Below are 230,686 nucleotides of genomic sequence, written 5' to 3'. Positions count from 1 at the left end.
GCATCGCCATGACCGGTCCGGTGGCCGCGGCGCCGGGCTCTTCCGGCCGGGCGTCCGGGGGACCGCTCGCCGGGACAGCGGCCGCCAGGGCGGGATCGGCGACGAGGATGCGCCGGTGCAGCGCCTGGAGCGGCGGGGAGGGGTCGACGCCGAGTTCGTCCGCGAGTGTCCGGCGCAGCCGCTCGTACACCTCCAGCGCTTCGCCCTGCCGCCGGCACCGGTAGAGGGCGACCATCAGGTGTTCGGCGACCTGCTCGTCATAGGGGTGCTCGCGCAGCAGGGCGGCCAGCTCCTCGATGACCTCACGATGGCGCCCCAGGTCGAGTTCGACACCCAGACACCGTTTGTGCGTGGCCGCACGCTTCTCGTTCAGGCGGGCCGCATCCGACTGCAGGACCCGGCTCGCGATGCCGGTCAGGGCGTTGCCGCGCCAGCAGGCCAGCGCGCGCCGCAGCCCGGCAGCCGTCTCGGACGGAGCGCTGTACCGCGGGGCGAGGTTCCGCTCGTGGTCGAACTCCAGGAGGTCGAGCTGGTCCGGGTCCAGGTGGATCTGGTAGCCGCCGCGCCGCGTGCTGATCAGGGAGCGGGACGCGCCGCACGCGGCAAGGTTGCGGCGCAGCCCGGACAGAGCGTCCTGGACCTGGCGGACCGCGGTGGCGGGTACCTTCCCGTCCCACATCACGGCAACGAGCCGCTCCATGACGACGAGGTCGTTCGCGTCGATCAGAAGCGCGGCCAGCATCTTGGCCTGCCGCGGTCCGTCGAGTCGGACCTCGCGCCCCGTGATCTGGGCGTGTAACGGACCCAGCACGCCGAATCTCATGTCCCCCCCGGCACTTCACGATCAGCGCCGAACCCCCGTCCGACCTGGCACTAGGACGAATCTAGGACGGCCGGCGGACACGTGTCCATACGGTCGCCGCAGAAGGGCCCGACACCACTGCGCCACCCCGGCGCGACCCTCGATGGCGAGGGCTGAGGAAGCGACCCGACCGCACCTGACCACCTGACCAGCAGGCCACGCCCCGGGTTCGTGCCGGTGGCGGACTGCTGCCATGCTCCAGGAGGAGCGATGAAGACGACGCAGAAGCGTTCCAAAGTCCTCGCCCTGACCGCCGCTGCCGTGCTGGCCGGATGCTCGCTGCCGGTGCTGGCGGCCGGGTCGGCAAGCGCCACCGACTGCCTGCGGTCGGTCGGCACGGTCTTGAACCTGGTCGCCGACAATCAGCACATCGGCGTGTTTTACCAGGGGTTCGACCAGTGCAACAAGACCGCCTACGCGGAGCTCCACTTCGACAGCTCGAAGGCGTCGAGCGATGTCACCTCGACCGACCCGTACACGGACAACTGGATTCAGATCGCCGACCGGGTGCCCAGCGGACCGCGGCTGAAGAACAGCGTCCTGCCCAGTGGGGACTTGTACTGGGACGCGGGCTCGGTACCGGTCGAGCAGCCCGATGAGGAGATCTTCGACGCCTCCACCAGCTTCTACTACTGGACCGGCAGCCACATCGCGTACTGCTACGCCGTGACGGGCTGGAAATACGCGGACGGCAGCCCCCAAGGTGCCCACGCGAACTGCCAGGACGTCTGACGGGCGATGTCCCGCCTGCCCGGCCGGTGAGCCCGGCCGGGCAGCCCGACGACCTCGTGGCCGCGGGCCGGCCGCCGGCCCGAACCCGTGGGCGGGCGGGGCGCGCCGGGCGGTGGGGCAGGATGGGGGGATGGAGTGGCTCGGTACGGGGGCAGCGGAGGTCGCGGCTTCGCAGCTCGCGGGCGCGGGGGAGCGGTGGGCGGCCCTCGCGGCGGAAGCGTACGCGCGGGTCCTACGGGAAGCGGCCGCGCGGGGGTGGCAGGACGCGGACCTGGTACGGATGGCCGGGCGGGAGCTGGGCGCCGACCACCACCGGCTGGCCGAGGCCCTCGCGGCGCGGCCCGGGCGGCAGCGGATCGCCGAGTTCGTCGCCGGAGAACGGCTGGACCGCTTCTCGGCGGCCCTCCTCGTCGTCGAACTGCTGCGCCTGTACGCCACTCTCCCCCCGATCACCGCCCTGACCGTCCCCCCGCCGCCCCACCCGGGGGACGGGCCCGGCGGCAAGGCCCTCGCCCGTATCCGCGCCCTGCTGGCGAAAGCGGAGTCCACCGGCTTCCCGGAGGAAGCCGAAGCGCTGTCGGCGAAGGCCCAGCACCTGATGGCCCGGCACAGCATCGACGCGGCCGCGCTGGCCGCCGCGCACGGCGGCGGCCCCGACGCACCCGCGGCCCGCAGGATCGGCGTGGACCGTCCCTACGAAGGCGCGAAAGCGCTCCTCCTGGACGCGGTGGCCGCCGCCAACCGCTGCGAGTCCGTCTGGTCCTCGGAATTCGGCTTCGCCACCGTCGTCGGGCACCCCGCGGACCTGGAAGCGGTCGAGGTGATGTTCACCTCGCTCCTGGTGCAGGCCGACCGCGCCCTGCACCGCGGCCGCTCCTCCCGCTCCCGCGACTTCCGCGAGTCCTTCCTGATCGCGTACGCCGCCCGGGTCCGCGAACGCCTCACCGCCGCCACCGACGCGGAGGTCGCCGAGGCCGCCCGCGAGGCCGGCCCCGCACTGCTGCCGGCCCTGGCCGCACGCGACCTCGCCGTACGCGACACCACGCGGCGCCTCTTCCCCCGGACCACCGCCACCCGGCTCAAGGGCCGCGACCTGGACGGCTGGCGGCACGGCCGTACGGCCGCCGACCGCGCCCGACTCCGCGACGGGTAGGGGCCGTCGGCCGGCGCGATCGCGGCTCAACTGTGGCCGGTGTCGATCACGCAGAAGCGGTTTCCCTCGGTGTCCGCGAGCACCACGAAGTCGGCGTCCTCGGGATAGTCGTGCCAGTCCACCCGCCGCGCGCCCAGCGCCAGCAGCCGCTCCACCTCCGCGGCCTGGTCGGCCGCGTCCCCCGCGTACAGGTCCAGGTGCACCCTGGGGTACTCCTGCACCGGGGTCTCGCTCAGCCCCAGCGACAGCTGCGGCCCACTCCCGGCGGCGGGCACCAGTACGACCCAGTCGTCCTCCGGCTCCTCCCGCGGCACGTAGTCCAGCGCCCGCATCCAGAACGCCGACGCCCGCGCCACGTCGCCGACGCCCATCACCACCGAACCGATTCTCAGCATGCCCCGCATTCTCCCCGGCCCCGGAACGCGCGGGCGGGCCCGGAACATGCGGGCGGCCCCGGAGCCGAGAGCTCCGGGGCCGCCCGTGGGTCGAGCCGGCCGCCTCACGCGGTGATCGGGCTGAGCACCATCGGCCTGACCTTCCCCTCGATCATCGCGCCGAGCCCGCGGACGGCGACCGTGTCGGGGTTGGGCGCCACGTTCACCGGCATGTTCGTGGCCTCGCGGAGCATCAGGTCGAGCCCGGGCATGTGCGCGCTGCCGCCGGCCAGCATGATCCCGCGGTCGGCCAGGTCGGAGACGAGGTCGGGGGCGCAGCGGCGCAGCACGTTCGTGATGGCGTCGAGCACCGCGTTGAGGGGGGTGCGCATCGCGCTGCGCACCACCTCGGTCTCGACCAGGACCGAGCGGGCCAGCCCGCTGGCCACGTCCCGCCCGTAGACCTCGGTGGTGGTGGTGCCGCCGGACTCGGCCGTGCCGAGCACCTTGTGCAGCGGCCGCACCGCCTGGCTCGGCAGCATCAGCGCGTGGTTGCTGCGCAGGTGGTCCACCACCGCCCGGTCGATCGCGTCGCCGCCGACCGGCACGGTCTCCGCGGCCACGATGGAGCCGAGCGAGAGCACCGCGACCTGGGTCGTCCCCGCCCCGCACACCACGATCATCGTGGCCTCGGGGTGCTCCACGGGCAGCCCGCAGCCGACCGCCGCGGAGATCAGCGTGTCCACCATCTCCACCCGGCGCGCGCCGAGCCCGTACATCGTCTCGGCGGCGGCGCGGCGGGCGATCGGGGCGCTGCCGTGCGGCATGCACACCGCCGCGCGCATCACGGGGGTGCCGCGCAGCCGCAGCCAGCGCCGGCCGAGCTTGTCGCCGAGGACGTGCCGCAGCATCCGCTGGGCCATCTCGATGTCGACGACCGCGCCGCCGGCCACCGGGCGGGCCACCCGGATGTGGTCGGGGGTGCGGCCGGACATCGTCTCCGCCTGCTTGCCGACGGCGATCAGCGCCCCGGTGCGGATGTCCACCGCGGCGACGCTCGGCTCGTCGACCACGAGGCCGCTACCGCGCAGGTGGACCCGGGTGCGGGCGGCGCCGATGTCCACCGCGATGGTGCAGCGCCGCAGTTGGTCGAGGCTGGGGGACAGCAGGTTGGGGTTCACAGCGCGCTCCCGTACGGCAGCTTGCGCGGGTGGTAGGTGGCCAGCGCCCAGATCACGAACGTGTCGATCGCGATCATGATGATCGCCCAGATCGGCTGGTAGGGCAGGAACATGAAGTTCGCGATCAGGTTCAGGCCGGCGATGAAGATGCCGATGAACCGTGCCCACACCAGGCCCCGCAGCAGGAAGTAGCCGACCAGCAGGGCGATGACGCCCAGGACCAGGTGAATCCAGCCCCACGCGGTCACGTCGAACTTGTAGACGTAGTCGCCGCGGGTGCGCACGTAGACGGAGTCCTTGGCGATGCCGACGATTCCTTCGAGGATCGCCAGCACGCCGTTGATCATCAGCATCAGCCCGGCGAAGACGGCGCCGCCGGCCGCCCAGGCGCTGCGCGAGTCGTCGCGGGGGTCGTGGCCGCCGGTGGAGCCTGGCGGGTTCGATCCGGGAGGCGGGGTGGCTGCGGTGGATTGGCTCATGGCGGGCTCCCGAGAATGCGTCGGCGTCCACGGCGGGCCCACCCGGCCGAGTATGCGGCTCAACCGCACGAACCGGGCGAAAACCTGCCCTCATGACAAGAGGATTTGCCGGATTGTCGGTCTTGGCGAGAGATGTTGCGCCGAACGGGCAGCGGCCGTACGGGCAAACGCCCCCGTACGGCGCAACGCGGCGCGGTACGGGGGCGCGAGGAAAATCGGCGCGGAGGCGGATACGGAGACGGGCGCCGGGACGGGTGCGAAGACGGGCGCCGGGACGGGCGCGGGGACGGGCGGGGAAATGATCCGCCGGGCTACTCCGCGTCCTCCAGGCGGAAGCCCACCTTCAGGCCGACCTGGTAGTGGTCGATCTCGCCGTCGACGATGTGCCCGCGCACCTGGGTGATCTCGAACCAGTCCAGACCGCGCAGGGTGCGCGAGGCGCGCCGGACGCCGTTGCGGACGGCGGCGTCGACGCCCTCGGTCGAGGTGCCGACGATCTCGGTGACGCGGTACGTGTGGTCAGCCATGACGATGTCCCTTTCGTGTGGGGGGAGCGGCCCCGCTCAGTGGTGGAACGCGGTGGCCACCGACTCGGGGCGGTTCAACGGGTGCGCCTGGCGGCGCAGTTCGGGCAGCAGCGAGGCCACGTCGTCCATCAGCAGGTGGGCCAGGTCCAAGGAGAAGCCGTTGCGGCACACCACCCGCAGCACTGCCAGGTCCTGCCGGTTCGCCGGGTAGGTGTACGCGGGCACCAGCCAGCCGCGTTCGCGCAGCCGCCGCGAGACGTCGAACACGTCGTACGCCGTCACCTCCGGCGTGGTGGTGACCGCGAACACCGGGAGCTGGTCGCCCCTGGTGATGAGCCGGAAGTCGTCCAGTTCCTCGAAGCGTTTCGCGAGGGAGGTGGCCACCTCCCGGCTGGACTGCTGCACCGCGCGGTAGCCGTCGTGGCCCAGCCGCAGGAAGGAGTAGTACTGCGCGACCACTTGGGCGCCCGGGCGGGAGAAGTTCAGCGCGAAGGTGGGCATGTCGCCGCCGAGGTAGTTCACCCGGAAGACCAGTTCCTCCGGCAGCGACTCGGTGTCACGCCACAGCGCCCAGCCGACGCCGGGGTAGACCAGCCCGTACTTGTGGCCGGAGGTGTTGATCGAGGCGACCCGCGGCAGCCGGAAGTCCCACTCCAGGTCCGGGTCGAGGAACGGCGCGATCATGCCGCCGGAGGCGCCGTCCACGTGGACCGGGATGTGGGTGCCGGTGCGCTGCTCGTAGTCGTCCAGGGCCGCGCAGATCTCGGCGACCGGCTCGTACGACCCGTCGAAGGTGGAGCCGAGGACGGCCACCACGCCGATGGTGTTCTCGTCGCACAGCGCCAGCGCGGCCTCGGCGTCCAGGTGCAGCCGGTCGCCGCTCATCGGCGCGAGCCGCGGTTCGACCTCCCAGAACGTGCAGAACTTCTCCCAGCACACCTGGACGTTGGCACCCATCACCAGGTTCGGCCGGGCGGTGGCCGGGTAACCCGGGGTGCGCTTGGACCAGCGGCGCTTGAGCGCCATCCCGGCGAGCATGCAGGCTTCGGAGGAACCGGTGGTCGAGCAGCCGACGACCGAGCCGGGGTCGGGGGCGTTCCACAGGTCGGCGAGCATCGACACGCAGCGCCGCTCCAGCTCGGCCGTGCGCGGGTACTCGTCCTTGTCGATCATGTTCTTGTCGACGCACTCGGCCATCAGCACGTTGGCCTGCGGCTCCATCCACGTGGTCACGAACGTGGCGAGGTTGAGCCGGGAGTTGCCGTCGAGCATCAGCTCGTCGTGCACGAGCTGGTACGCCGCGGAGGGGGTCATCGGACCGTCGGGCAGGCGGTGCTTGGGCGGGGCGGTCTGCATGGCGCCGATCGGATCGGCGGCGCCGAGGTAGAACGGATTGACGGAGACCTCGTGGGGGGAGCCCGAACCTTTGTGCAACGACATGCGGGGGACCTTCCCGGCAGCGGAGCGGTGACCGGTCGGGCCGTCCAGCCCGTACGGTCCTACCGCCGTACGCGCACGACGTTACGGGCTATCCGCGCGGCCCGCAGGCCCTACGACTCCCGTGGAAGCAGGGCTTCCTGGGTGAAGCGGTGCAGGGCGCGGGCGAACGCCTCGGCCTCGGCGGGCGGCCAGTGCGCGAGGTAGGCGTCGAACCGCTCGGCCAGACGGGCGCGCATCCGGGCGACGACGCGCTCGCCCTCGGCGGTCAGGACGAGCAGGCTGGCGCGGCGGTCGGAGGGGTCGGGTTCGCGCCGGAGCAGGCCCGCGCCCTGGAGCCGGTCGGCGTGCCGGCTGACCACGGAGCGGTCCAGACCGATGGCGTGGCCCAGGCGGGCGGCGCTGCGGGGGCCGCCCCTGGCGAGGCCGCTCAGCACGGGGTAGGTGGCCTCGTCCAGGGCCGGGCCCAGGCCCGCGGTGAGTTCGCCGTAGACCACGGCGCGCGATTCCCGGCGGACGATGTCCCCGAAGTCCTCGGCGATCTGCTCTCCGGCGGTGGATTCGGTCATCCCCTCAGCTTAGCCCGTGCATCCCGCACGTACCTCCTGCGGAGTGGCCGCCCCTGACCCCCCCGGGTGCCCCTCCCTACCCCGTCCCGGGACCCTCTCTCGCAGCGGGGTGCGGTGCTGTACGGCTCCCCGCCGTGGGGGTGCCCGCCTCGTCCCCGGCTTGCGCCCGGTGGTGGGCTTGTCGCGCAGTTCCCCGCGCCCCTGTTCGGGTTGCTCGTCGTTCCACAGTGCCGCTGCACCGTGGCTCGTCGCGCAGTTCCCCGCGCCCCTGTTGGGGTTGCTCGTCGCTGTTGGGTGCGGGGTTCCCACGTACCAGGGGTGGCCGGGCGCTGCGGAGGAGCCGCACATCATCAGATCAGGGGCGCGGGGAACTGCGCGACAAGCCAGAGCCGGCCGTCAGCCGAGGACGAGGCAGCCACCCCGCAGGGGGGCGCGGGGAACTGCGCTCCCCCAGCGCTTCGCCTGGGAGGTACCCCCATCCGCCACGAGCCGGACGGCAGACGAGTACGTACCCAAGGGGCGCCTCATCAGAACCCGAGGGTGCGGAGGGTGGCCGCGTTGGATTGGGTGACGCGCCACAGCATGTGCTGGCGTTCGTGGACGTCGGCGACAGCCGCTTCGTGGTTGAGGAGGAGGGCGGTCGCGCGGTCGGTGAGGTGTGCGGAGAGGTCGCGGTCGTGGACGGACACACCCCACTCGGGGCGTTCGATGTCCGCGAGGAAATACGCCATCTTGGGGTGGGAGATGAGGCTGATGACGGGGGTGCCGCAGCCGAACGGGACCATCCCGGCGTGCCCGCGCATGCCGATCACCAGCTTGGTGCGGGCATAGGTCGCGCGGATCTGGTCGTTGTCGAAGTCGTACATGGGTACGACGGGCATCGTGACGCCGTGCTCGCGCCGCAGGTCGTACGCGATCCGCTCGTCCTCGACCGTGTGGGCGACGCAGCGTACTTCGGCGTGGGCGCCCAATGTCCTTATGGAGGAGGCGAGTTCGGCGAGGAAGTGGCCGTAGTCGTGGCCGAACCGCAGCCCCGCGCGGTCGTACGCGGCGTTGAGCAGGATGGTCTCGTCACGTCGCTCGGGGTCGGTCCAGCCGGGGACCAGGTGGCGGGTGACGGTGGTGGGGCAGGGCTGGAAGCGCACCTTGTCGTGGAGTTCGGGCGGCAGCAGGCGGCGCACCTGCGCGATGGAGCCGTGGTTGCGCAGGCCGAAGAAGACCGCCCGCTCGGCGAGCCGGCGCAGCGCCGTGCGGAACCGGTCGTGCCGGTAGGACTGGCCGTCGAAGACGTTGAAGCCGACCGCGTAGACCGCGATGGGCACCTCGATCCGCCCCAGCAGGTCGTCGGGGACGTTCCACTGCCAGGCGCTGTTGCCGTTGGGCATGGTGTCGGGCAGGAACAGCCCGCCGCCGCCGATCACCAGCCCGCGCCGGGAGTTGACCCGTTCCAGCGCGGCCTCGTCGAAGAGACGGTGGGCGTGGACGGAGTGCCAGCGGCGCGGGCCCGCGTCGGGGCCGAACGCGAGTCGTACGGCCTCGGGCAGCACCTTGTCGCCCGCGTTGCCCTGCTGCGGCATGTAGAACGCGACATGCGCCAACTGCTCCCGCCGGTCGGCGGGTTCGGGCGCGTCGGACTGCCCGGCGGGGCCGTCGCCGGCGGCGGTACGCAGCAGCATCTGCCGGCACGGCCGATGGGTCGGGTCCGCGTCGAGCCCGGCGAGCGCCAACTCCCTTGCGGCGTCGTCGTCTCCGCGCACCCAGGCGATCTGGGCCAGCCGGGCGAAGGCGGGCGGCGCCCAGTTGGGGGAGGCGGTGGCCAGCCGCAGGTGCGCCCGCGCCTCGTCGTCGCGGGAGACGCTCATCAGCGCCTGGCCGTAGACCTCGTGCGGCCACGCGTCGTCCACCGGGATGTGCACCGAACCGAGCAGGTCCACCGCGTCCTGGTACTCGCCCGCGGCGATGTGCGAGGCCGCGACCCGGCGGGCGCAGCCGACGTCGCCGGTCCTGGCGGTGTGCGGGGTGCCGAAGTGCACGAGCAGGTCGTGGTGCGCGGCGCCCGGCAGCGCCATGAACTCCGCCCGGAAACCGGCGTCCGCCTCGTCCGCGTCCTCGGCCGCCCCGAACTCCCTTGATACGGAGCCTGGTTCGCCCGGCTCATGGTCCACTGTCGTGAACACCCCGTCGACGTCCAGCGGCACGAACTCCCCGTCCAGCGCTGCCGCCAGCACCCCCGCCGCGGCCCGCTCGCGCGGGTGGCCGCCGTCGAGCGCCACCGCGTCCAGCCGGGCGCAGAACGCGTCCGTCAGGTGCTCTCGCTGGAGCACCAGCACATCCGTGCCCGGCCCGTCCTCGCCCACCCGGTACGGTGCCGCCGCCAGGCCGCGGCGCAGCGTGAGCAGCCGGCCGAGCGGGCCGCACGCCACCCGCGCGGTGTCCAGCACGATCACGGTGTCGTGGTCGCGGACCCGGAACGCCTCCAGCACGCCGTACTCGCCCGGCTCGGCCGTGCCGCCCGCGGCCTTCGCGTACGACGCGAGACGGGCCGCCGACTCGGGCTGCACACAACGGAGTTGGGCGCGCGGGTGCAGGGCCGCGATGCGGGCGGCGGCGCCCTCGGGCAGCCCGTCGTGCAGGACGAGGAAGTCCTCGCACACGGTCTGGTTGGTCAGCGCGAGGCTGCGCAGCAGCGCCAGCAGGCCGGGCAGCCGGTCGGTGTCCACCCACGCGGCGAAGGCGATCCGCCGCTTGCCGGTGAGCGCGGCGGCGGAGGGGGCGGGCGCGGGGGCTTCGGGTGCCGCGGCCGAACGGACTTCGGGCCCTGCGGGTCCTTCGGGTCCTGCCGGTTCGCGGTCGTGGGGGGTGGTGCTCATCGCAGCGAGATCACCGGGCCTGCGACGTTTCTGGCGCGTTCCATGACCCATGCTTTCTGGCTGGAGTTCGCCTCGGCGGAGGCGACCGGGATCGGTATCGCGTCCGGCAGGCGGTAGGGGGACGTCTGGTGGAAGTCGAAGCCGATCAGGTCGAGGCGCGGGCTGACGTCGAGGAAGTCGATCAGCCACATCGCCTCGAACGAGCAGGTCGGCGGGTGCGGCCAGGTGTCCGCGCCGAGCCGGCCGATGCCTCTTACGGGGGCGCGCAGCGACTCGTCGCCGGTGTGGCGCTGCGCACCGGGCACCAGGCGGGCGCGGATGTCGGTGCGCCAGGCCGCCGCGTTGTCGCCGAGGACCAGCCGGGTGGTGACCGGGCGGTCCCAGTTGAAGACCTTCCGGTGCCCGGTGACATGGATGTCGGTGCGGGTGCCGGTCGCGGCCGGCTCGATCACGTAGGAGGTGAAGCGGAGCACCAGGTCGTAGGAGTCGATCAGCTCGCCCAGCGAACCGTCCCTGACGGTGCCGGAGTTGGCGACCAGGCAGATCGAGCGGCCGCTGATCCGGTTGCGGAGGCCGCCGAGGTCGAGCCAGCCGGTGCCGCCGTAGGTCGGGTCGGGGATCGGGGCGCGCAGGCGGTGCCTGCGCTGGTCCGCGTACAGGGCGATCACCCGGGGGAGGGTGGCCGAGTCCGTTGGCGAGGCCGCGAGTTGCTCGTCGATGTGGCGCAATGCGACTGCTTCCTGGGCCGGTACGTTTCCGGCCGTGCCGTCAGCGCCCGGGAGGAGGGCGGCGAGCGCGCGTTGTTCGGGGAGCGCCGCGCGCAGTGCCGCGGCGCGGGTGCGGGCGTGGGCGTCGTGGCCGGCGAGTTCCACGCAGCGGTCGTACGCCGTGAGGGCGGCCGCCGAGTCGCCCACCGCTTCGAGGGCGCGGGCCCGGAGGCGCCAGGCCGGGCGGGACTTCGTACGCAGCGGCAGGACCGTTTCCGTGATGGTCAGGGCGAGGCGGTGGCCCTCCTCGCCGGCCGCCACCGCGGCTTCGCCCGCTGCCACGAGGGCGTCGAGCAGGTCGTCCGTCACGGCCGGGGACACCGGGGTGTCCGGGCCCAGCTCGTCGGGTGACGGGAGGTGGATCAGGTGCTGCGCCAGCTCCGGGTGGGGGCTGCCGCCTCGTACCGCGGTCAGCGTGCCGCACATCCGCGCGCACGCCCGCAGGCACTCCACCACGGTGACCGGGACCCACGAAACTCCCGAGGCCGCGGAATCCGCTTTCTCCGGCGCCGGTTCCGGCTTCCCCTTCGCCGCCACGGCCCCTCCCTGCGGCCCCAGGGCGCCCTTATGACGTGGCTTGAACCAATGCCCGCGGGTCGTCGTCACCATGTGCACGTTAGGGCGCCCCCATGAACCCCCGGTGAACCCCTCCTTACGTCCCCCGGGACCTTCTCCCAGCGTGGTCTGCGGTGCTCTACGGCTCCCCGCCGCGAGGGTGCCCGCCTCGTCCCCGGCTTGCGCCCGGTGGCCGGTTGCTCGCGCAGTTCCCCGCGCCCCTGATTTTGTGCGGCTCCTCCGCAGCGCCCGGCCACCCCGGGAACGGGGGAACCCCGCGCCCAACAGCGGCGAGCAACCCCAACAGGGGCGCGGGGAACTGCGCGCTCAGCCAGAGCCGGCCGGCAGATAAGCACGCACCGCAGGGGGCACCCACCCAGGGGCGCGGGGAACTGCGCTCCCCCAGCGCTTCGCCTGGGAGGTACCCCCATCCGCCACGAGCCGGCGGTCAGACGGGGACGGGGCGGCCACCCCGCAGGGGCCCGCGCTTCGCCTGGGAGGTACCCCCATCCGCCCACCCACCGAGGGATGGTCCCGGGACGGGGAAGGGAGGGGCACCCCGGGGGGTCAGGGGCGGCCACCCCGCAGGGGGCCGCAGGGGCCCGCCCCTATTCCAGCCGCGGCTGCTGCGCCGGGGCCGGGCAGATGCGGTTGCCGTCGCGGTCGAAGACGTAGAGGTGCGCGAGGTCGACCAGAAGAGGCACCCGGTCTCCGCGGCGTACGCGGATGTCGGGGCCGGTGCGGACCACGAGATCGCCGGTCTGGGTCTCCGGAGACCCCGGGGGCCGGTCGATCACGGCGGCCGGCGCATGGCTGGGCCGGGGCGGTACCTCGCCCCCTGCACCTTCGCGCGCCGGTATCGACGCCTGGATGCGCCGGGCCGCCTTCTGCGCCAGCTTGCCGATGCCGCCACCCCCGCCGCCGGAACCGTTCGCGGCGCGGCGGCTGCCGGTCCTGGGCGCGGGGGCCGGCCGGGGCGCCTCCAGCTCGGGCACCACCGCGGGCCGCGACCCGGTGTTGAGGTGCACCAGCGACTCATGGCCCTGGTACTCCACATGCTCGACGATCCCGCTGATCACGACCTCGCCGGAGTGCGCCTGGCTGGGCTGGGCGATCCGCACCGCCTCCGAGCGCAGGCCGACGATGATCGGCCGGCCCTGCTGGATGCGCAGCATCTGGTGGTCGTAGCTGAGCGGCTCGGGCAGGCCCAGTCGCTGGCGGCCGAAGTCGATCCACATCCCTCCGCTGAGTGGAGCGATCACGGTCGCCTGGAGCAGGTTGATCCTGGGGGTGCCGACGAACGCGGCCACGAACACGTTCTCCGGCAGGTGATACGCGTCACGGGGGCTGCTGAGCTGCTGGAGCACCCCGCTGCGCATGATCGCCACCCGGTCGCCGAGCGACATCGCCTCGGCCTGGTCGTGGGTCACGTAGACCGTGGTGACGCCCATGCCGTGGGTGAGGCGGGCGATCTCGGCGCGCAGGTGCGCGCGCAGCTTCGCGTCGAGGTTCGACAGCGGCTCGTCCATCAGGAAGACCGAGGGGTGCCGGGAGATCGCCCGGCCCATCGCCACGCGCTGGCGCTCACCGCCGGACAGCTGCCCGGGGTAGCGCTCCAGGATCTCCTCGATCCCGAGGATGCGGGCGGTCTCGTCCACCCGGGGCCCAGGCTCCTCGCCGGGCATCTCGAAGCGCAGCGGGAAGCCGATGTTCTCCCGGCTGGTCATGCTCGGGTAGAGGGCGAAGTTCTGGAAGACCATGGCCATCTTCCGGTCGCCAGGAGCCAGGTCGTTGGAGTACTCGCCGTCGAGCAGCAGCTCGCCGGTGGTGATGTCCTCCAGGCCGGCGATCATCCGCAGGACGGTCGATTTTCCGCAGCCCGAGGGGCCGAGCAGCACCAGGAACTCACCAGGTGCGATGTCCAGCGAGAACCGGTCCACGGCCGGCGACGGCTGCTTCGGGTAGTACTTGGAAACTTCGTGCAGAGTGATGGCGCGAGTCATAACGGGAGCCGCCAGGTAGTTCGGGCACGGTGACGGGGCACGTGGGGGGAGGTTTTGCTCACAGGCGCCACACAGGTGCCGGTTGGGTGTGACGTGTGTGGCCTGCGTGACTTGCCAGACTTGCGAAGATGCGTGGTTGACGCTGCGCAGACGGTAGTGCACTACTCGTAGGTTGCGGAACGCTTGTATCAACACTGGATTGATACTTTTGACTCGTGACGAACCTCGCGCTCGGCCCGAGCTGGCTCGACCCGAACCATCTGATCAACACCTACGGCCTGTGGGGCGTGCTGTTGGTCGTGTTCGCCGAGTCCGGACTGCTGATCGGCTTCTTCCTGCCCGGTGACTCCCTGCTGTTCACCACCGGGCTGCTCGTCGCGTCCGGCACCCTGCACCAGCCGCTGGCCGTGGTCGCGGCGCTGATCGCGGTGGCGGCGGTGGTGGGGGAGCAGACCGGGTACTGGTTCGGCCGCAAGGTCGGCCCCTCGCTCTTCTCCCGGCCGGAGTCCCGGCTGTTCAAGATGGAGAACATCGAGAAGGCGCACGCCTTCTTCGAGCGGCACGGGCCGAAGGCGATCGTGATGGCCTGCTTCGTGCCGATCGTGCGGACCTTCACGCCGATCGTGGCCGGCGTCAGCCGGATGAACTACCGCACCTTCGCGACTTTCAACATCATCGGCGGGACGCTGTGGGGCGCCGGCGTCACCCTGCTGGGGTACTGGCTCGGACAGATCGCGTTCGTCCGCGACAACATCGAGGCGATTCTCGTCCTCGTGGTGCTCGTCTCCGTGGTCCCGGTCGCCATCGAGTTCCTGCGCTCGCGCAAGAAGTCCGCTGCGGGTGCGGGTGCGGGTGCGGGTGAGGGTGCCGGTGCCGGTACGGGCGTGGGTGCCGGCCTGGAGACCGGCGGCGGGGCCGCGCCGGCCGCCGACCCGGGTGCCGAGTCGATCGCCGCCACCGCCTCCCGCGGTGGGCGGCACCGCGCGACGAAGCGCTGACGCCTTGGGCGAGGAGCGGCGGGGCCCGTCCGGCGGGTCACCGGAAGGGCCGGGAGAGCCGGGACAGTCGGGAGGGCCGGAAGAGCCGGAAGGCCCTGAGACCGACCCCGGCCCCGTCGATCTCGGCGCCGCGCTGACGCCCGCCGACGGCATACCCGTGATCACGCTGCCGCCCGAAGGCGGACTGTGGCAGGACCGGATGCGGGCGATGCTGCGGCTGCCGTCGACCGAGCGGCCCGCGCCGCCCGCGGACCGGCCGGGGGCGGCGGGCACGGCGAGCGGCGCTTCGGTGCCGCGCGTGCTCGACCTCACCCTCCGGATCGGGGAGCTGCTGCTGGCCGGCGGCGAGGGCGCCGAGGACGTCGAGGCGGCGATGTTCGGGGTGGCCTTCGCGTACGGGCTGGCCCGGGTGGAGCCGACCGTCACCTTCACGCTGCTGGGCATCTCGTACCAGCCGTCGCTGACCGAGACCCCGCACACGATGAGCCGTACGGTGCGCCGGCGCGGCACGGACTACACCCGGCTGGCGGCCGTCTTCCACCTCGTCGACGGGATCACCGCGCACGAGGTGACGCTGGAGGAGGCGTACCGCAGCCTCGCCGACATCCGCCGCAACCGGCACCCCTACAGCTCGTGGGTGCTCACCGGCGCGGCCGGGCTGCTGGCGGGGGCGGCGAGCGTGCTGGTCGGCGGTGGTCCGCTGATCTTCGTACTGGCCGCGCTCGCCGCGATGCTCGGCGACCGGCTGGCGTGGCTGCTGGCCGCGCGGGGGCTGCCGGAGTTCTACCAGTTCGCGGTCGCCGCGATGCCCGCCGCCGCGATGGGCGTGCTGGTCGGGCAGTACGGCCACTGGATACCGGGCGCGACCAACGTGCAGTCCTCGGCGGTGATCACCGGTGGGCTCTTCGCGCTGCTGCCGGGGCGGGCGCTGGTCGCCGCCGTCCAGGACGGCCTCACCGGCTTCTACATCACCGCCTCCGCCCGGCTGCTCGAAGTGGTCTACCTCATCGTCGGCATCGTGATCGGGGTCACCCTCGTCCTCTACGCGGGGGTCCACTTCGGGGCGCGGCTCAACCCGGACCAGGCGCTGCGGGCGTACGACCGGCCGTGGGTGCAGCTGCCCGCCGCGATGGTGCTCACGCTGGCGTTCGCGGTCCTGCTCCAGTGCGAGCGGAAGGTGCTGCTGGTCGCCACGCTCAACGGGGGCGTCGCCTGGACCGTCTTCGGGGTGCTCCATCAGCGGGCGGGCGGCAACCAGGTCGCCGCGACCGCCGCGGCCGCGGGGCTGGTCGGGCTCTTCGGGCAGCTGATGGCCCGCTACCGCTTCGTCTCCGTCCTTCCTTACATCACCGCCGCCATCGGGCCGCTCCTGCCCGGTTCCGCGACCTACTTCGGGCTGCTCGCGCTCACCCAGCACCACCAGTCCGCTGCGCTCAGCCAGCTCACCAAGGCGGCCGCGCTCGCGCTCGCCCTCGCGATCGGGGTCAATCTCGGCAACGAGGTTGCCCGGCTCGCGCTCCGTGCGCCCGGGGCTTCCGCCCCCCGCCGCGCCGCAAAACGTACCCGTGGGTTCTGAGGGTGCCGGACCCGCCCGGCTGCCCCGTCCTGTGCGTCACGGGACCTTGCGGTCCGTGGGTGGCTTGTCGGGGAGTACCCCCGGCGCCCCTGCGTATGTGCGGCTCCTTCCGCACAGGCAGGAACCGTGGCGGCGGGTTGCCGTACGCTCGGTGAACGTAGCGTTCAGTAAGGGTGGAGGGCGGCCGGATGGACGTGGAGGAGATGGGGCACCCGGGGCGGACCGGCCGGCCTCGCAGCGAGAAGCGCAAAGCGGCGATCCTGGCGGCGGCGGGCGACCTGATGATGGAAGGCGGGCTGAAGGCGGCGACGATGGAGGCCATCGCCGCACGCGCGGGTGTCGGCAAGGCGACCGTGTACAAGTGGTGGCCGTCGCGCGGCGCGGTGGCCCTGGAGGGTTTCATGCTCCGCGCGGCGGATTCGTGGACGCTTCCCGAGGGGGCCCCGGCCGCGGAGGCGCTGCGCGTCATCGCGGTGGCGGCGGTGCGGCTGTTCACGCGGAGCCCGGCGGGCCCGCTGATGCGCGCGCTCGCCGCGGACGCGCAGTCCGACCCGGAGATCGCGCAGGCGCTGCGCGAGCAGTGGCTGTCCCCGCGCCGCGCGGTGACGGCCGAGGTCCTGCGGGAGGGCATGCGCACGGGGGAGTTGCGGGCGGACCTCGACATCCCGGCGACGCTCGACCTGATCTTCGCGCCGGTGTACTTCCGGCTGCTGTTCGACCATGAGCCGCTGGACGAGGAGTTCGCGGAGCGGACCGTGCGGCAGGTGTTCGCGGGGATCGCCGCCGGCGCGAGGGAATAGCCGGCTCCGGATCGCCGTTGCTCAAACTGAACGAAGCGTTCAGTAATAACCGAGCACCGGAGAGCCCCCGTATGACGACCAGCGGCCCGTCCCCGTCCGCCGCCCATGCCGCCCCGACCGAGGCCGAACCCGAGCCCGTTCCCATAGCCGGGGCCACCGCCGAGCCAGGGCGGGCGCTGCGCTGGGTGATCATCACCCTCGCCTTCGCGTGCGGCGCCAGCGTCGCGAACCTCTACTACGCGCAACCCCTGCTCGGCCTGCTCAGCAACTCCTTCGACGTGAGCAAGGGCACCGCCACCGTCGTGGTGACCGCCACCCAGATCGGTTACGCGCTCGGCCTCGCCCTGCTGATTCCGCTCGGCGACCTCCTGGAGAACCGGCGGCTGGCCTCCCGCACCCTGCTGATCACCGCGGTCGCGCTGGCGGTGGCCGCGTTCGCCCCGGACTTCTGGGTCTTCCTCGCGGTGTCGGTGCTGATCGGCGTCACCTCCGTGGTGGCGCAGATCCTGATCCCGCTCGCGGCGCACCTCGCACCGGCCGAGTCGCGCGGGCGGCTGGTCGGGCAGGTGATGAGCGGGCTGCTGCTGGGCATCATGCTGGCCCGTTCCGTCGCCAGCTTCGCCGCCGCCGCGTGGGGTTGGCGCAGCATCTACGCCATCTCCGCCGTCGTCATGCTGCTGACCTCGCTGGCGCTGCTGAAGGTGCTGCCGGTCCGCAAGCCCGACCACTCCGCCCGCTACGGCACCCTGCTCGCCTCGGTGGCCGGCCTCGCGCGCAGCGAACCGGTGCTGGTGCGGCGGGCGTTGACGCAGGCGTGCATGTTCGGCGCGTTCACCGCGTACTGGACGGCGGTGGCGTACGAACTCGCCGACCGGCACCACATGTCGCAGAACGGCATCGCGGTCTTCGCGCTGGTCGGCGCGGCCGGGGCGGCCTCCGCACCGGTCGCCGGGCGGCTCGGCGACGCCGGGCGCGGGGTGCCCGGCCGGGCCGTGGCGATCCTGCTCGGCCTGGTGGCCATGGTCGTGGCCGGGTTCGGTGTCGACAACCTCGTGCTGCTCGCGATCGGCGGCGTGCTGCTGGACTTCGCCGTCCAGGGCCACCAAGTGCTCAGCCAGCGCGACATCTACGCCCTGCGGCCCGACGCCCGCGCCCGCGTCAACTCCGTCTACATGACCACCGTCTTCCTCGGCGGTGCCGCCGCGTCCGCCGCGACCGGCGCGGTCCACTCCGCGTGGGGCTGGACCGGCGTCACCGTGATGGGCGCCGCCCTGACGGTGGTGGCGTTCCTGCTGTGGTCGGTCGAGCAGTTCCGCCCGGCGGCGGCCGGGAGCCGGGCGAACTCCCTCTAGCGCGCGGCCGGTTGGAGAGCGTCGGGGGCCGGACGCCGGAGGGGCCGTGTGCCCGCTGTCGCGGACGCACGGCCCCAGGTTGTGCTAGACGCGCAGTCGCAGATTCACCGCGCGGGTGTACGGTTCGTCAGTTCTGGTACTGGAGCAGGACCGGTCGGGGCGCCTGCTCGCCGCCCGCGCTACCGCCGGCGATCACCGTGTTGGTGCGCGGGTCCGCGGCGATCGCGCGGACGTCGATCGGCGACGGGTCGGAGACCGCGGGCAGCGGCGACTTCGTCCACACGCCGTTGTCCAGGCGCAGGACGGTCGCGGCGACGCTGAGCCAGACGGTTCCCCCGGAGTACGCGGCCCCGCTGGTGTAGTCGGAGACCGCGGGGAGGGAGATGCCGGTGTTCTCCTTGTGCCAGGTCGTGCCGTCCCAGCGCAGATAGCCGTTGGCCGTCGTGAAGTCGAAGACGTACACCTCCTTGGAGGACACCGTCACCGCGGACTGCTCGCTGTTCTTCGACGTCCAGGTCGACGGCAGCGTGGACTGGACCCACTTGGTGCCGTTCCAGTGGTAGGCGAGCGAGCCGAAGGGCGACGTGTTCGACGAACCCATGAGCCACAGGTCCTTGCCCGACGTGCCCGTCACGATATCCGGGCTCGACACCGTGCTGGGCAGGGCGACGGTGTTCCACGAGGTGCCGTCGAAGTGGTGCGCGTAGTGGTAGCTGAAGTCCCACATGTCGTTCGCGGCGAATGCCTGGAAATGCATGGAGGGATAGGTGTCACCGGTGAGGGTGTGCTGCCACGCGGTGCCGTCCCAGTGCCACCGCCCCGGAGCGGTGTCGGCGCTCAAGGACTCCTGGTCGTAGATGGAGAAATCGGAACAGGAGATGCCGCCGAGGGAGGCGATGTAGTCGCTGTTGTGCATCTGCGGAATTCCGGGCTTGGGCACGACCTCCCAGCCCGTGCCGTTCCAGCAGCGGATGTCCTGCCCCGGGTCGGTGGCCAGCACATCGCCCGACACCGTCGACACGACGTCGTGGAAGGCGTACATCTTGGCCGGCGTGGTGCCGACGTTCACTTCTTGCCAGCTTCCCGTCGCGGTCGTGGTCGCGTTCGGGTCGGTGGCCGCAGCCGTGGTCGGCTGACCGTCGTGGGTCTCGTCCGCCTGTGCTGAGGGCAGCAGGGCCGCAAGGCCCACGAGCAGTCCTGCCGCGGCGACGGCCGCACGACCGATATGGCTTCTTCGCAAAGCAGTCTTCTTTCATCCGGAATGAGATGATCCGCATCCGAAGGGAAGTGTTTCGATCTGCGATCGACTGCTACGCCTGCGGTCCGGCGTTCAGGCGACCCGTGAAGTGGGACCGCGTGAAAGAGACGCGAGAGCGCACTTGAACCGATGCGAGGGCGCGTCGCCAAACGGAATAGCTGATTCCGCGGCGGGCCGGCGCAGGCCAAGCGTGATCGACGAAAAAGATTGTTCCCCGTGTGATTGGCTCCCGATCCTGCTTGCCTGTGAAGTGATTGTCAACTCACCAGCGGGCAGCGGGGATTCACGCGCTCCTGGCATAAGGCGTGCCCGTAATGGCGAACAAATGCCGACATGGCGAAATCCCTCTACCATGGGAGGCGTTGGCGAAGCGCCGAGGGCAGGGGGATGCCGTGCTGGATCATGCGGGCCGGGTCGAGAAGACGTTCAAGGCCGTGGACGTCGGTGACGGTGGCGACGGGCGCTGGGCGGCGCGGGTGCGGGAGGTCGCGAAGGAGAGCGACCCGGCCAAGTGGCTGACGGACGAGGGCCGGACGCCGGAGGGAGCGATGCGGGCGAAGGAACTGTTCGCACGGCACATGCCCGAACTCCTGCCGGTGCTGGAGCGGTTGGCCGCGCAGGTGCCGGAAATGCCTGAGGGCGAGACGCTGCTGACGCACGCGGCGACGAAACCGTTCTGGAGCGGCTGCACGCAGACCGCCCGCCCCGGACGGCTGCTGCGCAACTACGACTTCCCGCCCGAGGCGTGCGAAGGCACCATCGTGCGCTCGCACTTCCTGCGCCCGGTGATCGGGATGCAGGATGGCGCGTGGGGGCTGCTCGACGGGATGAACGACGCGGGCCTCGCCGTCTCCCTCACCTTCGGCGGCCGCTTCGTGCACGGTCCGGGCCTGTCCGTCCTGATCGCGCTGCGCTACGTACTGGAGACGTGCACCACGGTGGACGAGGCCGTCGAGTGCCTGCGCGCCCTGCCCATCTGCATCCCGCAGAACGTCACACTCGCGGACCCGGACCGCGCCGTCACCGTCCAGGTCGGCCCGGACATCCCGCTCGCCGTCGACCCCGACCCGGTGGCGTGCGCCGCCAACCACCAACTCGCCGCGCCCGTCTCGCCCGAGGAGGAGGCCGGCAGCCGCACGCTCGCCCGGGTCGCGGCGATCCGCGCCGCCGGTCCTGACACCCCCGTCGCCACGATGCTGCGCCCGCCGCTGTACCGGCGGGAGTACGACGAGGGGTTCGGCACCCTCTACACCGCGGACTATCGCCCCACCGACGGGGAAGTCGGCTATCACTGGCCCGACGCCGAACCCTGGACGCAGTCCTTCGCCGCCTTCCACGAGGGCGCCCGCACGATCGAACTCGCTCCGGCGCCTGCCCTTCCCGAGCCCGCGGTCACCTCTCCTTCGTCCGACAACTAGGCACCGAAGAAAGCAGGTTCGGGGAGATTCGGGGCACGCGAGGGGGAGGAATGGTGCCTCGAATGTGGAGGGAGATGGTGGGTGGTGGATCGGGCGGAAGTGGGGTGGCTGGTCGCCGCCGTGGTGGTCGTGGGAGTGGTCACGGCCGTGATCGCGGTGCGGACGCTGCTCAAACTGGTGCGGGCGCGACGGATGTTGAAAGCGACCGGGATGCCGCTGTCGACCAAGGCCATGTTCTGGGGCTCGATCGCGTATCTGATCTGGCCGGTGGATCTGCTGCCCGATCCGATCTACGTGGACGACATCGGTTTCCTGATGCTGGCCCTGCGTTCGGTGCACGCGGCGGCCACGCGGCTATCCGCGGAGCGGGCCGTCACCGGCGGCCGGGAAATCCGTACCAATCGGCATAAACGCGGTCGCTAAAGGGGCGGTTGGCCCCGTGTATAGTGACCAGCTGTTGTCAGTATTCAAGTGAATGCGGCGACTTCGGGGGAGGCAATGGGGGCCGATTTCGATGCGCGCGCATTCGAAACGGGGTAGTACATCATGCGTGTTCGGGTTCATCCCAGTCTTCCGGTCATTGCCGCGATACTCGTCGGCGGCGCGCTGCTCACCGCGTGCAACGACGACTCCAGCTCGTCCGACGACGCGGGTTCCACGCCCTCGACCTCGGCCGCCGCGCCGACCACCACCAGCGCCGCGCCCACGACGAGCGCGTCCGCGACTACCGACAGCGGGAACAGCGGGTCGTCCGGCAGCCCGGTCACGGTGAACAAGTCGTTCACCGACGACGTGATGGGCGAGAAGGCGACCGTGCTCAAGTACGTGAGCGGGTACCAGCCGTCGGCCGCGTCCAAGAGCAAGTACTCGGCCCTCGCGGACGAGAAGGTCGTCCTGGTCAACGTGAAGGTGACCGCCAGCAGCAAGTACTACGACACCTTCGGCGCCGACTCCTTCTACCTCACGGGTATGTCCAACGGGATCGACCAGGCGAGCACCACGATCCTCGACGACGAGATCAAGGCGGCCGGTTACCCGCCGCTGCCCGACGCCGAGACCGGCAAGACCACCACCGGCTGGGTCGTGTTCACTCCGACCAAGGACACGACGAAGCTGGTGCTGCGCTACAAGCGGCTCGCCGCGAAGGCCTCGAACGGCACGTCCATCACCGCGAAGAACTTCGACATTCCACTCAACTGATCGACGTAAGTTCCCGACGGCCCGCCGGAATCACCCGGCGGGCCGTCCGGCATATCCGAACGCAATGGCGATTCGCCAACTTCCTTGCTCCCTACGGGAGTTCCAGCGGCACGGTGGTGAGGGTCAGGTCTTCGTCGAGGGGTCGTGGCGGGTGAAGACGCAGTCGGAGTCGGCCTCCAGAACGATGCTTTCGGCGTTCTGGACTCCTAGACCCACGCTCCACTCGGACTTCGGCAGGTCAGCGGTGGTGCGCTTGCCCGGGGCATCGGAGTAGTTCACCGAGTAACCCTGGCTGGCGAAGTGGGCGTTGGCGGCCTGCATGACGGCCTTCGACTTCCCCTCGGGCACCGCGAGCGCCAGCCCGTAGACGTACTGGAAGCGGTGTTGTCCGGGTGTCTCGGTGGCGCACTGGGTCCATTTGTTCTCGTAAGTCGTGGTCCTGGGTGTGCCGAGGGTGGGGTGGAGGGCGTCGAGTGTCTGCTGGGTGAGGGTGTGGGCTTTCTTTTCGACGGCGTCGGGTTGGACGTCGCCTTGGTGTGCGGCGCCGCAGGCGGTGGTGAGGGTGAGGAGCAGGGCGGTGGCTCTGGCGGCGGCCGGCACGTAGCGGCGGGAACTCAAGAGGACGCCTTGGGGTCGTGCCGGGTGAAGACGCAGTCGGAGTCGGCGTCGACTACCACTGTTGTGGTGGTGTCGCGGCTGAGGTCCACGGTCCAGGAGGATTTGGGCAGGGTCGCGCCCGCGTGGAGGTCCGGGGCGGACGTGTAGTGGGGTTCGTAGTGCTGGCGGGCGAAGTAGGCGCGTGCAGCGGCGACTGCCGGTTGGACCTGACTCCGTGAGACGACCAGTTTCAGTGCGTAGTCGTATTCGAACCGGTGCTGTCCGGGCGTCTCGGTCGTGCACTTGCTCCATGCGTCGCTGTAGATGGTGGTTTTGGGCGTGCCGAGGGTGGGGTGGAGGGCGTCGAGTGTCTGCTGGGTGAGGGTGTGGGCTTTCTTTTCGACGGCGTCGGGTTGGACGTCGCCTTGGTGTGCGGCGCCGCAGGCGGTGGTGAGGGTGAGGAGCAGGGCGGTGGCCCCGGCGGCGGCCATGCTGCCTGTGCGCGTGGTTCTGGTCATCGCTCCTGCTACTAGAGGAAGTCGGTCACGGTGTGCACGACGTTCTTGCCGCCGTCCACGAGGGAACTGCCCGTGTCTTTGAGGTCGTCCAGTGTCCCGCCCGGGTCGCCGGAAATCAGGTCGGTGGCCGAGCCGATGAGGTCGTTCTGGGCCTGGCCGACATCGTGAAGGGCATCTCCGGTGTCCTCCAGCGGCCGTCCCCAGTAGCCGCCGACCGCGTGGCCGGCGTTCTGAAGTCCGGCGCCAGCGAGCTCTTGGATTCCCGCGACGGGATCAGCGACTACATCTGCGAAGTTGGGAAGCGGGCCGGTCTTGTCCTCGGTCGGCATCTTGCTGACCTTGTCCGTCTGCCCGGTCACGATGTCCGTCATGTTGTCCAGGGACGGTCCTGCGTCCCAGTACTCGCTGTGCGCGTGCTTCACCCCGCTGCCGGAGCCGGAGTCGAAGGTCTTTCCCCCGAACTCCGTGGAGGTCGGGTCGTTGCCGAACCGGTCGCTGTGGTCGTCCACCCAGTGAAGCGGGTCGAGTGGCGCGCCGATCTGCGGGATGGGGTCGAACTTCTTCTTGCTCGCCCAGACATGGTCGGACCCGATGCCGAGCTGTGATGCCTTCCCTGCGGTGACACCCGGCGAGCCGACGAAGACGACATCGTTGGGCCGCATGCCGAAGTGGGCGCACGCGTCACCCACGAGCGTGCTGCCGTAGCTGTGCCCGATCACCGTCAGGTGGCCGCGGCCGGTGTGATCGGACTGCAAGGACTTCACGAACGCGGTGAGCTTGGGTGCACCGTCGTTGGCGAAGCTCTGCACGGTGGGGCCGCCAGGAAGCTCGCTGAAACTGGGCGCGTCGTAGCCGAGCCAGAAAACAGACGCCGTTGAGCCTGGTTTCTGTTCATTTGCAGATGTGTACAGCGTCATGGCCCGATCCATGTCGCCTTTCGCGCTGTCAAGGTCGGCGCCGGTGCCGGGCACGTAGACCGCGGTGTTCGCGGCCGTATCCGGGTTGCCGAACGACACTGAAACGTGGCCGTTGCCCTTGGCATCGAATCCCAGTAGGTAGACCCCGTTGTCCTTGAACTTTGGTTGTGCCAGGTACGCGGACAGCTTCTTCAGCGAATCCGGGCAGTCCGTCGCCTTCAGGCACTCTGCCAGGCGCAGGCGGTTCAACTTGTCGGCATCGGTTGCCGGCAGACCCTGGAAGGCCGTGATGTCGTCGGGAGACGCGTCGGCGTACGCCCTGAGGAAGGCGGGGTCGTTCAGGTTCTTGCTCAGATCGCTCTTCACCAGGGCGAGGCCGGCCGAGTCGTGGTCCTTCGTCGCCTGCTGGAAGAGGTAGGCGTCGGCCGCCGCGACGGAGATCGGCTCCGGGACCTGGACATGGTCGCCCCCTGCGCCGATGTGCACGGCGAGCGCGTGTCGCCGGCGCAGGTCGGGGAGTTGGTCGCGGGTCCAGGAGGCGATGGCGCTGAGCTTGCGCAGGTTCTCGGTGTCAAGCCCGTACTTGCCGAACTGACTGCTGAGCGATGCACAGTTGGTGGACAGCGCCTGGGCGCCGGTGTCCATCTGCTGGATGGCTTGGGCGAGTACCGCAACGTCCACGGCTGCGATCTTGGTCATGTTCCCCCCCGGGAGTTGGTGTTGAGGCCAGGGCTGCGGCGATGCGTCACCAGTCGTGCTGGTGGTCCCTCTGCATCTGCCGGGCCTGGCTTTCCGTGACCTTCAGCGGCTCGGCACGCAGCGCGTCGGCGACGACGTCCCGTAGCCCGTTGGTCAGGGTGTGGACGGAGCTCTTGCGACCCGTGATCTCGGCCTGGAACTTGGTCGCCGCCTCCGTCCCGATCCACGCCTTGCCGCTGCCGAAGTCGGCGGCGGGCTTGTCGAGTACGGGCCGCATGGCCTCAAGCGTCGCGTCCATGGTGGACAGCAACGTCTGGAGCCACGCGCGCCGCGGGTTGTCGACCATCTGTCCGGACATCTCGAACGCCCCCCGTGTTTCGCGTCAGATGGCCAAGAACGTAGGGACGTCCGAAGCCTGGGGCAATGGTGACGCGGCGTTGTGAAGCTCACACGGAAAGAGATGGCCGAGAGTGCATGTGCTTGACGGGTGGTGCGGATGGGGGCAGAGGTGATCGAAGTTCAGCACTTTGTGAGCGATTACTGACATTCCGTGAACAGGGGTGGGTGGCAGACCCTACGATCTGTTTCAGGTGAGCCTTTGTCCGGGCAAAGGGGCTTATTTGTCCATGCCCGCAGGCAATGTGGCGAGCCATCAGGGATCGACGCGGACGAAGGAGGCCAGGTCGGAGGTTCGACTGCCTTGTGTGGGTCGGCTCTTGACATGGCCTTCCGACAACTGGAACGGAATGGAACCCCCATGGGCGACAGCAACAGCAACGCAGGCGTTGGGAGCGGGCCTTCGGCGCGGCGGATCTACGCCAAGGAACTGGCGAAGCTGCGGGAGCGCGCGGGTCTGACGTTGGTGCAACTCGGCGAGCAGACCAGGTACGAGCAGTCGTATCTGCACCGGCTGGAGAACGGTGAGCGCCTGGGCTCGTCCGACGTACCCAAGGTGCTCGACAAGTTCTACGGCACCGGTGACCTGCTCGCCGACCTGTGGAAGCTCGCCAAGCGGGAGAAGAAGCAGGGCCGGTACGAGGGCTTCATGGACGTCGAGGCCGAGGCCAGGAACATGCAGGAGTTCGTGGCCGGCCTGATCCCCGGGCTGTTGCAGACCGAGCGCTACGCCGCGTCGCTGCTGAGTTCCGACCTCTCGGCTTCCCTGGCGGAGGTGAACCGGCGGGTGCAGGAGCGGATGGCCCGGCAGGCCCGGCTGTTCGGGAAGACGAACCTGCTCGACTACCGCGGGCTGATCCACGAGTCGGCGCTCCGCAGCGGGCTCAAGGACCACGACGCGTGGACCGAGCAGCTCGAACGGCTCATCGAGGCAGCCGGGCTGCGGCATGTCTCGCTGCACGTCGTGCCGTTCAGCGCCGGTCCGCACTTCATGTTCGGCGGCTCGCTGAGCATGCTGTGGCTGCCCAGCGGGCGCAACATCGCCTACGTGGAGGGCAGTCTCAGCGGCGACGTCATCGAGGACGCGGAGGAGGCGGAGCAACTGCGGTTGACCTACGATCAGTTCAGGGACCTCGCGATGACTCCTGAGGGGTCCCTGGACCTGCTTCGCACCGTACTGGAGGAGCACACGTCATGTTCATCGCTGCCAAGGACCTGAGCGGCGCCGCCTGGCGCAAGTCGTCGTACAGCAACGGCAACGGCGGTAACTGCGTCGAGGTCGCCGACGGCTTCACCGGCGTGGTGCCGGTCCGCGACTCGAAGGACCCGCACGGACCCGCGCTGGGGTTCTCCGCGGACGCGTGGGCGTCCTTCGTGGGCGCGGTGCGCGCCGACGAGTTCCCCACCGTCTGAACCGTCGAACCGGCTCGCCCCCCGCGGCGCAAGCGGACCACCGCCTGTCCGCTTGCGCCACGGAGTGGCGTGCGCCGCCTTGACCTGCTGGGGCGTTTTCGGATGAGCTGAGGCAATGGCTGTCATCCACAAGACCACGCTGGTCCCCGGCAAGCTGGAACTCGTCGCGCCCTGGCTGGCGGCGCAACCGTGGTACGTCGGTACCGGGCGGGCGCCCGAACTCGACAAGTCCGGCGGGTTCCGGCTCGACGACCCCGAGGGCGAGGTGGGCATCGAGTTCCTGGTGGTCACCGACACCTCGGGCGAGGAGGAACCGCGCGCCTACCTCGTACCGTTGACGTATCGCGCCGATTCGCTCGACGGTGCCGACCACGCGCTGATCGGCACCACCGAGCACGGCGTGCTCGGGCACCGCTGGGTGTACGACGGGACCCACGACCCGGTGCTCCAGGCGCAGTTGCTCGCGTTGATCCAGGACCGGGCCGAGCCGCAGGCGCAGTCCGCCTCGGACACGCCCGACCCCACGGTGGTCCCGACCCTCAACGGCCCCGCGCTGCCCGTGGACGCCGTCGCCACCACCGTCTCCCACGGTCCCGACGGCACCGAACTCGCCGTCGAGATCCCGGCGTACGCCGCCCACACCCTCCACCTCGTCCGCGCCCTCGACCCGAACTCCGCCGCCCCGGCCGACCCCGCCCTCCGCGCCCACCTCACCGCGGAGTGGCAAGCCCCCGACAGCGACCAGCGCGTCACCGGCCTTCTCGCCGTTCTGCGGCCCACCGCCGGCTGAGCTCTGTGGGACGCTGGGCGGCGTGACGTCAGGGACCGCCGAGGAGTTCACGGAGCACCGCCGGAGGATGTTCGGGCTGGCCTACCGGCTGCTCGGGTCCGCCGAGGAGGCGGAGGACGCGGTGCAGGACGCGTACCTGCGGTGGAGCCGGGCGGACCGGGAGGCGATCGAGCAGCCGGGGGCGTGGCTGGCCAAGGTCGTCACCAACCTGTGCGTGAACCGGCTCACCTCCGCCCGCGTCCGGCGGGAGCGGTACGTCGGGCCGTGGCTGCCCGAACCGGTGGTGACGCGGGACGGCGCGCTCGGCCCGCTGGAGTCCGCGGAGCAGCGTGACGCCGTGTCCACGGCGATGCTGGTGCTGCTGGAGCGGCTGACCCCGACCGAGCGCGCGGTGTACGTGCTGCGCGAGGCGTTCGGCTACAGCCACCGGGACCTCGCCGGGGTGCTGGAACTCACCGAGGCCAACTGCCGCCAGGTGTACCGCAGGGCGGTGAAGCGCGTGGCGACGCAGGAGACCCGCTTCACGCCCGCGGTCGAGCGGCAGCGCGAACTCGTCGAGTCCTTCGTGACGGCCGCGCGCGAGGGCGACCTCGCCCGCCTCGAACGGCTCCTCGCCGAGGACGTCACCTGGTGGAGCGACGGCGGCGGCAAGGTCAGCTCCGCACGGCGCCCGATCCTGGGCCGGGAGAAGGTCGTCCGCTTCATCTCCGGCACCGTCCGCAAGTTCACCGGCGCCCTCGTGGTCGACATCGTCGAGGCCAACGGCGCGCCGGCCCTGGTCGTCCGGGTCAGCGGCCACCTCTACACCGTCATCGCCCTGGACGTCCGCGACGACGCCATATCCGGCGTCTGGTCTGTCCTGAACCCGGAGAAACTGTCCTTCGTGCAGCGCCAGTTGGCGACGACGGCGTAGGTCGCTCCGGGTGGTGCGGCCGGCTCGTGGTCAGTGGGTGGCGGGGATGACCTGCCAGGCGAGGACGCCGGTCGGGACGTCGGTGAACTCCTTGGCGAAGAAGAAGTTCTCAAGTTTGTTGCCCGTGAAGGGGAACCGCAGGACGTCGCCGTCGCAGTACACGTCCGGCATGATGGCGGGATCGGGGGCATTCATCTCCCAGGCGAACCACACGGCCCCGGTCCCGGCGCAGGCTGCTTCGAGGACGTAGGCGTGGGCGTCCTTGAAGTGGGGTTCCGTCTTCATGATCCGCATGTTCTTGTTCACGGTGCCGGTCCAGTGCATTTTCACCTGGGACGACTTTGTGAGCTTCGCCTGTGCCTGCTGGCGGAGTTGGGCCTCGCTCCGGGGTGGTGTGGGTGTCGGTTTGTCCTGGTGGTCGCCGGAGGAGCATCCGCTCAGCACCACGGCGATCGCTGCGGCGACGCCCAGGGCCCGCCACCGGCGCTTCACCATCGCGAGCCCCCTGCCCCTGTGTACGCGACACCCTCTGGTCCTCAACGTATCCGACGCCCGTTGGCCGCACTGGTGCTCCTGCGAGCTGCCCGGGGGCGTTGTCACGTTTGCGGGGGCCGGGCGGTTCTGAGGGGGTGACGGGCGCTCCGGTAGGGGGTGCCCCCGGCGGAGGGACGGCGAGCGGGATGACGGTGACGGGGAAGACGACGATGGTGACCGGGGGCACCGGGACGCTCGGGCGGCTGGTCGTGGAGCGGTTGCGGGCCGGCGGCGGCGAGGTGCGGGTGCTCAGCCGGCACGCGCCGCCGCCGTACGCCATCGACCTGCGCAGGGGCGGCGCGGGTCTGGTCGAAGCCCTCACGGGCGCGGACACCGTGGTGCACTGCGCGTCCAACCCGCGCGGGGGCGACGAGGAGGCGGCCCGCCACCTGATCGAGGCGGCGCGGGCCGCCGAGGTGCGGCACCTGGTGTACATCTCGATCGTCGGCGTCGACCAGGTGCAGTTCGGCTACTACCGCAGCAAGCTCGCCGTCGAGCGGCTGATCGAGGAGTCGGGGCTCGGCTGGACCGTCCTGCGTACGACGCAGTTCCACGACCTGGTGCTCCAGGTGCTGTCGGCCTTCGCGAAACTGCCGGTCATGCCGGTCCCGGTCGGCCTGGTCGACCAGCCGATCGACAGCGGCGAGGTCGCCGTACGGCTGGCCGAGCTCGCGGTGGGCGAACCGGCCGGCCGGGTACCGGACATGGGCGGACCTGAGGTGCGGACCTTCGCCGACCTGGCCCGCGCCTACCTGCGCGCGAGCGGGCGCCGCCGCCCCCTGCTCAAGGTCCCGCTGGCGGGCCGCACGTACCGGTCCTTCCGGGCGGGCGGGCACCTGGCGCCGGAACGGAACGTCGGCGTGGGCACGTTCGAGGACTTCCTCGCGGGACGTTTTCCTCCTGCGGAAACTCGCTAGCCCGTGGCCGCGCGGGAGCCCCACTCTGGCCGAGGGGACACGTCCACCGGGGAGACGTGTCCCGATCGGCCGGACCGGCCGACCGGACGAGATCCGGCCGGCCGGGTCGTCCACCGCCCTACGGCGCCGCTTCGAGCACGGCGCCGTAGCGGCGTGTTGTCCCGAAGTTCCTTCCGCCACGGGCGCGTCATGTCGCGCGCCGTGACGGTGGGACCCGTCCCGAGGACGGTGCGGACAATCTGCGGCAGCGGTCAACGCCGTTGCCAGTAGGACGTTTTGAGGGGATCACGATGTACTACCCGCCCGAGGTCGTCGTCCTTGGAGCCGAGCCGCCGGACCGCCCGGTCCGCGATCCGCTCGCCGTCGCGCTGGCCAACGCCTCGTTCCTGGGCATCGGCTACCTGATGCTGCGGCGGCGCGGCTTCGCCGTACTCACCGCGCTGGTCACCTTCGTGCTGCTGATCCTGCTCGGCGCCGCTTTCCGGACGGTGTGGTGCGAGGGGGTGGTCGTCGGGTGGTGGGTGCTGATGATCGCGCACGGCTGGTTCCTGGCGGGCGGACGGCTGGGGCGGCGTACGGGCGGGGCCGGGGACGGAGCCGTGGGGGCGGCTGCGGGTGGGGCCACGGGTGGAGCGGTGAGTGGAGCCGTGAGTACGGGCCCGCGCCCCGGACCGCTGAGCGGCCGGCGGACCGGCGGCATCCGGACGCAGCGGCTGGTCGCGCTCGGCGTCGCCGTCCCCGTGCTGGTGGTCGTGGGGCTGCTGCGGGTCGACGCCTCCCACGCGGAGGGGACGGTCACCAGCGCGCGGCACAGCGGCGACTGCGCCAAGGCGGTGAGCGCGCAGCACAGCGTGTGGGTCGGCCCGCGGCTGGCCGACTCCCCGCTCACCAAGCGCGGTGAGAAGACCGTGACGGCGTGCCGGCGGCTGGCGGTGGCCAGGTCCGACCTGGCCACCGGGCTGAGCGGCGACACCAAGGCGCTGCGGGCCGGCTTCGACGGCCTGTCCTCGGTCCTCACCGACCTGCCCGGCCACCAGCCGATGGTCGACTCGGTGCTCGACGGCTTTCTCGACGGCCTGCCCACCAAGAACGCCTGCCACACCGCCGCCGTCACCGACTGGCTGCGTACGCGCAAGCCGGACGGCAGCACGCTCGACCGGGCCTCCGCCGTGGTCCGGAAGACGGCGCCCGACGCGCTGCTCGGCTGCGGCGACAGCCTGATGGACGGCAACAACTGGGCGAAGGCGAAGACCCGTTACCAGCAGGTCCTCGCCCAGTACCCGCACGACGCGAAGGCAGCCACCGCCAAAGCCGGTGTCAGGAAAGCCCAGTTGGCGATCGAGCTGGATCACGTCGAGAACCTGCTCGACACGTCGGGCGATTCGGCGCCGCAGTACTGCTCGACGCCCGCGCGCTACAGCGGCGCCCCCGCGCGCCACAAGGGCACCAACAAGGCGCTGTTCTTCGGCAATTCCACCTACACCGACAAACTCCCGGGCAGTTGGCAGGCCACCGACGCCTCCGACGCCACCCTCGTCGTCTGCGCGGGCGACGACAAGGACGGTCCCTCCGTGCAGACCTGCCCGTACAAGGGCGGTATCTACAGCGCCTTTCCGGAGGACGTGACCTTCCACAAGATCGCGATCCCGGTGAAGGTGTACGAACTGCGCACCGGTCGCCTCGTCACCCACAAGACGGTGGAGATCAGCGGCAAGAGCTGCCCCGAGACGCTGGCGTACACCGAGTACGACGGCATCGACACCGGCCCGTCCTCGGACCAGTACGTGGACCCGAGCAAGGCGAACATCCGGGCGGCCTTCAATTCCCTGGTGCACCGTTGAGCGGTTCCTCTCCACTCAACGGTGCGCCGTAGGAACGAAAATGCCGCCGCCCCCACCCGCACGGTGGGAGCGGCGGCACTTTCGCGAAGAGAGCTGCCGGGCCGGGCCCGGCTACTGGCCGATCCGCGGCAGGTTGCCGAGCGGGCCGGGCAGCTCGGTGCCGGTCTGCTGCGCCCGCAGCAGCGCGATGACCGCGCCGACGCCCGCGAGGATCAGGCTGACCCAGAAGCTGAAGCCGTGGCCGCCGGCCGGGCCGAAGTCGGAGTGCGCGAAGATCGCGATCACGTAGAGCACGAAGCCGATGCCGAAGCCCAGGAAGGTCAGCGCCCGCGCCGGGGTGGGCAGTTGGATCTGCGGGGCGAAGAGGCTCGCGGCCAGCGCGCCGGCGCCGAGCACGGTCAGCACCATCGCGAACCAGGCTATGAACAGCCCGTGGTCGAAGTGCCAGGCGCTCCAACTCACACTTCCGAGGTGCACGCCGTACGCGCCGAAATCCCAGGAGTAGTAGTCGAAGAACGAGAAGATGAGGACGATGAACCCGATCCCGAGAATCGCCCAGTCGAGCCGGTTGACCGAAGCGGGGTCGAATGAACCCCCGGACGGTCCACCCGCGTGCGGCGGCGGGGCCGGCGAGCCGGGGGGCGGCGGCACGTCGTGCGTCATGGTGTCTTGTCTCCCTGGTGACATGCGTGAACGAAGAACTCCGGGCGGCTGAGACTAGCGGTCCGCCGCCTGCTCCGTAAGCAAGTCGCGGCGGCATGCGTCGGGTGGGTCCAATTGGTCGTACGGATACGGGAGAAACCCCTGGGGCGGGAAGTGCCTTTCCTGGTGTACGGGATTTCGTGGTGCGGACGGATAACGCCCGTGATGTCGGTTGGCGAGGTTCAAACGGTGGCAAATTCACCGGAGTTCGCCGGAATTCGGCGGAGCCCGCCGCGGCGACGGGGCAGCCCGGGCCGGCGGAGGTTCGCTAAGTTCAGCTGCCTGCAACCGAGTTGAGGCGAGCGTGGAGGCGGACATGGCGGACGGCACGCGGCAACCGGACCAGGGCGGCGCTTCGTGGGTGGGGCTCCCCGACCCCATGGACATCCTGACCAGCCAGGACCTGGTGCTCGACTTCGACGGCGCGATGGAACTCGCCCGCGCCTACCTCGACGTGGACGCCCGGGAGCACGCCGCCGCCGTCGCCGTACGTGCCGGGGGCTCCGGCGAGGCCGACGTGCGGGTGGCCGGCGAACTCGTCACCGCCCTGATCCACCTCGCCGAGGGCGCGTCCCGGCAGGCGGTCAAGTGCCTCAAACCGCTGGACGGCTTCTCCGACCCGGACGTCGCCGCCGAGGTCTTCCTCGTGCGCGGCATGGCCATGGAGGCGCGCGGCAAGCGGGGAGACGCCGACGCGAACTACCGGCTGGCGATGGGCCTGCCGCGGGCCATGAGCGCGGGTCTGGCCGCGATCCAGCTCGCCGGGATGGCCCTGGCCGCGGACGACCTCGACGAGGCCGGCCGGATGCTCCAGGCCGCGATGGGCTGCGGCGTGCCGGTCGTCACCGCCCGGGCCGAACTCGAACTCGCCCTGCTCCTCGAACGATCCGGCAACCAGGAAGCCGCCATCAGGCGTTACCGCGCCGCCATCGACAGCCCGCAGCAGAAGACCGCGCTGCACGCCGCGTTCAACCTCGCCGGGCTGCTCCGGGAGACCGGCGATAGCCCGGAGCAACTCGCTGAGTCCCGGCACTACTTGGAGCAGGTGCACGCCTCCGGGCACCCCGGGTACGCGCCCAAGGCCGCGGTCGACCTCGCTGTCTCGCTGCTCGAAGAGGAGCGCGCTGACGAGGCGGTGCCCTTGCTCGAAGAGGGCACCGCCGCCGACCCCGCGGTCTCCGCCCTCGCCCACTTCCACCTCGGCCTCATCCTCATCGACGCCGAGCAGGCCCGACGCCACCTGCGCACGGCACAGAAGACCGGCACCGGCGAGGTGAAGACCCGCGCCGCGGAAGCGCTGAGGCTGCGCCGCGACCGCTGAGCCCCGTACGGCGCGGGCCCGTTCGAGCGGGTGTCCCCTCGACGTCCGCACGACGTCCGCACGACGCCCGTACGGCGTCCCTACGGAGCCCGGGCCACGGCGCTAGCGTGGGGACGGTGACAGATGAACCGCCCCGGCGGGGGCGCCGGCCGGGGGCTTCGGACACGCGCGGCGCCATCCTCGCCGTCGCGCGGCAGAAGTTCCTCGAACACGGCTACCAGGCGGTGACCCTGCGGGCGATCGCTGACGAAGCCGGCGTGGACGTCGCCCTGATCAGCTACTACTTCGACTCCAAGCGGGGGCTGTTCGGCGCGGCGATGGCGCTGGTGGCGAACCCGGCGGACGTGCTGACGCGGGTGCTCGACGGCGACCCCGCCACGTTCAGCGTGCGGGCGCTGCGCGCCTTGGTGACCATCTGGGACTCCTCCGACACCCGGCCCGCCCTGGAGGCGATGGTCCGCAGCGCGGCGGCCGACGAGGCACTCGCCGCGCTCCTGCGGGAGATGCTCGAACGCGAGGTGTTCGGCCGGATCGCCGAACGTATCGGCGGGGCCAACGCCCAGGCGCGGGCGATGGCGTTCGGCGCGCAGATGGCGGGCATCATCATGACGCGTTACGTGCTGCGCCTGGAGCCGATCGCGTCCATGTCGGTGGACGACATCGTCCGGCACTTCGGCCCCTCCCTGCGGCTCGCCCTTCAGGGCTCGCCCACCCGTCAGCGGCGGTCGTCCGGGTAGCGGGTCGGGCGGCCCCGGGAATTCATCAGGGCCGGCGGATTCGGGCGGTGCATCGGACAAGAGCCCCGTACGACCGGCGGCCGGAATTCATCAACGTGGCGAGTGGCCGACCCCGGGCGGGACCGTGAGCAGGACAGCGACATCCTGTAGGAGGAGGCTCCCATGCGCACCGTGGACTCGCGGAGCGGCACCCCACCCGCCGAACCCGCTCACCCCGCCTCACCGGCCGGGCCGGCCGTCCGGCACGGCGTGGTCCTGTTCGTCACGTGCCTCGCGCTCGGCGCGGTGGTCTCGGCGATGGCCTCGCTGAACGTCGCGCTGCCCAGCCTGGCCCGCGAAACCCACGCGAGCCAGACGCAGTTGTCGTGGATCGTGGACGCCTACAGCCTCGCGTTCGCCTCATTGCTGCTGCCCGCGGGGGCGTTGGGCGACCGGTTCGGGCGGCGGCGGGCGCTGGTGGCCGGTCTCGTGGTCTTCGCCGTGGGGTCGGTGCTGGCCGTGTTCACCAAGGAGGCCGACGAACTCATCGCGCTGCGGGGCCTGTTGGGGGTGGGCGCGGCTTTGGTGATGCCGGCGACGCTGTCCACCATCACCAGCACCTTCCCGCGCGAGCAGCGGACGAAGGCGGTGAGCGCCTGGACCGCGGTGGCCGGCGCGAGCGCCGTCGTCGGGCTGCTGACGTCGGGCCTGCTGCTCCAGGAGTGGTCGTGGCGCTCGGTGTTCCTGCTCAACGTGGTGCTCGCGGCGGTCGCCGCGGTCGGCACGCTGGTCTTCGTACCGGAGTCGGCGGAGGCGGAGCGGCCTCGGCTCGACGCGGTGGGTGCGCTGATCGCGGTGGTCGGCCTGCTCGCCCTCGTCTACTCGGTGATCGAGGCGCCCACCCGCGGCTGGGCCGACCCGCTGACCCTCGGTGGCATCGGTCTCGGCGTGGTGGTGCTCGCCGCCTTCGTCGGATGGGAACTGCGCCGGGAGCAGCCGCTGTTGGACCCGAGGCTGTTCCGCAACCGGCGGTTCTCGGCGGGCTCGGTGTCGGTCACGCTGCAGTTCTTCGTCTTCTTCGGCTTCATCTTCGTGGCCATGCAGTATCTGCAACTGGTTCGCGGGGACAGCCCGTTGGTTGCCGCGGTGAGCGTGCTGCCGCTGGCCGGGGCGCTGGTGCCCGCCACCCGGCTGACCCCGCGACTGGTGGCCCGGGTCGGCGTGCGGCGGCCGTGGGTGGCGGGGCTGGTGCTGGTGGCGGTCGCGATGACGGTCCTCTCGCGGCTGGGCACCGACAGCCCGTACTGGCTGATCGTCGCCGGACTGGTCCCGCTCGGGGCCGGGATGGGCCTGGCGATGACGCCGGCGACCACCGAGATCACGGACGCGCTGCCGCGGGCGCTGCAGAACGTCGGCTCGGCGATGAACGACCTGTCGCGCGAACTGGGCGGGGCACTCGGCATCGCGGTCCTCGGGAGCCTGCTCGGCGCGGGCTACCGCACGCACCTGCACCTGCCGCCCGGGCTGCCGCCGCAGGCGGCGGACGCGGCCCGCTCCTCGCTGGCCGGGGCGACCGGTGTCGGCGGCTCGGTCGCCGACGGAGCACGGCACGCCTTCGTGGACGGCATCCACCAGACGCTGCTGGCGGGCGCGGGCGTGGCCCTGCTCGCGGCGGTCGTCGTCGCCCTGCTGCTGCGGGGCACGCGGTCGCGTTCCGCTGAGCGCGGCGAGCAGGTCGGCGAGCGGGCCGACGCGGCGGATGGGACGGCTTCCCCGCCGGACGGTACGGGCTCCCTGCCGGACGGCACGGGCCCTCGGCCGGACGGCACGTACACCGACAAGCTCCAGCCGCAGCCCCGTTGACGCACCCCGCTTGATCCGTCCCGCTCGACCCGCTCCGCCGTGCGGCCCCTCCTCCACCCGCACGGCTCGGGCCCGCGGCCGATGACGGCCGCGGGCCCGTAGTGCGGGAAACCGGTGGTCAGTGACCGCCGTTGTGCTCCTTCAGGCGGCGGAAGGACTCCTCGATCTCCGCCTCGGCCTCGGTGCGGCCGACCCAGTTCGCGCCCTCGACGGACTTGCCGGGCTCCAGGTCCTTGTAGACCTCGAAGAAGTGCTGGATCTCCAGGCGGTCGAACTCCGAGACGTGGTGGATGTCCCGCAGGTGCTCCACGCGCGGGTCGGACGCGGGCACGCACAGCACCTTGTCGTCGCCGCCGGCCTCGTCGGTCATCCGGAACATGCCGATGGCGCGGCAGGTGATCAGGCACCCGGGGAACGTCGGCTCGTCCAGGATGACCAGCGCGTCCAGCGGGTCGCCGTCCTGGCCGAGGGTGTTCTCGATGAAGCCGTAGTCCGCGGGGTAACTCGTGGACGTGAAGAGCCTGCGGTCCAGGCGGATACGACCGGACTCGTGGTCCACCTCGTACTTGTTTCGTGAACCCTTCGGGATCTCGATCGTGACGTCGAACTCCACGGCCCTACTCCTCAATGATCAGCACACAGTGTGGGTGGTTAAGTGTCTCCCACGCATCGGGGTGGTCGCGAAAGGGGCTGGTCGGCTGTGCCGCTCGGCAGGACGTGGCAGGTCGTGGCGGTATCCGCCGGGATGGGCGTGGTCGTCGCCGCGGGGGCGGCGGCCGCGGCCGGGCCGTGGCAGGGCGGGCAGCGCACCGCGGAACGGAACTTCGCCGCCGCGCGGGACGCCGAGGCCGGACCGGGCGGGAAGCCGAAGGCCAAGCCGAGCCCCGTATCCACGGCCGTGTCCCCGGCCGGGCCCGGGGGCATATCGACGGCCGTGCCGTCCGCGGCGCCCGTCCTGCTGCCGGTCGGCGGCTCCGCGGCGCCCCTGCCGGCCGGCCTCTCCGCCGAGCTCGCCCGCACGCTCGACCCGCTGCTGACGGCGTACGGCATGGGCCCGGTCCGCACCGGCGCCGTGATCGACGTGAGCAGCGGCAGCGTGCTCTTCGACCACCAGGACGGCACCGCGACAACCCCCGCGTCCACCACCAAACTCGCCACCGCGACGGCCGCGCTGGGCCTGCTCGGCCCGGAGAAGCGGCTGACCACGCGGGTGGTGGCGACCGGGACCACCGGGAAGGGTGACGTGGTGCTGGTCGGCGGCGGTGACCCCACGCTGGAGTTGGGGCAACTCGCCGAGGACACCGCGAAGGCGCTGAAGGCGGCCGGGCGGACGAAGATCGCGCTCGGGTACGACACGTCGCTGTACAGCGGGCCGACACTCCACCCCATCGGGCACAACGAGAACCTCGCGCCGGTCACCGCGCTGATGGCCGACGAGGGGCGGCTCGACGGGAGCAGCAGCGGCCCCGCGTCCCGCGCGTGGGACCCGGCGGCGAGCGCGGCGGGGGACTTCGCGCAGCTGCTCGGCAAGCAGGGGATCACCGTGACCGCCGTCACGCACGAGCACGCGGGGACGGCGGGGAACGTGGCCGGCACGACGCTCGCCACGCACGTGTCGGCGCCGCTGGCCGACCTCGTGGAACGCATGCTCACCAACAGCGACAACGACCTCGCGGAGGCGCTGGCGCGGCAGTCCGCGATCGCGAGCGGGCGGCCGGCGAGCTTCGCGGGGGGTGCGGCGGCGATCAGGGCGGCGCTGGTGCGGTACGGGGTGCCGCTGCCGCGGGCGTCGTTCCACGACGGGAGCGGGCTCGACCACGACGACCGGCTGGCGCCGGTCACCCTCGCGCGGTTGCTGGCGCTGGCGGCGAGCCCTGAACACGCCGAGCTGCGCTCGATCCTCACGGGGGTGCCGGTGGCGGACTTCACGGGGACGCTGGCGGCGCGGTTCCACGGGTCGCCTGCGGCGGGCCTGGTGCACGCGAAGACGGGGACGCTCACGGGGACCAACACGATCGCCGGCACCGTGGTCACCGCCGGCGGGCGGCTGCTCGCGTTCTCGTTCATGACCCAGGGCGGATACGACCCCGTCGCGACCGAGCAAGCCCTCGACGCCCTCGCGACAGCCGTAGCCGGCGCCTGACCCTGCGGGGTGGCTGTCTCGTTCTTGTCTGCGGGCTCGTTGTGGTTGGTCGCGCAGTTCCCCGCGCCCCCCTGCGGGGTGGCTGTCTCGTTCTTGTCTGCGGGCTCGTTGTGGTTGGTCGCGCAGTTCCCCGCGCCCCCCTGCGGGGTGGCTGTCTCGTTCTTGTCTGCGGGCTCGTTGTGGTTGGTCGCGCAGTTCCCCGCGCCCCTTCGGCGACCCGCCGTCGCGGTGCCGGTTGGTTCCCGAGGGCCGACCGGTGGCCTGCTGTGCGCTGCGGAGCAGCCGCACATACTCAGGGGCGCGGGGAACTGCGCGACCAGCCACGTCCGACGTGCAGGTAGGTGCCCACAGCAAGGGGCTGCCACCCGGGGGCGCGGGGAACTGCGCGACCAGCCGCGATGGGCCCGCGGGCAAGGGCGAGGCGGCCACCCCGCAGGGGACTGCGGGCTCAGCCCACCACCGGCCCGTAGACGGATCGGAGCCCCGAGAACGGCGGCGGAGAAGCGTTAGGCACCCCCAAATCGGGAGCGGCAACGTACCGTGAAGGTATGACGAGCATCGGTGGAAGCGAGATGGTCGACTGGAACCTCGCCGTGGCGACCGCGCAGCGGCTGACGCGGCCCGGGCCGGAGGTGAGCCGGGACGAGGCACGCGCGATCGTGGCCGAGTTGCGGACCCACGCCGAGGAGTCGGAGAACCACGTCAGCGCGTTCACGCGGATGTACGGCGACGGCGGGGCCCGCCCGCACGGCACCCCCGTGCTGATCGTGGACCGCCCCGGCTGGGTCCGCGCCAACGTCGCGGGCTTCCGCGAGGTGCTCAAACCGCTGCTGGGCAAGATGCAGGCCCGCCGCCCGGGCGGCCCGGGCGGCGTCATGCTCGGCACCGTGGGCGGCAAGGTCACCGGCGTCGAGGTCGGGATGCTGCTGAGCTTCCTGTCCTCCCGGGTGCTCGGCCAGTACGAGACGTTCGCCCCCGCCACGCGGGAGATGCCCGCGGGACCGGTGCAGCCGGGCCCGGGGGAGTCCAGGGCCGGGCGGCTGCTGCTGGTCGCCCCGAACATCGTGCACGTCGAGCGCGAGCTGGACGTCGACCCGCACGACTTCCGGCTGTGGGTGTGCCTGCACGAGGAGACCCACCGCACCCAGTTCTCCGCCGTGCCCTGGCTGCGCGACCACATCGAGGGCGAGATCCAGTCCTTCCTCGGTGAGACCGAACTCGACGCCTCCACGGTCGTGGAGCGGGTCCGGCAGGCGGTGCAGACCTTCAGCGGCGCGGGCAAGGACCGCGAGGAGGGCGAGGAGGGCGCCGACGGTGAGCCGGACGACGGCCGCAGCCTCGTGGACCTCGTGCAGACCCCCGCGCAGAAGGAGATCCTCACCCGGCTGACCGCCGTGATGTCGCTGCTGGAGGGGCACGCCGACTACGTGATGGACGGTGTGGGCCCCGAGGTGGTGCCGAGCGTCGCGGAGATCCGGGAGAAGTTCGGGCAGCGCCGCGCCAGCGGCGCGGGCCGGCTCGACCAGGCGCTGCGCCGGCTGCTGGGCCTGGACGCGAAGCTGCGGCAGTACCGCGACGGCGAGCGGTTCGTGCGCGGCGTGGTCAAGGACGTCGGCATGGACGGTTTCAACCGCGTGTGGACCTCGCCGAACACGCTGCCCACCAAGGCGGAGATCGCCAAACCCGCGGAGTGGGTGGCGCGGGTGCACGGCCGCACCGACGGCTGAGCCGGGCGCCGTACCGTACCGCCGTGGACGCGGGCGGGCTCGTTCGCAGGAGCGCGAGCCCCGGCCGCGCCTCCGCGAGCCCTGGCCGTTCACACCCTCCGCCCCACCCGTACCGGCCGTGCCGCCCCGCCGAGGGTGGTCCGGCCGCTGGTTTTGCGCCCGGTTCACCCGTCCGAGGGACCGCTGGCGTGGGGTGCCGCGTGCGATGCTCGGGTTATGCCCGGGCTTCTGTCACCATCTGAATACCCTGCGTCAACCTGTCTCGCAGGGCTTCTCGCTCTGCCCGCCCCACCCAGCCTCCCCAGGAGGGAACCGGACATGGGACCCCACCCCACGGTCGCGGCGATACGTCTGGCGGTCCGCCGCGTCCTGCACGACGTGCTCGCAGCCTCCGCCGACGCGTCCGCCGCGCCGTCCACCGCCACCGCGGGCGCCGCCGGCCCGCTCGTACTCGCCGCGTGCAGCGGCGGCGCCGATTCGATGGCGCTGGCCGCCGCCCTCGCCTTCGAAGCGCCCCGGCTCGGCATGCGTGCCGGCGCCGTCACCGTCGACCACGGCCTGCAAAGCGGCTCGGCCCGCCGCGCGCAGGAGGTCGTGGAGCGGCTGCGTGCCCTCGGCCTCGACCCGGTCGACGCGATCGGCGTGACCGTCGGCCGGCAGTCCACCACGGCCGCGCACGGCGGCGCGTACGTCGGCACCGCGGGCACCGGCACCGGTCGCCGGGTCGGCCCCGAGGCCGCCGCGCGCGACGCGCGGTACGCCGCGCTGGACACCGTCGCCGAACGCCGCGGCGCCGCCGCGGTGTTGCTCGGCCACACCCGGGACGACCAGGCGGAGACGGTGCTGCTCGGCCTCGCCCGCGGCTCCGGCACCCGCTCGCTGTCCGGCATGGCCGCGGTCTCCGGCACCGGCGGCCGCTACCGCCGGCCGTTCCTGCTGCTCGACCGCGACACCGTCCGCCAGGGCTGCCTCGCCCAGGGCATCACCGTGTGGGAGGACCCGCACAACCACGACCCCGCGTACACCCGCTCCCGGGTCCGGCACGAAGCGCTGCCGGTGCTGGAGAAGTCGCTCGGCAAGGGCGTCGTGCAGGCGCTGGCCCGTACCGCCCAGCTCTCGCGCGACGACGCCGACGCCCTCGACCAGTGGGCCGCCGACGCGCAGGCCGACGTGGCCGGCGACGACGGCAGCCTCGACGTGGCCCGGCTGCACCGGCTGCCCGCGGCGGTCCGGCGCCGGGTGCTGCGCAGGGCGGCGGTGGCCGCCGGGTCCCCGCCGGGCTTCCTCTTCGCCCGCCACATCGAAGAGGTGGACCGCCTGGTGACGGGCTGGCGCGGGCAGAAGGCGCTCAACCTGCCGGGCGGCGTCGCCGTCCGAAGGGCGGATGGCAGACTGGTGTTCTCGCCGTCGTAGAGCCGCAGACCTGAGGACGTACCGCGTAGTGAACGAGACCGACATGGGCGCCGACCTTGAGAAGGTGCTCATCGCCAAGGCAGACATCGACGCGAAGCTGGGGGAGCTGGCCGCCGAGATCGATCGGGACTACGCGGGCAAGGACCTGCTGATCGTCGGTGTCCTCAAGGGCGCCGTCATGGTGATGGCCGACCTGGCCCGAGCCCTGTCGAGCAACGTGACCATGGACTGGATGGCGGTGTCCTCCTACGGCGCCGGCACCAAGTCCTCCGGCGTGGTCCGCATCCTCAAGGACCTGGACACCGACATCGCCGGGCGGCACGTCCTGATCGTCGAGGACATCATCGACTCCGGGCTGACCCTCTCCTGGCTGATCAGCAACCTCGGATCGCGCGGCCCGGCCTCCCTGGAGGTCTGCACGCTGCTGCGCAAGCCCGAGGCGGCGAAGGTTCGCATCGATGTCAAATACACTGGCTTCGACATCCCCAACGAGTTCGTGGTCGGTTACGGCCTGGACTACTCCGAGAAGTACCGCAACCTGCCGTTCGTCGGCACCCTCGCACCGCACGTCTACGGGGGCTGAGGCCGCACTGAGACCACCCTCACGGCGGCCCGGGGAACCCCTGTCGGTTTCCCGCCGTTGGAGCAGGGGAAAGCCGGATTGTTAACGGTCGGCGGCAACCTCGGGTCACAATGCTGGGGTACCGTCCGAAGGATCGGGTCATACACCGGATGCACACGTCGCCCACCAGCGGCTGTGCCTCACTGCGGCAGGAGGGACGGGGCGTTTACGCCCCGCATGGATGGACGTGAAGCGCTATTTCCGTGGGCCGGTCATGTGGATCGTGCTGGCTGTCCTTGCCGTGGTCGTGTTGATGGAAGTCGTCGGCTCCGGCGGCGGCTACAAGACAGTCGACACAGGCCAGGTACTGCACGCGATCAACACCAACCACGCCAGTTCCGCACAGCTGACCACTGGGGACGACAACTCCATCAAGGTCCAGCTCAAGGACGGCTACAAGATCAAGGGCAGCTCGAAGGTCCGCGCCAGCTACATCGGCAACCAGGGCTCCTCGATCGCCGCAAACCTGCAGAAGATCCAGGACGGACAGGTCAAGGGCGTCGCACTGCCCGACGGCTACACCGTCTCGCCGTCCAAGCAGAACGCGTTCGTCAGCATCCTGCTGTCGCTGCTGCCCTTCGTCCTGATCGTGGTGGTCTTCCTCTTCCTGATGAACCAGATGCAGGGCGGCGGTTCGCGCGTCATGCAGTTCGGGAAGTCCAAGGCCAAGCTGATCACCAAGGACACCCCCAAGACCACCTTCGCCGACGTCGCGGGCTGCGACGAGGCGGTGGAGGAACTGCAGGAGATCAAGGAGTTCCTGCAGGAGCCGGCGAAGTTCCAGGCCGTCGGCGCCAAGATCCCCAAGGGCGTGCTGCTCTACGGCCGTCCCGGCACCGGTAAGACGCTGCTGGCGCGAGCCGTGGCCGGCGAGGCCGGCGTGCCGTTCTACTCGATCTCGGGTTCCGACTTCGTCGAGATGTTCGTCGGCGTCGGCGCCTCCCGGGTCCGCGACCTGTTCGAGCAGGCCAAGGCGAACGCCCCGGCGATCGTCTTCGTCGACGAGATCGACGCTGTCGGCCGGCACCGCGGTGCGGGCCTCGGCGGCGGTCACGACGAGCGCGAGCAGACCCTCAACCAGCTGCTCGTCGAGATGGACGGCTTCGACGTCAAGGGCGGCGTGATCCTCATCGCCGCGACGAACCGGCCGGACATCCTCGACCCGGCGCTGCTGCGCCCGGGCCGGTTCGACCGGCAGATCGCGGTCGACCCGCCGGACCTCAACGGCCGGCTGGAGATCCTCACCGTGCACCAGAAGGGCAAGCCGATCGCGCCGGACGTCGACCTCATGGCCGTCGCCCGCCGCACCCCCGGCTTCACCGGTGCCGACCTGAGCAACGTGCTCAACGAGGCGGCGCTGCTCACCGCGCGCAGCGACAAGAAGGTGATCGACAACGGCGTGCTGGACGAGGCCATCGACCGTGTGGTGGCCGGCCCCCAGAAGCGCACCCGGATCATGTCGGACAAGGAGAAGAAGACCACCGCTTACCACGAGGGCGGACACGCCCTGGTCGCGGCGGCCTCACCGAACTCCGACCCGGTCCACAAGATCACCATCCTGTCCCGCGGCCGTGCCCTCGGCTACACGATGGTGCTGCCCGACGAGGACAAGTACTCCACGTCGCGCAACGAGATGCTCGACCAGCTCGCCTACATGATGGGCGGCCGGGCGGCGGAGGAACTGGTCTTCCACGACCCGACCACCGGCGCCTCGGACGACATCGACAAGGCCACCACCACCGCCCGCGCCATGGTCACGCAGTACGGCATGACCGAGCGGCTCGGCGCGATCAAGTTCGGCACCAGCGACTCGGAGCCGTTCCTCGGTCGTGAGATGGGTCACCAGCGCGACTACTCGGAAGAGGTCGCCGGGCTGGTCGACGAGGAGGTCAAGAAGCTGATCGAGACGGCGCACAACGAGGCGTGGGAGATCCTCGTCGAGAACCGCGACGTCCTCGACAACCTCGTGCTCGCGCTGCTGGAGCGGGAGACGCTCAACAAGGAGGAGATCGCCGAGATCTTCGCCCCGGTGGTCAAGCGTCCGCCGCGCCCGGCCTGGACCGGTTCGGCTCGCCGGACCCCGTCCACCCGGCCGCCGGTGCTCTCCCCGAAGGAGCTGGCACTGACCAACGGCGCCCAGGCGATCAACGGAAGCGGCCCGTCGCCGGTCTCCACCACCAAGCCCACCGAGCCGGTCGACCTGCCGGAAGACCGCCCGGAGAGCTGAACATCACACTGATCCACCCCGTTTCGGGCACTGTCCGGAATGCGATTCGCGGCCCCAGGGTTCTAGCCTTGGGGCCGCGGCCGTGTTTTCGACCGGCTGTGTTTCCCTACCGGCCGCGATGGCAGCAGCAAGACGCATCAGCAAGGCGGCACCGGCGAGGCGGCACCGGCCAGGTGGCGTCAGCAGGAGGAGCGAGGCCCATGACCGACCCCGTGACGCTCGACGGCGACCAGGCGCCCGGCGAGTTCGACGAGAAGCGGGCCGAGGCCGCGATCCGTGAGCTGCTCTACGCGGTGGGCGAGGACCCCGACCGGGAGGGCCTGCGCGAGACCCCGAGCCGGGTGGCCCGCGCCTACCGGGAGATATTCGCCGGGCTGTGGCAGCAGCCCGAGGACGTACTGACCACCACCTTCGACCTCGGTCACGACGAGATGGTGCTGGTCAAGGACATCGAGGTGATGTCCTCCTGCGAGCACCACCTGGTGCCCTTCGTCGGCGTCGCCCACATCGGGTACATCCCGGCGAGCAGCGGGAAGATCACCGGGCTGTCGAAGCTGGCGCGGCTGGTGGACGTGTACGCGCGGCGCCCGCAGGTGCAGGAGCGGCTGACCACGCAGGTCGCCGACGCGATGATGCGGATACTGGAACCGCGCGGGGTGATCGTGGTCATCGAGTGCGAGCACATGTGCATGACGATGCGGGGGGTGCGCAAGCCCGGGGCGAAGACCATCACGTCGGCGGTGCGCGGCCAGCTGAGGGACCCCGCGACGCGCTCCGAGGCGATGAGCCTGATCATCGGCCGCGGGTAGCTGCTCGGGGGAGCGGGGGCAGCCAGGCATCCGGCGCAACCGGGGGAATCCGCCCGGGTAACCGGAAGCAGCCCGGGGGGAAGGTTTTCGGCCGTACCGGCGGGCTGTTGAGCGCGCCCGGCCGGGAGATCGTCGCGGATTGACACGACTCGCGCGCAACCCGTAGACGGATGATTCCGTCCTAGTGGGCGCAACCGTCCCTCATACCGGAACCTGTGAGCACCTTGTCCGCTGACCGCGCCCGCATGACGCACCACCGCCTGATGCCGCACGCCTCGTCCGTTCCGAAGATCTTCGGTACGGCGGCGGCCGTGATCGGCCTGCTCGACGTGGTCTCCGCGGTGTTCCCCGCCTTCCGCAACCGGCGGATGCACGAGCTGGCCGCGGTCTTCCCGGGCACCGTCAGCTCGCTCGCGGCGGCGACGGCGGTGGTCACCGGCATCCTGCTGCTGATGCTGGCGCACGGCCTGAAGCGGGGCAAGCAGCGCGCCTGGTGGGCGGCGGTGCTGCTGCTGCCGCTCGGCGCCGCCACCCAGATCGTCTACCGGCACTCGATCTTCGGCGCCGTGGTCTCGCTGGGCCTGCTCACCCTGCTGATCAAGTACCGCGGCGAGTTCACCGCGCTCTCCGACCCGCGCACCCGCTGGCGGGCGGTGGTGAACCTGGTCGGCCTCAGCACGCTGGCGTTCTGCCTCGGCCTGGTCATCACCAGCGCCCACCCCGCCTCCGAGCGCGGCAACCCCGGCATCACCGACCGCTGCCTGCACGTGCTCTACGGGCTCTTCGGCTTCTCCGGCCCGGTGCACTACACCAGCGACCGGGTCGGCGACGTGGTCGGCTACTCGCTGGGCGGCCTCGGCCTGCTCATCGCCTGCTCCACCGCCTACCTGGTGCTGCGGCCGGCCCGCCCGGTCGCCGAGCTGAGCGAGGACGACGAGCAGCGGCTGCGGATTCTGCTCGCCCGGCACGGCGCCCGCGACTCCCTCGGCCACTTCGCGCTGCGCCGCGACAAGTCCGTGGTCTTCTCGCCCAGCGGCAAGGCCGCGATCTGCTACCGGGTGGTCTCCGGAGTGGCGCTGGCCAGCGGCGACCCGATCGGTGACGTGGAGGCGTGGCCCGGCGCCATCGAGGCCTACATGGACCTGGCCCGCGCGCACGCCTGGCTGCCCGCCGTCGTCGGGTGCAGCGAGACCGGCGGCGAGGTGTGGACCCGGGAGACCGGCCTGGACGCCCTGGAACTCGGCGACGAGGCGATCGTGGACGTCGTGGACTTCACGCTGGCCGGGCGGGCGATGCGGAACGTACGGCAGATGGTCAAGCGGATCGAGCGGTGCGGATACGTCTGCCGGGTGCGGCGGGTGCACGAGCTGACCGAGGAGGAGAAGCAGCGGGTGCGGCTCGCCGCGGACGCCTGGCGCGGCACCGACACCGAGCGGGGCTTCTCCATGGCGCTCGGCCGGTTCGGCGAGGAGACCGACGGGGACTGCGTGGTCGTCACCGCCCACAAGGAGTGCGAGCCGGACGCCGCGCACCCCGAACTCGGCGACCTGCGGGCCGTCCTGCACTTCGTGCCCTGGGGGACGGACGGCATGTCCCTGGAGCTGATGCGGCGCGACCGCGCCGCCGACCCCGGGCTCAACGAACTCCTCATCGTGGCCGCCCTGCAGAAGGCGCCCGAGCTGGGCGTGAAACACGTCTCGCTGAACTTCGCGATGTTCCGCTCGGCACTGGCCCGCGGTGAGCGGATCGGCGCCGGGCCGGTGCTGCGCGGATGGCGCGGGCTGCTGGTGTTCCTGTCCCGCTGGTTCCAGATCGAGTCGCTGTACAAGTTCAACGCCAAGTTCCAGCCCCAGTGGGTGCCGCGGTTCCTGGTCTTCCCCAACTCGCGCGACCTGCCCCGGATCGGCTTCGCCATCATGCAGGCCGAGGGCTTCGTCACCCTGTCGCTGCCGCTGCCCGACGCCCTCCAGCGCTTCCTGCCCGGCCGCGCCGCCCGCCCCGCCCACCGCCACAAGCCCGGCTACGCCTCCCTGGAGGACGCCCCCGAGCGGAAGTTCGTGGCGTAGCGCCCGGCCCGGCGCCCGGAGGCGAGTCGGCGGCGTAGGGACAGACCCGTACGCTGGGCGCATGAGTACGTCACAGGCGCGGAGCGGACCGGTCGGACTGCCGCGGTGGGATCGCTGCGCCGTCATGGGTGTGGTGAACGTCACGCCCGACTCGTTCTCCGACGGCGGGCAGTGGTTCGATCCGGAACTGGCGGTGAAGCACGGCCTGGACCTGGTCGCGCAGGGCGCTGACCTGGTCGACGTGGGTGGGGAGTCCACCCGGCCCGGAGCGGCGAGGGTGGACGAAGCGGAGGAGCTGCGCCGGGTGATCCCGGTGGTGCGCGAGCTGGCGGCCTCCGGGGTGCTGGTGAGCGTGGACACGATGCGCGCGTCCGTCGCCGAGCAGGCGGTCGCGGCCGGCGCCCGGTTGGTCAACGACGTCAGCGGCGGCCTGGCCGACCCGGCGATGGTCCCGGTGGTCGCGTCGGCCGCGGTGCCGTTCGTGGTGATGCACTGGCGCGGCCGCAGCATCGACATGAACAACCGCGCGGTCTACGGCGACGTGCTCGGTGAGGTGCTCGCCGAACTGCGGACCGGGCTGACCCGGGCGCTGGAGGGCGGCATCGCGCCCGAACGGATCGTGGTCGACCCGGGCCTGGGCTTCGCGAAGACCGCCGAGCACGACCTGACGCTGCTCGCGCACCTGCCCGAACTGGCCGCGCTGGGCCGCCCGCTGCTGGTCGCCGCCTCCCGCAAGCGGTTCCTCGGCCGGGTGCTGGCCGGGACCGCGCAGGCCGCGCCGCCGCCGGCCAGGGAACGGGACGCGGCGACCGCCGCGGTGACCGCGATCGCCGCGCGCGAGGGCGCGTGGGCGGTGCGGGTGCACGAGGTGCGGGCGAGCGCCGACGCGGTACGGGTGGCCCGCGCCATCGAGGCCGCCGGCTCCGGCGCGGTCGCCGAGACCCCCGAGGGACAGGCGTGACGGGGCGTACCGCGGAGTCGCGCGCGGTCGAGCGGGCCAACCAGGCGTTCTACGACGCGATCGAGCACTCCAACCTCGACGAGCTGGAGGCGGCCGTGCTGACCGGCCCGCTCGCCGAGTCCGTCTCGACGGTGCACCCCGGCTGGCCGGTGCTGCGCGGGCGGCGCGAGGTGATGCGCTCGTACGCGCTGATCATGGCGAACACGGAGTACATCCAGTTCTTCCTCACCGACGTGGAGGTCGCGGTCGACGGCGACGCCGCGCTGGTGACCTGCACCGAGAACATCCTCACCGGCGGCCCCGCCGAGGAGGACGGCTCCGCGGGCGCCCTGGTCGGCGGCCTGGTGGTCGCCACGAACATCTTCCGGCGCACCTCCGAGGGCTGGCGGCTGTGGGCGCACCACGGCTCCCCGGTGCTCGCGGAGGAGGATGACGACGACGAGGACGACGACATCGCGGCCGACGACGTCGACGCCGCCATAGAGGACGTGCTCGGCGAGGTCCTGGAGGCCGCGAAGGCCGACGCCGAGGACCTGGACGGCGGCGACAACGACAACGGCGGCGGCGACAACGGCGACGGCGACGGTGGCGACACCGACGGGCACGACGAAGAGGCCGGCGACGGCACCACCGAGGCCGATGACGGCGGCGACGGCAAGGACGACGGCGACGACGGCGACGACGGCCGCGGCCGGCGCGGCGCCGGCGACGGTACGGAGGAGTGAGCAGCGTGGACCGGGTCACACTGCGCGGGCTGAGCATCCGCGGCAACCACGGCGTGTTCGACCACGAACGGGCGGACGGCCAGACCTTCGTGGTCGATCTCGCGCTCGGCCTGGACACGTCCGCGGCGGCGGCCGGTGACGACCTGACGCGTACCGTGCACTACGGTGTGCTGGCCGAACAGGTCGCGGCCGTCGTCTCCGGCGAGCCGGTCAACCTCATCGAAACCCTCGCCCAGCGCATTGCCGACACGTGCCTGGGGCACGCTCAGGTGGAGGAGGTGGAGGTGACCGTGCACAAGCCGGACGCGCCGATCACCGTGCCGTTCGACGACGTGACCGTGACGATCACCCGGAGGCGCCCGTGAGTGCGGAGAATCCCGACTACAGCACCGGACACGCTCCTGAGTACGGGGTGGCCGATCCGACCGTGCAGCCCGTGCCGGCCGAGGTGACCGCCCGGGTCGACGCCGCCGACAGCACCCTGCAGAACCCGCGCACCGCGGTGATCGCGCTGGGCGGAAACCTGGGCAACCGCCTGGAGACCCTGCAAGGCGCCGTGGACGCCCTGGAGGACACCCCGGGGGTGCGGGTCAAGGAAGTCTCCCCGGTGTACGAGACCGAGCCGTGGGGCGTCCCCGAGGGCAGCCAGCCGACGTACTTCAACGCGGTCGTGGTGGTGCGCACCACGCTGCCGCCGGCCTCCCTGCTGGAGCGCGCCCACGCCATCGAGGAGGCGTACCTGCGGGTGCGCACCGAGCACTGGGGCCCGCGCACCATCGACGTCGACATCGTGGCGTACGACGCCTGCGTGTCCGACGACCCGGTGCTGACCCTTCCGCACCCGCGGGCGCACGAGCGGGCCTTCGTCCTGGTGCCGTGGCACGACGTGCAACCGGCCGCCGTGCTGCCCGGCCGTGGCCCGGTCGCCGAACTGCTGGCCGCGGTCGGCGACGGCGGCGTACGGCGGCGCGGCGACGTGGAACTCCGGCTGCCCGAATAATCGTTGGGACCTGCGCCGGCATATTCGGCGAGTACGTACGCGAATCCCGTATCCGCGTACCGGAACGTGTGGAAAGACGTGGAGGCGGACACCCGGTGAGGACCCTGCGGATCAGGACGCTGGCCGGCATCTTCGTGGTCGCGGGTGTGCTGTCGTGGGCGGCGGCGAAGTTGTGGGACACCTTCGGGACGCTGCCGGGGGTGCCGCTCGCCGCGCCCGTCGTGCTCGCGCTGATCGCCGCCGCGCTCTTCGCCACCGCGCTGTCGATAAGGTCCCGGCTGCGGGCCCAGCGTGAGCGGCAGCCCGGCGCGAAGGGCGTCGATCCGCTCGCCGCCGCCCGCGCGGTCGTCTTCGGGCAGGCCAGCGCGCTGGTCGCGTCCCTCGTGGTGGGGATGTACGGCGGCACCGGGATCTTCCTGGTGATGTACAAGCTCGACATGGACCCCCGGCGGCAGCAGGCCATCTACGCGGGGCTGGCGGTGCTGGCCGGGATCGCGGTGGTGGCGGCGGCGCTGTTCCTGGAACGCGTCTGCAGGCTTCCCGAGGACGACGACCGGCAGCACGGCACGCCCGCGCAGCGCTCCCGCTGAGCCGGGCCCGTCAGGCGGTCCGGCGGGGCGGGCCCGGCGCGGCGGACTCCTCGGCACGCGGGTCGGCTGGGCTGATCCAGTGAGCCGGTCCCGTGCGGGCGAGCCCCGTGCGCCGGGCCGCCGCGAGGATCGGCCGGCGCGGCGGCCGATCCGCTGTGAGCTGCGCACTTGACCGGCGGGGCCGGAGATGGTTCAGTCCGTTCCGTGAACGGCACGCGCCTGCATCTGCACCGGAGGGTCCATCTCGACCTCCTCCGGTACGCGGGCTGCGTGTGTACGGCCGCGCGCTGACGCGCGCCCTCGGCCCACCGTTCGCCCGCGCGTCGTCCGCGCATTCCTCCCTTCGGGTGGTAACCCATGTCCGCCGTTCCCGCTGCCTCTCCCGTGTCCTCCGCCGGCTCCACGGCCGTCGCTCCGGCGACTTCCGCTCCGACGGCTCCCGCCGAGGCACTTGAGGCCCCCGCGCCGGCCGTGTCCCCGGCGCCCACCGCCGCCGAACTCCTCGACTTCGCCCGCTCGATCGCCGCCGACGCCGCCGTCGTGTCCGAACTCCCGCTGGACGCCGAAGGCCGCACCTGGCGGCGGCTGGAAGGACCCGGCGGGGCCGAGGCGTGGCTGATCGGCTGGCCGCCCGGCGCCGAGACCGGCTGGCACGACCACGGCGGCTCGTACGGCGTCTTCGTCACCGCCGCGGGCGAGTTGACCGAGCACTCGCTGGCGGTGCCGCTGCCGACCGAGGGCTGGCGGTCGCTGGAACTCGCCGACGGCGTGGACCGGCGCCGCGTCCTGCCCGAGGGCAAGGGCCGCGCGTTCGGCCGCGAGCACGTGCACCAGGTGGTGAACGTGTCCGAGACCACCCACGCGGTGTCCGTGCACGCGTACTACCCGCCGCTGCCGCTGATGCGCCGCTACAGCCGCAAGGACAGCACGCTGCGGCTGGAGTTCGTCGAGCGCCCCGAGGAGTGGTGACGCGGATGACCGGCACACAGGGCGGTCCTTCCGGGACATCCCGGTCGATAGCGGACCATCTGGCCGCCGTACGCACCCGGTTGGCCCGGCTCTCCCCGGCCGAGGCCGCCGCGGCCGCCCGCGACGGCGGCGCGCTGCTGGTGGACATCCGCTACGGCGCGCTGCGCGACCGCGACGGCACCGTGCCCGGCGCGGTCATCGTGGAGCGCAACGAACTGGAGTGGCGGCTCGACCCGGAGGGCTCGCACCGCCTCCCGCACGCCACCGGCCACGACCTGCCCGTCATCGTGTTCTGCAACGAGGGTTACGCCTCGTCGCTGGCGGCCGCCTCCCTGCACGACCTCGGCCTGCACCGCGCGACCGACCTCGTCGGCGGCTTCCAGGCGTGGCGCGCGGCGGGCCTGCCGGTCACCCCGCCCGACGGCCGTCCGACCGTTCCGCACCCGCCGATCGGGCCGGGCGCGCACCCCGTGCGGTGACCGCCCGACCGGCGGTCCTGACGCGTGGGGCCCCGGGTGACCAAGATCCAATATGTCCGTGCGCACGTGCCGCGTCCGGTCATGCGCAGTGGGTGACGAACATGCGCAACGGTACGGCCAAACCCCCCGAAAATTAGGGCCCCGGGCCCCCACGGAAGCCTTGCGCACGCTAAATTTCTGGCCATGCCCCGTGGACGTCACCGCCATTCCCAGCCGCTGCACCGGATGATGCCGCCGCTGACCGTCGCAGGCACCGCGGCCGTACTGGCCGTCATATCGGTCTTCGCCGGTGATACGGAGCTGCTGCGGGTGCTCGCGGTGGCGATCGCGCTCGTCGCGGTGGCCGGGGCGCTGCTCGCGCGGACCTGGGACCGTTCGGCCGGGCGCGAGGTCGCGGAGCTGACCGCGCTGCGGACGCGCGACGAGTGGAAGACCGACGAGCGGGTGGCCGAGCTGGAGACCGACCTGGAGGAGTCCAGGGAGATCCGCGGCCGGCTGGAGAAGAAGCTGCGCGGCAAGCGGTCGGAGCTGGCGCGGCTGCGCTCGGAGCACGCCGATCTGCTGCGGCGCTACGCCACCGCGGAGAGCGAGCGGGCCCGGGCCCTGGAGGCGCGGCGCCGGCTCCAGCGGGAGGGCGCCACGGCGCCCCGGATCGCGCTGGGCACCGGGGTGGCCGCGGTCGGCCCCGCCGCCTACCTCAAGGCCGCGGACGCGCTGCGCAACCTCGCGCGCAACGCCGCCACCCAGCAGGCGCAGCGCACCGTCGAGGACGCCCGGCGCCGGGACGCCGCGGCCGCGGACGAGCCGCAGGGCAAGCACGCGTCGGGGTCGCAGGCGCTCCCGGTCCGCGAGCACCGCCTGGTGCCCGCGGCCACCGCGGCGGCCGTCCTGCCCTACGCCCAGCCGGGCCGCTCCACCGCCGCCCAGGCCCATCGCGCGGTCGGCGGCTTCGACTTCTTCGGCACCCACAAGTCGCTTCCCGCGGCCACCCCGGTGCAGCTCGCCGCGCCCGCCGCGATCCCCGCGCCCGCCGCGGTCCCCGCGCCAGCGGCCGAGCCCGAGGCCGTCACCGCGTCCGCGCCGGCCGCCACGCCCGACCACGAGCCGGCCGCGGCCGAGGTGATCGACCTCACCGCCCACGACGACACCGAGCAGCTCGACGTCAGCGACCTGCGGGGCGCCGCGCGTTGACGGCCGCGGCGCGCTGACCGCCTCCGCCGGGACGGCGGCAACGGCGCCCGGGCACCGGGCTACTTGTCGATGTCGCCGACGACGAAGAACATCGAGCCGAGGATCGCGACCATGTCGGCCACCAGCGTGCCCGGCAGCAGCACGTTCAGCGCCTGGATGTTGTTGAACGACGCCGAGCGCAGCTTCAGCCGGTACGGGGTCTTCTCGCCCTTGGACACCAGGTAGTAGCCGTTGAGGCCGAGCGGGTTCTCGGTCCAGGCGTAGGTGTGGCCCTCGGGCGCCTTGAGGACCTTCGGCAGGCGCTGGTTGACCGGGCCGGGCGGCAGTTCGGCGAGCCGGTCCAGGCAGGCGTCGGCCAGCGCCAGCGCGTTGTGGGTCTGCTCCAGCAGCACCTCGAACCGGGCCAGGCAGTCGCCCTCGGTCCGGGTGGCCACCTTCAGGACGTCGCCCAACTCCCCGTACCCGAGGTACGGTTCGTCGCGCCGCAGGTCGAAGTCGACGCCGGAGGCGCGGGCGATCGGCCCGCTCACCCCGTACGCGTGCACGTCGGCCGCCGACAGCACCCCCACGCCGCGGGTGCGGCCGCGGAAGATCTCGTTGCCGACCACCAGGTCGTCGAAGCGGCCCATCCGCGACCGCACGCCGGCCACCGCGGCCCGCGCCCGCCCGGTCCAGCCGTTCGGCAGGTCCTCCTTCAGGCCGCCGACCCGGTTGAACATGTAGTGCATCCGGCCGCCGGAGACCTCCTCCATCACATGCTGCAACTCCTCGCGCTCGGTGAACGCGTAGAAGATCGGCGTGATCCCGCCCAGCTCCAGCGGATACGACCCGAGGAACATCAGGTGGTTCAGCACCCGGTTCAGCTCGGCCAGCAGCGTCCGGAGCCACACCGCGCGCTCGGGCACCTCCATGCCGAGCATCCGCTCGACCGCGAGCACCACGCCCAGCTCGTTGGAGAACGCCGACAGCCAGTCGTGCCGGTTCGCCAGCATGATGATCTGCCGGTAGTCCCGCGCCTCGAAGAGCTTCTCCGCGCCGCGGTGCATGTACCCGACGATCGGCTCCGCGGTCCTGATCCGCTCCCCGTCCAACACGAGCCGCAACCGCAGCACCCCATGCGTCGAGGGATGCTGAGGCCCGATGTTCAGCACCATGTCCGTGCTCTCGGCCGCCCCACCGACCCCGACCGTCGTCTCCGTCATGCCCCCATCCTCTCAGGCCGCCCGACGGTGTCAGACGGCGTGCTTCGGAAGCGGCCTCACCTCGCCGTCCTCGAACATGTCGTGCAGGCCGTGCGCGAACCTGTCCCACGTCACCGAGGGACGGGGCTCGACCCACTCGAAGGGGCGTTCCCGGACCCCGACGGCCCAAGCGAAGTGGTAGAGGCCGGTCTCCAGCATCCGTTCGCACATGAGCGCCGACCGTTCGAGGTAGCCGGCCCCCTCGAACGCCGGGTCGCTCCGGCCCGCCGCGACCTGCGGCACGGTGACGGGCTTCGTACTGGCGGGCGTCATCGCCATGACGAACACGTAGGCGCGGCGCATGGTCCGCGGCAGCAGTCCGTGAATCTCGGCCTGCCGGACGTCCTCGGCCACACCGAACACCTCGTCCGCACGGTTGTTGAGGTTCTTGCCCTCGCTTCCGCTCATCGACTTGTACTCGACCGCGAGGACCGGCTCGCCGTGCTGGAGTACGAGAAGGTCCCATGCCTTGGTCGGGCGGTAGTAGCCGGGCAGGACCGCGCTCCGCGCGACCCGGAGCTCGAGTCCCCGGGCCCCGGTCGCCGCCAACTCGTCCTGGACGAGGCGATCGATCGCGTTCAGGTGCTTTCCACCCGTCACCGCGGGCCGGTTGCCGTCCTGGGCGTTGCCGGTGCTGTTCGAGCGCAGCGCCTGTTCGATCCGGGTGTCTATCCACCCGCGCAGTGCGAGATCGACACGCATCCTCGCGCCTCGGATCATTCCCACTCCTCTTCTGGTTCTGTTGTTGCGCGGGTCGGTCAGTCGGGCAACGAGTCAAGTCCGTAGGCGCGTAGCGCCGCGGTCGTGGCACGTGCGCGATCGCGTGCTCGGAACGCCGCTTTGAGCTCGTTCAGCACTGGCCCCGGAATGCCGGCCAGCTCGGGCACACGGACCCGCCGTAGGTACTGGGCCTGGAACCGCATGGTGTTGCCGCGCATTTTTACGCAGTAGGCCGACACCTGCTTCTCCACCGCCTCGCTGAGCAGCAGCCCGCCCAGTGCCTCCATGTCCCACGCGTCGGATACGAGGTAGTAGAGATTGTGATGCGGGTAGAAACCCGCCGGAGCCAGTACGGGGTGGATATGCGCTTTCATGTCCTGGAGCAGCAGCGTCGATCTGGTCAGCAGTTCCATGGAGACCCGGTCGATGGTGCGGAACCAGGTCCCCCCGCTGCGGCGCGCGATGGAACGGCCCCGCAGCGCGGCCGAATGGTGTCCGAAGTACTCGGCCATGCGCGGCCATCGGTCCAGGTCGACGAGGCCGTGTTCATCCCACGGGTTGACCAGGTAGTGGCCGCTCCACACGAATGAACCGGACTTGGTGTCGGTGGCCATGGACAGCGGGAGCATCCGCTCCGCCTCGGCGGCCTGCGCGTCACGAGTGACGTATACGGCGTCCGCGCCTGTGGCCACACCGATGCTGATGCGCGTGCCGGTCCGCTCGTCCTGCAGTGGCGGGCACTCGGCCGCCAGGCGTTCCAGCCAGGCGAGCACGGCGGGGGAGCCGTCGGGCCAGGACTCGCTCGTACCGTGCCAGGTCGGGATGCGGTTGGCCGTGACGCCCGGGCTGCGGAAGGACATGCGGGAACCGCGGGCCCAATCCCGAAACCCGTCGGCGTCGGCCGCCTCGAAGGAACGGGTGGCGTCACCCAGGACTGCCGGCCCTTGGGTGTCCCGTCTCAGCACGGTGATTGCCGGATAGGCACTGACCTCGTCGACGAAAGCGGGGGCGTCATGCATGATCAGCGAGGTCTCCATCGCGTATCCACCGGAGACGACCTTCTCACGCAGCCGCTTGCCGTACTGGTTGCGCATCCAGCGGTCCGCGCAGATGAAGCCGAGTCGGCCGCCGGGCGCAAGGAGGTCGAGGCCGCGCTCGAAGAAGCCGACATAGATGTCGGCCCGCCCGCCCATCGTCGGACACGCCTTGCGGTAGGCGGCGAGCAGGTCGGCTTCGATGTCCTCGATCCGGATGTACGGCGGATTCCCGATCACGAGGTCCGCGGCTCGTTCGCGGTGGTCGATGAGCAGGAAGTCCCCGACTCGCAGCCATGCCTCCGCAAGTTCCCGGGCGGTCTGCTCGGGGCATCCCGCCGCGGTGAGGACCTCAACCGCCTTCGCCCGGCAGCGGAGTACGTGCTTTCGCTGTACGTCCCATCCACGCAGGCTGTCTCGGAGGTCCTGCCACGGCAGATCGGGAGCGTGTTTCCGGCGGGATCGCACGAGCCGCTCGACCATGACTTCGAGGAAGGCGCCGGAACCCACGGCAGGCTCCACCGCCCGCAGCCGTGTCAGGTCGTGCTCTGCTTCGTACCCGCACAGGTCGAGGACCAGGTCGACCACCCAGCGGCGGGTGAACACGGCACCGAGGCTGGGCAGCGGGTTTGCGGGCGGGGGAGCCACGGAGACCGTAGAACGCATGTGGCGAAGCCTAGGCGCTGATGCCGACATACCGTCGAAGCAAGAGCGACCGGCTACGCCGTGGGCGGATTCGCCGTCGGCGGATTCGCTGGGACGGGGACCGGGGTGGAGGGAGGGTGGGGGGATGGAACTACTTGTGCTGGGTGGGACGGAGTTCGTCGGGCGGGCCGTGGTCGAGGACGCGGTGGAGCGCGGGTGGGGGGTGACGGTGTTCAACCGGGGAAACCGGGAGGTGCCGCGGGGAGTGCGGGGCCTGCGCGGGGACCGGGCGAAGGGGGAGTTGGGGGAACTGGCCGCGGGGGAGTGGGACGCGGTGGTGGACACGTGGTCGGGGGACCCGGCTGCGGTGCGGGACGCGGTCCGGGTGCTGGGCGGGCGGGTCGGCCGGTACGGATACGTGTCGAGCCGGTCGGTGTACGCGTATCCGGCGGGCGCGGGCCTGGACGAGGACGGCGCGCTGGTCGACGGCAAGGGCGACGACTACGCCGACGTGAAGCGGGCCGGCGAGATGGCGGCGCAGGAGGCGTACGGCGACGCGGCGCTGCTGGTGCGGGCCGGGCTGATCCTGGGGCCGTACGAGAACATCGGGCGGCTGCCGTGGTGGCTGCGGCGGATCGCCCGCGGCGGTGAGGTACTGGCGCCCGGGCCGCGGGAGTCGGCCCTGCAGTACATCGACGTACGGGACCTGGCCGGCTGGACGCTCGACGCGCTGGCCGCAGGCCTCGGCGGCCCGTACAACCTGGTCAGCCCGCCCGGGCACACCACAATGGGCGAGCTGCTGGAGACGTGCGTGCGGGTGACCGGCTCGGACGCGGCGCTGCGCTGGGTGGCGCCGGAAGTGGTCGAGGCGGCCGGGATCGAGCCGTGGACGGACCTGCCGGTGTGGCTGCCGCCGGGCGAGCTGCACGACACGCTGCACCGCGGCGACGTGCGGAAGGCGCTGGGCGCGGGCCTGCGGTGCCGTCCGGTCGGGGAGACCGTCGCGGACACCTGGCGCTGGCTGGAGGGCATCGGCGGGGTGGCGCCCCAGCGGCCGGACCGCGAGCCGGTGGGACTCGACCCGGAGGTGGAGCGCGGGGTGCTCGACGGGCTCGACGGGCTCGGCGAACTCGCCGGCTGACGTCCGGCACCCGGTCCGCCCGGGTCCGCGCCGGTCCGCTCCAGTGCGCTCCGCTCAGCCGGACTGGTAGATCGTCGTGCACAGCAGCGTGCTGCCGTCGTTCACCAGCCAGGCCCAGTACCGGGTCCGGTCGCTCGCCCCCCGCACGCAGTTGTTCGCGGAGGCGCCCGACGGGGCCCGGTAGACGCCCGATATCCACATGACCTGGTTGTACGGCACCGGGACCTGCTTCGCGGTGCAGTCCACGGCCGTCATCGGGCCGATGCTGATGGAGTCGCCGGACTGCGTGCCGAGCAGGCAGTAGTGCGGGAGGAAGACGCGGGTGAGGCACAGCCGCGTGGTGTCGCCCGAGGACGCGGAGTAGTAGCTCCACGACGACTTGCCGGTGCCGCTCGGGCAACTGCCGCTGGTGCGGCTGGTGACCTGGACCAGGCCGCCCCACTGGCCCGAGCAGGACACCGGGCTCGGTGGGACGGAGGCGCTCCACGCGATGGTGCTGCCGCCGCGGCCGGTGTCGTAGACCGGCAGGCAGTCGCCGACCGGGACGGCCTTGAACGCCTCCTCGGTCGGGTCGGGTGGCGGGGTCGTGGTGGTGGGCGCGGGAGGCGTCGTGTCCGGGACGGTGTCGCCGTCCGAGCCGTCCGAGCTGCCGACCGAGCCGTCCGAGTCGTCCGAGCCGCCGCCCGACGCGGTGCCGGCGTCGCCGCCGGTGCTGTCCGACGCGGAGTTGGCGTTGTCGCTGTTCGGGTCGTCGGACGAAAGGCCGCTCCCGCCGGACGAGAACGGGGTTCCCGACGAGGCGCCCGTCGCGCCGGCGGTCGAGCCCGAGCCGTGGTGGCCGGTCCACGGATGCCAGGCCACCAGCGCGACGAGGAGCACGACGGTCGCCAGCAGCATGCAGCCGGACTCCCCCTGCTTCGCCTTGGCCGCGGCGGCACGGCGTTCGGCCGCGCGCTGGTCGGCCTTGCGCTGCTCGGCCTTCTTCTGCTCGGCTCTGCGCCGCTCGGCGGCCAGTTCCTCGGCTCTGCGCTGCTCCACCCGGCGCTGTTCCGCTCTGCGCCGCTCGGCCTTCTCGCGTTCCGCCGTCTCGCGCTCGGCCTTCTTCCGGGCCGCCTCGGCGGCGGCCGCCGCTTCCGCCGCCTCCTGTTCGGCCCGCCGCTGCCGCTCGGCCTCGGCCGCCTTCGCCCGCGTCGCCGCGGCCAGCTCGCGCAGCTCCCGCTCCCGCTGCTCGCGCGCCTGGCGGGCCTGCTCCTCCCGCTCCCGGCGGGCCGCCCGCTCCCGGGTGTCCACGAGGGTGGGCGCCGGGGGTGGCAGCGGGCGGGTGTGCTCGTCGGCCATCGCGACGGCGCCGCCCTCGTCCAGGTCCAGCGCCCGCCCGTGCGCCTCATACGCGTCGATCAGCGCCGTCCAGCGCACCGGCAGCCGGTGCTGCGCGCCACGCGCCGCGGGCGCCCGGTCGGCCTCGTCGATGAAGCGCACCAGGAGTTCGCCGAGGGTGGGGCGCGCCTCCGGTTCCGCGGCCAGGGTCGGGTGGATCAGCGGGGCCAGCGCCGGCGGCAGACCGGACAGGTCGAGGGTGCCGCTCTGCACCCGGGCCAGCCGTTGCAGCGGGCCGTCGTCGGTCTCCGGGTAGGGCGCGCGGCCGACCGCGAGGTGGAAGAGGGTCGCGCCCAGCGAGAACACGTCCGAAGCCTGGGTGGAGCGCCGGCCGAGTGCCTGCTCGGGCGAGGTGTAGTCGATGGTGCCCAGCGTCAGCGAGGTGGTGGTCTTGTCGATCGCGTGCGAGATGCCGAAGTCGATGACCAGCGGCCCGGTCAGCGGCAGCAGGATGTTCTGGGGTTTGACGTCGCGGTGCACGACGCCCTTGTCGTGCAGGGCCAGCAGGGCCTGTACGGTGCCGGCCGCCAGCCAGGGCAGCGCCTCGGGCGGCAGCGGGCCCGCCGCGCGGACCAGGTCGCCCAGCGACGGCGCGGGCACGTAGTCGATGGCCATCCAGGGCCGTTCGGCCCGGGCGTCGGCGTCGAGCAGGCGGGCGGTGTAGGAACTGTCCACCCGCCGGGCCAGGTCCACCTCGCGGGCGAAGCGCTTGCGGTCGGGTTCGCTGACCACGCCTTCCGCCAGCAGCGTCTTGACCGCGACGAGCGGGCCCTCCCGCTGGGGCCTGGCCAGGTAGATCCGCCCCATGCCGCCGGTGGTCAGCCGCCACAGCAGCCGGTACGGTCCGAGCCGCCTCGGGTCGTCCTCGCCGAGCGGCCTGATGCCGATACTGGCCATGCCCCCGCCTCCCCCTGGCCCCTGCTGACCCGTCCCGCGTCCCTGGGTGACACGACGGTCGCGCCCCGCGCGGTTGCAGGCGGGGCGGACGAACGCGGGGAGGAGGAATGGAGGAAGGGTGAACGACCTGCGGAGGGAAGCCTGTCGGCGGGCCGGGCGGCGCTCAGTCCGCGGCCGGCGGCCGCAGCAGGTCCGCGCACCCCGCACCGACGGGCGTGGTGAGCCACAGGAAGTCGCCGAGGCCGCCCTTCGCGGTCAGCTCCGCCGCTTCCGTGGCGGCGGCCAGCGCCCGCAGATAGGCGGGCGCGTCCTGCGCGGCCAGGGCGAGCGGGGGCCGCTGCCCGCGCACCCCCAGGGCGTGCAGTGCCTCGCGCTGCGTGGTCAGGGTGCCCGGGAGCGCGTCCATCGCCACGTGCGCGGTCAGGTCCATCGTGCCGTCCGGCACGGCGACGGCCTGGCGGCCGTCGCGATACCCCGTCAGGGTGCCCAGCGCCGGGCGGGCCGCCGCGGTGTGGCCGTAGTCCACCGCCACCGCCAGGCCCGCGGCCAGCGCGGCGACGGCCCGCCGCCAGGCCACCTCACGGTCGCGGCCGATCTCCGCACGCCGGTCGGGCCCGCCGCCCGCGCCCAGCGGCCACCACCGCTCCAGCCACCTCGCGTCCTCACCGCTCACCCGGGCGCCCAGGCGTTCCGCGCCGTCCGCCCGCCGCACCTCGACATAGTGGGCGTGGCCGTCGGGGCCGGGCGCGGCGACCGGCAGGGGAACGTTGTCCAGCCATTCGTTGGCGAACAGCAGGCCGCGCGCACCCGCGGGAGGTTCGGCGGTCCAGGCGACACGGGGGTCGAGCCCGGCCGGGCGGGCGGAGCGCTCGACGGCGTGCACGCGCACGCGGGCCGCGAGCGACGGCGGGAGAGCGGCCAGCACACCGGCGGCGAGTTCGCCCGAGCCCGCCGCCATGTCGACGAAGTCCAGCTCCGCGGGGTGGCCGAGCGCGGTGTCCACCCGGGCGAGGAGTTCCGCCACGGCGCCGGCGAACAGCGCAGACGCGTGCACGGAGGTGCGGAAGTGGTCGGCGGGCCGCTCCCGGCGGAAGAATCCACCGGGGCCGTAGAGTGCCAGCTCCATCGCGTCCCGCCAGGGCAGCCACCCGGGCACGCGGTCCTGATCCGGGCCCGGACCCGGATCGGGGCGGCCGGAACCCGTGGCGCTGCTCACAGGGGAACCTTACCGACCTGCCCATGCGTCGAAGAGCGTGGGAGGTGTGTCGTCCGAGGCCGGTAAGGTGCCTGGCATACCACAGTCGAGGGAGTGGACAGCGGATGACTGCCGGAAACGACGGCACGCCGGAGAACGACGACCCGTTCGCGTATCTCTACCGGTCGGAGGGCGACGACCAGCCCGACCCGGCCGGCGGCCAGCCGGCGGCCGGACAGCCCGGCGTGCCCCGCACCTCGTACCACCAGGTGCAGCGGGTCGGTGAGCGGCGCCCGGCGACCGGTGGCTACGGCTACCCGCCGCAGGCCCCGCCCCAGCAGCAGGGCGGCGGTTACGGCTACCCGCCCCAGGCGCCGTACGGCTACGACCAGGGCCGGCAGCAGTACGCGGGCCAGTACGGCGGCCCGACCGCGCAGTACCCGCAGGCGCAGGGCCAGCCGCAGCAGTCCGGCCCTCCGCCGTACGACCCGCAGCAGGGCCCGCCCGGGGGCCGCAGGGCCGGTGGGCCGGGCGGCCAGGACGGCTCCGGCGCCCCGAACCGCAGGGGCCTGCTCATCGCGGCCGTCGCGGTGGTCGCCGCCGTCGCGATCGGCATCGCGTTCGCGATGACCAACAGCTCGGGCGACAAGAAGAAGCAGGCCGACGACAAGCCGACCGGCGCGACCAGCGCGAGCACCGCGCCGAGCCAGTCCGCGTCGCCGTCCGCGACCCCGGCGCCGTTCGACTCGAAGAAGGTCGACGCGTCCACGCTCGCGCTGAGCGGCGGCGCCGCGAAGAGCACCGAGCACCCGGGCGCGAACGCGTCGGGCGGCACCTACGTCGACAGCATGGGCACCCAGGGCGCCACGGTGAGCTGGACGGTGGTCGTGCCGAAGGACGACGCCTACACGTACTTCGTCAGCTACGCGAACGCCGGCCCCGACGCCACCCTCACCCTCGGCGTGAACGGCAAGCCGCGCACCGACCCGGTGAAGCTCAAGAACTACGGCAACGCCACCGACTGGGCGAAGGCGTGGAACATGACGACCTTCAACTACGTGAACCTGAAGAAGGGCGCCAACGTCCTGACGCTCTCCTGCACCCCGGCCGACAGCAACTGCGGGGCCAACCTCGACCAGGTGTGGCTCAAGGAGGGCGCGGTCACGAAGTAGGCGGACCGCTCCGCGGGGCCGGCGCTCCCGGCCCGGCCGCCCGCCTCGCCCGCCCGCCTACCCCGCCGGGACGACCTCCACCTTCGGCAGCAGCTCCTCGTACCCGGCCTCGTCGTACTCCCCGGCGGCCGGTGCCAGCACGGTCGCCGCCGACAGGGCGACCGCGCGGGCCAGCCGGTCCGGCCACGGCAGCCCCTCCACGTGCCCGGACAGCAGCCCGGCGACCGCCGAGTCGCCGGCGCCGGTGGGGTTGCCCGCCAGCCGGCCCGGCGGCAGGGCCCGCCAGGCGCCGTCCTCGGTGACCGCGAGCATCCCGTCGGCGCCGAGCGACGCGGCCACCCCGCGGGCGCCCCGCCGCCTGGTGTCGTGGGCCGCGCGGGCGGGCTCGGAGAAGCCGGTGAGCCCGGCCAGCTCGGCCGCGTTGGGCTTGATCAGGTCGGGGCGGGCGGCAAGGCCGCGGCGCAGCGGCTCGCCGCTGGTGTCGAGCAGCACGTAGACGCCCGCCGCGCGCGCCTCCCGGACCAGTTCGGCGTACGCGCCGACCGCCAGGCCCGGCGGCAGGCTCCCGCACAGCGCGACCGCCTCGGTGTCGGGGCCGGCGAGCAACTCGCGGTAGACGTCGAGGAAGGCCGCCCACTCGGCGGGGCCGACGGTCGGCCCGGGCTCGTTGAACATGGTGGTGTCGCCGGTGGCCGCGTCCACCACGCCGACCGTGCGCCGGGTGCTGCCGGCCACCGGCACCAGGGCGTCGGTGAGCCGGTCCGCGTGCGGCACCGCCGCGAGGCCGCGGCGCAGCTCGTCGCCGGCCGGGCCGCCGGCGAAGCCGGTGACGGTGGCGCGGTGGCCGAGCGCGGCGAGCACGCGGGCGACGTTGAGTCCCTTGCCGCCGGGCCGTTCCACCGCCTCCAGCACCCGGTGGGTGGCATGCGGTATCAGGGACGGGACCCGGTAGGTCACATCCAGGGCGCTGTTGAGCGTGACGGTGATGATCACCTGTTGATTTTGGCAAACGGACGGCGGCGGGCCCAGAGCGGGACGGCCGCTTTTACCGGGAAGTTGAAGACGGGACGGGCGACGGGCGCCGGTCGGGCGGCCCGAAGCAGCCCGTGGCGGCCCCGCGGCCGGGCAGGGCCGACGGGGCCGCACGGGCGACGGCCGGGAGGGCTGGGGCGCATGGCGGGCCTCCGGTTCCGCTACGACCGCTCGGCGGGAGCGGCCGAGGCGGGGGACGCAGGGGAGACGGAAGCGGGCGGCTCGACCACCCACGCGCCCTTGCGCATGACGCCCACCAGGTCGTACGCCTCGTCCAGCACCACCAGGTCCGCGTCCTTGCCGGGCTCCAGCGAGCCGATCCGGTCCGACAGGCCCAGCAGCCGGGCCGGGTTGACCGAGATCGCCTGCACGGCGTCGGTGAGCGCGAGCCCGTCAATGGTGAGCGCGCGCTTGAACGCGGTGTCCAGGGTGAGCGTCGACCCGGCGATCGAGTTGCCCTCCGCCAGCCGCGCCACGCCCTGCCGTACCTCGACCTTCAACGGCCCGAGGTCGTACATCCCGTCGCCGAAGCCGGCCGCGTCCATCGCGTCGGTGATGAACGCGACCCGGGCGGCGCCGGCGCTGCCGAAGGCGAGTTCGAGCACGGACGGGTGCAGGTGGGTGCCGTCGTTGATCAGCTCCACCGTGATCCGCTCGTCCTCCAGCAGCGCCGAGATCGGGCCCGGCTCGCGGTGGTGGAGCGGCGGCATCGCGTTGAACAGGTGGGTCGCCACGGTCGCGCCCGCGTCGATCGCCTGGCGGGTCTGCTCGTAGTCGGCGTCGGTGTGGCCGATCGCGGCGATCACCCCGAGGTCGGCGAGCAGCCGTACCGACTCGATGCCGCCGGGCAGTTCGGCGGCGAGCGTGACCATCCGCACCGCGCCGCGGCCGGCCTCGATCAGCTTGCGCACGGTCGCCGGGTCGGGGTCGCGCAGCAGCGTCGGGTCGTGCGCGCCCTTGCGGCAGGGCGAGATGAACGGGCCCTCGTAGTGGATGCCGGCCAGGTCGCCCTGCTCGACGATCTCGGAGAGCAGCGCGGCCTGCCGGGCGAGCGCGTCGAGGTTCTCGGTGACGGTGGAGGCGACCACCGTGGTGGTGCCGTGCTCGCGGTGGGTGCGCACGCCGGTGAGGATGTCCTCGGCGGTGCCGGAGGTGAAGGACGCGCCGCCGCCGCCGTGGTTGTGGATGTCCACGAACCCGGGCACCACCGTGTAGCCGCGCCCGGCCAGGTCGTGGGTGGCCTGCTCGGCCTGCTCGTCGGCGGCGATCCGGGTGCCGTCGACCGTGATCCGGCCGCTGTTCACCACGCCGGACGGCAGCACCACGCGGGCACCCGTCAGGACGGTGCGCTGCGTTGTCGTTACGGGGGCCATCAGGCGGATACCTCCACGGAGATCAGATCCCAGGCGAGCAGGCCCGCGCCCAGGCAGCCGGCGGTGTCTCCCAGCGCGGCAGGGACGATGAGCGGGAGTTTCTGGAAGGTGATGCGCGCCTCGACGGCCGCCCGCAACGGGCCGAAGAGGGTGTCGCCGGCCTCGGCGAGGCCGCCGCCGATGACCAGCATCCGGGGGTCGAGCAGGGTCAGTCCGGTGACCAGGCCGTCGGCGAGCGCGTCGATCGCCTCCCGCCACACCTCGATCGCCGCCAGGTCGCCGGCCTCGACCGCCCGCGCGCAGGCGGCCGCGTCGGCGGCCGGATCGCCGCTGGCGGCAGCCCAGGTCCGGGAGATCGCGCCGGCCGAGGCGTACGCCTCCAGGCAGCCGCGCTGCCCGCAGCCGCACTCCCGGCCGCCGGGGCGGACCACGATGTGGCCGATCTCCCCGGCGTAGCCGTGCGCGCCGGCCTCGATCCGGCCCTCGATGCCGATGGCGCCGGCGATGCCGGTGCCCAGCGGCAGGAACAGGAACCGGTCGGCGCCGTTGCCCGCGCCGATCCGGCCCTCGGCCAGGCCGCCGGCCCGCACGTCGTGGTTGAGCGCCACCGGCAGGCCGTCCAGCCGCTCGGAGAGCAGGTCGCGCAGCGGCAGGTCCTTCCAGCCCAGGTTGGCGGCGTAGACGGCGATGCCGGCCGCGGCGTCCACGATGCCGGGCACCACCACGCCGGCGGCCACCGCGCCTTGGCCGTACTCGGCGCGGCCGTGCTCGCGCAGGTCCGCGGCGAAGTCGAGAATCGCGGTCACCACGGCCTGTGCGCCGCGCTCGCGGCCCGTCGGTCGGCGTGCCTGGTGCAGCAGCGTGCCGTCTTCGGCGACCAGCGCCGCCTTCATCCCGGTGCCGCCCACATCGAGGGCGATGACATGTCTCACGTGGACAGTCTCGCGTCTCACCCCTATAGAGGTCTAGTCCACTCGGCCCGGAAGATCGATTCTCAGGAAAGATGCATATTGCCGAGCAGGTCAGAGGGGTGCGGTCGGGGAGGCGAAAAAGCCCGTCACGAGGCGGGCGGCGGGCGCAGGATGGGGCCCGCCGTCGAAGAGATCTCACTCATGGTGTAGACCTTGGCTAAAGATATGGGGAAGACTCGGCTCTTTCTGCGGTGGCCCGGCGGGCGGCCCCGCCCGCATCCCGATCTTTCCCGAAGTCCCAAGGGTGGTAGGAACAGTGCAGCGGCGACGACTTCTCGGCCTCGCGGCCGGCCTCACTTCCGCGCTGGCCCTGACGGGTGTCAGCGCCTGCGGCGGCTCCACGGCGCAGAGCAAGGACGTGACGCTGCACCTGGTGGCCGCGGACTACGGCGACGCGAAGACCGACAACAGCTCGCTGGTGTACTGGAACGACATCGTGCACGGCTTCGAGAAGCAGTACCCGGACATCAAGGTCGATGTGCAGGTACTGAGCTGGAACGACGTGGACGACAAGGTCGCCGCCATGGTCAAGGCCGGCAACCCGCCGGACATCGCGCAGATGGGCTCGTACGCCGACTACGCCGCCAAGGGCCAGCTCTACAGCGCCGACCAGCTCTTCACGGTGAGCCAGCAGGCCGACTTCATCCCCTCGCTGGCCCAGGCCGGATCGGTCGACCGCACCCAGTACGGCCTGCCGTGGGCGTCCAGTTCCCGGATGTTCTTCTACAACAAGGACCTGTTCAAGCACGCCGGCATCTACAAGGCGCCCAGGACCTGGGACGACCTCGCCGCCGACGCGAAGCTGCTCAAGGCGGACGGCGTGAAGGTCCCCTACGGGCTGCCGCTCGGCCCGGAGGAGTCGCAGGCGGAGTCCCTGATGTGGATGCTCGGCGCCAACGGCGGCATCACCGACACGGTCGGCAACTACACCTTCGACTCCGCCGAGAACGTCGAGGCGTTCACCTGGCTGAAGAAGAACCTCGTCGACGCGAAGCTGATCGGCGGGAAGGACCCCGTCAAGACCAACCGGCAGGAGGTCTTCGACGACTTCATGTCCGGCAACGCGGGCATGATCAACGGCCACCCGACACTGCTGGCGCAGGCCCGCGCGCGCGGCGTCGACGTCGGTGTCGCGCCGCTGCCGGGCAAGGACGGCCCGGACCAGGACACCCTCGGCGTCGCCGACTGGGCGATGGCCTTCAAGCAGAACGGCAACCTCGACGCCGACCGCAAGCTGCTCCGGTACGTCTACCAGACCAAGAACACGGTCAAGTTCCTCGACGAGTACGGCCTGCTGCCGGTGACCACCTCGGCCTCCCAGGTCATGCAGGGCGAGAAGCGCGACGCCGACCTCGTCCAGTTCCTGAACCTGCTGCCCGAGGCGGTCTTCTACCCGGTGGACAAGACCTCCTGGACGAAGGTGAACGACCGGGTGAAGAAGGTCATCGGCACGGCGGTGCACAGCGACCCGAAGACCGTACTGTCGCAGTTGCAGAACTTCGCGGAGGTCCAGGACGGGCAGGGGCTGACGTCCCAATCGCAGTAGGGGGTGCGATCGAGGTGACCGAGCAGGGCGGCGAAGCCGCACAGACGGACCCCGGTACGGATACGGCTGCGAACACGGATACGGATACGGTCGGCGGTTCCCCCGGGCTCTCCGCGCAGGACCTGGCGGTGCTCGACCTCGCCGGCCGGAACTGGACCGGGCCCGGTCCGCGCGACCGGGCGATCCGGGAACGGCTCGGCATCTCCCCGACCGCGTTCTTCCAGCACCTCAACGCCCTCCTCGACGACCCCCGCGCCCTCCGGGCCGCCCCGACCACGGTCAACCGCTGGCGCCTGACAAGACAACGCCGCTCAGAAAACCGCTGAATGGGGGCTCCTGGGTAGGCGACCCTCTTCTCGCGGGAGGAGCCGCACATGCTCAGGGGCGCGTGGGGGCATCACCCAGGCGAAGCTCTGCGGGAGAACGGCGCGGCCAGCCCACAACCGGCAGGTGGTCCCTGAACCGACAGCACGGACCACCCTGGAGGGTTCCGCTAGGCTCACATGCATGGCTTACGCCGAGACGTTCACCCCGCACACCCCCGAGGGCAAGGACGCTCTGACCGCGTTGCTGGCCCACCCCGAACGTGCCGTCGTCGCGCTGGACTTCGACGGCACGCTCGCCCCCATCGTGCCGGACCCCGAACAGGCCCGTGCCCACCCGGGCGCGGCAGGAGCGCTGGCCCGGCTCGCCCCGCACCTGGCCGCGGCGGCGATCATCACCGGCCGCCCGGCGGGGGTCGCCGTACGATACGGCGGCTTCGCCGGGGTCCCCGGCCTGGAGCACCTCGTGGTCCTCGGCCACTACGGCGCCGAGCGCTGGGACCCCCGCAGCGGCGAGGTGCACGCGCCCGCCGCGCACCCCGGCGTCACCGCCGTCCGTGCCGAACTGCCCGGCTTCCTGGAGTCGATCGGCGCGTGGCGCGGCACCTGGATCGAGGACAAGGGCGGCCGCGCGGTCGCCGTCCACACCCGCCGCACCGAGGACCCGGACGCCGCGTTCGAGGCGCTGCGCGTGCCGCTGGGCGAACTCGCCGCGCGGCACGGCCTCGTGGTCGAACCCGGCCGCTACGTCCTCGAACTGCGCCCGCCCGGCGTGGACAAGGGCGTGGCCCTCGCCGCGTACCTCCGCGAGGTCGGCGCGGGCAGCGTGCTGTACGCCGGCGACGACCTCGGCGACCTCGCCGCGTACGCCGCCGTCGCGGAACTGCGTGCCCAGGGCCTGCCCGGGCTCCTCGTCGCCAGCGCGGGCGCCGAGGAGACCCCCAAGGAGGTGCTGTCGCAGGCCGACCTCACCGTCGATGGCCCGTCCGGCGTCGTCGCTCTCCTCAACCACCTGGCCGACGAACTGGGTTGACCCGGCTGTCGACCCGGCACCGCGGGGTCCGTCACCGCGAGGTGATCCTGCGGTGCGTGACGCGCCAACCGCGCGGGCCGCGTACGAGGGTGTCGTCGTAGGTGACGCTCCCGCTGGTGCCGTCGGCCATGACGCCGATCCCCTTGGACCGGGCGTAGGCCCGGTCCGCGTGTTCGCCGGCGCGGACGACCGTGTTGGTGACGTGGTGGCCGACGGGGTTCGCCGGGCCGAGGGCGTGGGCGGCGTCGACGAGGGCGTCGAGCCCGCGCAGGGTGCCGCGGGCCGGGGTGAGTCCGGTGAGGTCGTAGACGATGTCGGAGCTGAACACCTCGTCCAGCCGGTCGAGTTCACCGGCGTCGGTGAGGTGGCCGTGCAGGGCCAGCAGGTCGGTGACGGCGACCCGGTCCTCGCCGCTGACAACGCCGTCCGGGCTCGCGGTGGTTGGGTCCGGCCCGGGTGCCGGCGCCCCGAGGGCCGTGAGGAGTTCGGGCAGGCGGCCGAGTGCCTTCGCCCCGGCCAGCGGGTCGGCGTAGTCGCGGGTGTGCACGATGTGGCCGTCGCGGATGGTCAGGAACATCGCGAAGGAGAGGGTGAAGGGCGCGTCGCCGGTGAGCAGGCGGCCGTCCAACGTGTACTCGGCGACGACCTGTTCGGGGTCGCCGGTCTCGTGCAACCGTACGTCCCGCACGGTCTCGTAGCGGCGGACGGCCGCACCCGCGCGGAACCGGGACCGTAGCTCCTCGCGGGTGGTCTCGGTGCGGGCCGGATACAACTCGGGCGGGGCGAAGGGCATGTCGATGACGACGTGCGGGGCGTAGAAGTCGGCGAGGGCGCCGGGGTCCTCGCCGATGGTGGCGGCGAGGAACCCCTCGACGGTCTCGCGGGGCGTGCGCGTGGGCATGGCTGACGTCCTCCCGGGGCACCGTAGAATCGGAGAGTGCGCCCCGGTTGTCACCGTACCGGAGAGTGCTCTCCATTTGAAGTGGTACCCGGGACGGGGTACGGGAAGGGGCGATCGACGTGCCGGAGACGAGGCCGCTGCGGGCCGACGCGCAGCGCAACCGGGACCGACTGCTGGAGGTCGCCCGGGAGGCGTTCGCGACCGAGGGCATCGCGGTGCCGCTCGACGTGATCGCCCGGCGCGCGGGGGTGGGCCCCGGCACCCTCTACCGGCACTTCCCCACGAAGGAAGCCCTGTTCGAGGCCGTCGTGCACGACCGGCTGCACCAGCTCATCCACCGCGCCCGCGAACTCGGCAGCGCGGACGGCGACTTCGGCGGCGACCCCGGGACCGCGCTGGCCGCCTTCCTCGACCACCTGCTGCGCGAGTCCGCGCCCAAGCAGGACCTCGTCGACGCGCTGGTCGGCTCCGGCGTCGACATCCAGGACGCGGTGATGGCCACCGCCGCCGTCCTCCGCGAGGAGATCGCCGGGCTGCTCGCGCGCGCCCAGGCCGCCGGCACCGTCCGCGCCGACCTCACCGCCGCCGACCTGATGGCGCTGGTCTCCGCCTTCCTCCACGCCATGCGCCCGCGCTCGGCCACCCCCGCCGACCCGGCCCGGCTGCTGTCGGTCCTCCTCGACGGCCTGGCCCCGAAGCCCCCGGTGTCCGAGCCGGTTGGCGACGCCGACTCCTGACGCCGGGTCCGTCCCGGCGTCAGGGGCGTGGGCTACGCACCCGCGCCCGGGACGGAGTTGAGCAGGTGCACGGCCGCGGGGGTGAGGGTGTGCCAGACGTGCTCGCGCTCGCGACGGGAGGTGAGCAGGCCCGCCTCGCGCAGCACCGTCGCGTGCTTGCTCGCGCTCGACGGGGAGATGGCCAGCCGCCGCGCCAACTCCCCGGTGGTGGTGCCGTCGTCGACCGCCTCCAGTACCGCGGCGCGGGTGTGGCCGAGCAGCGCGGCCAGCGCCGAGCGCCGTGCCGACGGCGGCGGGGCGAGGACGCGGGCGACGTCGGACGACTCCAGCGGCACTGGGTGGATCAGCATGGCCTCACCGCCCTCGGTGGGCCTGAACATCTGCGGGGCGTCGCAGAAGAACGACGGCACCAGGGCCAGACCCTGCCCGCCCAGCCGAACGTCTCTGGTGCTCCAGGCCGGTTCGGCGGCGATCTCCAGCACCGGTGGCGACCAGCGCAGCCACGGCCCGAGCCGCGCGAACAGCGCGTCCACCCCACCGCTCGCCATCGCCCGACCGTACGAGGCCAGTTGACCGGACAGTGCACCCTGCAGCCGGTCCCAGTAAGGGCCGATCGCCGTCGAGAAGGCCGAGTTGAGCGCTCCCGACACCCGTGCCGCCGTGGCGCCGCCGCCCCCGATCCCGCTCATCAGCCAATCCGGCTGGCGTTCGAGGAACTTGGGCGGATACAGCCTGAGCTCCTCCCGTAACCGGCGCGGTCCCGCCAGCAGATCCGCTATGCCCTCGTCCAGTTCGGCGTCCGCGCCCAGGGCCGTGAACAGGTCCAGCGCCCGCCGCGGCTCCGCCCAGGCCAGCGCCAGCGTTCGCGCGTCCGGCGGCAACCGGTCCCGCACCCGCGCCCGCCACCCACCCAGCAGCGGTGTGCGGCACGGCAGTTGCGCCGTCGACAGCGCGACCATGCACTCCGTCAACGGCCCGGCGGGAGCCACCCGCAGCCGTGCGACGTCCGCGGCGGTGAAATGGACCCTCAGCACTCCGGACTCCCCCGTTGAAGCGTCGGCTTCCCCTCCCACGCTAGCGCCGTGCCAGGAAAGGTTCACCGGTTCGCGGCGCTAGCGCGTGGCGCCACCGGTCGTATCCGCTCCACCGGCCGCCGCCCCACCGCGGGCCAGCGGCAGGAACACGTCGTCGACGATCTCCTCCAGGACGCGCGCGCCCAACGGCTCCCGGGTGAAGAGGAGTTCGTTGCGCAGCAGGTTCACCGCGACCGTGGTGACGCGGGGCGGCAGTTCGGCGGTCGGGATCTCGCCCCGCTCGGCGGCCCGCCGCAGCACCGCCGCCATGACGTCGTGCATGATCACGAACGCCTGGGTGTCGAGATCGGCGGCTTCGGCCATCAGGCCGTGCAGGGTGTCGCTGCCGATCTGCCGCTGCCGCTCGGCCATGGCGGCGAGCACGGCGAGCGCGTCGCCGCGCAGCCCTCCCGTCTCGGGGACGTGGTCCGCGATCGACCCGACGTTGTGCCGCATCGCGGCGACGACCAGGGCCGCGCGGTTCGGCCACCGCCGGTACAGCACCTGCTTCCCGGTGTGCGCACGGGCGGCCACGCCCTCCATGGTCAGCCGGGCGTAGCCGACCGCGCGGAGTTCCGCCCACGCGGCTTCGAGCAGGTCCGCCTCCAGTTCGGCGCCGCGCCGGCGGGTGGGGGCGGGGTCGCCCGAGGGGTGCGTCGCCGTAGGCCCGGGGGCGCCGCCGTCGCTGCCGCTTGCGTTGCTGCCGTCGTGCACGGGCCCTCCATTGGAGACCTTGCGTCTCTTATGGGGGCAGTCTATCGTGGCGATTGGAGACGGACCGTCTCTTGATGAGAGCCGGCGGTAGTGCCCGCAGGCGGGCGGGGGAGCGGGCGATGAGCGCGGTCAGCGGAACAGAGGGCAGGCCCGCCGGGGGAGCCGGGGGCGACACGGCTTCGCGCCGGGTGGACCCGGCCCTGGTCAAACTCGCCCTCATCCTGGTGCTCGGCGCCCTCGCGCCCCTGCTCGACAGCACCATCGTCAACGTCGCGCTGCGCACCCTGGGCCGCGACCTCGGCGCGTCCGTCGCCACCATCCAGTGGGTCGGCACCGGCTACCTCCTCGCCGTCGCCTCCGCGATCCCCGCCGCCGGCTGGACCGCCGAACGGTTCGGCGCCAAACGGATGTGGCTGGTCTCCCTGCTGCTCTTCCTCACCGGTTCCGTGCTGTGCGGCGCCGCCTGGAACGTCGGCTCGCTCGTCGTCTTCCGGGTGATCCAGGGCATCGGCGGCGGCCTGATGCTGCCGATCCTGCAGACCCTCCTGCTGCGCGCCGCCGCCGGCCGCCCGCTCGGCCGGCTGATGGCCGTCATCACGCTGCCCGCGCTGGCCGGGCCGATCCTCGGGCCGGTCGCCGGCGGCCTCATCGTGGGCCACCTCGACTGGCGCTGGATCTTCTACGTCAACCCGCCGATCTGCCTCGCCGCGCTCCACCTCGCCTGGCGCCACCTGCCCGCCGACACCCCCACCCGCGTCCAACGGCTCGACGTCACCGGCCTGTTGCTGCTCTCACCGGGGCTGGCCGCCCTCGTCTACGCCCTCGCCACCGCGGGCACCGGCGCCGCCGCCCGCACCCGGGTGCTGCTGCCGCTCGCCCTCGGCGCCCTCCTGCTGTGTGCCTTCACCCTCCGCGCGCTGCGCGTCCGCGGCCCCCTCCTCGACCTGCGCCTGTTCCGCTCGCGCGGCTTCGCCGCGTCCTCCGCGCTGCTGTTCCTCTCCGGGTTCGCGCTCTTCGGCTCGATGCTGCTGCTCCCGCTCTACTACCAGCAGGTGCGGGGCGCGTCCGTCGTCGCCGCCGGGCTGCTGCTCGTGCCGCAGGGCGTCGGCAGCCTGCTGGCCCGCCCCGCGGGCGGACTCGCCGACCGGATCGGGCCGCGTCCGGTCGTACTGGCGGGGTTCGCGCTCACCGCCCTCGGCACGCTGCCCTTCGCCTTCGCCGCCCGGCACCCCCCGGGGCTCCTGCTCGCCGCCGCCCTCGTCGTGCGCGGGTTCGGGCTCAGCGCGGCCAACATCGCCATCATGCTGGGTGCCTACCGGGGGCTCGGCCGTGCGGACATCCCCCATGCCGGCGTCATCACCCGCATCGCCCAGCAGCTCGGGGGGTCCTTCGGGGCCGCCCTGCTCGCCGTCCTCCTCCAGAGCGCGCTGCGCCACCATGGAACCGGTTCGGCGTACGGCCTCACCTTCGCCGTGGTGCTCGCGCTGACGTCGGCCGCGGCCGCCCCGGCCCTCCTCCTGCCGGCTGCCGGCGTGGCCGATTGAGGACGGCGCCCTCCTCGCGGGATGGCCCGGAGAGCCCGAAAGGCCCGGATGGCGTCCGACTACCCGCCGAGCGCGTGGAGTTGGTCGAGGAACCACTGGCTCGGGGGGAGCGCGGTGGCTGCCGCGGCGAGGCGCTTGGTGCGGTCGGCACGGTCGGCCTCGGGGAGGGTGAGCGCGAGGTTGAGGGCGACGGCGGTCGCGCGGATGTCGTAGGGGTTGACGGTGAAGGCGTCGTCCCCCAACTCCTCGAAGGCGCCCGCCTCGCGGGACAGCACGAGCGCGACCCCCTGGTCGGAGACGACCGGGACCTCCTTGGCGACGAGGTTCATGCCGTCGCGGATCGGGTTGACGAGCGCCACGTCGGCGAGGCGGTAGGCCGCGAGCGAGCGGGCGAAGTCGTCGTCGACCTTGAGGATGACCGGCGTCCACCCGTCGGTGCCGAAGTCGTCGTTGATCGCGGTGGCCACCCGGGCGACCTCCGCGGTGTACTCCCGGTAGATCGCCAGGTCCTGCCGCGACGGGTAGGCGAAGGCGACGTGCACCACGCGCTCGCGCCAACCCGGGTGCTCGGTGAGGAGCTGCCGGTAGGCGTGCAGGCCGCGCACGATGTTCTTCGACAGCTCGGTGCGGTCCACCCGGACGATCAGCCGCCGCCCCGGCCCGGCCTCCGCGCGCAGCGCCGCCATCCGCTCGCCGACGTCGGGCCGCTGCGAGCGCTCGCGCAGGAACTCCCCGTCGGCGCCCAGTCCGTGCACGCCCAGCCGGGTGGTCCGGCCGCGGTACGTGACCGCCTCGCCGTCGGCGGATACCTCGGCGCCCAGCACGTCGGCGCAGCACGCGGCGAACGCGGCGGCCCAGCGGCGGGTGAGGAACGCGGCCCGGTCGGCGCCGAGGATGCCTTCGAGCAGGTGCGCGGCCACGTCGTCGGGCAGCAGGCGGAAGTAGTCCGGCGGGGCCCACGGCGTGTGCGAGAAGTGGCCGATCCGCAGGTCGGGGCGGCGCTCGCGGAGCAGCGCGGGCACCAGCGCGAGGTGGTAGTCCTGCACGAGGACGGCGGCGCCCTCGGCGGCCTCCTGGGCGAGCGTGTCGGCGAACGCCGCGTTGTACGCCTCGTAGGCGGCCCACTGGCCGCGGAACTCCTCGTCGAAGACCGGCTCGAACGGGGTCTGGTAGAGCAGGTGGTGCACGAACCACAGCACCGAGTTCGCGATGTCGTTGTACGCCGAGTGGAACACCTCCGGCGGCACCGCGATCATCCGCACCCCGGGCTCGGCGACGCCGCGCCGCACCGCCTCCCGGTCACCCTCCGAGAGCGCCGCGCACACCCACACGGCGCCCGCGTCCGGGCCGATCGCGCTCAGCCCCGAGACGACGCCGCCGCCACCGCGACGGCTCCCCAGGGTGCCGTCGGCTGCCACGGTGTACGACACCGGGCCGCGGTTCGACGCGACCAGAATCCGGGCACCCTGCGAAGATCCCTCCATGCCGCGAGCCTAGCCATTTGCCGCGCAGCTCAAACGTGTATTCGGTGCCCTTCGCCCGTCGCGATGCCGCGCTACGCCGCTCGGCGGGCGAGGTATTCCGGCAGGACGCTCATGGGGGGCCGCTCCTCCGTGTCGACCGGGTGGGTGCTGGGGACGAAGGCGGCGCCGGAGCGGCCGAACTGCGTGAGCCGCGGCCGTACCAGCTGTCCCCGGGCGAGCCGGACCTGCGCGGTCCGGTAGATCGCCGCCGCCATCCGCCCGAGCGCCTGGCCGTCCTGGTGCCGGTGATGGCGCACCCCGACGTCGACCTGCCCGAGCGCGTCCAGCCCGACCAGGCCCAACGCATCGATGAGCATGCCGAGTTCGACGCCGTACCCGACCGGGAACGGGAGCCGTTCGAGCAGCGAGCGGCGGGCCGCGTACTCGCCGCCGAGCGGCTGGACGAAGCCGGCCAGCTGCGGCCAGTGCAGGTTGAGCAGGGGGCGGGCGACGAGTTCGGTGACGCGGCCGCCGCCCGCGGGCACCACGGTCCCGCCGGTCTCCAGCGGGCGGTCGTACATCGCCTTGACCAGCTGCACGGCGGGCTCGGTGAGCAGCGGCCCGACGATCCCGGAGACGAAGCGGGCGTCGAACCCGCGCAGGTCCGCGTCGACGAAGCAGACGATCTCGCCGCTGGTCACCAGCAGCGACCGCCACAGCACCTCGCCCTTGCCGGGCACGGCCGGCAGCCGCGGCAGGATCGCGTCCCGGTCGACCACGCGGGCGCCCGCCGCGGCGGCGACCTCGGCCGTACGGTCGGTCGAGCCGGAGTCGACGACGACCAGCTCGTCCACCAGCGGCACTTGCGCGGACATCAGGTCCCGGCGGATCGCGGCCACGATGGCACCGACGGTGTCCTCCTCGTCCAGCGCCGGCAGCACCACGCTGACCGTGCCCTGGCTGCCGGCCGCGCGTTTGGCGGCGAGCAGCAGGTCAAGCGGCCGGTCGGCGGCCGACCACGACCTCCCGCGCAGCCAGTGCTCCACCTCGTCGAGCACGTGAGTCCTCTCCCTCGGACACGCCCTGATGCCGGGCGTGTGATCCATCTCGCGGTGCGGACGACTATCTCAACCGCCACCCGTGTCGGTTACAGTCTTGAACAACGCGTGACGCCACCGCATGCCGGGGGCGTGGCGCGTGACAAACGCGACGGGTGCGGTCCGTACCGCCCGGTCGCCATACCGCTCATCCAGAGGGGCAGAGGGAACGGCCCGTAGAAGCCCCGGCAACCCTCCCGCCGACCGCGAGGTCAAGCACGGTGGGGAAGGTGCCAATTCCGTCTCGTGACGCGCCCGCGTGCGAGGAAGATGAGGAGAAAGGGCCTCGCCTGTCATGGCTGCGCAAACCGTCGCAAGTACCACCACCACCGACTCCGCCCTCGGCGCCCAGGGTGCCCAGGACGCCGGAGCACCCGCACCGTTCGGACCGGCCGCCGCGCTGTCCTGCCGGGAGTGCGGCACCCGCTATCCGCTGAGCCCGGTCTTCGCCTGCCTGGAGTGTTTCGGGCCGCTCGAAGTGGCCTACGACCTTCCGACCGGCGACCCCGAGGCGCTGCGCGCGCGGATCGAGGCCGGGCCGACCAACATCTGGCGGTACGCCCCGCTGCTGCCGGTGCCGGTCGACGTCGCCACCAAGCCGAACCTCAACCCCGGCTGGACCAAGCTCGTCAAGGCCGACAACCTCGCCCGCGAACTGGGCATCACCGGCGGCCTGCACGTCAAGGACGACTCCGGCAACCCCACCCACTCCTTCAAGGACCGGGTGGTCGCGATCGCGCTGGAGGCCGCCCGCACCTTCGGGCTCACCACGCTGTCCTGCTCCTCCACCGGCAACCTGGCCGGCGCGGTCGGCGCCGCAGCCGCCCGGGCGGGCTTCCGCTCCTGCGTGTTCATCCCGCACGACCTGGAGGCCGGCAAGGTCGTGATGGCCGCGGTCTACGGCGGCGAACTGGTCGGCATCGAGGGCTCCTACGACGACGTGAACCGCTTCTGCTCCGAGCTGATCGGCGACCCGATCGGCGAGGGCTGGGGTTTCGTCAACGTCAACCTGCGGCCGTACTACGGCGAGGGCTCCAAGACGCTCGCCTACGAGATCGCCGAGCAGCTCGGCTGGCGGCTGCCCGACAACCTGGTCATCCCGATCGCGTCCGGCTCGCAGCTCACCAAGATCGACAAGGGCCTCAAGGAACTGATCGCGCTCGGCCTGGTCGAGGAGAAGCCCTACAAGATCTACGGTGCCCAGGCGGAGGGGTGCTCCCCGGTGTCGGCGGCCTTCAAGGCCGGGCACGACGTCGTGCGGCCGGTGAAGCCGGACACCATCGCCAAGTCGCTGGCGATCGGCAACCCGGCGGACGGCCCGTACGTCCTGGACATCGCCCGGCGCACCGGCGGGGCCGTGGAGGACGTGAACGACGAGCAGATCGTGGACGCGATCAAGCTGCTCGCGCGGACCGAGGGCATCTTCGCCGAGACCGCGGGCGGTGTGACCGTCGGCGTGCTGAAGAAGCTGATCGAGTCCGGGCAGCTCGACCCGGCCGCCGAGACCGTCGTGCTCAACACCGGCGACGGACTGAAGACCCTGGACGCGGTGGCGCCGACCACCGGACCGACCGCGACCATTCGCCCGACCCTTGCCGCATTCCGAGAGGCTGGCCTCGCATGAGTGCTTCCGTACGTATCCCCACCATTCTCCGCACCTACACCGGCGGCCAGGCCGAGGTGTCCGCCGAGGGTTCGACCCTCGCCGAGGTGATCGGCTCGCTCGAGCGCGATCACAAGGGCATTTCGGCGCGCGTGCTGGATGACGCAGGAAAGCTGCGGCGCTTTGTGAACGTGTATGTCAACGACGACGACGTGCGGTTTTCCCAAGGGCTGGAGACGGCCGTGCCGGATGGCGCGAGCGTCTCGATCATTCCCGCGGTAGCCGGCGGCTGAACCTCGCGGACGGACTTCGTCTCGGCGACCGAACCGGCCGCCGCCCAGCGGGAGTTGGTCCGCCGGTGCGGGTTCTGGCGGTTTGTGCCCCGTTCACCCCTTCGGGTGGACGGGGCATCCGCGTCACAGGGTGGTAGTTGAAAAGTTGTACAGTTGCCGGGGGCAATCTCGTAGCGCGGACACCCGGTCGAGCCGGCTGCGGCGATTTATCGCCAAATTCACGAACGAATTCTCCGTTTCGCCCTCTATGTCCGGCCCGGGTTGCCCCGGCTTATCGTTTTTTCTCGGACTATTTCCGATGGGTCGCGCCCAGAATTCTCGTCCGATTGACCTGTTGCAGACGGCATCCGTGCAGATACATTCAGCCGCGGTCGACGCGTTCCGGCGCACGCCCCCCAGGACCCCCACCTGTCGACGGTAAGGGGTGAACGGGTGGGTGAGGTCTGACCCGGGCCCGTGAAGTGCGGGGCCGCGATAGGGCCAGCAATAGGGGAGTTAGGAATGGCTCAGGGCACCGTCAAGTGGTTCAACGCGGAGAAGGGCTACGGCTTCATCGCGGTCGACGGTGGTGCGGATGTCTTCGTCCACTACAGCGCGATTCAAATGGACGGGTACCGCACCCTCGAAGAAGGCCAGCGGGTCGAGTTCGAGATCTCGCAGGGTCAGAAGGGGCCGCAGGCGGACATGGTCCGTCTCGCCGGCTGACTTCACGGCGCGTTCGGCCATCGACGCGACCTTTCACACGGAGGAGCCGCACCCCACGGGGGTGCGGCTCCCCCTTTTCCCGCCCGGGTGCCCACCCAGGGGTGCTGGGGGCACCTCCCAGGCGAAGCTCTGGGGGGAGGAACTGCGCGAGCGGCCACCGACGGGCAGGCGGCCCGGCAACTCGCCGCGGGGGCTGGGCCGGCGGGCGCGGCGCGCCACGGAAGCGGCCGAACACGCAGGTCCGCGTGGGTGCGACCCACGCCGCAAGGGCGCCCCTGCCCACGGGGGGTGGGCGCCGCCCGCCCGCGAGGGAGCCCCTCCAACGAGGCGTGGGCACCCGAGGACCGCTTGCACTCGCACAGGGAGAGTGCTAATCATTGGCGTTAGCACTCTCCCTGTGAGAGTGACAGCAGGGCCGGGTCGGTGAGGGTCGTACGGGTGCCGGGAAGGAACCGGTGGCCGGCGGTCCGTCCGTCGCGGGCACCACACGGTCCCGAGCGCAAACAACCCAGTCCGCGGAGGACACTTCACCATGGCCAAGATCATCGCGTTCGACGAGGAGGCACGGCGCGGCCTTGAGCGCGGGATGAACCAGCTCGCCGACGCCGTCAAGGTCACCCTGGGCCCCAAGGGCCGGAACGTGGTCCTCGAAAAGAAGTGGGGCGCCCCCACGATCACCAACGATGGTGTCTCCATCGCCAAGGAGATCGAACTCGAGGACCCGTACGAGAAGATCGGCGCCGAGCTGGTCAAGGAAGTCGCGAAGAAGACCGACGACGTGGCCGGTGACGGCACGACGACCGCGACCGTCCTGGCCCAGGCTCTGGTCAAGGAGGGCCTGCGCAACGTCGCCGCGGGCGCCAACCCGATGGCCCTCAAGCGCGGGATCGAGAAGGCCGTCGAGGCCGTCTCCGCCGCGCTGCTGGAGCAGGCGAAGGATGTGGAGACCAAGGAGCAGATCGCCTCCACCGCCTCCATCTCCGCCGCCGACACCCAGATCGGCGAGCTGATCGCCGAGGCCATGGACAAGGTCGGCAAGGAAGGCGTCATCACCGTCGAGGAGTCGCAGACCTTCGGGCTCGAGCTCGAGCTCACCGAGGGCATGCGCTTCGACAAGGGCTTCATCTCCGCCTACTTCGCCACCGACCTGGAGCGGATGGAGGCGTCGCTCGACGACCCCTACATCCTGATCGTCAACTCCAAGATCTCCGCGGTGAAGGACCTGCTTCCGCTGCTGGAGAAGGTCATGCAGTCCGGCAAGCCGCTGCTGATCATCGCCGAGGACGTCGAGGGCGAGGCCCTCTCCACCCTGGTGGTCAACAAGATCCGCGGCACCTTCAAGTCCGTCGCCGTCAAGGCCCCGGGCTTCGGTGACCGCCGCAAGGCCATGCTCGGCGACATCGCCATCCTCACCGGTGGCACCGTCATCTCCGAGGAGGTCGGCCTCAAGCTGGAGAACGCGGGCCTCGACCTGCTCGGCCGCGCCCGCAAGGTCGTCATCACCAAGGACGAGACGACCATCGTCGACGGCGCCGGTGACACCGAGCAGGTGGCCGGCCGGGTCAACCAGATCCGCGCCGAGATCGAGAACAGCGACTCGGACTACGACCGCGAGAAGCTCCAGGAGCGCCTGGCGAAGCTGGCCGGCGGCGTGGCCGTCATCAAGGCCGGTGCCGCCACCGAGGTCGAGCTCAAGGAGCGCAAGCACCGCATCGAGGACGCGGTGCGCAACGCCAAGGCCGCCGTCGAGGAGGGCATCGTCGCCGGTGGTGGCGTGGCCCTGCTCCAGGCGTCCGCCGTCTTCGAGAAGCTGGAGCTGGAGGGTGACGAGGCGACCGGCGCTGCCGCCGTCAAGATCGCCCTCGAGGCCCCGCTGAAGCAGATCGCGGTCAACGCCGGCCTCGAAGGCGGCGTCGTGGTGGAGAAGGTGCGCAACCTCACCCCCGGCCACGGTCTGAACGCGGCCACCGGTGAGTACGTCGACCTCGTCGCCGAGGGCATCATCGACCCGGCGAAGGTGACGCGCTCCGCGCTGCAGAACGCGGCCTCCATCGCCGCGCTCTTCCTCACCACCGAGGCGGTCATCGCCGACAAGCCCGAGAAGGCGGCCCCCGCGGGCGCCCCGGGTGGCATGCCCGGCGGTGACATGGACTTCTGATCCCCCCGGATCGGCGTCCAGCACACGCGTGACGACGGCGCCCCCTCCCTTCCCGGGAGGGGGCGCCGTCGCGCGTGCGGGAAGGTGTGCGCGGATCAGCCCTGGAGCACGGACTCGACCGCGGCGCGCAGTTCGGGGTCCTGCGGGGTGATGCCCGGGCGGAAGCGGGCGACGACCTGGCCGGCCGGGTCGACCAGGAACTTCTCGAAGTTCCACTGCACGTCGCCGGCCTCGCCCTCGGCGTCCGCCTGGCCGGTCAGCGTCCGGTAGACGGGGTGCCGGTCGGGGCCGTTGACCTCGACCTTGTCCGTCATGGGGAAGGTCACACCGTAGGTCGTGGAGCAGAACTCCTGGATCTCCGTGTTCGTGCCCGGCTCCTGCCCGCCGAACTGGTTGCAGGGGAAGCCGACGACGGTGAAGCCCCGCCCCGACAGCTCCTTGTGCAGTTCTTCCAACGCGGTGTACTGCGGGGTCAACCCGCACTGGCTGGCGACGTTCACCACGAGTGCGGCTTTTCCGCCGGTCAGTCGGCCGAAGGTGGTCTCCTCGCCTGCCAGTGTGGTCAGGCCCAGCTCATTCAGATCGCTCATCCCCCCATCATGCTCCACCCGTCCCGGGGGGAAGCGACCCACCGGGGTGCCTGGCGCTGTCGGCCGAGGGACCACCTGCCGGTGGTGGGCTTGTCGCGCCGTTCTCCCCCTGGCTTCGCCGGGAGGTACCCCCACCCCCAGGGCTTCGCCTGGGAGGTGCCCCCAGCGCCCCTGGTTTTGTGCGGCTCTTTCCGCGGAAGAAGCCGCGGTTGCTCAGGGGCGCGGGGAACCGCGCGCGCAACCACCCACTGACAGGTGGTCCCTGAACCGGCAGAACACGGCACCCCGGTGGGTCAGTTCACCGCGTCAAGCGCCTTGCGGAGGTGGCCGTTGGAGGCGGCGAGGAGGCGGAGGGCGGTCGGGGCGTCCACCTTCGCCAGGAGGGCCAGGATCGCCGGCTTGACCTCGCCGTCGGTCGCGCTGAGCGCCTCCTCGATGGCGGCGTCGGCCGCACCCGTGGCGAGGGCGACGATACGGCGCGAGCGCGCCCGCAGCTTCTCGTTGGACGCCCGCACGTCGACCATCAGGCTGCCGTAGGTCTTGCCGAGCCGGATCATCGTGATCGTCGAGAGCATGTTGAGCACGAGCTTCTGGGCGGTGCCGGCCTTCAACCGGGTGGAGCCGACCACGAGTTCGGGCCCGACCACGACCTCGATGCCGTGGTCGGCGGCCGCGGCCAGCGGCGACCCGGCGTTGCAGGACAGCCCGACGGTCAGCGCACCGGTCCGGCGGGCGGCCTCGACCGCGCCGAGGGCGTACGGCGTGCGCCCGGACGCGGAGATCCCCACCACGCTGTCGGCTTCGGTGAGGTCCAGCGCGGCCAGGTCCGCCGCCGCGAGTTCCTTGCTGTCCTCGGCGCCCTCGATCGAGGTGACCATGGCCGCCGGGCCGCCCGCGATCAGTCCGACCACCTCGCGTCCCGGTGTGGTGTTGAAGGTCGGCGGGCACTCGCTCGCGTCGAGTACGCCCAGCCGTCCGGCGGTGCCCGCGCCGGCGTAGACCAACCGGCCGCCGCGGCCCATGCGTTCGGCGATGCCGTCGATGGCGGTCGCGATCAGCGGCAGCTGCTGGGCGACGGCGGCCGGCACGGTGAGGTCCTCGCCGTTCATGATCCGCGCGATCTCCAGTGTGGACAGCCGGTCGATCTCGGCGAGTTCGGGTCGGAACGCCTCCGTGGTGAGCGTCTCCAACTCCCGGCGCAACTCGGTGTACTGGTCGGTCATGTGCGGCTCGTTCGTCCTTCTCGGGTGGCTGGCGCGATGCGGGGGGATGGGTGAAGCACGGTGGGTGCGGCGAGCACGGCGCCAAAGGGGTGAGGGTCGGGTCGGTCGGGTCGCCGGCGGCGGGCGGAGCGCGGGCCGGCGGCGGGAGGGGCGTCGCGGTCAGCTGGGGCGCGGCGCGCGGTGGGTGTGCCGGTGGGCCAGGGCCTCGTAGGAGGCGGACAGCGCGGGTGCGGCCTCGTCGTAGGTGCGCTGCGCCACGCCTATGAACAGGCAGTCCACCACGAGGAGTTGACTGGTGCGGCTGGACATCGCGGCCGGTCTCAGCTCGCTCTCCCGCGAGCAGGAGGTGGTGAGCACCACGTCGGCGTACTGCGTGACCGGGCCGTCGGCGCGGCCGCTGATCGCGATGGTGGTGGCGCCGCGGTCGAAGGCGACCCGCAGCGGTTCGATGACATCCTGCGTGGTGCCGGAGTGCGTGATCGCCAACGCCACGTCCCCGGGCCGTAGTTGTACGGCGTTGGTGACCGCCAGGTGCGGGTCGATGTGGGCGTGCGCGATCAGCCCGATCCGCAGCAGCTTCTGCGCCAGGTCCTGGCCGACCAGTCCCGACGCGGCGATTCCGTACACGTCGATCCGCCGGGCGACCGCCAACGCGGCCACCGCGGCCTCCAGTTGGGCGGTGTCGAGCTGGGACGCGGTGTCGGCGAGGGTCTGCTGCTCCTCCAGCGCGAGCTTGGTGACCACGTCGCCGAGCGGGTCGTCGACGGCGATGTCGGCGGTGACGGCGGGTGCGGCGCCGGTGGCCTGGTGGGCGGCGAGCGCGGCGAGCGCGAGCCGCAGGTCGCGGTAGCCGGGGTAGCCGAGCAGGCGCGCGGTGCGGACGACGGTCGCCTCGCTGGTCCCGGTGCGGACCGCCAGCGCGGTGACGGTGAGGTGCGAGCAGCCGGCCGGGTCGCTCGCGACGGCTTCGGCGACCCGCTGCATGGAGCGGGTCATCGACGGCGCGAGAGTGCGGACCTTGGCGGCGAGGGCCCCGGGGTCGGGGGCCGTGACTGGTGCGGGCGCGCCGGGTACGCCCCGGAGGGCGCGGACGCTCGGGGAGAAAGTTTCCTTCACGCTATAGGTCACCCTCTGAAAGGTATTTTCACCTCCGCTGCCGCGTCAACCCCGCAGCGCCGGGTGGCGTCGAGGAGCCGTCCAGGAGCGTGGTAGACGGGCGCGCGAACCGCGATACCCGGTGCGTCTCGAACGGGCCGGCCGCGGTGGCCGTGGCGGGGTCGCGCGCCGCCGGTTGCACAATGGACGGATGGAAGCCGCCCTCCACGACGCCCGCGCGCGCGTCCTCGCCGACATGAAAGCCCGCGACGTCGCCGACGCCGAGATCGTCTCGCTGCTGGAGGACGCGCTGAGCAAGCGCCGGTGGTGGCTGGAGCAGTGGCCGCAGGGTGCCGAGTTCGTGCCGGGGCTGCTCGCGCAGGACGTGCAGGACGCGCTGCTGGAGACGCACGGCCGGTGGCCGCTGTGCCCTCTGTGCGACGACCCGCACGCCCTGGCGGTCGAGCCGGAGCTGGGCGCGGACCCGCACTGGGTGTGCGAGGCCCGGGGCGAGGCTGTCGCCGCCGTCGGGGCGCTGGGCGCGCTGGGCGGGTGAGGCGCGGATGACCGTCTACATCGATCCGCCGACCTGGCCGGGCCACGGCCGGGTCTGGTCGCACCTGGTGAGCGACAGCTCCTACGCCGAACTGCACGCGTTCGCACGGCGGTTGGGCGCGCCGCAGCGTGCGTTCGAACGGGACCACTACGACATCCCGTCGGCCGGCTACCCCGAGGCGGTGCGGCTGGGCGCGGTCGAGATCGGCAGCAAGGAACTGGTGCGGCGGCTGACGGAGGCGGGCCTGCGCCGCAGGAAGCCGCCGCCGGGCGGACCCGCGCCCGCCCGCTGAGCCGAGGCCCGCCACGGCGTTGGCGCGGGCCCCGGGCCTCGCCTTCCTGCGGGACCGGGGTGTGCACGATGCCGTCGAGCAGCGTCCGGAAGCCCCAGGACAGCCGCCTCCGGGGCGGTGCCGTGCAGGAGGCCGCCGGCCAGGGCGGCGATGTGCGGGTGGGCCTCGGCACCGTCGGCACGGCCGTGGAGCTGGGGCTGCTGCCGCGGATCGACGACGACTGCTCGGTGACCGTGGACGGCACCGGGGCCGCGCTGCCGGCCGTCACCATGTTCGGCCTGATGTTCGGCCTGATCGAGGGCTCCACCGACGGGTGGAGTCGGCTCGCGGTTGCCGCACTGGTGGATGGGCCTGCTGTGCTTCGCCGTCGCCAGTGGCCCGCTCTACGTGGTCTCGCTCTTCATCCAGCAGGCGCTGCACGCCTCCGCGGGCCGCGCCGCGCTCGCCCTGCTCCCGCTGACCATCGGCATCATCATCGCCGCCTTCGCCGGGATGGCGCTGACCAGCGGCTGGGCCGCAACCTCGTCGCCATCAGCACACTGCTCACCCTCGCCGGCGGCGGCTGGCTGCTCGCCCTCGTCCTCGGCGACGGCACCGGGCTGTCGCTGTGGTCGATCGCGTCGGCCGTCCTGGTCGCCGGCAGGGGCATGGGCGCGTGCTTCGGCACGATCTTCGACATCGCGCTCGGCGACATCGACCCCGAGAAGACGGGCAGCGCCATCGGTTCGCTCACCGCCGTCCAGCAACTCGCCAACGGCATCGGCTCCGCGGTCGTCACCAGCGTCTACTTCCGTTCGGGCGCCCCGCCCACGCGATGACGGTCGTCCTCGTCACGGTTCTGGCCGTCACCGCGGCCTGCCTGCCCGCGCCGCGCCTGCTGCCGCGCGGGGTCCCGGCGGACGCGGGCCGCCACGGCTGGCCCGCCCGGCGGAAAAGGCCGCCGCGCCCCGCCCCGGGCGCGGCCGCCGGACACTCGTAATCGACCCTTGTTCGGCGGGTGAATTCCGAATGAACAGGGCCACCGTCCGCGCGCGCCGGGAATGGGGAATCCCCATGTCCCGCGATGTGCGCGCCGGCTATGATCGCTGCTCCATGTCTTCCGCACCCGCGAAACCTCGCGAACCCGACGACAGTCACCACGCCTCCCACGAAGCCCAGTCGGCGCAACCGCCACAAGATGCGGCGCCGACCCTCCCGGCGGGGCCGGAGGAATCCGCGGAATCCCTCGAATCCGCCGCCGCGGCCTCCCGGCCGGCCGCGCTGGGCCGCGAACTCGTCGAGATCCACGACTGGTTGCGGGCCGAACTGGCCCAACTCCGTGCCGAGGTCGAACTCCACCTCGACGGCCGCCCGGGGTCCGGCCGGCACCAACCCCGGCCGCTCACCGCGCACTGCCTCTTCTTCTGCGCCGCCCTGACCGGACACCACCGTGCCGAAGACGCGGGCGCCTTCCCGCTGTTGGCCGAGCGATTTCCCCAACTGCGGCCGACGATCGAGAAGCTGGAGGAGGATCACCTGCTCGTCGGCGAGATCACGGCCCGGCTCGAAACGGTGGTCGCCGCCATTCCCGCCGCCCCTTCCGACGCCGAGGCACGCCGTGTCCGCGGCGAACTCGACGGACTCGCCGCCATCCTGGAGTCGCACTTCACGTTCGAGGAGAATCGCATCGCCGCCGCGCTCGACGCACTTCCGGCGACAGGGCGGCGGACCGCGGCGGACCTGCTCGGAACCGCGTCGCCCGACAGCCGCTGACGGGCCGTCCACCGCCATTGCGGGCTCGTATGCTCCTCAAATTATGTTGACAATTTGAGGGTATAGATGCGAAATTCACATACCGGTGATCCGGGGGTGTGGGGGCGCCTGCGGGTCGGCGTGGTGGGAGGCGCGGAGGGGGCTCCTCCCGCCGCGCAGCCGGCCAGGTTCCGGCCCGCCGCCGGTCGGGTCCCGCCGGCCAGGCTCCGGCCCGCCGCTCAGGTTCCGGCCCGGGCCGCCAACCGCCGGGCGAGGTACCCCGCCGTCCGGCTGCCCTCGGCTTCGGCCACCTCGGCCGGCGGCCCGGCCGCCACCACCCGGCCGCCGTCGTCACCCGCGCCGGGCCCCAGGTCCAGCACCCAGTCCGCGCCGGCCACCACGCCCATGTCGTGCTCGACCACCACCACCGAGTTGCCCGCCTCGACCAGCCCGTGCAACTGCCGCATCAGCAGGTCGGTGTCGGCCGGATGCAGGCCGGTCGTCGGCTCGTCCAGGAGGTAGAGGGTGTGGCCGCGCCGGGCCCGCTGCAACTCGGTGGCCAGCTTGATGCGTTGCGCCTCCCCGCCGGACAACTCCGTTGCCGGCTGGCCGAGTCGCAGATAGCCGAGGCCGACATCGCGCAGCGTGCGCAGGCTGCGCTCGGCCGCGGGCACGTCGGCGAAGAACCCCGCCGCGGTGTCGACCGACATGTCCAGCACCTGCGCGATGTTCCGTCCGTGATAGGCGATCTCCAGCGTCTGCGGGTTGTAGCGGGCACCGTGGCAGGTCGGGCAGGGCGCGTAGGTGCCGGGCAGGAAGAGCAGTTCGACGGCGACGAACCCCTCGCCCTGGCAGGTCTCGCAGCGGCCCGACGCCACGTTGAACGAGAACCGCCCCGGGGTGTAGCCGCGCGCCTTCGCCTCGTCGGTGCCGGCGAAGACCCGCCGTACCGCGTCGAACAGGCCGGTGTACGTCGCCAGGTTCGAGCGCGGGGTACGGCCGATGGGCCGTTGGTCCACGCGGACGAGACGGTCCACGACCTCGATGCCCTCGACCGACCGCACCCGCGCGACACCCGTCTCCGGCCCGCCCGTCTCCGGTCCGCCCGCGCCCTCCCACGGGTCGTCCCCCTCCCCGTCCGCGGGCTCCGCCTCCTCGCCCGCGCTCCCCTCCGGGCTCAGCCGCGCCGCGACCACCTCCGCCAGCACCTGGCTGACCAGCGTCGACTTCCCCGAGCCCGACACCCCCGTCACCGCGGTGAACACCCCCCACGGCACATCGACGTCGAGGTCATGCAGGTTGTGCCGGTTCACCCCGCGCAGCCGCAACCACCCGGCCGGCACCCGCGGTTCACGCCGCACGCCGGCCCCGGTCCCGCCCGTGTCCCCGCCGCCGGCCCCGGCCGTACCGCCGTCCCCGAACAGGTACTTCCGGGTGGCCGACTCCGCCACCTCCGCCAGCCCCGGCACCGGCCCGCTGTAGAGCACCCGGCCGCCCTGCTCGCCCGCGCCCGGGCCCACGTCGACCACCCAGTCCGCGCGGCGCACCACGTCCATGTCGTGCTCCACCACGAACAGCGTGTTGCCCTCCGCCCGCAGCCGGTCCAGCACCGCCAGCAGCGGCTCCGTGTCCGCCGGGTGCAGCCCGGCCGACGGCTCGTCGAGGACGTAGACGACACCGAACAGCCCCGCCCGCAACTGCGTGGCCAGCCGCAGCCGTTGCAGCTCACCGGGCGAGAGCGTCGGGGCCGGGCGGTCCATGCCGAGGTAGCCAAGGCCCAGGCCGACCAGCACCTCGATCCGGGCCACCAGGTCCTGGGCGAGGGAGACCGCGGCCTCGGTGGCCTCGCCGGAAGCGGCCGAGGCGGTCGCCGCGCCCGGTGCCGCGAGGCCGGCGGTCTTCCGCAGCACGCCGGCGAGTTCGGCCAGCGGCAGTGAAGCCAGCTCCGCGATGTCGCGGCCCGCGAAGGTGACCGCCAGCGCCTCGGGCCGCAGCCGCTTGCCGCCGCACACCGGGCACACCGCGCTCTCCAGATGGCGCTGCACGCGCCGCCGGGTGGCGGGGCTCTTCGACTCGGAGAACGCGCGCATCACATACCGCCGCGCGCTCATGAACATGCCCTCGTACGGCCGTTGGATACGCCCGGCCTCGCGCACCGGGTGCACGGTCACCACCGGCTGCTCGTCGGTGAACAGCAGCCAGTCCCGGTCCGCCTGCGGCAACTCCCGCCACGGCCGGTCGATGTCGTAGCCGAGCGCGTCCACCACGTCGCGCAGGTTCTTGCCCTGCCAGGCGCCCGGCCAGGCCGCGATCGCGTGCTCGCGGATGCTCAGCGACGGGTCGGGGACGAGCGAGGACTCGGTGACCCGGTGCACCGTTCCCAGGCCGTGGCACTCCGGGCACGCGCCGATCGCGGTGTTCGGCGAGAACGCGTCGGAGTCCAGCCGCTCGGCGGTGCCCGGCGGGTACGACCCGGCGCGCGAGAACAGCATCCGCAGCAGGTTCGACAGCGTCGTCACGGTGCCCACCGACGAGCGCGAACTCGGGGTGCCGCGCCGCTGCTGGAGCGCGACGGCCGGCGGCAGCCCGCGGATCTCCTCCACCTTCGGCGCGCCCACCTGCTGGATCAGCCGGCGGGCGTACGGCGCGACCGACTCGAAGTACCGCCGCTGGGCCTCGGCGTAGAGGGTGCCGAAGGCCAGCGACGACTTTCCGGACCCGGAGACCCCGGTGAAGACGGTCAGCGCGTCACGCGGAACGTCGACGTCCACCCCGTCCAGGTTGTGCACCCGCGCGCCCCTGACCCGCACGAACGGGTCGGAGGCGCCTGCGTGATCATTGCCCACGCTTCCACTGTCCCACCGGCGGCGCGGTCATGCGCGCGGCGGCAGGTGCGGGGGTTCGCCGTCGGTCCACACCGGGGTGATGGACAGGTCGCCGAACCGCCAGCCGTCGGCCGTACGGCGAAGCGCCGCGCGGCACCGCCCGCCGACGGTGAAGATCCTGCCGTCCGGGTGGAGGTGCGTCATCAGCGCGTTCCACGACGCGTCGGCGGTCGCGCCGTCCGCGGCTGCCGTCACCAGCACGTCCGTCGACATGTGCTGGGTCCGGTCGAACCGGCGTAGGGCCACCTCGGCCTGCGCGGCGATCGCCTCCCTTCCGCGTACGGCGCCCACGGGGACTTGGACCGCCGCGTCCTCGGTGAAGAACGCGGCGGTCCACCCGGGCTCGAACCGCCGCTCGTCGAGGGTGCGGAAGTAGCGGCTCACGAGGGTGCTGACGGCGGTCTGCGGGTCCGAGGCGGTGTCCATGCGGACGATCCTCCGACCTCAAGCGGGCTTGAGGTCAAGGGGACGCGCGGGCCGGGGGACGAACGGGCCGAGCGAGCCGTCACGCCGTACGCGACGGCTCGGGGAGGAGGAGGCCCAGTGCCAGGGCGACGGGTGGGACGACGAGGAGGGCGGTGAGGGCGCCGCGCGGACCGTGGGCGTCGGCGATGAGGCCGAGGATCGGGGAGAGCAGCCCGCCGATGCTGACGCCGAGCCCGAGGGTGACGCCGGCCGCGGTGCCCGGGCGGGTGGGCAGGTAGTCCTGGCCGAGCTTGACCAGGACGGCGAAGGGGAGGTTGAGGCAGACACCGGTGAGGACCGCGAAGAGCAGCGGCGCGATGCTGCCCGGGGTGAGCACGAGCCCGGCGAGCATGGGCAGCGCGAGCGCGCCGCCGAGCTGCACGGTGCGCACCATGCCGATCCGGTCCGCGATCCGCCCGCCCAGCAGGGTCCCGCCGACCCCGCCGGCCAGGAAGACGGTGAGCGCGGCCCCGGCCAGCCCCCGGGAGGCGTGCAGATGCCTGATCCAGTACAGCTCGATGAACGTGTTCACCCCGAAGAAGGCCACGGAGCGCACCACTTCGAGGCAGGTCAGCGCGGCGAACGGCCCCCAGCGGTCCTTCCCGGCGCGGGCCGCCGCCGACGCGGGAACGGCGTGCCGCCGGCGGCGGCGCAGCAGGACGTACCCGGTGAGGACGGCGGGCGGGATGAACAAGGCGGTGGCGCCGACGCCCCACGCGATCAGCGCGGGGGTGGCGAGGACCGGCGCGAGGAAGAAGCCGACGCTGCCGCCGGCCGCGAAGACGCTCATCGCGGCGGCGCTGTCCCCGGCGTCCTCGCGGGCGGACTTCCCGGCGGCCGGGTGGAACATGGCGATGCCGAGCCCGGAGAGCATGATCAGGCACCACACGGCGGCGTACGACGGGACCAGTCCCGACAGGCCGAGGCTGATCCCGGCGATGGCGACGCCGACTCCCGCGAGCCAGCCCAGCCGCATCCGGTCCACCGCCAGCCCGATGAACGGCTGCGGCACCGAACTGCCCAGCGTGGCGGCGAGGGTGAGGCCGGACGCGGCGACGTACCCGTAGTGCCGGTCGAGGACGAAGTACGGCACGGTCGCCGGGACCAGGCCCTGGTAGAGGTCGTCGACGGCGTGGGCGATGCCCCATACGCGCATCCGCTGCCAGGTGGTACGGGCGGGGGCCGGCCCCGGGGGGCCGGAGGAGTCCGGTCGAGGTGTTGCCGTGTCGGCGGTCTGGGTCATATCGGCAGCCTGCCGAGTGGGCACGCTGGTCGGCTACCGATACTCTGTCTACTTATGCCGACAACCCGCCAATCGGCCGGGGAGCCGCCCCGCCGGCCCGGACCGCCGGTTCCCGACGCGCCCGGGCCACGCCCGCTGGACGCCGCCACCCGCCAGAAGCTGGTCCACCGCGAGCGGATCGACTGGCACCACCACGCCGTGCACCAGCTCATCCACCCCAGCCGCGGGGTCCTGCGGGTGTCCACGCCGCTCGGGGCGTGGGTGGTGCCGCCGTACCGCGCGGTGTGGATTCCGGCCGGGGTGCCGCACGCCCACGAGGCGCACGGCCCGACGGACATGCGGACGCTGTCGTTCGCGCCCCGGCTCGGCCCGCTCGGCGGCGACCGGCCGACGGTCGTGGCGGTCACGCCGCTGCTGCGCGAACTCGTGGTGGCCCTCAGCGACACGCCCGGCCCCGCGGACCCGCCCTACACCGCGGCTCAGCGTGCCGACCTCGAACGGGTCACCCTCGATCAGCTGCGGCGGGTGGACGCGCTGCCGCTGCATCTTCCGGCGCCCTCGGACGATCGGCTGCGCGCCGTGGCGAGGCTGCTGCACGCCGATCCGGCGGACGATCGCTCGCTGGCGGAGTTGGGGGCCGCGGTGGGGGCCGGTGAGCGGACGCTCAGCCGGCTGTTCCGGCGCGAACTGGGGATGACGTTTCCGCAGTGGCGGACGCAGCTGCGGCTCCACCACTCGCTGATGCTTCTCGCGGCCGGGCAGTCCGTCACCTCGGCGGCCACGGCTTGCGGGTACGCGAACCCGAGCGCGTTCATCGAAGCCTTCCGGCACGCCTTCGGGGTCACCCCCGGCCGCCACGCATCCCCTGACCGGGGGTAACAGGACCCCCCGGTGGGTGCCCCCGATCTGTCGGCCCCGGACCACCCGCCGGTGGGTGGTTGCTCGCGCAGTTCCTCCCCCAGAGCTTCGCCTGGGAGGTGCCCCCGCGCCCCTGAGTAGCTGCGGGTTCTCCCACGAAAAGGGCCGCACAAACCCAGGGGCGCGGGGAAACTCCCCCAGAGGGGGTACCCCCAGCGGCCAGCCGCGCACCTGACTGTGGCCTTGCACCCGGCCGAAACCACGATGGTGCGCAGCCGGAGGGGCGTGGTGGCCGGGGCCGGCAGCCCTTTGCGGGAGGTGGTCCCGGGGCCGACGGATCGGGGGCGTTCGGGGGGTCCGGTTGCCGCCATCCGCAGGACCGCTCAGCATGAGGGGACAGGAGGTCGTCTCATGGGCCTTTACTTCGTGAACGTGGCCGACGAACTGGTGGGGGACGCGCTGGCCGGCTTCGCCCGGGCGCACGCGGAAGACGTGCGCTGGGACGAGCGGGACGGCTTTGTACGGGCGCTGAAGCCGGCGCCGACCCGCAGGGTCGGCCTCGTCTCCGGCGGCGGTTCGGGCCATGAACCGCTGCACATCGGATACGTCGGCACCGGAATGCTGGACGCCGCCTGCCCGGGCCGCGTCTTCGCCTCACCGCACAACCGCCAGATCTTCGCCGCGTCGCGCGCCGTCGCGGGCGAGGGCGGGGTGCTGCACGTGGTGAAGAACTACACCGGCGACAAGATCAACTTCGGGATCGCCGCGGAACGCCTCGCCCGGGAGGGCATCGCCTGCGGCCGGGTGCTGATCGACGACGACGTGGCGACCGAGTCGGACGAGGTCGCCACGGGCCGCCGCGGCACCGGCGCGACCGTACTGGTCGAGAAGATCCTCGGCGCGGCCGCGGACACCGGGATGGGCCTGGCCGAACTGGTCGCGCTGGGCACGGACGTGGCCGGCCGGTGCCGCAGCCTCGCGGTCGCCTCGGGCGCGCACACCTCGCCCGCGACCGGCCGCCCCGCCTTCGACCTGCCGCCGGGCGCCATCGAGTACGGCGTCGGCATCCACGGCGAGCGGGCCCGCCGCACCCTCGGGGAACGGTCGCTGCGGGACCTCGCCGAGGACATGGTCGCCGCCCTCGCCGACTCCCTGGACCTGGGCCCCCGGGCGCAGGTCGTGCTCCTCGTCAACGGACTGGGCGGGATCACCCGTCTGGAGCTGTACGCGGTGCTGGGCGAGGTGACGCGGCTGCTGGACAAGCGCGGCGCCACCACCGTACGGACCCTCGTCGGCGACTTCGTGACGGCGCTGGACATGCGGGGCTTCTCGCTCACGCTGCTGGCCGCCGACGACGCGACGCTCGCGTACTACGACGCGCCGGCCTCGGCACCCGCGTGGTGCGGGCGGGCGGGCTGACGGCGTCCGCGACCGGGTGCCCACCACGGTGCTCACCACGACCAGCGGGCAGGCAACGACGGGAGATGCAGCGATGCTCACATCAACCGACACCGAGTTCTCCGAGCCCTTCCGGCCCATTGACTTCACCGGGTTCACCGACGCGTGGGTGCGCCGGTTCGCGGCCTCCGCGACCGCGACCGAGGCCGAACTGACCGCGCTCGACCAGCAGGTCGGCGACGGCGACTTCGGGGCGAACCTGGTGGCCGGGCTGCAGGCCGCGCTGCGGCGGCTCGACGCGTCCGACGTACCGGTGCTGCCCGCGGTTCCACCGGCGCCCTCCTGGCCGTTGGAGGCGGCCGCCTCCGCGTTCCTCGACGAGGTCGGGGGCACCAGCGGCCCGCTGTTCGGGCTGCTGCTCCAGGAGGTCGCGGTCGCCGTCGCCGCTGCCCGGGACGGGGCGCCCGCCGCCGCGCTGGCGGTCGGCGCGGGCAACGGCCTCGCCGCGATCCAGCGGGTGGGGGAGGCGGCGGTCGGTGACAAGACGCTGGTCGACGCGCTGGTTCCGGCCTGCGAGGCGCTTGCCGCGCGGGCTCGTACGGTGCCGGGTGATCCCGGCGCCGCGGTCGCCGGCGCGGCGGACGCCGCGTGGGACGGGGTGCGGAGCACCGCTCGACTCACCGCGCGGCGGGGGCGGGCGAGTTACCTCGGCGAGCGGGCGGCGGGCGTACCCGACCCGGGGGCGGTCGGGATCGCCCTGCTCTTCGCCTCCGCGGGCACCACGGTTCCCTCTCTCACGCCGTACCTGGCCTGATCGGCCCGGCCCGGCCTTCCGGGGCGGGTGGCGCTGGTCAACTCCAGGACCACCCGCCGGTGGTGGGCGGGTCGTACGGTTCCCGGCTCCTTACCGGTCAGCGTGACGACCAGGAGAAGATGTTGGGGTCGTCGAGGGAGGCGACCCAGATGTCGACGGTGGCGGCGAGGTCCTCCCCGGGCCAGGGGCCGACGCCCATGGTGCGCAGGCCGGCGCGGGTGGCGGCCTCGATGCCGCACGCGGAGTCCTCGACGGCGAGGGAGTCGGTGGGCGCGGCGCCGCACAGGCGGGCGGCGGTGAGGTAGACGTCGGGGTAGGGCTTGGGGCGGATGCCGGGTCCCGGCACCACGATGTGGTCGAAGTGCTGCCGCAGCCCTGCGGTCCGCAGGCACGTTTCGACGACGTCCAGCGGGCAGTTGCTGGCGACTGCCAGAGGCGCGAACTTCGCTGCGTTGGCGACGAGTTCGCCCGCGCCGGGCATGGTCTGCGGGTCCGCGGCGACGAGCGTGCGGAAATGGCCGAGCAGCCGTTCGGTGAGTTCGCCGCCGAGTTCTGGCCGCCCGGATTCGTCGGCCATGAGCTGACCGCATTCGGTGTAGTGCAGGCCCTTGCTGCGTTCGGCGAAACCGTCTTCCGTCACGAGCTGGAAATCGCGCAGGGTCAGATCGCGGGCGTCCTGCCAGTGCCGCTCGGTGTCCATCAAGGTGCCGTCGCAGTCGAAGACAATCGCCGCCGGGGTCCAGGAAAAGAGGGGGTGAGGGGTCATGGGGGCATGTCCGTTCGAGAATGCCTGAACGCGCTGAGGGTGGTCGCCGGGAATGCGGGCGACGGACGGCTGTGCGCTGTTTCGTCAGGCAGGCGCGGGCTCTCGGCGAAGGCGTCCGGAAATCCCGCGGACGGCGCGGAATTCGGAGGGCACCACCGAGAACATATCGATCGTTACGTTATGGACGACCGCGTAAGGTAGTCAAGCGAATGCAATAAGTCACACCGCGTGTCGGCCGTATCCGAGCACCCCGTATGCGGTGCAGGCGGGTCCCTGCCGGACCCGGAAGACGCAGGTGCGGTGGTGCGGCACCGGCTCGATCCGGGCGGCCGGCGCGTGCTCGGTGAAGCGGGTGGCCACCAGTCGTCCGGAGACCGGCCGCAGCAGCGTGCCGCCGCTGGCCTCGGCCGCGGCCTGCCGGGCCGCCTCCAGCAGCACCATCCCGGGCACGTGGTCGCTGGCGTGGTCGAAGAAGAACGGGTGCCGAGGGTCGGCCGGTTCGATCGAGAGGCCGCCGCGGCGGCGGGCGATCACCACGTCGCCGTGCCCGGTGACCGCGAGCGCGGAAGGCTCGGGGCGGTCGTCCGGAGTGGGGCGCGAGGCCCGGTTCGCGGCCGGGTTCGACGCCGGGTCCCGTGCTGGGCCGGGAGCCCGACTGGGAGCCGGTGACCGAGCCGGGTCGGGAGCCGGGGGCCGAGCCGGGTCCGCGCGCTCGGCGTCGTCGTCGTACCGGTTCCGTACGGCGCTGTAGCCGTCCGGGTCGACGAAGCGGGCGCCGCCGCCGGCCCGGGCGAAGTCCGTCCCGGCGCAGGCGTAGTGGACGTCCAGCCGCAGCCCGGTGACCGCGCCGTCGGCGTCCCGGCGTACCTTGCGCACCGCGATCGCGCAGGTCACCTCAGTGCCGCCGTGGCCGACCCGCGGCTCCCGGTCCGGTGCGAGCGCGAAGTACAGATCGCCGATGAGCAGATGCGCGGTCGGCGCGACGCCGAAGTAGCGCAGCGGCAGGTAGATGCCCAGCTGCCGCAGTGTCTCCACCACCAGCAGCGGGCTGTGCAGGTCCGATCCGTCGCGCGGGAAGGTGGCGTGCGAGCGCGGCCAGCACGCCGCCGCCTCGAAACCCCCAGTGCCGTCCGGCCGGACGTCCGTCAACAGCACCTCGGCGACGGACGACCGGTGCACCATTTCCCTGGCGACCGTGCGGGACCAGCTCAAGCCGGGTGAATCGTCCTGCCCGGAGTTCCGTCCGGACCCATCCCCGACCGAATGATTCATACCATAAGAAGAACTCACGTCCGGCTGATTCGCATGTGCGTCATCCGGAACCCGGTAGGGATCGGTCTTCGCGACGCGCTAGATTGCCGGGGTCGGCGACGAAGCGGCTACCGGGGTGATCGTGCAGGGACGGGCGGAGACGACGCGCAGGTGTCTCGTGGAGGCCGCGGCGCGGCTGTTCGAGGAACGCGGTTATGCCGGCACCAGTATCAGCGACATCAGCGCGCTCTCCGGGCGCACCAGCGGGGCGATCTACTTCCATTTCGGCAACAAGGAGCAGCTGGCGCTCGCTGTCGTCGAGGCGCACTTCGCGACCTGGCCGGAGATGATCTCCGGAATTCACCGGTCATACGAATCCGCGCTGGAGAAGCTGGTGGCACTGAGTTTCTCGGTCGCCCGCGCCTTCCGCGACGACGTCGTGGTGCGGGCCGGGTCGCGGCTGTGGACCGAGCGCCGCGCCATCGACACGCCGCTGCCCGCGCCGTTCCTCGGGTGGATCGACACCGTGGGGTCGCTGCTGCGGGAGGCGGCCGAACAGGGCGAACTGGCGGGCGGGCTCGCCCCGGAGACGGCCGCGGTCGGCGTCGTCTACGCGTTCTTCGGGATGCACACGGTCTCCGACGCGCTCGACGGGCGCGACCAGATCGAGGACCGGCTCTACGACCTGTGGCTGCTGCTGCTCGCCGGGCTCCAGGCGAAGCCCGACGCCCGGGAGCTGCTGTTGACGCGGGTGGGCGCGCCCGGCCCGTCCTGCCTGGTGCCGTAAGGCCCCGGCGCCCGGCGCACTTGGGTGGGGGACCGGAACCCGCGTCGGGGGGCACCCGTGCTCTCCCGGGAGCGCGGTGGACAATGATCCGCATGCCCGAGAGCCGAGCCGAAGCCCATCCCCGTTACGCCGCTCTGCTCGCGGAGTGGTGCGAGCTGTTGCGCCGCTGCCGGAACGGAGCGGCGGACGAGCCCGATCCGGCCGTGTACGGGCGGGAGTTGCTGGCCCGCTGGGCGGAGCCGCAGCGCCGCTACCACACGCTGGACCACCTGGTCGCGGTACTGGCACGGGTGACGGAGCTGACGGTGTACGCGCAGGACCCGGACACGGTGGCGCTGGCCGCGTGGTTCCACGACGTGGTCTACCGCCCGGAGCGCAGCGAGAACGAGGAGCGCAGCGCCGCGCTCGCCGAACGGGCGCTGACCGAGGCCGGGGTGGACCCGGAGCGCGTCGCGCAGGTCGCCCGGCTGGTGCTGCTGACCGTGCACCACGACCCGGCCGAGGGCGACGCCGACGGCGAGGTGCTGTGCGACGCGGACCTGGCGGTGCTGGCCGGCGACCCGGCGGCGTACGCGGGGTACGCCGCCGCCGTCCGGGAGGAGTACGCCTTCGTGCCCGACGAGGACTTCCGGACCGGCCGCGCCGAGGTGCTGCGGCGGCTGCTGGCGCTGCCGAACCTGTTCCGCACGGCGTACGGGCGCGAGCACTGGGAGCCGGTGGCCCGCCGCAACGTCGGCACCGAACTGGAGTTGCTGGAGGCATAGTCCGCCCGCCCGGCCGGTTTTTCCGGGCCGCGGCGCGGGACCCGGCCCTCGCGCGGGAGGGGCTGGTGTGGCACCCTTGCTCATATGTCTAGACCAATCTTCGAGGTGATCGCCCTCGGCGCGGAGGATGCCGTTGCGGCCCAGGACGGCGGGGCCGACCGCCTCGAACTGGTCACCGATATGGCCGCGGACGGGCTGACGCCCTCCCGGGAGACGTTCGGCGCGATCAGGGCGGCGGTGCGGATTCCGCTGCGCGTCATGCTGCGGCTGTCCGACGGGTTCAGCGCCGGCGACGCCCGCGAGCTGGACGTGCTGTGCGAGACCGCGCAGGGCCTGCGGGCCGAGGGCGCCGACGAGTTCGTGCTCGGTTTCCTCGACGCGCGGGGCCGGGCCGACCTCGACGCGATCCACGCGCTGGTCGACGTGATCGACGGCTGCGGCTGGACGTTCCACCGCGCCATGGACCGGGCCGCCGACCGCGACGCGCTGCGCCTGCAACTCGCCGGGCTGCCCGGCCTGGACACCTACCTCACCGCCGGGTCGGCGGACGGTGTGGCGGCCGGGCTGCCCGTCCTGTGCGACGAGTCGGCGCGGGCCGGCGAGCCCGGATACGAGCCGGAGCTGCTGGTCGGCGGCGGCCTGCTCCTGGACCACGTGCCGACCCTGCGCGCGGCCGGACTCAGCGGCTTCCACGTCGGCGGCGCGGTGCGGCCCGGCGGATGGGCCGCCCCCGTCGACGTCGCCGCCGTCCGCACCTGGCGCGAGGCCCTCGACTCACCGGTGGCCGTCGGGTAGGTCCGCGCGGCCACTCCGCCGGGCGGGCGCTCCGCCGGGCGCGGCGCGGGCTCAGCCGACTTCCGCCAGAGCGCCCGGCAGCGGGGCGGCGTGCAGCACCGTCAGGCCCGACACCGCGCGGGTGAGGCAGACGTACAGCCGGCGCAGGCCGGTCCGTTCGTCGGGCTCGGCCGCCACGATCGCGGCGGGGTCGTCCATGACCACGTAGTCGTACTCCAGGCCCTTGGCGAGGGACGCGGGGACCAGGGTGAGCCGGGCGGTCGCCGAGGTCTCCTCGCCGGGGGAGAGGTACGGCAGGCCGGCGGCGTCGAGCGCGGCGGCCAGTGCCGGGATTCGGGGGTCGGCCGCGATGAGGCCGATGGAGCCCTCGTAGCCGAGCGACTCGCGGCAGGCGGCCAGCACGGCCGCGTCGAGCCCGTCCTCGGCCGTCGGCCGTACGAACAGGGCGCCGGGCGACTCGCGGACGGAGGTCGCCGGCGCGAGCCCGGGGGCGATGGCCGGCAGCAGCCTGGACGCGTACGCGATGACCTCCCGCGGCACGCGGAACCCGCGGGTCAGCTCCTCGACCCGGGCGTCCGGCTTGCCCAGGTGGGACAGCGCCTCGGCCCAGGAGGCGGTCGCCCAGGGCGTGGTGCCCTGGGCGAGGTCGCCGAGGATCGTCGCCGACCCGGTGGAGCAGCGCCGGCCGACCGCGCGGTACTGCATCGGCGAGAGGTCCTGCGCCTCGTCGAGCACCACATGCCCGAGCGAACCGGTGCGCTGCACCAGGTCGGTGGCCTCGTCGATCAGCACCGCGTCGGCCGCCGACCACTTCGCCGAGGCCGGTCCGCGGGCCGGCTTCGCCCACAGCACCTCCCGCTGCTCCTCCGGCGAGAGCAGCCCGTCGGCGCACGAGGCGAGGAACTCCGGGTCGGACAGCAGCCGCAGCACCGTCTTGGCCGGGTCGACCGGCGGCCAGCACGCCTTGACCGCGGCCTTGACCGCGGGGTTGCGGGCGACCGTGTCCTGCACCCGGTCGTCGGGTGCCTCGCCGGACCGCTCCATCTGCACCAGCACCGCGTGCGCGATCCGCTGCGGCAGCGCGTCCCTGGCGGCGCCGTACCGGATGTCCCGGCCGGCCATCTCCCGGACGATCTCCTCCAGTTCGTATGCCGGCACCCGCCAGCGCCGGGAGCCGCGCACCACCACGACCGGCTCCTTCGGCATGGTGATGCCCGAGCGCACCGCGCGCCGCAGCACCTCCGCCATGCGCGCGTCGCCCTTGAGTCGCGCGGTGGCCGCCGAGTCGGTGCCGCGCACCTCGACATGGGCCACCAGGTCGTCCACGGTCGCCTGCTTGACCTGGAGTTCGCCGAGCGCGGGCAGCACCTGCTCGATGTACTGGAGGAAGGATGCGTTCGGCCCGATCACCAGGGTGCCGGTGCGGGCCAGCCGCTCCCGGTGCGCGTACAGCAGGTAGGCCACCCGGTGCAGGCCGACCGCGGTCTTCCCGGTGCCCGGCGCACCCTGCACGCAGACGCTGCCGCCCACCCCGGCACGCACGATCTCGTCCTGCTCGGGCTGGATGGTGGCCACGATGTCGCGCATCGGCCCGACGCGCGGCCGCTCGATCTCCGACTGGAGCAGCTTGCTGGAACGGTCCTCCTCGGTGGCGTCGGTCAGGTGCTCGTCCTCGTACGCGGTCAGCTCGCCGCCGGTGTAGCCGAAGCGGCGGCGCAGCGCCACGTCCATCGGCTCGGCGCGGGAGGCGCGGTAGAACGGCTGCGAGACCGGGGCGCGCCAGTCGATGACCATCGGGTCGCCGCCGGCGTCGTGCACATGGCGCCGCCCGATGTAGAAACTCTCGCCCTCACCCCCTTCGGCCGCCTCGACGTTCGGCGCGTGCAGGTAGTCGAGGCGGCCGAAGAAGAGCGGGGTGCCGGCGAGGTCGGCGAGCGCCTTGATGCGCATCTCGATCTCGCCGGCGAGGATCTTGGCGTTGACCCAGTTCCCGGTGACGTCGCTGATGTCGAGCGCCTCGACGTCCTCCCGCATGGCGCGCAGCGCGGACCGGGAGGAGGCGAGGTGGGCGCGCTCGTGGCCCAGCGGGTCGGCCGGCGCCGGGCCCGCGGGCGGGGCGGAGGAAGGGGCCGCGGATGTCGGCGAGGCGGACTGGTTGCGGGCGTGCGAGGGCACGGCTTTGCCTCCGGCTGATACGTGGGAGCGTACGGCGTCGCGTACGCACGCGGTGGTGATCACGAAGGGCCGGCCGGTTTCCGTCCGGGCGGCGGCACTCCCGTCCGGGAGGCGGCAAGACGCGGAACTATACGCCCCGGGTCGCGGCGATGCTAACCGTTTTCCGCCCGGGTGCCCGCAGCCGATTCTCGGGGGGACCCCGAGGGGCCTGTCAGGGTCGGGGGTCCGTCCGAAGTCGCACACGCCCGGTGCGATATCCGCCCATGGCCCGACGTACGCCGTGCGCGTGATGCCTACCGTGGAGATATGGCCTCCACCACACTTCCCCCAGGTCCCAGCGTCCATGGCGGCACCGCGATCGGTGCCCGCTCCGGCAACCCCCGACACCGCGTGGGCAACGCGCTGCGCGCGGTCAAGGTGTACGTCACCACCGCCGTCGAGGTCGTCCTCCTCGGCACCGAGAGCAAGCGTTACTGAGCACCCGGAGCGCTACCGGTGAGTAGCCTCCCCGCGCCGACGTGAGTACGGCGGCGCATGTGCGAGACCGCCCTGGGCGCTGTGATGGGACCCATGGCGACACACACCGCAGGGCACTGCCGCGGGACCGACGATCCGGACCCCGCCCGGCCCCACCCGCGTGACGGGCGCGGCCCCGACGCGAGTCCTTCGTCCGGCCCGCCCCTCCAGCCAGGCCCGCCTCTTCCGCCCGGTCCGCCCCGCCCCGCGCTGCCGCCCACCGCGGCCGGCCGGCCGCCGGAGCCCTGGCCGTACGCCGTCCACCTCACGGGCACCGACTCCCCCCGCCGGGAGCCCCGCGAGATCTTCGTCCCGGTGCTGTGCAGCGTCCTGTGCGCCCCGCTCCTGGTGATCGGCGCGTTCTACTTCATGCTCGCGCCCTTCGCGACCGACCCGTGCGACCCGGACGGCTGCCACGCGCTCTTCCGGGCGATCGAGGTCGACCCCTGCGTGCTGGCGCTCGCGGCGGTCCTGCTGGCCGGTTGCTGGGCCGTGCCGAACCGCTGGCACGCCGTGCGGCCGCTGCTGGGCGTCGGGGCACTGGCGGCCGCGCTGACCGGCGTCTACCTCTACGTGCACCTGCCGCTGCCGAACTGAAGGCGGGCCGAAGCCGTACCGAAGCCGTACGAGGGCGGCACGGCCGTGCACCGGACGGCTGCTCAGACGTCCTCCGCCTCCGCGGAGCCGGTGAGCAGGTCGTCGGCGTCCACGATGCGGTAGGCGTACCCCTGCTCGGCGAGGAACCGCTGGCGGTGGGCCGCGAAGTCCTGGTCGATCGTGTCGCGGGCCACCACGGAGTAGAAGCGCGCCTCGTGGCCGTCGGCCTTCGGCCGCAGCACCCGGCCGAGCCGCTGCGCCTCCTCCTGGCGGGAGCCGAAGGTGCCCGACACCTGGATCGCGACCGTCGCCTCGGGCAGGTCGATGGAGAAGTTCGCCACCTTGGAGACGACCAGCACCGACAGCTCGCCCTGCCGGAACGCCTCGAAGAGCTTCTCGCGCTGCGCGTTCGTCGTCTCGCCCTTGATCACCGGCGCGTTGAGGTGCTCGCCCAGCTCGTCGAGCTGGTCGATGTACTGCCCGATGACGAGGGTCTGCTGCCCCGCGTGCTTGGCCACCAGCGCCTCCGTGACCTTCCGCTTGGTCGCGGTGGTCGCACAGTAGCGGTACTTCTCCTCGGTCTCGGCCGTCGCGTACGCCAGCCGCTCGGTCTCGGTGAGGTTGACCCGGACCTCGACGCAGTCGGCGGGCGCGATGTACCCCTGCGCCTCGATCTCCTTCCACGGCGCGTCGAACCGCTTCGGCCCGATCAGCGAGAACACGTCGGACTCGCGGCCGTCCTCGCGCACCAGCGTCGCGGTCAGGCCGAGCCGGCGGCGGGCCTGGAGGTCGGCGGTGAACTTGAAGACCGGCGCGGGCAGCAGGTGCACCTCGTCGTAGACGATCAGCCCCCAGTCGCGGGAGTCGAACAGCTCCAGGTGCGGGTAGACACCCTTCCGCTTCGTGGTGAGCACCTGGTACGTGGCGATGGTGACCGGGCGGATCTCCTTGCGGGTGCCGCTGTACTCGCCGATCTCCTCCTCGGTGAGGGAGGTGCGCTTCACCAGTTCGTGCTTCCACTGGCGGGCCGAGACGGTGTTCGTCACCAGGATCAGCGTGGTGGCCTTCGCCTGCGCCATCGCGCCCGCCCCGACCAGCGTCTTTCCCGCGCCGCAGGGCAGCACGACCACCCCGGAGCCGCCGTGCCAGAAGCCCTCCACGGCCTGCTGCTGGTACGGGCGCAGCCCCCAGCCGTTCTCGTCCAGCTCGATCGGGTGCGCCTCGCCGTCGACGTATCCGGCGAAGTCCTCGGCCGGCCAGCCCAGCTTCAGCAGCACCTGCTTGATCTGGCCGCGCTCGGAGGGGTGCACGGCGACGGTGTCCGCGTCGATCCGCACGCCGACCAGCGGCTGCACCCGCTTCGAGCGCAGGATCTCCTCCAGCACCGGGCGGTCGGTGGTGGTCAGCACCAGGCCGTGCGCCGGGTCCTTGCTCAGCCGCAGCCGGCCGTAGCGGTCCATCGTCTCGGCCACGTCGACCAGCAGCGCGTGCGGCACCGGGTACCGGGAGTACTCGACGAGCGCGTCCACCACCTGCTCGGCGTCGTGTCCGGCCGCCCGGGCGTTCCACAGGCCCAGCGGCGTCAGCCGGTAGGTGTGGATGTGCTCGGGGGCCCGCTCCAGTTCGGCGAACGGGGCGATCGCACGGCGGCAGGCGTCGGCCTGCTCGTGGTCGACCTCCAGGAGGAGCGTTTTGTCACTCTGGACGATCAAGCAGGACAAGGGGGGCCTCCGACGGGTGGCGGGCGAACAGACAACTGTACTTCGCCGCGCGGTTCGGTCGGAGCGCGGCGGGAGGGGGCGGGGGTGAGGCGGGGTGAGGCGGGGGCGTGCGTCCGGACAGGGGAATCTGCGCGTGGCATGTGCTCCGCATACAAGATGAACAGTCGTATTTGATGTTTTCTGCCCCCATGGATCACCAGCAGACGAATCCCCCCACCGCGCCGCGCCGCCGGGGGCCGTTCCGTGCCGCCGCGGCGTCCACGGCAGTCGTCGGCGCGGCAGTCATGGCCGCGGCCGGCCTGCTGCTGCCCGGCTCGCCGGCCGGTGCCGCCACCTCGGACGACGGCGGGACGACCGCCGCGCTCGGGACCGCCGCCGCTCCGTCGGACACGTCCTGGCCGAACGGCAGCGAGTGGCCGCCGAACACTGCCGCGCCGTCGTCGTCGCCCAGCGGCGACAACGCGTCGTGGCCGAACGACAGCCAGCGGCCGAACAGTGCGGCGCCCTCCAGCGCGGCACCCTCCAGCTCCGCCCCTTCCAGTTCCGCCCCCTCCAGTGCGGCTCCCTCCAGCGCTGTCCCCTCCAGCGCGCCGCCTGCCGAACAGCACACCACGGTGCCTGACGGGGACAGCTCCACGGCGCCCGACGGGTATGGCTCCACGGCGCCCGACGACGGATATGGCTCCACGGCGCCGGATGACGGGTACGGCTCCACGACGCCCGACGACGGGTACGGCTCCACGGCCCCGGGCTACGGGGACACGTGGCCGAGCGTGAGCCCGTCGCCCAGCCACAGCACCAGCTGCCCGCCCACGACTCCGCCCACGACACCTCCGACCAAGCCTCCGACCACTCCGCCCACCAAGCCCCCGACCGCGCCGCCGTCCCACCACCCGTCCCACCACCCCTCGCACCACCCGAGCCATCACCCGTCCCACCACCCGTCCCACCACCCGTCCCACCACCCCAGCCACCCGCCGACGACGCCGCCCACCAAGCCGCCGACGACCCCTCCGACGAAGCCGCCCACGACGCCCCCCACGACACCTCCGACCACCCCTCCCACGACTCCGCCGTCGCACCACCCGTCGCACCACCCGAGCCACCACCCGTCCCATCACCCGAGTCACCACCCGTCGCACCACCCCAGCCACCCGCCGACCACCCCGCCCACGACGCCGACCACGCCCACCTCGACCCCGCCGAGCCTTCCGCACACCGGTGCGTCGGCCCAGGTCGAGTGGGCCGCCGCGGCGGCCGTCGGGGTGCTGGGCGCCGGCGGTGCGCTGGTGGTGTTCAGCCGCAGGCGCGGGCGCCACAACTGACGCCTCGCGTATGACCGTTCGTATGATCCGTACGACCGCCGCCGGTCCGGCCGCCGCACGCCTTCCCACGGCGTACGGCGGCCGGTCGGGGGTAAGCGCCGCAGGGACAGTGCCTATTCGAGGGGGCCGCGTTCCATGGCGCTACGAGTCCCGCCCTTCCGTGCCGGCCCGTCCTCCGGGTCGAGCGGGGCGGCCACACCGGGGGCGGCGCGGAAGGCCGCGCCCAAGTCCGTTCCGAAGCCGAAGCCCAAGTCGAAGCAGGGGCCGAAGCCCAAGTCCGCGCGCAAGCCGGGCTCTTCGCCGAAGCAGGCGGCCGGGAGGCCCCGCAAGGCCGCGGCCGGCCAGGCGCCGAAGTCCCGCCGTACGCTGCCCGGTTGGTGGCCGCGCTCCGGCGGCGACGTACCGGCGAAGTCGGCGAAGTCGGTCAGGACGGCGAAGCCGGCCAAGGCGGCAGGGCCCACCAACTCCGCCAAGTCCGCCGCGCGCCGCGACACCCCGCCCGCCCCGCTGCTCCAGCGCCGTTCCGCCGTCGCGCTGGCGGCCCGGGCGCTGGTGCTCGCGGTGCTCGTGGTCGCGATGGTGGCCTTCGCGGTGGCGCTGGCCCGGGTGACCCTCGTGCCGTCGCCCGCCTCGGACGCCCTCGTGCACACCAACCTGAGGCCGGGCGCGTCGATCCGGGCCTACCTCGACCAGCCGGACACCCGCGACACCGTCAAGCAGATCGGCGGCAACATCCTGCTCGGCGTGCCCTTCGGCATCCTGCTGCCCACCCTCTTCCCGCGCACCCGCGGGCTGATCCGGGTCGTCGTCGTCACCGCCCTCGTGATGCTCATGGTCGAGACCACCCAGGGAGCGATCGTGGAGGGCCGCGCGTTCGACATCGACGACGTCATCCTCAACACCGCCGGCTCCCTGCTCGGTTACCTCGCCCTCGGCCTCCGCCTCGGCCGCGCCCTCCACCCCCGCCGCCCCCACTGGTACCACCGCTACGGCATCGGCAAGGCTCCGGACCCCACCCCCGCCGATCCCGAGCGCTGACCGGGTACCGCCGCCGGGCGGTGCGGGTGCGGGTGCGCCGTACCGGAGCGGAGCGTTCCCCTATGGCGAGCACGTGTGCACCCCCTGCGCCCCTGTGGCACCATCACTTCGAGCTGGGCGGGCCAGGGGCCATGCGGTGTGCCAGGAGGCGGAGAGTTCCATATGCAGGTGGAGATCCGGGCGACGAACGACGACGACGTTCCTGCCTTGCACGACTTCTTCCGCTGGCTGAGGGACGACCAGGACGGGCCGGAGTCGGTCCGTCTGGAGAACTCCGCCACCGGTTGCCCCGGGGCGATGGGAGCCCTGGAGGTCATCCAGGTCGTCCTCGCCGAGTCGACGACCATCGCGAGCCTGGCGATGCAGTACGTCTCCTGGCGCCGCTCGCGAGCCGGCGGCGGGCGCGGCGCGGGATTCACCTTCGCCCGCGCCTCGGACGGCCTGTCCGTCACCGTGGAGAACGGCACCGACGACGAGGTGCGCCGGGTCCTGGCGGTGCTCGCGGCGCTGCCGGAACCACCTCCCGCCCCCGACCCGCCCGCGCCCGACCCTGACGGCCAGGCCCCTGAGTAGCCCGCATGGCCACCCACGGGGACAGGGAACTCGCCGATCCGCACCGCTCGTACGCGGTCCTCGTCGGAGCCGCGTCGTACGACCATGCCTCCCTCGACGAACTGCCCGCGGTCGCGAACAACCTCGGCAGGCTGGCCGAGTTGTTCACCGACGCCACGATCTGGGGCCTGCCGCAAGGGAACTGCGTACGGCTGCCGCAGCCGGAATCCCGGGAGGAGGTCCTCGACGCGATCCACGACGCGGCGCGCAAGGCCGAGGACACGCTGCTGGTCTACTTCGCCGGGCACGGTCTGGCCCATCCGGACGTCAACGGCCTTCTGCTCGCCCTGCCCGGCACCGATCCCGAACGGGTCTACACCGCACTGGACTTCGACGCCGTACGAGGCGAGGTGCTCAGTACCCGGCGCGACGTCAACCGGGTCGTGATCCTGGACTGCTGCTACGGCGGGCGGGCCTTCGAGGGGGGCATGGGCGGCGCCGGCCGGGCGGTGCGGATGGCCGAGCAGACGCGCATCGCGGGCTCCTACCTCCTCACCGCGAGCTCCGCGACCCGGCAGTCGCAGTCGCCGCCCGGCGAGACGTACACGGCGTTCACCGGAGAGCTGATCCGTCTGCTGGAGAGCGGCCTGCCCGACGCCGGCGAACTGATCGAAGCCACCCACGTCTACGAGCACCTGTACGGCGAACTGCGAGCCAAGGGACGCCCGTTGCCGCAGCAGCGGCTCAGCAACACCGGCCGCACCCTCGTCTTCGCCAGGAACCGGCACCTGGCGGAGAACACACCGGTGGACGCCCAGGAGCAGGGCACGAGCCCGTCCAAAACCCCCGACGTGGCGTCCGGGCCGGCCCGGACGCCACGCGAACTCGTCCAGGAGGTCGCGAGGTCGAGGACCGCGGACGGCGCTGCTGCCGCCGACGCGCTGCTGCGGGAATGGGCGGCGCGCCGTCCGGTCCAGGAAGTGGCCGCCCTGGCGGCGCTTTTGAGCGCGGCGGACGACCGGGCCGCCTCCGGTGTGGTGACCGCGGCCTTGCCCGAACGCGGCCCGCAGGCCGTCGCCGACTACCTCGACGCCCTGTACGCCGTCGATGACGAGCCGGCGGACGCCGCACGCGTCCTGCGCCATGCCGCCGGCCAATCCGTCGACGTCGTCGCGGCCACCTACAAGGCCCTGCGCTCCAGCGGCCGTTCGGCCGAGGCGGACCGCCTGCTGTCCCTGCGGACCGAGCGTCTGAGCAGCACCGACGACGTCCTCGAACTGGCAGGAGCGCTCTGGTCCGCCGGTCTCGAGCCGGAGGCCGACCGGGTCCTCACGGCCGCCACCACGGACTCCCCGGAGGAATCAGGACGCCTGGCCGACGCCCTCCTGGCCATCGGCCAGCAGGACCGGGCGTTCGCGCTCTACCTGCGGACCCAGGAGACGGTGATACGGCGTCCCGTGCCCGCATTCGTGCAGCTCCTGCAGAAGATGCACGAGGCGGAACACGAGGACGGCCCCGCCACGATCCTCGAACGGTGGATCGCCGGCGCCGTTCCCCCGTCAGCGTCGCTGGTGCTTCCCGATCTGCGGGCCATCGCCGAACTCTGCGCGGAACTGCGTTCGGCGGGACTCGGCCCCGACGCCTCGACCGTGCTGCGGCGATGCGCCGCCGCGTTGTCTCCGGCGGACCTGACCGCACTCGCCGAGACGCTGTACCGGCAGGGCCGGGGTGAGGACCCCGTCCTGCTGTTGTCGATGGCGACCCGCACCGGCCCGATCGAGGCCGCGGTGGACTTCATCGACAGCCTGCGCGAGATGGGCCGCCCCGTGGACGCCAACGCCCTGCTCGACGAGATCGGCCGGGGGCCCTCACAGGACGTCGCGCGGCTGCTGGAGCGGTTGGAGGAGCGGGGCCGAACCCGTGACCGTGACCGGCTGCTGTCCGTGATCGCGGCTGAACCGGCCTCGGCGCGGATCTTCTCGTTGCTCAGAGAGCCGTTCCTGGCGGACGGGCGCTACGACGAGATGTTCGCCTCGCTCGGCACCGCGTCGGACGAGGTGTTCGCCGAGGTGCTGGAACAACTGCGGGAAACCGGAGGCCATCTGGACCTCCTCGCGCTGTTCGGCTACGGCGCCCGCAGAGCTCCGGCGGATCTCGCCGCACGGCTCGCCTGGATGGAACGCGGGGGGTTCCCCGAAGCCCTCGCGCTGCGGGCCTACTTGTCCGACCGCGGGATCTCGGCCGGCGGACGTGTCCCGACCCTGGACAAGAGCGATCTGGGGGCCGTGGCCGACCGCTTCCGGTCTCCCTCCGGGCTGGCGCTGGCGCTGGCGGCCCTGCGGGCCCTCGGCCGGGAGGAAGCGGTCCGGTACGCGGCCCGGCGGGCGGCGCGGGCGTGGTTCGGCTCCGCGCGGCGGCTGGAGCTGACGCTGTCCCTGCGCCGCAGGGGCCTGCACGACACCGCCCGGGTCGTGATCAAGGAGGGATCGTGGGACGACATCGGCCACCTGCGCGATACGGTCACCGGGCTGCACGGCGCGGGGTTCCCCGACGACGCCGCTTACGCGCTGCGCTGCTACGCCGTCCGGCTCGGCGGCCGGGCGAAGAAGCTCGCGGTGTCGCTCGGCTTGGAACTGCCGCCCGGCTCGGCGTACTTCCCGCTCCTGCGGCGCTCCGTACTCGACGACGGTGACGGCACGGCGAGCTGACCGTTTCGGAACGGCCGGGTGTCGGAACAGGCCGGATCAGGACGGGTCTTCGGCCAGGGTGGAGACGCCGGTGATGCGGTGGAGGGCGAAGGTGCGGTTCTCGTCGGCGGTGTGGTCGTAGGCCGTGACGTAGCCGCCTTCGACGCGGAGCGGGGCGATGACGCGCTGGGTGGCGGCGCCCTCGGCGTTGACGTAGCCGATCCAGAGGGACTCGCCGGTGAGGGCGGCGGCCTGCACGGTGGCGAGGGTGTCGGCGGCGGGGGTGCGGGGCAGGCCGCCGTCGTGGGCGGCGGGGGCGCTGCGGGTGACGGTGGCGGCGCGGTCGCCGGCCCGGATCGCCTTGACCGCGAGGCCGAGCAGCGCGTCGTCGGGCGCGGGAGGCCCGTCGGTGACGGGCAGCGGCGGGGTGCGCGGCGGGGTGCGGCGGGCGTCGGGGCGGGTGATCAGGACGTCGCCGTCGGGCGATTCCGCGGCCGGGGCGAGGCCCATCGCGCGCAGCCGCTCCAGGAGGGTGGCCGGGTCGGCCTGCGCGGCCAGCACGGTCGGGGCGAGCCGGCGCAGCCCGAGACCGCCTGCCCGGCGGTCGGCGAGGAGTTCGGTGAGCACGGCGTCGTCGTCGCAGCGCAGGTACGCGGCGGCCACGCCGACCCGCAGCGCGCCGTGCCGGCGCGCCACGTCGTCGATGAGGTAGCTCAGCGGCTGCGGCACGGGCGTACGGGAGTGGGTGGTCAGGAAGGACTGCAACTCGGCGGCGCTGCGGCCCGCGTCCAGGGCGCGCCGCACCGACTCGGGGGTGAAGCGGTAGACCGTGGCGCCGCCCTTGGACTCGATGTCGGCCAGCATGCCCAGCATCTCCGCGAGCGGCGCGACCAGCGGACCCGGGGCGACGGCCGTCAGGTCGGCCTGGAGCAGCACGTGGTCGAGCGGTTCCGGCAGCAGCGGGGCGAGCGCGGTGGCGGCCGCGTCCGGGTCGCCGGCCAGCAGCGGCCGGGCGTGCGCGGCGAGCGCGCCCCGCCCGGTGACGCCCAGTGTCTCGGCGTCCATGAGGGTCCAGTCGAGCAGGTCGGTGCGCAGCGCGTCGGCGCCCGGCCGCAGCGGGCGGTCCCAGCGCAGCCGGGCCAGCAGCGCGTCCCGGTCCGCGGCGGTGCCGGGCGGTGGCTCGGCGAGCAAGTCGAGTGCGGCGCGCCGTACTTGGGGGGCGAGCGGGCGGTCCAGGTCGGGGCCGAGCGCGGCCAGCGCCCGCCCCTTCGGGTCCCGGCTGCCGACCAGCCCGGCGGTGCGGGTCGCGGTCAGCCAGGCGGCGGCCAGCGCCGACCACTGCTGCTGGGACGGGAGTTGGGCCCATCCGTCGGCCGCGGGGGTCGGGGCGTACGCCTCCTCGACCTCGCCGTCCGCGGCCACCAGCCCCGCGGCGTAGGAGAGTTCGACCCAGAAGGCGGCCTGCGGCTCGGGCAGGTCGAGGGTCGCCGCGGTCCGCTTGAGGTCGCGCACGCTGATCCCGCCGGCCCGCAGCACGGTCGGCCCGCCGGTCTCCCACGCGGCGAGCAGCTCGGCGACGGTGCGTACGGCGGTCAGCGCCTGGCCGGCCGCGGTGAGGTCGACGGTGCGCGGGGTGCGCGGCACCGGGGCGATCGGCGGCGGCGCCGGCTGCGGGGAGCGGTGCGCGCGGCCACCGCGCAGCGCGAGCGCCGCCTCGCGGGGCAGCGCGACGTTGTGCGGTCCGGCGGGCAGCAGCAGGCCGCGGGCGAGCAGCCACTGCACGGCGGTCGAGGCGTCCTTCGCCCGTACGGGTGCGGTCGCGTCCCGCACCTCGCCGTACGGCGGCCCCCACACCAGACGGTCGAGCACGGTGCGCACGCCCTCGGGCGCGGAGTCGAGCAGCGGGCCCAACCCGGCCGGATCGGCGAAGAGTTCGGCCAGCGCGCGGGTGGCGCTCACCGGGTCGTGGGTGGCCGGCAGGCCCGCGTCGGCCACGATCTCCTGGAGCCGGGCGGGCGACATGCCCGAGGTGGCCTCGCCGACGGACGGGCCGAGCCCGGTCGCGGACGCCACCGCGGGCGACGGCGCCAGCACGTCGCGGGCCGCGCGCACCAGCCGCAGCCGGTCCTCGCCGCCCCACACCACGCCCCGGGTGCGCAGCCGCTCCACCGCGCCGGGCAGGGCGGCGGTGACCGCCGCGGCGAGGTCGGCGGGCAGCGGCTCGCCGAGCGGGGCGGCGCCGCCCCCGGCCGGGTCCGCGCCGGCCATCAGCACGCGCAGCGCGTCGTACGGGCACGGGTCGGCGGCCACCGCGAGCGCCTCCGCGACCTGGCGGGTGAACGCGTCGACCTGGTCCAGCGCGCGCAGCACCGACGCGCGGGTGGCGGCGCGGGTGGCGAGCTGGGTGAGGTCGTTCGGGACCGGGGTGAGCAGGTCGGGCCGGGCGCGCAGGAGGCGGGCCAGCGCGTCGTCGTCACGTGCGCGCAGGTCCTCCGCGAGGGTGCGCGGCTCTGCCGTATCCATCCGTCCCACATTAGCCGCATGGACGTAGGCGGACGGGTACGGTCGTCGTGGCGGGCGGCGGTGCGGCGGACGGCGGAAGGAGCCCGGCGGTGGGCGTGGAGAGCGACCGGCTGGTGTTCGACTACCTCAGCCGGGTCGGTGACCTGGCGCAGACCGCGCTTCCGGCGGCCGACCGGATGCGGCTGGTGGCGCAGTTGCGGACCGACATCGACCGGGCCAGGGGCGAGGGGGACAACGCGGCGGCGGTACAGCGCATCCTCGGGCGGTTCGGCAGCCCGGACGAGGTCGTCGAGGCGGCGGCGGGCACCCGCGGGTCGGGCCGGTCCGCCGCCCGCGCCGCGTCGGGGGCTGCTTCCGGGTCCGGTGCGGGCGAGCCGCCCGCCGGGGAGCCCGCACCGGGGACGTACGGGCCGTACGCGAAGCCGCGCAGGGCGGCGGTGCCGAAGTCGCGGGAGAAGTTGCCGGAGGAGCCGTCCGACGGGTCGCGTGACGAGTCGCGTGAAGAGCGGCGGGCCTCCCGCCGGGAGAAGCCGCGGTCGCGCGGTGAGCGGGAGCCGGAGTGGTGGGGCGGCGGGCTGGGGGAGGGGCGGCTGCGGGCCGGGGACGAGCTGGCCGGGCTGCCGGGGATGACCGGGGGGATCTTCATCCCGTTCGACGACGAGGACCTGGCGGGGAAGGAGGCGGGGGAGGAGCTGCGGCCGCTCCCGGGCGCCCTCGCGGGGGGAGGGGGCGGTGGCCCCGGGGAAGGCGAGGGGGCGGCGGGCGGCGGGCCGGCCGAGGCGGGGCCGACGGGGCGGAAGGGGCTGCGCGGGCTGCTGCGGCCGGGCGCAGGCGCGGGCGGGGGCGCCCGTGCCCGCGTGAAGCGGTGGGGCAGCCCGCTGCTGCTGTGCGCCGCCGCGCTCCTGGTCGCCGGTGTGGTGATCGGCTCATGGATTCCGCTCGGGCTCGGCTGGCTGGCCGGATACCTCTCGCGCACCCTCACCCGTACCCAGGCCAAGATCGCCGTGTTCGGGGTGCCCGGGGCCACGGCCGTGGGCTACGCGGTCTGGCTCTGGGGCCGTGACAAGGGCCGATGGGGCTCGCCCATCGCTCAGGGGCAGATGGGCCACGTGATCCGGGACGACCTCCCCGTCGCGGTCCGCGTCGCCGCCGTCGGCTCCGCCCTCTACTTCCTCTGGCGGGCGCGCAGGTCCGCGTAGCGCTCGGCCTGGGCGGACCCTCCGGGTTGCCCGGTGCCGTCGGTGCCGGGACCGGCTCCCCGATGGGAGGTGGTCCCTCGGCGGACGGGAACGGGGGCACCGGGGTGGGTCCCGTCGCCGTCGGGGACAATGGGCGGGTGACCAAGGACCTCGCCGCCCCGTTGACCGTCGGGTTCGACCTCGACATGACCCTGATCGACTCCCGCCCGGGGATCAAGGCGGTGTACGACCAGCTGGCCGCGGAGACGGGCACCTTCATCGACTCGGCGCTGGCCGTCACCCGCCTCGGCCCCCCGCTGGAGGACGAGTTGGCGAACTGGTTCGCGCCGGAGCTCATCGCGGAGATGGGCGACCGCTACCGCGCGCTCTACGTCGACCACGCGATCCTCCCGACCCCGGCGATGCCCGGCGCGGTGGCCGCGGTGGAGGCGGTACGGGCAGCGGGCGGCCGCCCGCTGGTCGTCACGGCGAAGCACGCCCCGAACGCCCGGCTGCACCTGGACCACGTCGGCATCGAGGCGGAACTGCGCGGCTGGCTGTGGGCGGAGGCGAAGGCCGAGGCGCTCGTCGAGTACGGCGCGTCGGTCTACGTCGGCGACCACGTCGGGGACGTGCGCGGGGCGCGTGCCGCCGGCGCGCTGTCGGTGGCCGTGGCGACCGGGCCGTGCGGGGAGGAGGAACTGCTGGCGGCGGGCGCCGACGTGGTGCTGGCCGGCCTGACGGAGTTCCCCGCCTGGTTCGCGGACTACCGCTCCGCGGCGGCCTGATCCACGGCGGCCTGCCCGGCCGCCTTCTGCCCGACCCCGGACTGCCCGATCCCGGACTGCCCGAGCACGGCCGTTCCCCCCGCACCGCCCGCCGTCGCGTGCCGCTGGGCCAGCGCGGCCTTCAGCAGCCCGACCAGGGCCAGCGCGAGGCCCAGTCCCATCAGCATCGACACGAAGTACGCCGGGGTGGGCAGCCGCTTGGTGTGCAGCAGCAGCGGCGCGACCGTCACCACGGTGCCGACCGTCCCGACCAGGAACGTGATGGCGCCGGTGCGGACCAGCAGGTCACCGGGGCCCAGGGTTTGTTTGCTCACCCGACAAGGGTAGGTCCGTGGGGTGGACGGAGTGGAACGGAGTCAGGGCCGGCGGGCGTCCTGTCGTACGGTGGCGGGCCGTCGGTGCGCTGGCGGCGACTGTGCGGACGGGTCCGTGGACGGGTCTGCCGACGGGTCCTCGGACGGGTCCGGAGTGGTCCGTTGACGACCTGCCGGGAGCGGTTTCCAGCTGCTCTCGGGTAATTCTCCAGCAGCCCCCGGCGGGTTCGGGTAATTTCGAGTAACTTCCATCAGCTCCGAGAACTTCGGGCGACACCGAGCAATGAGGACGAGGTCGGACGTGCCTACCGGCAAGGTCAAATGGTTCAACAGCGAGAAGGGCTTCGGCTTCCTCTCCCGCGATGACGGCGGCGACGTCTTCGTGCACTCGTCGGTGCTGCCCGAAGGGGTGGCGGCCCTCAAGCCCGGCCAGCGCGTGGAGTTCGGCGTGGTCGCGGGCCAACGCGGTGACCAGGCACTTTCGGTGACGCTGCTCGATCCGGCACCGTCCGTCGCGGCCGCCCAGCGGCGCAAGCCGGATGAGCTGCTGCCGATCGTGCAGGACCTCACCTCGCTGCTGGAGGACGTCGCGCGCTCGCTCCAGCGCGGCCGCTATCCGGACAAGGCGCACGGCCACAAGATCGCCTCGGTGCTGCGCGTCGTCGCCGACCAGCTCGACGTCTGACCCTTCGGCGGCGAGTGCCCCTTTTAACCGGGCTTTACCGGAACCATGGATTCCGGTAAAGCCCGGTGTGGTAATTCAGGTCACATCCGTCACAAATCCGCCGGTTATCCGAAAGCCAGCGCGCCGGCCGGCAGCGGCGGCACCAGGCCCTCGGCCGCGGCCCGGGTGAGCAACCCGCGCACCGCCGCGTAGCCGTCCTCGCCGAGGTCGGCGGTGAACTCGTTGACGTACAGCGCGATGTGCTGGTCGGCGACCGCGGGGTCCATCTCCTGGGAGTGCGCGAGGACGTACTCCCGGGACAGCTCGGGCTCGTCCCAGGCGCGCCGCACCGACGCCCGCGCCGCCTCGGCCAGCGCGCGCAGCCGCTCGCCGCCCAGCGACCGCTTGGCGATGATCGCGCCCAGCGGGATCGGCAGCCCGGTGGTGGCCTCCCAGTGCTCGCCCATGTCCGCGAGCTTGTGCAGGCCGTAGTTCTGGTACGTGAAGCGGGCCTCGTGGATCACCAGGCCCGCGTCCACCCGGCCGTCCCGCACCGCGGGCATGATCTCGTGGAACGGCAGCACCACGATCTTCCCGACGCCGCCGCTCACCTCGGCCGCCGCCCACAGCCGGAAGAGCAGGTACGCCGTCGACCGCTCGCTCGGCACCGCGACCGTCTTCCCCGCCAGGTCGGTGCCGGCCTCCTTCGTCAGCACCAGCGGCCCGCACCCCCGGCCGAGCGCCCCGCCGCAGGGCAGCAGCGCGTACTCCTCCAGCACCCACGGCAGCACCGCGTACGACACCTTCAGGATGTCGAACTCGCCGCGCTCCGCCATGCCGTTGGTGATGTCGATGTCGGCGAACGACACGTCCAGCGGCGGGGCCTCCTCGACCAGGCCGTGCGCCCAGGCGTGGAAGACGAAGGTGTCGTTCGGGCACGGGGAGTACGCGATCCGCAACGCCGACTCCCGTTCGGCCGACCCGCCCTGTCCGGCCCGCTGTTCCCGCTGCTGCTGCTCTGTCTTCTGCTCGTCACCCATGATGTGCCTCAACTCCCAGTACGGCCGGCAGCTTCCCGAACGCGGCCGTCAGGGCCGCCAGCGCCTCCCCGATCCGCCAGGCGGCCCGGTCGCGGGGACCGACGGCGTTGGACACCGTACGGATCTCCAGCACCGGCAGGCCCGCCGCCGCGGCCGCCTCGGCCACTCCGAAACCCTCCATCGCCTCCGCCACCGCGCCTGGGTGGCGGCCCGCCAGCTCGGCCGCCCGCTCGGCGCTGCCGGTCACCGTGGACACCGTCAGCACCGGCCCGTACGCCGCCGCGAGGCCGTCGGCCACCGCCTGGCTCAGCTCCGGCGGCGGGAGGTGGCGGGAGGTGCCGAAGCCCAACTCGGCGACCGGCACGAAGCCGTCGGGCGTCTGCGCGCCGAGGTCCGCCGCCGTGATCGCGCTCGCCACGGCCACCGAGCCGATCGGTGCGGTGGGTGCGAAGCCGCCGGCGATACCCGCGCTGAGCACCAGGTCGTACGGCTGCCCGGCCGCCTCCGCGCGGGCCAGCGCGGTCGCGGTGGCGGCGGCAGCGGCGCCGGGGCCGACGCCGCCGGCCAGGACGGTGGCGCGGAGTGCGGGCGCGGGTACGACGTCGGTGGCCGTGGCGGGGTCGGGGGCGTCCGTGGTCACCGCGCCCGGGGGGAGGGCCGCGGCCAGGCCCGCGGCTGCCGCGTCGCGCTCGGCGGCCACCGCGGTCACCACCAGCAGGCGGTTCGCGGGCGCTGTCGTACCGCTCATCCGTTCAACCGCCCATCCGTACGGCGACGGACCGGGGCGCGGCCGACCGTCGCTCAGCCGTCGTTCACTTGCCGCTCAGCGGTGGCCGAGCAGCGGGCCTCAGCCGTCGCTCAGTTGCCGCTCAGCCGGCGTTCAGTGGCCGCGCCGCAGTTCGAAGGAGATCACCCGGGTGACCTTGGCGCCGCTGGTGTCCGCGGACTCCACGATGTTCAGCGTCACGCTGTCCACCGGGGTGGTCTGGCCGGTCTGCGGGTCCTGCACATGGAACAGCTCCGCGCTGTCCACCGTGAAGTAGGTCTTGTTCTTGAGCACCTCGTCGTTGGCGAGCGAGGTGTTCTGCACGATCAGCCAGCCCTTGTCGCCGATCGAGGGGTCCACGCCGATCCGTACCTGGTCGCCGACCGGGACGGTGATGTGGTGGGTCGGCTTCGCCTGGAGGCACTTGGCGAAGATCGCCTGCGGCAGCAGCGCGCCCTTGGCGTAGCAGGCCTTGCTCGCCGACGCCATCACTGACTTGCTGCCCACGGTCACCGTCGCCTCGGCGGTCGGCTTCGTGCAGGCGGTGAGGGAGATCAACCCGAGGGAGATGGCACCGAGGGCGGTGGCGGCGCGGCGAATGCTCATGGCAGGAGGCTACCGGGCGGTCGCCTCCACTCCGCGCGCGGGTAGGCCGTGTCCCCCGAGATCGGGCCGGTGGCGCGGGCCGGGCGGCCGCCGGGAGTTGTGCGGACGGCGCGCCCTCAGGTGACGCCGGCCTTCGTCGACGAGCCGCGCCCTCAGGCGACGCGGGCCTTCGTCGACGAGCCGCGCCGGGCGGCGCCCAGCAGCCCGCGCACCGCGACCAGGAACGCCGTCAGCACGAGGCAGGCCGCCGTCGCCATGCCCAGCGAGCCGTTCAGCGGCAGCACGATGCCGATGCCGCCGCCGACCACCCAGGACAGCTGGAGCACCGTCTCGGAGCGGGCGAAGGCCGACGTACGGACCGCCTCCGGCACGTCGCGCTGGATCAGCGCGTCCAGCGACAGCTTCGACAGCGCCTGCGCGATGCCCGCGACCGCGGTCACCGCGGCCACCGTGAACAGGCCGAACCAGCCCGCCGCCACGGACGCCACCGACAGCGCGCACACCAGCGCCGTCGCGATGATCACCTCGGGGCCGCGGGCCTTGAGCCAGGCGCCCAGCGCGGTGCCCAGCGCGTTGCCCGCGCCGGCCGCGACGACCGCCACCCCCAGCGACAGCTCCGGCGACAGCCCGCCGATCGGATGCTCGCGCAGCATGAACGCCAGGAACATCGTCAGGAAGCCGGACAGCGCGCGCAGCCCGCAGTTGCCCTGCAACGCGTGCAGCACCGACGAACCGACGCCCAGCAGACCCGGCTTGCGGCCCGGGACGCCGGACGGCTCCGGCGGCGCCTCCTCGTCGGCGGTCAGCCTGGCCCTGCGCTCGCCGCGGGCGGAGTCCACCTTGTTCGGCAGTGCCATGCACAGCACCGCGCCGCACATGAAGATCGCGAAGGCCCCGTAGAGCGGCCACTGCGGGCCGATCTTGTGCAACCCCGCGCCGACCGGCGCCGCCACCGTGGTGGCCAGCAGACCCGAGAGGGTGACCCGGGAGTTCGCCTTGACCAGGGTGGTGCGATCCGGCAGCAGCCGCGGCACCACCGCGCTGCGCACCACGCCGTACGCCTTGGAGCCGACCAGGCTGCCCAGCGCCGCCGGATACAGCCCGAGGCCGGCGTGCGAGACCATCCCGGCCATCATCCAGGCGAGCACCGCGCGGGCCACCATGGACATCGCCATCGCGGCCCGGCGGCCGTGCTGCAGGCGGTCCAGCAGGGGGCCGACCACCGGCGCGAGCAGGGCGAACGGCGCCATCGTGATCAGCAGGTAGAGCCCCACGCGGTTGCGGGCCTCGCCGCTGGGGACCGAGAAGAACACGGTGCTGGCGAGCGCGACGGTGATCATCATGTCGCCGGCCGAGTTGACCGCGTGCAACTCGATCAGTTTCGCCAGACCCGACTCGCCCGCGCCGCCCGCGTGTGTCGTGCGCCGGATACGACGGCGCAGCGCTCCCGCCGACCGCCCCACGCCGCTCGCGAGGGCGCGCCCGGCCCTGCGTGCGGGCCCTGGGCCCGCGGTCACGGTTCGTGCCACGACGCAATCCTGCCCCAATTGGAAGACGGCGCACCCCCTCCTTTGCGCGCATGGTGCGCACCGGTAGCGTGCGATCGCGCAGAATGGGTGACAACAGGTGCGCCCGATGACGCTCGGGCAGGGCCGGGGAAGCGGTGAACTCAGGCGTTGAAGCGGTCCGTCGGTCCGCTCCGCCGAGGTTCATCGCGCCTCGGGTCCGCCCGCCCGCGAGCGCACACGTGAGACGGCGTAGAGAGAGAAACGATTTCTGTGAGTCCTGCGATGCGAAGCCGTACCCCTGATCGCCTGTGCGCCGAGGCGGTCGATGTCGCGCTGGCCGTGACGAGGGAGGCGGTGGGCGCGGCATCGGTCGGCGAGCACCTCGGCGTCGTCGCCGAGGGCGACCGCGTGGTCACCCATCTGTTCGCGTGCACCGAGCCCGCCTACCGGGGCTGGCAGTGGGCGACCACCCTCACCCGGGCGTCCCGGGCGAAGGCGGTGACGATCGACGAAACGGTGCTGCTGCCCGGTCCGGACTCCGTACTGGCACCCGAGTGGGTGCCCTGGAGTGAACGGCTGCGGCCGGGCGACATGGGCCCGGGCGACCTGCTGCCCACCGAGGCGGACGACCTGCGGCTCGAACCGGGATGGACCGGGGACGGCGCGGCTGCGGTGACGGCAGCGGCGGATGTCGCGGGGGTCGTGGAGATCGAGGAGGCCGTCGAGGCGGCGGAGGCCGGGGAGGCCGGTGGGACCGCCGGGGGCGAAGCATCCGGTGGGGCCGGAGCGGCAGGAGCGACCGCGCCGGGGTCCGGAGCCGCGCACGGCGGTGCCGGTGGTGCTGACAGCGCTGACGGTGCTCATGGGGCCGACCCCGCGTCGACGGCCGGTGACGTGGTCACCGGCGTCCCGAGCATCGCCGAGATCCGCTCGGTCGCGCGCCAGCTCGGCCTCGGCCGGCCCCGGGTGCTGTCCCGGTACGGCCTGCACACCGCCGCCGACCGCTGGGAGGAGCAGTTCGGCCCGAAGACGGCGATGGCCCAGGCCGCGCCCGCGAACTGCGTGAGCTGCGGCTTCCTCGTGCCGATCGGCGGCTCCCTCGGGCAGGCGTTCGGCATCTGCGCGAACGAGTACTCCCCGGCCGACGGCAACCTCGTCTCCCTCGCGTACGGCTGCGGCGGCCACTCCGAGGCCGCCGTGATGCCCAAGACGCCCGAGCCCGCGCCCATGGTCCTCGACGACCTCGACGACGACGAGACCCCCTGAGGGGCGCTGCCTGAGGGGCCCTGCCCGCCGCGGAGCGAGCCGAGCCCCGCGGAGCGAGCCGAGCCGGCGACGGCGGAAGGGGCGGCGTAGGAACGCGTGGGGGAGACCCTCAGGCGCGGTCCTGGGCGCGGTCCTGGGCGCGGTCCTGGGCGCGGTCTTGGGCGCGGTCCTGAGTGCGGTCCTGGGCGCTGCCCGCGTACTGCCCCAGGCGCGGCCCTGGGGGAGCCCTGGCGGACGGACGGCTCGGGCGGACCGGAACGGACCGTTCGGGCCCTGGCGGACAGAACCGACCACTTCAGGGGGTCGGAGCACCCATGGGACGCAGTGGAGTACGGTCGGGCTGAAAGGGGCCCGGAGCGGCCGGAACCCGAAGCGCACAGTGCATGACGAAAGGTCCAAGTGACCCGCCCAGGCGTGATCCGCACGACCCCGGAAGGCCAGCCGGACCCCTTCCGTACCGCTTCCCTGCGCCAGGCCGTGCTGACCGCGTGGTCCGCGTCCGCCGCGCGGTTCCGCGAGGACGCCAACGCCGAGGAGGACCTCGCGCTCGGCGGTCACCGCGACCGGCTGATCGTGGAACTCGCCCAGAACGCCGCCGATGCCGCGACCCGCGCCGGCGTCCCCGGACGGCTCCGGCTCACCCTGCACGACGCCGGCCCCGGCGCCGCCGACGGCACCGGTTCCTCCTTCGCCTGCCTCGCCGCCGCCAACACCGGCGCCCCGCTGGACCCGGCCGCCGTCGAGTCGCTGTCCACGCTGCGCGCCTCCGCCAAGCGCGACGACGCCGCGGAGGCGGTCGTCGGCCGCTTCGGCATCGGCTTCGCCGCGGTCCTCGCGGTCAGTGACGAGCCCGCCGTGCTCAGCCGCAGCGGCGGAGTGCGCTGGTCACTCGGCGAGGCCCGCGCGCTCGCCGCCGACATCCCCGACCTGGTCGAGGAGTTGCGCCGCCGCGACGGCCATGTCCCGCTGCTGCGGCTGCCGTTCCCCGCCGAGGGCAGCGCTCCGGACCCGTACGACACCGTGGTGGTGCTGCCGCTGCGGGACGGCTCCGCCGAGGATCTGACGAACCGTCTGCTCGCCGCCGTGGACGACGCGTTGCTGCTCGCGCTGCCCGGTCTGGCCGAGGTCGTCATCGACACGCCGTCGGGCGTACGGACGTTGACTAGGCGTCAACTCGACGGTGGTGACGTGCTGATCGAGGACAGCTCCCGCGACGCGCCCGCCCGCTGGCGGGTCGACGCGAGCGACGGCGAGCTGACCCCCGAACTGCTCGCGGACCGCCCGGTGGAGGAACGCCTGCGCCCGGTCTGGTCGGTGACGTGGGCGGTGCCGGTGGACCCCGAGGGCGCCCCGGCCGCGCCGCGTACCGCGGGCGTCGTGCACGCCCCCACCCCGACCGACGAGCCGCTCGGCCTGCCCGCGCTGCTGCTGGCCACCTTCCCGCTCGACCCGACCCGGCGGCACACCGCGCCCGGCCCGCTCACCGACTTCCTGCTGGACCGCGCCGCGGAGGCGTACGTCCGGCTGCTCGCGGGGTGGCGGCCGACCGGCGCCGGCGTGGTGGACCTGGTGCCGGGACCGCTCGGCAAGGGCGGCCTGGACGCCGAACTGCGCCGCCGGGTCCTGGACGCGCTGCCGCGGACCCCGTTCCTGCCGCGCGCCGTGGAGGCCGGCGCGGCCGCGCCCGAGGCGGGCGGCCCCGCGCCGGACCCGGACGCCTGGGACGACGGCGGCCGGCTCGCGGGGGAGGGGCACGCGCTGCGGCCGGTGGAGGCCGAGATCGTGGAGGGCGCCACCGCAGAGGCGGTCCGAGTGCTCGCCGAGGTACTGCCCACGCTGCTGCCAGCGAGTCTCGAACGGCGTCCCGCGCTGCGCCAGTTGGGCGTCTCCCGGCTCTCGCTCGCCGACGTGGTGGACCGGCTGGCGGGTGCCGAACGCCCCGCCGACTGGTGGTGGCGGCTCTACGACGCCCTCGCCGGCACCGACCCCGACGTGCTCAGCGGCCTGCCCGTCCCGCTCGCCGACGGCCGTACGGTGGTCGGCCCGCGTCAGGTGCTGCTGCCGGTGCCCGGTGGCGGCGACGAGTACGCCGCCGGCGGTTCGGCCCGGGGCGAAGACGCTTACGGCGTGGGCGACTTCGACGGCTCCGGCTACGGTTCGGGCTCCGGCTCCGGCGAGCGCGCCGGCGGTGTGGACCCGGCGGTGCTCGCCCGGCTCGGCCTGCGGGTCGCCCACGCGGACGCCGCCCACCCGCTGCTGGAGAAGCTGGGCGCCGCCCCCGCCACGCCGCGCGCGATCCTGACCAGTCCACAGGTGCGGGCCGCGGTGGCCGCCTCCCTCGATGACGACCGGGTCGCCTGGGACGACGAAACGGGTCTGGACGCGGAGGAGTTGGCCGACGCGGTGCTCGCACTGGCCCGGGACGCGGGCCTCTCGCCCGGTGACGAGCCGTGGCTGGCCGGGCTCGCGCTGCCCGACGAGGACGGCGAACTGGCCCCCGCGGGAGAGCTGGTGCTGCCCGGCAGCCCGCTGGAGTCCGTGCTGCGCGAAGGCGAACTCGCCGCCGTGGACGCCGACCTGGCCGACCGCTGGGGTGAACAGCCGCTCACCGCGGTGGGCGTGCTCGCCACCTTCGCGCTGGTCCGCGCCGAGGACGTGGTGCTCGACCCCGACGACCTCGACCCGCGTGACACCGACTGGGCGGAACCCGACGACGTCGGGCTGCTCGACGCCGTCGACGTGTGGTGCGAGGACGTCCTCGACCAGCTTCCGGAGGCCGACGTGCCACCGGTCGCCACCGAGGTGATCGGCGTCCGCGACCTCGACCTGGTGGACGACGACGCCTGGCCGCAGGCGCTCGCGCTGCTCTCCCGGCCGCCACTGCGCGACGCGGTGACGGCACAGGTCCGGGTCCTGCTGCCGGACGGCACCACCGAGTCCGTACGGCCTTACGCGGCCTGGTGGTTGCGCGATCACCCGGTGCTGGGCGGGCGGCGCCCGGTCGGCCTGCGCGCCGCCGGCGGCGACCGGCTGCTGGCCGGGCTCTACGACGAGGCCGAGACCGACACGGCCGTGGACGCGCAGGTGCTGCGCGCGCTCGGCGTGCGCACCACGGTCGACGCGCTGCTCGCCGAACCGGGTGGCGGCGCCGAGCTGCTCACCCGCCTCGCCGACCCCGACCGCCCCGTCACCGCGGCCCAACTCCACGGTCTGTATGCCGCGTTGGCCGAGCTCGATCCCGAACAGGTCACCCTGCCCGACGAGTTGCGGGCGGTGCGGGACGGCGAGGTCGTGGTGGTGGACGCCGCCGACGCGCTCGTCGCCGACGCACCCGACCTGCTCCCGCTGGCCGGCGGGCTGCCGCTGCTGCCCGTACCGCCGCGGCTGGCCGCCGAACTGGCCGAGCTGTTCCAGGTCCGCCGGCTGAGCGAGGCGGTCGAGGCGGCGGTGATCTCGGACGGCGAGCCGCACGACGTCCTGCCCGCCGTGCACGACCTGCTGCCCGGCGCTCCGACCGGCTACGTCGAGCACGAGGAGCTGCTGCTCACCGGCGACGTCGAGGTCGACTGGCGCTGGGTGGACGGGGTGCTGCACGGTGCCACCGTGGAAGGTGTCGCGGCCGGGCTGGCCTGGGCGGCGGGCCACTGGGAGCGCCGCTTCGAGCTGGCCGCGCTGCTGGAGGACCCGACCCGTACCGAGGAACTGGCCCGGGCTCGCTGGTTCGACTAGGCCGCAGCAGCCGCCAATGCCGCGCCGTCACTGCCGCACAGCCGCCGCCGTACAGCTGCCGCAGCCGTACGTCCGTGACGGCGCCGCGACCCGTACGGCCCCGCGCCGTACGGGTGTTCAGGCTTGGGCGCGGGTGTCCCGGCGGCGGACCCACGCCCAGCAGAACTCCAGCACCACCCCGCCGACCGCGGCGATGCCGACCGCCGACCACGGCACCTCTTCGCCGACCAGCTTCAGCGCGAAGAACCGCTGCAGCCACGGCACGACCAGCACCACCAGGAAGCCCAGCACCATCGCGAACACCAGCGCGACCCGCCACCAGGTGTACGGCCGGGCGACGATCGCCAGCACCCACACCTCCATCAGGAACAGCGTCAGCGTCGCCGCGCTGGTCTGCGCGTCCAACGCGCCGGAGCCGGAGTAGTGGTGGCGGGCGAACAGGTACGTAGCGAAGGCCGCGAGGCCGCAGATCACGCCGGCCGGGGTGGCGTAGCGCATCACCCGGCGGACGAAGTTCGGCCGGGCCCGCTCCTTGTTCGGCGCGAGCGCCAGGAAGAACGCCGGCACCCCGATGGTCAGCGTGGACAGCAGCGTCAGGTGCCGCGGCAGGAACGGGTACGGGATCTGCCAGAACACCACCAGCAGCGCCAGCAGCACCGAGAACACCGTCTTGGTGAGGAACAGCGTGGCGACCCGGGTGATGTTGCCGATCACCCGCCGCCCCTCCGCGACCACGTAGGGCAGCGTGGAGAAGCTGTTGTCGAGCAGCACGATCTGCGCGACCGCGCGGGTGGCCTCGGACCCGGAGCCCATCGAGACGCCGATGTCCGCGTCCTTGAGGGCGAGCACGTCGTTGACGCCGTCGCCGGTCATCGCCACGTTGTGCCCGCGGGACTGCAGCGCGCCGACCATGTCCCGCTTCTGCTGCGGGGTGACCCGGCCGAAGACGGCGCCCTCGTCCAGCATCTGGGCCATCTCCTCGCGGCCGGCCGGCAGCCGCCGGGCGTCGACCGGCCGCTGGGCGCCGGACAGCCCGAGCTTCGCGGCGACCGCGCCGACCGACACCGCGTTGTCGCCGGAGATCACCTTGGCGTGCACGTCCTGCTCGGCGAAGTACCGCAGGGTGTCGGCCGCGTCGGGGCGCAGCCGCTGCTCCAGCACCACCAGGGCCGTCGGGACGACCGCCTGCGCGGCGAGCGGGTCGTCCAGCTCCCGGTCGGTGCGGGACAGCAGCAGCACCCGCAGCCCCTCGTCGTTCAGCCGGTCCACCTCGGCCAGTGCCTCGTGCCCCTCGGGCAGCAGCACGTCCGGCGCGCCGAGCAGCCAGCGGCTGGTGGTGCCGTCGGGCTCGGTGAAGGCGGCGCCGCTGTACTTGCGCGCCGAGCTGAACGGCAGGGTGCCGGTGCCACGCCAGTCCTCGGCCGACTCCGGCGGGTAGGCGTCGATGATCGCCTGGAGGCTGGCGTTGGGGTGCGGGTCGGACCGGCCGAGGGCGGCCAGCACCCGGCGGGTGTGCTCCTCGCCGGCGCCGTCGAGCATCCGCAGCTCGGTGACGTCCATGCCGCCCTCGGTGAGGGTGCCGGTCTTGTCCAGGCAGACCACGTCCACCCGGGCCAGGCCCTCGATCGCGGGCAACTCCTGCACCAGGCACTGGCGTCGGCCCAGCCGGACCACGCCGATCGCGAACGCCACCGAGGTGAGCAGCACCAGACCCTCGGGCACCATCGGCGTGATGCCGCCGACCGTACGGCGCACCGCCTCGCGCCAGTTGTGGTCCTCCACCGTGAACTGGCTGATGATCAGGCCGATCGCGGTCGGCGCCATCATCCAGGTCACCCACTTGAGGATGCGGCTGATGCCGTTGCGCAGTTCGGAGTTGACGAGGGTGAAGCGGGACGCCTCGTCCGCCAGTTGCGCCGCGTACGCCTCCCGGCCGACCTTGGTGGCGGTGAAGGCCCCGCCGCCGGCGACCACGAAGCTGCCGGACCGCACCTCGTCGCCCGCGTGCTTGAGCACCGGGTCGGCCTCGCCGGTCAGCAGCGACTCGTCGATCTCCAGGCCGTCCGCCTCGGCGAGCCGGCCGTCCACCACGACCTTGTCGCCGGGGCTCAACTCGATCAGGTCGCCGAGCACGATCTGCGAGGTGCCGATCTCCGCGGCCGTGCCGTCCCTGCGCACCATCGGCTTGGCCTCGCCGATCACCGCGAGGCTGTCGAGGGTGTGCTTGGCGCGCAGCTCCTGGAAGATGCCGATCGCGGTGTTCGCCACGATCACGAACCCGAACAGGCCGTCCTGGATCGGCCCGACCACCAGGATCACCAGGAAGAGCCCGCCGATGATCGCGTTGAACCGGGTGAGGACGTTGGCCCTGACGATCTCGGTGACCGACCTGGACGAGCGCACCGGAACGTCGTTGACCTCGCCCCGCTCCACCCGCCGCGCCACCTCGGCGCTGCTCAGCCCGGGCTCGCGGGCAGGTGCGATGCCGGGGTCCGTACGTTCCGTCATGGCTCGACGGTACGTGGCGTGCCCGGCTTTCACCCGTTCACCCGTGTTGCGGCTTCTCCGGGTCGGTGGTGTCCGATGCGGCCGGGGCCTGGCCGGAGGTGTCGGGGGAGGCGGGGGCACCGGGGCCGGCGGCCCGCGCCCTGGCGATGGCGTCGCGCCGGGCCCGTACGTACTTCAGGCCCAGCAGCCCGCAGGCACCGCCGGCCAGGCAGGTCCAGATGAACCAGGTGTGCCCGTGGTCGGAGTACCAGCCGTAGAAGGGCAGCTGCACGAAGAAGAGCACGAACCAGACGATCACGCCCACCGTGATCGTCGCGACGTCGTTGGCCTCCAGGGGCTCGGGGGCCTCGCGCAGAGGGGTCCGCTCCTTGCTCATGGGGTCATCGTATGCGGCCCGGCAGGGGGCGGGGACGGGCGGGGTCGGCCCGAGTCCATGGGCTTCTACGCGCGGAGATAGCGTCCGGTTTCCTGTTTGTTCATACTGAAACGGTCACTCATTGACCGAAATCATTCGTACGATCGCCCAATCCGTGGCGATAAAAGCACCCTGAGGACCCGCATGTCCCCCACGGCCCCCGCTCCGGTCGACGCGCGCCCGCCCATCGGTACCCCGCCCGCCACCGGCCTGGACCGCTACTTCCGCATCTCCGAGCGTGGCTCCTCCATCCCCCGGGAGATCCGCGGCGGGCTGGCCACGTTCTTCGCGATGGCGTACATCATCGTGTTGAACCCGATCATCCTGGGCTCGGGCACCGACAAGTTCCACCACCACCTCCAGGGCGGGCAGCTCGTCACCGCCACCGCCGTGACCGCGGCCTTCACCACACTGCTGATGGGGGTGATCGGCAACGTGCCGGTCGCGCTCGCCGCCGGTCTCGGCGTCAACACGGTGGTCGCCCTCCAGCTCGCGCCCCGGATGAGCTGGGCCGACGCGATGGGCATGGTGGTCCTGGCCGGCCTGGCGATCATGCTGCTGGTGGCGACCGGCCTGCGGGAACGGGTGATGAGCGCGGTGCCGCTGGGCCTGCGCAAGGGCATCGCGATCGGCATCGGCCTGTTCATCCTGCTGATCGGGCTGGTCGACTCCGGCTTCGTCACCCGCATCCCGGACGCCGCCCACACCACGGTGCCGCTGCAGCTCGGCGGCAACGGCCACCTCACCGGCTGGCCGGTGCTGATCTTCGTGCTCGGCACCCTGCTGACGCTGTCGCTGATCATCCGCAAGGTCTCCGGCGCCATCCTGATCTCGATCGTCTCGATGACGGTGCTCGCGGTGGTGGTCGACCTGATCGCCGACGTGCCCGCCGCGAGCTGGGGACTGACCGTCCCCAAGTGGCCCGGCAACCCCGTGGCCACCCCCGACTTCGGCCTGGTCGGCAAGGTCAGCCTCTTCGGCGGCTTTCACCAGGTCGGCGTGCTCACCGGCATCCTGTTCGTCTTCACGGTGCTGCTGTCCTGCTTCTTCGACGCCATGGGCACCATCCTGGGCGTCAGCGACGAGGCCGGGCTGCTGGACAAGAAGGGCGACCTGCCCGGCATGAGCAAGGTGCTGATGATCGACGGCATCGCCACCGCCGCGGGCGGCGCGACCTCCTCCTCGGCGAACACCTGCTTCGTGGAGTCGACGGCCGGCGTCGGCGAGGGCGCCAGGACCGGTCTGGCCAGCGTCGTGACCGGCCTGATGTTCGTGTTCGCGCTCTTCCTGGCGCCACTCGCGGAGATGGTGCCCGCGCAGGCCGCCACCCCCGCGCTGGTCGCCGTCGGCTTCCTGATCCTGTCCGGCTCGATCCGGGAGATCGACTGGAGCGACTTCACCATCGCGGTGCCGGCGTTCCTGACGATGGTGCTGATGCCGTTCACCTACTCCATCACCAACGGCATCGGCATCGGCTTCATCACCTTCTGCCTGCTGCGCACCGTGGCCGGCCGCTGGCGCGAGGTGCCGATCGCGCTGTACGCGGTGGCCGCGGTCTTCACCTTCTACTACCTGATGCCCGCGCTCGGCCTGGTCTGAGGCCGGCCCTGGGAGCGGGCCCGCCGCGCCGCCGGGTCGCGGGCGGCGGGGCCCGGCCCGGCGGGCGGTTCCTGCCCGGGCCGGGCCGCGCCGGCGTAGAAGCGGTCGGTCTCCTCGACCGCCGTCTTGAAGCGTTCGTCGAAGTCGTCGCGAATGAGCGTCCGGACCACGTAGTCCTGGGCGCTCATTCCGCGTCGGGCGGCATGGTCATTGATCCGGTCCCACAGCTCTGCGTCTATCCGGAGGCTGAGCACTCTCGATGCCATGCGACCACCGTCGCCGCACAGCGCGGCCGCGCGTGTCGCTTTCGGCGCCAATCTCACCCGTACGGGTGAGTTGCGGGGGCTGAGGGGTTCGGGCCGTGAGTGACGGGCATCATTCGCCTGCAGGTGTACTTAGCCAAAGTAATGAGCTAGGCTAACGACCGTGACCGAACTGTCCGAGGACGACCGCGCCGCGGTGAGCGAAGTGCGGGGCGCGGTGATGCGGCTTTCGCGCCGGCTGCGCCACCAGCGTGTCGACGAGTCGCTGAGCCCCACCGAGATGTCGGTGCTGGCCACCCTGGCCCGCTGCGGCTCCGCCACCCCCGGGGAGCTGGCCCGCAAGGAACATGTGCAGCCGCCGTCGATGACCCGCATCGTGGCGATGCTGGAGGGCAAGGGGCTGGTCCGCCGGGAGCCGCATCCCGACGACCGGCGCCAGGTGGTGGTGAGCCGCACCTCGCAGGCCGAGGCGATGCTCGCCGAGAGCCGCGACAAGCGGAACGCCTGGCTCTCCGAGCTGGCCGAAGGACTCACCGACGAGGAGCTGGCGATCCTGCGCCAGGCCGCCCCCGTCCTGGAGAAGTTGGCACACCTGTGAACCGCAGGTCACCGCGCGACCCGCGCGTGACCGCCTGCGCGGCGTGCCCTCAGGGGCCCGCCGCGCTCGAATGACCCAAGGAAGGGCAGGCGAGTACCGATTGAGTTCGGCAGCCGGACCAGATACCGCAACCGAACCTGACCGTCCCGCCGCTAAGACGGGCACTTTCAGCTCCCTCAAGATCCGCAACTACCGGCTCTTCGCGACCGGCGCCGTGATATCCAACACCGGCACCTGGATGTCGCGGATCGCCCAGGACTGGCTGGTGCTGAGCATCACCGGTTCGTCCTTCGCGGTGGGCATCACCACCGCGCTGCAGTTCCTGCCGATGCTGCTGTTCGGCCTGTACGGCGGCGTCATCGCCGACCGCTACCCGAAGCGCAAGATCCTGCTGGCCACCCAGCTGGCCCTCGGCCTGCTCGGTCTGGTGCTCGCCACCCTCACCCTGTCCGGCGTCGTCCAGGTCTGGCACGTCTACGCCATCGCCTTCCTGCTCGGCATGGTCACCGTCGTCGACAACCCCACCCGGCAGACCTTCGTGGTGGAGATGGTCGGCCCCGACGTGGTCCGCAATGCCGTCTCCCTCAACGCCGCGAACTTCCAGGCCGCCCGCCTCGTCGGCCCCGCCGTCGCCGGTGTGCTGATCACCGCCGTGGGCAGCGGCTGGGCCTTCCTCATCAACGGCCTGTCCTTCCTCGCCCCGCTCACCGGCCTGCTGCTGATGCGCACCTCCGAGCTGCACAAGATCGAGCGCGCCCCCCGCGGCAAGGGCCAGCTCCGCGAGGGCCTGCGCTACGTGGCGGGCAAGCCGGAGCTGATCTGGCCGATCGTGCTGGTCGGCTTCATCGGCACCTTCGGCTTCAACTTCCCGATCTGGCTGTCCGCCTTCGCCAACAAGGTCTTCAACGCGGGCGCCGGCACCTACGGCCTGTTCAACACCCTGATGGCCGCCGGTTCCCTGATCGGCGCCCTGCTCGCCGCGCGCCGCACCCGCACCCGGCTGCGGATGCTGGTCGCCGCCGCCCTGCTCTTCGGCCTGCTGGAGATGGTGGCCTCGGTCGCCCCGGCCTTCTGGCTCTTCGCCATCCTCCTGGTGCCGATCGGCGTGTTCGGCCTCACCTTCAACACCACCGCGAACGCCACCGTCCAGCTCGCCACCGACCCGGTCATGCGCGGCCGGGTGATGAGCCTGTACATGATGGTCTTCGTGGGCGGCACCCCGATCGGCGGCCCGGTCATGGGCTGGGTCACCGACACCTTCGGCGCCCGGATCGGCTTCCTGTCCGGCGGCCTGGTCTCCGCCGCCGGAGCGGCCGGTGTCGGGCTGGTGCTCGCCCGGGCCGGTGGACTGAGGCTGCGGGTGAACCTGCGGGCCGGCCGCGACAAGAGCCGCCCGCTGATCGCCTTCGTGCCCCGGGAACCGCTCCCCGATGTGCCGGCCGAGGCCGGCACCGCGACGGCGGGTCCGGCGCCGGACCCGGCGGGCTCCGACCCGGCGGGTGCTGCTGGTGCCAGTGCTGGTGCCGGTGCCGAAGACGTCCCCGGGCAGAGCACCTCGCAGTCGGGCTCCTCGGAGCGAGGCGCCCCCGAACGAGGCGCCGGCGACCAGGGCACGCCCGGCACAGACCCGAGCCCGTCCGGCAACCGGCTGACCTCCGCGGCGTGAGGCTCTTCACGGCGGTCCTGCCGCCCGCCGCCGCGGTGGCCGAACTCACCGCCGCGCTCGCACCCCTGCGGCGCCTACCCGGCGCCCAGGACCTGCGGTGGACCGCCGCCGGAGGCTGGCACCTCACCCTCGCCTTCCTCGGTGAGGTGCCCGACGGCGTACGTCCCGAACTCGACGCACGTCTCGCCCGCGCCGCCCGCCGGCACGATCCGCTCACCCTGCGGCTCGCCGGCGGCGGCCACTTCGGCGCCAGCGCCCTGTGGATCGGTGCCGAGGGCGACCTGCCGGCCCTCTCCCGCCTCGCCGCGTCGGTCCAGGCCGCGGGCCGCCGCGCCGGGGTGCCCCACGACGCCGAGCGGCACGCCTTCCGCGCCCACCTGACCCTCGCCCGTGTCCCGCGCTCCACCACGGTGCCGCTGCGGCCCTTCGCGGACGCCCTGGCCGCCTTCCGCGGCTCGCCCTGGACCGTCGGCACCCTCGCCCTGGTCGCCAGCGCCCTTCCGAGCTCCGGCGTACCGGGCGAGCAGCCCCGCTACGACACCGTGGCCACCTGGCCGCTCGGCCGTACCCCGGGCCCGGGCGGCGGACCGGCTCCCACGGACGGCTAACCTCGAAGCGTGGACCCCAAGACCCGTACCCGTGTGATGACCGCCGCCTTCGTCCTGATGCTGGCGGTGGTGGTCGTGGCCGCCGCGGTCCACTGACCCCGGCGGCCCACGCACACTCCTAGGGCGCGTCCGCGAACTCCGCCCGCGCGCCCGCTTCCTTCGCTGCCAGGGCTACCAGGCGAAGGACTCCGGGGACGGCCCGGGGCCGGGGAAGATCTCGTCCAGGGACGTCAGGAACTCCTCCGACAGCTCCAACTCCACGGCCCGCAGCGCCGAGTCGAGCTGTGCCTGCACCCGCGGACCCACGATCGGCCCGGTCACGCCCGGCCGGGTCAGCAGCCATGCCAGGCCCACGTCGCCGGGGTCGACTCCGTGCTTGTCGCAGAGGTCCTCGTACGCCTGGATCTGGTCGCGCTGCTGCGGCGACTTCAGGGCGTCCGCGCTGCGGCCCGCGGTGGAGCGCGCCCCGCCGCCCTCGCGCTGCTTGCGCAGCGCCCCGCCGAGCAGACCGCCGTGCAGCGGCGACCACGGGATCACCCCGAGGCCGTAGTGCTGCGCGGAGGGGATGACCTCCATCTCGGCGTCCCGCACCGCCAGGTTGTACAGGCACTGCTCGCTGACCAGGCCGAGCGAGTTGCGCCTGGCCGCGGCTTCGTTGGCCCGGGCGATGTGCCAGCCGGCGAAGTTGCTGGAACCGGCGTAGAGGATCTTGCCCTGCTGCACCAGGACGTCGATCGCCTGCCAGATCTCCTCCCACGGCGTGTTCCGGTCCACGTGGTGGAACTGGTAGATGTCGATGTAGTCGGTGCCGAGCCGCTTGAGGCTGGCCTCCACCGCGCGGCGAATGTTCAGTGCGGAGAGCCGGTCGTAGTTGGGCCAGTCGGCGTCCTCGGCCGCCATGTTGCCGTAGACCTTGGTGGCCAGCACGACCTTCTCCCGGCGGCCGCCGCCCTGCGCGAACCAGCTGCCGATGATCTCCTCGGTGCGGCCCTTGTCCGCGCCCCAGCCGTAGACGTTGGCGGTGTCGAAGTAGTTGATCCCGGCGGCGAGAGCCGAGTCCATGATGGCGTGGCTGTCCGCCTCATCGGTCTGCGGACCGAAGTTCATCGTGCCGAGAACCAGGCGGCTGACCTTGAGGCCGGAACGTCCGAGCTGTGTGTACTCCATAGCCTCAAGCCAAGCTCTTGGAGTGCGCTCGAATCAAGAGGGGCACTCGGCCGCGGGACCGTCTGTGACCGGATGGCACGCTTGGCCCATGCGTACGTACCTGCCGGCGGCCGCCGCCGGTGCCGCCGTCGTCCTGAGCTGCGCCTGGGCCGCGCCCGCGAGCGCCGACAGCGGGCCGGCGGTGGCCTTTCGGATCAGCGACCCGCGGATCATCGAGTCCAGCGGCCTGGCCGCCAGCCGGCTGCACCCGGGGGTGTACTGGACGCACAACGACAGCGGCGACGGGCCCTACGTCTACGGCGTCGACGCGGCCACCGGGAAGACCGTCGCCACCCTCACCATGCGCGGGGTCCACGCCCGTGACGTGGAGGCGATCTCGCTGGGCCCCGACGGCGACCTGTATGTCGCGGACACCGGCGACAACCTCAACTCCTGGCCCGAGGTGCGGATCTACCGGTTCCCCGAACCGCGCGACCTGACCAGCCGGACCGTCGACGTCATCCGCTTCACCGTGCGGTACGAGGACGGCCCCCGCGATGCCGAGGCGCTGATGGTGCAGCCCACCACCGGCCGGGTCTACCTCGCCAGCAAGAGCCAGAAGGGCGGTCACCTGTACGAGGGCCCCGCCGCACTGAGCGCGGGCGGGGTGAACGTCTTCCACCGGATCGGCGATGTCCCCTGGGTGACCGACGGCGCCTTCTCCCCGGACGGCAGCCGCCTGGTGCTGCGCGGGTACCTCTGGTCCGCCGTCTACCGCTGGGCCGACGGCCGGCCGCACAAGATCGACTCCCTCACCGTGCCGATACAGCCGCAGGGCGAGTCCGTCACCTTCACCCGCGACGGACGCTCGCTGCTGTACGGCAGCGAGGGGAAGGACAGCAAGGTGTGGAAGGCGACGCTCGGTGGTGAGGAACTGCCCGACGACGTTACACAGTCCGCCGGCGCCACCGCGCGGACGGACGCCTCCCCGACCGCAACCGGCTCGCCCGGGGATGGCCCGTCGCCGCGGCCCACTGCCGGCACCGGCGCAAAGAAGGCCGAGAACTCCGGCGGGAGGACGGTCGGTTTCGTCGTGCTCGCCGTGATCGCCGCCGCCGGGTACGGCCTGCGCAGGCTGGGGCGCCTGCGCCGCAGGCAGGACTGACACTCCGTCATACCGCGTCGGCGTGCCGCCGGCGGGGCCGCCTGCCGTGCGGCGGCCCCGGGACGGATCAGCAGGTCACCGCAGCGGTCAGAGCTGCCCGATGACGTAGTCGACGCACGCGGTGAGCGCCTCGACGTCGGACGGTTCGACGGCCGGGAACATCGCGATCCGCAGCTGGTTGCGGCCCAGCTTGCGGTAGGGCTCGGTGTCCACGATGCCGTTGGCCCGCAATACCTTCGCCACCGCGGCGGCGTCGATGCCGTCCTCGAAGTCGATGGTGCCGACGACCTGGGAACGCTGCGCCGGATCGGTCACGAACGGCGTCGCGTACGACGCCTTCTCCGCCCAGCCGTACAGCCGCGAGGAGGAGTCGGCGGTGCGCTTGACCGCCCATTCCAGACCGCCCTGGCCGTTGATCCACTCGAGCTGCTCCTTGAGAAGGAACAGCGTGGACAGCGCGGGGGTGTTGTACGTCTGGTTCTTCAGCGAGTTGTCGATCGCGGTCGGCAGGTCGAAGAACGCGGGGATGTGCCGTCCCGACTCCCCGATCGACGCGGCGCGCTCCAGGGCGGCCGGCGAGAACACCGCCAGCCACAGGCCGCCGTCGGCCGCGAAGGACTTCTGCGGCGCGAAGTAGTACACGTCGGTCTCGGTGATGTCGACCGGCAGGCCGCCCGCACCGGAGGTGGCGTCCACCACGACGAGCGCGCCGTCGTCCGCGCCCGCGACCCGGCGGATCGGCGCCGCGACGCCCGTGGACGTCTCGTTGTGGGTCAGGGCGTACACATCGACGCCAGCCTCCGCCACCGGCTCCGGGTGGGTGCCCGGCTCGGACTTCACGACCGACGGGTCCGCCAGCCACGGCGCCTGGAGGGACGCCTTCGCGAACTTCGAGGAGAACTCGCCGAACGACAGGTGCTGCGACTTCGCGCTGATCAGCCCGTGAGTGGCGACGTCCCAGAAGGCGGTGGACCCGCCGTTGCCGAGCACCACTTCGTAGCCTTCAGGGAGTGAGAACAGCGCGCGCACGCCGTCCCGGACCTGCCCGACCAGGTTCTTCACCGGCGCTTGGCGGTGAGAGGTGCCCAGCAGGGACGTCCCGGTGGCGGCCAGCGCGTCGAGCGCCTGCGTCCGCACCTTGGAGGGGCCCGACCCGAACCGTCCGTCGGCGGGCTTGATGTCAGCGGGGATCTCAATATCGGCCACGCCCGCAGCGTAGTCCGTTACGGGCGGGTTGCCGCCGGCGTTCCATCCGATGAGACGGTGCGTCCCCCACCTGTGATAGCGGAGGGCGGGGGCGCCGCTACGCCCCGCCGGATCGCCGCGCACCCCAGGCGGGCCGCAGCGCGGCAAGCTGGACCCATGACGGTTGCCATGCCCCTCGGGGCCGAGCGGGCACTGCGCGCGGCGGTACGCGGCGAGGTCGCCTGCGACGCCGGTACACGCGCGCTGATGACCATGGACGCGTCCAACTACCGCCGGGTGCCGTTGGCGGTGGTCGCGCCCCGGGACGCCGACGACGTGGCCGCGGTACTGGCGGTGTGCCGCGAACACGGCCTGCCGGTGGTGCCGCGCGGCGGGGGCACCTCCATCGCCGGGCAGGCCACCGGCACCGGCGTCGTGCTGGACTTCACCCGCCACATGAACCGGGTCCTCGCGCTGGACCCCGACGCGGGCACCGCCCGCGTGCAGCCGGGTGTGGTGCTGGACGATCTGCGGGCCGCGGCCGGCCGGCACGGACTCACCTTCGGCCCCGACCCGTCCACCCACAGCCGCTGCACCCTGGGCGGCATGATCGGCAACAACGCCTGCGGCGCGCACTCGGTGGCCTGGGGCACCACCGCCGACAACGTGCGCGCACTGGACGTGCTCACCTACCGGAGCGAGCGGGTCCGGCTCGACGGCGCCCTCACCGCCGACGCGCCGCCCCGGCTGCGCGACGGCCTGCGGGTCCTGGCCGACGAGCACCTGGCGCTGCTGCGCACCGGATTCCCGCAACTGCCCCGCCGGATCTCCGGCTACGCCCTCGACCGGCTGCTGCCCGAGCACGGCCGCGACGCGGCCCGGGCCTTCACCGGGAGCGAGGGCACCCTCGGGGTACTCACCGAGGCGACGGTGCGGCTGGTCCGGGCCCCGGCCGCCCGTGTGCTCGCCGTCCTCGGCTACCCCGACGAGTCCGCCGCCGCGGACGCCGCGCATCTCCTGCTGCCGCACGGCCCGTTGACGGTGGAGGGGATGGCCGCAGACCTGGTCGGGGAGGCCGGCCGGACCCTGCCGCGCGGCGGGGCCTGGCTCTTCGTCGAGGTCGGCGGCGACGACCCGGACGACGCGCTGGCCCACGCGCGGGAATTGTGCGGCGCGGCCGAGGGCATGACCGGTCATGCCCTGGTGGCCGACCCGGTCCGGCAACGCTCCCTGTGGCGGATCAGGGAGGACGCCGCCGGCACCGCCACCCGGATGCCCGACGGCACCGAGGCGTGGCCGGGCTGGGAGGACTGCGCGGTTCCTCCGGCCCGACTGGGCGCGTACCTGCGGGACTTCCGCGCCCTGCTGGCCGAACACGGGCTGCGCGGCACGCCCTACGGCCACTTCGGCGACGGCTGCGTCCACGCGCGCATCGACTTCGACCTGGTGGACAAGGCCGGGGTCGCGCGCTTCCGTCGCTTCTCCGAGGCCGCCGCGGACCTGGTCGTCTCGCACGGCGGCTCGCTCTCCGGCGAACACGGCGACGGGCAGGCGCGCGCCGAGTTCCTGCCGAAGATGTACGGCCCGGAGTTGATCGCTCTCTTTGCAGATTTCAAGGACCTCTGGGACCCCGACGCCGGGATGAATCCGGGGATGCTCGTGCGTCCCGCGACAAGTGTCAGCAATCTGCGGTTCTCGGTGCTACCCCCTTCGAATGACCGGAGGGTCGCCATGGAATTCACGCGAACAGGTGATGGAGATGATTTTCCGGCCGCGGTCCGGCGCTGTGTCGGCGTCGGAAAATGCCGTACGGCGACGCTTCCGGAGGGCGGTTCCGACGTCATGTGCCCGTCATTCCGGGCGACCGGAGAGGAGCGCCACTCCACGCGCGGCCGGGCCCGGCTGCTGCACGAAATGCTCGCCGGCGAGCTGATCGAGGACGGCTGGCGCTCCACAGAAGTGCGCGATGCGCTCGATCTTTGCTTGTCCTGCAAGGGCTGTCGCAGTGACTGCCCGGTCGAAGTCGACATGGCCACGTACAAAGCGGAGTTCCTGCACCGCCACTACCGGGGGCGGTTGAGGCCGCGCTCGCACTACGCGATGGGCTGGCTTCCGGTGTGGTTGCGGTGGGCCGCGCCGCTCGCCGGGCCGCTCAATCTCCTTGGCGGGGCGCGGTCAACGAGCTGGCTCGCGAAGCGCCTCGCGGGAGTGGCCGCCGAGCGGAAAATGCCCGAACTCGCGTCCGAGACATTCACTCGATGGTGGCATAGGTCCGACACGGACGGGCTAACCGACGGGCCTCCCGACGGCCCCGCCGAGCTCCGCGGAGCGGCCGGGACCGTCCGGCCCGAGCCCTCCGCGGACATTCGGGTCCCGCCCGCGGGCCCCGCCGTCGTCCTGTGGCCGGACACGTTCACCGACCACCTCGCGCCCGAGGTCGGCCGGGCCGCGGTCCGCGTGCTGCGGGCCGCGGGGCTGCGGGTGCGGATTCCCGACGCGCCGGTCTGCTGCGGCCTGACCTGGGTGTCCACCGGCCAACTCACCCGCGCCAAGGCCGTCATGCGCCGCACCCTCGACCGGCTCGCACCGCTCCTCGACGCCGGTCTGTCGCTGGTCGTCCTCGAACCGAGCTGCGCCGCCACGCTCCGCGCCGACCTGCCCGAACTCCTCGGCGCCGAGGACCCACGCGCCCACCGCCTCGCCGCGTCCGTACGCACCTTCGCGGAGGCGCTGGAGGAGTACGCGCCGCACTGGGAGCCGCCGCGGCTGGATCGGGCCGCCACCGGCCAGACGCACTGCCACCAGCACGCCGTGCTCGGTGACGCGGCCGACCGCAGGCTGCGCGAGCGGGCCGGACTGACCGGCGCCATGGTCGGCGGCTGCTGCGGTCTGGCCGGCAACTTCGGCTTCGAGGAAGGCCACTACGAGGTCTCGGTGGCCTGCGCGGAGGAAGCGCTGCTGCCCGCGGTCCGGTCGGCCGGACCCGGCACCGCCGTCCTCGCGGACGGGTTCTCCTGCCGCACCCAGATCGCCCAACTCGCCGGCGTCGAGGCCCGCCACCTCGCGGAACTCCTCGCCGACGCGCTGCCTCCAGAGACCCGTCCCTAGCGCCCGACCGACCCCGACCCCGACCCCACGGTGTCCCCAGGGGGCGCGGGTGACTGCGTTCCGGAGACGGGCGGGGCCCGAACTTGCCGGGTCCCGCCCGCCCCCCGGCAGGTCAGTGAGCCACGTCGGGGAAGCCCTCGATGTCCTTGACGCTGCGGGTGCCGGGCCCGATGTAGCGGGCCGAGGGCCGCACCAGCCGGCCGGTGCGCTTCTGCTCCAGGATGTGGGCCGACCAACCGGCCGTGCGGGCGCAGGTGAACATCGAGGTGAACATGTGCGCGGGAACCTCCGCGAAGTCCAGCATGATCGCGGCCCAGAACTCGACGTTCGTGGCCAGCACCCGGTCCGGCCGCCTGGCGTGCAGCTCGGCGAGTGCCGCCTTCTCGAGGGCTTCGGCGACCTCGTAGCGCGGCGCGCCCAACTCGCGGGCGGTGCGCCGCAGCACCCGGGCCCGCGGGTCCTCCGCGCGGTAGACGCGGTGGCCGAAGCCCATCAGCCGCTCGCCCCGGTCCAGCGCGGCCTTCACGTAGCCCTCCGCGTCGCCGGTGCGCTCGATCTCCTCGATCATGCCGAGCACGCGAGACGGCGCCCCGCCGTGCAGCGGCCCGGACATGGCGCCCACCGCACCGGACAGCGCGGCGGCCACGTCGGCGCCGGTCGAGGCGATCACCCGGGCGGTGAACGTCGAGGCGTTCATGCCGTGCTCGGCCGCCGACGTCCAGTACGCGTCCACCGCCGCGACGTGCTTGGGGTCCGGCTCGCCGCGCCAGCGGATCATGAACCGCTCGGTGATCGACTGCGCCTTGTCGATCTCCCGCTGCGGCACCATCGGCAGCCCCTGGCCGCGGGCGGACTGGGCGACGTACGACAGCGCCATCACCGCCGCGCGGGCGAGGTTGTCCCTGGCCGCCTCCGCGTCGATGTCGAGCAGGGGTTTGAGGCCCCACACGGGCGCCAGCATGGCCAGCGCGGACTGCACGTCGACCCGGATGTCACCGGAGTGCACCGGGATCGGGAACGGCTCGGCGGGCGGCAGGCCGGGGTTGAAGCGGCCGTCCACCAGCAGGCCCCACACGTTCCCGAACGAGACGTGGCCGACCAGTTCCTCGATGTCGACCCCGCGGTAGCGCAGCGAGCCGCCTTCCTTGTCCGGTTCTGCGATCTCCGTCTCGAACGCGACGACTCCTTCGAGTCCCGGTACGAAGTCGGACATGGGGCGGCTCCTTCACGATCACGGCTCTGTGCTTGTCTCCCCGTCATGCCCCGTAGCCGGTCAGGTCACCCCGCCGAGCGGGGGTCCGCGGCGGGTGACATCCGGCACACGGGGTCACCATGGGACCGCCCGCGCCGCGGTCCTGCAAGATGTGCGCGTGCACGAACCTCTCCGGCAAGACGACCAGACCGCTCCGCGTCCGGGTGACGACGACCCCGCGGCCATGCGCAAGCAGTACCGCGCGGCAGGGCTCACCGAGGCCGAGCTGGCCGCCGATCCCTACCGGCAGTTCGCCCGGTGGTTCGCCGACGCCGTGCGGGCCGCGGCACGCGGGGAACTCGCGGAGCCCAACGCCATGGTCGTCTCGACTGTCGGACCGGACGGGGTGCCCAGCTCGCGCACGGTGCTGCTCAAGGGCTACGACGAGGGTGGATTCGTCTTCTTCAGCAACCACGGCTCGCGCAAGGGCCGCGAACTGGCCGCCAACCCGTACGTCTCGCTGCTCTTCCCCTGGCACCCCGTCGCCCGCCAGGTGATCGTCAGTGGCACCGCGGTAAGGACCACCGCCCAGGAGACCGAGGCTTACTTCCACAGCCGTCCGCACGGCTCGCAGATCGGTGCCCACGCCAGCCGGCAGTCCTCCGTCGTCGCCTCCCGCGCCACCTTGGAGGACAGGTACGCCGAGCTGGCCGGGCGCTGGCCGGAAGGCAGCGAGGTGCCGGTGCCGCCGTACTGGGGCGGCTACCGGGTACGCGCCCGCGCCGTCGAGTTCTGGCAGGGCCGGGAGAACCGGCTGCACGACCGGCTGCGGTACGTGTCCGGCGCGGACGGCGGGTGGTCCGTGGAGCGGCTGGAACCCTAGGCGCTCAGCACCCCAGCACCCGGCCCCTGACGCCAGGGCGCTCAGGGAGCGAAAAAACGGAACGACCCGCGGGCTGCTCCCCGGAGCCGGATGGCTCCGGGCACCGGCCGGACAAGTCCGACGAGCCCGCGGGTCGGGTGAACTGCGTGGGATTGGCGAGCATCACGCACGCCCAAGTGCGCGGAGCTAGCCCGCAGCCACCTCACGTGTCCGAGTGCAACTCATGCTTCAGACCACCTCCCTTCGTGTGTGCCGCAACAGTAAGAACCTCACGGGGGAAGGCACAAGCCATTTATCCAAACGGCCTGTGACGCGGCCCACACGAGGGTTGAATGTTGTGACGTGCAGCCTTTCGATGCGCAATCCAAGGGTGACGAGCAGCTTCTCGCGGCGCTGCTCGACGGTATGGAGGCGGGCTTGTGCGCCTTCGACCGCAAGGGGGTCGTCACCCACTGGAACGCCGAGGCCACCCGCATTCTCGGCTGGAGCGCGGCGGACGCCGTAGGAAGGCGCGGATTCGACGGCTGGGCGGCCCGCGCCCCGGACGCCAGGCAGGCGGAGCAGCGGCTGCTGGCGGCCATGAGCGCGGACGGACGCCGGGTGCACGAGTTCGCGCTGGTCACCAAGGACGGCAGGCGCGTCCTGGTCCGCACCCAGTCAGCGGCCGTCCTGGGGCCTGACGGGCAGCCCAACGGCGTGTACTGCGCCTTCTCCGAGGTCGACGCCCAGATCGACCTGGAACGCTCCGTCGCCCTGAGCGAGTCGCTCTTCGACGACGCCTCCTGGGGCGTGGTGCTCGTCGACGCCGACCTGCGGCCCGCCCAGGTCAACGCCCACGCCGTCCGGATGCTGCGGGCGGGCCGGGAGGGCGTGCTCGGCCGTCCGCTGGGCGACCTGCTCGGCCAGGGCGCGGAGCAACTGGAGAGCACGCTTCAGCACGTGCTCGCGGAGGGCGCGCCGCCCGCCTCCACCGACCTGTGGGTGAGCCTGCGCGGTGACAGTGCCGGCACCCGGCACTGCTGGCGCAGCGGCTTCGTGCGGCTGGGGTCGCCGCTGGGGGAGGAGCCGGTGCCCTTGGGCGTCGGGTGGCTGTTCGCCGACATCACCGAGCAGAAGACCGCCGAGCACGAGAGCGCCCGGGTCCGCTTCCGCTACCAGCAGTTGCATCGCGCGGACCGGGCAGCCGCGGAGTGCGAGGGCGCCCTGGAGGCGGCGGTGCTCCACCTGGACTTCGCGCTCGCCGGGTTCGCCGACCACGCGCTGGTGGACCGCGCCGACGGTGCGGGACGGCTGGTGCGGATCATCGCCACCCCGGAGGGTGAGCCGGGCCCCGGGCGCCCTGCCGAGGGCAACGTCGTCCCCGTCGGCTACCGACGTGACCACCCTGCCTGCCAGGCCGTCGAGCGGCTGGGCACCGTACGCACCAGCTTCGGGGCACCCGACGCCGAGCGGGCCGCGCCCCGGGAGCGTACCGACGCGTGGGCCGAGGCCAGGCAGTGGCCGGCGGGCACCGTGCACGGGCTGGCCACGGTGCTGCGCAGCAGGGGCCGTACGGTCGGCGCGCTGACGTTTCTGCGGGGTGCCGGGCGCCGGCTGTTCGACCGGGCGGACGCCGCGTACGCCGAGGACGTCGCCGCCAGGGTCGCGATGGCGCTGGACCTGGCGGGAGTGGCGGGCCCGGCGGAGCGGTCGGACGTCGCGGCGGACGGGGACCGGGACGGGCCCGGTGGGCGCTGAGCGCGCGGCGAACCCGGCGCCTTGGGCCGGCGCCGGCGGGCGGCCCGCGCACCGGGCCGGCGGGTCTCAGCGCCGGAAGAAGATCCGGTCGCGGTACTCCTCGAAGACGCGGCCGTTCCACTCGTGGCCGCCGTCCACGTTGCCCGAGCGGATCATCGGGGGGACCGCGCCGCGGGCGGCGAGGTCAGTGGCGGCGGTCGCCATCACGGCTTGCATCAGGGCGCTGGTGACGACGGTGGAGGCCGGCGCGAAGGGCGCGGGAATCCGGTCGTCGGCCAGTTCGGCGTCGCCCACCGGGATCTTGGAGTCCACCACGATGTCGCAGTGGTCCTTCAGGAAGGTGCCGGTCGCGTGCCGGGAAGCGGTCTCCCGGGCGTATGCGAGCGAGGTCACACCGATGACGGTCATGCCCAGGACGCGGGCGTTCTGCGCCATCTCGATCGGCAGGGTGTTGCGGCCGGACAGCGAGATCACGAAGAGCACGTCGCCCGCGCGGGCCGGACTGGTGTCCAGGGCGGCACCCGCCAGCCCCTCGACGCGCTCCAGGGCGCTGCCCAGGGTGGCGGGGACCACATCGACGCCGACGACACCGGGGACGGAGAGTAGGTTGACCAGGGCGAGGCCGCCCGCGCGGTACACCACGTCCTGGGCGGGCAGCGAGGAGTGGCCTGCCCCGAAGGCGAAGATCCGGCCGCCCGCGGTGATCGCGTCAGCGACCGCGGCGGCGGCCTGCCGGACGGATTCCCCCTCCTCGTCGCGGGCCCGGCGAAGTAGTGCGATCGCGGCGTCGAAATAGCGCTCGGCCGGTTCCTGGCGGGGGTCGGTCATGCGGATCACCGTGCTGCCAGGCCCTGGCCGGTGTCAAGAAAACCAGCGTGCGGCGGAGCTGTCCGGTCGGCGCGGAGCCCGATGTCCGTGGGATGAGTCAGAATTGTGGCGGGGCCACGCACGAGTAAATGAGGGGCGCGCATGTCCGGACTGATCGACACGACGGAGATGTATCTCCGCACCATTTTGGAGCTGGAGGAGGAAGGTGTGGTTCCGATGCGCGCTCGGATCGCCGAGCGGCTCGACCAGAGCGGGCCCACGGTCTCCCAGACCGTGGCACGCATGGAACGCGACGGGCTGCTGCACGTCGCGGGGGACCGGCACCTGGAACTCACCGACGAGGGGCGCCGCACGGCGACGCGGGTGATGCGCAAGCACCGCATCGCGGAATGCCTGCTGGTCGACGTGATCGGCCTGGAGTGGGAGCAGGTGCACGCCGAGGCGTGCCGCTGGGAGCACGTGATGAGCGAGGCCGTGGAGCGGCGGGTGCTGGAGATCCTGCGGCACCCCACCGAGTCGCCGTACGGCAACCCGATCCCGGGCCTTGAGGAGCTGGGCGAGGCCACGGAGGCGGACCCCTTCCTGGAGGAGGGCATGGTCAGCCTCAGTGAACTCAACCCCGGCAGCGCCGGCGCGAGCGTGGTGGTCCGCAGGATCGGGGAGCCGATCCAGACCGACGCGCAGGTCATGCACACGCTGCGGCGGGCCGGCGTGCAGCCGGGCGCCGTGGTGAGCGTGACGGGTTCGGCGGGCGGCGTCATGGTCGGCAGCGGCGGCGAGGCCGCCGAGCTGGACCCTGAGATCGCCTCGTACGTCTTCGTCGCCAAGCGGTAGGGCGCGTCGCGCACCAGGACGCGCCATCTGTGCGGTGCGCCGGGTGGTGCGTCCGGTGCACCGCGGGACAAGGCGAGGCCCCGGTGCCGCGTGCGGCACCGGGGCTCTTCCCTCCCCTCGCCCCTCCCCTGCGATCCCCGAAGGACCCGGGACCCCGAGCTTCCCGAGACCTTCCCGCGACCCGCTTCCCCTGCACGCCGCGTCCCGTCCAAGTCCTCCCCTCGGCCCACGCGGCCAATCCTTGAGCGCTGTCACTCGAACGAGCGGTGTTGGGCGCGTGAGCCCCATGTTCGAATAGAAGTTCGATAGCGTTGCCGGTGCAAGGGATCAGCGCGGCGCGGAAGAACCGCGACCGAGCGGCCGGCGGGCGCCCATCTGCACCCGCCGGTGTCGGACGAGGAGCGGAAGGGGGTGCGGGATGGCCACACGGCATGACGTCACGGGAGCGGGCGGTCTGCGGCTCGCGGCGTGGGAGTACGGCGGGTCGGCCGCGGCCGGGCCGGGCGCACCCGCGGGTGCGGGCCTGCCTGCCGGTGCGGGCATGGGCAGGGCCGTACGGGCCGACGTGCGCGCGGCGAGCGGCGTGGCCCTGGCCGCCGGGCGCCCGGCGGCGGACGGGGGCGCCGAGCCCCGCCCCGGAATGCTGCTGCTGCACGGCCTGCTCGGCCGCGCCTCGCACTGGGCCGCCACCGCCAGGCGGCTCGCCCCGCACTATCGAGCGCTCGCTCTCGACCAGCGCGGCCACGGCCACAGCGGCAAGCCCGACGGCCCCTACACCCCTGAGGCGTACGTGCGTGACGCCATCGCCGCCATCGAGCAACTCGACCTCGGTCCGGTCACCCTCGTCGGCCACTCCATGGGCGCGCTGACCGCCTGGCAGTGCGCGGCGCGGCGGCCCGACCTCGTGGCGGCCGTCGTCATCTGCGACATGCGCGCCTCGGCCCTGGGGGAGGCGGGACAGCGGGAGTGGGCGGAGTGGCTGGCGTCCTGGCCGCTGCCCTTCGCCACGCTCGGCGACGTACGCCAGTGGTTCGGCGTCACCGACCCGTGGGCCGATCCGCCTGACCCGGTTCGCGGCGACTTCTTCGCCGAGGTGATGAGCGAACGGGAGGACGGCTGGCGCCCGATGTACGAACCCGCGCATCTGCTCGGCTCCCGCGACCCCTGGATACGTGACGCCCACTGGGACGAGTTGGCCCGGGTGCACTGCCCGGCGCTCGTCGTCCGCGGGCCGGCCGGCGAGTTGGGCCGCGCCGAGGCGCAGGAGATGGTCCGTGTCCTGCCGCGCGGGCGCTACGCCGAGATAGCCGACGCCGGTCATCTCGCTCCGTGGGACCAACCCGAGGCCTGGGTGGAGACGTTGGAGCGTTTCGTCGGTGAGGCCCTCGCCGAACGGGAGGCCGCGGGCTCGGCATGACCCGGTCGGGAGCGCCCAGCCGGTTGGCGGAGACGGGCGCCGACCGGGACGCGGACCGACGTGGCCGCGCGCTCACCGGGCCGCGTACCGAAGGCCGGGACAGGCCCGAGCGAGACGGGCGCCCGCGCCGTCATCACCCGTACGGCGTCGGCCCGTGGCTGTGTCGCGGCGGTGAGGCTGCTGGGAGGCGGGAGCGGGTGTTGTGGTGCCTGTGTGTGGCGAATGTGGAGCCGTGCGTGGCTGTCGGGGTGAGGTGCGGGCGGGACGGGGGTTCGGACTGCGCGTAGTCGTTCGGCTGCTGGTAGCTTGCGTGTCCGCTGGGTTCCACATCGCGACATGGGGGAGTGCGGATGCGCTGTCGGAGTCGTTTGAGTCGTCGAAGTCGCAGTCGAAGTCGAAACCGCGGGGACGGTCAGAGCCGGCCGGGTGCCGCGGGCCTGCGCGGCCGCGCCACGGCGGCCCGGTACGCGGGTACGGCGACCGCCGCCGCGGTGGTCGCCGCAGCACTCCTGCTGACCGGGTGTGGTGGCAGCGGGCGCAGCACCGACGCCAGGAAGGAACCGAGCGCGAGCCGGACGGCCACGCTGCCGCCGGCGCCGTCGGTCTCCGCCGCGAGCACCGGCACGCCGAGCGCGACCGGTTCGGCCACCGACACCGCGGAGGGCGGCGACACCGGTGGGGCGTCCACGGACTCCACACAGACCGTCGAGGGCGTCTGGCTCGCCACCGTCGACGGGGTGAAAGTGCAACTCGTGCTCGGCAAGGGCAAGGCCGCCTTGACCAGCGACCACCTGTGCGGCGGCAGTTACACCGACCGGGACGGCGTCCACCTGACCATGACCTGCATGGACGGCGACAAGGAACGGACCTCCGGACACGGCGTGATGGCCGCGGACGGCAAGACGCTCACCGTGCAGTGGACCGACGGACCCACCGACACGTTCACCCGAACCGGCTTGCCCAGCAGCTGAATAACGCGGCACGCACGGAACAGCGGCACGCACCGAACAGTGGGCGGACCGCGTCCCGTGGGTGACGTTCCCGTGGTGATGTCCACGTTCGGCAACAAACGGGCGGGGCGTCTGGGACGGGGGCTGCATTCACGGCCCCCGTTTGCTAGCGTCCCGTATGGCGGATGAGGTGTCCGCCACGTTTTCCTACTAACGGGGAGGGACGCACATGGCGGGTATGCAGGGCGCCGATATCGCCCAACTGACTGCACTGGCGGGAAAGTTCGGAACCGAGGCCGGTAACCTCGCGACGCTGATCAACCACCTTCACTCTGCGACCAGCAGCAGTGCGGACTACTGGAAGGGCCCGCGCGCCAACCAGTTCCGCAGCGAGTGGGAGCAGCTGAAGCCGACCTTCGAGAAGTTCGTGTCGACGCTTCACGAGGCCCAGAACTCCGCCAAGACCAACGCGACCAACATCGAGCACGCCACCAGCTGACGCTGGTCCGGTCACGTTCGAGGCCGCGCGGTACCGCAAGGGCCGGGCTTCGGAGCATCGCTCCGACCGCCCGGCCCTTCCGCATGCCCCCGCCCTTCCACCCGCCCGGGCGCCTGCCCGTCGTGCCCGCGCCTGCCCCAGCCGCCCAGTCAGCCGGTCAGCCGGCCGGAGACGTAAGCGGGGCCGCGCCCTTGAACGGCGCGGCCCCGCAGGCCAGTTGCACGCAGGTCCCCGTAAAGCGAACCCCGACTACACCGGCTCCGCCGCCTGCACCTGCATCACCGTGCCCCCGCGGATCAGCAGACCGCGGCCGAGCGGGCCGCCGCCCACGTCCCGCGGCAGCCGCACGTTGAACAGGTCGCCCTCGGAACCGCCCTGCGGCGACAGCAACATGCCGTTGCGCGACTTCCGCGCCTCCACCACGAAACCGCGGTACTGCGAGCCCATCGAGTCCGCCGACCCGGCCGCGATCAGCGCGTGGTCGCCGTCCATGCCGCTCTTGACGACCTCCTCCAGCGCCGTCTCCAGCGTGGTGTCGTAGAGGAGTTCGCTGTCGTCCACGAGGACCACGAACTTCTCGCCGCCCGCCTTGCCGGTCAGCTCCGTCAGGTCCTCCGCGCTCGCGTCGGTGCCCATCAGCAGTCCCAGCACGCCGGGTTGACCGGCCAGGTCGCGCAGCGGGGAACGGCGCGGGGTGACCAGCACCACCGGCGTACCGGCGGCGAGCAGCGACCGTGCCGCCGTGATCAGCGCCGTCGAGCGGCCCGACTTCGGCGGCCCGGCGATCACGAACCCGGGCCCGGCGTCCTGCAGATCGATCCCGACCGGCGCCAACTCGTCGCCGCCCACGCCCATCAGCGCCCACAGCGGCGACGACGGCGTGAAGTCCGGGTCGAGCGCCATCGCGTCGGTCAGCGTGACCCGCGGCGGCAGCGCGTCCACCCGCATCGGCCGCTGCGGCTTCGGCAGCCGCCCCACCCGCCCGATCCGCTCGGTGGACTGCCGTCCGATCCGCTGCAGCACCTCCACCTGCGCCTGGCCGGCCGGGTCCGCGGCCAGCAGCGCCACCTGGTTCTCCTGGACGCCGTGGTCGGTGGGGCGCAGCGCCCGTCCGGACGGCATGTTCTTCGGCACGTCACGCGGGCCCAGGCCGCCGTTGACGTAGTCGTTCGGGTCGGCCATCCGCAGGATCAGCTTGTCCGCGAAGACCGACGAGATCGCTCCGAGGAAACCGGACCGGTCCGATGTCATGACGACCTTCAGCCCGGCCGAACCGCCTTCCCGGAACAGCCGCATGGCCCCCTCGATCAACTTGCCGTAGTTGTACGACTCGAAGGTCGAGGTGTAGCCCTCCCAGTTGTCGAGCAGCAGCACCATCCACGGCAGCCGCTCCTCCGGGGTGGCCGCCATCGCCCGCTGCTCGGCTGCACTGGACGCGCCCTTGACGGCGAGGAGTTGCTGCCGCCGCGACACCTCGCTGGACAGCCGGTCCAGCAGCCGCGACAGCCGCTCCGGCTGGTCGCGGGTGACGACCGCCCCGCAGTGCGGCAGCGCCACCAGCGGCAGCAGCGCGTTGGCGCCGCAGTCGATGGCGTAGAGGTGCACGTCGCTGGGCGCGGTGTCGCGGGCGAGCGAGCCGGCGATCGTACGCAGCGCGGTGGAGCGGCCCGAGCGCGGGCCACCGGCGATCAGGACGTGCTCGCCGTGCACCAGGTCGACCGAGAGCCGGGCGCGGGCCTGCTGCGCGGGCAGGTCGGTCAGACCGTAGCCGATCGGCGAGACGTCGCCGGTCGGGGTCGCGCCGGCATCCGCCGGCAGGTCCTCCGCGACGATGTGCTCGGGCAGCGGGTCCAGCCACGGCTTGCGCGGCGCCGGGAAGCCGAGCAGGTCGGAGGCTTCCCTGATCGCGTCCACCAGCACCGCGAGGTCGGTCACCATGGTGCCGTCGTCGCCGTCGCCCTGCGCGCCGCGCGGTATCGGCCGGCCCAGCGACCGCCAACCCAGCGGTGCCACCTCGGCCTTGGTGCGCTCCTGGCCGACCGCCGGGCGGCGGCCACCGATACGCGCGGACTGCACGCCGACCAGCGACTGGGCGCCGGAGCGGACATAGGCGCGGCCTGGCGTGGACTTGGCGATCGCCCCCGAGTCGGGCGCGTCGATGACGTCCCGCGACTCGTCCGCGTCGGTGACGCGCAGCGCGATCCGCAGGTTGGTGTTGGCGCGGATGTCGGCGCTGACCACACCGGCGGGCCGCTGCGTCGCCAGCACCAGGTGCACGCCCAGCGAACGGCCGCGGCGGGCGATGTCGACCAGACCGGCGATGAAGTCCGGCAGTTCGGCCACCAGGGAGGCGAACTCGTCGATGATCAGCACGAGTCGGGGCATCGGCTCCAACTCCGGCCGCATCCGCCGTGCGTCGTTGTAGTCCTCGATGTCCTTGGTGCCCGCGTTGAACAGGATCGTCTCGCGGTGGTGCAACTCCGCGGCGAGCGAGGCGAGTGCGCGCTCGGTCAGGTGCGCGTCCAGGTCGCTGACCATGCCGACGGTGTGCGGCAGCCGCGCACAGTCCTGGAAGGCGCTGCCGCCCTTGTAGTCGATGAGGACGAAGTTGAGCGCGTCGGGGCGGTTGGCCACCGCCAGCGAGGCGATGATCGTCTGCAGCAGCTCGGACTTGCCCGCGCCGGTGGTGCCCGCGACCAGCGCGTGCGGGCCGTCCTTGCGGATGTCCAGGACGAAGGTGCCGTCCGCGCCGACGCCGATCGGCGCAGCGGTCGTCGAACCGCCGCGCTGCCAGATCCCGGCGACCTGCTCGCCCACCGGGTCGGGCATGCCCAGCAGGTCCAGCAGCCGTGCGGAGGTGGGCAGCGCGCTGTCCGCGTCGTCGCGGCTGACGTCGCGCACCGGCGCCAAGGAGCGGGCCACCAACTCGCACCAGTCGGGGCCGACCTGGTCGGCGAGTACTTCGCCGAGCCGTTCCAGGCCCGCGCCGCGCAGGTGCAGCCGGCTGGCCGCGTGCTGGGACCAGCACACCGCGAGCCGCACCTCCTCGGGCAGCAGCCGCTCGTCCTCGTCGACGCACAGCGCGAACATCCCGAACTGCGGCCCTTCCTGGAGGAGTTGCGGCAGGCCGGGCATCCGGCGCAGCAGCCGCGCACCGTCCAGCACCACCAGGACGTACGGGTCCGGGCGCAGCCGGCCGCTCTGGTTGGCGGCGGAGTCCGCCTTGCGCCGGGCCAGTTCCTGGAGGAGCTCGTTGATCCGGCGGCCGGCCGCCTCCTGGTCGGTGCCGATCAATGAGACGCAGTCCTGGCCCTGTTGAGGAGCCAGATGCGGCAGCCAGTGCGCCCAGCTCCACGACTGCTCGGCGTCATGGGCGGAGGAGAGCACCACGATCGACAGGTCGCGCGGGCTGTGCAGCACCGCGGCCTGCGAGACCAGCCAGCGGGTGGTGGCCAGCGCCCTGGCCCGTTCGCCCGCGACACCGATCACGCCGATCTCCGGGAACGGCAGCGGCAGCGGCACGTCGTAGACCAGCGGGAGTTCCAGCGGGGGCGCGCCCTCGGGCATGTTGCCCTTGGGCTGCAACTCGATGTCGGCGGGCAGGTCGGCGACGCCGATCCGCAGCCGCATCGCGTCCGGGTCGGTCAGCCGCCGCTCCCACAGCCGGCGGCGCGGGCCGGTCGCGAAGAGCAGGATCTCGGCGGCGTCAGGGTAGTTGGAGCGCCGCTCCCGCTGGTCGAAGAGCCGGGCGGCCTCCAGGTCCTCTTCGTGCTCGGCCATCGCGGCCTTGAAGCTCTTCGCGGCGTCCTGGTTCTTGCGCTTGCCCTGGCGGTTCTCGCTGACCCACTGGCCGACCATCATCACCGGGCTCATCACGCAGAACAGCAGCATGTAGACCTGGTGGACCATGAAGTACATCATCACGCCGAAGAGCAGCGGGACGACCAGGGTGAGCACCTGGAACCGGGCGCGGTCGTTCTTCTCGCCCTTCTGCGGGACGTACAGCCGCGGCCGCGGCGACAGCGCGTTCAGCCGGGGCGGCCGGTTGTAGGCGAGGCCGCCCTCGCCCATCGGGGACAGGTGGGCGTCCGGCGTGCTCGGCTCGTCCAGCACGAGCACCGACTCACCCGCCTTCACCTGCGCGCGCAGCGGCCACTGCCGCTCCGACTCCACCGGTTCGTTCTCCAGCGTCAGACCGGAACCCGGCGCGCCGATCAGCGTCACGGTGCCGTCCATGGCCACCGAGACGCGCGCGGCGGTCGGCGCCATCGCCGGGTCCTGCACGGTGACGGTGCAGCCCACCGCGGAGCCGATGGTCGCGGTGCCGACACCGAGCCGGGCCACCCGGCCGGCGCCCGGCCCCGCGCACACCCGCAGTTCGTAGCGCCCGGACGGCTCGCCGGTGCGCATGAACGGCCCGATCGAGTCGTCGACGGTGACCCGCATCCCGTCGCGCAGCACCGTCGACGCCTGCGCCTGCGGGTCGCAGGGCACGCCGTCGGCCCACAACACCGGTGCGGTGATGACCGGTTGGGCGGGCCATACCCTCGATCCGCCCGGCTGGCCGAGCGGTTGCCGGGCCGATTGCCCGCCCGGTATTCCGCCCGATTGTCCGCCCGCCCGGGCGCCGCCCTGGTGCTGCCCGGGGAACTGCACGACCACGCCCCCGACCTGCCCGGCCGGCTCCTGCGCCACCGCGCCGACCGCCCGCCCCAGTGCCAGCGCCACGTCTTCCGCGCTCGCGGAGTCGTCGGCGGTCACCAGTACGTCCTGCGCGTCGACGCCCTGCTGTACGACCGTCACGGTCACGCGCATGGCTGTGTCCCTCCCCGTGGGCCCGCACCGGGCCCCGCATCCACTCTGCCTGGGTCCATTAACCATCCCAGAGTTCCCACGAGGCTATAGGCCCGCGGAATCCGCCGGTAAGCCCCGTCACGGGCCCGGCGGGGCCGACGGCTCCGGCGTCCGCCACCGGAACCGCCGTCGAGGGCGGAACCGTTTCTCGCGGCTATGCGATCCTCGTCTACAACACGGGGCCCGGCCGGGTGCGCCTTGTCGCGGGGAAGACGACGTCCTCACGAAGCGGAAGCTCGGCAAAAGGCACAAACGGCAACGGGAGGAGAAGCGGATGGGTGAGTTTTCCGGGATAGATCCGGACGGCCTGCAGAAGATGACGAGTTCGTTCAAGGGCGACAAGGACCAGTTGCGGACCACCGCGACGTCGTACAAGTCGCAGTTCGCCGAAAAGGGGCTGGATACCTCGTCTCTCTCCCAACTGGTCGGCATATGCGGCTGGTTGGACGATCAGATGCCGATGCTCACCCGTCGCTACCACCTGGCGATCGCCACCGAGAAGCCGTATCCGGGGCACAAGGGCATGGTCACCATCGACGACAGCATGGTGAACACCACGGCCCAGTCGCAGAAGGACGGCAAGGCCCTCGCGGACAAGTACAAGGACGCGATCAAGAACGGCGACGACCCGTCCGAGGACCTCTTCTCGGACCTGAGCGCCCACGGGGACGACCCGGACTATCTCAAGTCGTTCTACAACGAGTTGGGTCCGCAGAACCTGATGGTTCTGACCAACGACATGGCCGACGACAACATGTACAGCCGGTACGGCGACCACCCGGACCAGGCCAAGCACGACCGTGATGTCATCGCCAAGACCTTCGGCACCTTCACCAAGGTCGCCTACGAGGGGCAGACCGCCGCCCAGAAGCAGGCGAGCTGGGACAAGTGGTTCGACAAGTTCAAGGACCCCCGGGGCGTCTTCCGCGCCGACTACCTCACCGGGCTGCTGCCGGGCGGCTCGCAGGACAAGGACTACCTGGTCGCGCTGGGCAACCGCGTCTTCGACAAGGACAGTTCGAAGAACGGCAGCGAGTTCATGAACAGCTCGGGCATGGAGAAGGGCGTCTTCGGTGACGACCACTACACCCAGCTCTTCAACGCGATCAGCAAGAACCCCGAGGCGTCGGGTGAGTGGATGGACCACAACTACGACACCATGCAGACCATCATCTACCCGCACGGCCCCTGGGACCTCGGCCAGCCGCCCGCCCGGGCGAAGGCGTTCGCGGACATGATGTCGGCCGGCACGATCGACCTGAAGACGACCAACCGGCCGCTCGCCGAGAAGCTCACCGGCCGCATCATGATGGACAACTACCGCCATCAGAACGGTGATTCGAGCAAGATCCACCCCTACGACCCGATCGACGTCTACTACGGCAAGCTGATCACGGCCAACTGGAGCGACATGGTCTACGGGATCACGTCGCCGACCGGCAACACGCTGTGGGGCGCCGACGCCACCTCGGGCGGCTTCACCGAGAAGATGTCGCAGTGGGACCAGAAGGCGTTCCTGGCCGGCCAGGACCCGAACCGCCCCGGCCTGGAGGTGGGCGCGCCGCTGTGGCAGGCACTGCTCAACGAGTCGGCCCGGAACCCGACCGTCGCCGGCCAGGAGAGCGCGCTCTTCGACTCCTTCCGCACCCAGATCACCAACGAGGTCGGCAGCGCGAAGAAGGACACCACGGAGCACGCGCAGGACTACCGGGCCATGCAGCGCGGGATGATGATGAAGGCGTACAGCACTGCCTTCGAGTACGCCAAGGGCTCGATCGAGACGGACGCCGACGATTGGGCGGAGGGCGTCAACAGTGCGCGAACCGCACTGATCTCGACCGCGAAGGACCTGGCGGTGGGGGCCGCCACCGGTGGTACGGCCGCGATCACCGAACTCGGCACGGAGAAGGCCACGGAGCTGGGTGGGTCCGCGACCGACCTGCTCACGGACTACATCGCCAGCAAGGTGTCGGTGTCCCCGGAGGACGCCCCCGGCCTCGCCGCCAAGTACAAGCAGATCAACGACTCCGAACTCGACGTGAGTTGGCAGCACGAGTATCAGAGCGAGGCCAACTCGCAGCTCAGCGGCGGCGGTTTCTCGTCCGACGTGACGGCGCCGGTCACGATCCACCCCAGGAACGGCTCGCCGAAGACGTACACCGGCAACCCCAAGGACTACATCAAGGCGCCGGCCGACAACTTCATCACGTCCGACGGCACCGTCATGGACATCGACAAGATGAGCCCCCGCCAGCGCACCGCCTACAACAGCTGGCTCATGGACCCCGCGATCGTCAACCACGTGGACTCCCGCGGCTTCACGCAGGGGCAGCAGCTCCAGCACCTGGCGGAGTGAGGAAAGCGGTTCACCAGGCGGCTACCCGGACGCGGGTGGCCGCCTGCCGGACCGGACCGCGGTCAGCTGTCCTGGGCCTTCGGCTCGATCTTCAGGGCGTCGAGGAAGGAACGCAGGACATCTGCGGCGTTGTGGTCCACGATCGTGTGCTGGTCCAGACCGGGTGAGAGCGTGACCGTGGCGGCCTTGCTCTGCCAGGCGCACCGCGAGATGGTGCGCCCCGCCGCCGAGACATCGGCGCACTGGATCGTGCCGCCTTGCTTGCCGGCCGGAGAGCTGGTGATCTTCTCTTTCCCGTCGGTCCCCAGGAGTTGCGAAGTCATCGCGGCCGACCCGGGTCCGTAGTCGGTCTGGTCACTCTTGTAATCCGGAGGGTCGAGGGACACGTCGACCAGTGCGGCGCGGCCGGCTGACCCCAGGTAGATGAGGTCGACGTCGCCCTTGGTGATGTCCGTGTTGTGGGGAGTGAGCCCGGCCCACTCGGTCCCGTCCTTCGCCTCCGTGTACGCCCCGAACGCCTTCGGGATCGCCGCGGTGTGCTTGGTCGGCTTGGAGCCACCGCTGTTCGCGGCCACGGCCCACCAGCTGATGCCGCCGGCCACCACGACCACCGCTCCCACGAGCGCGATGACCTTCCTGCGGCGTTTGGCGCGGTCGCGGTCGGTGGGGTCGGGCACGGAGATCGGGGTGAGCGCGATGGCGTTGTCGTTGTCGGCGGCGTTGTTCGTCACGTGGTCCTCGTCCTCCTGCGGGGGCTAGCAGATACCATAGGGGCAGGTGCGCCGCGCGCACACGGGGACAGCGGGCCGAAAGCGGAAGCCGGGGCATCCGGCCCGGAGCTTTCAGCTCCGGCGCCTGCTCCCGTTCCCGTGCAGTCGGCGCTTCGCGCAAGCGCGGATATTCTCGTTGTGATCGTGTTCGGCTACGGGGGACAACTCGATGGGTGACAGCAGCACCAGCAACCTCGCGCCACAGGCGACAGTGCCGAATCCGGCGATCGAGGATCTGCAGGCTCTCAAGCGCAGACTGATGCAGGATCTCGGCGCGCTCAAGGAGCCGTTGAAGACGACCGTTTCGGACATGGGCGGCGGCAAGGTGTGGGTCGGCAAGACAGCGGACTCCTGGGGCGCCGATGTGAAGGGCCGCCACGGCACCATCCAGACGCTGCTCGGCAAACTCGTGCCGGTGATCGACGCGGAGATCGGCAAGCTCCCGGAGAAGGTCACCCCGGGCGAGGCCAAGATGTACCACATGCCGTACTAGCGGAGCGGAGGGCGCCGCGCGGGCCTGGCCCGGCCCGTACCGCCCCGCAATCCGGCACTGATCGCCGTATCGCAGCATGGCCGTATCCGTGCGGTGGCCCGGATTTCCGGGCAATTGCCGTAGGTGCGGGGGTTCATGGCGGGATCGGGGTGGTTGACCGGTGCGGGCGGACGTCGTTTCGTTCTGTTGCAATGATGTGTGCGGGTTGTCACCGGCCACGCCTTGAGGGCGTTTGTTTGGCGCTGATAGCGTGCGGTGACTTGACATCGGCCTGTGGGGTCGTCGCCGGACAGGAGAGCGACGGACTCGCCGCACGGGGCCGAAAAAGCTGATGCGATGCGCCGGCTCGGGGGCAGTGAAGTGAAGACCAGGGAACGTTCCGCCGCGGGCGGCGGCAGTGGCCGCCAGTCCGTTCCCGCACCGCACTTGAACGGACCGGGCGCCGGGCGGTTGCCGGTCGCGCCGCGCGAACGCAAGCCCGCGCTGGCCGCGCTCGCCGTGCTGCTGATCCTGGTGGGCGCGCTCGGCGCCACCGTGATGGTGCTGCGCGCGGGCAACAAGGTGTCCGTCGTCGAGGTCATGGATGACGTCGCGGTCGGCGACAAGATCCCGGCCTCCGCGATGCAGGAAGTGATGGTCGCCGACGGCACCGGCGTCGACTACATCCGGTGGGACCAGCGTGAGCAGGTGATCTCGCAGTGGCGCGCGGCCACCAACCTGACCAAGGGGTCCGTCCTGGTCCGCTCGATGATCAGCCAGAACTCCAACGTGCTCGCGCCCGGCAAGACCCTGGTGGGCCTGTCGCTGAAGGCGGGCCAGTTCCCCAGCGGTCTGGCCAACGGCCTCACCGTGGCGGCATATCTGGTCGGCAACGACGCCAAGTCCTCCGGCGACTCGTCCGGTGCGACCGGCGGTACCGGCGGCGGCAGTACACCGATCAGCGACAACCTGATCATCAAGGACTTCAAAATGTCCAACAGCAACTTCGGTGACGGCGGCGCGACCGCCACGGTCGTCGCGGACGCCGAGGACGCGGGTCCACTGGCGATCGCCTCCGCGGCGGGCAACGTCTCCCTCGTGCTCGTCCCCAGCAAGCACTGATCGAGCGGCGCGGACGAGGCAGACGAGATGGCACTGATCGCAATCGCAGCGGACAAGGGCTCCCCCGGCGTCACCACGACCGCGGTGGCGCTCGCCGCCGTATGGCCGCGCCGCGTCCTGCTCGCCGAGGCCGACCCGGCCGGCGGTGACCTCGTCTACCGCTCGACGGGCGCCCACGGCGGGGTGCTCAACCCCAACTCCGGCCTGCTGTCGCTGGCCGCGACCGCCCGGCACGGCCTGGCCGCCGAGCAGTTGTGGGACCACGCGCAGCCGCTGGTCGGCGGCCTTGACGTGCTGGTGGGCCTCGCCGCTGCCGAACAGGCCGCGGGGCTCTCCGGGTTGTGGCCGATGCTCGGGCAGGCGTTCGCCACGCTCGCCGAGTCACCCAACGGCGCCGCCGACGTGATCGCCGACTGCGGCCGGATCGGTCCCGACTCGCCGAGCCTCGAACTGCTCCCGCACGCCGCCCTGGTGCTGCTGGTCGCCCGTACCGAGCCGGAGAACCTGGCCCGGGTCAGGGACCGGGCCGGCGCGCTGTCCGCGAAGCTGCACGGCTCGCAGCGCGGTGCCGCCGCGCTCGGCTACCCGCCGATCGGCGTGCTGCTGATCGCCGACACCGGGCGCAGCGCCCGGCTCGCCGCCCAGGTCAACGAGATGCTGGTGGCCTCGCAGATCTCCGCCCGGGTGGTCGGCACCCTCGCCGACGACGCGGCCGGCGCCGAGATGCTCAGCGGCCGGCGCCGCGGCCGCCTCGACAAGTCCCTGCTGATCCGCTCCGCCCGCCAGGTCACCGCCGACGTACCGCAGCGGTACGGGGTCCTGCGATGAGCGAGGTGGACCACTCGCTCGTCAAACGCTTCCGGCAGGAGGCGGGTGACCGCATCGCCGAGCAGCGGCGGCTGGACCAGGTCGCGGCCCGCACCGCGATGTCGCCGGAGGACGAACGGCACTTCGCCCGCGCGATCATCGCCCAGATACTCGAGGACTACGCGCGCGCCGAGATCGCCGTCGGCCGCACCCCGCCGGACGCCCACGGCGAGGAGGCGTACGCCGCCGCGGTGCACGCCGCGCTGTTCGGCGTCGGCCGGCTCCAGCCGCTGCTGGACGACCCCGAGGTCGAGAACATCGACATCAACGGCTGCGACCAGGTCTTCGTCGGCTACTCCGACGGCCGTGAACTGCAGGCCGAGCCGGTCGCCGAGACCGACGAGGAACTGATCGAGCTGATCCAGGTGCTCGGCGCCTACTCCGGCCTGTCCTCGCGCCCGTTCGACACCGCCAACCCGCAACTCGACCTGCGGCTGCCCGACGGCTCCCGGCTCTCGGCGGTCATGGACGTCACCCGCCGCCCCGCGCTGTCCATCCGGCGCGCCCGCCTGGGCAAGGTCTTCCTCGCCGACCTGGTCGGCAACCACACGATCACCCCCGAGGTCGGGTCGTTCCTGTCCTCGGCGGTGCTCGCCCGCAAGAACCTGATGATCGCCGGGGCCACCAACGCCGGGAAGACCACGCTGCTGCGTGCGATGGCCAACGTGATCCCGACGCACGAGCGCCTCATCACCGTCGAGCGAGCCCTGGAACTCGGCCTCGACCAGTTCCCCGAACTCCACCCCAACGTCGTGGCGTTCGAGGAGCGGCTGCCCAACTCCGAGGGCCTGGGCGCCATCTCCATGGCCGAACTCGTCCGCCGCTCGCTGCGTATGAACCCCTCCCGCGTCATCGTCGGCGAGGTGCTCGGCGACGAGATCGTCACCATGCTCAACGCCATGTCGCAGGGCAACGACGGCTCGCTGTCGACGATCCACGCCAACGGCTCCGCCGAGGTCTTCAACCGCATCTCCACCTACGCGCTGCAGGCAAAGGAGCGGCTGCCGGTGGAGGCGTCGCAGATGCTGGTGGCCGGCGCCATCGACTTCGTGGTCTTCATCCAGCGTCGCAACGACTTCCAGCGCGGCGGCACCCTGCGCCGCGTCGTCACCTCCATCCGCGAGGTGAACGGCGTGGACGGCCGCGTCCTTTCCAGCGAGATCTTCGCCGAGCACCCGGACGCGGCGGTGGCCCTGCCCCACGCGCCCATCTCCTGCCTCGACGAACTGCTCGCCAACGGCTACCAGCCCACGGGGGTGTGGCGGTAATGTCCGGCTTCTTCTCGATGACCACGCTCTACGGTCTGCTCGCCGGGGCGGTGGGCGGCGGCGGCATCGCGCTGTTCGTCGTCGCGATGCGCGGCTGGACGCCCAAGCCGGTGGCCCCCGGGCAGTCCGGCGCCGAACGCGCCTCGGAGATCAGCCGGTTCCTCACCCAGCGCGGTTCGATCGCCATCGTGGTCGGCCTCGCGGTACTCGGCCTGACCCGGTGGCTGGTGCTCGGCGCGGCCACCGCACTGCTCGTCTTCGCCTGGGACCGGCTGTTCGGCGGAGCCTCCGACGAACGCGCCGCGATGAAACGGGTCGAGGCGCTGGCCGGCTGGACCGAGTCGCTGCGCGACACCATCGCCGGCGCCGTCGGCCTGGAGCAGGCCATACCGGCCTCCGCCCGGGCCGCCGCGCCCGCGCTGCGGGTCCATCTCGACGCCCTCGTCGACCGGTTGCGGGCCCGCTGGCCGCTGCCGGACGCGCTCCAGATGCTCGCCGACGAGATCGACGACGCCTCGGCCGACATCATCATCGCCGCCCTCATCCTCAACGCCCGGCTGCGCGGCCCCGGTCTGCGGGACGTGCTCGGCGCACTGGCCAAGTCCGCCCGCGAGGAAGTGGACATGCGGCAGCGCGTGATGGCGCAGCGGGCCAGCACCCGGCGCAGCGTGCAGATCGTGGTCGTGGTCTCCGTGGTGTTCGTACTGGGCCTGGCCATCTTCAACCGCGGCTTCGTCCAGCCGTACAGCAGCGCGGTGGGCCAACTCGTGCTCGCCATCGTGTGCCTGCTGTTCGCGGCCGGGTTCTGGTGGCTGCGCAAGCTGTCGAAGATCGAGACGCCGGACCGCTTCCTCGTGCACGGCCCCGAGCGCACCGCCCAACAGCCGCCCACGGTCGGGCAGTTCCCGGCCGGCGGTCCGCAGGGCGCGGCCGGCCGGCAGGGCGGACCCTACGGTGGTGCGGCCCAGCAGGCGCCCGGAGCGGCACAGGCCGTCCCGGGTTACGGAGCGCAGGGCCGTCCGGCCGTGCCGGGACAGGGGGCCGGCAACCTGTGAACACCATCGTCTTCGCGTGCCTGGTCGGCGCCGTCTTCGGCCTGGGCATCTTCGCACTGATCCGGGCGCTGATGCCGAGCCGGCGCAGCGCGGTGTCCACCATCGCGCAGATCGACGCGCTGCGCGCCACCGGTGCCACCACTGCCGACACCACCGGCAACTCCGTCAAGGCCGAGGGCTGGCGCGCCCAACTCGGTCGGAGGGTCGCCGCCTTCTACCTGCAGCAGGGCTGGGAGCTGCGCTCGCTGCGTTCCGACCTCGCGGTGCTCGACCGCAGTTGGGAGACGTTCCTCGCCACCAAGACGGCGCTGGCCGCGGCCGGTGTGGTCTTCGGCCCGGCGCTCGTCGCGGTGGGCGCGGAAGTGGGCTTCGGCATCAGCCCGATCATCCCGGTCTGGCTGGCGGTGCTGTTCGCCGTGGTGTTCTTCCTGCTGCCCGACCTCGAGGTGCGGCGGGACGCCGCGGCCAAGCGCAAGGACCTTCGGCGGGTGATCGGCGCCTATCTCGACCTGGTGTCGATGAACCTGGCCGGCGGCCGCGGTCTGCCCGAGGCGCTGATGGCGGCCGCGGAGATCAGTGACGGCTGGGCGCTGATGCGCATCCGCAACTGCCTTGCCGACGCGCGGATCACCGGCACCAGCCAGTGGGTCGCCCTCGGCCGGCTCGGCGACGAACTGGGCATCGAGGAGTTGCAGGACCTCGGCGTCACGCTCGCGCTGGTCGCGGACGACGGCGCGAAGATCCGCGAGTCGCTGGCCTCGCGCGCGGAGACGATGCGCCACCGGGAACTGTCCGAGATCGAGGGCCAGGCCGGCGAGCAGTCCCAGTCCATGCTGGTCGCGCAGATGCTGCTCGCCGCCGGCTTCCTGGTCTTCCTGATCTACCCCGCCGCGATGCGGGTCTTCCAGGTCTGATCACCATCGTGCAGCTCCGACGACGACCGTCCACCGAGAGGACCGAGCCATGAACCGCATGGACCGACTGACATCCTTCGACCCGAAACTGAGTTTCCTCTACGTCTACCTGCGTGGGCGGATCGACCGGGTCCGCACCGAGGAGGACATGTCCCGCGGCGCCTCCGCCGTCGAGTGGGTGGTGATCTCCGCGATCGTGGTGGCCATCGTCGCGGCGGTCGGGTTCATCATCAAGAACGCCCTGAACAGCAAGGCGACCGGCGTCAGCAACTGCATCGCCGGCGCGGACGGCAGCAAGGACGGCTGCTGACCGGCCTGTCGGGGGGAGAGCAGCCATGGGACGGACGACCCGTACTCTGCGCCGCGCCGTACACCGCCGGCTTGACGCGGCACACGGCGACAGCGGCGTGGGCAGCCGCGCGCCCGCGGCGCCGGGACGTGCTCCGGCACGCCCCGGCGGCGACCGCGGCATGACCGCGATCGAGTTCGTCTTCCTCACCCCGGTGCTGTTCTTCATGATCTTCGCGACCGTGCAGTTCGGGATGTACTACTTCGCCGACCATGTCGCGCAGGCGGCGGCGCGGGCCGGCGCCCGCAAGGCGAGGGACGAGGCGTCGACCGGCCAGGACTGGTCCGGGGACGCGAGTCAGACCGCGAGCGACTACATCCGGCAACTCGGGCCCGAGCTCCTGATCGACCCGCACGTCGTCCCGAGCAGGGACGCGAACGACGCCGACACCGTCCGCGTCCAGGTGACGGCGAAGGTGCCCACGGTCTTCCCGCTGGCGGGCTTCTCCTTCAAGGTGAACGAGACGTCGTCGGGTCCGGTCGAGCGGTTCGTGCCGGACAACGGGGGATGAGGGACATGGAGTTCGCGCTCAGAGCGCGCGCCGCCGCGGTAGGCGGAGTACGCGCGGCGGCCGGCCGGTGCCGTACCGGGCGCCGCGACGGGGACCGGGGGCTGTCCACCATCGAGGTGGTCATCCTCGCCCCGGTGATCATCATGTTCGTGCTGATGCTGGTCGCGTTCGGCCAACTCGTCGACGGGCGCGGGGCGGTGGACGGTGCGGCTCGCGACGCCGCCCGGGCCGGCTCGATCGAGCACAGCCGCTCGGAGGCGATCCAGCAGGCGGTCCAGGCGGCGCACGACGACCTGGCGGGCACCTGCACCAAGCCGGCGACGGTCACCCCGGTCGGCGACACCAGCTTCCGTCCCGACACCCTCTTCACGATCGAAGTCACCTGCACAGTGCGCGGGTTGAGCTTCCTCGGGCTGCCCATCACCAAGACCGTGACCTCCACGTCGGCCTCGCCGCTCGACCCGTACCGCAGGTCGGCGACATGAGGGCGGCGACGAAGGTGCAGGCGCCGACGAACGCGGTGGAAGCGGCCGTGGGCGTGGCTACGGACGTGGTTACGGGTGTCGCTGGGGACGCGGCCGTGGGCGAGGCGCTGGGCAACTTGGTGGACGACGTGGTGGGCAACGTGATGGCGTTCCCGAAGCAGACCGTCCCCGCAAGGCGCAACGCCCCCGCCGGTCCAGCCGCCGTGGACGGCAGCCCGCTCGCCGGCCGTACCCTGACCGCCCGGCTGCGCGCCCTGCGCGGCGACGACCGGGGCTCCGGCGCCGCCGCCGTGGTGATCTTCGCGCTGGTGTTCATGGCCCTCGCCGCCTTCGTGGTGGACGGCGGGCTGTCCATCGCCAAGCGCGAACGCGCCGCAGACATCGCCGAACAGGCCGCGCGGTACGCCGCTCAGGACATCGACGTGGAGGCGCTGCGCAACGCCGGGAGCGGCGCCCAGCCGGTGATCGACTACCAGCAGTGCACCGCCCGGGTGCAGCAGTTCGCCCGGGACGTCGACCTGCCGGCCAGCGACTGGCGCCGGGCCGGCTGCCCGACCCCGCCGACCGGGCCCGACCGGGTCGAGGTGGTGGTGTACGTGACCTACAAACCGATCCTCAGCGGCTTCTTCTACAAGAGCTCGATCACCGTCGAGGGCAAGGCCGACGCGGTGTCGATCACCGGCCCCGGCAACTGACAGCGGCGCGCGAACCGTACGACAAGGACCCGTACCACCGAAGGCAGAGGAAGCAGCCATGGCACGCACGACCGCCACGGGACGTAACCGCCCGCAGCAGGGCGGGGGAGCGGCCCAACCACCGCGCAGGCAGCGGACGTTCGGCGACATCGTGCGGGCGTTCGGGGCGTTCCTGGCGCTCGCGGTGCTGGTGGTGGCGGTGCCGGCCGCGCTGCTGATGTACATCGGGTCGCCGTTCCCGCACCACTTCAACTCCGACGTGCTCCAGCAACCGATCACCTCGGAGACGTTCGTCAACACGCTGGCGGTGCTGGTGTGGGTGGCGTGGGCGCAGTTCACCGCGTGCGTGCTGGTGGAGGCGAAGGCGGCGGTGTCCGGGGTCGGCATGCCCACCCGGGTGCCGGGCAGCGGCCCGAGCCAGTTGCTGGCACGGCAGTTGATCGCGGCGCTGCTGCTGGTCGGTGTGAGCACCGCGGGCCTGGTCCCGGGCCTCGCCCAACTCGGCCAGCAGCACTCGATGGAGAGCCAGGCCCGGCCCGGTGTGGCCGCGACCGCGCAGGCCACCCCCGGGCAGCAGGCGGCGGCCCATCAGGCCGCCGTGCAGCACCAGTCGGGGCCGAGCGCGTCCACCGCGCAGGGCGGCGGCCAGTCCACCCAGCAGGCGACGAAGTTCTACCGGATCAATCCGCCCGAGGGGCGGCACCACGACTCGCTGTGGGAGATAGCGCAGCGGCACCTCGGCGACGGCCGCCGCTACAAGGAGATCTACCAGCTCAACAAGGACCGCGTGCAGCCCGACGGTTCGCAGCTGTCGCAGGCCAGCCTGATCCGGCCCGGCTGGGTGCTGGAGATGCCCGCCGACGCGCACGGCGGCGACCTCGTCGAGATGCCCGTCGCGTCCCCGCACACCGCGCCCGACATCCTGCACTACGCCCAGCACGGCGGCGCGAAGGACACCACGGCCGAGGGCGCGCACGCCGCGCACCAGACCCCGGCGGGCGAGCAGGGCGGTTCGGGCGGCTCGGGCGGCGGTTCCGGCGGCGGTGCGCACGAGAGCGTCGCGGGCGGAGCGAGCGAGGTGGTCACCGGGCTCTCCGCGTCGCACGGCTTCGACCTGTCCGACGCGCTGATCGGCGCGCCGCTGCTCGCCGCGGGCCTGCTCGCCGCGCTGGGCCGGCGGCGGCGCACCGCGCTGTGGCAGTCGCTGACCGCGGGCGCGCTGCGCAGCCCGCGTACCCCGACCGGCGCGGAGGCCGACGTCGCGGACGCGCTGCGGATCGGTGCCGACCAGGACGCCGTCAACTTCCTGGACCGGGCGCTGCGTTCGCTGTCGGTCCGGCTCGACGCGGACGGCCGCAAGCTTCCCGTGGTGTACGCGGCCTGGCTCACCGAGGACGCGCTGCACCTGCAACTGGCCTGGCCGGACGGGCAGCCGCCGGCGCCCTGGCAGACCGGGCAGGACGAGACCTTCTGGCAGTTGGAGCGGGCCCGGCTGGTCGAGGACATCGACACCTCGGCGGCGGCCCCGTACCCGGGCCTGGCGGTGCTGGGCACCCTGGACGGCGCGCGGCTGCTGCTCAACCTCGAAGCGGTGCCCGGGATCGTGTCGCTGAGCGGCGCCAAGGCCGACCGCGAGGCCGTACTCGCCTCGGTCGCGGCCGAGTTGGCGACCAACGGCTGGTCGGACCGGATGACGGTCACGCTGGTCGGCTTCGCCCAGGACCTGACCGCGCTGGCGCCCGCGCGGGTGCGGCACATCGGCACGGTCGCCGAGGTCGTGGAGATCATGGCCGCGGAGACCGTGCAGCGCTCCGGGGCGCTGCGCACCGCGGGCCAGGACAGCGTGCTCACCGGCCGTACCGGCCGCGCCCAGCACACCCAGTGGGCGCCGCACCTGGTGCTGCTGGCCGCCGAGCCCTCGCCGGAGGAGGCGCAGCGGCTGGCCGAACTCGCCGCGGACGCAGGGCGGTTGGGCATCGGTTACCTGGTCGGCTCGGGCCGCACCGATCTGCCGGGCGCCGCATGGGAGTTGGAGATCACCCCGGCGGGGCGGCTGCTCGCGCCGCTGCTCGGCCTGGACATGAAGGCCCAGCTGCTGCCCAAGACGCAGTACGAGTCGGTGCTGCGGCTGTTCGCCGAGGCGGACGGCGACGGCCCCGGCCCGGAGGCGCCGCCGTTCCTGGTCGACCTCAGCGACCAGGGCCGCCCGGGGGTGTACGCGCGGCTGCTCGGCCCGTTCGAGGTGGTCGGCGTCGACGCGCCCGACCGGGAGCGCAGCGGCCTGCTGCACGAGGCGCTGGCGCTGCTGCTGCTGCACCGCGAGGGCGTGCACCCGCGGGTGCTGGCGTCCGCGCTGTGGCCGCGCGGGGTCACCGAGGACGTACGGGACGCGCTCATCGCCCGGCTGCGGGACTGGCTGGGCACCGACCCCGACGGCGGGGAGCGCCTCACCCTCGACGGCACCGGGCGGATCGTGCTCAGCACCACCGTCGTCTCGGACTGGGACGTCCTCCAGACGCTCCACCACGAGGCCACCGAGGGCCGCGCGGCGGGCGATCCGGCCGCCCGGCGCCGCCTGCTCACCGACGCCCTCTCGCTCGCCCGCGGCCGGCTCTTCGAGGACCGGGCGCCGGGCCGCTACGGCTGGCTCGGCCACGAGATCGTCGACGCGCAGCACCCGGTGCTGGTGGCGGAGATCGCGCTCGCGCTCGCCTCGCTCCACCTCGACGCGCACAAGCCGAAGGCGGCCGTCGCGGCGATCGAGACCGGCATGGCGATCTCACCCGACGACGAACGCCTCTGGCTGGCCTACCTGCGATCCGCCAACGCGACCGGCGATCCGGGACGGCTCGAGGCGGCTGCCGCGGCGCTCTTCGCCCGCGCCTCCGCCAACGGCCCGTCCAGGGGGCTGCCGCCACGGGTCGAGGCACTCCTGGACGAGCTGCTGCCCGTCTGGCGCGGCAGCATCGCCAACTGAAGTCCGTCGCGCACGGGAGTCTGTCGCGCACGGGAGTTCGCCGGCCGGGGTTGCCGCCGGCTGAGGTCGCGGCCGGCCGGCCGGCGGGTGCCCCCTGTTCGCAGGGGCACCCGGGCGCTTCAGGGGCGGGCGACGGCGGCGAGGATCTCCGGCAGCCGGTCGAGCAGCCGCGGCGCGGTGAACCGCAGGCTCGCCACCGACAGCGCGGCCGCGTACACCGCGCCGACCGGCAGCACCGTCCACAGCAGGGCGTGGTGTCCGGTCAGGTGCAAGGCGAGGTCCAGGCCCAGCACCGGCAGGCAGAAGGCGGAGGCGATCACGGACCCGCCCAGCGCGTTGAACGCCACCATGGAGCCGTTGCCGGGCGCGGCGTTCCCGAAGGCGTTGTCCTGCGCGACCGCGTACGGGAAGCGGACGCTCGCGTAGCCGCCGGTGGAAATCAGCGCACCGAGGAACGCGAAGGCCATCCCGAGGACTTCGGGCAGCGCCCCGGCCCTTCCCAGCAGCAGGGCGGTCGCGCAGGTCACCACGGTGACGTAGGGGAGGGCGACCACCGCGAGCATCAGGGCGCGGCCGCGCAGCTCGGACTCCGCGTCCTTGCGGGTGGTGATGGTCGCGACGACGGTCCAGAACGCGGAGTTGTCCATCCCGAACTGGTTGTACATCTGCATGCCGAGCAGGCCCGCGGTCCACAGGCACTGGTAGACCGAGCCGTGCTGGACGACCGCGACCAGCGGCAGCAGCAGGCCCACCGCGAGCCCGGTCGCCCAGGACGCGCGCAGTTTGGGATCGCGCGCGGCGTAGCGGAACTGGCGCTCCATCACGGTCGCGGTCCGGCCGGCCAGCGTGCGTTCGGGCAGCAGTCGTGAGAGCAGCGGCGCGCGGCCGCCGCCCCTGCGCACGGTGCTGTCGGGGGCGGGCTGGAGGGTGGAGGAGTCCGGCGACATCATCAGCCGGTACAGGGTGCGGTACCACCAGCGCAGCACCACGGCCAGCAGCGCGACGGCGAGCGCGAGTTGGGCCGCCGCCTGCCCGTACGCACCGTCGGAGACCGACCGCACCGCGTCGACCGCGGAGGCCGGCGGGACCCAGCGCAGTACCGAGGTGACCGAAGTGACCCGGTGCAGGCCGTGGTTGGAGGACAGGGAGCTGAGCCCGAGGTTGACCAGTTGCGCGCCGACGGCCACGATCAGCCCGCTGAGCAGCGCGAGGTCGCGGCCTTTACGGCTGGTCAGCAGCCGGGTGTTGGCCGCCGCGACGCCTCGGGAGACGGCCGCGCAGATCGCCAGCAGCAACGCCACCGCCGGCACCGCGACGACCGCGGCCGCCGCGCCGTGCGCCACCGCCACCACCGAACCGGTGCCCACCAGCAGCGTGAACAGCGGGCCGGCGCCGATCAGCGACGACGTCAGCAGCGCGGTGATCAGCGGGCGGGGGCGCAGCGGCAGCATCGCCAGCCGGGTCGGGTCCAGGGTGTCGTCGCCGCCGAAGAAGAACAGCGGCATCACCGCCCAGCCGATGGCCAGCACCGCCGCCATGGTGACGGCGGCGGCCGGCGCGTACTCGTTTCCGCGCAGGGCGATCATCCCGGCGCCGTTGCCCAGCGCGTAGAGCATCGCGAGGCCGACGCCGATGCACCAGCTCACGGTGCGGCCGCGGGACTGCCGGACTCCGTTGCGCAGCACGGCCAGTTTGAGGCGGACGAACGTCGCCGTCACCGGGGCGGCCCGGTCCGCGACGGACGGCGCGGGCGGAGAGGGCGGCGGCGACTCGGCGGTGAGCGGGCCCGCGCCGGTCATTTCGGGCCCCCGCCCAGCCAGTCCAGGTCACCGCCGGAGCGCCGGTCGGCGCCCACCAGCGACAGGAAGGCGTCCTGGAGGGTCGCCGCCTCGCCGCGCACCTCGGCGAGCGGGCCGTGCGCCACGATCCGTCCGGCCGCCATCACCGCGACCCAGTCGCACAGGCTCTCCACCAGCTCCATCACGTGGGAGGAGAACACCACGGTGCCGCCGGTGGCCGTGTACCGCTCCAGCACGCCGCGGATGACCTGCGCGGACACCGGGTCGACCCCCTCGAACGGCTCGTCCAGGAAGAGGACTTCGGGGTTGTGCAGCAGGGCCGCGGCGAGGCCGATCTTCTTGCGCATGCCCGTCGAGTAGTCCACGACGAGCTTGTGCTGCGAGGCGGACAGGTCCAGCACGTCCAGCAGTTGGGTGGCGCGCAGGTCCACGTCCTTGACCGGCAGGCCGCGCAGCCGACCGGTGAAGGTGAGCAGTTCGCGGCCCGACAGCCGCTCGAACAGTCGTAGTCCTTCCGGCAGCACGCCGATCCGGGACTTCACCTCGACCGGGTCGCTCCACACGTCGCGACCGACGATCTGCACCAGGCCCTCGTCGGGGCGCAGCAGCCCGGTCACCATCGACAGGGTCGTGGTCTTCCCCGCCCCGTTGGGCCCCACCAGGCCGGCGAAGCGGCCGGCCGGCAGCTCCAGGTCGATGCCCGCGACGGCCTCCTGCTCGCCGAACCGCTTGCGCAGGCCGCGCACCCGCAGCGCCGGCGGCACCCCCGACGGCTGCCGCGGCGGCTGCTCCAGCCCGGACCCGGCCGGGCCCGTCCGATCCCCGTAGTACGACGGGAGCCGCCGGCTGTCCGGCTCCCGCTCCGCACCGCGCGCCTCACCCATCGCACCGCACCTCTCCCGATCCCCGTCCATGCTCACCGCGACGCTTCTCCGGCCGCGTTCACCACGCGTGCGGCCACCCTATGTGCGACCACTGACAGTGACCGAAAGCCCGGGTGGCTTCCGGGAAGGACGGCGAAAACCGCTCGTGCGAGCGGTGTTGGGTTTGACGGCGAGCGCGGGGGGTAACACAAAGTCATCGGCTCGGTGCCGGGTCCTGCTCAGCGTAGGGCGCGGGTCTCCGCCGCCTCGCGCCCGCACGCGTACGCCAGCGGGCTCAGCACCTCGCCGACGTCCGGCAGCCACCGATTCGCCGCGGTCGGCCGGCGGGCCCACTACGCGCACCCTCCCGTGCCCATCCGGGTCGGCGGGGCGGCCACCCAGTAGCCTTCGCCGCGCGCCGTGAGGTCAAGCGCGTCCGGCGGCCGGCCGAGCGCGCCCAGCAGCCGGGGCACCTTCGCGCATGCCCAGGGCAGCACGAAGAACGCCATCCGGCGGGTGGGCGTGGAGATCACCGGGCCGAGCTGCACCTCCAGCCGCTCGATCCTGGCGAGCGCGTGGAAGCCCGCGCTCTCCGAGACCTCCAGCACATCGAAGGTGCGCCCCGTGGGCAGCAGCACCGAAGAACGCGGCTGCCCGGTCCACATCCTCCGCACCTCCGAGCCGTTGCCGCTCGCCTGGGTCGCCCAGTCCGCGCTGGTCGGATGGGCGCCGGGGGCGGGGCACGCCGCCGAGGCGCACGAACAGCGCGGTGCGCCCCCCGCGCTCGTCTCCAGCCACGTGCCGGGCAGCACCTCCCAGTGCCGCTCCTGCGCGTACGAGACCGCCGTGTCGAGCAGTTGGGTACCGCTGAGCTGGCGCGGAACCGCGGCGGTGCCTTCCACGCGCTGCACAACTGCCCACGTGGGCGCGGTTTACGGGCATCCGGCGCGGCTCGTCACCGCGCACCGCCGCTCATCGCCGGGCGCACGGAAGCATCTCCGGGGGCGCGTACGGGCACCTCGTCCGGAATCGGGTAGGAACCGGACGAGCGCCCGCCGGCCCGGCCGGCCCGGCGCCGCCAACGGCCTGGTACGGGTGAATTGCCGTCAATACGGGGTTTATCCGCCGGGGTTGGGGAAGGAAGACCCACGAAGAACGACAAGGGGGGATCGATGGCCGCACGACCACTCGTGGCGCGGCAGCCGAACGAGAGGCTCCAAGCACTGATCCAGGAGGCCGGCTGCTCCAACGCCGGCCTCGCACGCAGGGTGAACATGTGCGGGAGCGAACACGGCCTCGACCTGCGATACGACAAGACATCCGTGGCCCGCTGGCTGCGCGGGCAGCAGCCGCGCGGGCGCGCCCCGGGCATCGTCGCCGAGGCGCTGGGCCGCAAGCTCGGCCGCGCGGTGTCCATCGACGAGATCGGCATGGCCAACGGGCGGAACCTCGCCACCGGCATCGGACTGCACTTCGCGCCCACCGTGCTCGGCGCGATCGAGCAGGTCTGCGAGTTGTGGCGCAGCGACGTCGGCCGGCGCGACTTCCTCACCGGCTCCACCGTCGCCGCCTCCGCACTCGTCGAGCCCAGCAGGGACTGGCTGATCACCCGCCCCGACCAGGGCGTGGCGCGCAACGGCGGGGCCAGGGTGGGGATGTCCGACGTCGAGGCGGTCAAGGCCACCACCCAGGCGCTCACCGACCTCGACCACCGCTTCGGCAGCGGCCATTGCCGCCCGGTCGTCGTGCACTACCTCAACAGCGTGGTCTCCGGGCTGCTCGCCGGCAGCTACCGCGAGTCGGTCGGGCGCGAACTCTTCTCCGCCGTCGCCCGGTTGACCGAGCTGGCCGGATACATGGCGGTCGACACCGGCCAACCCGGCCTCGCCCAGCGGTATTACATCCAGGCGCTGCGGCTGGCCCAGGCGGCCGGCGACCGCGCCTACGGCGGATACATCCTGGCCGCGAGCATGAGCCATCTCGCCGCCTCGCTCGGAAACCCCCGCGAGATCGCCCAACTCGCCCGCGCCGCCCAGGAAGGCGCCCGCGGTCAGGTCACCGCCACCGTCGAGGCGATGTTCCACGCCGCCGAGGCGCGCGGCCACGCCCTGCTCGGCGACGCCCGCACCTTCGCCACCGTCGCCGGGCTCGCGCTCGACGCGATGGACCGTTCGGAGCCGGACCAGGACCCGCCGTGGATCGCCCACTTCGACCACGCCTACCTGGCCGACGAGTTGGCGCACTGCCACCGCGACCTCGGCCAGGCCGAGCCCGCCGCCCGCCGTGCGGAGGAGGCGCTGGCCGCCCACCCGGCCACCCGCGCCCGCCGCCGCGCGATCGACCTGCTGCTGCTCGCCGACACCCAGGTGCAGCAGCGCGAACTGGACGCGGCCTGCCAGACCGGCGAGGAGGCCGTCGTCCTGCTGTCCGGGCTGCGCTCCAACCGCGGCGCTGAGTATCTGGACGACTTCCGCCGTCGCCTGGAGCCGTTCGCCGGTGAGCCGGTGGTGCGCGCCTTCCACGCTCGGCTGGACGAACGGGAGGCGGCCTGAAGGTGACATAGGGGTGCCGCCCGCCCCCGCATGCCGAATCGTTACCGGACCGACACTCCACGCCCACATGGCGGTCAAAGCGCTGCGCAGACCCGCCGAGCCCAGCGCCCGCGCCAGTAGCCGCCCCGTTGCCCAAGTGTGAGGTGACGCTCACCTGTTCATGAGCGGGGGCGGCGCTCAGCGGGACCCGGTAGCGTTGGCCGACGGTTTGCACGGTAGGCCAGAGTCAGGAGTGGGCGGCGATGCACAGCAGCGGACGCGGCGAGGATTCGCCCGAAGCGTACCGGGGCGTCGTGCTCCCCTCGGGCCGGCAGCAGCCGCCACTGCAGTACGGCGAGCATGTCCAGCCGGCGGGCGGCACCCCGTGGGGCGCGCCCGACGGCCCGCCGGCCGCCGAGCCCGCCGACGCCACGCAGATGCTGCCGCCCTACCCCGGCGGCGACCCGCTCGGGCCGCCCGCGCAGCCCCCCGCGCCGCTTCCCGCGCCCCCGATAGCCGACGCCACGCAGATGCTGCCGCCCTACCCCGGTGACGCCCCGGCACCACCGCTGCCGCCGGTGCCGCCGCAGGCCCCGCCGCCCTCGTACATACCCGACCCCTCTCCGGCCGAGGCGACCCAGGCGCTGCCCTTCTTCCAGGACCAGCAGGACCACCCGGGCGGCTACGACCAGCAGACCGGCTACGAACAGCAGGGATACGGCCAGGCGCCGTACGAACAGCCCGGCGGCTACGACCAGTACCCGAACCCGGGCGGCCCGTCGTACGGCGGCCAGGAGCAGCACCCCGGCCAGTACGGCGGTTTCGAGGAGGAGCAGCCGCAGCCCGGCCCCGGGCACGACAGCGACTACGACCACCTCTTCCGGCATGACGTGCCGAGCCCGGCGCCGATGCGGCCGCGCATCATCCAGCCGCCGGACCGCCGGCAGCCCGCCCAGCAGCCCTACCCGCAGGGCCCCGGCGGCGGTCCCCAGGAGCCCGGCTACGGCCCGGAGCGGGACTACGGCTACGACGATGGCGGTGAAGGCAGGCGCCGGATGTCGCCGAAGGCGCTGATCGGCGTCGTGGTCGGCGGCTGCGTGGTGGCCGGCCTGGTGGTCGGCGCGCTGCTCAACTCCGGCGGCGGCGGTGGCGGCGGCAAGACCGGCACCGTGGCCGACTCGTCGAGCGCCTCGCCCGCGCCCGGCACCTCCGCGGGCGCCAAGCCCGGCGCCTCCGACGGCGCCGACGACGCCGCCAAGCAGCAGGCGTCCGCGCTGGACTCGCTGCTCAACACCAGTGACGCCAGCCGCAGTTCCGTGGTGAGCGCGGTCGCGTCCATCAGGAGCTGCAGCAACCTGCCCGGCGCCGCCGGCGACCTGCACACCGCCGCCGACCGGCGCAAGTCCCTGGTCACCCAGCTCGCCAAGCTGCCCCTGGACCAGCTGCCCGACCACGACGCCCTGAGCACCGCGCTCACCAAGGCGTGGCAGGCGTCCTCCGCCGCCGACACCCACTACGCGAACTGGGCCGGCCAGGCGCAGAAGAACCACAAGGTCTGCCACGGCGGCCACGCCAAGAACACCAGCGAGACGCAGGCCGGCGACCGGGAGAGCGGCACCGCCACCACCGAGAAGAAGAAGGCGGTCAAGCTCTGGAACGCGATCGCCAAGAAGTACGGCCTCACCCAGCGGCAGTACTCCCAGCTCTGACGGCTCAGCTCTGACGGCTCAGCTCTGACGGCTGCCGGCCGGCTACTGGCCGTCCCGCTTGAGCGGGGCGTACGACGCGGGCTTGAGCGTCTTGGTCACGTTCACGAAACCGGGCTGCGCCTGGACCAGGCGGCCCTGCCGCACCTTCTGGTAGACGATGTCGGCGTTGACCATCCGCGGGTGGTCGGGGATGTTCAGCAGGTCGGCGTCGGTCCAGCCGAGGTCGGGGGTGAGGCCGCCGGTCGACAGCTTCGTGGTCGCGTCCATCGCCCGCCGCACGCTGTCCGCGGTGATCTTCGTCTTGTCGTCCATCGCGCGCACCACCTTGGCGAACACGGAGTACGCGATCCACGTGGTCTGCACCCCGGGGTCGGCCACGTCGATCGTGTCGTCGCCGAACGCGTACTTGCTGATCACCGACTTCATCTCGTCCCACTTGGGGTCCGAGGCCGGCGGGTACCAGTCGGCGATCTTCGCGCCTTCCAGCGGGCTCTTCGCGCCGCCGCTCGCGTCCACCACGGACTGCTGCACGCTGCCGATCACCGAGGAGAGCTGCACCTTCGGCTGCACGTCGCCGATCCGGCGCAAGGAGTCGAAGAAGGTGCTGGTGTGGTCGCCGAGCACCGCGGACACGCAGGTGGACGCCTTGTCGTCGCCGACCGCCTGGGTCGCGACGTCGGTGTAGTCGGTCGAGTCGTCCTTGGCGAGGATGTCCTCCACCGGGTGCTTGCCCTCCTCCTTGAGCCCCTGGTCGAGGAAGATCGGGAACTGGTCGCCGGTGATCGAGTCCGGCCGCACCAGCGCGACCTTCTTGCAGCTCTGCGCGAGTTGCAGCCCGCTGCCGGCCAGCAGCGCCGGCAGCCCGCCGTTGATCGGGTACGACATCAGGGACTGGTACTCGTCCTCGGTGATCCCGTAGCCGCCGATGTACGGGATGTCGTCGCCCTCCAGCGCGGAGATGAAGCTGCTGCCCTCCTCGCTGTACGACCCGACGACGGCGACCGCGCCCGCGTCGGCGGCCTGCTTGGCGCATTCGGTGACCGTGACCGCGTCGTCGCGCTCGTTGCAGGTGAGCACCTTCAGCTTGCGGCCGTGCAGCCCGCCCTGGTCGTTGACGTAGCTCTCGACGGCCTTGGCCATCCCCAGCATGCCGGGCATGTTGGTGGCGTTGGTGCCTACCGGCGCCCATGTCATCACCACGATCGGCCCCGGGGAGCCCCCCGCGTTCCCCGGAAGGACACCACACCCGCTGACCAGCGCGGATACGGCGAGTAGTGGGACGGCGGCACGCCGGAGCGCGCCCCTGCGACGGTCAGTCATATCAATGGAAGATTCCGCTTCCGGCTCAACGGCCGGGTGACCGGATGCCAACGCCCGGTCACGTTCGGGTGAATTACAGGTGTCGCCGATCGGGTGCGTACGATCGTGCGCTGTGCAAGGTTCGGAGAAGTCTTCCCGTCGCGGCCGTCACTCCTCCACGATGGGTGGCATGCCCCTCAATGACATGCCGTGGTGGCGCTGGCGCAGCAATGTGCGCTCCGCGCTGCACATGATCAGCGACCCCGTCTTCCAGATGGAGGTGTGGCGGACCGGCCGCGAGGGATACGGCGATGTCACCGACGCCGTCTACCGCCTGGTCGAGGACACCTGGCTCGACAACTGGTCCGCCGAGAAGTACGTCGGCACGATCTTCCGCGACGCGCAGGAGGCCGCGCTGGTCGACGTGGCCGTGCTGCGCGTGCTGAAGATCCTGCACCAGGTGGGCGCCGACGCCCCCGCGGTCGCCTACCTCGACCACTCGGCCTGGCCGGAGGCGGTGCACGCGGCCCGCGAGGCGCACGTACGGCTGGCGTCGGCCGACGGCGAGGACCCGGACGTCCCGCCGCGCTCGCTCGAGGTGCTGGCGATCTACAACCGGACGGCGTGACCCCGGCGAGTGTCGTGACCACGTGAACGCGTGACCACGTGTACGCGTGACCACGTGTACGCGTGACCACGCGGCCGTGACGGCGTGATCGGGTCCGTGTGCCGGACACCCGCGCCCTCGGCTGCCTGCTTGTGCCAGGCTGGCGCCTGTGAACGAACAGCAGTCGCAGCCCCCGCAGTACGTCCTCACGCTGTCGTGCCCCGACAAGCAGGGCATCGTGCACGCGGTCTCCAGCTACCTCTTCATGACCGGGTGCAACATCGTCGACAGCCAGCAGTTCGGCGACCAGGGCACCGGGCTGTTCTTCATGCGGGTGCACTTCTCCGCCGAGCCCGAGGTGAACGTCGACAAGCTGCGGGCCAGCTTCGCCGCGGTGGGCGACGCCTACCACATGGACTGGCACATCCACCCGTCCGCGGAGCGGATGCGGATCGTGCTGATGGTCAGCAGGTTCGGCCACTGCCTCAACGACCTGCTCTTCCGCGCCAGCACCGGCGCGCTGCCGGTCGAGGTCGCCGCCGTCGTCTCCAACCACACCGACTTCCGCGCCCTCGTCGAGTCCTACCACGTGCCCTTCCACCACATCCCGGTCACCAAGGACACCAAGTCCGACGCCGAGGCGCGGCTGCTGGAGATCGTGGCGGCGGAGAACGTCGAACTGGTGGTGCTCGCCCGCTACATGCAGGTCCTCTCGGACGACCTGTGCCGGAAACTGTCCGGCCGGATCATCAACATCCACCACTCCTTCCTGCCGAGCTTCAAGGGCGCCAAGCCGTACCACCAGGCGCACGACCGCGGTGTGAAGCTGATCGGCGCGACCGCGCACTACGTGACGGCGGATCTCGACGAGGGCCCGATCATCGAGCAGGAGGTCGAGCGGGTCGGCCACGGGGTCACCCCGGAGCAACTCGTCGCGATCGGCCGGGACGTGGAGTGCCAGGCGCTGGCGCGGGCGGTGAAGTGGCACAGCGAGCACCGGGTGCTGCTCAACGGCGGCCGGACCGTGGTGTTCGGGTAGCGGGTAACCGGTGGCTGAGGCGGGTCCGCAACTCCTCAGGTCCTCAGGCCCTCACGTCTTCGGGACGTGACGACCTCAGAGCCGGGACAGCGCCGCGGTCGCGTACAGCACGTCCCGGATCGCCGCCCGGTCGCCGGCCTTGCCCGCCGCCACGCGCTCCGGCACCACGTGCCCCGTGGCGAGCTGGCAGAACTCCAGGCTGTCCATCGCCACATGCGCCACCTGGTGGTCGGGCGAGGCCACCGCGCCCGGCGAGTCGAGCGCCAGCAACCACTCGCCGCCACCGTCGCCCTCGATCTCGAGCTTGAGGGAACGCCCGGGCGAGCCCGCGGCGACCAGCCGTGCCGGCGACGTGGCCAGCCCGGCCCGGCGCCGTGCGGCGAGCGCCCGGGTCAGCTTGCCGGCGGTCAGGCCGACGATCTGCCGCATGTGGCCCTCGGCGGGCGTGTCGTACGGGTAGTCCACCGCCTCGGCGATGTCCGTGGCGTGCGTCCAGCACGCGAAGGCGCGGTCCACGAACGCGTCCTGGAAGGGCAGTTCGAAGTCGCCGTGGTCCACCGGGAGGCCCGCGACCCCCTCGCCCGCGAACGCGATCGTCCGCACCAGCCGGTGGCTCTGCTCGCGCCACAGCAGGCGGAGTGTCGCGCCCGGCAGGTCCTGGTGGGCGGCCCAGTGCGCGGCCGTGCGCGCCGCGGGTGAGCGCGGCAACTCGATCTCCTCGGCGGCATGGCTCAGGCGTACCGGCCGCGGCCGGTCGAGACCGTAGCGTTCGGTGGCGTCGTCGGCCGCCGTCTCGATGCTCTGCTGCGGCAGCCCGAGGGCCCGGCCGACCAGGCCGTCCACGGCGATCAGGTGCGCGATGACCTGGCCGACGGTGAACTCCCGTGTCACCGGGGCGCCGTCGAACCACTGCAACCGCACCGGCGCGGTCCAGTAGCCGTCACCCAGATCGCGCAGCAGCGCGTCCAGCCGGGCGGCCTCCGCGTCGTAGGGCCCGGCCCACTCCGGTACCGGGATGCGCGCCGGACGCCGCCCGAGGCACCCTTCGAGCACCCGCGCCCGCAGCAGCGGGTCGAGGTCCAGCGAATCCTCCTGGTGCAGCAGGCCGACCGCGTCCCGCAGCCGCAGCGCCTCCTCGGCGCAGCTCGCGCAGTCCGTCAGGTGCACCTCGACGGCAAGGGTCTCGTCGCGGGAGCAGGCCGCCAGTGCCCAGGCACCCAGCAGCGACTTGAGGGTGCCGTGGTCGTACGGCGGCACGCGGACGGTGGTCACGGCCGAGGCCGTCGCCGGGCTGATGCGGGGCAGGTGGGGCAGGTGCGGCACAGGCGGGTCCGCCCCGTCGGTCGGTTCGGGAGGTTCGGTCGGTTCGGGAGATTCGGGGGACCCGGAGGAGCCGGTCGGCCGCGGCGGGCCGAGAAAGGCAGGCGCGGTTTCGGCCGGGGAGCCGGTGGCAGGCCCGGCAGGCGTACCGGGGCCGGGCGACTGCGGGCCGATGGAGCCGAAGGGCACGTCATCGGGCGCGTCGTGCTGTTCGCGCTGGGCGGGGACGCGGGCGCGGCGCCCGTCTCCGCGGCCGCCGTCGTCGGGCGGGCCGTCGCCGTCGTGGTACGTCGGGCCGCTCACCGCTCGCCTCGCTTGGTGCTCTGCTCGAACGACGCCTCGGCCTGCTCGTCGGGCTCCATCGCGGTGGACAGCAACTGCAGGCCCAACCGCAGCCTGCGGCGGGCCTCGTCCTCGCTGACCCCGAGATCGGCCGCCGCGGCGCGGTAGTCCAGCCGTTCCCGGTAGGCGAGTTCGAGGGCGGCGCGCAGCGGAGCCGGCATCGATGTCACGATGAAGTCGGCGCGCGCCGCGGTGTTGGCCTCGCGCACGCGTGCCTCCAGCACGTCGGGGTTGGTCCGGCCGCGGTTCGCGTACTGGCGCAACCGGTGCACCGCGTGCCGCTGGGTGAGCGCGGCGATCCACGACCGCAGCGAACCGTACTTCGGCTCGTAGGCGTCCGGGTTCTCCCAGACGTAGCCGAACACTTCGCGGGTGATCTGGTCCGCCGCGTCGTCGTCGTCGGTCACCCGGTGCGCGAGACCGTGGACCAGGGAGGCGTAACGGTCGTACAGCTCACCGAGTGCCGCCTCCTCGCCCCGCGCCAGCCGCTGCTGCATCTTGCGGTCCCAGCGCGGCGGTGCGGGTGTCGCCATCTCCCGGCCCCCTTGCGTCGTCCGGCCCGTGCCTGCGTCCCCGACGTTACCGGGCACCCACGAGGGTGTACGCGGCATTGCACCAACCTGACACCGGATGCGACCGCTTCTGTCGGTCTGTTATGCGGGTGTGACCAGAAGATTGCGGGGTTGCGACCGGGAGCGGGCATAGGGTCGTAGGACGGGAGAATCCAAGTCGACGGCGAGGCGAGGTGGGAACCGGTGCTGGTGACCCAGGCCGAGCGGGACGGCTGGGCGGTGGTCACGGTCGCGGGGGAGATGGACCTGATCTCCTCGCCAGCGGTCCGGCAGAAGGTGCATGAAGCGGTCGCCGACGGGCGGCGCAGCCTGGTGCTCGACCTCGCCGGGGTGCGGTTCTGCGACTCCAGCGGGGTGGGCGTGCTGATCGGCGCCCGACGGCTGATGCGGTCCTGCGCGGGGCGGCTGCGGATCGTGCTGCCGCGGGAGGACGACGAGGGCGCGCCGTCCGGATCGTCCGGGCAACTCGGCGGCCACGGCGGGGAAGCGCACGTCAACCGGGTGCTGGCCGCGCTCGGGGTGCGCCGGCTGTTCGAGGTCTACCCGGACCTGGACGCGGCCACCGACGACACCGCCAGGCCGCTGTCCGCCTGAGCGCAGCGCTTCGCGGGCGGGCGGCCGCGACGCCGGGCCCGCGTTATCCAGTACGTGGCCGGCGCGGGGTGACCGAGGATGGCCCCCATGACCCTTATCGCCTTCGTACGCGGCGACATCACCGAGGAACCGGTCGACGCGGTGGTCAACGCCGCGAACTCCTCCCTGCTCGGCGGTGGCGGCGTGGACGGCGCCATCCACCGCAAGGGCGGCCCCGAGATCCTGTCCGCCTGCCGCGACCTGCGGGCGTCGCACTACGGTCGCGGGCTGCCCACCGGCCAGGCCGTCGCCACCACCGCGGGACGGCTGCCGGCACGCTGGGTCGTCCACACCGTCGGCCCGGTCTGGCGGGCGGGGGAGGACCGTTCCGAACTCCTCGCTTCCTGCTACCGGGAGTCGCTGTGCGTAGCCGACGAACTGGGCGCCGCCACCGTCGCCTTCCCCGCCATCTCCACCGGCGTCTACGGCTGGCCGATCGACGACGGCGCCCGCATCGCCGTACAGACCGTGCGCGCGGCCTCCACCTCCGTCACGGAGGTGCGCTTCGTCCTCTTCGACGATGTCGCTTATGAGGCATTTACGGCTTACGGGTAAACCAATCGTGGGGTGCTCGGCGTGGTCACGGAGCGTCCGCGGCGGGTTGTGTCCGATGCGTGACTTGTTACGCGGTGGAGTCGGGGTGGTCCTCAGGTACGCTCCATCGGGTGCGCGTACGTTCCAGGCTTCCCCAGGGAGCCGCTCGGCTGGTCCGAAGCGGTTCCGTGCCTGGCTGCGCGATCCCTGACCGGATGCGGCGCACAGTATGCGGTACGCCCGCTCCGTTGCGAGGGAATATGCCCGAAGCGCTTGTTGGAGTACCAGTCGGTCGACCAGGCTATGTGACGTCTGTGTCACATACAGTGACGACGGGCAGGCGTGAGACGTCGGGTCAGCCGGTTCGGATGGTGTGAGCAGTGCAGATGCTTCAGATGCAGCTGGAGGTCGGTGTCGACCCGGCGGAGGTCGGACGCGCCCGCCGCTGGGCGAGGTCGCGACTGGTGGGCTCCGGGATAGGAGCCGACGAACCGGTCGCCGAGACGCTGCTCCTGCTCATCTCCGAACTCGTCACCAACGCCGTCGTGCACACCGGCTGTCCGGCCGTGCTGCGCATGCTCTTCCCTGCCGCGCCGGCCGCTCCGGTACGGGTCGAGGTCGCCGACGCCAGCGTCCTGCCGCCCGCCCCGCGTCATGCCAACCGCGACGAGACCGGTGGCCGCGGCCTGGAACTGGTCGACGGCCTCGCCGATCGCTGGGGCTGGCACCCGGAAGGCGCGGGCAAGCAGATCTGGTGCGAGGTCGACCGAGGCGCGGCCACCGCGGTCCTGACCTGACCCTTTCGCCTCATCCGGTCCGCCGGGCCGGCCGCGCTCTAACCGCGCGCCGACGTCTGGAACGTCCGCCGGTACACCGTCGGTGACACACCCAGCGCGCTCTGGATGTGCTGCCGCAGCGACGCACCCGTCCCGAACCCCGCCTCCCGCGCGATCTGGTCCACCCCGAGATCGGTCGACTCCAGCAACTGCCGCGCCCGCTCGATCCGCTGCTGCGTCAGCCACTGCCCCGGACTCAGCCCCACCTCCTCCCGGAACCGCCGCGTGAACGTCCGTACGCTCATCGCCTCCCGCTCCGCGAGCTGCCGCAACGTCACCGGCTGCTCCAGCCGCTCCAACGCCCATGCCCTGGCCCGCTCGGTGCCCGCCAACTGCGGCTCGGGCAGCGGCCGCCGGATGTACTGCGCCTGACCGCCCTCCCGATGCGGCGGCACCACCGTCCGGCGGGCCACCCCGTTCGCCACCGCGGTGCCGAAGTCCCGCCGCACGATGTGCAGACACACGTCGATCCCCGCCGCCACCCCCGCCGAGGTGAGCACGTCGCCGTCGTCCACATACAGCACGTCCGGGTCCACCCGCACCCGCGGGAAGAGCCGTTGGAAGTGGTCCGCGCTGCGCCAGTGCGTGGTCGCCGGCCGCCCGTCCAGCAATCCCGCCGCCGCCAGCAGGAACGATCCCGTGCAGATCGACACCACCCGCGTACCCGGCCGGATCACGTCGAACGCCGCCCTCAGCTCCGCGCTGAGCCGACCCTCCTCGTAGACGTCCTCCATCTCGTGTGACGCCGGCACCACCACCGTGTCCGCCTCCGCCAGCGCTTCCATGCCGTGCTCGACCGTGATCGTGAAGTCCGCGTCCGTCCGCACCGGACCCGGGCGCACGCTGCACGTCACCACCTCATACAGCGCGGGGCCGCCCTCTTCCCGCTCCTGGCTCCTCGCGGCCCCGAAAATCCGCAGCGGGATGCCGAGTTCGAACGGGATCACCCCGTCGAGCACGAATACCGCCACCCGGTGCCGCCCACCGCCGCCGAACACCCGGGACCGCGGGAGAATCCGAGAATCTGCCATGGCCCGATTCTTTCACACCATGGCCCTCGGGCCACTCGTCACCGGGGAGCTCTCCTCGGAGACTGAGCACCGTGACGCAGACATCTCGCACTCCCGCGCCCGCCGACGGCCCAGCCGCGCCCACCGGCTCCGCCACACCCGGCGACGCCGCCGGGACGCGCCGGCACCCGCGCCCGCGACCGCACCGCGCCTGGGCGGTTGCCGCCGTCACGTTCGTGACCATCATCGGTTCTGCCGCATTCGCCTCCCTTCCCGGACTTCTGATCGACCCGCTGCACAGCGAGTTCGGCTGGTCGCGCGCGATGATCGGGTTCGCCGTCTCCATCAACCTCGCGCTGTACGGGCTGACGGCGCCGTTCGCCGCCGCGCTGATGGACCGCTTCGGCATCCGGCGCGTCGTCGCCTGCGCGCTGCTGACGATCGCACTCGGCGCCGGACTCACCGTCTACATGACCCAGGTCTGGCAACTGGTGCTCTGCTGGGGTGTCTTGGTGGGTCTGGGCAGCGGTTCGATGGCACTCGCGTTCGCCGCGACCGTCGCCAACCGCTGGTTCGTCGCCCGCCGCGGCCTGGTCACCGGCATCCTCACCGCCGGTGGCGCCGCCGGGCAGTTGGTCTTCCTCCCTCTCCTTTCATGGATCACCGAACACCACGGCTGGCGTCCTGCCGCCGCGACGGTCGCCTTCGCGGCACTCGCCGTCGTGCCCTTCGTCTGGCTACTGTTGCGCGACCACCCCGCGGACGTCGGTGTGGCCCCCTACGGCGCGGCGGAGTTCACGCCCAAGCCCCCGCCGGTCGCAGGGGCGGCCGGTCGTGCGCTGCGGGCCCTTCTCCAGGCGGCACGCGGCGGTACCTTCTGGCTGCTGGCCGGCAGCTTCGCGATCTGCGGTGCGTCGACCAACGGTCTGGTGAAGACCCACTTCGTGCCCGCCGCGCACGACCACGGGCTCCCGGTGACGACCGCGGCGTCCCTGCTCGCCGTCATCGGGGTGTTCGACATCGCGGGCACGGTGGCCTCCGGATGGTTCACCGACCGCCTGTCGCCGAGGCGGCTGCTCGCGATCTACTACGGACTGCGTGGACTCTCCCTGATGTTCCTCCCGATGCTGTTCTCGGACAGCATCCACCCCTCGATGGTGCTGTTCATCGTCTTCTACGGCCTCGACTGGGTGGCGACGGTGCCGCCGACCATCGCGCTGTGCCGTGAGCACTACGGCGAGAGCAGCGCGATCGTCTTCGGCTGGGTGCTCGCGGCCCACCAGATCGGTGCGGCCCTGGTCGCCTACCTCGGCGGGGTGGCGCGTGACGCGCTCGGTTCCTATGACGTCGTCTGGTACACCTCCGGAGCGTTGTGCGCGGTGGCCGCGCTGATGTCCCTGGTCGTCCGCCATCGGCCGGTCGCCGCGCCCGTGATGGCGGTTACTGGATGAACGCCCCGAATGTCTGTGCTAGTTCCGATTCGAGTGGAGTTCACTCGCCCGGGTGAACGGGACCGGCTGGAGCCGGCGGTGGGCGCCGCTCTCGCCCGGATCGGCCCGGGCGGAGCGGTCCGTACGGCCCGTTGAGAACGATGCGCGGTGAACGAGGCGGCACGCGCGGAACAGCTCGCGTGGATCGCCGTAGAAGAAAGGGCCGTGCGCGTGCGCAACGGCCGGGGCGGGCGGCTCGCAGGGAACGAGCGGTGCGGATCGAACGAGCCGCGGTGGCAGGGGCGTTGCGCCGCCGCTCACCGCCCGCCGCTCGAGGCAGGCCTCGCCCGCCCCCGCCGGCTTCCGCGTACCGCTCTACCGCGCGCGGGCGGCCGCGCGCGCGATGCGGCGCGCGTCGATCGCCATTTCGCGGAACATCCCGCTGATCGGATTGGTGAACCCGGTGAAGTACAGCCCGGGCGCGTTCGCGGGCGTCCTGGCTCCGTGCACCACCGGGCGGCCGCGGCCGTCGAGCACGCCGAGGTGGCCCACGAGCGGTTCGAGGCCCCGCCGGTAGCCGGTCGCGGCGATCACCGCCTCCGGGCTGATCTCGGAGCCGTCGGCGAGGCGCACCTTGTCTCCGTCGAACTCGGCGACGGCGGCGACGGGTTCGACCCGGCGCGAGCGGACGGCCGCGATCAGGCCGACGTCCTGCACCGGAATCGCGCCGTCCAGCACACGCGAGTACAAGCCGGTCTCGGGGCGGGGCAGGCCGTACGCGGACAGGTCCGGTACGCCGGCCCGTTCGATGTACGGCGCGACGCGGTCCACCAGCCGTGTCGGCAGCCGGCGGCAGACGATCCCGCTTGCCTGCGCGGGCCAGCCGAGCGTCGAACGGCGCAGGATATGAGGGGACGTCCGCACCGCGAGGCGTACTCGCGAGGCGCCGCCCTCCATCAGGTCGACGGCGATCTCCGCACCGGTGTTGCCCGCGCCGACCACGAGGACGTCCCGCCCGGTATAGGGGACGGCGTTGCGGTAGCGGGCCGCGTGCAGAAGATCACCGGAGAAGGTGTTTCGTCCCGGCCAGTCGGGTATGTACGGACTGTGGTTGTGGCCGGTCGCCACCACGACCACGGCGGAGGAGAGTACCCGGCCTCCGGTCGCGGGCAGTTCCCAGCCCGCGCCCTTCCGCTCCACTCGTCCCACCTCGATGCCGGTGGCGATCTCGAGTTCGTGGTACTCGGCGTACTTCTCGAGGTAGCGCACCACGTCGTCCCTGCTGACCCATCGGCCGAACCGGCGCGGAATGGGCAGTCCCGGCAGCGCCGACAACCGCCGCGTGGTGTGCAGATGCAGCCGGTCATAGTGGCCGCGCCAGGAAGCTCCCACGTGTTCCGCGCGCTCCACCACGAGCGGCCTGAGCCCCCGCTCCCGCAGTGCCGCGGCCGCGGCCAGTCCGCCGGGGCCGGCGCCGATGACGATGGCGTCGGGAGTTGCGGCGGGCGGGGGGACCCGGTCGGTGGCGGTCGTGGGGTCGGCCATGGGGGCACTCCTGAGCCTGAATACGTCTGTCGCGAGCAAGGTGGTGATAGCCGGAAGGTATTCCGACGGGCGGGTGCGAGCGTAGCCCCCCATGCGGTCGAGCGGCATGGGCCGTTGCGGGCTGCCCACTTGCCGGTCACGGTCCGCCACTTGCCGTCCACGGGGAACCGGTTGCCGGTCGCCCGCCGCGCCTCGCCGCCGCCGGCGGTGCGCCGCTCGCGCTGCCCGTCTGCCCGGAGACGCAGCGACGCGGGCGCCGGCGGTCTCCCCCGAGACCTCGTGGCGCCCGCGTCGGGGCGTGATGTTGCGGCAGGACTGGCGAGTGCGGGGCCGAACGGCCCTGCGGGTGGAGGGTGTTGGGGCGGTCGCTACTTCGGTGGTTTCTTCCCGGTGACCCCGAGGTGGACGAGCAGCGCCAGGTTCGGCTTCAGGTCGGCCTGCTTGACGCCGGACCCGGTGAAACCTTTCTGGTGGGCGGCGACCGCGGCCAGCATGGCCACCAGCGAACCGGCCACGGCCGGCGCGCTGACCTGCTTGTCGACCTTGCCCTTGCTCTGAAGGTCCTTGATGGACTCGGTGAGTGAGCCCGTCACGGAGTTGAGGATGCGGGTGCGGATTCTGTTGAAGCGCTTGTCGCCTTCGGCGGCACCGAGGTCGATCACGCGCAGGATGGCGTCGTTCCTGCGCCAGAAGGACAGGAAGCCGTCGACGAGTTGGTCTGCGGCGAGCGCGCCGGACTTGCCGACCCAGGAGCGGCCCGCGACCAGTTCGGTCAGGCTAGCCCCCTCTTTGGCCATCTCATCGGCGAGTTCAAGGACGGCGCCCTCGACGTCGGGGAAGTACTGATAGAACGTTGCGGGGGAGGTGCCCGCCATCCGGGCGACGTCAATCACCTTGACATCCCGGTACGGCGACGTGCTGAGCATCTCGCCGAGGCAGTCCAGCAGCTTCTGCCGCGTTGCCTGCCCGCGGCGGCCCGCAACACGGCCGTCGACGGTGCGAACTTGTCCTGTCATGCCGTCAGTTTACCGACCCGTGATCGGCGCGCGATTTGGCGGCGTGCAAACGGGGACGCTCTCCTTCCGCTTGGCGAACCACCAGTTCAACGGTGCTTTCTTCCGTCCCGGCGGCCCCATGGGACGGCGCGTGAAATGTGGCGAATGGGTGATTCGGCGGCGTGGAGCGGGCGACTCAAAGAATTGACCATATGTTCGAATTCCAGCGGGTGTGGTGGGGAAGATCACTGGTTACGGTGGCAATGACGGTGTGTCGCGGACACGGCGCGGGCCATCGTGAAGGTAGGAGAGGATCGAGTCATGTCGGCATTCGGAGAAGGCGCCCCGTGCTGGGCGGATGTGGCACTGCCCGACCTCGCCGTCGGCCGGACCTTCTACGGCGAGCTGCTCGGCTGGACCTTCGAGGACCAGGGGGAGGAGTTCGGCCACTACACGATGGCCCTGCGCGACGGCGTCAAGGTCGCGGCCCTGATGCCGAAGGCGGACCCGTCGATGCCCACCGCCTGGGGCGTCTTCCTCGCGGTCGTCGACGTGGCCCGGACCGCCGAGAAGGTCAGGGCGGCCGGCGGGCAGGTGGCCTTCGGGCCGGACGCGGTCGGCGACAGCGGAGTGATGGCCGGGGTCGTCGACCCGGGCGGCTCCTTCGTCGGGCTCTGGCAGCCCGCCGGCCACCAGGGTTTCGACCTGGTCAACAAGCCCGGCGCCTACGCCTGGTCGGAGAACCACACACGGGATGCCGAGACCGTGGACGCCTTCTACCGGGACGTCTTCGGATACGAGTCCCAGCAGGTCGGCGACGGCGTTCACTTCGACTACAAGGTGTGGTCCGTGCCCGGCGCCGAGAACCCCTCGCTCGGCCGGCTGAAGCTGGGCGGCACCGCGGAGGACACCCCCACCGCCTACCAGGTCTACTTCGCGGTCGGTGACTGCGACGACGCGGCCGCCACCGTCCGCCGGCTCGGCGGTCAGGTGCTGGTGGGCCCCGCGGAGTCGCCGTACGGCCGCACCGCCATCGTCACCGACGACCAGGGAGCGCGGTTCGCCGTGATCGACCTCGCGCGCCGGTCCGACTCGATACCCGGTCAGTGAGGCCGGCCGCCACCTTCTGACGCCCGTTCCGGCGCGGCGGATGGCCGTCCGGCACCGGGGAGTGGATGATAACGAGTTCGCTTTCCGGGCGTGTCGGGACGGCCCCGGGTTCGCAACCGGCGCTCTTCCCAGGAAGAATCGGGTCCGTACCCTGGCACGGGAGCCAGCGACCGGCCGGACGGGGCCGCGCAGCACGGGGAACGGCCGCGGACAACGCGGGCACGGGGAGGTGGCAGGGCAAGTGGTGGAGCAGCTTACGCAGCATGACCCGAGACGGATCGGCCCTTTCGAGGTGCTGGGACGGCTCGGCGCCGGCGGCATGGGGCTGGTCTATCTCGCCCGCTCGGCCTCCGGTCGGCGAGTGGCGATCAAGACCGTGCGGGCGGAACTCGCCGAGGACCAGCTCTTCCGCGTCCGCTTCACCCGTGAGGTCGAGGCGGCCCGTGCGGTGTCCGGCTTCTACACCGCTGCCGTCGTCGACGCCGACCCTCGTGCCGCCGTCCCCTGGCTCGCCACCGCCTACGTCCCGGCGCCGTCCCTGGAAGAGATCGTCAACGAGTCCGGCCCGCTGCCCGCCCAGGGAGTGCGCTGGCTCGCCGCCGGGATCGCCGAGGCCCTGCAGTCGATCCACGCCGCGGGCCTGGTACATCGCGACATGAAGCCGTCGAACGTACTGGTGGTCGAGGACGGACCGCGGGTGATCGACTTCGGTATCGCCTCCGGGGTGTCCAACACCCGGCTGACGATGACGAACGTCGCGGTCGGCACCCCCGCCTACATGTCGCCCGAGCAGGCCCGTGACTCCCGCAGCGTGCGCGGCGCCAGCGACATCTTCTCGCTCGGGTCCACCCTGGTCTTCGCCTCGACCGGCCATGCCCCGTTCCACGGGGCCAACCCGGTCGAGACCGTCTTCATGCTGCTGCGCGAGGGCCCCGACCTGGCCGGTCTGCCCGACGAGCTGCGCCCGCTGATCGAGTCGTGCATGCGGATGAAGGCCGAGGAACGTCCCACCCCGGCTGATCTGCAGGCGCAACTCGCCCCGCACCTGTTCTCCTCCGGCGGCGACGACACCGGCACCGCGTCGGCCTGGCTGCCCCCCGGCGCGGTCGCCCTGATCGAGGAACGCCACCGCAGCCGGATCGGCCCGGTGCAGAACGGCGGCCGGGGCGCGCGCCAGCCCGGCGCGCAGGTGTCCGGCCCGCAGGTCCCCATGCCGCCCGCGCCGGCACCCCAGCCGCCCATGCCGCAGGCTCCCGCGCCGCAGCCCTCCGGCCTGGTGCCGCCGCCGCCCGTGTCACCGCCCCGCCCGCAGCAGCCGCCCCGCAGCCCCGCCCCCCAGCACGCGGCCGCGTCCGTACAACTCGCCGGGTCCGCGCCGATCGGGCCCGGGCTGCGGCTGGCGCGGGCGGCCGACCTCAAGGCGACGGCCGGACCGGTTCCGGGAACCGAGTGGGTGCGCCCCCGCGGCGGTGCCCATCGGGCCGCGGAGGCCCCGCCGCCGTCCGTGGCCGCGGTGCCGCGTCCGTCCGGCCCGCCGGGGGAGTGGCGGCCCTGGCGGTTCCGGATGTCGAACGACGTGTGGGGCACCCCCGTGGTGGACAGCGGACTGCTGTACGTCACGTCCTTCGAGGTACACGCACTCGATGTGGCCAGCGGGCGGCGGCAGTTCAAGACCAGGGACGTGGCCTGGACGATGGCGGTGGCCGGCGGCCGTATCCACGCGTCGGACGGGCCCAGCCTGTTCGCGTTGGGCGCGACCGACGGCGGCGAGCGGTGGCGTACCCCGATCGACGGCTGGGTGTACGCCGTGCGGGCCGACGCGAGCACCGTCGTCACGGGCACCCGTGGCGGCGTGGTGCAGGCGTGGGATGCCGAGCGGGGGACGCTGCGGTGGGAGCGGGCCGGGGCGCAGACGGAGTTCGAGTCGCCGGACGCCGGACCCGCCATCGAGAACCGGACGGTGTTCTACCAGGGCGGCGGCCAGCTGCACGCGGTGGACGCGCTCAACGGCTCGGAGCTGTGGTCGTATCCGGTGGGGGAGCCCGGCGCGGCCGGGTCGGTGGTCACCCGGCCGGTGGTCGCCGACGGCGTCGTCCACCTGACCGCCGGCACCCGGGTGCTGGCCCTCGACGCGCGCACCGGCGCGGAGCGGTGGCACTTCGAGGCGCCCGCCGTGATGTTCGCGCCCCCCGCGCATGTACCCGGCCCGGGCGCATCCGGCGGCGGGATCTACGTCACCGACCACCTCGGCACGGTGTACGCGCTGGACCCGGCGGACGGCCGGGACCGCTGGCGGGTCGCCACCGAGCCGCGGCAGTCGCTGGAGCCGGTGGTGGTCACCGCCGGCGGGGTCCACCTCGGGGCGGGCAGCGCGCTGTACACGCTGGACGCGGTGAGCGGGACGCCGCGCTGGCGGTTCGCCGCGCAGGGCGAGATCGTCGGGTCGCCCGCGGTGGCGGACGGGCGGGTGCACTTCGGCTCGAAGGACCACTGCCTGTACACGGTGGACGCGCAGGGCGGCCAGTTGCGGTGGCGGCTGGAGACCGGTGGCGAGATCACCGGATCACCGGTCACCGCCGACGGTGTGGTCTACGCCTGCTCCAAGGATCGTTGCGTCTACGCCCTGGACGCGGCGAAGGGCACCGGCTCGACCTCGCGCCGGGCCTGAGCGGGGAGCGGGGAGCGGAGAGCAGGGCTAGCGGGGCCGGGAGGTAGGCCCTGGGTCACCGGTGGTTCACGGCTCCGCCGGACCGTCGGGGGAGAGCGGCTCGGAGCGCTTCGAGTACGGCGGCGGAGACTCCTGCGGCGGTTCGGCGACGTCGTCCGACGGCAGGGGTTCGGGCCGGCCGTAGCGCGGGCGGCGCAGCCCCGAGAGCAGGAAGGCCCCCGCGAACAGCAGCAGCCCGCTCGCGACCGCGACACCTACGCCCGTGTCGAGCCCGTCGCCGCCCGCGGTCAGAGACCCGGAGAACTGCGCCTGCCGGACCATCCACAGCACCGTGACGCCCAGCACCAGGCAGCCGGCCAGCGCCACCGCCGCCCATGACCGCGCCAGCACGCCCAGCAGCGTGAGCAGCGCGGCGAAGCCCATCGGCAGGAAGAGGGAGCCGAGCAGGGCCGCGTCATGATCGGTGACGCCGACGCCCGTGAAGAGGTCGTTGACCCGGATGTCGGAGCCGTGACGGCCGCCGTACCAGGCTCGGAAGGGGCACCAGACGGCGGCCGTCGCTCCGGCGAGCGCGAGCAGTGACCCCACGACGTTGCGGACCATCGGGGTGCCACCGCCTCGTGTCGCTCACTCGGCCCCCACGTGGCCGACGCTACGCCGGGCGCCGCGGCACTGCCACGCGAGCGCGGGCGCGGGAGTGACCACCGCGCCGACCAGCACTTTTCCCCTACCGGCCCCCTGCTGGGACCGAGGCTTCACCGGTTCCACGGCCCCACCCGCTCTACCGGTTCCACCCGCTGCACCAGCACTCCGCGGGTGCGGAATCCCCTCGCACCCTCGCACCCTCGCACCCTCGCACCCTCGCACCCGCGCACCCTCGCACCCTGCGCACCGCACACGTCGGCCGCAGCGCCCCCTCCGCGCTGCGGCCGACCTGCTGCCCGGACTGTGAGCCGGCCCCCTGAGCCAGCTCGCCGGTCCCCCCTCGGGCGTCCCCCTCTTCTCCTGCGGACCCGGAAACCCCCATCTCCACGTCCACGGGACCATGCCCGCCGCTGGGCAGTTCGCCCGGCGCCCCGTGCCGCACTGTGCCGTGCCGCACGGGCGCCTCGCGGCGGATCAGTTTGCGGGCTCGGACTCGGTGTGCCAGTTGTTCGGCTTGACCTGACCGGGCTTCGTCGTGGGCTTGTCCGCCAGCAGCCCGTCGACCGGGGCCTCCGAGGCGTCCTCCGTGTGCCAGTTGGCCGGCTCGACCTTTCCCGGAGTCGGCTTGGTCGGCGGAGCGGGGTCGGTCGGGTCGGTCGGCGGCTGGTTCTCGGTGGTCTCGGTGGTCTCAGTCGTCATGGTGGTTCTCCTGCACTTCGGGGACCTGCTGTGGTGAAGCCCACCCGGCGACGACCCCCGTGCATCACCGGGCGGGCGGCTCGTGCGGTGATGGAATCGTGGCAGCCGCCGATAATCAACCGATAAACGGTATCGATGAGTTGCCGAATCGGCTGGTAGCAGCCCCCGGCCGCGTGTCCGGTGCCCGTTTCCGCCCCGTCCCGCGGGGCCCGTGCCCGGTTCCGCCCGGTCGCGGGACCGGGCCACAGCCCGGTCCCGTCAAGTCCCGTACACGCTCCGGCTCGGGCCCGCCGCGTCTCACTCCGTCCCGGGGCCGGCCGCCGTCAGCCGACCATCCGGATCACCGAGGGCGCCGTCTCGCCACCGAGCAGCCGCCGTACCTCCTGCGCCTCCGGAGAGCCGAGCGCCACGTACATGCCCAGCGCGTCGTGCCAGCATGCGTGCGCTCGTACGAGCTGGCCCATGTCGGCGAGCGCGCGGCCGAGCACGGTGAGTACGTTGGCGGTGCGCCACTCGCCACCGACCTCGCGCTGGATGACCAGGGCCTGTTCGGCCGCGGCCGCCGACCGCAGGCTGTGGCCGGCCGCCCGGTGCGCCTCGGCCAGCCGGTAGAGCGCCATGCCCTCCCAGAACTGCTGCCGGGCGTCGCGGAAGATCTCCACCGCCTCGTTCAGGCGGGCCACCGCCTCGTCGATGCGTCCGGCGGCGGTCAGTGCGACGGCGACGGCGTACAGCCCGTTGCCGAGCCGGAAGCCGACGTTCAACTCCCGGTAGACGGCGAGCGCCTGCTGGCTGTTGGCTACCGCCGCGTCGGAGTCGCCGAGGCTCAGCTGGGCGCGGGACAGGTTGCTGAGGGCGGACGCCTCACCGTGCCGGTTGCCGTCGGAGCGGAACGCCTCCAGGGCGGCCTCGTGGTATTCGGTGCAGACGTCGAAGCGTTGCGCCTGGTGCGCGATGATGCCGCGCAGGTTCGGCGCGTAGCTGCAGGTGACGGGGTCCTCGGCGGCCAGCCCGACGACCATCGCGCGCCGCGCTTCCTCGTCGGCGGCGGCGAAACGGGCGGTCATCCGCAGGAGTTGGGCGACCAGCACCCTGGCCCGGCCCTCGACCAGGGCGTCACCGCAGGCGTTCGCGGTGGCCACGACCGCGTGTGCGGCCTGTTCGTACTGCCGGGCGTAGATCCCCGACTCCATCAGGTCCTGGGCGGCCCACAGCAGGTCCGTCGCCTTGCGCATCAGGCCGCCGCAGCCGTCGTCGGCCGACTGCTCGACGGCCGCCAGCAGGACCTGGGCCTCGGCGAACAGCCACTCCAGCCCGGCTTCGCGGGAGTCGAAGGCCATGCCGGGCAGGGAGGTTACGGCGAGGTGGTCCAGCACCCGGTCGCCGGGGTTCTCCAGCGCGTAGACGGCCGTGGCCGAGGCGAGGTAGAAGTCCAGCAGCCGGGACAGCGCCGAGCAGCGCTCCTGCTCGGTCTCGTCGCGCTCGGCGCACTCGCGCGCGTACAGCCGCAGCAGGTCGTGGAAGCGGTAACGGGCCGGCGCCGCCGACTCGATGAGGCTTATGTCGACCAGCGTCTCCAGCAACTCCTCGGCCGTGTACGGGTCGAGGTTCAGGACGGCGGCGGCCGCGTCCAGCGAGATGTCGGGGCCCTCCGGGAGGGACAGCAGCCGGAAGGCGCGGGCCTGTTGGGGCGACAGGTGGCCGTAGCCGAGCGCGAAGGTGGCCTTGACGGCCAGGTCGCCGGCCCGCAACTCGTCCAACCGGCGGCGCTGGTCGGCGAGTTTGCGGGCCAGTACGGAGACGGTCCAGGTGCGGCGGGCGGCCAGCCGGGCGGCGGCGATCCGGATCGCCAGCGGGAGGAAGCCGCAGGCGCCCACCACGGCGAGCGCGGCCTGCCGTTCGCCGGCCACCCGCTCCTCGCCGACGATCCGGCTGAAGAGCTGCAGGGCCTCCTCGGGCGACATCACGTCGAGGTCGACCAGGTGCGCGCCTTCCAGGTCGACCATCCGCATCCGGCTGGTGACCAGAGCGGCGCAGCCGGGCGTGCCGGGCAGCAACTGCCTTATCTGCGCGGCGTCGTAGGCGTTGTCGAGCAGGGTGAGGACGCGGCGGCCGTCGAGGGTGGAGCGGTAGAGCGCGGCGCGCTCGGCGAGCGAGTCGGGGATGGCGGGGTTGGGAACGCCCAACGCCCTCAGGAACGCGCCGAGTACGGCCTCGGGCTCGGCCGGGCGCGGTTCGGTGCCCTGCAGGTCGACGTACAACTGCCCGTCGGGGAAGGCGTCCCGGACCGCGTGCGCGACGTGCACCGCGAGGGTGGTCTTGCCGACGCCGCCGATCCCGGCCACGGCGGAGACCGCCATCACCCCGCCCTCCTTGCCCTGCTCGGTGGCCAGGGCGAGTTGGCGGCCGAGTTCGTCGGCGACGGCGCGGCGGCCGGTGAAGTCGGGCACGCTCGCGGGAAGTTGCGCGGGGCGGACGATCTCGGGCGTGCCGGCGTGCGCGGAGACCGGCGCGGCCAGGTCCGGGTCGGCCTCCAGGATGCGCTGGTGCAGGTCGCTGAGTTCGGCGGAGGGGTCGATGCCGAGCTCGTCGGCGAGCAGGCGGCGGGTGTCGGCGTAGACGCCCAGCGCCTCGGCCTGGCGCCCGCTGCGGTACAGCGCGAGCATCAGCAGGGCGCGCAGCCGCTCGCGCAGCGGGTGTTCCGTGGAGACCGCGGTGAGTTCGGAGACCGCCTCGGCGTGCGCGCCCAGTTCCAGGTCGAGTTCGAGGCATGCCTCGATCAGGCCGACCCGCCACTCGGCCAGCCGGGAGCGCTGCGTCTCCGCGTACGGCCCGGGCAGGCCGGCCAGCGGTTCGCCGTGCCACAGGTCGATGGCGGCCGCCAGCAGGCGCCGGGCGTGCTCGGGGTCGCTCACCTTCGCCTTCTCCGCGTCGGCCGCGAGACGTTCGACGACGGTGTAGTCCAGGGCGTCGGGCGCGACGTGCAGGGCGTAGCCGCCGGAGTCGGTGACCAGCGCCTTGGGGCCGAGCGCCTTGCGCAGCCGGAAGGCGTACGAACGCAGGGCGGCGAGCGCGGTGTTGGGCGGGCTCTCGCCCCAGACGGCGTCGAGCAGTTCGGACGCGGAGGCGGTGCGCCCACCGCGCAGCAGCAGCGCGGCGAGCACCGCCCGCTGCTGTGGCGCCCCGGTGCCGATCGGGACGTCGCCGCGCCAGGCACGCACCGGGCCCAGCACCGCGTAGCGCAGGCCGCCCGGGTCCGTGCTGCTTTCCATCGTCTGCCCCCTGGATCGCCCATGTGCACATGCCGGGCGCGTCCCCGAGCCCGGCGCTCCGCGCGTATATCTATCGTTCATCGCTGGACGGAACAGTTCTCTGCATGACATGCGGAGCCGAAAGTTCGGCCCCGTCCGTGCCAGTTTGCCGTGTCGGGCGGCCGAGGTCACCCCGTGCATGGTGCCGATCCGGCCTCGTGCCGAATGTTGGGCCGAATTCGAGGTTCTGTCTGTGCGTGCGCGGAGGTTGTGTTGTGTGGGACAGGTTCACACCAATGTGTGTCCTGCGAACGGGCGGGTGACAGAGACATGCGGGTGTCGGGCAAAAACGATTCGGCGGATTCTTCGGTTTCAGGAGGATTGCGCCGGGAAACAACACTTGTGTCCGGTGCGGTGCTCTCCTGGCCGTCGTTGCACGGGACATCCACGCTCCCGGGGACGGGACCCGTACCGCCCGCACCCACCGGGACGGATACGGTGACCCGCGGCGGCGGGAAGCACAGCCGGCGCCGGCGGGGGCGCGGCGGTGGTTCCCACACCACCCTGGGCGAAGGCGGGCGCCTGCCCGGCCCGTTGCTCCGGCAGCGGGCGGAGCACCGGCCGCAGGGCATACCCGCGCTGCCCTACGGAGACAGCGCGCCGACGACCGGTACCGCCGGGTGCAGCTTCGCCGAGCTGGACCGACGGGCCCGGGCGGTCGCCGCGCGGCTGGGCAGCGTGCTGCAGCCGGGCAGCCGCGTCATGCTCGTCTACCCGCAAGGGCCCGACCTCGCGGGCGCGTTCCTCGGCTGCCTGTACGCGGGCATGTCCGCGGTGCCGCTCGTGCTGTCCTCGCCCGGGGCGACGAGTTCGGTGGCCCACGCGGCGCGGCGCTGCGACCCGGCGATGGTGCTCACCGGCACCGACACCTGGACGCCGCTGGCGGTCGACCGGGCGCGGGTCGAGGTGGTCGAGGCGGACGGCGTCCATGTCTCCGGCGAACCGGTGTGGCGGCTCGCGCAGAACTGGCGGCCGGTGGGTGTGCTGCGCGGCGCGCCCGCCTACCACCGCTACCACGATGACGGGGCGGTGGGCGGTCGGCTGGAGCCGGCGATGTCGCACGGCGATCTCACCGAGGTGATGGACGAGTTGGCCCAGGCGGTGCGGCTCGGCACCGACGAGGAGAACGTCGGCTGGATCGCCGCGGTGCACGGCGTGGAGGACGCCGTGTGGCGCATTCTGCTGCCGATCCGGATCGCGGCGTAGTGGTCGGTGCGATGCGCGGACGGCAGCAGGAGTGCCCGGACGGATGAGCACGGATCAGAACGGATGAGAAAGGCAGGAGGAACGGAGACGAGGGGGCGGTGCCGCGAAGGGGCTATCGGCGGCCGAGCCAGATCGGGTTGGTGAGGGCGGCGGCCGGTCCGGGCAGGCCGGAGGTGTCGTCTGCCGCCGCGGGGTGCCGTACTTCCGCGCGCACATAGGACGCCAGCGACGCGGTGGTGGTCCACTCCACGGCACCGCAGGCGGGTAGGACCTGGCCGACGACCTGGCCCTCGTCGGTGAGCAGCCGCAGCAGTGAGCCGGCCGGCACACCGGCGACCTGGAGGCGGACGGTCACCTCGGAGTCCGCGGCGACCTGCAACCGGTCGCCGATGCCCGCGTGTTCGCCGTGCGGGCCGGTGGCGGACAAGGCGAGCCGGACGTCGGCGTTCGCGGCGATCCAGGAGTGCCCGGCGCGGATGCCGGCCTGCAGGGAGCGGCGGTCGAGGCCGTCGGCGAGTACCACCGTCTGCGGCAGGCCGACGACGTCGGGGTCGCGGTGGGCGTCGGAGTTTCCCATCGCCGGCACCCATTGGCCGTCGCCGCGCCGGGCCGCACCGGTGAGCAGGTTGTCCCAGGTGAGCAGGGAGGCTTCGTCGTCGGCGGTCCAGGGGCCGTTCCAGACCTCGATGGCGTCGACGTTGTCGTAGCCGAACTTCCACTGGCTGGCGAGGCTGGTGCCGTACGGGTGGGCGGGCACCACGATGCCGCCGGCCCGGCGGATCTGCCGGGCGAAGCGGTCGAAGGCGTCGTCGCGGGCCCGGTAGCGCCAGTCGATCCACTGGCCGCCGTCCAGGCCGATCGCGAGGTAGTGCCCGTTGCGGGTGGTGATCTCCTCACCGGTGAGGATGAGCAGGTCGTCGCCGGCCAGCGGGCCGAGCAGCGGGTGCGCGGAAGAGGTGTTGTGGTCGCTGGAGTTGATGAAGTCGAGCTGCGCCGCCCGGGCGAGCGCGGCCAGTTGCTCCAGGGTGCGCTTGCCGTCGGAGTGCACGGTGTGCAGGTGGCAGTCGCCGCGGTACCAGCCGCGGCCGCGGCCGCGCACCTGCTCCGGCGGGTAGTCGGGCACGGGGGTGGTGCCGCGTTCGCCGAAGGTGAGGGTGACGGTCACCGAGTAGTTCAGGCCCTGCGGCGCGACCGTGTACGGGCCGAGCACCACATGCCAGGTGCCCGCCTCGACCGGTCCGGGCAGGTAGCCGGGTGTCGCCTGCTCCGCGCTGATCGAGAACTCCGTGCGCGCCCCGCCCGACCAGCCGCGGAAGCCCCGGCCGCCCAGGTCCGTGCCGCACTGGTCGAAGATGCCGATGTCGCAGGCGTTGCCGAGCAGCCCGGCGGGCACGTCGGGCCGGTCGTAGCTGTACGACACGGCGATCTGCCGTACGCCGCGCGGCACGTTCAGCGGCAGGTACACGAAGTCGGCCACGCCGATGGGCAGGTGGCCGGTGAGGGTACGGGTCACCTCGTTGCCGTCAGCGGGCATCGGGGAGCCGGCCGCGGGGTCCTGGCCGGAGCCGGGGCCCGCGCCGGAGTCCGAGGCGGCGGCGAAGTCCACGGGGGCCAGCGTAAGGACGCCGGCCGCACCCGCGCTCGCGGAGAGCTTCAGCACATCTCGTCGGTCCATGGCGTCCACGGTCGGGGGTCCGGGTGAAGGGTGCGTGGCCTGGCCCTGTGCGCGCCGGGGCGGAAGGCGGCGGGATCGGTGTGGCGCTACGGCCGTTCGGGTGAGTGGAGCGCACGTCGGAGCGGGCCCGGCCCGTACGCCGGGACAGCTGGGGGCCGGTGCGCCCGGGTGTACCTCGGCACGCTCGCCCGCCTGCACATGCACATGCCAACCCCTCGCCCCGGGCGCGTGGTCGTACGACCCGCACGCGTAGGGCCGTCTGCGGTGGGAAAGTGCGGCGCGCCCATCGTGGGCTGCGTGATCCGTGCGGCGCGCTACCGCCGCAACTGCGCTGCCGGGCGGGCGAATTCGCAGCAGCGCCGCCGTCCCGTCGCCCGCGGTTCACCGTGCGGACCGCGCCGGGCTGCTGAAGTCCTCCCGGACGAAAGTGAGTTGCGGGTCGGAGGAGGAGACGTGAGCGGTCGTACGAGAGCCACGGCGGGGCCGACGGACAGCGGGGCACGGGCGAGGGCGCGGGTGCGGGCCGGGGGAGCGGCGGTCGTGACGTTCGCGGCGCTGGCCGGCGGTCTGGCGGGGGCGTCGGCGGCGGTGGCGCGGGACGCCGGCGGCCTGCCGTACTCCCAAGTGGAGCAGGTGGCACGGGGAGTGACGTACGGGCAGTTCTCGGTGGACGGCGGGAAGGGCGCCGTGACCGGGTACATGCTGACCGTCGACCTGTCCGACCCGCGGGTGCGGGTGGACCTGCTGACGCCCGGTGCGGTGGCCGACCGGGCGCCCGTGTCCCAACTCGCCGACTCCGCCCGGGCGGTGGGCGCCGTCAACGGCGACTTCTTCAACATCAGTGAGGAGCACGCCGGCGTCACCCCGACCGGCTCCTCCGACGGCCCGGAGATCGCCGCGGGCCGGGCGCTGAAGGCAGCGGTGCCGGACGCGCAGCGGTTCGGCCCGGCGATGCCGCCCGGCGGGACCACGCGGGACGTGCTCGGCGTCGGCGCGGACCGCAGGGCCCGGCTGGACCGGCTCACCCTCGCCGGCAGCGTCCGTACCCGGCAGGGCAGTCACCCGCTCGGCGGCTTCAACCAGTACGCGCTGCCCGAGGGCGGCATCGGCGCGTACACCGCCGGGTGGGGCACCGTCTCCCGCGAGCGCGCCGTCTGCGGCTCCGACACCTCCCGCGCCGCGGCGTGCAGCACCGACACCTACGAGGTGACCGTGCGCGGCGGCCGGGTCACCGCCGTGGCCGACACCCCCGGGCAGGGCGCGATCGCGCCGGGCAGCACCGTGCTGGTCGGGCGGGAAGCGGGCGCGGACACCCTGCGCACGCTGCACGTCGGTGACCGTGCGGACGTCGGCGAGCGCCTCGTCCCGACCGCGTCGCACGTGCCGTACTCCTGCGCGGTGGGCGGCTTCCCGGTGCTGCGCGACGGCGCCCCGCTGCCCGGGCTCGACGCGAAGACGGCCGCGGTGCGGACCGCCGCGGGCTTCGGCGACCACGGCCGCACGCTCTACCTGCTCGCGCTCGACGGCACCGCCGCCGCCGACCCGGGCCTGACCGTCGCCGAGGTCGCCGACGTGATGCGGCAGGCGGGCGCCGACGACGCGGTCAACCTCGACGGCGGCGGCTCCACCACGCTGGTCACCCGCGCCCAGGGGGACCCGGCCGCCACCGTGCGCAACAACCCCTCGGGCGTGGCCGAGCGCCCGGTCGCCAACGCGGTCGGGGTGTTCAGCACCGGCCACTGAGCCGGGCGGGGAGCCGGCCGCCGGTCCGCGAACCGTGGAGCCGGCTCCCATGGAGGGCGGCCCAGTGCGCTGCGCGTACGCCGGAGCGCATTTGGCACTCCTGTATGGCACCCGGCGTACGCCCCCTGACCCTCTCCTGAGCCCCACCTGACCCACCCCTGCCCCTGCCCGCCCCTGCCTGCTCCTCTCCAACCCCGGCCCGCCCCGGCCCGACCCCCGCCGCCCCGACCGCCCCGGCCCGCTCCCCGGCCCGCCCCGACCGACCGAAGCGACGGCCCAATCCGCCCCAACCGACCCACCAGCCCCGACCCGTACCGGGAGAAACCCCGGAAAACGCCGGAAAAGACGGCCCTTCGCGGACAACCCCGCACCTACCCTCGGCCCCCCTTCCGCTCTCGGTTTCGTCGGATATCGTGCGGCGCAGCACGGGATCGGATCGGGTGATGTTCGAAGGGGAGCGCATTGACCGCTGTCTGGGGACGCGCGCAGCAGCAGGACTTCCGCAGCCGGGTGCGCGGCTGCCTGCTCGGCGGTGCGATCGGCGACGCACTCGGCGCCGGCGTGGAATTCGAGTCGCTCGAGGCCGTCCTCAACACCCACGGCCCCGACGGCGTCACCGACTACGTGCCCGCGTACGGCAGACGCGGTGCCATCACCGACGACACCCAGATGACGCTCTTCACGGTCGAGGGCCTGATCCGCGCCCAGGTCCGCCGCGACACCGGCGCCTGGCACCCGCCGACCGACATCCACCGCGCCTACCTGCGGTGGGCCGCCACCCAGAACGAGTGGGGCCCCGACGAGCGCCGCAAGGACACCGGCTGGCTGGCCCGCGAGGAGTGGCTGTACGCGCGCCGCGCGCCCGGCGGCGCCTGCCTCAGCGGCCTGTCCGACGACCGGATGGGCACTCTGGAGGAGCCCAAGAACCCGGGCTCGAAGGGGTGCGGCGGCGTGATGCGGTCGGCGCCGTTCGGTCTGCTGGTCGGGTGGGAGCCGCAACTCGTCTTCCAACTCGCGGTCGAGTGCGCCGCGCAGACCCACGGCCACCCCACCGGGCAACTCGCCTCGGGCGCGTTCGCGGTGATCGTGCACGGGCTGGCCCGCGGCGAGGCGCTGGACGGTTCCGTGCAGCACGCCCTCGCCCTGCTGGGCGCCCGCCCGGGCCACCAGGAGACCACCGATGCCCTCCAGAGCGCGCTGGGCGCGGTACGCCAGGGCCTGCCGTCGCCGCAGCGGGTCGAGGCGCTGGGCGAGGGGTGGACCGCCGAGGAGGCGCTGGCGATCGGCGTCTACTGCGCGCTGGTCGCCGAGGACGTCAGGCACGGGCTGCTGCTGGCGGTCAACCACTCCGGCGACAGCGACTCCACCGGGTCGATCTGCGGCAACCTGCTGGGCGTCCAGCACGGCGAGACCGCGCTGCCGCCCGCCTGGATCGCCGAGTTGGAGGGGCGGGCCACCATCCTCCAGCTCGCGGACGACTTCGCGATGGAGATGACCCAGTCCCCGGCGCTGCACGGCCCGTCCGGCGCGAGCCCGGCGTGGCTGGACCGCTACCCGGCGGCGTGACCGCGGGGGTGCAGGGCGGGGCGCGGGCGGCCAGAGACCAGCACCCGGTACGGCCGTACCCGTGCGTGGCCGTCGGTACGCCCACCGTGTGCGGCGCCGCGCGGGCCGGATGCCCGCATCGTGGAAAGTAGCTGGACACAGCAACGATTCTTCGTAGGCTGCACGCCATGACGACCAGCCTCCGCGGAGCACTCCCCGAACTCGCCGGCCGCGCCCGCTCGGTGGGTCCCTCGCCGGTACGCGAGATCCTCGCGCTGACCGCGCGGCCGGAGGTGATCTCCTTCGCGGGCGGGCTGCCCGCGCCGGAACTGTTCGACGCCGAGGGGCTGCGCCAGGCGTACGACCGGGTGCTCGCCGAGCGCCCCGGGCAGGTGCTCCAGTACTCCACCAGCGAGGGCGACCCGGCTCTGCGCGCCTCGATCGCGGCCCGGCTGGCCGGGCGCGGCCTGCCGACCGAGCCGGACGACTTGCTGGTGACCGGCGGCTCGCAGCAGGGGCTGAGCCTGATCGCCACCGCGCTGCTGGAGCCCGGCGACACCGTGCTGGTGGAGAACCCGACCTACCTCGCCGCGCTGCAGTGCTTCGGCCTCGCCGGCGCCCGGGTGGTCCCGGTGCCCACCGACGCCGACGGGGTGCTGCCCGACGCGCTGGAGGAACTGGTGCGGCGTGAGCGGCCCAAGCTGCTCTACCTGGTGCCCAACTTCCAGAACCCCACCGGCCGTACGCTCCCGGCCGACCGCCGCCGCGCGGTCGCCGAGATCGCCGGGCGGCACGGGCTGTGGATCGCCGAGGACGACCCGTACGGGGAGTTGCGCTTCGAGGGGGCGCACCAGCCGCAGATCGCGTCGTACGACGCCGCGGCCGACCGCACCGTCCTGCTCGGCAGCTTCTCCAAGGTGATGGCCCCCGGGCTGCGGCTGGGCTGGCTGCGGGCTCCGGCCGGGTTCCGCCGGGCCTGCGTGATCGCCAAGCAGTCCGCCGATCTGCACACCTCGACCGTCGACCAGGCCGCCGTCGCCCGCTATCTCGCCGACCGCGACCTGGACGCGCACCTGGACCGGGTCCGGGCGGCCTACCGTATCCGGCGCGACGCGCTGGTGGCCGGGCTGGCGGACGCGCTGCCGGCCGGCTCCGGGTGGAACCGGCCCGAGGGCGGCATGTTCCTGTGGGTACGGCTGCCCGAAGGGCATGACGCCACCGCGCTGCTGTCCGTCGCGGTCGCCCACGACGTCGCCTATGTGCCCGGCGCGCCGTTCTTCGCCGCCGACCCCGATCCGGCGGCGCTGCGGATGTCCTTCACCACGCACACCGCGGCGGAGATCGGCGAGGGGCTGGCGCGCCTCGCCAAGGTGTTCCGGCCGTAGGAGCGCGGCTCCGACCGCTCGTGCCGGTCCTCTCCTTCCTGTACGGCCGCCCGGAACTCCCGCGTCCCGGGCGGCCGTTCCGTCATGCCGCGCGCCAGGGCGCGGGGGTGCGGACGTCCGGCGAAGTGCCCGCTCATCGTCGGTTCGGCGGGCGGGTCGTCACAATGCCAAGTTGGGCAAAGAACGAGTAAAATCGTTCTGCTTTCTGACCTGAGTTCAGGTTCATGAACAACCTAGCCCTTGACCGGCCTCCCGGAACAAGGGTTCAATCCCCCAAGTCCCCACTCCCGCAAGGGGGCGACCCCGCCCGAGCGAGCGGCACGGCGAAGTGCCCTCACGTTCACAAGGCGGACCCCCGGGAGGGGACATGAACAGTCTCGACTGGACCGTTCTCATCGCGTACTTCGGCGTGATGGTCGTGATCGGCCTGTGGTCCCACAAACGCGTCGACGACGTCGGGGACTACTTCACGGCCGGCGGACGGATGCCCTGGTGGCTCTCCGGCATCTCGCACCACATGGCCGGCTACAGCGCGGTGATGTTCACCGGTTACGCGGGCATCTCCTACCAGTACGGCTTCACGTCCTATGCCACCTGGGCGTTTCCGATCGCGATCGGGGTCGGCATCGGCGCCAAGCTGTTCGCGCCCCGGCTGAACCGGATGCGCTCGCGGCTGCACGTCGCCTCACCGCTGGAGTACCTCAAGGACCGCTACAACCTCACCACCCAGCAGGCGCTGGCCTGGTCCGGGGTGCTGCTCAAGATCGTGGACGTGGGCGCCAAGTGGGCCGCGATCGCCACCCTGCTGTCGGTCTTCACCGGCATCACCATCACCCAGGGCATCGTGATCACCGGCGCGATCACCGCGGTCTACTGCACGGTCGGCGGCCTGTGGGCCGACGCGCTCACCGAACTCGGCCAGTTCGTCATCCAGTTGATCGCCGGCGTCGCGATGCTGGTGGCCACGCTGCGCCACATCGGCGGCATCAGCGGCATCTGGAACGTCTGGGACGAGCCCGCGCTGCGCCACCACGGCCACCCCACCGCCGGCCCGTACACGACCGTCTTCCTGCTGGCGTACCTGTTCATCAAGACCTTCGAGTACAACGGCGGGATGTGGAACCAGGCGCAGCGCTACATGGCGACGCCGTCGGCCCGTGAGGCGTCGCGCTCCGCCGCGCTGTCCTCGGCGCTGTGGTTCGTCTGGCCGCTGGTGCTCTTCTTCCCGATGTGGGTCGCGCCGCTGCTGGTGCACGCGAACAAGCCCGACGCGTCCGACTCCTACGCGCTGCTGAGTGAACGGCTGCTGCCGCACGGGCTGTTGGGCCTGGTGGTGGTCGGCTTCTTCTCGCACACCATGGCGATGTGCTCCTCGGACGCCAACGCGATCTCCGCGGTGATCACCCGGGACATCGCGCCCGCGGTCTCCCGGGGTGCCCGCGGCTGGACCAACCGGATCGGCCTGTTCGCGGCGCGGATCACCACGCTGGTCTTCCTCGGGCTGTCCATGGCTGTGGCGACGCAGGTCAACTCGCCCACGTTCAAGGACATCATCACGGTGGTGATCAAGTGGGTGGCCGGACTGGTCGGGCCGATCGCGATCCCGTTCATGCTCGGGCTGATGCGGCGCTTCCGCAGGTCGGGCCCGACCGCGGCGCTGACCAGCTGGGCGCTCGGCCTGCTCGCCTTCTACCTGCTCAACTACCCGGTGAACGACGCCGTGTCGGGCGGGGTGAACCTGGAGTACCAGATCGCCGGCCCGGTCGCGGTCTCGCTGGTGCTGTTCATCGTGATCGGCTGGATCAAGCCGGAGGACACCCCCGAGCGGGACGCGATCATCGCGAAGGTGGACGCCGAGGGGGCGGCCGAGGCTGCCGGGGCGCCCGGTACGAAGGGTGCGGAGGGCGTCGAGGGCGCGGGCGGCACGGACGGCGCCGGCGACCCGCTGGGGCACCCGAAGCCCGCCACGGAGTGACGAGGTAGCGGCCGCCCGGAGATGGAGCGAGCCCTCTCGGCCAGGACGGCGGCCAGTCGAGAGGGCTCCTCTGCGGTGTGAGTGACGCTCGCGCGGTCGGTGTCAGCGCAGTTCGAACGCTCCGCCGTCCACGTCGGTGACGAAGGACGCCCACGCCTCGGGGGAAAAGGTGAGGACCGGACCCTGCGGGTCCTTCGAGTCGCGGACCACCACGGCCTCCACGGCGGGTGACTTGACCTCGACGCATGCGCCGTTGCCGGTCGAACGCGAGGACTTGGTCCAGGCGGGGGTGCTGCCCAGCTTGATAGCCATCTGTGCTCCGGTCTGTGCTGGTTGCGGTCGGCGCGGTATACGCCATTGACTGACGCATTCGACGCTACCGGCCAACATCAGGGCGCGGAGAGGCCCTTCACCCGACTGGATGGCATATTCCCCTCAGGACTTCCGCATTGAGCGGCCAGGGGCGTATGCTGCCCGCTTTCACCCGCCAATGGGGCTTTCCGGGGCCGCCGTTACGCGTAACGCGCGGCCGCGTCGGTGATGAACGCCCGGGTCTGCTCGGCGCTCAGCGCCTGCGCGCGCAGGTGCTCGTACATCACGCTGTACGCCTGCACGTCGGTGTCCTTCTCCAGGTACAGGTCGCTGTTCACGCCCTCCAGGTACACCACGGTCGCGTCCGTGGTGTCGGTGAACTCCAGCACCGCGAACTGCCCGCTCAGACCCGGGTGCGCGCCCACGTCGAACGGCAGCACCTGCACGGTGACGTGCGGCAGGTGGCTCAACTCCACCAGCCTGGAGAGCTGTTCGCGCATGACCTGGTTGTCGCCGACACGGCGGCACAGCGCGGCCTCGTCGACCACCGCCCACATCCGCAGCGGCGAGTCGGGGTCGGTGATCCGCTCCTGGCGGCGCATCCGCACGCTCACCCGCTTGTCGACCTGCTCGGTGGTGGCCTCCGGCAGGTTCCCCGCGATCATCGCGGCGGCGTAGGCCGGCGTCTGCAACAGGCCCGGCACCACCTGGGGTTCGAAGACCCGCAGGCTCGCCGCCTCGGTCTCCAGCCCGATGTAGACGCTGTACGGGATGTCGCCGAAGGCGTGCCACCAGCCCTGCTGCCGGGACTCCTTGGCCATCTGCATCAGCGACTCGACGATCCGCACGTCCTCGACGCCGTAGACCCCGCACAGATCGCGTACGTCGCGCTGGCTGATGCTGCGGCGCCCGTTCTCCAGGCGGCTGATCTTCGACTGGGAGACCAGCAGCCGGGCCGCGACCTCCTCGGCCGTCATCCCCTTCTGCTCGCGGAGCTTGCGCAGCTCCGACCCCAACCGGCGTCGCCTGACGGTGGGGTTCACGTTCGCGACCACAGGGACTGCACCTCCACGCTGAACCGTACTGATGGTCAGCAGCCTGCCACTACCGGTCATCGCCGCGCTGGCGAATGGACGGACAACCTTGCAACCGTCGGTTGCCGGGGATTCGCTTGCCGGGGGAATCGGTCGCGGGGGAAGACGGCGGCGCGCGGGGCGGCGGCGGTCCGGACGATGTCCGGCACGTCGCCGCCCCGCGCGCCACATCCGCTCCCCAACGCCCTTGGCCCCGGGCCGGATTCACGGTCGCGGTGCGCACTCCCGCCGAAAGGCCCGGAGGGCACCGCCACCGCCATGTGTACGGGTAGCAACCCGATGTGTACTGTGTGTCGCGTGAACGACATATGCTGTCGGCCTGCCGTCGGTCAGGTCACCGGGCTCCCGCCCGCGCCATCCCGCTGTGCCCCGCGGAGCGCTGCGCCTGGGCCGGCGGACGCTTCGGCTGCGCCGCCACCCCGTTCTGCACATCCATGACGGCGTGCGCCACGAGACCGCCCATCGGGTCGTACCTGATCAGGTCACGCAGGCGCGATCGCGATGACCGGCCCTCGTTGCCCGGGTACAGGTGCTTGCCGAGTCCCACGGCGTGGGCGAGCGCGGCGAGCGCCGCGGTCCGCGGGTCCGGCGGCACGCCGGTGCGGATCGCGCTGTCCAGCCGGGACCTGATCTCCCGGCTGACCGCGCTGTCGGTCGCCTGGTACCGCGTGGTCGGCAGCACCCCGCACATCTGACCCGGCACGGCGTGCACCATGCCGCACCGCTCCAGGTGTGCGAGATACGTCTGGCGCAACCCCAGCCGGGGCCCGCCGATCCAGTGGACGGCACGCACCGGGCTGCCGCGGCGTCGCAGCAGTTCGAGCGCGGAGTCCAGAGTCGGATCTCCTGTCGGCCGTGGGTGCACCACGGCTATACGATCCCCGTCAGGGGCTATCCGTCCGGCCAGGGCCAGCTCGACGAGCTGCGCCCCGGCGAGGCCGAGGTCGAGCGATTGCGGCTGCGCCGTGGTCCCGGTGGTCGGGTCCAGGGCGAGCAGCAACAGCTCTTCCGGAATTGTTCTGCGGCTCTTGCCCATCCATGCCTCCCCGCGTGGATGAATGACAGGGTGACGCCTCTCACACCGGCCTGTCGAGAGCGCCTTCGCCATATCGGCGGGAACCGGCTGGTATGTCGTTCTCGTCTACGGGGTGGATGGGGTGTCGCAGACGGCCTGCGCGCCTGTCGCGGGACACTTGCCAGTGTGGTCGAGGACCGGTAAAGGCGCCGTATCCGGCCGCTTTTGCCCGAGTGTGTGCATGAGTCATCACGATGTGTGGAGGAGGTCTGCGTGGCGGGCGACGCCCCCGGCAGGGAGCAGCAGCACGAGACGTCGGGGGAGCCGGGTATCCGCCCGGCCACAGATCCGAGGCTGGCGGTGTTCCGAGTGCCCATGGAGGCGCCGGAGGCGCGGGTGACCGAGGGCGGTCCCGAGGAGCAGACGGCGGGCGACGCGGTGGACGCGCCGCTCTCGCACGCCCAGGACGACATCGAAGATCCCAGTTCAGAGCCCCGATCGCACCCGTCTGACGACGCGTCCGCGGAGCCGTCGGACCCCTCGTCCGGACGGTCCCGGGCGGGCGCGGCCGCTACGTCCGACGACGTAGTGACCGTGGACGCCGTGACCGATTCCGCGCCCCCCGCCGCACCTCCCGCGCCCCGTTCGGCGCAGGAGGAGAGCGGGAAAACGGAACCGAATCGTGACCAGACGGGTGAGGCTGAGGAGGTCACTGGGGCTGGTGGGGCCAGTGGGTCCGACGAGTCCGGGGCGGGTGGCGCCGAGGACGCGGGCGAGGACGCCGGCCGCGAGGCGAACGAGAGCTCCGCCGAGGAGGAGGACGGTGCTCCGGTCGCCGCCGCGGCGGAGGACGCCGAAGCCGCGGACGAGCCGGACGAGGACGGGGCCGACACGGACTCCGCCACCGCCACCGCGAACACGGACTCCGCTGCCGACGCGGACAACGGGGCCACCACGGACGACAGCACCGCCACGGACGACGGCGCCGATGCCGATGCCGATGCCGATTCCGATTCCGCTTCCCGTTCCGCTTCCGTCGCTGGAACGGGTGCAGAGGGTTCCCGGGCGGCCGACGCCCGGGCGGGTGAAATCCCGTCCGCCGGCGCGGACATCAAGGACGCGCGCCCGGCCGACGCCCCCGCGCCCCCGGAGCGCCCTGGGCCGACGGTGAAGCCGCTCGTCTCGGACATCCCCGCCGAGTGGCCGGAAGAGCCGCAGAACGGCCGCCAGGCCCCTTCCAGCGGGTCCTCCGTGGCGTTCGGCGCTCCCGGCCGCCCGACGCGGGCCGAGACCGCGCCGCCGCGCCCGGCTCCGCTGCCCCCCGCGCAGCCCCCCGCCGCGCCCGCCAAGTCCGCTTCCGGACCCGCGGCGCCTTCCACTCCCCCCGCACCCTCCGCTCCCCCCGCCCCCGGCGGTGCCGAGGAGGCCGGCAAGGAGGCCGCCGGCCCCGGGAGCACCCGCTCCATGCCGGTGCCGCCGCCCCCCGACAAGCAGCCGCTGAAGCTGCTCGCCGAGCTGACCAACACCCCGCCGCCGCCGGACACCGCGCTGCGCACCGTCGCACGCCGGTTCAAGATCTGGACGCCGCTGGTCGTGCTGCTCGCGATCGTCTTCGTGGTGGTCCAGGCGCTGCGCCCGCTGCCGTCGCCGCACCTGTCGCTGACCGCGGCCCGGACGTACACCTTCGTCGGCACCCCGCTGCCGCAGACGATGCCGTGGCCGAAGGAGGGCCAGGCGGTCGCCGAGGTCGAGGGGCTGGGCTCGCTCGGGGTGCACGGCACCCAGTCGCCCGTGCCGATCGCCAGCCTCACCAAGGTCATGACGGCGTACGTGATCCTGCACGACCACCCGCTCACCGGCAGCCAGGGCGGGCCGACGATCGAGGTCGACGCGCAGGCCGCGAAGGAGGCCGGGTCCGACGACCAGTCGACGGCGCCGGTCAGGGAGGGCCAGCGCTTCGACGAGCGGCGGATGCTCCAACTGCTGCTGGTCCCGTCGGGCAACAACATCGCCCGCCTGCTGGCACGTTGGGACTCCGGCACGCAGGACGCCTTCGTCGCGAAGATGACCAAGGCGGCCGCCCAGCTCGGCATGACGCACACCACCTACACCGGCGCGAGCGGCATCGAGGAGACCACCGTCAGCACCGCGGTGGACCAACTCAAGCTCGCCCGCGAGGTGATGAAGAACGACGTGTTCCGCTCGGTGGTCGCCATGCCGAACGTGGACATCCCCGGCGTCGGCCGGATCTACAACAACAACAACGACCTGGTGAAGGTCGGCGTGGTCGGCATCAAGACCGGCTCCAGCACCCCGGCCGGCGGCGCGTTGATGTGGGCGGCGCACAAGACCGTCGACGGCAAGCAGCAGTTGGTGCTCGGCGTGGTGCTCCAGCAGCACGGCGGCACCACCGTGGACGACAGCCTCCAGACCGCGCTCGCCCGCAGCCAGGCGCTGATCGAGTCCGTGCAGGGCGGGCTCGGCTCGTCGACGATAGTGAAGAAGGGCACGGTCGTCGGCAAGGTCGACGACGGACTCGGCGGCAGCACCCCGGTCGTCACGAGCAAGGACCTCACGGCGATCGGCTGGGCCGGCATGAAGCAGGACCTCACGCTCGCGGCGGACGGCGACGGCGTGCCGCACCACGCCGCGGCCGGCACGCAGGTGGGCACGCTCAGCTTCGGCAACGGCTCGGCCCGTACGTCGGTGCCGGTGGTGTTGCAGAGCGACCTGGACGCGCCCGGCTTCGGGGCGAAGCTCACCCGGTTCTGAGCGTTCGTACGTCGTCCCCCGCTCGACCGCGTTCCTGCGGTCGGTCGGGGGACGACGTGTGTCAACGGCCTTGTCCCGAGCGGTGCGTGTCGGGCGGGTCGTTCGAGCGGGTCAGGCGAGGGGCGAGAACCTGCGCAGGCGCAGGCTGTTGGCGACGACGAAGACCGAGGAGAAGGCCATCGCCGCACCCGCGATCATCGGGTCGAGCAGCCCGGCCGCGGCCAGCGGGATCGCCGCGAGGTTGTACGCGAACGCCCAGAAGAGGTTCACCTTGATGGTGCCGAGGGTGCGCCGCGCCAGCCGGATCGCGTCGGCCGCCACCAGCAAGTCGCCCCGTACGAGGGTGAGATCGCCCGCCTCGATGGCCGCGTCCGTGCCGGTCCCCATCGCCAGCCCCAGGTCCGCCTGGGCGAGTGCGGCCGCGTCGTTGACGCCGTCGCCGACCATCGCCACGACCCGCCCCTGCTCCTGGAGCCGCCGGACGACGGCCACCTTGTCCTCGGGCAGGACCTCCGCGTGGACGTCCTCCCCGTCGATCCCCACCTGCGCGGCGACGGACCGGGCGACCTGCGTGTTGTCACCGGTGAGCAGGACCGGCCGCAGCCCGAGCGCCCGCAGCCGCCGTACCGCTTCCCGGCTGGTCGGCTTGACCGCGTCGGAGACCACGAGCACGGCCCTGGCCTGCCCGTCCCAGCCGACGGCGACCGCGGTGGCGCCGCGCTCCTCGGCGGCGGACTTGGCCGCGGCGAGCGCGGACGGCAGTTCCTGCGACCACTCGCGCAGCAGGCGCTCGCGGCCCACGAGCACCGCGTGCCCGTCGACGATGCCCTGCACGCCGAGCCCGGGCACGTTGGCGAAGTCCTCGGGCACCGGCAGGGTGCCGAGCCGCTCCGTCGCGCCGGCCGCGATCGCGCGGGCGATCGGGTGCTCGGAGGCGCCCTCCAGGGCGCCGGCCAGCCGCAGCACCGCGGCCTCGTCCTCGCCGTCCGCGAGGTGCACGGCGGTCAGCGTCATCGAACCGCTGGTGACCGTGCCGGTCTTGTCGAGCACCACGGTGTCCACGGCCCGGGTGAACTCCAGCACCTCGGGTCCCTTGATGAGGATGCCGAGTTGGGCGCCGCGCCCGGTGCCGACGAGCAGCGCGGTGGGCGTGGCCAGGCCGAGTGCGCACGGGCAGGCGATGATCAGGACGGCGACCGCCGCGGTGAACGCCGCCGTGGCGCCCTCGCCGAGCGCGAACCACACCACGAGCGTGCCGAGCGCCAGCGCGATCACCGCGGGCACGAACACCCCGGAGATCCGGTCGGCGAGCCGCTGGGCCGCCGCCTTCCCGTTCTGCGCGTCCTCCACCAGGCGTGCCATCCGGGCGAGTTGGGTGTCGGCGCCGACCTTCACGGCCTCGACCACGATCCGGCCGCCCGCGTTGACGGTCGCGCCGGTGACGGGGGAGCCGGGGCCGACCTCGACCGGCACCGACTCGCCGGTCAGCAGGGAGGCGTCGACCGCGGAGCCGCCCTCGCGGACCACCCCGTCGGTGGCGATCTTCTCGCCCGGGCGGACGACGAAGTGGTCGCCGACCGCCAACTCGCAGATCGGCACGCGTACTTCGACGCCGTCGCGGAGCACCGCCACGTCCTTCGCGCCGAGTTCGAGCAGGGCGCGCAGCGCGGCGCCGGCCCGGCGCTTGGCCCGGGCCTCGAAGTACCGCCCGGCGAGGATGAACGCGGTGACACCCGCGGCCGCTTCGAGGTAGATCTCGCTCGCACCGTCGCCACGGGAGATGGTGAACTCGAAGGGGTGGGTCATGCCGGGCATCCCCGCGTCGCCGAGGAACAGCGCCCACAGCGACCATCCGAAGGCCGCGAGGGTGCCGACCGACACCAGGGTGTCCATCGTCGCGGCGCCGTGCCGGGCGTTGGTGTACGCGGCGCGGTGGAAGGGCCAGCCGGCGTAGACCACCACGGGGGAGGCGAGGGTCAGCGCGAGCCACTGCCAGTTGGTGAACTGCAGCGCGGGCACCATCGACAGCAGGATCACCGGCAGGCCGAGGACGACCGCCGTGGTCAGGCGCTGGCGCAGCGTGGTGAGTTCGGGGTCGCCGGCGTCGGCGGGGCCGTTGCCTTCGGCCGCGGAGCCAGACGGTGCGCCCGGGTGCGCGGACGGCGCCGGGGCGGCCGGGGGAGCGGGCACCGCGGCGGTGTATCCGGTGGCCTCGACCGTCGCGATGAGGTCACCCACCGCCACCTCGCCCGCGTACTCGACCCTGGCCTTCTCGGTCGCGTAGTTGACGCTCGCGGTGACCCCGTCCATCCGGTTGAGCTTCTTCTCGATCCGGGCGGCACAGGACGCGCAGGTCATGCCGCCGATCGCCAATTCGACCCGCTTTCCCGCGGGTTCGCTGTGCGTGTGTGCTGTGCTGGTCGCCACTGCTCACTCCCTGGTCGATCCGTGCGACGTTCGATGTGCGCCCGGTGCGGGCGGCCCGCGGCCGTACCCGCGGAGGCGGCCGGCCCGGTCCGGTCGAGTCCGGCCGGATCAGGTCCGGTCAGGTCCGATCCGTCCGTACGGTCGGTCCGGACGCGGTCCGCCGCGGGTGGGGCTGCTCGGTCAGGCCCGGCCGACGAGCTCGTAACCCGCCTCGTCCACGGCCGCGCGCACCGCCTCGTCGTCCAGCGGCTGCTCGGACGCGACGGTCAGCAGGCCGCTGCCGGCCACCGCGGTCGCGGAGGTGACCCCGGGGATCGCGCCGACCTCCTTGCTCACCGCGGACTCGCAGTGCCCGCAGGTCATACCGGACACCGAGTAGACGGCCTCGCTCATGCTGTGCTCCTCATCCACGGGTACGCGCGACGCGTACGGCTGGTGCGGCTGCGGTCGATGTCGCTGGGCCGCGCCGCGGCGAGCGGGCGAATCCCCCGCCCTCACTATTGGCAACCATATACCCCCTAGGGGTATTCCCAAGAGGTGGGTCGATCCTGATCGACTCCCGTTGCCCGCGGTGGCTTCCCGCCCGCCGCTCAGCCGTCGTCGTCGGCGAGCCGGTCGAGCAGCGTGGCGGCCAGCCGCAGCAGCGCCACCTCCGTGTCGTTCAGTTCCGCGGCCATCCGCCGGCGCAGCCACTCGTCGCGGTGGGCGACGTCGCGCGCCATGGCCTCGAAGCCGCTCGCGGTCAGCTCGACCAGGCGCTGCCGGCCGTCGCCCGCGTTGCGCGAGTGCGTCACGTAGCCGTCCTCGCGCAGTGCGGCCAGCGTGCGGGTCAGCGACTGCGGCTGCACGTGGAGTGCCGCGGCCATCGCGCCCGGCGTGCTCGGGCCGCCGCGGTACAGCTGCGCGAGGACGCCGAGCCGGGCGCTGGGCAGCCCGTCCGGCAGCCGCTCGGCGCGCATCCGCCGGGCCAGCCGGTTCACCGAGCGGCGGACCACGGCGCTGTCGTCGGACGGCGGGGGAGGGAACGACATCGGGCTGTTTCCTAAGCTAGGCGTATGATTTTGCTACCGTGATACGAGCGTGATGTGGCTATCCGAGCGGACGAGCGGACGGCGTGCGGCCGAAAGTCATACGCAAGGCTTATCAACCTGGAGCGCGTGACCGGATAGGGCCCGCCCGAGGAGACGCCGTGGCGGGGACGAGGGGGGACGAAGGATGCTGATCCGGCTGCGCCTGCTGGACCCGGGACGGGTACGGCTGCGGATCGCCGTGCGCACCGTGCTCGCCGCCGTCGCGGCGCTGCTGGTCTCGGGCGCGGTCGGCCGGGCCGCCGGCCTGCCCGGTGGCATGGTGGTGATCGCGACCGTCGTCGCGGTGATGGTGTCGCGCAGCCTGCACGCGACCAGCCTGCCGCACCGGCTGTCGGCCCTCGCGTACGTCCCCATGGTCGGCGTCCTCGCCGCCTTCGTCGGGCGGCTGATGGTGCAGAACGCGTGGTTCGGCGCGAGCGTCTTCGTGGCCGCGGTCGGCGGGTCCCGCTACCTGATGCGGTTCGGCGGCAAGGTGCGGCGCTTCGGGCGGCTGGCGCTCACCCCGCTGATCGCCGTGCTGGTCACGCCGGTGCCGCCGTCTGCCGCCAAGGCCACCGGGCCGCTGTGGGGTGCGGTGTGCGGGGTCATCGCGGTGGCCTGCGTGCTCGGGTCCCAGCAGCTGCTGCCGTCCCGCCCCACCCGCGAGGCGGCCGCGGCGGCGGGCGACTTCGTACGCGGCGCCGCCCGCCTGCGCGCCCTCGCGCCCGGCAGCTCCCGGCACGCCAAGGCCGCGCTGACCCTGCACCGCACCGCCCTCACCGTCGAGGACCGCCTCGACGCCGCCCGCCTCCCCGCCGGCGCCGACCGCACCCCGCTCGACACCCTCGCCGCGGCCGTCCTCACGGCCGAGGTCACCGCGGGACAGCCGACGGCCGCCCCGGCCCCCGTCGTACGGCCCGCACCCGGCGACGAGCCCGCGGGTACGGGCGGTTCGGGCGGCGACGGCTCCGCGCAGGCCGCACCGGAGCAGCCGACCACCTCGGAGCGGGCCGCACCGGCGCAGGGTGTTCCGGCGCAGGGTGTACGCGCCCCGGTCGTACGGTTCCGGGTCGCCGGGACACCTGCCGCGGTGGGCAGTTCGGGGACGGGCGGTGCGGGGACCGGCGGACCCGGGGCGGACGGGCCGGGGGGAGGCGGCGCCCTGGACGAGGCGCTCGCCGCCGTGCGGGCCGCCGCCGCGGCCGTGCGCGGGGTGCGGGCGGCGCAGGGGCCGGCCCCCGAACCCCCGGCGCCCGCGGCGCGGCCGGGCGGTTGGCGGAACCCGCAGCCGCAGGCACGGCTGGCCGCACAGCTCGCGGTGGCGATGGCGGCCGCGTTCGCCGTCGGCCACCTGGTGTTCCCGCGGCACTGGTCGTGGGCGATGATCACCGCGTTCGTGGTGTGCAGCGCGGCACGGGGGCGCGGCGACGTCGTGCACCGCAGCGGGTTGCGGGTGGCGGGCGCGTTCATTGGCGCGGTCACCGGGACCCTCGCGGCGCACCTGGTCGCGGGCGACGACGCCGCGGCGATCACCGTCATCTTCTGCTACCTGCTGGTCGGCCTGTGGCTGCGCGAAACCACCTACGCGGCCTGGGCGTTCTGCGTCACGAGCCTGCTGGCGGTGCTCTACGGCCTGAGCGGCGAGCAGGGCGGCGCCCTCATCGTGCAGCGCCCCGAGGGCATCCTGCTCGGGTCGGCCTGCGGGATCGCGGCCGCGTACTTCGTGCTGCCGCTGCCGACCGCCACGGTCCTGCGCGGCCGGTCCGCCGGCGCCCTGCGGGTGCTGGCGGACCTGCTGGTCGCGGCCCGCGCGCCGGAGCCGCGGCCCGCGGAGATCCGGCGCCTGGCCCGCCGCTTCGACCGCGCCACCCGTGAACTCGCGGTGGCCGCCGCACCCGCCCGCGCCCACCGCACCCTGATCCGGGGCACCCTCGGCCACCCCGCGTGGGCGTCGCGCCGGGCCGCGCCCGCGCCGCCGCACGCCGCCGACTGGGTGGACGCGCTGACCGCCTGCGCGCACGCCGGCCGTGCGCTCGCGCTCAGCGACGCCGCCGGACTCGCCGCGGCCCGACCCCAACTCGGCCTGGCCGCACGCAACCTCGGCCAGGTGCGCCGCCGCCTCGGCAACCGCCCGGACGCCGCACCCCCACGGCCGGTCCGCACCGGACCGCCCGCCCTGATCAGCCTCGACGCCGCGCTCGCCGAGCTCTACGACCGGTTGCCCGCGCCGCCGGCATCCGCGACGCCACCGCCCTCCTCGCAGGCGCCGGCGGCGACCGCGGCCGGCTGACACCTCCGCCCGGGACTCGGGCGGTCTGCCCGTCTGCCGGGACCCGCGCCCCTTCGAACCCCGACCCGGCCGCTGAGATCTTCCGCACTCCGCCCCGCACCCCCCCGCCGCGCCCGGGCCCGGCGGCCCTACCCTGGAGGCGACGGCGCGTATCCCGGCAGGGAACGCGACCCACTCACCCGCCAGGAGGCGACGCCGTGCTGCGCACCATGTTCAAGTCCAAGATCCACCGGGCCACCGTGACCCAGGCGGATCTGCACTACGTGGGTTCGGTGACCGTGGACGCCGCGCTGATGGACGCCGCGGACCTGCTGCCCGGCGAACTCGTGCACATCGTGGACATCACCAACGGCGCCCGCCTGGAGACCTATGTCATCGAGGGTGAGCGCGGCTCAGGCGTCATCGGCATCAACGGAGCCGCCGCCCACCTGGTGCACCCCGGTGACCTGGTCATCCTGATCAGCTACGCCCAGGTCGAGGACGCCGAGGCCCGCGCGCTGCGGCCGGCCGTGGTCCACGTCGACGCCGGCAACCGGATCGTCAAGCTGGGCGACGACACCGCCGAGCCCGCTCCCGGCACCGATGCCCTGCGACCCCCGCACGCGGTCGTCCACGGCTGAAACCGTGGGCCGCGCGCCCCTTCAAGCGGCGGTGACCACCGAGGCGCCCCGCACCGGCCCGGCCACCGGACGTATCTCCACCCGAACACCGCGCGCCGCTGCCGTCCACTGGGCGCGCAGCCGCGCCAGTTGGGTCAACTCCTCGGCCGTCCAAGGCCGGTCGCCGTGCTCCTGCACATAAGCGCGCAGGGCCGCGTTCGCCTGATCGAGATCTCCCCCGTACATGTGATCCACCCTAGACCGGCCCACTGACAATCCCGAACCGATTGACCACCGCGCGTGCTCGGCCGGACCGGCCCCGGGCCGTTCACCAGGCCGTGACCTGGCACGAACGGCGGTTGTCGGACTCTGCTGGCATGCTGAGTGTGAGGGAGGACACAGCGGCCGTATCGGCTGCATATCCCACGGAATCCGGCACCTGGCGCATTCCGCTCCGCCCTCCCCGCGTTCCGCACGTCGCGCGCGCGTTCGGGCTCACGATCACGGAGGACCGCACCATGCTCACCAACGACTACGTGCCCGGCGCACCGAGCTGGCTCGACCTCGGCAGCCGCGACGTCGAGGGCGCGGCGGCGTTCTACCGCGCGCTGTTCGGCTGGGAGTTCCGCTCGGCGGGCCCCGACGCCGGCGGGTACGGCATGTTCCAGCTCGACGGGCAGACCGTCGCCGGCCTCGGCCCGATCACCGAGGAGGGGGGCAGCCCGGCCTGGACGCTGTACTTCGAGACGGCCGACGCCGACGCCACCACCAAGGACGTCGAGCAGGCCGGCGGCTCGGTCCGGTTCGCGCCGCTCGACATCGGGGACCAGGGCCGGATCGCCGGCTACACCGACCCGTCCGGCGCCCAGTTCGCCGTCTACCAGCCCGGCACCCTCAAGGGGCTGGACCGTACCGGCGTCGGCGCCCTGTGCTGGACCGAGCTGTACACGACGGACGCCGAGCAGGCCAAGCGCTTCTACGGCACCGTCTTCGGCTGGGACACCGCGGACATGCCGCTGGCCGCCGACGCCGGGGTCTACACGGTGGTCTCCCGCGCCGGCGGCGGCCAGGCCGGCTCGCACGGCGGCATCATGCAACTCACGCGCGAGCAACTGCCGGACGGGGTCTGCTACTGGCAGCCCTACGTCGGCGTCGCCGATGCCGACGGCGTGGTGACCACCGCCGCCTCGCACGGCGCGACCGTGCTGATGCCCACCACACAGGTGGGCGGCATCGGCCGGGTCGCGCTGCTCAGGGACCCCGAGGGGGCGTTCTTCGCCGTGCTCCAGCCGGACCCGCAGATGGCCTGACCCGCGGCCCCCTGTTGCCGTCAGCCGTCAGCCGTCAGCCGTCAGCCGTCAGCCGTCAGCCGTCAGCCGCCCGTCCGCCCGCCGCCCGGCTCGTCGGCGTCGGGCGGCCACGCGGACAGCCGGCGCGCGCTGGCGAACCGCAGCTCCCGGCCGGTCAGCGGATCGGTGAACTCCAGCGTCCGCGCCAGCAGTTGAAGCGGCCGAGCGTACGGGTCCGCGTCCTCCTCGGCCGCCGCCTCCGCCCACACCTCCGGGTAGATCGGGTCGTTCAACAACGGCAGCCCCAACGCCTGCATGTGCAGCCGCAACTGGTGGGTGCGGCCGGTCAGCGGCCGCAGAAGGTAGCGGCCGAGCCCGCCGCGCCGCGCCAGCAACTCGACCACGCTCTCCGCGTTGTACGGCCCCGGCACCTCCCGCGCCGCCATCTGCCCGCGTTCCTTCACGATCCGGCTGCGCACCGTCGCCGGCAGCGCGACCGCCGGGTCGTAGGGCGCGACGGCCTCGTACTCCTTGCGTACCCGCCGGTCCCGGAAGAGCGTCTGGTACGCCCCGCGGTCCTCGGGACGGACGACGAACAGCACCACACCCGCGGTCAACCGGTCCAGCCGGTGCGCGGGGGACAGCAGCGGCAGGTCCAGCTCGCGGCGGAGCCGGGCCAGCGCGGTCTCGGTGACATGGCGGCCGCGCGGGGTGGTGGCCAGGAAGTGCGGCTTGTCGGCGACCACGATCCGCTCGTCCCTGTGGAGCACCTCCACCGGGAACGGCACGGTCGGCTCCGGCGGGAAGTCGCGGTGGAACCAGACCCACGCCCCGGGTGCGTACGGCGTCAGCGCGCCCACCGGCCCGTCCACGGTGACGAACCGCCCCGCGGCGAGCATCGCCTCGATCCGCTCCCGGCCGACCGCCGCGCCGTACCGCTCCAGCAGGTAGCCGCCGATCGTCGTCCAGGCCGCGCGCCCCGCCGTGCCGTTGTTGCCGTTGCCGCCACTGTCGCCGTCGGCGGGGTCGGGCAGGCGCACGCGCACGGGATCGACGCCCTGGCGCTGCCCCAACGGCGCGGCAGGAGCCCCGCGCCCCGCTCTGCGCGCCATCGCGTGTCTCCCGGCTCTCCGGCCCCGAGCCGACCCGGTCCGTCCGACCCGGCCGCCGCGACCTGGTCTTCTCCAGGCCGTACACCGCCAGGTTACGACGTACGGCGTCGCCGGGCCGTGGCCGGGCCGCCGCCGGACTCAGTCCTCGCGGGCGTCCGCGATCTCCCGGAGCCGGTCCAGGTGGCCGCCCCTCTTCTCCCATGCCGCCAGGGCCGCCTCGATCTGGTCGTGCGTGGCGTCCGGCTTGCCCTTGACCACCACCACCATCTCGGTGTTGGGCGACAGCGGCACGACCGCGGTGTCCAGGGTGACGCCCTCGGCGAGCGCGCGGGAGATCCGTACCGGCAGCTCACCGCCGGAGTCAGGCCGCGCGTGCCGGGTGTAGTAGCGGTTGCCGGGGGAGTCCGGCGGCAGCGGGTCGCCGCCGTCGAGGATGTGCTCGATCGAGCCCTGGCCCCACTCCAGAATGCGTTCGATGTCCCGCAGGGTCGCCGTGACGCTCTGGAACTCGTGCCCGCGCTCGATCGTCTGGATCACGGTCCGCTTCACGCCGATCGAGTCGCCGAGGCGCACCTGGCTGAGTCCCTTGCGCTTGCGCGCTGCCCGGATGACGCCGCCCAGCCGCAACCAATCTCCGTCCATGGCCCACATCATGCCGGACTGCACGCAACCACGCAGCCATCTTCCGAGCCTTCGACCTGCGGCCGATACGGCCGGAACTCGCCCATTGGTTGCGTGAAATGGCGGTGATGCGGCTCGGGGGAAGGCGATCGAATGACGTCATCGAGCTTGGAAAGCTCACATTTAAGATCTGATGGACTTGCAAGCGCGGTGGTTGGCGGATACTTTCGAGACGTGAGACCGAACGGCGCGGCAATGAGGGCACTTCGCATTGCTCGGAAGATGAGCCTTCGCGAGATGCAGGTGCTGACGGGGCTGGACCGGGGCCATCTCTCCCGCCTGGAACGCGGCTTGGTCGGTGCGAGCGACGACACGATCCGGCGCTGCGCCCACGCTCTCGACGTCCCCGTCGCCGCCATCACCCACGACGACCGCTGATCGCCCTTGCCTGACGGGAAGTCACCCGTCCTCGCGGTCGCCGCAGTTGACGCACTCCCCGCGACGCGGGCGGCGGCCGGTTCAGATCTCGTCGAGCCAGATCACTATCCCCGTCAGGTGGTTGAGCACGGCCGCCGTGCCCGCGCCAATCGCGGCGGTGCAGCGCTCGGCGGTGAACGAGGCGACGTCGTAGGTCGAGGACATGCCGAGCCCCTCGCCGCGGAACGACGCCCCCGACCAGTCGACCGAGGTGACGTTCTGCGTCGGCTCGGCCAACTCCGCCCCCACCACCAGGAACTGCTGGGACAGGTGGTTCGCGGTGGCGGTCGCGAGGGGGTCGACGAGGCCGTCGCCCGCGCTGACGACGAGGTCCGGTCGCGCGGCGAGGGACCTGGTGACGGCGGGGAGCAGGTCGGAGGGGCCGTCGGCGACCACCGTCCTGAGGCTGACGTGCTCCTTCGCGGCCCAGTCCTTGACGGCGGTGACCAGCGACCTGGTCGGGCGGTCGTCCCCGGCGGTGAGCAGGACCACGCGGTATCCCTTCGACGGGTGGACCCCGTTCCAGGAGCCGGGCCGCGGGGTGATGGTCGCCTCCGGCGCGGGCGGGGCGGAGGGATCGGCGAACCCCGCCTCCAGCGTGCCGACGGCGCTGGGTGCCGGGTGCGGCCGTGACCAGTCGTCGCCGGAACCGCATCCGGTGACCAGCGCGGCGGCCGCGGCCGGCAGGGCGGCGGCCCGGAGCAGGGGGCGCAAGGCGATCGTCCTCCGAGTGATGGCGGAATGATGCGTCCCATCCTGCTGATTCCTTTGGCGCCGAATAGGCCCTGAGGTGCCGTTCGCGCGGTTGTTCTTTAATGATTCGGCAAAGGGATGGTCTTTGTTCATCCAAGGCGTGCACCGTGCACGGGCAACCCCGAAGGAGCCCCATGCCAGCACGTGTCCGCCGCACCGCCGTCGCGATCGCCGTAGCGGTGATCGCCTTCCTGAGTCTCGCCCCGCCCGCGTCGGCCCACGGGTTCACGTCGGTCGCCTACGTCCACGTCACCGAGGGCGAACGCGAAAGCGACGGTGACAGTGGCGGGCGCCGGCTGCGGACGACGCTGGAGTTGGAGTACGACCTCTACGTCATCTCCACCGCCGACTACGAGCACGACGACGCCCTCTTCCAGGCCGGGAACGCCGCGTTCGACGCGGGCGACGCCAAGGCGCAGGCCGCCGCGCTCGACGCGCACGCCCGGTCGGCCGTCGACTACGTCACCCGGCGCTTCTCCGTCGCCGCCGGCGGCAGGGCGTGCACGCCCGCCCGGGCCGGCGACTTCACGATGACCCGGCGGCAGGGCGTGCCGTACGCCGTGCTGCCGCTGGACTGGGACTGTTCCGGGCGGGCCGGCGAACCGGTGCTGCGCAGCGGGCTGTTCCCCGACGCCGAGACGTATGTCACCGGCACCAAGACGATCGTCACCTACCACCTCGACGGCCGGTCGGGCAGCGCCGCGCTCGACGCCGCCCACCCGTCGGTCTCGCTCGCGCAGCCGTGGTACGACCAGTTCGGGGAGTTCTTCCGGCTGGGCGCCGAGCACCTGCTGACCGGGATCGACCACATCCTGTTCCTGCTGGCGCTCATCGCCGGCTCGCGGCGGCTGCGCGAGATCGTGCTCGCGGCCACCAGTTTCACCCTGGCCCACTCGGTGACCTTCATGCTCGCCGCGCTGGGGCTGGTCGACGTGCCGGCGCGGGCCGTGGAGCCGGTCATCGCGCTGTCGATCGCGGTGGTGGCCGGCTGGTACCTGTGGCGGCTGTGGCGGCGCGGGGGCGAGGCGACCGAGCTGGAGACCTCCGGCGGCGGCCACTTCGCCCTGGATCGGGCCGGCTGGACCCGCCTCGCGGTCGTGTTCTGCTTCGGCCTCGTGCACGGCCTGGGGTTCGCGGGCGCGCTCGGCATCGACAAGGCGTTCTCGTGGACGCTGCTGTGGTCCCTGCTGGTGTTCAACGTCGGCATCGAGGCCGTCCAGTTGACGATCATCGCCGCCGTCTTCCCGCTGCTGGCCCTGCTGCGCCGCCGCGCGCCGGTGGCCGGCCGCTGGGCGACCGGTGCGATCTCCGCCGGTGTGACGGTTATGGGACTCATGTGGTTCATGCAACGGGTGTTCATGTTCTGAGGCATAGGTCTGTGGGAAGTTCAGCCGCTCCAAAGGTCGTATTCGCGAGCGGTTCACCCTCCCGCGACAGCTTGACGATCGCCAAGTTCTGGTTTTCTCTTAGTAAAGGGAACGAAAAAACCCATGAAATCGAGCAGTTCGACGCAGGCCCGCGGGCCTGCGCGGCGCCGCGTGGCCACTGGGGTCACCGCGGCGTTCCTGGGCATGACGATCGCCCTCGGCGGCGCCGCGGCGTCGCCCGCCGGCGCCGCGTCGCCCACCACGCTCAGCGGCGTCATCCTCGGAGTGGGCGCCAACGAGGCGCAGCGCACCGTCTCCTGGTACTCCTCCGCCGACACCGCGCAGCAGATCCAGGTCGCCCCGACCGCGGAGCTGACCGCCGGCGAGTTCCCGGCCGGCGCCGCCACCTTCGACGCCGCCGGCGCGGCGAACATCGCCTCCAGCGGCGGCTACAACCGCCACGCGACGATCACCGACCTCAAGGAGAACACCGCCTACTCCTACCGGGTCGGCTCCGCGGGCGACTGGTCCGCGACGTACGCGTTCACCACGCAGGACTTCGACGGCGACTACGACTTCCTGTTCTACGGCGACCCGCAGATCGGCTCCTCCGGCAACACCGCCAAGGACCAGGCCGGCTGGCAGGACACCCTGGACGTCTCCCTCGCGGCCAACCCGAAGGCCGAACTGCTGGTCTCCGGCGGCGACCAGGTGGAGAGCGCCAACACCGAGTCCCAGTGGAACGCCTTCCTCGCGCCCGACAAGCTGCGCCAGTACCCGTGGGCGGCCACCATCGGCAACCACGACGTCGGCGGCAAGGCGTACGAGCAGCACCTGTACACCCCGAACACCGACCGCACCGCCCCGTACTACTCCAACGGCAAGCCGGAGTCGGACAGTTCGGGCGGCGACTACTGGTACATCTACAAGGATGTGCTGTTCATCGACGTCAACAGCAACAGCTACACCACCTCCCAGGGCGGCGGCGGTGACGAGGCCCACGTCAAGTACGTGACCGACGTCATCAACCAGCACGGCTCCGAGGCCAAGTGGAAGGTGCTCGTCTTCCACCACTCGATCTACTCGCCGGCCTCGCACGCCAAGGACAGCGACAACAAGGTCCGCCGCGTGGACTTCCCGACCGCGGTGTCCAAGCTCGGCGTGGACCTGGTGCTCCAGGGCCACGACCACAGCTACGCCCGCAGCTACCTGATCAAGAACGGCGAGAAGGCGGACGCGGCCGAGCAGCCTGGCGCCTCCGACGTCTACCCCGGCCCCGGCGGCGTGCTCTACGTGACCGCCAACTCGGCCTCGGGCTCGAAGTACTACGACATCACCGCCCCGGACTCCAGCGGCACCAGCGGCGCGGGCAACGGCGCCGACCCGCTGAACCCGGGCAACTACTGGTACAGCTCCGTGCAGAACCAGGAGCACGTGCGCAGCTACGTCAAGGTGCAGGTGCGCAACGACAAGCTGGTCGTCGAGGACGTGCGCAGCGGCACCTGCGCGGCGCCCAACGCGGCCGTCGAGGGCGGCGACTGGTGCAAGAACACCACCGCCGGCCAGCCGGTCGGCTCGCTCGTCGACAAGGTGAGCGTGCACCCGTACCACGGCTCGGGCCAGGACCTGCAGGTCGACGTGCCCGCCGCCGCGCCGGGCGAGTTCGGCTGGACCATCGACGGCTACAACGGCCTGGTGGACCTCGGCACCGCCAAGGACCACGACGGTGACTACTTCGACGCGGCCGGCCGGATCAACCCGATCGCCGTCTCCGACAGCCGCCGTTCGCTCGCGCCGTGGTCGATATCGGCGAGCGTGGGCGACTTCAAGGACGCCGGCAAGACGTTCTCCGGCGCCTACCTCGGCTGGACGCCGAAGGTGCTGGAGGACGGCGCCGGCGCCAAGGCCGGCGGTTCGGTCGCCTCGGCCTACGACGACCACGGTCCCGGCCTGTCCGTCTCGCGCGGCCTCGGCCGGGCCGACCAGGGCCACCCCAAGGGCAAGGCCGAGCTGGGCGCCGACCTGGATCTGAAGATCCCGGGCAGCGCCGACAAGGGCTCCTACCGCGCCACCCTCACGATCACCGCGCTGAGCAGCTGACCGTACCCGTCCCACCCGGCGGGGCGGGCACCCAGCCGCCCGCCCCGCCGGTCTCACCCCACCGACCGCCCGAGGACCCGAGATGCACCCGCCCGTGACGCGCCGGACGACCTCCGCCGCCGCCCTCATCCGTACCGTCGCCCTGGTCCTGCTCACCCTCCTCGCGGTCGCCGGGCTGCCGGCCGGCTCCGCCCTGGCGGCGGACACCGACGCCACCTGGACGGTGCGCACCGGTTCGGGCAGCTACGGCGCCGACCGGTCCAGCTACAGCTACACCGTCAACCCCGGCGGCCGGGTCGAGGACACCCTGGTCGTCGCCAACCGCGGCAAGGCGCCGCTCACCCTCGACCTCTACGCCGCCGACGGCTTCACCTCCGACGCCGGCCAACTCGACCTGCTCCCCCGGGCGAAGAAGTCGGTCGCCGTCGGCGCCTGGCTGCACACCGACCGGAAGAGCGTCGAGATCGAGCCCGGGAAGTCCGTGGACGTCCCCTTCACGGTGACCGTTCCGGACCGGGCCACACCCGGCGACTACGTCGGCGGCGTCCTCACCGCCCTGACCCAGCCCGACGACGCCGCGGGCATCAACGTCGACCGGCGGCTCGGCATCCGGGTCAAGCTGCGGGTCAGCGGCGAACTCACCCCGGGCCTGGCGGTCGAGGACGTCCACGTCGGCTACTCCGGCCCGCTCACCCCCTTCGCGAAGGGCGACACGGTCGTCACCTACCGGGTCCACAACACCGGCAACGCCGTGCTGTCGGCGCGCCAGGCGGTCTCCGTCGCGGGCCCCTTCGGCCTGCTGCGGACCGAGGCGGGCAAGGTCGCCGCGATGCCGGACCTGCTCCCGGGGGAGAGCCGGAAGGTGACGGTGCCGGTGCACGGCGTCGAGCCCGGATTCCGGCTGTCGGCGCGCGTGACCCTCACCCCCGTGGCCGTCGACGCGTCGGGCTCCACCACCGAACTGGAGCCGGTCCGGGCGACCGGCGGCGGCTGGGCCGTCCCGTGGCTGCTGACGCTGCTGGTCGTGGCCCTCGCCGCAGGGATCGCCGCGGCGCTCGCCTCGGCCCGCCGCGCCCGCGCGCGGCGCGAGCTGCGCGAGGACACCCGGGTACGGGACGCCGTCGAGCAGGCGCTGCGCGACCGCACACCGTGATCCCCGCCCCGGTCCACGACCTGCCGGGACCGTACGGCCGGTCCGTACGACCGGTCCGTACGACCGGTCCCTACGACCGGTCCCTACGACCGGTCCCTACGACTGGTCCGTCAGCACCCCGAGTTCGACGGTCAGGCCGTACTCGCGCAGCTGGGCGACCTGGGTGCCGGTCGCGTTGTCGCCGACGATCAGCAGGTCCAGATCGCTGAGCGGGCAGACCGGGGCGAGGTCGGTCCTGCCGAGCTTGGTCGAGTCGGCGAGCAGGATGTGCTGGGTGGTGGCGCGCAGCATCCTGATCTTCATCTCGGCTTCCTGGATGTTGATGTTCGTGACGCCGGTGTCGGGGTGGATGCCGCTGCACGACAGGAAGGCGGTGTCGGCGTGGATGTTCTCCAGGATGCGCCCGCCCATCGGGTCGACCAGGGACCGCTGCAGCGGGCGGAGCGTCCCCCCGGACAGCACCACGGTGAAGCGCGGGATGGCGGGTTCGAGCTGGTGGGCGACGCTGGTGCTGTTGGTGAACACCATCAGGTCGGTCAGATCCCGGCGCGCGACCAGCTCGCGGGCGAAGAAGGTCGTGGTGGTCCCGGCGTCGATGACGAGGGACTGGCCGCTGCCGACCCGCTGGGCCGCGGTCTTGGCGATGGCGGCCTTCTCCAACGCGGCCGAGCCCAGCGACTGTTCGTAGGAGGGCTCGTTCCGCGTGTCCAGCGGCGCGGCCCGGGCGCCGCCGCGGACCCGGCGGATCAGGCCGTGTTCCTCCAGCACGTCCAGGTCGCCCCGGACGGTGACCACCGAGACGCCGAACGCCTCGGCGAGGGCCGCGATCCGCACGAAGTCCTGCTCCTGGACCAGGGCGAGCATGCGCTCGCGGCGGACCTCGGCCGGCATCGGCTCATGGGTACTGGTCACGCCTGGCCCTTCCGGTCCGCGAGACCGGCGGGCAGCAGGTCGCGGTGTGCTTCGGTCATCTCGTCGCAGAGCTGTTCGATCGCGGCCAGCGAGAGCGTCGCCGCGGTGTTCGGGTCCAGCATCGCAGCGTGCCGCACATGACGCGGTTCGCCGTCCAGCACGGCGCGGACGGTCAGTTCCGCGACGTTGACGTACGCGCGGTTGAGCGCGGCCAGCTGCGCGGGATAGCGGTCGATCGGGGCGGCCGTGACGCCGCCGGCGTCGATGTCGGCGGGCACCTCGACGAAGCACTCGCCCGGCAGCGCGGGGATCAGGCCCTCGTTGGGCAGGGTCAGGTTCACCCGCCGGGCCTCGCCGGTGATCATCGCCCGCAGCACCTCGGAGGCGATCTCGGGTTCCAGCCAGCGCATCAGCATCGGCCGCCCCTGCGCCAGCCCCCGGCGGATCTCCTCATAGGCGTGCAGGCTCCGGCTGAGCACCCCCAGGTACTCGCCGACGGGGATGCCCAGCCGGGCGATCTCGTCGTCATGGCGCATGAACCAGGGCACGTACTCGGCCGCGTGCTCGCTGGACTCGGTGGGGAAGTAGCCGAACCGGCGCCACATCTCCATCCGCACATGCCGCCCCAGCTTCGGGTCGGCCCGCACCGCGGCCTCCAGCTCCGGGTACAGCGACCTGCCGTCGGCCTCGAAGCGCAGCACGAACGCCTGATGGGTCAGCCCCGCGGTGAGGAAGGTGAGGTCCTCGGCCTCCCGGCCGACCGCGTCGGCGAGGAACGCGTGGGTGTCGCGGACCGCGTGGCACAGGCCGACCACGCGGCTCATGCCGGTGACCTCGCGCACCGCCCACAGCGTCATCACCAGCGGGTCGGTGTAGCTGAGCAGCCACGCGTCGGGGCACTGCTCGGCCATGTCCTGGGCGAGCCCGACCATGACCGGGATGGTGCGCAGGCCGCGGAAGATGCCGCCGATGCCGATGGTGTCGGCGATGGTCTGGCGCAGCCCGTGCCGGGCCGGGATCTCGAAGTCGCGCAGCGCGGTGTCGTAGCCGCCGACGCCCAGCTGGCAGACCACGTAGTCGGCGCCGTACAGGGCGGCCCTGCGGTCGGTGTACGACTCGATCACCGCTCCGGCGCCGGCCTCCGCGTCCAGGCTCCGGGCCAGGGTGAGGGCGGTGGCCAGCCGGTCCGGGTCGATGTCGTGCAGCCGGATGCGCAGGCGGCCGGCCAGGGCGGGGACGAGGAACAGGTCGGACAGGATGCGCCGGGTCATCTTCACGTTGCCCGCGCCGGTCAGCACGATGTCGGCCATGCCCCCGTCCTCCTCCGGCAGTGTCGTTTCGGTCGTCCTGATGGCGCACCCGGTGGTGCGGCCGGTGATGAAGCCGGCGGTGCGTCTCGTGGTGCACCTGCGGGTGAATCCGTGGGTGAACCTTGGGGTGAAAGCGGCACTCAGCGTACGCCGAGCCGGGTGCCGGCCACATGATCCGCGCGCGGACCACGTGACCGGCGCCCCGGTCCCGATACGGGCGATGGGTGAGGTCAGCCGACGGTGATGCGGTCGATGTCCGGTGCCCAGTCGCCCGGGTTGGCGAGGGTGACGGTGTTAGCGTTCCCCGCGTTCAGGTCGAGCGTGGCGGTGGTGGTGGCGGTGGTCTGCCAGTCGGCGGTCGGGGTGACGGACACGTTCACCGGGGTGCCGCCGTTGGCGCTGATCTGCAGGGTGCGGGCGACGGCGCTGGTGTAGGCGACGGTCACCTGGGTGGCGCCGCCGCTGCCGCCGGCCACGTTGTCGAAGGTGAGCGTCGCGCCGTTGCCCAGGTACCCGACCTTCTGTCCGCCCGAGCAGCCGGTGCAGTCGGCGACGGCCGCGCCGCCGGTCAGGGTGTTGGCGGACGCCTCGGCCTCGTAGGAGGTGGCACCGCCGTCCCCGCCGCCGCTGTTGCCGGAGCCCACGTCGATGGCGCCGAGCCCCAGCCAACCGTCGGCGTTCTGGGTGGCGTTGGCGAAGCGCAGGCTCTTGGCGGCGGCGTTCACCGCCGAGAGCGGGTTCACCACGTCCATGACCAACTGGTAGGAGCCCGACGCCACGGAGGAGGTGTCCACGCTGGTGTCGAAGTACTCCGGGTACCCGTACGGCAGGTACGTCGGGTCGGTGCCGGCGTTCCAGTCCGGGAACGCCCGGATCTTCAGCGGCATCACCTTGGTCAGGTCCCAGGAGGTGTCCCAGGTCTTGACGACCTTCCCCGAGGAGTCCTTCAGGCCCAGACGCACCGTCCAGGGGTGGTAGAAGGGCGCCACCCCGTCGTTGGAGATCTTCACGCCGATCTTCGCGGTGCCCGAGACGCTGCTGCCGTAGTACGCGTCCGGCACGGTGAGGTCGTAGCCCATCGCGCGGACCGCCGCCCCCACGTCGGGATCGGTGGGGCTGTAGCCGGTGCTGCCCTGGTCGAGTTTCCAGGTGGTGTGCTCCATCTCGATGCACGCCTTGATGTCGTCGTCGGAGCCGCTCGCGCCGCTGCCCCAGGTGCCGAAGACCGAGCCCTGGATCTCGGGCCGGACCTCACCGCCCATCGAGTCGGTGATCCACTTGTTCTCCACGCCCTCGTCGAGCGCGTACTGGAGTTGGGAGTAGTCGGCGCCGCCCATCGACTGCGGCAGGGTGACGCCCGCGAGCGGGTCGCCTTCGCGGTAGCAGAACGAGTCGTCGTGGTAGCCCACGTCGAGGTCGTTCGCCGCCCCGCCGCCGGACGTGGGGTAGCGGACCTCGATCTTGGTGGTGTGGAAGGCGTTGGCGAAGGCCTTGACGATCAGTGCCGCGTTCGCGTCGGTGGCCATGAAGTCCGGGTAGCCGCCGGTGCCGTTCTCCGGCCAGGTGTGCCACTCGCCCCAGTAGCCGATCAGGCCCATCTGGATGAAGCCGATCCGCGGGTCGCCGTCGTACTTCGCGCCGAACTGCCCGATGAACTGCTGCAGCGAGCTGAGCAGGAACGCGTTGTTGTAGTCGGGGCTCTGGGTGTTCCAGTACGTGTCGTCGTTGGTCGGCACCTTGCCGTTCCAACAGGCGGGGATGCCGTTGGTCGGGTTCCCGCTGGGGTAGTCCAGATAGAACCGGATCGCGGCGGTGTTGCCGTACGACGCGGTCTCGTCGAGCATCTTCTCCACGGGGGACCAGTCCAGCGCGGTGCAGTCACTCGCGTCGGTCATCACCGCCGAGAGCGGGAAGTAGCTCCAGGTGATGCTGTGCGGGTAGCCGGTGTTCTGGTCGGTGCCCGCGTTGTAGTAGACCGCCAGGCCCTTGTCCGGGTTGTCCAGCGGTCCCGGCGCGTACGTCAGCGGGTGGTCGGTCAGGGACGGGTCCGGGGTGGCGGGCGGTGCGGGGCGGGCCGGGGCGCCGGCGGCGGCCGGCGCGGCCGGGGCCGCGGACGCGCTGTGCGTGCCGGCCATGGTCGCCGCCAGCAGCGCGAAGAGCGCCGCCAGCGCCATCGCAAGGCGCGTCCTGGCGTGCCCGGTTGGTCTCGTGCGTGGTTGCATCGTGTCGACCTCCGTTGGTCGATCGCAGTGAACGGTGCGCGTGGTGCCCTCCGGCCCGACCCCGGAAGAATCGCCCCCCTGAACCCCCCGGCCCCCTGCCCCCGGTCCCGGTCCCTGCCCCTCCTCCCCCCGGTCCCTGAACTGCCTCCGCCCCTGGTCACATGGCGGCGCTCAGTCGCCCCGGCGCTGCGCCGCCGCGGTGAAGTCCACCTCCTGCGCACCGATCTCGAACCGGTAGCGGTCCAACTGGCGCACCTCGGGGCGGGCCTTGAGGAAGTCGGCGAGCGCCGCGCGTTCGGTCGTGGCCAGCCACGCGGGCGGGTCGGAGGTGGCCCGGAAGTCGCAGACATGGGCGAGGTCCACCAGCATCCGCCGCTGCGCCGCCGTCAACAGGCTCTGCCGGTCGCGGAAGTAGGCGGCGTCCGGGTCGAGTTCGACCAGGCCCTTGAGCCAGAGCCGGTTCACCGACGAGACCAGGGCGTTCTGCGCGGTGGCGTCGGAGGGGTCCTCGGTGGCGTAGTGGGACCAGAACGGGGCGACGTCGGGCCCGACCCGGATGCCGTCGCACACCCCCAGCGACGGCAGCACCGGCGCACCCGAGCCCAGGATGTAGACGTCCTCGCCCGCGGTCTGCCGGATCAGCCGCATCGCGTCGCGGTAGGCGCTCTCACGGCCCACCGTCGGGTCGTGGCGCGGCGCGGTGATGGCGGCGGCGTTGACGAAGTCGAGCTTGAGGTAGCGGAATCCCCAGCCGACCACGGTCTCGATCGTCTGCCGCAGGTGGTCGAGGGCCTCGGGCAGGGTGACGTCCAGGGCGTAGTACGGCCCGCCCCAGTTGTAGCCGGCCGGGACCGGGGTGCCGGCGGCGTCGGTGAGGAACAGGTGCGGGCGCTCCTTGACGATCTGCGCGTCCGGCCGGGCGATGAACGGCGCGATCCACAGGCCCGGGGTCAGTCCGGCGCCGGAGACCCGGGCGGTGAGGTCGGCCATGCCCGAGGGGAACTTGGCGTTCGGCTGCCAGTCGCCGACCATGCGCTCCCAGCCGTCGTCGATCTGGAAGACGTCGAACGGCAGCCCGGCCAGCCCGTCGAGGTTCGCGTGCAGGGTGCGCTCGTCGATGTCCTCGTAGTACGCGTACCAGCTGGACCACACGTTGCCCGCCCGCCGGCCGGCCCGCCCCAGGTGCTCGCCCAGCAGTTCGGCGTAGCGGGCGAAGACCTCCAACTCCGGTCCGTAGCCGCAGAACCAGGGCGCGCCCGCCTGCTCGTACCAGCCGGTGACGGTGTCGCGGTCCACGCTCAGCCGCGGCACGTCCAGGCCGAGCGCGCCCAGCAGCAGGACGTTGCCGTCGCCGGCGGTGAGCGCGGTCACCGCGGAGGAGTGGTGGCGCCCTTCCTCGTCCCAGACCGTGTCGTCGGCGGTGAGGCGGCGGATCGGGTTGGCGATGCGCAGCGGCGGCTCGTCCATGGCCCGCCAGCCCGACGGGCTCCAGGAGTTCCAGCCGTGCCGGTAGACCTGGGCGTCGGGCAGGCCGTGGAGCAGCGCCACCCGGCCCGGCGGCAGCAGCAGGCCCCCTTCCACGGTTTGCGGTGGGCCGCTGAGCTGCGCGGGGAGGTGCAGAGGACCGAGGTCCAGGAGGTGGGGCATGGTGTCCCTTCACTTCGGGGAGGGCCGGGGCGCCGTGGTCGGGACGGCGTCCCCGGCCCGGTCACGGGTGCGTCGTGGCAGCGGGGATCGGTGCCGGCGGGGATCGGTGCCGGCGGGGTGGTCAGGGCTGGGCGAAGTACCCGTTCACGGCCTTCTGCGCCTTGGCCAGCGCGTCGGCGCCGTCGGACTGGCCGAGCCAGACCCGTTCCAGGTCGGTCTGGACCTCCTGGGTGACCTGGTCGGCATGGTCGGTGATGGGGTAGGTGAAGGTGCCGCCGGGGGCGGTGGCCTCGTCCACGAAGACCTTGACGTCCTGACCGGCGGCCTTGTGGGTGGCCAGCGCCTTGTCGCTGTCGGTCTTGAGCGCGGGGAAGACCACGCCCTTGGCGGCGATGATGTCTTGGCAGCCGGTCGAGCCGAGGAACTTCACCCACTGCCAGGCCTGGTCGGGGTGCTTGGTGCCGGCGTAGATGGCGTCGGACAGCCCGTTGAGGAAGGTCTTGCGGCCCTTCGGGCCCACCGGCAGCGCCGCGAAGGCGAACTTCTGGGTGGCGGTCGGGCCCAGGTAGGTGTTGATGTTCCACGAACCGGTCATCGTCATCGCGGCCTTGCCGGCGTTCAGGACGGCGTCAGGGCCGAGGCTGGAGTTCTTGTCGTAGGCCGGCGCGTAGCCCTTCTTGGCCAGGCTCGCCTCCCAGTCGACGGTCTTGGCCAGCGCCGGGTCGTCGTAGTGGTACTTGGTGCCGAACGGGTTCTTGTCCAGGAAGGTGAAGCCGGCCGAGGCGGCGAGGTTGCCCCAGCTGCTCTGCCCGGTCGAGCCGTCGTCGTAGGCGAGTTCGATGCCGTACGTCTTGACGTGCTTCTTGTCGAACTTCGGGTCGAGCCCGTTGCGGCCGCTGGTGTCGACGGTCATCTTGGCGATGAACTGCTCGAAGGTGCCGCCGTCGTCGGGGTTCCAGGTCAGCTTGGCCAGGTCCGCGGCGGAGTAGCCGGCCTTGGCGGCCATGGTGGTGTTGTACGCGATGGCCTCGGTGTCCCAGTCCTTGGGCAGGCCGTACCGTTTGCCGTCCTTGACCCAGGCGTCGGCCAGCCCGCTCTGGTATTGCGACAGGTCGACGTGGTCGGCGGCGACCTGCTGGGAGATGTCCAGGATCTGGTTGTTCTTGACCAGGTTCGGGTAGTAGGCGACGTGGTCGGTGAACACGTCGGGGGCGTTGCCCGCGGTCATCTCGGTGGTCAGGTTGGTCCAGTACTGGCCCCACGCGGTCTGGGTGATCTTGATCTTGATGTCGGGGTTGGCCGCGGTGAAGGCGTCGGCGCAGGCCTGGTAGGCGGGCAGCTGGGCGCTGTCCCACAGCGCGTAGTCGAGGGTGACCGGGCCGCCGGCCTTCGAGGAGTCGCTGGAGCAGGCCGCCAGGGTGACGGGGAGCGCGGCGGCGAAGATGGCGACCGCGACGCGGACGTTGCGTCTCATGGTGGATCGTTCCTTCCTTGGGCCGGGGCGGTCCCGGCGGAGGGGCGCACGAGGGTGCGGGGAGAGGGCGTGCGCCGCGACGGTTCGGGGGCGGCGTCGCGGGCCGCGGGCTGCCTGTCGCGGGTTCGCTGCGGGATCGGTTCGGGATCGGTGCGGGCTACTTGATGCCGGTGAAGCCCATCGACTCCACCAGCCGCTTGCCGAAGAAGATCAGCAGCAGGGCGACGGGGACCACGGTGAGCACCGAGGCGGCCATCAGCCCGGTCCAGTCCGGCGCGGTGTTCGGGGACTGCTGGAGGAAGATCCCGAGTCCGGCGGTCAGCACCCGGGTGCTGGGGTCGGGGCCCACCAGCAGCGGCCACAGGTAGTCCTTCCAGGCCCAGACGGCCGTGATCAGGCCGATGGTGAACAGCGGCCCGCGGCTCATGGGCACGATCACCTGCCAGAACTGGGTCCACTTGCCGGCGCCGTCGATCGTGGCCGCCTCCTCGATCTCGCGCGGGATGGACAGGAAGAACTGGCGCAGGAAGAACACCGCGAACGGCGTCATCAGCAGCGTGGGCGCGACCATGCCGGCGAACGAGCCGAGCCAGCCCAGGTTCTTCATCAGCGCGAAGTTCGGCAGCAGCGTGAAGATCGGCGGGACCATCAGCGACATCACGAACAGCGAGAAGAGCAGGTTCC

The 230,686-nt window shown here is 72.6% G+C and carries 197 protein-coding genes, 3 pseudogenes and 1 riboswitch (2 of these 201 cut by a window edge); of the genes and pseudogenes, 112 read left to right on the top strand and 88 right to left on the bottom strand.

Annotated features, from left to right (window positions below; genetic code table 11):
* Positions 1-811, bottom strand: partial view of an AfsR/SARP family transcriptional regulator gene (locus tag OG370_RS17630; protein ID WP_328465356.1) — the 5' portion only. 2,111 nt of this gene lie to the left of the window's left edge; 811 of the gene's 2,922 nt are visible here — the first part of the coding sequence; the start codon lies at positions 809-811; the stop codon falls past the left edge of the window.
* Positions 812-1,072: 261 nt separating this feature from the next.
* Here OG370_RS17630 and OG370_RS17625 point away from each other — a divergent pair, with 261 nt between their 5' ends.
* Together OG370_RS17625 and OG370_RS17620 are read left to right on the top strand one after the other, a co-directional pair.
* The gene (locus OG370_RS17625) at positions 1,073-1,594 is read left to right on the top strand and encodes a hypothetical protein (protein WP_328465354.1); all 522 of its coding nucleotides are present in this window, start codon (positions 1,073-1,075) and stop codon (positions 1,592-1,594) included.
* A gap of 130 nt (positions 1,595-1,724) precedes the next feature.
* On the top strand, positions 1,725-2,747 hold the full coding sequence (locus OG370_RS17620; protein ID WP_328465352.1) for a DUF2786 domain-containing protein: 1,023 nt from the start codon (positions 1,725-1,727) through the stop codon (positions 2,745-2,747).
* Between the two features lie 26 nt (positions 2,748-2,773).
* On the opposite strand, the gene OG370_RS17615 is transcribed toward OG370_RS17620, so the two are convergent.
* The 9 genes from OG370_RS17615 to OG370_RS17575 all read right to left on the bottom strand — a co-directional run bounded on the left by OG370_RS17615 (position 2,774) and on the right by OG370_RS17575 (position 13,509).
* Positions 2,774-3,142 carry a VOC family protein gene (locus OG370_RS17615; RefSeq protein ID WP_328465350.1) on the bottom strand — a complete coding sequence of 123 codons (369 nt, stop codon included), beginning with the start codon at positions 3,140-3,142 and terminating at the stop codon, positions 2,774-2,776.
* Between the two features lie 104 nt (positions 3,143-3,246).
* The gene (locus OG370_RS17610) at positions 3,247-4,287 is read right to left on the bottom strand and encodes a rod shape-determining protein (RefSeq protein ID WP_328474201.1); all 1,041 of its coding nucleotides are present in this window, start codon (positions 4,285-4,287) and stop codon (positions 3,247-3,249) included.
* 11 nt (positions 4,288-4,298) lie between these two features.
* The gene (locus OG370_RS17605) at positions 4,299-4,781 is read right to left on the bottom strand and encodes a DUF7144 family membrane protein (RefSeq protein ID WP_328465348.1); all 483 of its coding nucleotides are present in this window, start codon (positions 4,779-4,781) and stop codon (positions 4,299-4,301) included.
* Positions 4,782-5,092: 311 nt separating this feature from the next.
* Positions 5,093-5,308, bottom strand: coding sequence for a dodecin (locus OG370_RS17600; RefSeq protein WP_328465346.1), 216 nt, complete (start codon positions 5,306-5,308; stop codon positions 5,093-5,095).
* A gap of 36 nt (positions 5,309-5,344) precedes the next feature.
* The gene (locus tag OG370_RS17595) at positions 5,345-6,748 is read right to left on the bottom strand and encodes a glutamate decarboxylase (RefSeq protein ID WP_328465344.1); all 1,404 of its coding nucleotides are present in this window, start codon (positions 6,746-6,748) and stop codon (positions 5,345-5,347) included.
* A gap of 110 nt (positions 6,749-6,858) precedes the next feature.
* On the bottom strand, positions 6,859-7,314 hold the full coding sequence (locus OG370_RS17590) for a MarR family winged helix-turn-helix transcriptional regulator (protein WP_328465342.1): 456 nt from the start codon (positions 7,312-7,314) through the stop codon (positions 6,859-6,861).
* Positions 7,315-7,841: 527 nt separating this feature from the next.
* Entirely contained in the window at positions 7,842-10,184 is a 2,343-nt protein-coding gene (locus OG370_RS17585) for a polysaccharide pyruvyl transferase family protein (RefSeq protein ID WP_328465340.1), read from the bottom strand.
* Positions 10,181-11,407, bottom strand: coding sequence for a hypothetical protein (locus OG370_RS17580; protein WP_328465338.1), 1,227 nt, complete (start codon positions 11,405-11,407; stop codon positions 10,181-10,183). Before OG370_RS17580 ends, OG370_RS17585 begins: the two co-directional genes overlap by 4 nt.
* A gap of 707 nt (positions 11,408-12,114) precedes the next feature.
* A complete protein-coding gene (locus OG370_RS17575) occupies positions 12,115-13,509 on the bottom strand; it encodes an ABC transporter ATP-binding protein (protein ID WP_328465336.1) in 1,395 nt (464 codons plus the stop codon).
* A gap of 215 nt (positions 13,510-13,724) precedes the next feature.
* Here OG370_RS17575 and OG370_RS17570 point away from each other — a divergent pair, with 215 nt between their 5' ends.
* The 4 genes from OG370_RS17570 (at position 13,725) to OG370_RS17555 (ending at position 18,235) form a co-directional block, all read left to right on the top strand.
* Positions 13,725-14,507 (top strand): DedA family protein, encoded by a 783-nt coding sequence (locus OG370_RS17570; protein ID WP_328465334.1) that lies wholly within the window; start codon positions 13,725-13,727, stop codon positions 14,505-14,507.
* Positions 14,479-16,083, top strand: a complete 1,605-nt coding sequence (locus tag OG370_RS17565; RefSeq protein ID WP_328465332.1) for a threonine/serine ThrE exporter family protein — start codon at positions 14,479-14,481, stop codon at positions 16,081-16,083. The genes OG370_RS17570 and OG370_RS17565 overlap by 29 nt, the downstream gene beginning before the upstream one ends.
* Positions 16,084-16,271: 188 nt before the next feature.
* Positions 16,272-16,883, top strand: coding sequence for a TetR/AcrR family transcriptional regulator (locus OG370_RS17560; RefSeq protein WP_328465330.1), 612 nt, complete (start codon positions 16,272-16,274; stop codon positions 16,881-16,883).
* Between the two features lie 71 nt (positions 16,884-16,954).
* The gene (locus tag OG370_RS17555) at positions 16,955-18,235 is read left to right on the top strand and encodes an MFS transporter (protein ID WP_328465328.1); all 1,281 of its coding nucleotides are present in this window, start codon (positions 16,955-16,957) and stop codon (positions 18,233-18,235) included.
* Between the two features lie 127 nt (positions 18,236-18,362).
* Here OG370_RS17555 and OG370_RS17550 read toward each other — a convergent pair whose 3' ends face one another.
* Positions 18,363-19,475, bottom strand: coding sequence for a hypothetical protein (locus OG370_RS17550; RefSeq protein WP_328465326.1), 1,113 nt, complete (start codon positions 19,473-19,475; stop codon positions 18,363-18,365).
* Positions 19,476-19,885: 410 nt separating this feature from the next.
* Here OG370_RS17550 and OG370_RS17545 point away from each other — a divergent pair, with 410 nt between their 5' ends.
* Together OG370_RS17545 and OG370_RS17540 are read left to right on the top strand one after the other, a co-directional pair.
* Complete coding sequence (locus OG370_RS17545; protein WP_328465324.1) at positions 19,886-20,911, top strand: C45 family peptidase; 1,026 nt, start codon at positions 19,886-19,888, stop codon at positions 20,909-20,911.
* 81 nt (positions 20,912-20,992) lie between these two features.
* Positions 20,993-21,334 (top strand): YkvA family protein, encoded by a 342-nt coding sequence (locus OG370_RS17540; RefSeq protein WP_328465322.1) that lies wholly within the window; start codon positions 20,993-20,995, stop codon positions 21,332-21,334.
* Between the two features lie 137 nt (positions 21,335-21,471).
* On the opposite strand, the gene OG370_RS17535 is transcribed toward OG370_RS17540, so the two are convergent.
* Complete coding sequence (locus OG370_RS17535) at positions 21,472-21,696, bottom strand: hypothetical protein (RefSeq protein ID WP_328465320.1); 225 nt, start codon at positions 21,694-21,696, stop codon at positions 21,472-21,474.
* On the opposite strand from OG370_RS17535, the gene OG370_RS17530 reads away from it, so the two are divergent.
* Positions 21,680-22,111 carry a hypothetical protein gene (locus OG370_RS17530; RefSeq protein WP_328465318.1) on the top strand — a complete coding sequence of 144 codons (432 nt, stop codon included), beginning with the start codon at positions 21,680-21,682 and terminating at the stop codon, positions 22,109-22,111. The two genes, OG370_RS17535 and OG370_RS17530, sit on opposite strands and share 17 nt — an antisense overlap.
* Before the next feature lie 123 nt (positions 22,112-22,234).
* Here OG370_RS17530 and OG370_RS17525 read toward each other — a convergent pair whose 3' ends face one another.
* Genes OG370_RS17525 through OG370_RS17510 form a run of 4 tightly spaced genes read right to left on the bottom strand, consistent with a single transcriptional unit; the run spans position 22,235 to position 25,200 of the window.
* Positions 22,235-22,729 (bottom strand): hypothetical protein, encoded by a 495-nt coding sequence (locus OG370_RS17525; protein WP_328465316.1) that lies wholly within the window; start codon positions 22,727-22,729, stop codon positions 22,235-22,237.
* Entirely contained in the window at positions 22,726-23,226 is a 501-nt protein-coding gene (locus OG370_RS17520; protein ID WP_328465314.1) for a hypothetical protein, read from the bottom strand. Before OG370_RS17520 ends, OG370_RS17525 begins: the two co-directional genes overlap by 4 nt.
* Positions 23,227-23,237: 11 nt before the next feature.
* On the bottom strand, positions 23,238-24,842 hold the full coding sequence (locus OG370_RS17515; RefSeq protein ID WP_328465312.1) for an alpha/beta hydrolase: 1,605 nt from the start codon (positions 24,840-24,842) through the stop codon (positions 23,238-23,240).
* A 46-nt stretch (positions 24,843-24,888) separates the two neighbouring features.
* Positions 24,889-25,200 (bottom strand): hypothetical protein, encoded by a 312-nt coding sequence (locus OG370_RS17510; protein WP_328465310.1) that lies wholly within the window; start codon positions 25,198-25,200, stop codon positions 24,889-24,891.
* A 399-nt stretch (positions 25,201-25,599) separates the two neighbouring features.
* Here OG370_RS17510 and OG370_RS17505 point away from each other — a divergent pair, with 399 nt between their 5' ends.
* From OG370_RS17505 to OG370_RS17490, 4 genes are all read left to right on the top strand, one after another.
* A complete protein-coding gene (locus tag OG370_RS17505; RefSeq protein WP_328465308.1) occupies positions 25,600-26,457 on the top strand; it encodes a helix-turn-helix domain-containing protein in 858 nt (285 codons plus the stop codon).
* Positions 26,433-26,651: a DUF397 domain-containing protein gene (locus OG370_RS17500; RefSeq protein WP_328465306.1), complete on the top strand. Its 219-nt coding sequence runs from the start codon at positions 26,433-26,435 to the stop codon at positions 26,649-26,651. Before OG370_RS17505 ends, OG370_RS17500 begins: the two co-directional genes overlap by 25 nt.
* Before the next feature lie 115 nt (positions 26,652-26,766).
* Positions 26,767-27,441 (top strand): maltokinase N-terminal cap-like domain-containing protein, encoded by a 675-nt coding sequence (locus OG370_RS17495; protein WP_328465304.1) that lies wholly within the window; start codon positions 26,767-26,769, stop codon positions 27,439-27,441.
* Between the two features lie 22 nt (positions 27,442-27,463).
* Entirely contained in the window at positions 27,464-28,354 is an 891-nt protein-coding gene (locus OG370_RS17490) for an RNA polymerase sigma-70 factor (protein ID WP_328465302.1), read from the top strand.
* 30 nt (positions 28,355-28,384) lie between these two features.
* On the opposite strand, the gene OG370_RS17485 is transcribed toward OG370_RS17490, so the two are convergent.
* Positions 28,385-28,849: a hypothetical protein gene (locus OG370_RS17485; protein ID WP_328465300.1), complete on the bottom strand. Its 465-nt coding sequence runs from the start codon at positions 28,847-28,849 to the stop codon at positions 28,385-28,387.
* A gap of 185 nt (positions 28,850-29,034) precedes the next feature.
* On the opposite strand from OG370_RS17485, the gene OG370_RS17480 reads away from it, so the two are divergent.
* Both OG370_RS17480 and OG370_RS17475 read left to right on the top strand, forming a co-directional pair.
* Positions 29,035-29,805, top strand: a complete 771-nt coding sequence (locus OG370_RS17480) for an SDR family oxidoreductase (protein WP_328465298.1) — start codon at positions 29,035-29,037, stop codon at positions 29,803-29,805.
* A 290-nt stretch (positions 29,806-30,095) separates the two neighbouring features.
* Positions 30,096-31,646, top strand: a complete 1,551-nt coding sequence (locus OG370_RS17475; RefSeq protein ID WP_328465296.1) for a hypothetical protein — start codon at positions 30,096-30,098, stop codon at positions 31,644-31,646.
* A 111-nt stretch (positions 31,647-31,757) separates the two neighbouring features.
* On the opposite strand, the gene OG370_RS17470 is transcribed toward OG370_RS17475, so the two are convergent.
* The gene (locus OG370_RS17470) at positions 31,758-32,309 is read right to left on the bottom strand and encodes a hypothetical protein (protein ID WP_328465294.1); all 552 of its coding nucleotides are present in this window, start codon (positions 32,307-32,309) and stop codon (positions 31,758-31,760) included.
* Between the two features lie 355 nt (positions 32,310-32,664).
* On the opposite strand from OG370_RS17470, the gene OG370_RS17465 reads away from it, so the two are divergent.
* The 3 genes from OG370_RS17465 (at position 32,665) to OG370_RS17455 (ending at position 36,248) form a co-directional block, all read left to right on the top strand.
* Positions 32,665-33,669, top strand: a complete 1,005-nt coding sequence (locus OG370_RS17465) for a hypothetical protein (protein ID WP_328465292.1) — start codon at positions 32,665-32,667, stop codon at positions 33,667-33,669.
* A gap of 116 nt (positions 33,670-33,785) precedes the next feature.
* Entirely contained in the window at positions 33,786-34,406 is a 621-nt protein-coding gene (locus tag OG370_RS17460; RefSeq protein WP_328465290.1) for a TetR/AcrR family transcriptional regulator, read from the top strand.
* 162 nt (positions 34,407-34,568) lie between these two features.
* On the top strand, positions 34,569-36,248 hold the full coding sequence (locus tag OG370_RS17455; RefSeq protein WP_328465288.1) for an MFS transporter: 1,680 nt from the start codon (positions 34,569-34,571) through the stop codon (positions 36,246-36,248).
* Positions 36,249-36,366: 118 nt separating this feature from the next.
* Here OG370_RS17455 and OG370_RS17450 read toward each other — a convergent pair whose 3' ends face one another.
* Positions 36,367-36,861: an inorganic diphosphatase gene (locus OG370_RS17450; protein ID WP_328465286.1), complete on the bottom strand. Its 495-nt coding sequence runs from the start codon at positions 36,859-36,861 to the stop codon at positions 36,367-36,369.
* A gap of 114 nt (positions 36,862-36,975) precedes the next feature.
* On the opposite strand from OG370_RS17450, the gene dacB reads away from it, so the two are divergent.
* From dacB to OG370_RS17375, 15 genes and pseudogenes are all read left to right on the top strand, one after another.
* On the top strand, positions 36,976-38,391 hold the full coding sequence (dacB, locus tag OG370_RS17445) for a D-alanyl-D-alanine carboxypeptidase/D-alanyl-D-alanine endopeptidase (protein ID WP_328465284.1): 1,416 nt from the start codon (positions 36,976-36,978) through the stop codon (positions 38,389-38,391).
* 548 nt (positions 38,392-38,939) lie between these two features.
* Positions 38,940-40,118 (top strand): zinc-dependent metalloprotease, encoded by a 1,179-nt coding sequence (locus tag OG370_RS17440; RefSeq protein ID WP_328465282.1) that lies wholly within the window; start codon positions 38,940-38,942, stop codon positions 40,116-40,118.
* 318 nt (positions 40,119-40,436) lie between these two features.
* On the top strand, positions 40,437-41,531 hold the full coding sequence (tilS, locus tag OG370_RS17435) for a tRNA lysidine(34) synthetase TilS (RefSeq protein WP_328465280.1): 1,095 nt from the start codon (positions 40,437-40,439) through the stop codon (positions 41,529-41,531).
* A gap of 28 nt (positions 41,532-41,559) precedes the next feature.
* Complete coding sequence (gene hpt / locus OG370_RS17430) at positions 41,560-42,114, top strand: hypoxanthine phosphoribosyltransferase (protein ID WP_328465278.1); 555 nt, start codon at positions 41,560-41,562, stop codon at positions 42,112-42,114.
* 220 nt (positions 42,115-42,334) lie between these two features.
* Entirely contained in the window at positions 42,335-44,380 is a 2,046-nt protein-coding gene (gene ftsH / locus OG370_RS17425) for an ATP-dependent zinc metalloprotease FtsH (RefSeq protein ID WP_328465276.1), read from the top strand.
* A 200-nt stretch (positions 44,381-44,580) separates the two neighbouring features.
* A complete protein-coding gene (gene folE / locus OG370_RS17420; RefSeq protein ID WP_328465274.1) occupies positions 44,581-45,189 on the top strand; it encodes a GTP cyclohydrolase I FolE in 609 nt (202 codons plus the stop codon).
* 245 nt (positions 45,190-45,434) lie between these two features.
* Positions 45,435-47,255, top strand: coding sequence for a phosphatidylglycerol lysyltransferase domain-containing protein (locus OG370_RS17415; RefSeq protein ID WP_328465272.1), 1,821 nt, complete (start codon positions 45,435-45,437; stop codon positions 47,253-47,255).
* Positions 47,256-47,316: 61 nt separating this feature from the next.
* Complete coding sequence (folP, locus tag OG370_RS17410) at positions 47,317-48,216, top strand: dihydropteroate synthase (RefSeq protein ID WP_328465270.1); 900 nt, start codon at positions 47,317-47,319, stop codon at positions 48,214-48,216.
* Positions 48,213-48,674: pseudogene (locus OG370_RS17405) on the top strand (nuclear transport factor 2 family protein); the annotation flags it as partial. The gene folP and the pseudogene OG370_RS17405, both read left to right, overlap by 4 nt.
* Positions 48,675-48,946: 272 nt before the next feature.
* Complete coding sequence (gene folB / locus OG370_RS17400) at positions 48,947-49,306, top strand: dihydroneopterin aldolase (RefSeq protein ID WP_328465268.1); 360 nt, start codon at positions 48,947-48,949, stop codon at positions 49,304-49,306.
* Complete coding sequence (gene folK, locus OG370_RS17395) at positions 49,303-49,941, top strand: 2-amino-4-hydroxy-6-hydroxymethyldihydropteridine diphosphokinase (protein WP_328465266.1); 639 nt, start codon at positions 49,303-49,305, stop codon at positions 49,939-49,941. The genes folB and folK overlap by 4 nt, the downstream gene beginning before the upstream one ends.
* Positions 49,942-50,036: 95 nt before the next feature.
* Positions 50,037-50,531 carry a DUF3180 domain-containing protein gene (locus OG370_RS17390; protein ID WP_328465264.1) on the top strand — a complete coding sequence of 165 codons (495 nt, stop codon included), beginning with the start codon at positions 50,037-50,039 and terminating at the stop codon, positions 50,529-50,531.
* Positions 50,532-50,888: 357 nt separating this feature from the next.
* Positions 50,889-51,500: a cysteine dioxygenase gene (locus tag OG370_RS17385; protein WP_328465262.1), complete on the top strand. Its 612-nt coding sequence runs from the start codon at positions 50,889-50,891 to the stop codon at positions 51,498-51,500.
* Positions 51,501-51,505: 5 nt separating this feature from the next.
* Positions 51,506-51,979: a rhodanese-like domain-containing protein gene (locus OG370_RS17380; protein WP_328465260.1), complete on the top strand. Its 474-nt coding sequence runs from the start codon at positions 51,506-51,508 to the stop codon at positions 51,977-51,979.
* 183 nt (positions 51,980-52,162) lie between these two features.
* Positions 52,163-53,170 carry a hypothetical protein gene (locus OG370_RS17375; protein ID WP_328465258.1) on the top strand — a complete coding sequence of 336 codons (1,008 nt, stop codon included), beginning with the start codon at positions 52,163-52,165 and terminating at the stop codon, positions 53,168-53,170.
* A gap of 59 nt (positions 53,171-53,229) precedes the next feature.
* On the opposite strand, the gene OG370_RS17370 is transcribed toward OG370_RS17375, so the two are convergent.
* The 3 genes from OG370_RS17370 to OG370_RS17360 are packed head-to-tail and all read right to left on the bottom strand — an operon-like array spanning position 53,230 to position 56,753.
* Positions 53,230-54,372, bottom strand: coding sequence for an NADH-quinone oxidoreductase subunit D (locus OG370_RS17370; protein ID WP_328465256.1), 1,143 nt, complete (start codon positions 54,370-54,372; stop codon positions 53,230-53,232).
* Positions 54,373-54,402: 30 nt separating this feature from the next.
* A complete protein-coding gene (locus tag OG370_RS17365) occupies positions 54,403-55,113 on the bottom strand; it encodes a PaeR7I family type II restriction endonuclease (protein WP_328465254.1) in 711 nt (236 codons plus the stop codon).
* 56 nt (positions 55,114-55,169) lie between these two features.
* The gene (locus OG370_RS17360; RefSeq protein ID WP_328465252.1) at positions 55,170-56,753 is read right to left on the bottom strand and encodes an Eco57I restriction-modification methylase domain-containing protein; all 1,584 of its coding nucleotides are present in this window, start codon (positions 56,751-56,753) and stop codon (positions 55,170-55,172) included.
* A 202-nt stretch (positions 56,754-56,955) separates the two neighbouring features.
* Between OG370_RS17360 and OG370_RS17355 the strand changes: the two genes are divergently transcribed.
* Positions 56,956-57,951, top strand: coding sequence for an NAD-dependent epimerase/dehydratase family protein (locus OG370_RS17355; protein ID WP_328465250.1), 996 nt, complete (start codon positions 56,956-56,958; stop codon positions 57,949-57,951).
* A 54-nt stretch (positions 57,952-58,005) separates the two neighbouring features.
* Here the strand turns inward: OG370_RS17355 and OG370_RS17350 are convergent, their stop codons facing one another.
* On the bottom strand, positions 58,006-60,225 hold the full coding sequence (locus OG370_RS17350; RefSeq protein ID WP_328465248.1) for a serine/threonine-protein kinase: 2,220 nt from the start codon (positions 60,223-60,225) through the stop codon (positions 58,006-58,008).
* A gap of 163 nt (positions 60,226-60,388) precedes the next feature.
* Positions 60,389-61,351 carry an SAM-dependent methyltransferase gene (locus tag OG370_RS17345; protein ID WP_328474199.1) on the bottom strand — a complete coding sequence of 321 codons (963 nt, stop codon included), beginning with the start codon at positions 61,349-61,351 and terminating at the stop codon, positions 60,389-60,391.
* 194 nt (positions 61,352-61,545) lie between these two features.
* On the opposite strand from OG370_RS17345, the gene OG370_RS17340 reads away from it, so the two are divergent.
* Positions 61,546-62,592, top strand: coding sequence for a carbohydrate-binding protein (locus tag OG370_RS17340; RefSeq protein ID WP_328465246.1), 1,047 nt, complete (start codon positions 61,546-61,548; stop codon positions 62,590-62,592).
* Positions 62,593-62,649: 57 nt separating this feature from the next.
* Here OG370_RS17340 and OG370_RS17335 read toward each other — a convergent pair whose 3' ends face one another.
* The 3 genes from OG370_RS17335 to OG370_RS17325 form a co-directional block, all read right to left on the bottom strand.
* A complete protein-coding gene (locus OG370_RS17335; RefSeq protein WP_328465244.1) occupies positions 62,650-63,585 on the bottom strand; it encodes a 1-phosphofructokinase family hexose kinase in 936 nt (311 codons plus the stop codon).
* Between the two features lie 200 nt (positions 63,586-63,785).
* Positions 63,786-64,997 carry an N-acetylglucosamine-6-phosphate deacetylase gene (nagA, locus tag OG370_RS17330; protein ID WP_328465242.1) on the bottom strand — a complete coding sequence of 404 codons (1,212 nt, stop codon included), beginning with the start codon at positions 64,995-64,997 and terminating at the stop codon, positions 63,786-63,788.
* The gene (locus OG370_RS17325; RefSeq protein ID WP_328465240.1) at positions 64,997-65,929 is read right to left on the bottom strand and encodes an ROK family protein; all 933 of its coding nucleotides are present in this window, start codon (positions 65,927-65,929) and stop codon (positions 64,997-64,999) included. The genes nagA and OG370_RS17325 overlap by 1 nt, the downstream gene beginning before the upstream one ends.
* 295 nt (positions 65,930-66,224) lie before the next feature.
* On the opposite strand from OG370_RS17325, the gene OG370_RS17320 reads away from it, so the two are divergent.
* From OG370_RS17320 to otsB, 3 genes are all read left to right on the top strand, one after another.
* On the top strand, positions 66,225-67,514 hold the full coding sequence (locus tag OG370_RS17320; protein ID WP_328465238.1) for an ABC transporter substrate-binding protein: 1,290 nt from the start codon (positions 66,225-66,227) through the stop codon (positions 67,512-67,514).
* 14 nt (positions 67,515-67,528) lie between these two features.
* On the top strand, positions 67,529-67,840 hold the full coding sequence (locus OG370_RS17315; protein WP_328465236.1) for a DUF3263 domain-containing protein: 312 nt from the start codon (positions 67,529-67,531) through the stop codon (positions 67,838-67,840).
* Positions 67,841-68,021: 181 nt separating this feature from the next.
* On the top strand, positions 68,022-68,870 hold the full coding sequence (otsB, locus tag OG370_RS17310) for a trehalose-phosphatase (RefSeq protein WP_328465234.1): 849 nt from the start codon (positions 68,022-68,024) through the stop codon (positions 68,868-68,870).
* Between the two features lie 31 nt (positions 68,871-68,901).
* Here otsB and OG370_RS17305 read toward each other — a convergent pair whose 3' ends face one another.
* The gene (locus OG370_RS17305) at positions 68,902-69,771 is read right to left on the bottom strand and encodes a nuclear transport factor 2 family protein (RefSeq protein WP_328465232.1); all 870 of its coding nucleotides are present in this window, start codon (positions 69,769-69,771) and stop codon (positions 68,902-68,904) included.
* 119 nt (positions 69,772-69,890) lie between these two features.
* Here OG370_RS17305 and OG370_RS17300 point away from each other — a divergent pair, with 119 nt between their 5' ends.
* Positions 69,891-70,508 (top strand): TetR/AcrR family transcriptional regulator, encoded by a 618-nt coding sequence (locus tag OG370_RS17300; protein WP_328465230.1) that lies wholly within the window; start codon positions 69,891-69,893, stop codon positions 70,506-70,508.
* Positions 70,509-70,540: 32 nt separating this feature from the next.
* Here OG370_RS17300 and OG370_RS17295 read toward each other — a convergent pair whose 3' ends face one another.
* Together OG370_RS17295 and OG370_RS17290 are read right to left on the bottom strand one after the other, a co-directional pair.
* Complete coding sequence (locus OG370_RS17295) at positions 70,541-71,542, bottom strand: ArsR/SmtB family transcription factor (protein WP_328465228.1); 1,002 nt, start codon at positions 71,540-71,542, stop codon at positions 70,541-70,543.
* Between the two features lie 78 nt (positions 71,543-71,620).
* Positions 71,621-72,295, bottom strand: a complete 675-nt coding sequence (locus OG370_RS17290; RefSeq protein ID WP_328465226.1) for a TetR/AcrR family transcriptional regulator — start codon at positions 72,293-72,295, stop codon at positions 71,621-71,623.
* 119 nt (positions 72,296-72,414) lie between these two features.
* Between OG370_RS17290 and OG370_RS17285 the strand changes: the two genes are divergently transcribed.
* Positions 72,415-73,839 carry an MDR family MFS transporter gene (locus OG370_RS17285; protein WP_328465224.1) on the top strand — a complete coding sequence of 475 codons (1,425 nt, stop codon included), beginning with the start codon at positions 72,415-72,417 and terminating at the stop codon, positions 73,837-73,839.
* A gap of 59 nt (positions 73,840-73,898) precedes the next feature.
* On the opposite strand, the gene OG370_RS17280 is transcribed toward OG370_RS17285, so the two are convergent.
* Both OG370_RS17280 and OG370_RS17275 read right to left on the bottom strand, forming a co-directional pair.
* Complete coding sequence (locus tag OG370_RS17280; protein WP_328465222.1) at positions 73,899-75,323, bottom strand: alpha,alpha-trehalose-phosphate synthase (UDP-forming); 1,425 nt, start codon at positions 75,321-75,323, stop codon at positions 73,899-73,901.
* 71 nt (positions 75,324-75,394) lie between these two features.
* On the bottom strand, positions 75,395-76,360 hold the full coding sequence (locus OG370_RS17275) for a glucosyl-3-phosphoglycerate synthase (protein WP_328465220.1): 966 nt from the start codon (positions 76,358-76,360) through the stop codon (positions 75,395-75,397).
* Between the two features lie 184 nt (positions 76,361-76,544).
* Positions 76,545-76,676, top strand: a riboswitch (SAM riboswitch).
* An 18-nt stretch (positions 76,677-76,694) separates the two neighbouring features.
* Between OG370_RS17275 and thrC the strand changes: the two genes are divergently transcribed.
* The 4 genes from thrC to groL all read left to right on the top strand — a co-directional run bounded on the left by thrC (position 76,695) and on the right by groL (position 81,158).
* Positions 76,695-78,023 (top strand): threonine synthase, encoded by a 1,329-nt coding sequence (gene thrC / locus OG370_RS17270; protein ID WP_328465218.1) that lies wholly within the window; start codon positions 76,695-76,697, stop codon positions 78,021-78,023.
* Entirely contained in the window at positions 78,020-78,295 is a 276-nt protein-coding gene (locus tag OG370_RS17265; RefSeq protein WP_328465216.1) for a MoaD/ThiS family protein, read from the top strand. The genes thrC and OG370_RS17265 overlap by 4 nt, the downstream gene beginning before the upstream one ends.
* A 501-nt stretch (positions 78,296-78,796) precedes the next feature.
* Positions 78,797-79,000 carry a cold-shock protein gene (locus tag OG370_RS17260; RefSeq protein ID WP_009339379.1) on the top strand — a complete coding sequence of 68 codons (204 nt, stop codon included), beginning with the start codon at positions 78,797-78,799 and terminating at the stop codon, positions 78,998-79,000.
* Between the two features lie 532 nt (positions 79,001-79,532).
* Positions 79,533-81,158, top strand: a complete 1,626-nt coding sequence (groL, locus tag OG370_RS17255; protein WP_328465213.1) for a chaperonin GroEL — start codon at positions 79,533-79,535, stop codon at positions 81,156-81,158.
* Positions 81,159-81,253: 95 nt separating this feature from the next.
* Here the strand turns inward: groL and OG370_RS17250 are convergent, their stop codons facing one another.
* The 3 genes from OG370_RS17250 to OG370_RS17240 all read right to left on the bottom strand — a co-directional run bounded on the left by OG370_RS17250 (position 81,254) and on the right by OG370_RS17240 (position 84,099).
* Positions 81,254-81,748, bottom strand: coding sequence for a glutathione peroxidase (locus OG370_RS17250; RefSeq protein WP_328465211.1), 495 nt, complete (start codon positions 81,746-81,748; stop codon positions 81,254-81,256).
* A 293-nt stretch (positions 81,749-82,041) separates the two neighbouring features.
* Positions 82,042-82,971, bottom strand: coding sequence for an N-acetylmuramic acid 6-phosphate etherase (murQ, locus tag OG370_RS17245; protein ID WP_328465209.1), 930 nt, complete (start codon positions 82,969-82,971; stop codon positions 82,042-82,044).
* Positions 82,972-83,130: 159 nt separating this feature from the next.
* Positions 83,131-84,099: a MurR/RpiR family transcriptional regulator gene (locus OG370_RS17240; RefSeq protein ID WP_402450328.1), complete on the bottom strand. Its 969-nt coding sequence runs from the start codon at positions 84,097-84,099 to the stop codon at positions 83,131-83,133.
* A gap of 178 nt (positions 84,100-84,277) precedes the next feature.
* On the opposite strand from OG370_RS17240, the gene OG370_RS17235 reads away from it, so the two are divergent.
* The 4 genes from OG370_RS17235 (at position 84,278) to OG370_RS17220 (ending at position 86,666) form a co-directional block, all read left to right on the top strand.
* A complete protein-coding gene (locus OG370_RS17235; RefSeq protein WP_328465205.1) occupies positions 84,278-84,622 on the top strand; it encodes a hypothetical protein in 345 nt (114 codons plus the stop codon).
* Positions 84,623-84,629: 7 nt separating this feature from the next.
* Complete coding sequence (locus tag OG370_RS17230; RefSeq protein WP_328465203.1) at positions 84,630-84,914, top strand: DUF4031 domain-containing protein; 285 nt, start codon at positions 84,630-84,632, stop codon at positions 84,912-84,914.
* 68 nt (positions 84,915-84,982) lie between these two features.
* Positions 84,983-85,732, top strand: coding sequence for a hypothetical protein (locus OG370_RS17225; protein WP_328465201.1), 750 nt, complete (start codon positions 84,983-84,985; stop codon positions 85,730-85,732).
* 274 nt (positions 85,733-86,006) lie between these two features.
* Entirely contained in the window at positions 86,007-86,666 is a 660-nt protein-coding gene (locus tag OG370_RS17220) for a hemerythrin domain-containing protein (RefSeq protein ID WP_328465199.1), read from the top strand.
* 218 nt (positions 86,667-86,884) lie between these two features.
* Here OG370_RS17220 and OG370_RS17215 read toward each other — a convergent pair whose 3' ends face one another.
* From OG370_RS17215 to OG370_RS17205, 3 genes are all read right to left on the bottom strand, one after another.
* Positions 86,885-89,491 carry an excinuclease ABC subunit UvrA gene (locus OG370_RS17215; RefSeq protein WP_328465197.1) on the bottom strand — a complete coding sequence of 869 codons (2,607 nt, stop codon included), beginning with the start codon at positions 89,489-89,491 and terminating at the stop codon, positions 86,885-86,887.
* 27 nt (positions 89,492-89,518) lie between these two features.
* Complete coding sequence (locus OG370_RS17210) at positions 89,519-89,956, bottom strand: nuclear transport factor 2 family protein (RefSeq protein WP_328465195.1); 438 nt, start codon at positions 89,954-89,956, stop codon at positions 89,519-89,521.
* 79 nt (positions 89,957-90,035) lie between these two features.
* Entirely contained in the window at positions 90,036-91,238 is a 1,203-nt protein-coding gene (locus tag OG370_RS17205) for an MFS transporter (RefSeq protein ID WP_328465193.1), read from the bottom strand.
* A gap of 54 nt (positions 91,239-91,292) precedes the next feature.
* Here OG370_RS17205 and OG370_RS17200 point away from each other — a divergent pair, with 54 nt between their 5' ends.
* From OG370_RS17200 to dhaL, 3 genes are all read left to right on the top strand, one after another.
* The gene (locus tag OG370_RS17200) at positions 91,293-92,117 is read left to right on the top strand and encodes an AraC family transcriptional regulator (protein WP_328465191.1); all 825 of its coding nucleotides are present in this window, start codon (positions 91,293-91,295) and stop codon (positions 92,115-92,117) included.
* 390 nt (positions 92,118-92,507) lie between these two features.
* Positions 92,508-93,515: a dihydroxyacetone kinase subunit DhaK gene (locus OG370_RS17195; protein ID WP_328465189.1), complete on the top strand. Its 1,008-nt coding sequence runs from the start codon at positions 92,508-92,510 to the stop codon at positions 93,513-93,515.
* Positions 93,516-93,588: 73 nt separating this feature from the next.
* Positions 93,589-94,308, top strand: a complete 720-nt coding sequence (dhaL, locus tag OG370_RS17190; RefSeq protein WP_328465187.1) for a dihydroxyacetone kinase subunit DhaL — start codon at positions 93,589-93,591, stop codon at positions 94,306-94,308.
* Positions 94,309-94,405: 97 nt separating this feature from the next.
* On the opposite strand, the gene OG370_RS17185 is transcribed toward dhaL, so the two are convergent.
* On the bottom strand, positions 94,406-95,074 hold the full coding sequence (locus OG370_RS17185) for an HAD family hydrolase (protein WP_328465185.1): 669 nt from the start codon (positions 95,072-95,074) through the stop codon (positions 94,406-94,408).
* Positions 95,075-95,293: 219 nt separating this feature from the next.
* Positions 95,294-96,286 (bottom strand): ScbA/BarX family gamma-butyrolactone biosynthesis protein, encoded by a 993-nt coding sequence (locus tag OG370_RS17180; RefSeq protein WP_328465183.1) that lies wholly within the window; start codon positions 96,284-96,286, stop codon positions 95,294-95,296.
* Positions 96,287-96,467: 181 nt separating this feature from the next.
* Here OG370_RS17180 and OG370_RS17175 point away from each other — a divergent pair, with 181 nt between their 5' ends.
* The 3 genes from OG370_RS17175 (at position 96,468) to OG370_RS17165 (ending at position 98,671) form a co-directional block, all read left to right on the top strand.
* Positions 96,468-97,112, top strand: coding sequence for a ScbR family autoregulator-binding transcription factor (locus OG370_RS17175; RefSeq protein WP_328465181.1), 645 nt, complete (start codon positions 96,468-96,470; stop codon positions 97,110-97,112).
* Between the two features lie 92 nt (positions 97,113-97,204).
* A complete protein-coding gene (locus OG370_RS17170; RefSeq protein WP_328465179.1) occupies positions 97,205-97,876 on the top strand; it encodes an HD domain-containing protein in 672 nt (223 codons plus the stop codon).
* 84 nt (positions 97,877-97,960) lie between these two features.
* Positions 97,961-98,671 (top strand): copper homeostasis protein CutC, encoded by a 711-nt coding sequence (locus OG370_RS17165; protein ID WP_328465177.1) that lies wholly within the window; start codon positions 97,961-97,963, stop codon positions 98,669-98,671.
* Between the two features lie 51 nt (positions 98,672-98,722).
* On the opposite strand, the gene OG370_RS17160 is transcribed toward OG370_RS17165, so the two are convergent.
* The gene (locus OG370_RS17160) at positions 98,723-100,756 is read right to left on the bottom strand and encodes a HelD family protein (protein WP_328474197.1); all 2,034 of its coding nucleotides are present in this window, start codon (positions 100,754-100,756) and stop codon (positions 98,723-98,725) included.
* Positions 100,757-101,152: 396 nt separating this feature from the next.
* On the opposite strand from OG370_RS17160, the gene OG370_RS17155 reads away from it, so the two are divergent.
* Both OG370_RS17155 and OG370_RS17150 read left to right on the top strand, forming a co-directional pair.
* A complete protein-coding gene (locus tag OG370_RS17155) occupies positions 101,153-101,323 on the top strand; it encodes a hypothetical protein (RefSeq protein ID WP_328465175.1) in 171 nt (56 codons plus the stop codon).
* 93 nt (positions 101,324-101,416) lie between these two features.
* Entirely contained in the window at positions 101,417-101,959 is a 543-nt protein-coding gene (locus OG370_RS17150; protein ID WP_328465173.1) for a hypothetical protein, read from the top strand.
* A 62-nt stretch (positions 101,960-102,021) separates the two neighbouring features.
* On the opposite strand, the gene OG370_RS17145 is transcribed toward OG370_RS17150, so the two are convergent.
* Complete coding sequence (locus OG370_RS17145; protein WP_328465171.1) at positions 102,022-103,680, bottom strand: DNA repair helicase XPB; 1,659 nt, start codon at positions 103,678-103,680, stop codon at positions 102,022-102,024.
* A gap of 193 nt (positions 103,681-103,873) precedes the next feature.
* Positions 103,874-104,341: a pentapeptide repeat-containing protein gene (locus OG370_RS17140; RefSeq protein ID WP_328465169.1), complete on the bottom strand. Its 468-nt coding sequence runs from the start codon at positions 104,339-104,341 to the stop codon at positions 103,874-103,876.
* On the opposite strand from OG370_RS17140, the gene OG370_RS41495 reads away from it, so the two are divergent.
* The 4 genes from OG370_RS41495 to OG370_RS17120 all read left to right on the top strand — a co-directional run bounded on the left by OG370_RS41495 (position 104,295) and on the right by OG370_RS17120 (position 109,303).
* The gene (locus OG370_RS41495) at positions 104,295-105,005 is read left to right on the top strand and encodes an LPXTG cell wall anchor domain-containing protein (RefSeq protein ID WP_443060694.1); all 711 of its coding nucleotides are present in this window, start codon (positions 104,295-104,297) and stop codon (positions 105,003-105,005) included. The two genes, OG370_RS17140 and OG370_RS41495, sit on opposite strands and share 47 nt — an antisense overlap.
* A 135-nt stretch (positions 105,006-105,140) precedes the next feature.
* On the top strand, positions 105,141-106,043 hold the full coding sequence (locus OG370_RS17130; protein WP_443060693.1) for a VanZ family protein: 903 nt from the start codon (positions 105,141-105,143) through the stop codon (positions 106,041-106,043).
* Between the two features lie 162 nt (positions 106,044-106,205).
* On the top strand, positions 106,206-106,616 hold the full coding sequence (locus tag OG370_RS17125; RefSeq protein ID WP_328465165.1) for an effector-associated constant component EACC1: 411 nt from the start codon (positions 106,206-106,208) through the stop codon (positions 106,614-106,616).
* 5 nt (positions 106,617-106,621) lie between these two features.
* A complete protein-coding gene (locus tag OG370_RS17120; protein ID WP_328465163.1) occupies positions 106,622-109,303 on the top strand; it encodes a caspase, EACC1-associated type in 2,682 nt (893 codons plus the stop codon).
* A gap of 36 nt (positions 109,304-109,339) precedes the next feature.
* On the opposite strand, the gene OG370_RS17115 is transcribed toward OG370_RS17120, so the two are convergent.
* Positions 109,340-111,805: a helicase C-terminal domain-containing protein gene (locus OG370_RS17115; protein ID WP_328465161.1), complete on the bottom strand. Its 2,466-nt coding sequence runs from the start codon at positions 111,803-111,805 to the stop codon at positions 109,340-109,342.
* Between the two features lie 89 nt (positions 111,806-111,894).
* Here OG370_RS17115 and OG370_RS17110 point away from each other — a divergent pair, with 89 nt between their 5' ends.
* Positions 111,895-113,004 carry an HAAS signaling domain-containing protein gene (locus OG370_RS17110; RefSeq protein ID WP_328465159.1) on the top strand — a complete coding sequence of 370 codons (1,110 nt, stop codon included), beginning with the start codon at positions 111,895-111,897 and terminating at the stop codon, positions 113,002-113,004.
* A 137-nt stretch (positions 113,005-113,141) separates the two neighbouring features.
* A complete protein-coding gene (locus OG370_RS17105; RefSeq protein ID WP_328465157.1) occupies positions 113,142-113,771 on the top strand; it encodes an HAD family hydrolase in 630 nt (209 codons plus the stop codon).
* On the opposite strand, the gene OG370_RS17100 is transcribed toward OG370_RS17105, so the two are convergent.
* Positions 113,750-114,085, bottom strand: coding sequence for a hypothetical protein (locus OG370_RS17100; protein WP_328465155.1), 336 nt, complete (start codon positions 114,083-114,085; stop codon positions 113,750-113,752). The genes OG370_RS17105 and OG370_RS17100 overlap by 22 nt on opposite strands.
* Positions 114,086-114,386: 301 nt before the next feature.
* Between OG370_RS17100 and OG370_RS17095 the strand changes: the two genes are divergently transcribed.
* Entirely contained in the window at positions 114,387-114,770 is a 384-nt protein-coding gene (locus OG370_RS17095) for a cold-shock protein (RefSeq protein WP_103885605.1), read from the top strand.
* A 104-nt stretch (positions 114,771-114,874) separates the two neighbouring features.
* Here the strand turns inward: OG370_RS17095 and OG370_RS17090 are convergent, their stop codons facing one another.
* The 4 genes from OG370_RS17090 to OG370_RS17075 form a co-directional block, all read right to left on the bottom strand.
* On the bottom strand, positions 114,875-115,789 hold the full coding sequence (locus OG370_RS17090) for a 1,4-dihydroxy-6-naphthoate synthase (RefSeq protein ID WP_328465151.1): 915 nt from the start codon (positions 115,787-115,789) through the stop codon (positions 114,875-114,877).
* Positions 115,782-116,537, bottom strand: a complete 756-nt coding sequence (locus tag OG370_RS17085) for a futalosine hydrolase (RefSeq protein WP_328465149.1) — start codon at positions 116,535-116,537, stop codon at positions 115,782-115,784. Before OG370_RS17085 ends, OG370_RS17090 begins: the two co-directional genes overlap by 8 nt.
* Before the next feature lie 132 nt (positions 116,538-116,669).
* Positions 116,670-117,161 (bottom strand): hypothetical protein, encoded by a 492-nt coding sequence (locus OG370_RS17080; RefSeq protein WP_328465147.1) that lies wholly within the window; start codon positions 117,159-117,161, stop codon positions 116,670-116,672.
* 152 nt (positions 117,162-117,313) lie between these two features.
* Positions 117,314-118,690, bottom strand: a complete 1,377-nt coding sequence (locus OG370_RS17075; protein WP_443060692.1) for an MFS transporter — start codon at positions 118,688-118,690, stop codon at positions 117,314-117,316.
* Between the two features lie 261 nt (positions 118,691-118,951).
* Here OG370_RS17075 and OG370_RS17070 point away from each other — a divergent pair, with 261 nt between their 5' ends.
* On the top strand, positions 118,952-119,935 hold the full coding sequence (locus OG370_RS17070) for a DUF3027 domain-containing protein (RefSeq protein WP_328465145.1): 984 nt from the start codon (positions 118,952-118,954) through the stop codon (positions 119,933-119,935).
* A gap of 417 nt (positions 119,936-120,352) precedes the next feature.
* Positions 120,353-123,664 (top strand): sacsin N-terminal ATP-binding-like domain-containing protein, encoded by a 3,312-nt coding sequence (locus OG370_RS17065; protein ID WP_443060872.1) that lies wholly within the window; start codon positions 120,353-120,355, stop codon positions 123,662-123,664.
* Between the two features lie 117 nt (positions 123,665-123,781).
* On the opposite strand, the gene OG370_RS17060 is transcribed toward OG370_RS17065, so the two are convergent.
* Positions 123,782-126,172, bottom strand: a complete 2,391-nt coding sequence (locus OG370_RS17060) for an HAD-IC family P-type ATPase (protein ID WP_328465141.1) — start codon at positions 126,170-126,172, stop codon at positions 123,782-123,784.
* A gap of 37 nt (positions 126,173-126,209) precedes the next feature.
* A complete protein-coding gene (locus OG370_RS17055; RefSeq protein WP_328465139.1) occupies positions 126,210-126,548 on the bottom strand; it encodes a DUF2530 domain-containing protein in 339 nt (112 codons plus the stop codon).
* 183 nt (positions 126,549-126,731) lie between these two features.
* Here OG370_RS17055 and OG370_RS17050 point away from each other — a divergent pair, with 183 nt between their 5' ends.
* Positions 126,732-128,186, top strand: coding sequence for an NCS2 family permease (locus OG370_RS17050; RefSeq protein WP_328465137.1), 1,455 nt, complete (start codon positions 126,732-126,734; stop codon positions 128,184-128,186).
* Here OG370_RS17050 and OG370_RS17045 read toward each other — a convergent pair.
* Entirely contained in the window at positions 128,156-128,452 is a 297-nt protein-coding gene (locus OG370_RS17045; protein ID WP_328465135.1) for a hypothetical protein, read from the bottom strand. The two genes, OG370_RS17050 and OG370_RS17045, sit on opposite strands and share 31 nt — an antisense overlap.
* Before the next feature lie 217 nt (positions 128,453-128,669).
* On the opposite strand from OG370_RS17045, the gene OG370_RS17040 reads away from it, so the two are divergent.
* The 3 genes and pseudogenes from OG370_RS17040 to thpR all read left to right on the top strand — a co-directional run bounded on the left by OG370_RS17040 (position 128,670) and on the right by thpR (position 131,321).
* Positions 128,670-129,047, top strand: a complete 378-nt coding sequence (locus tag OG370_RS17040) for a MarR family winged helix-turn-helix transcriptional regulator (RefSeq protein ID WP_328474191.1) — start codon at positions 128,670-128,672, stop codon at positions 129,045-129,047.
* A gap of 70 nt (positions 129,048-129,117) precedes the next feature.
* Positions 129,118-130,470: pseudogene (locus tag OG370_RS17035) on the top strand (MFS transporter); the annotation flags it as partial.
* Between the two features lie 239 nt (positions 130,471-130,709).
* Positions 130,710-131,321 (top strand): RNA 2',3'-cyclic phosphodiesterase, encoded by a 612-nt coding sequence (gene thpR, locus OG370_RS17030; protein ID WP_328465133.1) that lies wholly within the window; start codon positions 130,710-130,712, stop codon positions 131,319-131,321.
* 171 nt (positions 131,322-131,492) lie between these two features.
* On the opposite strand, the gene OG370_RS17025 is transcribed toward thpR, so the two are convergent.
* Entirely contained in the window at positions 131,493-132,488 is a 996-nt protein-coding gene (locus tag OG370_RS17025; protein ID WP_328465131.1) for an aldo/keto reductase, read from the bottom strand.
* A gap of 88 nt (positions 132,489-132,576) precedes the next feature.
* Between OG370_RS17025 and OG370_RS17020 the strand changes: the two genes are divergently transcribed.
* Entirely contained in the window at positions 132,577-133,632 is a 1,056-nt protein-coding gene (locus OG370_RS17020) for a hypothetical protein (protein ID WP_328465129.1), read from the top strand.
* Positions 133,633-133,719: 87 nt separating this feature from the next.
* Here the strand turns inward: OG370_RS17020 and serC are convergent, their stop codons facing one another.
* Positions 133,720-134,838 (bottom strand): phosphoserine transaminase, encoded by a 1,119-nt coding sequence (gene serC / locus OG370_RS17015; RefSeq protein ID WP_328465127.1) that lies wholly within the window; start codon positions 134,836-134,838, stop codon positions 133,720-133,722.
* 156 nt (positions 134,839-134,994) lie between these two features.
* Between serC and OG370_RS17010 the strand changes: the two genes are divergently transcribed.
* Positions 134,995-137,925, top strand: coding sequence for an FAD-binding and (Fe-S)-binding domain-containing protein (locus tag OG370_RS17010; protein WP_328465125.1), 2,931 nt, complete (start codon positions 134,995-134,997; stop codon positions 137,923-137,925).
* A 112-nt stretch (positions 137,926-138,037) separates the two neighbouring features.
* Here the strand turns inward: OG370_RS17010 and OG370_RS17005 are convergent, their stop codons facing one another.
* Positions 138,038-139,138: a citrate synthase 2 gene (locus OG370_RS17005; RefSeq protein WP_328465123.1), complete on the bottom strand. Its 1,101-nt coding sequence runs from the start codon at positions 139,136-139,138 to the stop codon at positions 138,038-138,040.
* Positions 139,139-139,361: 223 nt separating this feature from the next.
* Between OG370_RS17005 and pdxH the strand changes: the two genes are divergently transcribed.
* Positions 139,362-140,000: a pyridoxamine 5'-phosphate oxidase gene (pdxH, locus tag OG370_RS17000; RefSeq protein ID WP_328474189.1), complete on the top strand. Its 639-nt coding sequence runs from the start codon at positions 139,362-139,364 to the stop codon at positions 139,998-140,000.
* A gap of 342 nt (positions 140,001-140,342) precedes the next feature.
* Entirely contained in the window at positions 140,343-141,737 is a 1,395-nt protein-coding gene (locus OG370_RS16995; protein WP_328465121.1) for a PAS domain-containing protein, read from the top strand.
* Between the two features lie 66 nt (positions 141,738-141,803).
* Here the strand turns inward: OG370_RS16995 and OG370_RS16990 are convergent, their stop codons facing one another.
* Positions 141,804-142,565 (bottom strand): SIS domain-containing protein, encoded by a 762-nt coding sequence (locus OG370_RS16990; RefSeq protein ID WP_328465119.1) that lies wholly within the window; start codon positions 142,563-142,565, stop codon positions 141,804-141,806.
* 141 nt (positions 142,566-142,706) lie between these two features.
* Here OG370_RS16990 and OG370_RS16985 point away from each other — a divergent pair, with 141 nt between their 5' ends.
* Both OG370_RS16985 and OG370_RS16980 read left to right on the top strand, forming a co-directional pair.
* Entirely contained in the window at positions 142,707-143,399 is a 693-nt protein-coding gene (locus tag OG370_RS16985) for a metal-dependent transcriptional regulator (RefSeq protein ID WP_328465116.1), read from the top strand.
* 418 nt (positions 143,400-143,817) lie between these two features.
* Positions 143,818-144,816, top strand: a complete 999-nt coding sequence (locus OG370_RS16980) for an alpha/beta fold hydrolase (protein ID WP_328465114.1) — start codon at positions 143,818-143,820, stop codon at positions 144,814-144,816.
* A 412-nt stretch (positions 144,817-145,228) separates the two neighbouring features.
* Here OG370_RS16980 and OG370_RS16975 read toward each other — a convergent pair whose 3' ends face one another.
* A complete protein-coding gene (locus OG370_RS16975) occupies positions 145,229-145,543 on the bottom strand; it encodes a hypothetical protein (RefSeq protein WP_328465112.1) in 315 nt (104 codons plus the stop codon).
* Between the two features lie 10 nt (positions 145,544-145,553).
* On the opposite strand from OG370_RS16975, the gene OG370_RS16970 reads away from it, so the two are divergent.
* Both OG370_RS16970 and OG370_RS16965 read left to right on the top strand, forming a co-directional pair.
* A complete protein-coding gene (locus tag OG370_RS16970) occupies positions 145,554-145,787 on the top strand; it encodes a hypothetical protein (protein WP_328465110.1) in 234 nt (77 codons plus the stop codon).
* 208 nt (positions 145,788-145,995) lie between these two features.
* Positions 145,996-146,265, top strand: coding sequence for a WXG100 family type VII secretion target (locus OG370_RS16965; RefSeq protein WP_328465108.1), 270 nt, complete (start codon positions 145,996-145,998; stop codon positions 146,263-146,265).
* Positions 146,266-146,514: 249 nt separating this feature from the next.
* On the opposite strand, the gene OG370_RS16960 is transcribed toward OG370_RS16965, so the two are convergent.
* Complete coding sequence (locus tag OG370_RS16960) at positions 146,515-151,080, bottom strand: FtsK/SpoIIIE domain-containing protein (protein ID WP_328465106.1); 4,566 nt, start codon at positions 151,078-151,080, stop codon at positions 146,515-146,517.
* A gap of 313 nt (positions 151,081-151,393) precedes the next feature.
* Between OG370_RS16960 and OG370_RS16955 the strand changes: the two genes are divergently transcribed.
* Positions 151,394-153,475: a hypothetical protein gene (locus OG370_RS16955; RefSeq protein WP_328465104.1), complete on the top strand. Its 2,082-nt coding sequence runs from the start codon at positions 151,394-151,396 to the stop codon at positions 153,473-153,475.
* Between the two features lie 62 nt (positions 153,476-153,537).
* Here OG370_RS16955 and OG370_RS16950 read toward each other — a convergent pair whose 3' ends face one another.
* Positions 153,538-154,206: a hypothetical protein gene (locus OG370_RS16950; RefSeq protein WP_328465102.1), complete on the bottom strand. Its 669-nt coding sequence runs from the start codon at positions 154,204-154,206 to the stop codon at positions 153,538-153,540.
* 208 nt (positions 154,207-154,414) lie between these two features.
* Here OG370_RS16950 and OG370_RS16945 point away from each other — a divergent pair, with 208 nt between their 5' ends.
* The 11 genes from OG370_RS16945 to OG370_RS16895 all read left to right on the top strand — a co-directional run bounded on the left by OG370_RS16945 (position 154,415) and on the right by OG370_RS16895 (position 164,960).
* Positions 154,415-154,738 (top strand): hypothetical protein, encoded by a 324-nt coding sequence (locus OG370_RS16945; RefSeq protein ID WP_328465100.1) that lies wholly within the window; start codon positions 154,415-154,417, stop codon positions 154,736-154,738.
* Positions 154,739-155,098: 360 nt separating this feature from the next.
* Positions 155,099-155,839, top strand: coding sequence for a hypothetical protein (locus tag OG370_RS16940; RefSeq protein ID WP_328465098.1), 741 nt, complete (start codon positions 155,099-155,101; stop codon positions 155,837-155,839).
* A gap of 27 nt (positions 155,840-155,866) precedes the next feature.
* Positions 155,867-156,667, top strand: coding sequence for a hypothetical protein (locus OG370_RS16935; protein WP_328465096.1), 801 nt, complete (start codon positions 155,867-155,869; stop codon positions 156,665-156,667).
* Positions 156,664-157,974, top strand: coding sequence for a CpaF family protein (locus tag OG370_RS16930; RefSeq protein WP_328465094.1), 1,311 nt, complete (start codon positions 156,664-156,666; stop codon positions 157,972-157,974). The genes OG370_RS16935 and OG370_RS16930 overlap by 4 nt, the downstream gene beginning before the upstream one ends.
* The gene (locus tag OG370_RS16925; protein WP_328465092.1) at positions 157,974-159,029 is read left to right on the top strand and encodes a type II secretion system F family protein; all 1,056 of its coding nucleotides are present in this window, start codon (positions 157,974-157,976) and stop codon (positions 159,027-159,029) included. Before OG370_RS16930 ends, OG370_RS16925 begins: the two co-directional genes overlap by 1 nt.
* A gap of 71 nt (positions 159,030-159,100) precedes the next feature.
* Positions 159,101-159,943, top strand: a complete 843-nt coding sequence (locus OG370_RS16920; RefSeq protein WP_328474187.1) for a type II secretion system F family protein — start codon at positions 159,101-159,103, stop codon at positions 159,941-159,943.
* Positions 159,944-159,992: 49 nt separating this feature from the next.
* Entirely contained in the window at positions 159,993-160,253 is a 261-nt protein-coding gene (locus OG370_RS16915; RefSeq protein WP_328465090.1) for a hypothetical protein, read from the top strand.
* Between the two features lie 25 nt (positions 160,254-160,278).
* A complete protein-coding gene (locus OG370_RS16910) occupies positions 160,279-160,803 on the top strand; it encodes a TadE family protein (protein ID WP_443060691.1) in 525 nt (174 codons plus the stop codon).
* Between the two features lie 5 nt (positions 160,804-160,808).
* Entirely contained in the window at positions 160,809-161,288 is a 480-nt protein-coding gene (locus OG370_RS16905) for a TadE/TadG family type IV pilus assembly protein (RefSeq protein ID WP_328465088.1), read from the top strand.
* Complete coding sequence (locus tag OG370_RS16900; protein WP_328465086.1) at positions 161,285-161,983, top strand: TadE/TadG family type IV pilus assembly protein; 699 nt, start codon at positions 161,285-161,287, stop codon at positions 161,981-161,983. The genes OG370_RS16905 and OG370_RS16900 overlap by 4 nt, the downstream gene beginning before the upstream one ends.
* Before the next feature lie 58 nt (positions 161,984-162,041).
* Positions 162,042-164,960, top strand: coding sequence for a BTAD domain-containing putative transcriptional regulator (locus tag OG370_RS16895; protein ID WP_328465085.1), 2,919 nt, complete (start codon positions 162,042-162,044; stop codon positions 164,958-164,960).
* 119 nt (positions 164,961-165,079) lie between these two features.
* On the opposite strand, the gene OG370_RS16890 is transcribed toward OG370_RS16895, so the two are convergent.
* The 3 genes and pseudogenes from OG370_RS16890 to OG370_RS16880 all read right to left on the bottom strand — a co-directional run bounded on the left by OG370_RS16890 (position 165,080) and on the right by OG370_RS16880 (position 168,479).
* Positions 165,080-166,759: a transporter gene (locus tag OG370_RS16890; RefSeq protein WP_328465083.1), complete on the bottom strand. Its 1,680-nt coding sequence runs from the start codon at positions 166,757-166,759 to the stop codon at positions 165,080-165,082.
* The gene (locus OG370_RS16885; protein ID WP_328465081.1) at positions 166,756-167,643 is read right to left on the bottom strand and encodes an ABC transporter ATP-binding protein; all 888 of its coding nucleotides are present in this window, start codon (positions 167,641-167,643) and stop codon (positions 166,756-166,758) included. Before OG370_RS16885 ends, OG370_RS16890 begins: the two co-directional genes overlap by 4 nt.
* 218 nt (positions 167,644-167,861) lie before the next feature.
* Positions 167,862-168,479 (bottom strand): annotated as a pseudogene (locus OG370_RS16880) (bifunctional DNA primase/polymerase).
* A 315-nt stretch (positions 168,480-168,794) separates the two neighbouring features.
* On the opposite strand from OG370_RS16880, the gene OG370_RS16875 reads away from it, so the two are divergent.
* On the top strand, positions 168,795-170,174 hold the full coding sequence (locus OG370_RS16875; RefSeq protein ID WP_328465079.1) for a transcriptional regulator: 1,380 nt from the start codon (positions 168,795-168,797) through the stop codon (positions 170,172-170,174).
* Positions 170,175-170,416: 242 nt separating this feature from the next.
* On the top strand, positions 170,417-171,862 hold the full coding sequence (locus OG370_RS16870; protein ID WP_328465077.1) for a hypothetical protein: 1,446 nt from the start codon (positions 170,417-170,419) through the stop codon (positions 171,860-171,862).
* Between the two features lie 42 nt (positions 171,863-171,904).
* On the opposite strand, the gene OG370_RS16865 is transcribed toward OG370_RS16870, so the two are convergent.
* Positions 171,905-173,056 carry an ABC transporter substrate-binding protein gene (locus OG370_RS16865; protein ID WP_328465075.1) on the bottom strand — a complete coding sequence of 384 codons (1,152 nt, stop codon included), beginning with the start codon at positions 173,054-173,056 and terminating at the stop codon, positions 171,905-171,907.
* Positions 173,057-173,342: 286 nt separating this feature from the next.
* Here OG370_RS16865 and OG370_RS16860 point away from each other — a divergent pair, with 286 nt between their 5' ends.
* Together OG370_RS16860 and purU are read left to right on the top strand one after the other, a co-directional pair.
* Entirely contained in the window at positions 173,343-173,789 is a 447-nt protein-coding gene (locus OG370_RS16860; protein WP_443060690.1) for an SCO4402 family protein, read from the top strand.
* A gap of 148 nt (positions 173,790-173,937) precedes the next feature.
* Positions 173,938-174,807 (top strand): formyltetrahydrofolate deformylase, encoded by an 870-nt coding sequence (gene purU / locus OG370_RS16855; protein WP_443060689.1) that lies wholly within the window; start codon positions 173,938-173,940, stop codon positions 174,805-174,807.
* Between the two features lie 75 nt (positions 174,808-174,882).
* Here the strand turns inward: purU and OG370_RS16850 are convergent, their stop codons facing one another.
* Together OG370_RS16850 and OG370_RS16845 are read right to left on the bottom strand one after the other, a co-directional pair.
* Positions 174,883-176,430, bottom strand: coding sequence for a hypothetical protein (locus OG370_RS16850; RefSeq protein WP_328465071.1), 1,548 nt, complete (start codon positions 176,428-176,430; stop codon positions 174,883-174,885).
* The gene (locus tag OG370_RS16845; RefSeq protein ID WP_328465069.1) at positions 176,427-177,002 is read right to left on the bottom strand and encodes a sigma-70 family RNA polymerase sigma factor; all 576 of its coding nucleotides are present in this window, start codon (positions 177,000-177,002) and stop codon (positions 176,427-176,429) included. The genes OG370_RS16850 and OG370_RS16845 overlap by 4 nt, the downstream gene beginning before the upstream one ends.
* Positions 177,003-177,230: 228 nt before the next feature.
* On the opposite strand from OG370_RS16845, the gene OG370_RS16840 reads away from it, so the two are divergent.
* The 3 genes from OG370_RS16840 (at position 177,231) to OG370_RS16830 (ending at position 179,005) form a co-directional block, all read left to right on the top strand.
* Positions 177,231-177,635 carry an STAS domain-containing protein gene (locus OG370_RS16840; RefSeq protein ID WP_328474181.1) on the top strand — a complete coding sequence of 135 codons (405 nt, stop codon included), beginning with the start codon at positions 177,231-177,233 and terminating at the stop codon, positions 177,633-177,635.
* An 87-nt stretch (positions 177,636-177,722) separates the two neighbouring features.
* Positions 177,723-178,229 carry an O-acetyl-ADP-ribose deacetylase gene (locus OG370_RS16835; protein WP_328465067.1) on the top strand — a complete coding sequence of 169 codons (507 nt, stop codon included), beginning with the start codon at positions 177,723-177,725 and terminating at the stop codon, positions 178,227-178,229.
* 359 nt (positions 178,230-178,588) lie between these two features.
* Positions 178,589-179,005, top strand: coding sequence for an ATP-binding protein (locus OG370_RS16830; protein WP_328465065.1), 417 nt, complete (start codon positions 178,589-178,591; stop codon positions 179,003-179,005).
* A 38-nt stretch (positions 179,006-179,043) separates the two neighbouring features.
* Here OG370_RS16830 and OG370_RS16825 read toward each other — a convergent pair whose 3' ends face one another.
* A complete protein-coding gene (locus OG370_RS16825; RefSeq protein ID WP_328465063.1) occupies positions 179,044-180,075 on the bottom strand; it encodes a GlxA family transcriptional regulator in 1,032 nt (343 codons plus the stop codon).
* Positions 180,076-180,146: 71 nt separating this feature from the next.
* On the opposite strand from OG370_RS16825, the gene OG370_RS16820 reads away from it, so the two are divergent.
* Complete coding sequence (locus OG370_RS16820; protein ID WP_443060688.1) at positions 180,147-181,505, top strand: MFS transporter; 1,359 nt, start codon at positions 180,147-180,149, stop codon at positions 181,503-181,505.
* Positions 181,506-181,859: 354 nt separating this feature from the next.
* On the opposite strand, the gene OG370_RS16815 is transcribed toward OG370_RS16820, so the two are convergent.
* Both OG370_RS16815 and OG370_RS16810 read right to left on the bottom strand, forming a co-directional pair.
* Entirely contained in the window at positions 181,860-183,029 is a 1,170-nt protein-coding gene (locus OG370_RS16815) for a flavin-containing monooxygenase (protein ID WP_328465061.1), read from the bottom strand.
* 368 nt (positions 183,030-183,397) lie between these two features.
* Positions 183,398-184,045, bottom strand: coding sequence for a TetR/AcrR family transcriptional regulator (locus OG370_RS16810; protein WP_328465059.1), 648 nt, complete (start codon positions 184,043-184,045; stop codon positions 183,398-183,400).
* Between the two features lie 300 nt (positions 184,046-184,345).
* On the opposite strand from OG370_RS16810, the gene OG370_RS16805 reads away from it, so the two are divergent.
* Positions 184,346-185,134, top strand: a complete 789-nt coding sequence (locus OG370_RS16805) for a VOC family protein (RefSeq protein ID WP_328465057.1) — start codon at positions 184,346-184,348, stop codon at positions 185,132-185,134.
* 241 nt (positions 185,135-185,375) lie between these two features.
* Positions 185,376-187,802, top strand: a complete 2,427-nt coding sequence (locus OG370_RS16800; RefSeq protein WP_328465055.1) for a serine/threonine-protein kinase — start codon at positions 185,376-185,378, stop codon at positions 187,800-187,802.
* A 66-nt stretch (positions 187,803-187,868) separates the two neighbouring features.
* Here the strand turns inward: OG370_RS16800 and OG370_RS16795 are convergent, their stop codons facing one another.
* The 3 genes from OG370_RS16795 to OG370_RS16785 form a co-directional block, all read right to left on the bottom strand.
* Positions 187,869-188,405 carry a hypothetical protein gene (locus OG370_RS16795; protein ID WP_328465053.1) on the bottom strand — a complete coding sequence of 179 codons (537 nt, stop codon included), beginning with the start codon at positions 188,403-188,405 and terminating at the stop codon, positions 187,869-187,871.
* Between the two features lie 516 nt (positions 188,406-188,921).
* Positions 188,922-189,146, bottom strand: coding sequence for a hypothetical protein (locus tag OG370_RS16790; RefSeq protein WP_328465051.1), 225 nt, complete (start codon positions 189,144-189,146; stop codon positions 188,922-188,924).
* Between the two features lie 323 nt (positions 189,147-189,469).
* Positions 189,470-192,418, bottom strand: a complete 2,949-nt coding sequence (locus OG370_RS16785; RefSeq protein WP_328465049.1) for an AfsR/SARP family transcriptional regulator — start codon at positions 192,416-192,418, stop codon at positions 189,470-189,472.
* A 477-nt stretch (positions 192,419-192,895) separates the two neighbouring features.
* Here OG370_RS16785 and OG370_RS16780 point away from each other — a divergent pair, with 477 nt between their 5' ends.
* Positions 192,896-193,663, top strand: a complete 768-nt coding sequence (locus OG370_RS16780; protein WP_328465047.1) for an AMP-binding protein — start codon at positions 192,896-192,898, stop codon at positions 193,661-193,663.
* A gap of 112 nt (positions 193,664-193,775) precedes the next feature.
* Here the strand turns inward: OG370_RS16780 and OG370_RS16775 are convergent, their stop codons facing one another.
* Positions 193,776-195,338, bottom strand: coding sequence for a CehA/McbA family metallohydrolase (locus OG370_RS16775; protein ID WP_328465044.1), 1,563 nt, complete (start codon positions 195,336-195,338; stop codon positions 193,776-193,778).
* A gap of 516 nt (positions 195,339-195,854) precedes the next feature.
* Between OG370_RS16775 and OG370_RS16770 the strand changes: the two genes are divergently transcribed.
* The 4 genes from OG370_RS16770 to OG370_RS16755 all read left to right on the top strand — a co-directional run bounded on the left by OG370_RS16770 (position 195,855) and on the right by OG370_RS16755 (position 201,986).
* The gene (locus OG370_RS16770; RefSeq protein ID WP_443060871.1) at positions 195,855-197,081 is read left to right on the top strand and encodes a phosphodiester glycosidase family protein; all 1,227 of its coding nucleotides are present in this window, start codon (positions 195,855-195,857) and stop codon (positions 197,079-197,081) included.
* Between the two features lie 462 nt (positions 197,082-197,543).
* Entirely contained in the window at positions 197,544-198,647 is a 1,104-nt protein-coding gene (locus OG370_RS16765) for an ADP-ribosylglycohydrolase family protein (RefSeq protein ID WP_328465042.1), read from the top strand.
* 167 nt (positions 198,648-198,814) lie between these two features.
* Complete coding sequence (locus OG370_RS16760) at positions 198,815-200,011, top strand: aminotransferase-like domain-containing protein (protein WP_328465040.1); 1,197 nt, start codon at positions 198,815-198,817, stop codon at positions 200,009-200,011.
* A gap of 367 nt (positions 200,012-200,378) precedes the next feature.
* Complete coding sequence (locus OG370_RS16755; RefSeq protein ID WP_328465038.1) at positions 200,379-201,986, top strand: sodium:solute symporter family protein; 1,608 nt, start codon at positions 200,379-200,381, stop codon at positions 201,984-201,986.
* 102 nt (positions 201,987-202,088) lie between these two features.
* Here OG370_RS16755 and OG370_RS16750 read toward each other — a convergent pair whose 3' ends face one another.
* The 3 genes from OG370_RS16750 to OG370_RS16740 all read right to left on the bottom strand — a co-directional run bounded on the left by OG370_RS16750 (position 202,089) and on the right by OG370_RS16740 (position 204,428).
* Complete coding sequence (locus OG370_RS16750) at positions 202,089-202,298, bottom strand: DUF397 domain-containing protein (protein WP_328465036.1); 210 nt, start codon at positions 202,296-202,298, stop codon at positions 202,089-202,091.
* A 200-nt stretch (positions 202,299-202,498) separates the two neighbouring features.
* Positions 202,499-203,353 carry a helix-turn-helix domain-containing protein gene (locus OG370_RS16745; protein ID WP_328465034.1) on the bottom strand — a complete coding sequence of 285 codons (855 nt, stop codon included), beginning with the start codon at positions 203,351-203,353 and terminating at the stop codon, positions 202,499-202,501.
* 373 nt (positions 203,354-203,726) lie between these two features.
* Positions 203,727-204,428, bottom strand: coding sequence for a GOLPH3/VPS74 family protein (locus tag OG370_RS16740; protein ID WP_328465032.1), 702 nt, complete (start codon positions 204,426-204,428; stop codon positions 203,727-203,729).
* A gap of 252 nt (positions 204,429-204,680) precedes the next feature.
* On the opposite strand from OG370_RS16740, the gene OG370_RS16735 reads away from it, so the two are divergent.
* Positions 204,681-207,179: a D-alanyl-D-alanine carboxypeptidase family protein gene (locus OG370_RS16735; protein ID WP_328465030.1), complete on the top strand. Its 2,499-nt coding sequence runs from the start codon at positions 204,681-204,683 to the stop codon at positions 207,177-207,179.
* Positions 207,180-207,290: 111 nt separating this feature from the next.
* Here the strand turns inward: OG370_RS16735 and OG370_RS16730 are convergent, their stop codons facing one another.
* From OG370_RS16730 to OG370_RS16720, 3 genes are all read right to left on the bottom strand, one after another.
* Positions 207,291-209,606 carry a heavy metal translocating P-type ATPase gene (locus OG370_RS16730; protein WP_328465028.1) on the bottom strand — a complete coding sequence of 772 codons (2,316 nt, stop codon included), beginning with the start codon at positions 209,604-209,606 and terminating at the stop codon, positions 207,291-207,293.
* 180 nt (positions 209,607-209,786) lie between these two features.
* A complete protein-coding gene (locus OG370_RS16725) occupies positions 209,787-210,017 on the bottom strand; it encodes a heavy-metal-associated domain-containing protein (RefSeq protein ID WP_328465026.1) in 231 nt (76 codons plus the stop codon).
* A gap of 179 nt (positions 210,018-210,196) precedes the next feature.
* Positions 210,197-210,637 carry a MarR family winged helix-turn-helix transcriptional regulator gene (locus tag OG370_RS16720; protein ID WP_328465024.1) on the bottom strand — a complete coding sequence of 147 codons (441 nt, stop codon included), beginning with the start codon at positions 210,635-210,637 and terminating at the stop codon, positions 210,197-210,199.
* A gap of 184 nt (positions 210,638-210,821) precedes the next feature.
* Between OG370_RS16720 and OG370_RS16715 the strand changes: the two genes are divergently transcribed.
* Together OG370_RS16715 and panD are read left to right on the top strand one after the other, a co-directional pair.
* Positions 210,822-212,966: an FUSC family protein gene (locus OG370_RS16715; protein WP_328465022.1), complete on the top strand. Its 2,145-nt coding sequence runs from the start codon at positions 210,822-210,824 to the stop codon at positions 212,964-212,966.
* A gap of 197 nt (positions 212,967-213,163) precedes the next feature.
* Entirely contained in the window at positions 213,164-213,586 is a 423-nt protein-coding gene (gene panD / locus OG370_RS16710) for an aspartate 1-decarboxylase (RefSeq protein ID WP_328465020.1), read from the top strand.
* Between the two features lie 21 nt (positions 213,587-213,607).
* On the opposite strand, the gene OG370_RS16705 is transcribed toward panD, so the two are convergent.
* The gene (locus OG370_RS16705) at positions 213,608-213,811 is read right to left on the bottom strand and encodes a hypothetical protein (protein ID WP_328465018.1); all 204 of its coding nucleotides are present in this window, start codon (positions 213,809-213,811) and stop codon (positions 213,608-213,610) included.
* A gap of 272 nt (positions 213,812-214,083) precedes the next feature.
* Between OG370_RS16705 and OG370_RS16700 the strand changes: the two genes are divergently transcribed.
* Entirely contained in the window at positions 214,084-214,875 is a 792-nt protein-coding gene (locus tag OG370_RS16700) for a VOC family protein (protein WP_328465016.1), read from the top strand.
* A gap of 62 nt (positions 214,876-214,937) precedes the next feature.
* Here the strand turns inward: OG370_RS16700 and OG370_RS16695 are convergent, their stop codons facing one another.
* Complete coding sequence (locus tag OG370_RS16695) at positions 214,938-215,966, bottom strand: pseudouridine synthase (RefSeq protein WP_328465014.1); 1,029 nt, start codon at positions 215,964-215,966, stop codon at positions 214,938-214,940.
* Positions 215,967-216,104: 138 nt separating this feature from the next.
* Positions 216,105-216,608: a helix-turn-helix transcriptional regulator gene (locus tag OG370_RS16690; RefSeq protein ID WP_328465012.1), complete on the bottom strand. Its 504-nt coding sequence runs from the start codon at positions 216,606-216,608 to the stop codon at positions 216,105-216,107.
* A 132-nt stretch (positions 216,609-216,740) separates the two neighbouring features.
* On the opposite strand from OG370_RS16690, the gene OG370_RS16685 reads away from it, so the two are divergent.
* Entirely contained in the window at positions 216,741-217,025 is a 285-nt protein-coding gene (locus tag OG370_RS16685) for a helix-turn-helix domain-containing protein (protein ID WP_328465010.1), read from the top strand.
* A gap of 81 nt (positions 217,026-217,106) precedes the next feature.
* Here OG370_RS16685 and OG370_RS16680 read toward each other — a convergent pair whose 3' ends face one another.
* Positions 217,107-217,778, bottom strand: a complete 672-nt coding sequence (locus tag OG370_RS16680) for a hypothetical protein (RefSeq protein ID WP_328465007.1) — start codon at positions 217,776-217,778, stop codon at positions 217,107-217,109.
* Between the two features lie 173 nt (positions 217,779-217,951).
* On the opposite strand from OG370_RS16680, the gene OG370_RS16675 reads away from it, so the two are divergent.
* The 3 genes from OG370_RS16675 (at position 217,952) to OG370_RS16665 (ending at position 222,437) form a co-directional block, all read left to right on the top strand.
* On the top strand, positions 217,952-219,184 hold the full coding sequence (locus OG370_RS16675; protein ID WP_328465005.1) for a HupE/UreJ family protein: 1,233 nt from the start codon (positions 217,952-217,954) through the stop codon (positions 219,182-219,184).
* A 123-nt stretch (positions 219,185-219,307) separates the two neighbouring features.
* Entirely contained in the window at positions 219,308-221,284 is a 1,977-nt protein-coding gene (locus OG370_RS16670) for an FN3 domain-containing metallophosphoesterase family protein (RefSeq protein ID WP_328465003.1), read from the top strand.
* 94 nt (positions 221,285-221,378) lie between these two features.
* Complete coding sequence (locus OG370_RS16665) at positions 221,379-222,437, top strand: WxL protein peptidoglycan domain-containing protein (RefSeq protein WP_328465001.1); 1,059 nt, start codon at positions 221,379-221,381, stop codon at positions 222,435-222,437.
* A 96-nt stretch (positions 222,438-222,533) separates the two neighbouring features.
* Here OG370_RS16665 and OG370_RS16660 read toward each other — a convergent pair whose 3' ends face one another.
* The 6 genes from OG370_RS16660 to OG370_RS16635 all read right to left on the bottom strand — a co-directional run.
* A complete protein-coding gene (locus OG370_RS16660; RefSeq protein WP_328464999.1) occupies positions 222,534-223,349 on the bottom strand; it encodes a DeoR/GlpR family DNA-binding transcription regulator in 816 nt (271 codons plus the stop codon).
* Positions 223,346-224,659 carry a family 4 glycosyl hydrolase gene (locus OG370_RS16655; protein ID WP_328464998.1) on the bottom strand — a complete coding sequence of 438 codons (1,314 nt, stop codon included), beginning with the start codon at positions 224,657-224,659 and terminating at the stop codon, positions 223,346-223,348. Before OG370_RS16655 ends, OG370_RS16660 begins: the two co-directional genes overlap by 4 nt.
* Positions 224,660-224,889: 230 nt before the next feature.
* On the bottom strand, positions 224,890-226,833 hold the full coding sequence (locus OG370_RS16650) for a carbohydrate-binding protein (RefSeq protein ID WP_328464997.1): 1,944 nt from the start codon (positions 226,831-226,833) through the stop codon (positions 224,890-224,892).
* A 219-nt stretch (positions 226,834-227,052) separates the two neighbouring features.
* On the bottom strand, positions 227,053-228,528 hold the full coding sequence (locus tag OG370_RS16645; RefSeq protein WP_328464995.1) for a glycoside hydrolase family 36 protein: 1,476 nt from the start codon (positions 228,526-228,528) through the stop codon (positions 227,053-227,055).
* Positions 228,529-228,649: 121 nt separating this feature from the next.
* Entirely contained in the window at positions 228,650-230,002 is a 1,353-nt protein-coding gene (locus tag OG370_RS16640; RefSeq protein ID WP_328464994.1) for an ABC transporter substrate-binding protein, read from the bottom strand.
* A 157-nt stretch (positions 230,003-230,159) separates the two neighbouring features.
* Positions 230,160-230,686 carry the 3' portion of a carbohydrate ABC transporter permease gene (locus OG370_RS16635; RefSeq protein WP_328464993.1) on the bottom strand. Its footprint extends 370 nt past the window's final position, so 527 of the gene's 897 nt are visible here — the last part of the coding sequence; its start codon lies beyond the right edge, outside the window — the gene reads right to left on this strand; its stop codon occupies positions 230,160-230,162.

Source organism: Streptomyces sp. NBC_00448, assembly GCF_036014115.1.
In the GTDB taxonomy this organism is placed as follows: domain Bacteria; phylum Actinomycetota; class Actinomycetes; order Streptomycetales; family Streptomycetaceae; genus Actinacidiphila.
Note: the sequence above shows the minus strand (reverse complement) of the source record. Positions and strands in the feature narration are given on the sequence as shown.

Excerpts from the sequence above, each read along its gene's own strand:
- folE (WP_328465274.1), top strand. The coding sequence starts at position 44,581 with ATGACCGACCCCGTGACGCTCGACGGCGACCAGGCGCCCGGCGAGTTC.
- dhaL (WP_328465187.1), top strand. The coding sequence starts at position 93,589 with ATGCTCACATCAACCGACACCGAGTTCTCCGAGCCCTTCCGGCCCATT.
- OG370_RS16655 (WP_328464998.1), bottom strand. The coding sequence starts at position 224,659 with ATGGCCGACATCGTGCTGACCGGCGCGGGCAACGTGAAGATGACCCGG.
- OG370_RS16930 (WP_328465094.1), top strand. The coding sequence starts at position 156,664 with ATGAGCGAGGTGGACCACTCGCTCGTCAAACGCTTCCGGCAGGAGGCG.
- OG370_RS17020 (WP_328465129.1), top strand. The coding sequence starts at position 132,577 with ATGCGTACGTACCTGCCGGCGGCCGCCGCCGGTGCCGCCGTCGTCCTG.
- groL (WP_328465213.1), top strand. The coding sequence starts at position 79,533 with ATGGCCAAGATCATCGCGTTCGACGAGGAGGCACGGCGCGGCCTTGAG.
- OG370_RS16900 (WP_328465086.1), top strand. The coding sequence starts at position 161,285 with ATGAGGGCGGCGACGAAGGTGCAGGCGCCGACGAACGCGGTGGAAGCG.
- OG370_RS16870 (WP_328465077.1), top strand. The coding sequence starts at position 170,417 with ATGCACAGCAGCGGACGCGGCGAGGATTCGCCCGAAGCGTACCGGGGC.
- OG370_RS17205 (WP_328465193.1), bottom strand. The coding sequence starts at position 91,238 with ATGACCCAGACCGCCGACACGGCAACACCTCGACCGGACTCCTCCGGC.
- OG370_RS16750 (WP_328465036.1), bottom strand. The coding sequence starts at position 202,298 with ATGGCTATCAAGCTGGGCAGCACCCCCGCCTGGACCAAGTCCTCGCGT.
- OG370_RS17470 (WP_328465294.1), bottom strand. The coding sequence starts at position 32,309 with ATGACGCACGACGTGCCGCCGCCCCCCGGCTCGCCGGCCCCGCCGCCG.
- OG370_RS16905 (WP_328465088.1), top strand. The coding sequence starts at position 160,809 with ATGGAGTTCGCGCTCAGAGCGCGCGCCGCCGCGGTAGGCGGAGTACGC.
- OG370_RS17350 (WP_328465248.1), bottom strand. The coding sequence starts at position 60,225 with ATGGCCAGTATCGGCATCAGGCCGCTCGGCGAGGACGACCCGAGGCGG.
- OG370_RS17560 (WP_328465330.1), top strand. The coding sequence starts at position 16,272 with ATGGACGTGGAGGAGATGGGGCACCCGGGGCGGACCGGCCGGCCTCGC.
- OG370_RS16860 (WP_443060690.1), top strand. The coding sequence starts at position 173,343 with ATGGGTGGCATGCCCCTCAATGACATGCCGTGGTGGCGCTGGCGCAGC.
- OG370_RS17165 (WP_328465177.1), top strand. The coding sequence starts at position 97,961 with ATGTCTAGACCAATCTTCGAGGTGATCGCCCTCGGCGCGGAGGATGCC.
- OG370_RS16790 (WP_328465051.1), bottom strand. The coding sequence starts at position 189,146 with ATGACGACTGAGACCACCGAGACCACCGAGAACCAGCCGCCGACCGAC.
- OG370_RS17475 (WP_328465296.1), top strand. The coding sequence starts at position 30,096 with ATGTACTACCCGCCCGAGGTCGTCGTCCTTGGAGCCGAGCCGCCGGAC.
- OG370_RS16965 (WP_328465108.1), top strand. The coding sequence starts at position 145,996 with ATGGCGGGTATGCAGGGCGCCGATATCGCCCAACTGACTGCACTGGCG.
- OG370_RS16835 (WP_328465067.1), top strand. The coding sequence starts at position 177,723 with ATGACCCTTATCGCCTTCGTACGCGGCGACATCACCGAGGAACCGGTC.
- OG370_RS17305 (WP_328465232.1), bottom strand. The coding sequence starts at position 69,771 with ATGCCCACGCGCACGCCCCGCGAGACCGTCGAGGGGTTCCTCGCCGCC.
- OG370_RS17375 (WP_328465258.1), top strand. The coding sequence starts at position 52,163 with ATGCCCCGTGGACGTCACCGCCATTCCCAGCCGCTGCACCGGATGATG.
- OG370_RS16705 (WP_328465018.1), bottom strand. The coding sequence starts at position 213,811 with ATGTACGGGGGAGATCTCGATCAGGCGAACGCGGCCCTGCGCGCTTAT.
- OG370_RS17005 (WP_328465123.1), bottom strand. The coding sequence starts at position 139,138 with ATGTCCGACTTCGTACCGGGACTCGAAGGAGTCGTCGCGTTCGAGACG.
- OG370_RS16645 (WP_328464995.1), bottom strand. The coding sequence starts at position 228,528 with ATGCCCCACCTCCTGGACCTCGGTCCTCTGCACCTCCCCGCGCAGCTC.
- OG370_RS17505 (WP_328465308.1), top strand. The coding sequence starts at position 25,600 with ATGGGCGACAGCAACAGCAACGCAGGCGTTGGGAGCGGGCCTTCGGCG.
- ftsH (WP_328465276.1), top strand. The coding sequence starts at position 42,335 with ATGGACGTGAAGCGCTATTTCCGTGGGCCGGTCATGTGGATCGTGCTG.
- OG370_RS17595 (WP_328465344.1), bottom strand. The coding sequence starts at position 6,748 with ATGTCGTTGCACAAAGGTTCGGGCTCCCCCCACGAGGTCTCCGTCAAT.
- OG370_RS16825 (WP_328465063.1), bottom strand. The coding sequence starts at position 180,075 with ATGGCAGATTCTCGGATTCTCCCGCGGTCCCGGGTGTTCGGCGGCGGT.
- OG370_RS16755 (WP_328465038.1), top strand. The coding sequence starts at position 200,379 with ATGAACAGTCTCGACTGGACCGTTCTCATCGCGTACTTCGGCGTGATG.
- OG370_RS16980 (WP_328465114.1), top strand. The coding sequence starts at position 143,818 with ATGGCCACACGGCATGACGTCACGGGAGCGGGCGGTCTGCGGCTCGCG.
- OG370_RS16960 (WP_328465106.1), bottom strand. The coding sequence starts at position 151,080 with ATGCGCGTGACCGTGACGGTCGTACAGCAGGGCGTCGACGCGCAGGAC.
- OG370_RS17040 (WP_328474191.1), top strand. The coding sequence starts at position 128,670 with ATGCGGCTTTCGCGCCGGCTGCGCCACCAGCGTGTCGACGAGTCGCTG.
- OG370_RS17365 (WP_328465254.1), bottom strand. The coding sequence starts at position 55,113 with ATGCGTGTCGATCTCGCACTGCGCGGGTGGATAGACACCCGGATCGAA.
- OG370_RS17260 (WP_009339379.1), top strand. The coding sequence starts at position 78,797 with ATGGCTCAGGGCACCGTCAAGTGGTTCAACGCGGAGAAGGGCTACGGC.
- OG370_RS17485 (WP_328465300.1), bottom strand. The coding sequence starts at position 28,849 with ATGGTGAAGCGCCGGTGGCGGGCCCTGGGCGTCGCCGCAGCGATCGCC.
- folP (WP_328465270.1), top strand. The coding sequence starts at position 47,317 with ATGAGTACGTCACAGGCGCGGAGCGGACCGGTCGGACTGCCGCGGTGG.
- OG370_RS17115 (WP_328465161.1), bottom strand. The coding sequence starts at position 111,805 with ATGGATACGGCAGAGCCGCGCACCCTCGCGGAGGACCTGCGCGCACGT.
- OG370_RS16920 (WP_328474187.1), top strand. The coding sequence starts at position 159,101 with ATGCCGAGCCGGCGCAGCGCGGTGTCCACCATCGCGCAGATCGACGCG.
- OG370_RS17125 (WP_328465165.1), top strand. The coding sequence starts at position 106,206 with ATGCAGGTGGAGATCCGGGCGACGAACGACGACGACGTTCCTGCCTTG.
- OG370_RS17590 (WP_328465342.1), bottom strand. The coding sequence starts at position 7,314 with ATGACCGAATCCACCGCCGGAGAGCAGATCGCCGAGGACTTCGGGGAC.
- OG370_RS16885 (WP_328465081.1), bottom strand. The coding sequence starts at position 167,643 with ATGGGTGAGGCGCGCGGTGCGGAGCGGGAGCCGGACAGCCGGCGGCTC.
- otsB (WP_328465234.1), top strand. The coding sequence starts at position 68,022 with ATGGCTTACGCCGAGACGTTCACCCCGCACACCCCCGAGGGCAAGGAC.
- OG370_RS17625 (WP_328465354.1), top strand. The coding sequence starts at position 1,073 with ATGAAGACGACGCAGAAGCGTTCCAAAGTCCTCGCCCTGACCGCCGCT.
- thrC (WP_328465218.1), top strand. The coding sequence starts at position 76,695 with ATGGCTGCGCAAACCGTCGCAAGTACCACCACCACCGACTCCGCCCTC.
- OG370_RS17130 (WP_443060693.1), top strand. The coding sequence starts at position 105,141 with ATGGCGCTACGAGTCCCGCCCTTCCGTGCCGGCCCGTCCTCCGGGTCG.
- OG370_RS17250 (WP_328465211.1), bottom strand. The coding sequence starts at position 81,748 with ATGAGCGATCTGAATGAGCTGGGCCTGACCACACTGGCAGGCGAGGAG.
- OG370_RS17575 (WP_328465336.1), bottom strand. The coding sequence starts at position 13,509 with ATGACTCGCGCCATCACTCTGCACGAAGTTTCCAAGTACTACCCGAAG.
- OG370_RS17045 (WP_328465135.1), bottom strand. The coding sequence starts at position 128,452 with ATGGCATCGAGAGTGCTCAGCCTCCGGATAGACGCAGAGCTGTGGGAC.
- OG370_RS17500 (WP_328465306.1), top strand. The coding sequence starts at position 26,433 with ATGTTCATCGCTGCCAAGGACCTGAGCGGCGCCGCCTGGCGCAAGTCG.
- OG370_RS17170 (WP_328465179.1), top strand. The coding sequence starts at position 97,205 with ATGCCCGAGAGCCGAGCCGAAGCCCATCCCCGTTACGCCGCTCTGCTC.
- OG370_RS17265 (WP_328465216.1), top strand. The coding sequence starts at position 78,020 with ATGAGTGCTTCCGTACGTATCCCCACCATTCTCCGCACCTACACCGGC.
- OG370_RS16740 (WP_328465032.1), bottom strand. The coding sequence starts at position 204,428 with ATGGGCAAGAGCCGCAGAACAATTCCGGAAGAGCTGTTGCTGCTCGCC.
- OG370_RS16760 (WP_328465040.1), top strand. The coding sequence starts at position 198,815 with ATGACGACCAGCCTCCGCGGAGCACTCCCCGAACTCGCCGGCCGCGCC.
- OG370_RS17210 (WP_328465195.1), bottom strand. The coding sequence starts at position 89,956 with ATGGACACCGCCTCGGACCCGCAGACCGCCGTCAGCACCCTCGTGAGC.
- OG370_RS17060 (WP_328465141.1), bottom strand. The coding sequence starts at position 126,172 with ATGACGGAACGTACGGACCCCGGCATCGCACCTGCCCGCGAGCCCGGG.
- OG370_RS17455 (WP_328465288.1), top strand. The coding sequence starts at position 34,569 with ATGCGCACCGTGGACTCGCGGAGCGGCACCCCACCCGCCGAACCCGCT.
- OG370_RS17070 (WP_328465145.1), top strand. The coding sequence starts at position 118,952 with ATGCGAAGCCGTACCCCTGATCGCCTGTGCGCCGAGGCGGTCGATGTC.
- OG370_RS17345 (WP_328474199.1), bottom strand. The coding sequence starts at position 61,351 with ATGGAGCTGGCACTCTACGGCCCCGGTGGATTCTTCCGCCGGGAGCGG.
- OG370_RS17200 (WP_328465191.1), top strand. The coding sequence starts at position 91,293 with ATGCCGACAACCCGCCAATCGGCCGGGGAGCCGCCCCGCCGGCCCGGA.
- OG370_RS17120 (WP_328465163.1), top strand. The coding sequence starts at position 106,622 with ATGGCCACCCACGGGGACAGGGAACTCGCCGATCCGCACCGCTCGTAC.
- OG370_RS16925 (WP_328465092.1), top strand. The coding sequence starts at position 157,974 with ATGTCCGGCTTCTTCTCGATGACCACGCTCTACGGTCTGCTCGCCGGG.
- OG370_RS16775 (WP_328465044.1), bottom strand. The coding sequence starts at position 195,338 with ATGGACCGACGAGATGTGCTGAAGCTCTCCGCGAGCGCGGGTGCGGCC.
- OG370_RS17090 (WP_328465151.1), bottom strand. The coding sequence starts at position 115,789 with ATGGGTGACGAGCAGAAGACAGAGCAGCAGCAGCGGGAACAGCGGGCC.
- OG370_RS17510 (WP_328465310.1), bottom strand. The coding sequence starts at position 25,200 with ATGTCCGGACAGATGGTCGACAACCCGCGGCGCGCGTGGCTCCAGACG.
- OG370_RS16695 (WP_328465014.1), bottom strand. The coding sequence starts at position 215,966 with ATGGCGCGCAGAGCGGGGCGCGGGGCTCCTGCCGCGCCGTTGGGGCAG.
- OG370_RS17230 (WP_328465203.1), top strand. The coding sequence starts at position 84,630 with ATGACCGTCTACATCGATCCGCCGACCTGGCCGGGCCACGGCCGGGTC.
- OG370_RS17380 (WP_328465260.1), top strand. The coding sequence starts at position 51,506 with ATGACCGGCACACAGGGCGGTCCTTCCGGGACATCCCGGTCGATAGCG.
- tilS (WP_328465280.1), top strand. The coding sequence starts at position 40,437 with ATGGGACCCCACCCCACGGTCGCGGCGATACGTCTGGCGGTCCGCCGC.
- OG370_RS17495 (WP_328465304.1), top strand. The coding sequence starts at position 26,767 with ATGGCTGTCATCCACAAGACCACGCTGGTCCCCGGCAAGCTGGAACTC.
- OG370_RS17280 (WP_328465222.1), bottom strand. The coding sequence starts at position 75,323 with ATGGAGGGATCTTCGCAGGGTGCCCGGATTCTGGTCGCGTCGAACCGC.
- OG370_RS17225 (WP_328465201.1), top strand. The coding sequence starts at position 84,983 with ATGCCGTCGAGCAGCGTCCGGAAGCCCCAGGACAGCCGCCTCCGGGGC.
- OG370_RS16910 (WP_443060691.1), top strand. The coding sequence starts at position 160,279 with ATGGGACGGACGACCCGTACTCTGCGCCGCGCCGTACACCGCCGGCTT.
- OG370_RS17615 (WP_328465350.1), bottom strand. The coding sequence starts at position 3,142 with ATGCTGAGAATCGGTTCGGTGGTGATGGGCGTCGGCGACGTGGCGCGG.
- OG370_RS16890 (WP_328465083.1), bottom strand. The coding sequence starts at position 166,759 with ATGACCGGCGCGGGCCCGCTCACCGCCGAGTCGCCGCCGCCCTCTCCG.
- OG370_RS17085 (WP_328465149.1), bottom strand. The coding sequence starts at position 116,537 with ATGAGCGGTACGACAGCGCCCGCGAACCGCCTGCTGGTGGTGACCGCG.
- OG370_RS17440 (WP_328465282.1), top strand. The coding sequence starts at position 38,940 with ATGACGAGCATCGGTGGAAGCGAGATGGTCGACTGGAACCTCGCCGTG.
- OG370_RS16875 (WP_328465079.1), top strand. The coding sequence starts at position 168,795 with ATGGCCGCACGACCACTCGTGGCGCGGCAGCCGAACGAGAGGCTCCAA.
- OG370_RS17480 (WP_328465298.1), top strand. The coding sequence starts at position 29,035 with ATGACGGTGACGGGGAAGACGACGATGGTGACCGGGGGCACCGGGACG.
- OG370_RS17555 (WP_328465328.1), top strand. The coding sequence starts at position 16,955 with ATGACGACCAGCGGCCCGTCCCCGTCCGCCGCCCATGCCGCCCCGACC.
- OG370_RS17600 (WP_328465346.1), bottom strand. The coding sequence starts at position 5,308 with ATGGCTGACCACACGTACCGCGTCACCGAGATCGTCGGCACCTCGACC.
- OG370_RS16915 (WP_328465090.1), top strand. The coding sequence starts at position 159,993 with ATGAACCGCATGGACCGACTGACATCCTTCGACCCGAAACTGAGTTTC.
- pdxH (WP_328474189.1), top strand. The coding sequence starts at position 139,362 with ATGCGCAAGCAGTACCGCGCGGCAGGGCTCACCGAGGCCGAGCTGGCC.
- OG370_RS17385 (WP_328465262.1), top strand. The coding sequence starts at position 50,889 with ATGTCCGCCGTTCCCGCTGCCTCTCCCGTGTCCTCCGCCGGCTCCACG.
- OG370_RS16715 (WP_328465022.1), top strand. The coding sequence starts at position 210,822 with ATGCTGATCCGGCTGCGCCTGCTGGACCCGGGACGGGTACGGCTGCGG.
- OG370_RS16640 (WP_328464994.1), bottom strand. The coding sequence starts at position 230,002 with ATGAGACGCAACGTCCGCGTCGCGGTCGCCATCTTCGCCGCCGCGCTC.
- OG370_RS17620 (WP_328465352.1), top strand. The coding sequence starts at position 1,725 with ATGGAGTGGCTCGGTACGGGGGCAGCGGAGGTCGCGGCTTCGCAGCTC.
- OG370_RS16990 (WP_328465119.1), bottom strand. The coding sequence starts at position 142,565 with ATGACCGACCCCCGCCAGGAACCGGCCGAGCGCTATTTCGACGCCGCG.
- OG370_RS17025 (WP_328465131.1), bottom strand. The coding sequence starts at position 132,488 with ATGGAGTACACACAGCTCGGACGTTCCGGCCTCAAGGTCAGCCGCCTG.
- OG370_RS17055 (WP_328465139.1), bottom strand. The coding sequence starts at position 126,548 with ATGAGCAAGGAGCGGACCCCTCTGCGCGAGGCCCCCGAGCCCCTGGAG.
- OG370_RS17515 (WP_328465312.1), bottom strand. The coding sequence starts at position 24,842 with ATGACCAAGATCGCAGCCGTGGACGTTGCGGTACTCGCCCAAGCCATC.
- OG370_RS17080 (WP_328465147.1), bottom strand. The coding sequence starts at position 117,161 with ATGAGCATTCGCCGCGCCGCCACCGCCCTCGGTGCCATCTCCCTCGGG.
- OG370_RS16810 (WP_328465059.1), bottom strand. The coding sequence starts at position 184,045 with ATGACAGGACAAGTTCGCACCGTCGACGGCCGTGTTGCGGGCCGCCGC.
- OG370_RS17605 (WP_328465348.1), bottom strand. The coding sequence starts at position 4,781 with ATGAGCCAATCCACCGCAGCCACCCCGCCTCCCGGATCGAACCCGCCA.
- OG370_RS16690 (WP_328465012.1), bottom strand. The coding sequence starts at position 216,608 with ATGGACGGAGATTGGTTGCGGCTGGGCGGCGTCATCCGGGCAGCGCGC.
- OG370_RS16895 (WP_328465085.1), top strand. The coding sequence starts at position 162,042 with ATGGCACGCACGACCGCCACGGGACGTAACCGCCCGCAGCAGGGCGGG.
- murQ (WP_328465209.1), bottom strand. The coding sequence starts at position 82,971 with ATGACCGACCAGTACACCGAGTTGCGCCGGGAGTTGGAGACGCTCACC.
- OG370_RS16675 (WP_328465005.1), top strand. The coding sequence starts at position 217,952 with ATGCCAGCACGTGTCCGCCGCACCGCCGTCGCGATCGCCGTAGCGGTG.
- OG370_RS17585 (WP_328465340.1), bottom strand. The coding sequence starts at position 10,184 with ATGAGCACCACCCCCCACGACCGCGAACCGGCAGGACCCGAAGGACCC.
- OG370_RS17220 (WP_328465199.1), top strand. The coding sequence starts at position 86,007 with ATGTCTTCCGCACCCGCGAAACCTCGCGAACCCGACGACAGTCACCAC.
- OG370_RS17155 (WP_328465175.1), top strand. The coding sequence starts at position 101,153 with ATGGCCTCCACCACACTTCCCCCAGGTCCCAGCGTCCATGGCGGCACC.
- OG370_RS16795 (WP_328465053.1), bottom strand. The coding sequence starts at position 188,405 with ATGGTCCGCAACGTCGTGGGGTCACTGCTCGCGCTCGCCGGAGCGACG.
- OG370_RS17185 (WP_328465185.1), bottom strand. The coding sequence starts at position 95,074 with ATGACCCCTCACCCCCTCTTTTCCTGGACCCCGGCGGCGATTGTCTTC.
- OG370_RS16650 (WP_328464997.1), bottom strand. The coding sequence starts at position 226,833 with ATGGCGCTGGCGGCGCTCTTCGCGCTGCTGGCGGCGACCATGGCCGGC.
- OG370_RS17370 (WP_328465256.1), bottom strand. The coding sequence starts at position 54,372 with ATGACGGAGACGACGGTCGGGGTCGGTGGGGCGGCCGAGAGCACGGAC.
- OG370_RS17195 (WP_328465189.1), top strand. The coding sequence starts at position 92,508 with ATGGGCCTTTACTTCGTGAACGTGGCCGACGAACTGGTGGGGGACGCG.
- OG370_RS16700 (WP_328465016.1), top strand. The coding sequence starts at position 214,084 with ATGCTCACCAACGACTACGTGCCCGGCGCACCGAGCTGGCTCGACCTC.
- OG370_RS16685 (WP_328465010.1), top strand. The coding sequence starts at position 216,741 with ATGACGTCATCGAGCTTGGAAAGCTCACATTTAAGATCTGATGGACTT.
- OG370_RS16845 (WP_328465069.1), bottom strand. The coding sequence starts at position 177,002 with ATGGCGACACCCGCACCGCCGCGCTGGGACCGCAAGATGCAGCAGCGG.
- OG370_RS17285 (WP_328465224.1), top strand. The coding sequence starts at position 72,415 with ATGAGCGCGGTCAGCGGAACAGAGGGCAGGCCCGCCGGGGGAGCCGGG.
- nagA (WP_328465242.1), bottom strand. The coding sequence starts at position 64,997 with ATGGCCCCCGTAACGACAACGCAGCGCACCGTCCTGACGGGTGCCCGC.
- OG370_RS16785 (WP_328465049.1), bottom strand. The coding sequence starts at position 192,418 with ATGGAAAGCAGCACGGACCCGGGCGGCCTGCGCTACGCGGTGCTGGGC.
- OG370_RS17415 (WP_328465272.1), top strand. The coding sequence starts at position 45,435 with ATGACGCACCACCGCCTGATGCCGCACGCCTCGTCCGTTCCGAAGATC.
- OG370_RS16815 (WP_328465061.1), bottom strand. The coding sequence starts at position 183,029 with ATGGCCGACCCCACGACCGCCACCGACCGGGTCCCCCCGCCCGCCGCA.
- OG370_RS16720 (WP_328465024.1), bottom strand. The coding sequence starts at position 210,637 with ATGTCGTTCCCTCCCCCGCCGTCCGACGACAGCGCCGTGGTCCGCCGC.
- OG370_RS17355 (WP_328465250.1), top strand. The coding sequence starts at position 56,956 with ATGGAACTACTTGTGCTGGGTGGGACGGAGTTCGTCGGGCGGGCCGTG.
- OG370_RS17010 (WP_328465125.1), top strand. The coding sequence starts at position 134,995 with ATGACGGTTGCCATGCCCCTCGGGGCCGAGCGGGCACTGCGCGCGGCG.
- OG370_RS17465 (WP_328465292.1), top strand. The coding sequence starts at position 32,665 with ATGGCGGACGGCACGCGGCAACCGGACCAGGGCGGCGCTTCGTGGGTG.
- OG370_RS16945 (WP_328465100.1), top strand. The coding sequence starts at position 154,415 with ATGGGTGACAGCAGCACCAGCAACCTCGCGCCACAGGCGACAGTGCCG.
- OG370_RS17235 (WP_328465205.1), top strand. The coding sequence starts at position 84,278 with ATGGAAGCCGCCCTCCACGACGCCCGCGCGCGCGTCCTCGCCGACATG.
- OG370_RS17150 (WP_328465173.1), top strand. The coding sequence starts at position 101,417 with ATGGCGACACACACCGCAGGGCACTGCCGCGGGACCGACGATCCGGAC.
- OG370_RS16955 (WP_328465104.1), top strand. The coding sequence starts at position 151,394 with ATGGGTGAGTTTTCCGGGATAGATCCGGACGGCCTGCAGAAGATGACG.
- OG370_RS16985 (WP_328465116.1), top strand. The coding sequence starts at position 142,707 with ATGTCCGGACTGATCGACACGACGGAGATGTATCTCCGCACCATTTTG.
- OG370_RS16805 (WP_328465057.1), top strand. The coding sequence starts at position 184,346 with ATGTCGGCATTCGGAGAAGGCGCCCCGTGCTGGGCGGATGTGGCACTG.
- OG370_RS16670 (WP_328465003.1), top strand. The coding sequence starts at position 219,308 with ATGAAATCGAGCAGTTCGACGCAGGCCCGCGGGCCTGCGCGGCGCCGC.
- OG370_RS17340 (WP_328465246.1), top strand. The coding sequence starts at position 61,546 with ATGACTGCCGGAAACGACGGCACGCCGGAGAACGACGACCCGTTCGCG.
- OG370_RS16935 (WP_328465096.1), top strand. The coding sequence starts at position 155,867 with ATGGCACTGATCGCAATCGCAGCGGACAAGGGCTCCCCCGGCGTCACC.
- OG370_RS17520 (WP_328465314.1), bottom strand. The coding sequence starts at position 23,226 with ATGACCAGAACCACGCGCACAGGCAGCATGGCCGCCGCCGGGGCCACC.
- OG370_RS16865 (WP_328465075.1), bottom strand. The coding sequence starts at position 173,056 with ATGACATGGGCGCCGGTAGGCACCAACGCCACCAACATGCCCGGCATG.
- OG370_RS17050 (WP_328465137.1), top strand. The coding sequence starts at position 126,732 with ATGTCCCCCACGGCCCCCGCTCCGGTCGACGCGCGCCCGCCCATCGGT.